Here is a 194,267-nt window from a genome sequence, read left to right on the forward strand (position 1 = left end):
ACAATTGCGACGGAGATTGTCTGACATTCTCAAAGACTTAACTCCAGAATTGATTGCTTCGCTTACAGGTTGGGAGTTTATTACTGATGCTGTATTAAGTTTATCTTCACATTAAATTGGTATAACTTTCGTGCCGTCAAATTTGGTGAAAATAAAGCCCGCAAACTTCTCACTAAAGGTTCTCTGTTCATTGCTAAGAATGCTAATCCCGCCCGCATTCTCTTTGATTGCCAGGTTAATATCTTATTTCCGCGACAGAATCACCAGGTTGTCAGCCTTGCTACCCCAGAAGCCGTGTTGCAATTCATTCTTTCACACCTATTTTCCAGAGTTAGGTCAACTGATGAACGCATCAGCAGCAGAGGCATTTTTGCAGCACCCGCTGTCAAGAGTGTTAACTATTCGCTGCAATCGCTACCATCATGGCGATCGCGTCCTCATCTTAGGCGATGCAGCCCACGCAGTATCTCCGTCTCTAGGTCAAGGTTGCAACGCTGCTTTAGAAGATGTCGCCATCTTTGACAAACTGTTGAATGAATATGACGATAATTGGGCAGAGGCGATCGCCAGCTTTACTACTCGCCGCAAAGTTGATGCTCACGCTCTACTAGAATTAAGCGATTATTCTTCTCCATCCTCTCCCCAACTAGCGATTGAATTTGTACTCAGAGAGCGACTTGCCAAAACACTGCATCAACTGTTTCCTACTTTCTTCGCTCCATCGTTAATAGATATGGTGTTTGAAAGTACAGTTCCCTATGCAGAGATTTTGCGATCTTACAAAGGATGGATTGCCAAGGTAAAATCGAACCAATATTCAATTGAATAATTATTAAACTTCTCGCCAGCCTGTTAATATCGCAGCGATCGCGCTAGTGCTAACATGACCAAAGCTGCTAGCAATGCCCCAACGACAATACTAAAAATTGCTAGATCGAAACTACCAGTCATCGCTACAATCGAACCTGGAATCAGCGAACCGCCGACACCACCAAACAAAATAGAAAGCCCGTTGTATAAACCAGTCCCAGCACCAACTCGGTGTGAAGGTAACAAGCATTGGACGATCGCATATTCTTGTGCGCCGTAGGCACTTTGAAAGAAAACAGCGATCGCAAAGCATAACACTACAAGTTCTAACCGATTGACACTTGAGGCAATGTAGACAAACACGCCTGCGATCGCAAATCCGATACTAGCAAGCAGAGCGCGGCGTTGGAACTTGTCGCCCAAATAAGCCATCAGCGCAATTCCCACAACCCCCGCAGTAAAAACGATCGCTAAAGGATAGCCTAAACGCTCGAAGTCGATGCTTTTGGCGCGGTTGAAGTAACTAGGCAACCAGTTAAGCATACCGAAGGCACAAAAGGCATTAAGCGCACCGCCAAGTGTAACTAACCAAAATCGCCAATCTTGCCTGTAGGCTGTCGGTGGCGTGTCTTCAACTAATTCGATTTCGTTGGTACTATGACTGTGGTGCGGCTCATCCTCGACAAAAAACCAAACTAAAGGCAGTGAAAGCAGCATTCCCGCTGTACCGAGGATGGCAAAGTTAGTTCGCCAGCCTACCGCGTGGATGAGGGGAATAATTAGTAACGGCGCGCAGGCAACAGCCAGAGTAATTCCTGCTCCCCAGATCGCATTTGCCCGCGATCGCTCGTGCTGAGAAAACCAACGGCTAGTAATTGCACTCAACATGGGGATATGTACCCCTTCCCCAAATCCTAACAACAGGCGTAAGACAATTAGTGCAGTCAAAGACTGCCCAAGCGGGGCGCAGAGTATGGTAAATAGAGAAAAGGCAGCGATTGTAGCCATTAGGCTCCGCTTTAGTCCAAATCGCTCGGCAAGCGGACTTAGCAGGATATTAGACAGTGCATAAGATAGAAAGAACGCCCCTAACAGCCATTCCCCATACGCTCCAATTTGGCGATCGCTCCAACCAAAATCGCGGGCAATACGAGGTAGTGATAGGGCTAGATTGTTGCGGTCTAAGTAGTTGAAGAATACTGTAACAGCAAGCACAATCGGAATGCGCCAACGGATTAGCTTGCTAGATTTAATAGTAGTAGCTGACATCCTTACCTACCCCAACTCTAAATGAAAAAGGACAATACAACATAATAGCGGTAGGAGTTGTTTGCTAGAACATTACTCTGCTTTTAGCCTAATAAAGTACAGATGGTAGATAACAGCCTTGAGGTTCTTGGTACTCGCCCATCGCCATTAATGTCGCTGGTTTGATGGCGCGCATTCCCTGAGCTAAACACCACCGAAATAAATCAGATTGACGTGTTGGCAGCAAAAACGAGATGGGGCGATCGCCACTCATATTTCCCACGCCAGCTAACAAAGCCTGCATATCTTTTTGCGACTCGGCTACAGCGTGATTCAACGCCCAAAAATGCGGCGCTGAAGTGTAAGCGCTAATGCGATCGTCGTTCACCGCTACAAAAGATGTCAGAAAAGGCGGCGTATTTTTCAACTCTCCAGTGCGCTCAATACCATATACTCTTCGGCACAATTCGGCGCACTGTGCAAAATCTTTGTTTTGGAGTGGACGAATCTCAATATTACTAGGAATATCACCTCTAACGTTGCCTTCGAGCATCACAAGTGGCTCTTTAACGTTGAAGCCAAGCGACGCATAAAGCGAAAGCGAAGCTAGATTGAAAGCGTTTTGAACTAAACGAATGCTTTTGCTGTGGATGGCGCGTTTAATAACTGCTTTCATTAATTCTCTACCCGCGCCCTCTGATTGAACATTTGGGTCGATAGCAAGCGGACCAACAGCCCGAACAATGTCATATTCCGACAGATAGTTAGAGCCAATAATTTTGCCGTCACTCTCGGCAACGATGCTGAATATTTGTGGATTAGCGAAGCAAGATTGCGCTAACTGAATACTAAACTCTAGAGACGGCTGATCTGGGCGAAAGTTATGACACTCAGCACTGTTTTTAAAAGCCTGGTAACATATTAGCCCACATATTTCAACATCTTCTTGCCGCATTGAACGAATATGGATGTCCATTGAACGCTCCTCAGACTAGAATGGTATCATCGAGTCGATTCGTTACGCTCTCATTAACGGTTGGGTATTGAAGTATGCCTCCCAAAATCATTATCTTTTCAGCAACGCCAATCTTATAACACTACCCATCTCCATTAATATTTGGGGCGAGGGCTGATGAGGTGGAAAATGATCGGCGGCTTTACTCCAAAGCCCCTTAGTTCTGTGAGAGTACCATTTTTCCCATCTAGTACGTAGTTCGACTCAAGACCCTCTATGATTCGACCATTGTTAAAGCACGTAAGTGATACCTTAGTCTTCAGAACTCCGTTCTCAACGACTCCTGTACCGTTGATGAGACCGCGATCGGTGCCATTGCACATCGTGTAATAGGTAGCATTCCCACTCACGCTGAACGTCCCATCTTCGTTACGCCTAATTGAACGCAAATGGCTCGCGCCATCATCAAAATCGATACCTTCCCATAGACCAACGACGGGAATTGTTTTCTCCTTATTTGCTAGGACGCTTTGACCATTAATTCCCATACTTATGAGCGTAGCCATTGCGATCGTTCTACAAAGTTTCATGTTTTTCTCCTTGGTACTTGTAGCATTTTAAATAAACTAATAACAAATTAAAATACTATTACAATAAATTGCAAATTACTTATTCAGTAATTTAAATAATAAATTCATAATATTTATCAATCAAATTATTGGCAAGGAAATATTTGAATTAATTTAAATATTTCCAACACTTTCACGGCACTGGACTGTAAAACGTGACAAGCTAGAATAGCACTGAATAGTAATGTCAACGTAACCTCAATATAGAATAATTGGGAGATAATGAGTCAAAGTTAAGTTAGTATCCACCTATACACTCCCAAACAATCAACAAATAAAAAAAGTGAAGCTGAATAGAAAATCATCAGCCGATCGCGCTCTACGATACTAGCTATAAGCATTTGACTTGAACTAGATGCCAAGAATAAAAACCCATAATCACTAATATTTATATTTGAGGCAAGTAAAGTACCACCTGCCAAAGCAAAAACACTGCTAGAACATTTGAGTAAACGAGAATGCTTTAAACAGTACCTTTTTAATAAGAATAATTTTTTCACAAAACCTCTCTCAGCTAATAAATACTCAACTCAGATAACCTTATGCACGGATATATTTCAGTTTTGTAGCGAGTATAAGTGATAGAGATATGCACCCGAAAACAGATAATTTAGACAAGCTAAATTAGAGAAAATAGCAGACTTCTTGCCAAAGGTTTTAACGAGATGACGAAACGCTTAAAAAAATGGTATTTGGTTTGAACGATTAAAGGCATCAAAGCCACACCATAACCAAGCAGCAAGTAAAACTGTCCACTGATAGCGACTGAGATGTAACATAATGACTGCTAAAGTCCTCAACTTGATTGCTACTTTACGACTTGAAATTCCCATCATTCCTAAGATCGATCCCAGAAAGCAGTAATGCACAAAAACCCTCTTAGCATCCCTTTGAATGCAATCGAGTTTCGACATTCGTTTCCGGTCAGCGGGTTATTTGTTAGTTTTTTAATCTCATGTGAAATACTTTGTCTAGATGTATGTTGCTCTTAGTTGTACAACGAAATTCATTAGCGAAAGTCGGAGTTTTTTCGGGCGAAGGTCGGAAGTTGTTGGGAAGAGATTGCTTTATTCCTTACTTATTCGTGAAAATCCTGCTTTAAATTAGCAACTTGCGTTGCTCGTTATATCGAAACGAATGGGTCAACTAGGAGAAATTGCTGCAACCGTTATCTTGGTCCCGATCCGCCACCTTTTCCACTCCTCAAACGGCTAAAGTTGAGCTAAGAGGCTGTCCAACCGCCATCTACCTCAATAATTTGCCCAGTTGCATAGCTGCAGATGGCAAAGGAAAACACAACTTCTGCCACCTCATCAGGTTGACCTGCGAGCTTTAGGGGAATTTTTGCTTTGCGGATTTCTGCTTGCCAAAATGACTTTTGCCTCAGCAGTTGCAAGACGTTTTGCAACTGCGTAACCAATTCCCGCAGAGCCGCCTGTGACAACAGCAATTTTTCCGGTCAGTATTCCTGCCATGTAGTTCTCTCTTGTGCGTCTACATGATAGTATCTCTCCAGCCAAGACAACAAATCTTGTTCGACAACAGTTAGCTCAGTATGCTTTCCTAAAGCTTTAAGAATGTTGTCTGCTGCTCGGTCGATTTGCTCTACCTGGCGTAGTCTTCTAATGCGCTGCAAAATCTGCGGTAAGTTTTGCTGCACATCCGACGAATCTATTTTGTTTAAATTATTTGGCTTTACAGTCAAAGTGGCATCGTGAACGTCAACAATTACTGTTGAGTTTGTTGGCTTGAGTGCGATCGCCCAACAGCCGTTATACTGACTATCTTTACCTTGAAGTCTTGTTAAAATAAATACATCACCTACTTGGCAGTAGTCTTGAGCTAGCACTAAAGGTTTTGCTTGTAGCTGTTCGACAACTGCGCGCACAATTTGACCAGAGGGGACTTTGCCATGAGCTTTTTCTACGGCTTTGTTCCATGCTAGCCGCCATTGGTCGGGTTCTAAACTGGTTAAAGGTTTAACTTGCTCCAATTTAGTAGGCAGAATTTGAGCAGGAATCGTTCTCAAATTTCCCTGAGCATAATTCGGTGGCGAAATCGTTCTGATAGAAAGCAAGTTTTCTACTACTTTAGCGCCATTAATTAAATAATCGCTATGACGGCGAGTAAATCCAAACCTGTCTTGGCAATAAGCCTCAAATGTCTTATGTGTAGTCCGATATAGCCGTCGCTCTCGCAACTGGGCAAGTGCCTTACCCGCCTGATAGAACGCTTGCTCTACGCCTAATTCTAGCCGCTGGCGATCGCGTTGTTCCTCTGGGGTTAGTTGTTCTAAAATATCTATTTGAGACGCTTCTACAGCTATTAATGCACTGGCTCCCAATAAGGAGGATTCAGTAACTACAAGGTTATCGATCATAATAAGCCTATTGGAGTTGGTTAGTTCAGATTGCTTGCCCAATTTCCTCCAAAACTATTTAGGCAAGATTTGCCCTAGTACAGGGGTAATGAGCGCCTGCCTTTTGCGCGTAATTTCCGATTTAGCCACTGTCTAAGAGTGCTGTTGCCATAAGTTTGCAGAAGATTGATGCAATTAGTTTTCAATCTATTAGCAACCACTAACTGCACGCATCGAATAAATGTCACTTCCAACCATTACATTTGTCACGAAGAAAATGCCTGAAGCGATCGCTTTAGCAGTTAATCGTCCGCAATCGGATTTGGCGCTAACAAATGACTAAAAGTATTAGCAACAATCGCCGCCTGAGTGCGATCGCGTAAATTCAACCGAGTCAGAATATGCGAAATATGATTTCTGATCGTCCCTTCAGAAAGAAAAAGCGCAGCCGCAATTTCTTTATTACTTGCACCATCTGCAATCAAAAGCAAAACTTCTCTTTCCCTAGCCGTGAGTTCCTTAAGTCCTGGTGGTGGCTGTGTTTCTGGCGGGGATGTCTGCAAAGCGATCGCCTTTTCTACAATTCCTGGTCCAAACTGAGTGTAGCCTTGATGAATTGAGCGAATTGCCTTTGCTAGTTCCTCAACAGGCGTATCTTTTAGCAGGTATCCTTTTGCCCCAAACCTTAGAGCTTCGGCAACGTAGTGAGAATCATCAAAAGTAGTCAAGACTAATATTTTCGGATTGGGAAACTGCTGGCAGATTATTTGAGTCGCTTGTACTCCGTCCATCACAGGCATCCGAATGTCCATAACAATTACATCTGGCGCAAGAGATTTGGCGTGTAAAGCGGATAACTGGGCGATCGCCTTTTGTCCGTTATCCGCTTCGCCGACTACCTTTAAATCGGGTTTTGTCTCCAACAATGTTTTCAATCCTCGCCGGACGATCTCTTGGTCTTCTACCAGCAACACTCGGATCATGATGATTTTAACTGTTGGAGTTTAAATTTTGTAGTTGAGGGAAAGCAGCGACAATTCGGCAACCAGCACCAGGTGCGCTGCTCATTTCCAGCTTACCTCCTAAAGCCGCAGTGCGCTCTTGCATTCCTTGCAATCCATAGCCAATTCTGCTTTCATCTACGCGAAAACCCTTGCCATTATCTTCAAGTACAAGTGATAGCTCAGATTGGGTCGACTGGATGGAAATTTTTACTGCTGTTGCTTCTGCATACTTGCAGATATTAGTTAGCCCTTCTTGGACAATTCGATACAATGCTGTATTCATTACATGACATAATGGCTGGTATAAATTAATACAAAGCTCTGGTAAAATTCCCGTAGTGTGGTGAAATTTTTGACTAAGAGAGGCGATCGCTTTTTCTAACGTTTGACCTTGCAGAGGGTCGAATCTCATTTGGGCGACAGACTGACGTACTGCTTGCAGGGCATTAGTTCCGAGTTGTTTTGCTTCTAGGAGAATTGTATAAGCTTGGCTTGGGTCTTGCTGCCATAAGGTAATGGCAGTTTCCATTTGAATATTCAGCGCTACCAGTGAATGCCCCAATGAGTCGTGAATATCGCGGGCAATACGATTGCGTTCTTCTATAGTCGCCATTTCCTCTATGCGCTGGTTGAGAATTTGCTCTTGGTTTAGTGCTTGGCGCAATTCTGCTTCTGCCTGTTGCAAACGGCTATTTTGCGCTTGCAGTTGCGCTTGCAACCTTGTAAGTTTGAGATGATTTTCAACTCTAACTAAAACTTCCTCGACTTGAAACGGCTTGGTAATATAGTCAACTCCTCCAACTGCGAAGGCTTTGACTTTATCGAATACCTCATTGAGGGCGCTGATAAAAATTACCGGAATCTCGCAGGTTTGAGGATTAGCTTTTAAGCGCTGGCAAACTTCATAGCCGTTCATAACTGGCATAGTGATATCTAGCAAAATTAGATCGGGGGGTTGCGCCTGCACGCCCATCAATGCCGTAGAACCATTTGGCACGCTTCTAACTTCATATCCGCGATCGCTCAACATTGCCGATAAAAGGCGTAGGTTGTCCAGTGTATCGTCAACGATCAGGATGTCTCCTTTGAGGGACTGATTGTTATTCATGCCGTAAGTAAGTAGGAAGTAACAGCAATTAGAATCTAAGTTAAATATTTTCTGGGTTGATTGCAACTTTGACCAATTTGTATATATTTATAAAAAATTCTGTTGATAGCGAACTGAAAAAATTTTCTATTTTAAAGTGATAGTGTTCAAACTTCGCTGCTTTCCACACTCCTTGATGGCGATCGCATGGATTTATTTTCTCCATCTTTGCACGTTAAACGTCGAATCTACCTGATTGTTTTAGTTGTTCTAGCTTGTTTGGTAGCGCTGGTTTGGCAGCAGTTCCAGACCTCCCAGCCGTTAACAAGACCAAAGGTAGAGCAAGTAGAGGTGAAATGGGCGAACGAACCAATTCAACCAATTCCCCTAACAATTGATTTGGATCGAGATCAGGTTGCTTTGGGCAAGCAACTATTTGAGGATGTTCGCCTTTCTAAAAATAATCAAATTTCCTGCCTTAGTTGCCACAGCTATAGCACAGGAGGTACAGATCGCGCCATGCATGAGACTGGGGGCGAAAAATTTGGCGCTATAAATACTCTCAGCGTATTTAATTCAAGCTTCAATTTCCGGTTGAATTGGAGCGGTAAGTTTGAGCAGTTAGCCCAGCAGATTGATAGCTTGTTACAAAACCCTAAAGTGATGGGAAGTAATTGGCAAGATATCATCGTCAAACTGCGCTCCTCTAGTCAGTACAGGCAGGCTTTTGCTCGGATTTACCCAGACGGTTTAACTCCCTTTAACGTCAAGGATGCGATCGCTACTTTTGAGCAATCCCTTTACACGCCCAACTCTCGGTTCGACCAATTTTTACGAGGTAATGCCCAAGCACTGACAGCAGCAGAAAAAGAGGGCTACCGAATTTTCAAAGACTACGGGTGTGTTAGTTGTCACCAGGGGATCAATGTAGGTGGCAATATGTTTCAACGCTTTGGCGTAATGGGAGACTATTTGGCGAATCGAGGTCATGTTACCAAAGCTGACTTAGGACGCTTCAACGTCACCCACAACCCAGCAGATCGCTACGTATTTAGAGTTCCCAGCTTACGCAATGTTGCTTTGACTCCGCCTTACTTCCATGATGGCTCTGCTCAAAATTTAGAGCAGGCGATCGCTGTCATGGCAAAATATCAGCTTGGTCGCCCCCTGTCAAAGCAGCAAACTGACTTAATTACTCAATTTTTAGGCACTCTGACGGGAGAATATCAAGGAAAACCACTATGAAATTCTCTAACCTTAGCAAGATTCTCTCTATTCGCCGACATCATGAGACGAAAACAGTTAACACCAACTTATCTCATCTACGCGGCTACTTGATTCTGCCAGGGTTAGTGCTGCTATTTGTCTTTCTGTGGCTCAAATCTCAAACAATCGACCTCAATCAACATAATTATTACATCATCAACCTCCGACAAACTCAAGAATTGGATGCTCGGATTAATCAAAATGTTTTGCAGGCAAGGTATGGTCTGCTGTCACACTACGATCCAATTGTCAATGACATAAAAAAATTAAAAAATATCCAAACGGAACTTCAGCAGGCTCCTAGCTTTATCGATCGCACGAGGCGCGAACAGTTAGATCGGTTGCTACAGGCAAATATCAAAGTCTGGCAAGAAAAAGAACAATACATTCAGAAATTTCAGTCAGAAAATGCTATTTTACGTAACTCCTTAAGCTATTTTCCGATCGCCATCAAAGAGCTAGTCGAACAAGATACAACTCCCCCAGCCTTAGCAAACCGCTTGAATACACTGCTGCGCGATCTGCTGCTATTTAACCTCTCAACAGACGAAGAGTTAGTTGTACAGATCGACCGTGAAATCGAGCAAATTTTGGCATCCAGCACGCTTGCCAACAACGCCAACTTAAAGTTAGCGATCGCCCATGCTCAAATCATCCTCAACAGGCGCTCTCAGGTAGATCGATTAATCCAAAGCGCGATCGCACTACCTACTAGCACAAGTGGAGAAAACCTGACTCAGACTTATGATGGTTTCTACCAGCAAGCGCTCGACTCTACCAGTACCTATCGACTCTGGCTGTATCTGCTGTCTTTTGTTTTGCTTGTTAGCGTTGCTACTTGGATAATTCTCCGGCTCAAGACTTATGCGATCGCCACAGAGCAAGCGGAGGAAAAATATCGAAGTATTTTTGAGAACTCTGTAGCGGGAATTTTCCAGACAACTCCTGATGGACGCTATCTCAGCGCCAATCCTAAACTAGCAGCCATGTATGGCTACGATTCTAGCGAACAGCTAATCCAAAATTTGACAGATATCAATCGTCAGCTATACGTTTTGCCAGAGCAAAGGCTAGATTTTATCCATCTGCTGATGGCAAATGGTTCGGTGGCGGATTTTGAGTTTGAGGTTTACCGCCGAGATGGCACAAAGATTTGGATTTCCCAGAATGCTCGGTTAGTGCGCGATCGCGATCGCAAGTTGCTTTATTACGAAGGTACTGCTACGGACATTACAGTTCGTAAACTTGCCGAGGCAGCTTTGCAACAAGCAATGGTAGCAGCAGAAGTTGCCAACCGCGCCAAAAGTCAGTTTCTCTCTAATATGAGTCATGAAGTACGTACTCCTCTCAATGTGATTTTGGGCTTTACTCAGTTAATGACTCTGGGCGGTTCGCTTACCACACAGCAGCAGGAATATTTAGATACGATTAGTCGCAGTGGCGAACATCTCCTAGCATTAATCAACGATGTGTTAGAAATGTCCAAGATTGAGGCGGGGAGAACGACGCTAAATGAAAATAGCTTCGATGTTTACAATCTGCTCGATTCTTTGCAGACAATGTTACAGCTTAAAGCTGAGAGTAAAGGATTAGAGTTAATTTTCGAGCGAGCAAGCGACGTGCCTCAATACATTCGCACTGATGAAAGCAAGCTGCGCCAAGTTTTAGTGAATCTGTTAGGTAATGCAATTAAGTTTACACAAGTTGGCAGCGTCACACTGCACGTAAAAGTAGAAAGTTCGATCTCACCTCCTCGCCTGCTGTTTGCAGTTAAAGACACAGGGCTGGGTATTGCTATTACAGAACTAAAAAGCCTATTCGATCCTTTTATCCAAACAGAGACAGGGCGCAACTCTCAAGAAGGGACGGGACTTGGTTTGCCTATTAGTCAGAAATTTGTTGACTTAATGGGCGGAGAGATTACTGTTGCAAGTCAACTTGGGTTGGGATCGGTGTTTGAGTTTGAGATTCAAACTAGCACAGTAGTTGCTGATGAAGTCCAAACTACCGTCGAACCATTACAGCAAGTAGTCGGTTTGGAGGCTGGACAACCTAATTACCGCATTCTCATCGTAGAAGACAAGTTGGAAAATCGGCGGTTGATGGTTGAGCTACTAAGACCAGTTGGTTTTGACGTGCGAGAGGCAGTAAATGGGCAAGAAGCGATCGCCCTGTGGCAAAGCTGGTCGCCTCAGCTAATTTGGATGGATATGCGGATGCCAGTTATGGACGGTTTTGAGGCAACCAAACGCATTAAATCTGCTGGCAAGATTGCTCCTGTGGTGATTGCTTTAACTGGAAGCGCCTTTGAAGAAGAGCGCACAGTTGTATTGTCCCAGGGGTGTGACGACTACGTACGCAAGCCATTTCGAGCTAATGTCATATTTGAGAAAATGGCGGAACATTTGGGAGTCCGCTACCTGTACGATGCAAAACAATTGTGTAGCGTAGATGAAGACTCGCTGCATCAGCCTACCCTCAGAGGGGAAGAAGTGAAACAGGCATTAGCCCAGATGCCTATCGATTGGCTAGAACACTTGCATCAAGCAGCAATAAAGGTAAATGCAAAGCAGGTGCATCACTGGCTCGAGCAAATGCCAATCGCCAACGCTCCTTTAGCTAATGCCTTAACCGAATTAGTTGGTAACTTTTGTTTTGAGGAGATTGTTACCCTCACTCAGGCAGCATCACGTCAGCATTCTAACTAACGAGCGATGTTTCTCGATGAGTTATACCAGAACTTAGCGATCGATCTGACGGATGGTAGAAATGCTTGCACATTCATCCTGTGCGCGGCAAGTCTCACCAAGATAGTCTTGAATCTTCGCAGCTATTATGCTTTCGCCAATAAATTAGCTTCAAGCAGCGTCAAGATGCTTGCCCTTCATTTGTTTCTCGCTCCTCCCCATATCTTCAAGAATGGGGAGGAGCAAATACAGTTAATAACAACTGCTATGGACTATTGGGAATCAGCCTGCCGCAAGGATAAGTAGCTGTTTGCTCGGAGGCATTTTCAGCTACCGCTGCAGGGATTTCTTCTACGGGGCGATTTTTGGCGGCGAGATAGTCTGCTTGCAATTTTGCTAGCATATCCTCCCGCTTGTCGTACAAACGCTTCAATGGGCGCGGCTGACATTGTTGCATGACATAAGCAGTTAGTAGCGGTAGGGCGATCGTGCTATCTGTATAACAAACAATTGTACTGGGCAACTCTTCGGGGTCGATTTTGCCCCAACTTACAGCCTCCGATGGCGTTGCGCCAGAAAGTCCGCCAGTATCGGGACGCGCATCGGTAAATTGAATAAAGTAGTCGTGTCCTCTTTCTTCTAACCCCAACACTTCGTGCAACTGGGGCTGAGTTTGCAAAAGGAAGTTTTTTGGACTACCGCCGCCGATAATTACCGCCGCACTTTTGCCTTCTATATCAGCTATACCAGAATTTCGGGCGCTATAGGCGATCGCTGCTGTTTCATTTACATCTATTGAAGGATCGATAATCAATTTCGATCCCTCCAATGCCAAAGCCGCAACGTTCATCCCAATCGAGCTATCCCCAGGCGATGAAGTATAAATTGGCACTCCACACTCATAAGCTGTAGCTAATAAACAAGAATGCTTGACTCCAATTTGCTTTTCTACTTCCCTAACATACTTACCTAGCAAATGGTGAAATTCTGCCGTACCCATCCGCTTTTGAAACGGTTCTGCTTGTAAAATCTTGCGGATAAAAGCATCAGTTTCTAGCAACACATCGTAGCCAAACATAATGTCATAGATGCGGATTGTCCCTTCTTGGCGCAACTTGACATCATCAACAAAAGGATGCCCAGAATAAAGTTCAAACCCCAATCCATAATGCAAATCGTGATAGAGATTTGCGCCCGTACTAATCGCCCAATCAATAAAACCATTGCGGATTAGCGGTGCAAGTACGGAAACGCCAAAGCCAGCAGGTGTCATTGCACCAGACAAGCTAACGCCGACAGTAACGCCTGCTTGTAGTACATCCTTACTTAACAACTGGCAGATTTCCCGCAGCCGCGCTGAATTATATGCCGTAAAATAATTATCAATCAAATCCACCACGCTAATTTGTGCCTGCATGGGCGTGGGAGAGATTTTGTTGCTAGGCAATTTTGACATTTTTATCCTTTAAATAGACACGCCATCTAATTTAGCCATTTTCAGCGCTTTGTTTCACGGCATCTAGGTAACAATTATAAGAATCTTGGCTAAAGCAAACTAAAATTACTTCGGCAATGCTGTCATCGCTAGCTAAAAAGCGCCGAACTTCACTAACGGCAATTTTGGCGGCTCTTTCTACCGGAAATCTATACACGCCCGTACTAATAGCCGGAAATGCGACTGCTTTTATCTCATACTCTTGAGCTATTTCCAAACTCCGGCGATAGCAACTAGCCAATAACTCATCTTCATTGTAGTTCCCACCTTGCCAAACAGGACCAACTGTATGAATGACCCATTTTGCAGGCAAGTTATAGCCTCTAGTAATCTTCGCATCGCCAGTATCGCAGCCATTTAGCTTGCGACATTCTGCTAGTAATTCTGGTCCCGCAGCGCGATGAATCGCCCCATCCACACCGCCACCACCAAGCAAAGATTCATTAGCAGCATTAACGATCGCATCTACTTCTAACTTAGTGATATCGCCTTGCATCACCCTTATCATAAATTAACTCTCCGTTTTCCCGATCTTGGTTCATCCTTAAGTAATGGTGGCAATTGTTTAAGATTGATGCAAACTAATTTAAATAACGAATCAGATTTGACAGCGGAACAATACCAGCGCAAGATGCAAAGGCGCAAGGAAGTTCAACAAGAGCGCGTTGCTAAAGCGTCACTGGAAAAAGGTTTAATTATCGTTAACACGGGTAACGGTAAAGGCAAAACTACAGCAGCATTGGGAATGGTGCTAAGATCCCTAGGTCATGGTTATAAAGTTGCGATCGTGCAATTTATTAAAGGCGCATGGGAACCTGCGGAAAAAGCTGTATTTAGTCTATGGCAAGACCAGCTAGTATTTTATGCAATGGGTGAAGGCTTTACTTGGGAAACTCAAGATCGAGAGCGAGATATCGAAAAAGCGCAAGCAGCTTGGCAAACTGCTTTGACATTTATTGCTAACCCAGACTATAAATTAGTGCTGTTAGATGAAGTAAATGTTGCCCTCAAGCTTGGTTATTTGCAAGTTAACGATATTTTAGCAGGACTAGAACAAAAGCCTGCTGATACTCATGTCATTCTTACAGGTAGAGGCGCTCCAGCAGAGCTAATTGAACAAGCAGATTTAGTTACAGAAATGACTTTAATTAAGCATCCTTTCCGCGAACAAGGTGTAAAAGCACAACCAGGAATTGAGTTTTAGAAATAGCGGGGTGCGTTGCCTTGCAACACACCCTACTATTGCTGGTAGTTACTTTTGCAGGCTGCCAAGATTTGTCTGTCGCTTGAAGTTACAGTATTTATCTGGTGGTAGTTTTGCAGCGCTACTGAGTAGGGAGTAGAAACTGTACTATCGATATCGTCTCCCATTGGGCTAGCGTTAATTGCTGCTACTTGGTGGTTATTGCTCACACCAGATGGATCGGGATATGCTTCTGTTTCTGGTCCCTCAGCTAGCAACAATGCTAACTCTCCGGCTGTAATTGTCCCGTTGAAACAATTAAATTCGGAATGAGGTAGATAAAATGCTCCAATTACCTTACCTCTATTGACTTCCAATACTATATACTCTTGACCTACTTGCTGCGGTTGCGGCGATTGACCATATAAGTAAATACCATCTTTATCTGGTAATTTGCCTTTAATTGCATTATCAGACTGTTTAACCATGCTTTGACCCCGAATAGCAACTTTAACTTGGTGCAGTTGTGGTAGCTCTTTTGTCAAAGCTGGCTTAGTAGCGCCCGTAAAAATACTGAGAACTACAAATAAGCTAGTTACTGAGGCTGTACTGAAATGATGCCGTCCTAAAAAAAACTTAATAATGTGGTCAAGCATCATATCTACCTCTAATAGTTGGCTTTAATTTAAAAATATTTTGTGTTTGTCATATTTAAAGCATACCCAACTTGCTATGCTTTCTTATTACTTCAAAAGTGAGACTTTTATTTCCGTAATAATTAGTAACTTTGACGAAGTAGTTGATTTTACTGAGATTAAGCCTTGCCAGAAATTAGCACCATACAAAAAAGCACCTCCTCCAGCGAGGAGATGCATTATTAAATACACAAAGTCTTTAATTAGTATTGTGTATTGTAAAGTTTGTGTAGACTCTGTTTACAAACTAGCTAGCAATATATTCCTGCACGTTCTCGCGGCGGCGGCGCAAGTGTGCTAAGGCTTGATGCTCTAGTTGGCGCACTCTTTCCCGACTGAGGTTGAGCCGTTCGCCAACTTTGGCTAAAGATAGTTCGTTTCCATCTTGCAAACCAAAGCGCAGACTAAGAACTTCTCGCTGCTGCGGTGTCAGTTCTGCTAACAGAGTATCGATATCTTGACGTAAGGATTCTTGCGTCATGTAATGATCTGGAGATGGTCCTTCGTCTTCTAGCAAGTCTTGCAACTCGGTATCTTGGTTGTCTCCAACGCGGATATCTAGCGACACTGGCTGACGAGAAAGATTCAAATACTCGCGGATTTGAGCAGGTTCAAGCTCAAGAGCTTCGGCAATTTCCCCAGCATTGGGCGATCGCCCCAAGGTTTGCGCTAGCTCGCGCTGCACTTTCTTGATCTTATTGAGCTTCTCGGTAATATGGATGGGAAGCCTAATCGTGCGAGCTTGTTGAGCGATCGCACGGGTAATTGCTTGGCGAATCCACCAGTAAGCATACGTCGAGAACTTATAACCGCGCATGGGGTCAAACTTCTCTACGCCGCGCTCTAATCCCATAGTTCCTTCTTGGATCAAATCCAAAAATTCCATGTTGCGCTTCTGATACTTTTTCGCGATCGCCACAACTAAGCGCAGGTTCGCTTCGATCATTTTCTGCTTGGCTCTTTGTCCGCGCCGAATTACATCTTCAACTTCGGCTTCGGGCAATTCTACTTTTGCCGCCCATTGACTAAGCGTAGGTTCGCTGCCTAATTTCTTGGCTAGAGCCTCTTTAGCTTCAATCAGCGACATCATGTGCTGCACCTGCTTACCGTAAACAATCTCTTGTTCGCGGGTTAATAGCGGTACTCTACCAATCTCCCGCAGATAGGTACGAACCATATCAGCCGTGAACTTGGTCGGGGGTGTTTCAGTTTTGGTGTTAACAGTGGGCATTGGTGCGTCGTCAACTCCGTAGACAATTGGATTGCTGAATGGCTAAAGCTGGACGGGAACAGCGTTACTTATTTATATCTGGACATTAGCTAAATATTGCTTGACTTACATCCTACAGAAGGTGTAGAGACGCTATTTCTATAAGGTAAGTTTCCCGTCGGCTATGAAAATTTGCATCTACTAAGGATTCATTTGTTTGTAACTCAAGAAGTGAGTTGGAATAACTTGAAGTCGATATGACTTTAGTATAATACAGATTGAGCTATGCGAACAAGTTTTTGCAAAAGTATTTTTTCTAGGGTAAAGGTAGCTAGATTGCCTTTAACTTGGCGAATAAGAGGCGATCGCGCTACTCTTTATATGATCGCTCGAAAGCCTGGTAAATAGGTACTAGAAAGCAGCCGGATAACCGAACTTTTGGCTGCTAGATATTACGAATAAGGTGCGTTGACTTGCAACGCACCCTACTAAAAGCCTAAATCGGCTTTAGCAAGTTCGGCGGCAGCGAACAGTTCTTCGTCTGGCTTTTCTTCCCAGGCGGTATCGCCAATTTCTGAGTAGAATTTTTCATCGTAAGGACGAGTTCTAACTACAACAGGCATAGGGACAGCATGACCTAGAATTAAAGCTTGTTGCTTAGAGTCGAGTTTTGCCAGTACCGATCGCAAAGCTTGTCCGCCAGATACGCCTGTAAAAATTGCCTCAATATCTTTCTCGTCGTTGAGTAAAGCTGTAATCCGCGTGCCGATTTGGGACATGACTTCGTTATCGATTCCCGATGGGCGCTGATCTACTACCAGCAACGTCACAAAGTATTTACGCATTTCGCGGGCAATGATGCCGAAAATAGTTTGCCTAACAGTAGCAGGATCGAGGAAACGGTGTGCCTCTTCAATCGTAATTACTAACGGGTGGGGGCGATCGCTAGTTTTTTTCGTTTGCAAAAACTGCTCTGCTTTATGAACGTAATGCTGGTGAATGCGGCGGGAAATCAAATTAGTTGCCAGCATATATGACAGCATATTTGACTGCGAACCAAATTCTATGACTACGTGCTTGCCAGCCGTTAACGACTCCAATATTTGATTGATGTAATTATGCGGACAAGCAGAGCGCATATACTTGAGATCGTCCAAACGGCTGAGTTTGCGCTGCAATGCCATAATTGAAGACTTATTTCCCCGCTTTTCATCGCAAAATACTTGAATATCCTCATTACTCATACCCAATAACTGAGTAATCCAGGTCTTGCCAAACTCATTGCGGAGAATTAGGGCATTTTCTAAGCTAGCGTCGGATAAATTCAACTCACTCTTGACCAGCATGATATCTTCGACTTCAATTTGGTCGTAACTGAGGTAAAGTTCTTGAGCATCGCGTACGCCTCTACGCCTAGTAGAAGCTGGATCTAGCGTGTAAACTTGCACCTTACCTGGAAATAGCTGGCGCAAGCCTTTGACGGTACTAAATTGCTTGCCTTCCGATACTGCTTCCCAACCGTACTCAGAATGCATATCAAAAATTAAGTTCACCGCCGCTTGCTTGCGAATAATCCCCGACAGCAGCAACCTAGTTAAAAATGATTTCCCAGTACCCGACTTACCAAACACGCCGTTGCTGCGCTCGACAAAGCGGTCTAAATCGATGCAAATAGGGACATCCATATCTAGCGGCTGACCGATCGCAAAATTGCGCCTTGTGGGGTCATCTTCCCAACCAAACACCGCCCGAAAGTCTCGTTCGCTAGCATCGTAAACTTGGCTAAAGTGGCTGGGGATAGTTTTTACTGGTAGCAGTTCCATATTGCTGCTACTTTGCGGCTGAAACGAAGCTAAACCTGTTGAACCATTTTGCTGAGATTTACCATTAGTTGCAAACAATGGTTCTTCAACTTCAGGTGTAAACATCAACATCGGCGTGAGGTTAACAGTTCCATAAGTACCGCTACCTGCTAAGACTTCGCGCATAAAGTCGTCATTAGGAGCAGGCGGATTTGCCACAATCCGAGGGCTAGAAGTTCCTAAAGTAACATCAGTAAGCATACAGAAGAAGCGCGATCGCACGCCTTCTACGACCAGAAATTTGCCCACCCGCATATCTTCCACCAATACATCGGGGTGCAAGCGTACTTCTAATCCCTGACTGAGAGATCCTTGTGTAACTGAACCTAAAGGCTGTCCCAAATTCATGTATTAACTGCATATGCGGGTTATTGGCTTATCTTATAGCCAATAGCTACTAACCGTCAGCCTTTTGGTAAAAATAGTGGGGTGCGTTGCCAGGCAACACACCCTACAATTGTCTCAATCAATACTAATCGCCGTTGGCGCTGAACCTGTTGTCGTCGAGGAACCTGGTGTTAGTTTGCGAAATTGGCTGTATAAGCGATCGCGCCAGGCAAAAAATGGCTGATATGCTAAGTTATCTGCTAATCCTGGTATCCCTTTGCCTCTGACGCTAGCTGGTAGATTTAGATAAGGTCCATCAGGGAATTTAATGAGCATCGATAGTCCTGCTACTGATAAATCTGCTAGGGTAATGCGATCGCCTACTAAGTAAGGACTATCGGCTAGTAATAGGCACAATGCTTCTAAATCTTGCTGCAAATCGTTTTCGGCTGATTTGACTACATCGGGACTGTAACCGACACCAAAGCCTAAAATCTTGAGTATATCGTTGGGAACGACTTCAAATATGCCTTTAATTAGATCGGGTGTTGTTGTGGGTAGTAATGCTTTGCGGAAATTTTGATCTTGACTTAACGCGCCAAACAAAGCTTTACGGCTTTTAATCCCGATTGACTCATCTGCCCATTCTTCTATTAATAGACACATTCCTCGTTGTTTGGGGTCGGTAGGAATTAATGGGCGATCGGGATACTGTCTATCTAAGTATTTAGCAATTTCGGTTGAATCTGCAACTATATTACTGCCATCTTTGATTACTGGTACTTTCCGCTGCCCTGTCATCCGAAACAAGTCTACTTGCCCAATTCCTGGCGTTACTTCTATTTTGCGGTAATCTAAGCCCTTATAATCTAGAATTAAACGGACTTTTTCCGAATACTGGGACAATTCAAACTGGTACAGTTCAATCATTTCTCTCTCCTCACTATCAAAAGTTGACCAATGTAAATTGCTGGTTTGCAAAAGCGTATTTTTATTTTTACTACATTTATAATTTATTAGTTTTTTTCTTTATTGTTTAATAACAAACACTCCCTCAGACATAGCTTGAGGGAGTGTGAATAACTATATAATTCATCAAACTTTTGCTTACGCAGTCCGACGTGTGAGCAAGCCCCAGATGAATAGAAGGACAATCGCGCCAAGCACTGCAAAAATAACGCTAGGTAATGTTAAAGCACCTACTGAAGCTGCTGCTGCACCGCCACTGTACGGGAATAGCAAACCTCCTAACCAACCACCAACTAATGCACCGAGAATACCTAAAATCATTGTTGCTAGAATGCCACCGCCTTGGTGTCCTGGATAGATAGCTTTAGCGATCGCTCCAGCAATTAAACCCAATACAACCCACGCTAATAAACCCCACATATTTTTTCTCCCTCTTTTTCGTTTTCGCTAATCTTATTTCGTTATGTATAAGCTATCACTTAGACTTGAGTATTTCCCTCTACCGCAAGTAATAACCTCAAGGCAGAGAAACTCCCTTAATATTTATTAGCTAACTTAGCGATTTATTTTGATAAAGATACTATTAAATATTTGGTTTTCAAAAATTATTGAACGAGCAATTAACTTTGCTTAACCTGAGATTATTTCTACTTCTAATGACGTATAAAAATCTAATTTTGGCGATCGCTCTGAGTATTTACCGTACAAATGCTTGTATTTGTGCTGACTGCAAGTAAGCTTGTAGCTAGTGCGAGTAGCGATCGCCAGAAAAACCCGCATAAGCGATCGCATCGCTGCTAAATATATCTATCTCTAGCTAGATGTTGGCGATCGTTTGTGAAAAATGTTTGTATATTTATCCGTAAATGTTGTAAAAATTAACAAGTCCTGGAAATAAGAGGAAAGCAACAGTGAGCGCAAAACAAAATCGCGATAATTTGCTCAAAAAGGCAGCTTGTATAATTGGCGTAGCTGGAGCCAGTATTATAATTGGTTTTCCCCTACAGGCACAGCAGTCAGGGGGCGGAGGAGCGCTAAATCCTAGTCCGAGTATTTTCAACGAACCTCCTTATAACCGCAGAGGCACAGGCGCTACAACGCCAACACCAGATACTACTAGCCCTTCAACAACGCCTCCAGCAACAACACCAGATACTACTAGCCCTTCAACAACGCCTCCAGCAACAACACCAGATACTACTACTCCTACTCCTGATGCTACTACGCCGCCTCCTGCTGGCGGTGCATCAAGTGGAAGTGGAACAGAAAACGTAGTAGCTTTAGCTGCTGCTAATGGTTCGTTTAAGACGCTAACAGCAGCCTTAAAAGCTGCTGACTTGACTACAACTTTAGAAGGAACAGGACCATTTACAGTTTTTGCACCTACAGATGCAGCTTTCGCGGCTTTACCTCAAGAAGCCTTGCAAGAACTGCTCAAGCCAGAAAATAAAGCTTTACTGGCTAAAATTTTGACTTATCACGTAGTTCCTGGCAATGTTGCATCTACCGATCTCAAGTCAGGAACAGTCAAAACAGTTGAAGGCGGTGCAATTAACGTTAAAGTCGATCCGGCTACTGGTGTAACGGTGAACGAAGCGAAAGTAGTTCAGCCTGATATCAAAGCTAGCAACGGCGTAATTCACGTAATCGACAAGGTGATCTTGCCACCAGACATTTAACAGTGACCAGTGACCAGTGACCAGTAACCAGTTATTACTTCACTCTTTGTTGGGTTTAAGTCCCCCACCAAACGCCTGGTCACTGATAACGGCTTTAAGTAAGGCTCATTCAAATTGAATTTTGAATGAGTTTTTTATTTACAGTTAGTTTGCCAATCTTGTTTGAGAATTGAGTAAATTTTCACATCGTAGAAACTGCCTTTGGCAAGGAGATCTTGGCGCAATATACCTTCAAATTGCATTCCTACTTTTTCCATTACTCTTGCTGAGGCTGTGTTAGCAATGACACATTTAGCTTCAATGCGATTGAGCTTCATCAGGCAAAAACCGAAGCCAAAAAGCAATCGTACAGCTTCAGGCATATATCCTTGACCCCAATATTTACTAGATAGCGCGTAGCCAATTTCTGCACGCCTAGCTGTAGCAATCCAATTTGTAAAGCCACAAGTACCGATAACTTTGTTGTCTGCTTTGCAAACAATTCCCCAGGCAGCTAATTGATGGTTGCGATATTGGGCGATGACTGATTCAATAAATTGTTTGCTCTGGTTAATTGATTGATGTGCTGACCATGTAGCATACTGAGAAACTTGAGGATCGGCAGCGTACTCAAAAATATCGACAGCATCATTTAAGTTAAGGCTGCGTAGTAAAAGACGTTGAGTTTCTAATACTGGTAAGTTATTCATCAAATATGTAATTTTGTTAGCCAATCTCTATATCAACTTTAAGATCGAATAACGCTATTGTTATGTTTGGGCTAAATTAGATGAAGCTAAGTCTGTGCGCGATCGCCAAAAATGAGGAAGCTACTCTACCCAAATGCCTCAGCAGCGTTCGAGGTGTAGTAGATGAAATAGTTTTGCTCGATACAGGTTCGAGCGATCGCACAATAGAAGTTGCTCAAAATTTTGGTGCAAGGGTATATACCTACCAGTGGTGCAATGATTTTTCAGCGGCGCGAAATGAAGCTTTAAAGTACGTGCAAGGCGATTGGGTTTTGGTATTAGACGCTGATGAGGTGCTAGTACCCGAAATTGTCCCTAGTCTCAAGCAAGCAATAAATAGCGATTTTTATTTGGTAATTAACTTACTACGCCTTGAAGTTGGCGCTGCACAATCTCCTTATTCTTTAGTTTCTCGGTTATTTCGCCGTCACCCTCATATATATTTTTCCCGTCCCTATCACGCGCTAATCGATGATAGTGTGGGACTAATTTTAGATCGAGAACCTTATTGGCAAATAGGTAACTTACCAGAAGTAGCGATTTTGCATGAAGGCTATCAAAAAAATGCGATCGCTTCCCAAAACAAGTTTGCCAAAGCCAGAAGCGCAATGGAAGGCTTTTTAGCGCATCATCCTGACGATCCTTATGTTTGCAGCAAGTTAGGCGCTTTATATGTAGAATCTGACTTAACTACACAAGGTATAGAGTTGTTAGAACGTGGACTTCGCTCTACATCAGTCAGCGCCGATATTTTGTACGAGTTGCACTATCACTTAGGTATTGCTTACAATCGCTTGCAACAAACGCAAAAAGCTATATTTCATTACCAAGCTGCGATCGATCTTGATGTCTATCCAATGCTCAAACTTGGTGCATACAATAATTTAGGTTCTTTAAAACGTGCAAGTGGAGACGTGATTGGCGCAAAAACCGATTATGAAATGGCTCTTGCTATCGATCCTAACTTTGCTATGGGTTATTTCAACTTAGGAATAACTTGGAAAGCTTTAGGCAAACTAAATGAAGCGATCGCAGCTTACAACAAAGCGATCGTTATTAATCCTGATTATGCAGAAGCTTATCAAAATTTGGGAGTAGTGTTGCTTAAAGGTGGATTGGTGACAGAGAGTTTAGCAGCGTTTAAACAAGCGATCGCACTGCACGCACAACACAATCCTATAGCAGCCCAGCAACTTCGCCAAGGACTGATAGACATGGGTTTTTCTGTATAGTTTGATTGCTCAAGCAACAATAGTTACCTTACCAGTATCTAGATCGTAACGACCGCCAACAATTTTTAGCTGGTTTTGCTCCAGCAATCGAGTTAGGGTTGGCGATGTTTTTAACAGTTCAACTTGATATTGAACGTTGGCGACAACTGCATTTTCAACTGCATCGCCAGATTTATCTTTGACTCTAGCAACAGCAGGCTGAATATCTGCAACAAAAGAGCCAATTTTGCCAGATAGTGATTTACCCGTTACTGCGGCTGTCACCGCGCCACATCTTTCATGACCTAGCACGACAATTAACTGCGAACCCAATATGTCTGTAGAGTATTCCAAACTACCCACAACTCGATCGCTAGCAACATTACCAGCAATTCGCACTACAAATAAATCTCCTAAACCTTGGTCAAAAATAATTTCTGCAGCGACACGCGAATCAGCGCAAGTAAGCAGCGACGCAAATGGGTATTGATTATTAGCAGTTTCTTCCAAGCGCAAGCGAGATTGATGGGGACTTTGGCGTTTTTGCTGCACGAACCGTTGATTTCCAGCTAATAGCCGCTCTAAAGCTGCGTCAGGACTAACAAATTGCATCTCTTGCGCCGCTACCTCAGACGACAGAAATAGACTGCTAGCGGTGGCGACAATACTGCATCCAGCTACTTTGACAAAAGTACGACGAGCGATCGCCCGATTAGTCCAACCCATTCGCTCTTTTACCATTAACAACAGGCGCAACACATATCTATATCAAGCCTGAGTAGTAATCATTGCACAATCTGGTATTTAGATGTTCATCCCCCTTGTAATGCGCGAATTAAAAATTACGAATTACGAATTACGAATTACGAATTATTAAAATTCCCCTCTTAAAGTAAGCTAGAAAAAGTATTATTTGATTAAATGTGGTTTTACGGTGCAAAATTCCTCTCCAGCCAACCTTACAATTGCTAAACTCCTAGAAGTTGATGCCGATCTAGCCGCACAAGAAGTTGAACTAAGCACTCAACTTCAATCGCTTCAAGAGAAACGTCACAGCCTCAAAACTGTGATTGCTATGTTTGCTCCTGGAGATACCGCTACTAAACCAGTTGAGCCAAAACAGCTAGAATCTTCTCCTGCACCAGTGGAATCACCACAGATTGAAGATAAGCCAGAAACAACTGTTGGAGAAACAGAATTAGACGAGCCAGCGATAAATACTACTAAGGCTCCAGCAACCCCTCAGAAACAGCAAAACAAGAATTCGTCTTCTGCTAGCAGCAAGCAAGCGAAGAAACCTACAGCCACCAAAAAGTCAAGTAAAGAGCCAGAAACTTGGCATTATTATCTGCAAGATGAGTTTAGCAATGCTACTTTAGCGCAAGCCGTATCTGAAGTTATGCAACAGCAAGAAGATCGGGTACTAGATATTGCCACAATTTTAAAAGCCATCTTTGTCGATGAAATTCCTAAAGCAGTACGCAGCACAGCACGAGAGCGTGTTTCTAACGTTCTCTCAGTTGGTGCTAAACAAGGAAAATGGTATCGAGGACAATTAGGTAAGTACAGTATGTCAAAAGCTGCACTTAAGAACACTTAACTCAGCGATCGCTCGTTGCCAATATGCGCTAATCGATTTCCTCAAAACTGCAACAAAATAAGTAGCTGAATAAATCTTATGCATTCGGCGGTACTTCCAGAGCGATCGCCCCTAATGCACCTTTACGAAAATCTGTCAACAACTGTCTTGCAGTACGTTCTACGTCTCCTTTATGGCGTTTTTCGGCTAAAGCGTGCAGGTAATCTTCGGCTGTCATAGTTACAGCATCGAGTTCGTAGCGAGTATATAGCGGGTTATGAGGCAAAAAATCTGCGGCAGTTTCGCCTAATTGTTGTAAGAGATTGATAAGGGCGATCGCAACTCTTTGATTATCATAAGCAGCATCGCCAATATCATCGCAAATAGCTAATTTAAACGCAGCCAGTTGATTATTTAACTTAATGGGAATAATCCCTGGAGCATCTAATAGTTCCAATTGCTCGGAAATTCTTACCCACCGCAACTGACGAGTTACACCAGCACGCGCCGCACTTTCTACTACGCGCCGATTTAACAAACGATTGATCAAAGCCGACTTGCCCACATTCGGAAACCCAATTACCACCGCCCGAACGGGACGAGGTAACATTCCACGACTAACACGCCGTTGATTGAGTTCTACACCAGTTTGCTGCGCTGCCTTGGCTACAGCAGCTACACCTTTACCTGCTTGAGCATTAGTAAAATAAGGCTGTTCCCCCTGCTGTCTAAACCATCTTTCCCAAGCTTGCTGTGCTTGTGGCAAGATAGCATCTACACGGTTTAGTACCAACACCCGCGCCTTATTACCCAACCATTCTTGGACTTGGGGATGATGAGTCGCCAGAGGAATGCGCGTGTCGCGTACCTCTAAAACTACATCCACAAGCTTTAGCTGCTCTTTAAGCGCCTTTTCTGCCTTAGCGATGTGACCTGGATACCACTGGATGGGGGGAGTTGTCATGAGGGAGGAAGGGGAGACTTTTACAGTGACCAGTGACCAGTAACCAGTGACCAGTTAAGAACCAGTAGCTAGTTACTGTTAATTGTTTGGAAGATTAACTATCTCATCATCATCCGTTATTGGTTATCAGCTACTTAGACTAGAGTATTTTTCTCTTTCTCTTTCACCTGGTCACTGATTTCTAGGGAACAATAAGGACTGGACAAGGGGAAAGGTTAATAACTCGGTTGGTAACGCTTTCTGATGCGCCTTCTTCGGTTAACCCTAAGCCTCGACAGCCCATGATAATTAAATTTGCACCTATTTCATCGGCTACATCGCAGATTGTAAAAGCAGGTTTGCCTTCTCTTTCGATTACTTCAGCTTGGATTCCTTGCTGATTAAATAAAGATTGGGCAGTTTGGAGTAACTTGGCAACGGCTTCTGGAGATGCCATTACCTCTGCACTTGGCGGTTCTTCAGTCGATGGCGATTCTAATACTGATAGCAGAATTAACCGACTGTTGTACTGGTTGACAACGTTGGCAACTACTTCAACCGCTTCTCTTGCTTCTCGGCTTTGGTCGATGGGAAACAAAATAGTCTTAAACATTAACAGACACCTACGATACCTAGCTCCGGTAGAATTGTGGACGGCGCTAAACAGTTGACAAAACTAAAAACGCAATCAGGAGGTTAACGCTGTGTCCAAAAAAACTTTAGCAAATTTATCATCATCAGACTTATCAGGCAAACGTGCCTTAGTACGAGTAGATTTTAATGTGCCTTTGGATGACCAAGGCAACATCACCGATGATACTCGGATTCGGTTTGCTTTACCTACTATTCAAGATTTAACCAAAAAAGGCGCTAAGGTAATTTTAGCTAGCCATTTTGGTCGTCCCAAGGGTGTAGATGATAAGTTGCGCCTTACTCCAGTTGCCAAGCGCTTATCGGAATTACTCGGTCAAGATGTAATTAAGTGCGATGACTGTATTGGCGATGAAGTCGCAGCCAAAGTATCAACCATGCAAAATGGTCAGGTACTTATGCTAGAAAATGTCCGCTTCCACCCAGAAGAGGAAAAAAATGACCCCGAATTTGCCAAACAGCTAGCTGCAAATGCCGATTTGTACGTTAATGACGCATTTGGTACAGCACACCGCGCTCATGCTTCCACTGAGGGCGTAACTCACTACCTCAGCCCTTCGGTTGCTGGCTACTTGATTGACAAAGAATTGCAATATTTGCAAAGTGCGATTGATAATCCTCAGCGTCCTTTAGCGGCAATTATTGGCGGCTCAAAGGTTTCTAGCAAAATTGGCGTAATTGAGACTCTGCTCGATAAATGTGACAAGCTGCTGCTAGGCGGTGGCATGATTTTCACGTTCTATAAAGCTCGTGGTATCAATGTCGGTAAGTCTTTGGTAGAAGAGGACAAGCTAGAATTGGCTAAGTCTTTGGAAGCCAAGGCAAAAGAGCGCGGCGTTGCCTTTTTGCTGCCTACTGATGTAGTTGTTGCTGATAAGTTTGCGGCTGATGCTAATGCTCAAACTGTAAGTATCGACAATATCCCCGATGATGGCATGGGTTTAGATATTGGTCCTGATTCTGTGAAAACTTTCCAAGACGCGCTAGCTGATTGCAAAAGCGTGATTTGGAACGGTCCTATGGGTGTATTTGAGTTTGATAAGTTCGCTAAAGGAACTGAAGCAATCGCTTACTCTCTAGCTGAATTAACCAAAAAGGATGCTACTACTATCATCGGCGGCGGTGACTCTGTTGCTGCTGTGGAAAAGGTCGGACTTGCTGACCAAATGAGCCATATTTCTACTGGCGGCGGCGCTAGCTTGGAATTGCTTGAAGGCAAGGAACTTCCTGGTATTGCTGCATTAGATGATGCATAAGCAAATTTAGTCTAGTTAAGCGGTTGCAGTTCTACTTGCGAACTGTAACCGCTTATTTTTGCCAATATACGCTCAAAGGTAGAAGGCTTGAGTAGCGATCGCCCCTTACGATGCTTGTCAGTCTTGAATTTAATGCCTGTGCTTTAGGTGCATATCTGCATTGATTTCACCCAAAAATAAGGAGTAAGTTTATATGCAGCCGATTTTTTCAATGTTAACCAATGCTTTTCGGCAAGTTTTAGTAATTTTGCTGATTGGCTTTATTAGTCTATCAAGTTTATTTGTTGTCAGCACTCAAGCTAGTTTCGCCGCAACTCCCAATCAGAAGCTAATCCAGCAGGAGAATTTAGATAAACAAAGTCAATCTGCAAGCGATCGCGAACAAGCTTATGAGGAGCAAATCAAGGCTGCTGAAGACCCAGATAAAGTTTTTAGCGAAAATTTGAAGGAATACAGAAAAGAAAATCCTGGTGAAAATGTCTTAGAAAAAGCTGCAGAAGGTGCAGAAAAAATAGTTGAGAAGGTTACTGGTAAATAGTAAATAATGTCTAATTCATAATTTAATTGCTAAAACTCCTGCTAATTAAATTATGAATTACGAATTACGAATTACGAATTATTTATGCTTCCCTTTGACTATTCTTTAGATTTTAAAAATATTGATTTTCGTACTTCTCCTGAGCTATATCGAGTCGGTAAAGGCGAACAAGGCGTACTTTTAGTAGAACCTTATAAATCAGAAATTCTCCCCTATTGGCGCTTTAAAAATCCAGAAATTGCTAAACAATCTAGCGAACAAATATATAAAATGTTCCTAGATTATCTCGATCGCGATGATTTTATTGGTGCAGATATGGCACGAAAGTTTCTGCAAATGGGTTATACGCGATCGCGCAGATATGCAAATCATAAAAGTGGCAATAAATTCAAGCAAAATCCCCAAAAGGAACCAACTAAAGAAGCTTTAATGGCAGCGAGACAAAATGTCTTACCCTATGAAGTAGATCCAATTAAAGCTGAATCTGCAGCAATTTTTAAAGCAAAATGGATAGAAGCAAAGACAAATAGTCAATATCTCCAACTACTAGCTAAACATAAACTAATGTACGAAAAAGAGTAGTTATAATAAAACTAAGGTTTTTGAAATAAATTTTGTGAGTTTAAATTGGAGATTGTTAGTTCATCCTAGTAGCGGGTTATTAGTTGTATTGCTATCGACGATTGTTGCAGTCTATGGCTGGCGTTACCGTAATGCTCGATTAGGGAAAAGCGGTAAAGATGTAATAGAAACTTTCAACATCCAAAAAGTTCACAAACGCTTAGGCATTACACTACTATCATTAACTGTAATCGTCTGGTTGGTAGAACTGGCGATTAACTTTAAAATGGTTAACAATGCTACTCATTCTCTCGGAGCGATCGCTTTAGTTGTATTATTAGCTACTAGCGCCACTATTATCCTAAAATTCCGTCGCCGCCGCTGGGCTAGTCCCGTTCACCTCACTTTGAACGGTATCATTCTTGTAATAATAACAGTACAGTTATTATCAGGAATAAAAATACTAAACTATCTATTCTAGATTGATGAGTAAATAGTCTTAATTTACCGTTCTGATTTAAGTGTTTATCTCAGGATAACATATCATTTTTCTACCTTAACAAAGATGTCAACGAATAAACCAATCTTGGGTAGTAAAAATGATTCTGATAAGAGCGATTAACTCAAGAATTTATATGTCATCAAATATAAATATATAGAAAAGATTGGCGTAACCGAAAAGTAGGATAAAGAGCTTAAAAAAAATACAAAATCGCGTGCGATCGCCCTCTAAACTAAGATATGCACCGAACAGTGGCTTTTTCTTTAATTTACGCAGCGAACGTATTTTGTATAAAAAATTGCTTATTGCTATAAAAAAACACTCTCAACCCTAAGTATTTGGCATAGATCGACAGTAAAGCGATCGCTAAGGAAAAGGAGATTTTTCACTACATTTGATATATACGAACTATCATATAAATAGATAATTTGTAAACACATCATGTTTATCCTAAAAATCTTATCTTAAAAAGCTCTGAAAGAGCGAGATATCCAGAAGCATGATTTGGATAGGAAAATAACTATCCTTAATTGCAAAGATTATACGTGGCACTTGACAGCGTCAGGGACACGTCGCGCATTACATACCCTCAAGCCAAACTTTTCTTACTTATTGTCGGCTCCGATAGGAGAACGCATAGGCATCGCATTTGAGAAAATAATCTTGAAGCTACATCAACATGACCTACTCTCAAGCCAATGTGACAACGCCTGACTTTCGAGTTTTATTTGAGTCAGCCCCAAACTTGTATATAGTCTTAACGCCCGACTTGACAATCGCAGCAGCTAGCGATGCCTACTTGCGGGCTACGCAGACAAAACGGGAGGAAATTATCGGGCGCTATGTCTTTGATGTTTTTCCAGACAATCCTGAAGAAATCAGTGCTACAGGGGTTTATAATTGGCGAAATTCGCTAGAACTCGTGTTAAAGCATCGGGTTGCGCATACTATGGCGGTGCAGAAGTACGACGTTCGTCGCCCAGAATCAGCAGGAGGCGGATTTGAAGAAAAGTATTGGAGTCCAATCAATTCACCAGTTTTTGGAGCAAATGGCGAGATTACCCATATCATCCATCGAACTGAGGACGTAACCGAGTTTGTCAAGCTTAAACAACAGGGAAATAAGCAGCTTGAAATAGAGCAAGAGCTACAAGAGACAATCAAGCAGATGGGAACTGAAATCTATTTGCGATCGCAAGAGTTGCAAAAAGTAAACAGACAGCTACGCTTGGCTAACGAGGCTTTAGCGGAATTAGACCGCGCCAAAACTGTATTCTTCAACAACATCAGTCACGAGTTTCGCACGCCCTTGTCGCTGATGCTCGGTCCCCTTGAAGATATTTTATCCAATTCAAGTTCGCTAAACGTTTCAGAACGCGGACAATTGGAGATGGTACACCGCAATAGCCTCCGCTTACTCAAACTGGTAAATACCTTGCTAGACTTTGCCCGCATTGAGGCAGGCAGAATGCAGGCTGTCTACAAACAGGTAGATTTAGCAAGTTTCACAGCAGAACTAGCAAGTGTATTTCGTTCGGCAATAGAAAGAGCAGGATTGAGTTTTCAAGTTGATTGCCCGCCACTTGACAAGCCAATTTTTATCGACAGCGAAATGTGGGAAAAAATTGTTTTGAACCTGCTGTCAAATGCCCTAAAATTTACTTTCACTGGAGAAATTGCTGTCAAATTGCAAGCAGTAGGCGATGGCGTTGAGCTAACGGTGCGCGATACTGGTACAGGTATTCCAGCCCCAGAGTTACCCCATATATTTGAACGCTTCCACCGCATCCAGGGGGCGCGATCGCGCACTCACGAAGGTTCGGGGATTGGTTTGGCGTTAGTACAAGAATTAGTCAAGTTACACGGCGGTACAGTGCGCGTGTCGAGCGTAGTAGGAGAAGGAACGACTTTCACTGTAGTAATTCCCACTGGATCTGCCCATTTGCGATCGCAACCTATGTTAGCACCTGATAACCTCCAACCACCTGTTACTAAGGCTGCCGATTATGTAGGGGAAGCATGGCGCTGGCAGCCAGCAAATGGTTGGGACAACGTTGTCGGCACAGAAGAAACTTACAAATACCATCTAGGCGTGCATTCCTCTAGCGCTCGCATTCTGCTAGTAGACGATAACGCAGATATGCGCGGTTATGTCAAGCGTTTACTTAGCCCTGCTTATGAAGTAGAGGCGGTAGCTGATGGAGAAGCAGCACTTATTGCCGTACGCGAACGGATGCCAGATTTGGTACTAACAGACGTGATGATGCCCAAGTTAAATGGGTTCGAGCTACTGCAAGCTTTACGTAACGATCCAGATACTAAAGAACTGCCAATTATTCTGCTATCTGCGCGTGCAGGAGAAGAATCCCGCATTGAAGGACTTGAAGCTGGAGCAGACGACTACTTAATTAAACCTTTTTCTGCGCGTGAATTGCTAGCTCGCGTCCGCGCCAATTTAGAGATGAGCCACGTGCGCCAAGAAGCATCAAAACGGATAGAAGTTGAGCGTGCCTTCTTGGCAGCAGTCTTGCAGCAGATGCCTGCGGCGGTAATGATTGCCGAAGCTCCTTCAGGGCGGCTGCTCCTCAGCAACGAGCAGGTAGAAAAGATTTTGCGCCATCCTGTTTTGTCAACTGCTAATTTTGAGGGATACGACCAGTACAAAGGTTTTTACCCAGATGGGCAACCTTACAAACTCAACGATTTGCCCTTGGTACGGGCGGCGATTAAAGGCGAGGTAGTTGTAGGTGAGGAGATTGAATATCAATGCGGTGATGGCGTTCGGCGCACTATGCACGCTAACGCCGCGCCAATTTGCGATCGCTCAGGAAAAATAATTGCTGGAGTGCTAACATTTGCAGATATTACAGAGCGCAAACAAGCCGAAAAAGCGCTCCAGCACCTTAATACCAACTTAGAAAACTTAGTAAGCGAGCGCACTGCTCAATTACAACAGGCTTTAGACTTTGAAGCAACGCTCAAACGCCTTGTCGATAAAGTCAAGGGTAGCCTTGACGAACATCAAATTATTCAAACTGCCGTACAAGAACTAGCCCTCGTACTTGACATCATCTGTTGCGATGCGGCGATGTACGACCTTGAGGCTAGAACTTCAACTATTTGCTATTCATACACAGTTTCTAGCAAAATTGACACGCCAACAACGCCCTCCTCTATAGGGTGCGTCGTGCAAATGGATGACTTGCCTGAGTTTTATCGCCAACTGTTGCAAGGTGAGTATTTTCAATATTGTCACCTAACTTGCGATCCAATCCGCAGCCAGATGGCAGTGCTATCTTGTCCGATTGTTGACGATCGCACAGTGCTAGGAGATTTATGGCTGTTCAATCGCAAAAACTATGCTTTTGACGAATTGGAAATTAGATTAGTGCAGCAAGTAGCCAATCAATGCGCGATCGCAATTCGCCAAGCTCGATTGTACGCTACTGCTACAGCCCAAGTTGAGGAACTAGAAAAACTCAATGCTCTTAAAGACGACTTTTTGAGTACCGTTTCTCACGAATTGCGGACTCCGATTACAAATATGAAAATGGCGATCCAAATGCTCAAAATGTCTCCTAATCCTGAAAAGCAATCGCGCTACTTAGAGATTTTGCAAGCAGAATGCGATCGTGAAAGCCAACTTATTAACGAACTACTAGATTTACAACGGCTAGAAGCTGGCTCTTATTCGCTCTTTCTTAACGACGCGATCGATCTAGAAAAAATGGTAGCCGAGCTAATTGAGCCGTTTCGCGTCCGCACTGGGGAACGCCAGCAAACTTTACAACTAAATCTTCCCCCCATGCCCCTAATAATTTCCGATCGCGCCAGCTTGGAGAGGATATTAGCAGAACTACTGAATAATGCCTGCAAATACACTCCACGAGGTGGGGAAATTGTCTTGAGCATTTGCTACCAAGCTAGCGAAGCCGCAACTTTATTTACGGTCAGTAATTCAGTAGAAATCCCTGAAAATCAGTTGGCACATATTTTCGATAAATTCTATCGCGTTCCCAACGCCGACCCCTGGAAACAAGGAGGTACTGGGTTAGGATTAGCCCTGATCCAAAAGCTAATTGAGCAACTACAAGGTACGATCGAAGTTGAAAACGCTCAAGGATGGACTACTTTTTCCGTCCTGCTACCCAACCAACTACCTAAATGCGATCGCCTGTAAAATCGCCTAAGCTTAGATTTTATTATCCCCAATATGTCCTTTTTGCGGTCTGCTCGGATTAACAAAAATGTCACTACCCGTAATGTAGGTAAAAACTACCAGTCATTATTTATCATGCTGGGCATAAGTTTAGCAATGTTTGGTGGGATTGGTAGCCGCCTTGCTTACCTGCAAATAATGGAAGGGACGCGCTATCGCCAGCAAGCGGAAAGCAACCGGATTCGGACTTTACCCAAACAACCAGAACGCGGTAACATCTTCGACCGTCACGGCAAAATCTTAGCTAGCAGCCGTCTATCTCATGCCGTGTACGTATGGCCAATGGCTCCCAAAAACGTAGAATGGACAGCGACAAGAAAACGCCTAGCTCAAATTCTGCATACACCCGAAGCAGAAATTCAAAAGCGTTTAGATAAAGCAGGTTACAACTCGCCTACATTAGTGAGAGTAGCGCGGGATCTCAATCAAGCCCAAATTACCGCCCTTGCAGAATATCACAACCAACTAAAAGACGTTGAAGTATATATTGAAGCTGTAAGAGAGTATCCCAATCGGCAAATAGCCGCCCACGTCCTCGGTTATACCGGAGAAATGAGCGACAAAGAATTAGCCAAAAAGCGCAAGCAAGGCTATCGTTTGGGCGATATAGTCGGACAAATGGGAGTAGAATCCGCCTTTGAGCAAAAGCTAAGAGGAGAATGGGGCGGTCAGCAAGTAGAAGTAGATGGCAAAGGGCGAATTATTCGCATAGTCGGACGAAAACAGGCAAAAACAGGGCAAGATGTCCATTTAACCTTAGACTTAAACGTACAAAAAGCAGCAGAAAAAGCATTAGGAAATCGTCAAGGAGCGATCGTTGCTTTAGATCCGCGTAACGGCGCAGTTCTAGCAATGGTTAGCCGCCCAGATTTCGACCCTAACATCTTTACCAAACGCATCACCTCCAGCCAGTGGAAAAGCTTGCAAAGCAAAGACCATCCTTTCGTCAACCGCGCCTTAAGGGGTTTTCCGCCAGCTAGTACGTACAAAATTATTACCACAACAGCAGGGATCGAATCAGGCAAATTTGCTCCCAATACCGTACTTTCCACCTACGCTTGCATGAATATTGGCGGTACTAGATTTTGTGATTGGAACCTAGCAGGATTTGGACCTTTAGGCTTTGCAGGGGCGCTAGCATGGAGTAGCGATACATTCTTTTATCAAATAGGCAGAGGTATAGGCGGATCGACATTAATTGACTGGACGCGCCGCTATGGTTTTGGCAAGAAAACAGGCATAGAACTAGCCTCAGAAGAAGCACGTGGCTTAGTTGCAGACGATAAATGGAAGCGGGAAAACCTAGATTTACCCTGGAGTGTAGGCGATACCGTGAATATGTCTATCGGGCAAGGATTTTTGCAAGTAACGCCCCTGCAAGTAGCAATGATGTTCGCCGTACCTGCCAATGGCGGCTATCTAATCCAGCCACACTTATTAAAAGATAATGAAGAAGCCAAATCCTGGCGCAAATCTTTAAATCTCAAGCCAGACACCGTACGCGTGTTGCGTCAAGGCTTGCGCCAAGTAGTAGATGGCGGTACAGGCAAAGCGTTAAACTCGCCTACAATTCCGCCAGCATCCGGTAAAAGTGGCACAGCAGAAGCATTTGGCAACAAATCGCATACATGGTTTGGCGGTTATGCACCCAGCAACAAGCCCGAAATTGTCGTTGTCGCCTTCGCCGAACATTCTGGTGGTGGCGGTGGAAAAATTTGTGCGCCAATGGTATTGCAAGTAATGGAAGCTTACTTTAAAAACAAGAAGTAGGAAATTTTCTCCCTCCTGCTTGTAGATGAGGGGACAAGGGGGACAAGGAAGAAAATAATTTAATTCTCCCCATCCCCCAATCTCGCCACCTAAGAGACTGTGGTAATATGGTAAATTGCTGCATTAATCAAAAACTAACTTTTTATGGCACTGACGCAACAGCGCAAACAGGAATTAATCGCTGACTATCAAGTTCACGAAACTGATACAGGCTCCTCTGAAGTTCAAATTGCTATGCTAACTGAGCGGATTAACCGCCTGAGCGAACACCTTAAAGCAAATCAACAAGACCATTCATCCCGACGTGGATTATTGAAAATCATTGGTCAACGCAAACAACTTCTTGCCTACGTGCAAAAGTCAAACAAGGAAAAATATCAAGCATTGATCGCTCGCTTGGGCATTCGCGGTTAAACAAGGAGTTGAACTAATGGCTGCCGAACCCCAGCGCAATCCTCTACCTTTTGAACCGAGTAAAAAGACAGCAAAAGCAGGGAAACCTGCGAATAAATCTGAAAAACCTGCTAGCAAGCCTGCAAAAACTGCTAGCAAACCAGAGAAAAAACAGCCTAGCGTTAGCAAACCACAATCAAAAGCCGCTGTAAGTAGCAAAAAGACTGAAAAAGCGCCACCATTTACCAAAGAAGAAATGGCAGTGCCAAAAGTAGTTAGCGATCGCATGGCGCGGCGGATGGCAGTATTTTGTGGCGTACCAACAGTTCTAGGTATGGCAACGCTAATTGCTGGCTATATCGTCCTAAGTCGTGGTTGGTTTCATCCTCCCCATGTAACTGTATTGCTAGTAAGTATGGGCTTTTTGGGTTTGAGCGTGTTAGGTCTTACTTATGGCATACTTTCTGCTTCTTGGGATGAGGAAGTAGCAGGCAGTAAACTCGGTTGGCAAGAATTTACTGTAAATTGGGGACGCATGATGTCAGCTTGGCGTTCGACTCGGCAAAAAAACGTTTAACTCGTGCTAGCAGCACCTACATAGCCCAAAGTTATAATTAATATATAATCAGGGCTAAAAAATCAAAAATATTCGCAAATTTCACTTGCATTCACTCCCCTGTTATTTAATAGGGGAGTGTTAGATTTTTATTTAGGCTCGGATATTTGTAGATATAGGAATCTAAAATGATTGTGGTCATGAAAAGCGGTTCGCCCGAAGCTGAGATTGCCCGCATCAGCGAAGAATTAAGCGATCGCGGTTTAACTCCAGAAAAAATTATTGGCAAGCATAAAGTAGTAATCGGCTTAGTCGGCGAAACTGCTAGCCTCGATCCTTTACAAATCCAAGAAACAAGTCCCTGGATCGAACAAGTTTTGCGTGTAGAACAACCTTTCAAACGAGCTAGTTTAGAATTTCGTCACGGACAAGCAAGCGATGTCGTAGTCGATACTCCCAGCGGCGCAGTACACTTTGGGCAAAACCATCCAGTTGTAGTTGTTGCTGGTCCTTGTTCCGTTGAAAATGAAACAATGATTGTCGAAACAGCACGGCGCGTCAAAGCCGCCGGAGCGCAATTTTTGCGTGGTGGCGCATACAAACCCCGTACATCTCCCTACGCTTTCCAAGGACACGGCGAGAGTGCTTTAGAATTGCTAGCTGCAGCGCGAACGGAGACAAGACTTGGCATTATTACCGAAGTTATGGATGCAGCAGAACTCGACAAAATCGCATCTGTAGCAGATGTAGTGCAAGTAGGCGCGAGAAATATGCAGAACTTCTCGCTGCTCAAAAAAGTCGGCGCACAGCCAAAACCCGTTTTACTCAAGCGAGGAATGTCTGCAACGATTGAAGAATGGCTAATGGCAGCAGAATACATTATGGCAGCAGGCAACCCAAATGTAATTCTTTGCGAAAGGGGAATACGCACGTTTGACCGCCAGTATGCCCGCAATACTCTAGACTTATCTGTAATCCCAGTTTTAAGATCGCTAACTCACTTACCGATTATGATTGACCCCAGTCACGGTACGGGAAAAGCGGAATATGTCCCCTCAATGGCACTAGCAGCGATCGCCGCAGGGACAGATTCGTTAATGATAGAGGTTCACCCCAACCCCGCTAAGGCTCTATCTGATGGTCCTCAATCGTTGACTCCAGACCGTTTTGACCATTTGATGTCGGAACTTGCTGTCATTGGCAAAGCTGTTAATCGTTGGCAGCAACCGAGCGTACTTGCTTATTAATTTAAGTTTAGGGGTGCAATAATTGCACCCTGCAAAGGCTAAATTATGTCTCAAGAATTTACTATCGGCGCACAAGTTAGAGTTGTCGCCCTTCCTCCTTATCTCAAAACTGCCGAACCAATGCCAATGCTTCGTCCTGCCGATATCATATCGCTAGGGGAAGAAGGCACGGTTAGCGATCGCCGTCCTGGTGGCTATTGGGCTGTACGCTTTACCAAAGGTACTTTTCTCATTGACAGTCAGTATCTAGAAGTAGCAGCTACGCCCAAACATACAGATTGATTGGTAAGCTTAAAATAAGTTTACAATTGGTTAATAAAATGCGATCGCGTCGTACTGCCCTTAGTCTCATCTTGGCTATTTGTCTAACATTCCTTAGCTGGTTGAACGTACCAGCAGCTAGCGCTATAGGCGGCAAATTGCCTCCTGTAGATCGCCCTGCCCCTGAATTTACCTTACCGACAAATACAGGCGACGGCAAAGTTTCCTTGTCTGATTATGCAGGCAAATGGGTAGTAGTATATTTTTACCCCAAAGACTTTACCGAAGGCTGCACAATCGAAGCGCGACGGTTTCAGCAAGATTTACCCAAATATATCGATAGAAACGCGCAAATTATTGGCATTAGCGCAGATTCAGTAGAATCTCATGCCGAGTTTTGCGACTCGGAAGGCTTAAAGTTTCCCTTACTAGCTGATACAACAGGCGAAGTTAGTAAAGCCTACGGTTCGTGGCTGGGTATTGCATCAGTGCGTCATAGTTTTATCATCGATCCTCAAGGCATCTTGCGCGAGACATTTGTAAAAGTAAATCCTATAGTTCATAGCATGGAAGTGTTAGCCAGGCTTGACCAAATAATTCGTAATTCGTAATTCGTAATTCGTAATTAATTTGGGTACACGTCCCCACCAAAAATCTTTAATGCAAGGTAGTCTTCAATTGGTAGCACGTTCTTCGCGTACTGACTAATTCGCGAATTGCCGCTTTGCGGCTTGACGAATTGCAGGCAGCTAATTCATAATTTCAGCATGAGTTGGGCGATCGCTACCATCGGTACTAGAGGCAAGTAATGAATTTAGAACCAGACGCAGAGCCAAATATCATTACTAGCGATCGCTCACCAGTGGAGTTGCTGCGAGATACAGAAGGCTTGCTACGGCGTAAAACTGTAGCCACATTAGTGCCAATATTGCCGCAAAATTTAGCTACTAACTTGCAGAAAACTTCCTTATTAGCTGAAAACTCGCTGCAACAGCTAGCAGAAATCGAGCTAGAACAAATTACAGATGACGACTTACAAGCCTCAAGAATTATTGCAGGTTTAACTTTTGTTGGCTTTGGAGCGCTAACACTAGCAATACTAACTTTGTATCTATATTCTTTGCATCCCGAACTAAGTACGATAGAGCAAGTAAGAAACTATTGGCATCAATATATTTGGTTAGTTAGCTTAGGCGTAGCTGGAATGTTTATGCTCGGTAGAGAGGCAATGCGCTAGAGATCGGGTTTGAAATAGTCCCACAAGCGATCGCCAGAATCAGCCCTGACTAAACACGTAATTATACTTGGCAAAGCCGTTAAAGTAGGATAAATCAAATAGCGCGGCTGCCATTGGGGATTAAACTTATCTTTGAATGAGTGCAGCCCTTCAAAGCTATAAAACTGGTTGAGGTGGGCGCTAAGGTAATGCAAAACTCTTTCTAGATGCGGCGATCCTTTGGTTTCTCCAACTCCAGATAAGGCTGATAAGCCTAAATTGAAACTGTCGTAGCCCAATTTTTGATATTGTTGCAGCATAGAAGCAAAGAGAAATTCCATCGTGCCATTTTCTACCTCCAGCCGTCGCCGCATCAAGTCTATAGTTACTTCTTTACCTTGATAAGCAGGAAATATATTAGCAAAAGCGCAAATATCCCCGTTGGAAGTATGTACCGCTACCACTTGAGAATTTCGCACGTAGTCATCAGTAAACCAACCTACAGAAAACCTTTTTTCTGCGCCATGCATCAACTGCAACCATTCATTGCTGACGACTTTAAGTTGTTCTAATATGCGATCGCTAATTGGTGGAGTGTAAAACGCAAACTCATGTCCGGTTTTAGTTAAACGATTGATCGCAGTTCTCAAATTTTGATTAGCTTTACCTTTGAGCGAAAACTTATGCAGATCGATAATTGCTTCTTCGCCGATTTGCAAGCTGCGAAAGCCTAAAGATTTGTATAAATCTATACTGTCAGGCGAAGTTTGATAGAAAGCAGGATACCAATCATTGCGAGCGCAAAAGTGTTGAAAACCAATAATAGCTTCGCGTCTATCTGCAATTGCACCAATAGGATCGCCTAAAGCGATCGCGCTGTGTCCTTTGGCTACGTAAGAAATTGTACTTGCACCAGAAGGACTAAAATAGTATGCTTTGTCATCAAGTAAAGCCAGCCTAGCTAAAAAAGACTGACCGTACTCTTGGGCGATCGCTTTTGCTCGTTTTCTGTCTACAGCATCAGAGCGATCGTGCAGTAAGACAGGTCGTAGCAACATGATTAAAGCATAACTAAGCGTAGCAAATCCGATGATATAAATTGAATTAGCAAAAAACTCGCCAAATTGCGTTTTTGGCTGTAACCCTGCATTATCCTCGGTAAAAAACATTGCCAAAGTTTGGCTAACTGCATTTTGAAGATCGAAGTTAACAGAATATTGGCGATCGAGGATATAAAAACCTGCTATGCCATAAGCTAATGTAAACAGCAAAGCACCAATTAATGCTTTAATTCCTTGAGTAATAGCAGGGCGATCGCTATTGGCTGTAAATACATTCCGCATCAACAATAATTGCACGATCAAAGCCCCAGCTAGCAAGCTTTCTTCATAATCTAAGCCTTTGACTAAATGGCTGATTATAGAAATAATTAGTAATCCCACAGTTAGCAACCAAGCAACCCGCTTGCGTCTGAGCAAATTAGCTGAGAGCATCAGCAGAATAAAGCCAGTAATGGCGGCAAACATACGTCCTGTGGCGCGAATTGGAAAAGTATAAAACCCATCTAGCCATTGAATCCGGTCATAATAGCTAAGAGACACAGCCGATAGGAGGTTGACTACTCCCATCAAAGCTGTCACTAGCGCTGCTATCCACAGCCAAATTCGAGTACGTCTTGCTAGCACTATTTTTCCTCCCTGGATGCAACTTCATGACTAGAATCTAATTTTTCTCATCCTTGCCTACATAATTCAACGACATCAGCAGTAAGCCTCGCTTATATTACCCACAACCAACTTGCTTTTCACAGCAAACTATTAGTTTCTAGCTGGATAATGAAGATAGTTGTTTGAATAGGTTATAGCTTACCGCCAACAGCTTTATGGATATTTTGATTGTCGAGGACGAACCGGAGATTGCCAAACTGATTCAACTATCGTTAGAAAAAGAAGGATTTTCTTGCCAGATTAGTCCTGATGGTTTGAATGCATTGCGGTTAGTTCAAGAGCAACAGCCAGATTTAATTATTCTAGACTTGATGCTCCCTGGGTTAGATGGACTAGAACTATGCGCCAGAATCAGGCAAAAGCCTGGGACAAAAGATCCTTATATATTGATGCTCACAGCTAAAGGTGAAGAAATCGATCGCGTAATTGGTTTGTCTACTGGCGCAGATGATTATTTAGTTAAACCTTTTAGTCCCAGAGAATTAGTTGCGAGAGTAAGAGCGCTACTAAGGCGGAGTTTGCGCCAAGGCGGACAGCATCAAACCTATCGCACCGAGCATTTTAGCGTTGATGTAGACGCGCACACTGCTAGCCGCCATCTAAATAGTAAAGATGCTGAAGAACTATTAGATTTGACAACATTAGAGTTTAACTTATTAACGATGTTTGTCAGCAATCCTGGCAGGGTATGGAACCGCAGCCAATTAATAGATAAACTTTGGGGTAGCGACTTTTTTGGCGATGAACGAGTAGTAGATACTCATGTGGCGCGGTTGCGGAAGAAAATTGAGCCAGATTCTAGCAATCCGACTTTTATTAAAACAGTAGTGGGTGTAGGTTATAAATTTGAAGACCGAGAAAGCTAATGACTAGATGGGGATTGCGATCGCGCTTATTTTTTTCTCACATTTTGGTAATGACTGTGGGGATAATTAGTTTGGTTGCGATCGGCAAAATTTCTTCGCCGCGCTTTTTCGTTCTGAAGCTAGAACAGTTAGAGGGTACGGGTTTTCGGTTGCGTTACGCTCGTCCGCAACTAATTGAAGGCTTTGAAAATGCTTGGTATCGCGGCACATTTTGGTCGGTAATTGCTAGTACCACAGCATCAGGAGCATTGAGTTATTGGCTATCGCGGCGTATCGTCCAAAGTTTGACGCAAATGGAACAAATGACTCAGCAGTTTGCATCAGGACAATTAGATCGGCGTTTACCTGCGAGCGATATTCCCGAACTCAATAGCCTCAGCGCTAGTTTTAACCGCATGGCAGATAGTTTAGAAGGAGTAGAACAAAGGCGTAGAGAACTAATTAGCGATCTTACACACGAACTAAGGACACCTTTAACCATTGTGCGGGGATATTTAGAAGAACTAGCCGAAGGAGGAATAGCACCTTCACCAGAAATATATCTGCAAATAGCAACTGAAACTAAGCGCTTAGAAAGGTTAGTTAACGATTTACAAGAACTATCTAAAGCTGAAGCAGGATACTTGGCAATTAACTTGCAACCTGTTAACTTACGTCCCTTATTAGAGTCATTAGTACAAAGATTTGCCGATCAATTGTTAGAAGAAGGACCAACTTTAAGTTTGCAATGTCCGCCGCAATTGCCGCTAGTATTAGCAGATATCGATCGCACAGAACAAGTATTAGTAAATTTGCTAGGTAATGCCCTACTTTATACACCTACAGGTGCGATCGCACTTTGCGCCTGGGTAGAGCCAGGTTCGCTGTGGTTAGCAGTTACAGATACAGGCATTGGGATTGCTCCAGAGCATTTACCGCATATATTCGAGCGCTTTTATCGAGCAGACAGGTCCAGGTCGCGTCATTCTGGAGGTACGGGGATAGGTTTAGCTATATCCCGCCGTCTAGTTGAACTGCAAGGCGGCGAGATTGCAGTTGAAAGCGAATTAGGTAAAGGCAGTACGTTTCGGTTCTTTTTGCCCTTGGTTTAATTGTAGTGCTGCATTATCGCTTAAGCAATTTCTTCCTAATCCACTAGAGAAACCGCGTCCCGATTCGCAATCGCGCTCGTTGTAAGCTAGTAAAAACCGCACCGAGTCAGGTCGCCATAAGCTAACTACCTGCATCACGTTAGCGTTTAAGACGATTCGCGTACTTCTTAGACTGCATGACGCGCCCCTTCTTTGTGAATCTCTTTAGGAAGTTGCACATTCTAACTAGAATCGTAACCAGGAGATACAACCCTAGATAAATCTTCTGCTGCGCCATACTTTTACCCCCAGATAAATCTTGCTATCCTAGTTTGCCCAAATTTAGCAACGACGCAAGCTGGCAAGATTAACGACAATTTCATCAACAGCTTGTCTTAAAACTGTCGTAGGTCGATCTGATTGATTGACAATAATACTAAAAACTAGAGGTTCGTAATTTGGCGCTTCTATATACCCTGACAACCCAATAGCACCACTTATCGTCCCTGTCTTAGCACTGACAATACCTTGAGCGGGCGTACCTTGCAAGCGATTTTTCAGCGTACCGCTAACGCCTGCTATTGGCAAGGAGGCGCGATAAATAGCCGCCTGGGGTGACTTTGCCATTGCATTGAGGGTTTGGGCGATCGCTTTTGGCGTTGCTAAATTATGCCGCGACAATCCCGAACCATCTGCTAATACATACCCAGTTGCATCTACTCCTAGTGTTGTCAAAGCTTGTTTGACTGCAATTATTCCTTTTTGCGAGTTACTATTAGAGGAATTTACCCTACTTCCTAACGCCCGTAACAACGCTTCTGCATACAAGTTGTTGCTATTTTGATTTGTCTCTATTAATAACTGCGATAAGGGCGACGAATTTATGGCTGCAAGTTCAGGTGCTTTAGCTAGTTGCTTTTGCACTTCAATAATATTTAGTCTTACCCTGTCGCTATTATCCGCAATCCCTGCAACCAATAGTACGCGGCGCAAATGCTGCACAAAATTTTCTGCTGGGTTGACTACAGCTAGCGCTACTGATTCAGGTGGAGAATCGGCGCTTAACTGTCCGCTTATCTGCAAAATACCGCTTAAATCTCTATTTACTACAACTTCTGCTGGTGATTTTGGCTTTGCTGTCACCGATTGATTATCAACTTGCCACATTCTTGCAGCAATTGGATCTTGCCAAACAAGGCGCAATGGTTGATTTACTTGTTGCGGTAATAGCTGTAACGTTACAGCATTTTGATTCAAAATTAAGCTGCCAATGGGTGCGCCATAATCTGCCTGAATATCTCCCCATTCCCAATCTGGGCTGATGATATCGTCAGCACGATCGCCTTCAACTCCTAAATATATTAATTGACGCACTCCGGTAAGCTTCAACTGCCTTGCTAATGCTGTAAGCTGCACATCTGTCAAACTTGGATCTCCCCTTCCCACAAGGCGCAGCAGCCCGTCATCTGTGCCATAAATGGAAGTGCGAAACCGAAAGTTTGCCCCTAACTTTTGTAAAGCCGCAGCAGTTGTTAGTAGTTTGAGGTTTGAAGCGGGAATAAAATATTTATCTGCATCGCGGCTATAGAGATTTTGAGCATTATTTAATTTTTGAACGACGATTCCCCAACGCGATCTGCTAAATTGGGGGCGATCGATAATCCTATCTATTGCCGTACCTAACTGCGCTGGGCAAACAGAATTAGGAGATTTTAACAGATCGGGTAGCGCAGACTGGGCGTAAATGCCCTGAATATTTCTTTTAGCTGCAACTGGTTGGCTAATGCTGAACTGGGCGTTGAGCAAAATTAGAACTAAACTTGTCTGTTTAGTCATGCCACTGGCGAACTTTACCGATTTACTTTTGAATAATTGCCACATCTGATTATTTTGCGATCGCGATGTTAGATTTTAGGCATTTTTCAGCCCCAAATTACCAAATCTAAGTAAACCTTTCCCCAGACAGAACCCCTGAAAATTTACCTTGGATATAATTTTTACAATGACTGCTTAAGTAATCCGGCTATTAGGCTCAGAAAAACCAGTCGCAGAGATTGTATCTACCATAAATTCAGTTAATATACAAACTATTTTTGGCATCTAACACTATGGCAGCCCAAGATCGAGGTTTAAATACTCCTCCTAGTCCCACTGTTATCCAGTATCCCAGCAATAAAGGTAATAAAACTTTGGCGGCGATCGCATTATTACTATCTAGTCTGGCTTTATTAGGTACGGGCTTAACATTATTTCAAGTCTCTCAACTGCGGCAAGAACTCAGCCAAGTAAGAGATAGCATCAATAGTTTATCTGCTGCTAATTCCAATGCCCAAACTCAAGCCCCGTTGACAGCACAAACCAATGATGGCACATCTGCGACTTACTCCGCAGTTCCTCTTAATACCGTTCCTCCAACAACTGTATCGCCTACAGCACCCAATCCTACTATTACACAAGCCCCTGTAAGTAATGCTGGCATCCAACCAGGGCAATTTGTTCAGCCTGCCTTTAAAACTAAAGGACAAGTAGAATTACTACAAGTAAATAGAGTTAAAAGTCAGCCTGATGTAGTAAACGTGCAAGTGCGCGTCCGCTTGCTAAGACCGCAAGAGGCAGTTGGCAGCGATGCTATGTATATAGGTGGGGCAACAGCCCGCAACCCCGAAACTAGCGAAACTTACCAGGCGGTTGATGATAAATCAACAGGTACAGTTTCTCTGTACTCAATGAAAATAGCGAACCAGTCTTCAGCCGACGCTTATGTATGGTTGCAAATTCCTAAAGAAGTTAGCAACGTAGATATCTACATTCCCAATACCCAAGCATTTCAAAACGTGCCAATTGCCAATTAAAATTTATGGCGCATCGCATCTCGTTGTAGTACACAAAAATTTGATAGTAGTTCTTATCTAACACTATGGCAGCCCAAGATCGAGGTTTAAATACTCCTCCCAGTCCTACTGTTGTCCAGTATGCCAATAATAGAGGCAACAAAGCTTTATCTGCGATCGCATTATTACTATCTAGTCTAGCTTTATTGGGTACGGGCTTAACATTATTTCAAGTTTCCCAATTGCGGCAAGAACTCAGCCAGATAAAAGATAGTATCAATACTTTGTCTGTTGCTAACTCCAATGCCCAAAATCAAGTACCGCTGAATGCACAAACCAACGATGGTACATCTGCAACCTACTCCGCAGTTCCCCCTAATACTGTCCCCCCAGTAAATTCTGTCCCACCAACAACAGTACCCAATACTACTACCACCCAAGCGCCTGCAACTAATGCAGCCATTCAACCTGGTCAATTTGTGCAACCTGTTTTTGGAACCAAAGGACGAATAGAATTACTCAGAGTTAATAGAGTTGAAGGGCAGCCTGATATAGTTAACGTCCAAATGCGTGTACGTGTACTTAGACCACAAGTGACAACTTACAGTGATTCTATTTATCTAGAGGGGACAACTGCCCGCAATCTCCAAACTACCGCAACTTACAAAGCCGTGTCTGGTGAATCAACGGGTTCTGTATCTTTGTTTTCAATGAAAACTCAAAATCAAACTTCAGCCGATGCTTATGTATGGCTACAGATTCCTAAAGAAGTCAGCAATGTAGATATATATATCCCCAACACCCAAGCATTTCAAAACGTACCAATTGCTAACTAGAAAATCGGCGGGATAAAATATTATCCCGCCGATCGCATAATTAAAATTACCCTTATCTACAGCTTAGTACCGCATTCAGGGCAGAAATTGTTACCAATATTTTTAGCCCCACAACTGCTGCAATAAACTGGTTCTACTTGTTGTGGTTGCGGGCGTTCCGGCAAACCAATCATCTGCGAATTGCTCTTGCCTGGCGCTACCATTGGATAGCAGTTTTCATCTCTGGTAACGTGCGCGTCTACTAACACTGGACCATTGTGTGCCAGCATTTGCGCGATCGCATTTGGCAATTCTTCGCGGCTATGAATCGTTATCCCCTTTATCCCATAAGCCTTTGCCAGCATCTCGAAGTCTGGCATTGCTGGCTGCATATTTGAGGACGAATAACGTTCGCCATAAAAAGCTTGCTGCCATTGCCGTACCATTCCCTGCCAACCATTGTTGACAACTACGATCTTGACATTTATACCATAGTGTGCTAACGTCCCCAATTCTTGCAAATTCATCTGGAAACTAGCATCGCCACTAATACAAATTACTTCTTCCTGCGGTAAGGCAACTTTAGCACCCATAGCAGCAGGCAAGCCATAACCCATAGTGCCTAATCCCGCGCTAGAAATCCAGCGACGCGGACCATTTTTCAAAAATTGTGCCGACCACATTTGATGCTGTCCAACATCAGTTGTATAGTAAGCATCCGGCGCTTGAGTAGCTAGTTCGACAATTACCTCTTGAGGCGACACACTATCAGCGTGGTGAGGTACATTCAACGGGTAATCTTGCCGCCAACTACTAATTTTATTTAACCATTCTTGAGTTTGGTTAGGTGCAGCACTGCCGCTTGCTTGACATAAAGCCAGCAATTCTATCAATACTAAGCGCACGTCACCGACAATCGGCACGTCGGGAACGCGGTTTTTACCTACTTCCGCCGGATCGATATCGATGTGAATTACCCTAGCGCGAGAAGCAAATTCATCTAACTTACCAGTAACGCGATCGTCAAATCTTGCACCTACACAAATTAGTAAATCGCACTCGCTCACTGAGAAATTAGCATAAGCTGTGCCATGCATTCCTAGCATTCCCAAGGCTAGAGGATGATTTTCATCAAAAGCACCCTTACCCATCAACGTCGTAGTAACGGGAATATTAAATAACTCAGCTAACTGTTGAATTTCTGCATGAGCATTAGCTGCGATCGCACCACCACCTACATACAGTAACGGACGGCGTGCTTTTTGAATCAACTGCAACGCTGCATTAATTTGCCGAGGATTGCCTTTAACTGTAGGACGATACCCTGGAAGCTTTACTTGTCCAGGTTCTACGCTTACGTAGTCGAACTCCTCTAAGCCTACATCTTTGGGAACATCAATTAATACTGGTCCTGGTCTACCCGTACTAGCGATATAAAATGCTTCGGCGACAATTCGCGCCATATCTCTAACATCGCGCACTACAAAAGAATGCTTGACGATGGGCAAGGTAATTCCATAAATATCAGTCTCTTGAAAAGCATCCGTACCGATCGCCGCGCGAGATACTTGCCCTGTGACAATTACCATCGGGATCGAGTCCATTTGCGCCGTAGCAATACCTGTAACTAGGTTAGTTGCTCCTGGTCCTGAAGTGGCAAAACACACGCCTACTTTACCTGTAGCCCGCGCGTAGCCATCAGCCGCATGAGCCGCACCTTGTTCGTGGCGAACCAAAATATGTTCGATACCGCCCGCAGCTTCAGCCTTATACAATTCGTCGTACAAAGGCAAAATTGCCCCACCAGGATAGCCAAAAATATGCTCAACGCCGTGACGTTTGAGACTGTCAATTAAGGCAAATCCCCCAGTAGCGCGTATAGGGCTAGATATAGCTGCTCTAGATACTTCTTGAACTTTTACGGAATTAATCTTAGCAATGGAGTCCCCGTCTGAGATATTTGGCGATCGCACTTGATAAACCTCACGCAACAGCTAATTTGATTGCAGTATTATTTGTAGCTAAAGATGCATTTTAATGTAAAACAATACTCTAATGTTGACATGAATTCTTATCTTTGACAGTAACAATCAGCAGCTATTGTCAAAGTTAGATTACATTGCGTAAAACTCGGCGGGTATTGTGCCAAGCCCAGACACCAACTAAGGTCACAAACACGCTCATACCCAGCAAAACTAGCTGTAAGCCTAAAGCCGCTGAACCGACCCAATTGCCAAGTGCATCTGTCAATGGTCCAGTAATTGCCAAAGGCAAGCTTAAAGCAATGTTAATCGCATTATTTTGAAATCCAAACACTTTGCCATGCATACTCGCGGGTGTTTGTTGTTGAATCACCGTTTGCATGGGTACGCCAATCAAGGCAGCGCCTAGACCTAAAAATACACTGATGCCTAAGCCTATAACCACACTATCGCTAAAGCTAAATACAGCTAAAGCAATAGCCATAGATAAAAAACCAATTAAAGGTAAAGGTTTGTGATGAAAGCGATCGCCCCAATGACCTAAGATTCCTGCACCCAATACCATGCCGATTCCAGCCGTTGCTAACAAAGCATACTTATTGGACTCTAAGCCAATCTTACTGCCTAATTCAACTGCGAGTACCGTCATCGCGGCAAATACAGAGTAAAGTGCAGTCAACTGGATCATCGCATTACTTACTAGGCGGTTTTGGCGCAAGTAAGCCAAACCCGCTTTAAAATCATGCCAAGGATGTACCTCAATCTGAGCATCTGTACTTCTAACTTCCTGCAAAGGCATCAAGTAAAATACAGCCGCAGCTAACAGATACAATCCACCTACTAATATTTCTTGCCCGCTTTCTCCCCAAGTTTCTGCTAAAGCTAATAACGGCTCTCCTACCGCAAAGCCGACAATTACAGCGCCCATCATCGTTGTTGTAAACAAGGCATTTGCTGACAGTAGAGATTCTTTTTTTACCACTAGGGGAATTGCTGCTTGTTCAGCCGGAGCGAAAAATTGCGTCATTACAGATTCGCAAAAAGCAATCAAAATTAGCACAATATATAGTTTGGGCAGCAATGGCAACGACAATATTAATAGTCCCCTACTCCAATTGCAAACCTCTAAAACCTGCTTTTTTTGGAAGCGATCTACAAAAATACCTGCCGCAGAGCCAAACAAAATTGCTGGTAGAGTGCAAGCAATTAGCAAAACAGAGCGTACAGAATTAGCTCCCCAATTGGAGGGCGATGGGTAGCTTTCTAGTAAAGGAATAGTCAGCAAGATAAAAAATATCTTATCTGCTACCTGCGATACTACTTGTCCGCTCCACAGCGCTAGAAAAGAGCGATTTTTCAGCAAGGCACGAAACCCGCTGTTGGGAGCGGAAGGTTCTTCAACAGGAAACATAATAATTTTTAAATAACTTCAGACTCGTCACTAATCTCCTCAATATATCGTTTCAACAGAATATATAAAAATTGGGCTGCACTTAAGTAACGCGATCGCGCTACTTCTGCTTGAGAACTGACTACCCACCCAGTAACATTAGCAGGCGATCGCCACAATTCTAAATGCTCTACTGGTGGATCGGCGTAGAAATCCTCCCGACGATGGAATAGTAGCGCCGTATCGTGCGTAAAGCGATCGTGACTGAGGCAATGGATCGGAAAATTGCCCGCTAGCGGCACTCCCCAGCTATCTACAGCAATTAACGCTCGAACGCGCCCGCCCATTATCTGCCATCCCCAAGCTGCGCCGATTGCTCCCACGTTACCCGCACTAAAACTAATCAATACTAAGGGTAAAGCGCTGCGAGGATTACCGTAGCATTCTTGCAAAAATCGGAGGATATGGAATGTAGATAAATTTTTATAGCCCTCAGCCGGAAAAATCCGTAAATTTCCTGAGATATCCCAGCTTGAATTGGCAGACAATAGAAGTTCAAACTCCCTTACAAAACTTCGTGTTAGTTCGGGTGCGTGAATGCCAGGACAAATAAAAACATTCATTACGAAAATAAAAAATAAAATGAATAATAGTAAGTAAGCAGTCAGCAAGTTTCTAATTAATAGGTTTTAGCTAAGTTTAAATAATTTTTATAAAAAGTAATATAGCAGAATGAAAAATATTCTTGGGCAATTGAACTCATTAAGTGCATCTCTATGGCTAAAAATAAAAATGCTCCAAAGTGCAACGCTGTTTAATTGCTTGATGTTCTATCTATAAAATCCACACGTTTGGTAAGGAAAGGAAAAACCCTAAGTGGGTAATTGGCAAATAATGGACACAAAAATCGCACCACCAATACCTACAAACGAGTCATCAAGGCTTGCAGCGCTTTGTCAGTACCAAATTCTCGATACCATTCCTGAAAAAGCTTATGACGATATTACTCTTTTAGCTGCCTCTATTTGCCGTACTCCTGTTGCTTTAATTAGCCTAATAGATGCCAACCGTCAGTGGTTTAAAGCCAAAATTGGCTTGGAAGCAGCGCAAACACCCCGCGAGATTGCTTTTTGCGCTTATACAATTTTGCAGCAAGACATATTTATTGTTCCTGATGCCCTCGAAGACGAACGTTTTGCCCGCAACCCATTAGTTACTTCCGACCCCAATATTAGATTTTATGCTGGCGTACCACTAATTACATCAGACGGTTACGCTTTGGGCAGTTTAGTCGTAATTGACTTTATAGCGCGAGAACTCGAACCTCAGCAAATTGAAGCGCTCAAGTCTTTAGGGCAGCAAGTTGTGAAGCTAATTGAGCTACGCCGGACTGTATTAAAATTAGAGAATATCGCCCAGAAACACAAAAAACTACATAAAAATCGCCAAAAATTCTTTCAAAGAATTGCTATAGCCCTGGGTTTGACATCGGTAATGGTTGCAGGTGCAGGATTTTATTCTTACCGCAGCTTGAGCAATATCGTGGCGGTTGGGGATTTGCCTGTAAGTAACTATAAAGTCATCCAAGAACTTGAAGACATACATTCATCTATTCAAAAAGTAGCGATCGCCAAACATCGCTATCTTAGAAGTTCTGAAGTACGTTATTTAGATCCGTACTATCAAGCTAGAGAAGAAATTCAGCAAAAACTCAACCAACTAAAAAAAGATGTCAAAAATGACCCAGTTAGACAAAGTCGCGTAGCAGCATTAGAAATATTAATCGCGCAGAAATTAATAGAGATAGAGCAAACGATTACTATCAGTCAATCTCAGGAGTTGGGTAACGCTTCAGTTCCTCAGCTAATGGAACAAAGCAAACAACTGTCAGATCGGGTTGAAACAACAATTCAATCTATGCAAGCAGCCGAAAATCAATCGTTGCAAAAGCGATCGCAATCTTTGCAAGCCAATACCCGCAATTCCAGCGTAATTTTTTTCGGTGGCATTTTGCTCAATTTTGCCGTACTGGCGATCGTTTACTACTTTATGCGTCGAGAAATTAGCGAACGCCAGCAAGTAGAAGTTGCCTTAGAACAAGAACGCGATTTTACTTTTGCCATTCTCGATACGATCGCTTCATTAGTAGTAGTATGCGACTTTCAAGGCAAAATAGTCCGCTTCAACCGCGCCTCGGAACAAGCAACAGGCTATTACAGCAATGAAGTCAAAGGCAGTTACTTATGGAGTTTATTTGTACCACCAGAACAAGTAAACATAGTAGAAAAAGCGATCGGAGACTTACTGACAGGAACACCTACCAATGAGTATGAAGCCTACTGGATTGCTCGTGATGGCAGTCGGCGCTTAATTGCCTGGTCAAACACTACCCTCCGCAACCCTGCAGGTGCAGTTGAGTACATTATTGCTAGTGGTATTGATATTACAGAGCGCTTTTTAGCCGCCCAAGAACTCAAAGAAAGCCAACAGCGTTACCAAGACTTATTTGAAAATGCTAGCGATTTAATTCAAAGTGTCGCTCTAGATGGTCGTTTCTTATACGTCAATCGAGCTTGGTTGGAGACATTAGGGTATAGCGAATCGGAAATTTTTGGGCTTTCCCTATTTGACATCATTCATCCCGACGACCACGCCCATTGTCAAGAGTTGTTTGGACACGTAATCGGTGGCGAGAGACTTAACAATATCCAAACTAGCTTTATGACCAAAACAGGTCATAAAATTCTAGTTGAAGGCAGTGCTAGCTGTAAATTTGTTGATGGCAAACCTATTGCTGCTCAAAGCATTTTCCGCGATATCACATTACGCAGACAGACAGAAGTAGAACTGCAAAAAGCTAACGAGCAACTATGCCTCTCAGTCAAACAACTAGAACAGCGCAATCACGAAATTACATTACTAAGCGAAATTAGCGACGTGCTACAAGCTTGCCGTACTACTGAAGAAGCTTACACAGCAATTTCTACTTTTCTCAAACTGATGTTCCCTGACTTGCCAGGCGGCATTTTCTTAACTAATGCCTCCAAAAATCTGGTCGAGGTAGTTGTTAGCTGGGGACCGCCACCTCTAACCAGTAACTCTATATTTTCACCTAGCGAGTGTTGGGCATTGCGGCGGGGTAGACCTCATTTTGCTGGCACACTGCATGGTAATTTGCAATGCCGACATTTAGATCGCCCCATTCCTGCCGCCTCTTTGTGCGTTCCCATGATCGCCCAAGGCGAAGCTTTAGGAATGCTCTATTTAAGCTCTCCTGAATCAGCAACTCCCATAGAAGCAAAACAACAGCTAGCAATTACCGTCGCCGAACACATTGCCTTAGCGCTAGCAAATATTAAACTGCGCCAAACATTAGAAAATCAAAGCATCCGCGATCCGCTTACAGGCTTATTCAATCGCCGCTACATGGAAGAATCTTTAGAGCGAGAAATTCAAAGATGCGATCGTAAGCAACAATCGTTAGGAGTTATTATGCTAGATGTCGACCACTTCAAGCGTTTTAACGATACCTTCGGTCACGAGGCGGGCGATAGTATCCTTAAAGAATTGGGACAGTTTTTGCAAAAATACGTTCGGGGTTCCGATATTGCTTGTCGTTATGGTGGCGAAGAATTTACTCTGATTTTGCCGGAAGTGTCTCTGGAAATTACCAACAGACGCGCCGAGCAAATTAGAGAAGGAATTAAGCACTTAAGCGTACAGTATCGCCACGAATCACTAGGACAAATTACGCTATCTTTGGGTGTGGCTAGTTTTCCAGAACATGGCGTAACAGGGCAAGTAGTAATTCGCCAAGCAGATGCCGCGTTATATCGTGCCAAGCAGGAAGGACGCGATGCTGTAAGAGTAGCTCTTTAATATAGTTGCGAGTTTTGAGTTAGAAGGTTGTTAAATAGTTTTAAGTCTCAATCTTTTCCTATCCCTGCAACAGTTTTAGTAGATACTCGCTGGCTCCAAACTACTTAGATTATTTCCCCACCCAGTTTTGATAAATACTGAAAATTAACTCAAAATTAAAAACTTAAAACTCAAAACTACTTAATGCGATCCCCCAGTAGGGGATGTTAACCTAAGAAAAGGACGCACCATAGCTCTGCAAGTTAGGTGTGTCTTTAAGTATTTAATAGATTGTCGAACACTTCAAAATTTATCCAGCCGAGGAACGCATAGTGGTTGCAACTCCTGAAAAATCTCACTCAACTGATACACTCAATGCAGCAACAGGTAAAGACCGAGTTGCCGTCTTATTAATGGGTTACGGTGAAGTCGAGAGCTACGAAGATTTCGCTAACTACAACGAACAAGCTTTAAATCTACTCACTGCTAAGTTTGCCCCTGTACCAACGTGGGTTTATCCGCCCCTGGCAAAGCTGCTAGCAATGTTCGATCGCCATGAATGGGATCACCAACACGATAAGTTTATCTCGCCTCACAATGCTATTTTTGAGGCGCAAAGGGCTGGTATTGAAAAGTGCTTGCAAGATAAATGGGGCGATCGCATTCAAGTTTTCAAAGCTTTTAACTTCTGCGCTCCTTTCTTACCCGACCAGGTATTGACAGAAATTAAAGCTCAGGGTTTTGATAAGTTATTAATCTACCCTCTATTAGTTGTAGATTCCATTTTTACTAGCGGGATAGCAGTAGAGCAAGTCAACCTAGCTTTAACCAAGCTTGCTGATGAAGGCGAACACTGGCTCAAAGGACAGCGCTATATTCCTTCTTTCTTCGACAAAACCGCCTACATCAAACTAATGGCGCAAATGGTAGAAGAAAAAATTGCCGCAGATTTAGCCAGCGCTTATCTACCTTCGCAAACTGGGATCGTGTTGATGAATCACGGTTGTCCCCACAAAGCTAAAGGTTTCACGTCTGGGATTGTCGAAAGCCAAACACTATACGATCGCGTCAGAGACGAACTGATCGAGCGCTATCCCTTAATTTCTGTAGGTTGGCTCAATCACGATACTCCCTTAATTGAGTGGACGCAGCCCAACACCTTTGTCGCAGCCAAAAACTTGATCGATCTAGGTGCAAAAGCGATCGTCTTTATGCCTATCGGTTTTGCTACAGAAAATCACGAAACTCTCTTAGACGTAGACCATATCATTCATGCATTGCAACGCAAGCACCCAGAAGTAAACTACGTCCAACTACCCTGCGTCAACGATCGCCCAGAGTTTCTCCAAATGGCTGCAGACTGGGCTAATCCCCTAATTGAAGAGTTGCTATCAGAACAAGCGATCGCAGTTAACCCACAATTAGCTGTACCTCATACCCACTATCACCATCACCACGACCATCACCATTAATTCGTAATTCGTAATTCGTAATTCGTAATTAAGAAAGGGACTACAGGGGGATCGTCGATGCACCCCTGTAGTCCTCCTTGTTTCAACTAAGCAAAGCAACTGATTAACTGGTCACTGGTCACTAAACTAATCAATTCCCCTTAACTTACGAGTATTGTCTACTAAACTTTGGGCAAATGCATCGAACCTTTGCGACAGCTTTTCGTCTACAATCTTGCCGTCTGGTGAAAATGCTTTCCAGGCTTGTCCGATCGCAATTTGTTCGGGAATTACCCAACCGTGTACCCAACGCATAATTACTCGCAGATCGTTGAGGGCGTTACTATTAGGTTGACCGCCCAACACGCTGATTAATCCTGTAACTTTATTGTCAAGCTGCTCAAAACTCATCAAATCGAGCGCATTTTTGAGTACGCCGCTCAAGCTGCCGTGATACTCTGGCGTAGATAGAATCAATCCATCGGCTGCTTTTACAGTATTTTGTAACTGCTCTACATCGGGGTAATCAAGATACTCATCTTCCCCACTGCAAAAGGGTAAGTTCATCTGCCGCAAGTCGAGAACTTCTACTTCTGCTCCTAATACCTCTACTCGCTTTGCAGCTAGCTCTAATGCTATCTGGCTATAAGAACCAGCCCGTAAACTGCCGCCAATTCCAACTATTTTGACCATATTATTCTCACGTAGGCTAATTATTTGCGAACAATGCGCTTATGTAATCTTCATCCTCAATTGTTGCAAGTCGTAGTCATTACGATTACACTTATTTTAGCTAGTTATTTTTAGTTTGGCAAATCGCTCTTTAGTCAGCGTAATTAAGCCAGAGTGACAGCGACGATGAGAAGAAAGTTAAAATAGATTTTGTGTAAAGCGTTCAAGCTTTGACTGATACAAAGTTTGAATTAGTAAATAACGATCGCCATCCCGCAGACAGAGGGCAGTTGAATATGATAGGTTCTCGCAAAAAAGCATTGAAAAGTCAGCAATCAGATAACAAGATAGCTGGAAATAAAGGTGTAGCAAAGCAAAACCTGCGCCGATTGGCAGCCGGATCGCTGTTAATATTGCAGTCAATGCTGATTGGTACTCCGGCGATCGCTCAAAAAGCAGAAAAAGATGCTCTAACCTATGGCGAACTATTACAAAAAATAGATGCAGGACAAGTTAGCAGAGTAGAACTAGATCCAGAACAACCTATAGCCAAGGTGCAACTAGCAGGACAAAGTGCTGATGCGCCTTTGCAGGAAGTAAGAATACTAGAGCGCGATCGAGAACTGATTGAGCGTTTGCGGAGTAAGAATGTAGAGATAGAAGTCAATTCTTCGGCTAATAGCAGAGCCGCTATGTGGTTTCTGCTCAACTTGTTATGGATTTTGCCTTTGGTCGCTTTAATGCTGTTGTTCCTGCGCCGTTCTGCTAATGCTGGTAGTCAAGCGATGAACTTTGGTAAATCAAAAGCCAGGTTCCAAATGGAAGCCAAAACAGGCATAACATTTAGCGATGTCGCGGGAATCGACGAAGCTAAAGAAGAATTGCAAGAAGTAGTAACTTTCTTGAAACAGCCAGAACGCTTTACCGCAGTAGGCGCAAAAATTCCTAAAGGAGTACTATTAGTTGGTTCGCCAGGAACGGGGAAAACATTACTCGCAAAAGCGATCGCTGGTGAAGCTGGAGTACCATTTTTTAGCATCTCTGGCTCGGAATTTGTCGAAATGTTTGTCGGTGTGGGTGCATCCCGCGTCCGCGATTTATTTAAGAAAGCCAAAGAAAATGCTCCTTGTTTGATCTTCATCGATGAAATTGATGCAGTAGGTAGACAAAGAGGCGCAGGAATTGGCGGTGGTAACGATGAAAGAGAACAAACCCTCAACCAGTTACTTACCGAAATGGACGGCTTTGAAGCAAATACAGGCATTATTATTATTGCTGCAACTAACCGTCCTGATGTGTTAGACGTAGCCTTGCTGCGTCCAGGACGCTTCGATAGACAAGTAATCGTCGATACGCCGGACTTGAAAGGACGATTGGAAATTCTTCAAGTCCACGCTAGGAACAAAAAAGTCGACCCCTCTGTATCCTTAGAAGCGATCGCGCGGCGCACTCCAGGCTTTTCGGGCGCAGATTTAGCCAATTTACTCAACGAAGCTGCAATTTTGACAGCTAGACGGCGCAAAGAAGCAATTACCATCCTCGAAGTTGACGATGCGGTAGATCGAGTAGTAGCAGGAATGGAAGGTACGCCGTTAGTTGATAGCAAGAGCAAGCGTTTGATTGCATATCATGAAATTGGACACGCTTTGATTGCAACTGTAATTAAAGAACACGACCCCGTACAGAAAGTTACGCTAATTCCACGCGGACAAGCACAAGGCTTAACTTGGTTTACACCTAATGAGGAACAAGGCTTGATTTCTAGGTCGCAGCTTCTTGCTAGAATTACTGCTACTTTAGGGGGTAGAGCCGCAGAAGAAGTTGTATTTGGTAGATCGGAAATTACTACAGGTGCAGGACAAGACCTGCAACAATTGACTAATTTAGCTAGGCAAATGGTAACTAGGTTTGGAATGACCGATCTAGGGTTAATATTGCTAGAAGACCAAAATAACGACGTATTTTTAGGTCGTGATTGGATGAAACGTTCCGAGTCTTCTGAGGAAATAGCTAGTAAAATCGACGCGCAAGTAAGAGAAATTATTGGCAAATGCTATCAAAAAGCATTAGAAATTTTGCAAGAGCAGCGATCGCTAATGGACTTCCTGGTAGAGCAATTGATCGAGCAAGAAACCATTGATGGCGATGCTTTTAGGCAAATTGTTGATGAATACACGCAGGTAGATAAGGAACAGTTAGCTGTTTCTCGCTAGGAATAAGCTTTAGCGAACTATAAGCCAGGAGAACTTAACAGCATCAGTTAAAAAGTTACCAGTTAACACAGTTAATACTAGCTAGTTTTATTTCTTAACTGGTCACTGGTTACTGATTGCATCTCCTGGCTTTTTGCTTAGAATTCGGAAACTTTACTATTGACTAGCTGTTGTTTGCTAATCGACGACTGTTGGATATTGGTTGGTTGTTGAGCGTACATAGCTCTAAGTACCAAGGCTGGATCTACATAATTGTTGCCATATTTTAGCCCCCAGTGTAGATGAGGTCCGGTGGTACGTCCTGTCATGCCTACTCTACCAATTCTTGTCCCAGCGCCGAGTTGCTGCCCTTCTCTAATTTGGATACCACCTTGACGATCTACCAAATAGCGATCGCCTCCCGCAGTTTCTACGTGTCCTTTCATGTGACAGTATTTGTGTTCCCACTGCCCAGATTGAATAATTATATGGGTTCCGCAAGCGCTTTTATCAGCAACTTTGACAACTGTGCCTCCCCACCAATTACGAATATAACTGCCTTGAGGAGCAGCTAAGTCTAAACCGCCATGAAATTCCCAGTTAGAACCTCCTGTCGCCGAACGACGATAGCCAAAAGGGGATGTATAGCCGCGAAAATTCTCAACGGGAAATGAAGCACCGCGCCAAGTGCTTCTACTACTTGCTATTTGTTCGCCTTCAGTTTCTAATGCTTTGACGCTCTGCGATTCGGAGAGGGAAGCTGGTATAGAAACGATCGCGATCGCAACTAATGACAGCATTGAAATGTAAGGCTTATTTAGCAAAGGTGAATGGGGTTTAGACTTGTGACTCATAATTCTGACACTCCTCAACAAAACACACGGACATTGATAACTGGCTAGTAATTTACTGTCATAGATTGCCATTGGATAATTTTGCCGCAGAATGGAAAATCTGCAAATGCGCTCTTAGCGATCGCGACTGTGTAACATATACTTCCCAAATGGCAGTTAAAAGTAACTTTAAATCAGGCAAGAGCGAATATTTTTGGTTAGTTTTTACTACGGCGTTAATAATTTTTATCCACCCTTATCGACTAAGGATGTCAACGAAAAATTTTACTTGATGATTGCTTAATGTCAAGGAGGATAAGAGGATTGAAGGCTGCTTATCATGTAGCTCAAAGCACAGTTTTTAGGAAAAGCAGCAAGACACAGCAATTTCAAAGGTTGAGATAGCAAAGGTTTTGTTAATTGAGGGCTTTATCGTTAAAATTCTTTAAGCGCCATCTGTTTCTCAAAAATTACCTAACTCATGTTGAGCGATATTTTTCCGTTTAGGTTTGATTTAAATGCTACGGCGATCGCAGGGGCTAGTTTGTGGTCTTTAGCTCTATATCTTGGCTTTTCGCCATTTAGCACCTGGATTATGCACCAACTACAGCGTTGGTTTAATTTTGCCGAGCGATCGCTTTACATCAGCGAGCAAGAATTTGAAAAGACGCGCCCAGCTAGAGAATCTCAAAATGCTTTCTACGCTTCAATTTTTAGCATTGTGCCATTTTTAGCTTTAGGCGCGTTATGTAACTACGGCGTAGAACTAAGTTTAGGCGCAAGTTGGGCAATTTCAATGGGCGTTATTGCTTGTATAGGTTGCGGTGTGTACGAATTAGGGCGTAGAGATGGAATGAAGGAATAGTTCTGAGTTTTGAGTTTTCAGTTAGAAGAAAAGAGTTTTGGGTGGGAATGTGTTTGGGTTTGTAGTTCTTCGCGGACTAGAGTAGCTAGTTTTTGGGCGGCTCCGGCTTCGCCGCGTATGCTTCGCAGGCGATCGCTAATTTGGGCGAGTTTTTCGGGATGTGCTAAAAAGTCCAGCACCATGTTAGCTATATCGCTAGCTTGAAGTTTGCCAACTAACTCTGGTACTACCTCAGATTTTGCCCAAATGTTGGGCCAAGCGTACAAGCGCCGAGGCAGATGTAAAATTGTCCAATTGATAGCTTTTGCCATAGTTGTACCGACTAGAGGTAAATTGGCAAGTATTCCTGGCAAACCATCCCAAGCACGCATCGCATCTAATTGTTGTGTAGGCAATAAGACAATCATTGGTACAGCCAAAGCACCTAATTCAGCCGTATTAGCGCCTACAGTAGTTAAACAAAGGCAACATTGAGATAATAAGTCATAAGCAGGCGATCGCGTCCACAACTGGACGCACAAGCCGCTATATGTTTTCAGTATTGGGGATGGATCGACAATAAGTTCGGCTGTGACTCCGCCGATTTGCTCGATTACTGGATTTTGTTGCAAATTAGCAAAACTAGCTAAGGTTTCCAAATCTAAGGTTGGCGCGACAGGAATTACAAATTGTGTTTGCGGACGTTCGGCTTTGACTATTTCAGCAACAGCTAATAATAGCGGTACTCCTTGGGCTAATTTTGCTGCTTTTGAACCTGGTAATAATCCAATTAATTCTGCGCTGGGTGGACGGTTGTGGGTGTCGTTTTCGGTTGGGAGACGTAGCACTGCTACGTCTCTACTATCGTTTGTTTGCGTTTGCCCTGCTTCTACCATTAAATCGCCTACTACTGCGAATTTATGGGCGAATTGGCGATTTTGGGGAATAATTTTTGCTTGCATGACTCCGAAACGATCGATCCAACGATGCCATCGGGTTTCCCATTCGGCATATACTACGGTGCGATAGTTTAGACGTTTGCCGATAATTACTGGGAAAATTTGATCGCCGCCTAAAAACACAACTACACCGCGATCGCGCCATTGCCAATTTTCGGCTGTTTTGCCTCGAAGTAAGAATTGCCAGAAATGTTCGGCTGCTTGTACTCTATCTACTTCTGGGTAACTGCTGGCGATCGCTGCTTCTTTGCCCGTACCGTTGGGACAAGGCGATAATACAACTGATATTCGTATCTTCGAGCGATCGTCGCCCAATTGTTGCCGCAGCGCTTCAACAACTGGACGCACCCAAGTTGTAATTTCTCCTGGACCGTTGGAAAGGATTACTATATCAAAGTTTTCCACGTCTAATAAAGTTTTTGCAACCAAAATTGAGTAACTACTATAGATTCTGTCAATAAACGCAAAGAATTATTGCGGAATTTTTATCAAATTGTGTCATATAAGCGCTCAAGTTCTCTTTTGGTAAGCGTTTTCTGATAAAAACACTAGATGAGTCATTAATCGATCTTACGGCAGAGTCAATTCTGCCCAAGGTCAAAGGAAACCAATTCCCTATTAACTGACTTATTAAACCACCAATTAATAACGCTTTTAGATCCAAGGTGCAAAACACGCAGCACAGGGGAGTTTTATTATATGTTCACTCACGTCAAGTCCACCATCAGACACATCGCACCAGACCACCTGCGGGGGCGATCGCTTATTAAGGTGGTCTATGTCGTGTTAGAGTCGCAGTATCAAAGCGCTCTATCGCAAGCGGTGCGGTCAATCAACGACAACCACCCAGCAGTTGCCATTGAAATTTCAGGTTACTTAATTGAGGAATTGCGATCGCCTGAAAACTACTCAGAATTCCAGCGAGACGTTGCTAATGCCAATATTTTTATTGGTTCTTTGATTTTCATTGAAGACTTAGCAGACAAAGTAGTAGCAGCAGTAGAACCGCATAGAGATAGATTGGATGCAGCGGTAATCTTCCCCTCGATGCCGCAAGTAATGCGCCTCAATAAAATGGGCAGCTTTTCGATGGCGCAGTTAGGGCAATCAAAAAGTGCGATCGCTCAATTTATGCGTAATCGCAAGGAAAAGTCTGGCGCTTCTTTCCAAGATGGGATGCTGAAGTTGCTACAGACTTTGCCTAAAGTGCTGAAATACTTGCCTATAGACAAAGCCCAAGATGCACGTAATTTCATGTTGAGCTTTCAGTATTGGCTAGGAGGTTCATCAGAGAACCTAGAGAACTTCTTGCTGATGCTAGCAGATAAATACATCTTCAAAGATGTTAAAGCCCAACTAGGAGCCGCGTTAAAGTACCAAGAACCTGTAACGTATCCTGACATGGGTATTTGGCATCCCCTATCTACGCGGATGTTTGAGGATGTCAAAGAGTACCTTAATTGGTATAACAGCCGCAAAGATATTTCTGCCGATCTCAAAGATCCGTTAGCGCCTTGTGTGGGCTTAGTTTTACAACGCACTCACCTAGTAACTGGCGATGATGCCCATTATGTAGCAATGGTGCAGGAATTTGAAGCAATGGGCGCAAGAGTAATTCCTGTATTTGCTGGTGGTTTAGACTTTTCTAAGCCAGTGGATGCATATTTTTGGGACAATGCATCTAGTGCGCCGCTAATAGATGTAGTAGTTTCTCTAACTGGCTTTGCTTTAGTCGGAGGTCCAGCAAGACAAGACCATCCTAAAGCAATTGAAGCATTAAAGAAACTAAATCGCCCTTATATGGTAGCTTTGCCTTTGGTATTTCAAACTACCCAAGAATGGCAAGACAGCGATTTAGGGTTGCATCCGATTCAAGTAGCATTGCAAATTGCTATTCCCGAATTAGATGGTGCAATTGAGCCGATAATTTTATCGGGAAGAGATGCAAATACAGGAAAAGCGATCGCACTACAAGATCGCATTGAAGCTGTAGCCGGACGCGCTTTAAAATGGGCTAACCTGCGCCGTCAGCCGAAATTGCAGAAAAAAGTTGCAATTACTGTATTTAGCTTCCCACCAGACAAAGGCAATGTGGGAACTGCAGCATACTTAGATGTATTTGGCTCGATTTACGAAGTTATGCAAGCGTTGAAAAACAACGGCTACGACTTGCCAGACTTGCCAGATTCAGCCGCAGCCTTGATGCAAGAAGTTATCCACGATGCCCAAGCACAATATAGCAGCCCAGAATTAAACGTTGCTTACAAAATGTCCGTACCAGAGTACGAACAACTTACACCATACTCGCAGCGTTTAGAGGAAAATTGGGGACCGCCGCCAGGACATCTCAACAGCGACGGACAAAATCTACTAATTTACGGCAAGCAATTCGGTAACGTATTTATTGGCGTACAGCCGACATTTGGCTACGAAGGCGACCCGATGCGGCTGTTATTTTCGCGTTCTGCAAGTCCTCATCATGGTTTTGCAGCTTATTACACGTATTTAGAGCAAATTTGGCAAGCTGACGCAGTATTGCACTTCGGTACGCATGGATCGTTAGAATTCATGCCTGGCAAGCAGATGGGAATGTCGAATGATTGTTACCCAGATAACTTAATTGGTTCAATTCCTAACCTGTATTACTACGCCGCCAATAATCCCAGCGAAGCAACGATCGCCAAACGTCGCAGTTATGCTGAAACAATCAGCTACCTCACGCCACCAGCAGAAAATGCAGGCTTGTATAAAGGGTTGAAGGAACTTAGCGAACTAATCGCTTCCTACCAAACCCTCAAAGACAGCGGTAGAGGCATTCCCATCGTCAATACGATTATGGATAAATGCCGCATCGTCAATCTAGATAAAGATATTGCTTTGCCAGAAACCGATGCTAGAGATATGACTGCCCAGGAGCGAGATAATATTGTGGGCATGGTGTATCGCAAGTTGATGGAGATTGAATCGCGGCTGTTACCATGCGGGCTGCACGTCATTGGTAAACCACCAAGTGCAGAAGAAGCGATCGCAACTTTAGTCAATATTGCCAGCCTAGATCGCTTGGAGCAAGAAGTCTTGAGCCTTCCCCGCATTATTGCTAACAGCATTGGGCGCAATATCGAGCAAGTTTACACCAATAGCGATAAAGGCATTTTAGAAGACGTAGAACTACTGCAACAAATTACTCTAGCAACTAGAACAGCAGTTGCAGCCTTGGTAAAAGCTCAAACTGACGCAGAAGGGCGAGTTTCCAAGGTCGCTAAACTCAACTTCTTCAACATGGGCAAAAAAGAGCCTTGGATTGAAGCACTGCATCAAGCAGGATATGCCAAAGTAGACACCCAAGAACTCAAGCCTTTATTTGAGTATCTAGAATTTTGTTTGCAACAAGTTTGTGCAGACAACGAACTAGGCGCATTACTCAAAGCCCTAGAAGGCGAATACGTCCTACCTGGACCTGGTGGCGACCCCATCCGCAACCCAGACGTGCTACCTACAGGCAAAAACATCCACGCCTTAGACCCTCAATCTATCCCCACAACGGCGGCGGTGCTTTCCGCCAAAATCGTTGTAGATCGGCTAATAGCAAGGCAAAAGGCAGAAAATGACGGTAACTACCCAGAAACGATCGCTTGCGTCCTCTGGGGAACCGACAATATCAAAACCTACGGCGAATCTCTCGCTCAAGTAATGTGGATGGTAGGCGTGCGCCCCGTACCAGATGCTTTAGGTAGAGTCAATAAGCTAGAACTAATTCCCCTAGCAGAATTAGGACGACCCCGCATTGATGTAGTCATCAACTGTTCTGGTGTATTCCGCGACTTGTTCATCAACCAAATGAACTTGTTAGACAAAGCCGTGAAAATGGCAGCAGAAGCCGACGAACCGCCGTCTATGAACTACGTCCGCAAACACGCCTTAGCGCAAGCCGAGGAAATGGGGATCAACTTGCGTCAAGCCGCAACCCGCGTATTTTCTAATGCTTCTGGTTCTTATTCATCAAATATCAACCTAGCTGTAGAAAATAGCACTTGGGATAGCGAAGCCGAGTTGCAAGATATGTATCTTAGCCGCAAATCCTATGCTTTTAGTGCTGACGATCCAGGGATGATGGATCAATCGCAACAGATTTTTGAAACAGCTTTAAAAACTGTTGATGTCACCTTCCAAAATCTTGATTCTTCAGAAATTAGTTTGACTGATGTTAGTCACTATTTCGACTCCGATCCAACTAAGCTGGTAGCAAGTCTGCGCCAAGACGGTAAAATGCCATCTTCATTTATTGCAGACACGACTACAGCCAACGCCCAAGTCCGCAGCCTATCAGAAACAGTACGTTTAGATGCCCGTACCAAGCTGTTAAACCCCAAATGGTACGAAGGAATGCTCAATCACGGCTACGAAGGCGTAAGGGAGCTTTCTAAGCGTTTAGTCAATACGATGGGCTGGAGTGCAACAGCGGGCGCTGTAGATAATTGGATTTACGAAGATACCAATTCAACGTTTATTCAAGATGAAGCAATGCGCCAGCGTTTGATGAACCTGAACCCCCATTCATTCCGCAAAGTTGTATCTACCTTGTTAGAAGTCAACGGACGCGGTTACTGGGAAACTAGCGAAAGCAATCTGCAAATGTTGCGCGAGTTGTACCAGGAAGTTGAAGACCGGATTGAAGGCATAGAATAGAACCTATTAATATAGGTTTTTATCGTAGAGACGTTCTATAGAACGTCTCTACTGCTTTTTATAGATGCGATCGCAGTCAATACGATTAACCTACTAAATATCTTGAGATAGAAGCAAACCGCAATAGAAGTAGCTATCGTTCTGTTAAGTTATACCCTGTGACTTATGAACTCAAGCAATAGCCTTCTCAATCGGCGTAGAGAACTTCTACGGGTTATCTTTTCTATTTGCCTCATCATCGTTGGTATTACTCATTTTATTAGACCAGAACAATACGCCCGTATCGTTCCACCAATATTTCCTGCCTTTACCTCTGTCTACGTTAGCGGCGTACTTGAGATTTTGGGCGGTATTGGCTTGATGATTCCAGCTGTAAGCGTATTATCAGCATGGCTCTTAATTGCGCTATTTATTGGCGTTTTCCCTGCCAATATATACATGACCCTACATAACATCAAGATTGAGGGCATTCCTCAAAATCAAATCCTTTACTGGGCAAGACTACCTTTACAAGCAGTATTGATTGCTTGGGCTTGGTGGTACACAAAATACCCAAAACAGCCTGAAGCTATGGCTATGAGGAAAACAGAATCTACTAGCAATAGTTAGCAAGCGATCGCCTTCCCATGTCCAAGCCACTATTAATTGTTTATGTACAGTCCGGTTTTATTAACTCCTTTACACACCACATTCCGCTACGAGCAGCCTGTTTGCTTGAAAGGAAAAGGTGAAATGAAAGATGACTTGCCCAACTTATGTTTACTGCTCATCTTCTTGTACTGTAAGTCCGGCAGCACGGATAAGACTGCGAAGCGTACCTCTGGCTACTTCACGATGGTCAGGAACAGAGAGCGTTACCTGTTCGCCTTCCTTGACCATAATGATATGACTTGCGCTTTGACGTACAACTTGCCAACCAAAATTTTCCAATGCTTGGACGATCTCACGTCCACTGAGAACAGGAAGAGACGAAGGCATGATTATGCCATTACCTCTACTTGGTAAGTTTCAATCGTAAGCGGTAGCCCACGTTCTGACCTAACTTGAATGCAAGCGGTAATAGCATCTCTAATATTTTCAAGAGCTTCTTCCCTAGTTTGACCTTGGCTGACACAACCAGGAATACTAGGGCATTCTACAACCCAAACCCCATCTTCATCACGGTCAAGTGTCACAGTCAACTTCATAAGTTTTCACCGTTAGCTTTCAATTTATAGTTTACCTTTTGCTTGCATATACCTATTCAATGATTGGCGATCGCCCTGTTCTCATGGCAATTACCATAGTATTTACTGGCTACTGGCTATAATGAGCGCACACTTTTCTGGATGGAGCTAGGTTACTCATGGCTAGCTTGTTGGTCAAATCCGAACAGATGCCATTGCAGATTAATCTTTCTGCGATCGCTACAATGTCGAAATTGAGCGATCGCTTTCCACTAATAACGATAAAGTTGAGCGGTCGTCCAAATCTTTGCTACTAACCATGAGTACATAACAATCCGCTCCAAGCGAATGGTTAGCCTGCGGAATCTACTCATCTATTTTCCTCTTGCTTTGTAACCGTTCAAACTCATGTGTCAGGAATGCAGTCAAGTTTTCGGCATCGGGTGTCGATGGAAATGTAGCCTCATCATTACTGTAAATCGGTGCTACATCTTGTTGATTATTGGAACCAACAGTCCAGTAAATGGCATCATATACATCTGTTATTAAAGGAAATGTCCTCATCCCTGTAAACACACCAGAATTTTCCCAATCTATTGAAAGCGAGATGGCTCGATCCAAATTTAGAAACATTTGCCTATCAAAATTACCGTCAGGCATGGTAAGGAAAAGTTCATGACCGCTATGCAGCCATTTATAAAGTTCAATAACTTCTTTTGGTAGCTTATATGGCAATATGGCTATTTTTTCCTCAATCTGCTTGGGTGTCAAAATTGGACGTGTCCCAAACTGCTCTAAGTCACTGGCTCTATTTTGCTGCAACCATAGCTCAATAGAATTTAGAATCTGGGTTGGTTGAGACATACATGGCATAAATCGCACTTACAAAGCTTGATTTTGATTAGCGTTGGCATTTGATACAAAATCTGCCTTCTCAACTAAAAGACTGAGCAGGCTAACTATTTACTATACGGAAATTTTCCGTATAATCCCCGTAAGGGATGAAAAGCCAAAATTTTCCATTTATTCACCTCATCCTGGCTCATCTCAAATCTAGGTCAATCAAATTAGTGTTGAATAGCAGAAGTTACGATCGCTCCCGCATCAAACTGGCGATCGCTTTCTACTAATAATTCCCGAACTGCAACTAAATCGTAAGGAAAAGGTCGTTGACGGGGAATATAATCGCGTGGATTAGCAGCACCATGACGCAGTACAGCATTAATTACTACACACGGTTCGGGGTCTAAGTTAATCGCCCCATGCAATACCCCTGGGGGAATTGTTACTACTACAGGTTGGCGATCGCTTAACACCATATACTCGTACTGACGATTAATCAATGTCACCAGCACAAATCGACCTTTAACTACTAATAACTGATCTGTCTGCGCTTTGTGGACAAACAAATCTTCAACTGTAATAGCTGGTATTTGTACCAGGATAGTTTCGTCGCTAGATTGGGGGGTGTAAAAGTTGGTCATTCCCCCCTTAGTTGCTGTGAGTTGACGAACCTCGATCCCCCTAGCTGAACTCATACCCGCCTCCTCTAGATTGAAGCTATATACTTCAAATCTAATGCGGTAAATTCTAAAAAGATGTTAATTGTGAACAAGAATTTACCAAAACGTGGTATAGAAACGGAAATATATCAAAGGGCAGAAATTTGTAAACTGTTTAGATCGCCTAAATTGCCTTGCAACTTTACACTGCGTCCGTTAGCGTAAAGATGGCGGACAATTTTATAAATTGCCTCAATGCGATCGCTTGCCCCAACTTTTTCGGCTAATTGCGTTAAAGATAGAGGCTTACTTTCATTAGCCAACACTTGGCATACCTGTCTTTGCAAATCCAAAATAACCGCTGCTGCTTTTTTCCCTGCTTCTACTCCTGGTTGATGGTAAGCATTGACATTGACTAAGAAACCATACAAACCTACAGCCCTTTCGTACAATGCAATCAAAGCGCCGACAGTACGTGGATTAACTTGCGGAATAGTTACCGTAATTGAATCGCGATGATTTTCATACAGTGCTAGCCTTGTACCTTGTAGCAAGCCAGATAAATAATCGCCGCAAGTAACACCTGGTTCTACTTCTGGGGATGCGCCTTGTCTATCTTCTAAAACCTCAATAAAGGTCATAAAAAAGTTAGCAACACCTTCGCGCAACTGCTGAACGTAGGCGTGTTGGTCAGTAGAACCTTTATTTCCATAGACAGCAATACCTTGATAGACAGTTTTGCCGTCTAAATCTTTTTCCTTACCCAACGACTCCATGACTAGCTGTTGCAAATAGCGACTAAATAGCAACAAACTATCTTTGTATGGCAGTACAACCATATCCTTTTCACCGCGTCCGTTGCCAGCAAAGTACCAAGATAAAGCTAGCATTGCCGCAGGATTATTTTTGACATCATGGACGCGCGTTAGGGTATCCATAACCTTTGCGCCTGCTAGCATTGCCCAAATATCAATGCCTTGCAAAGCTGCGGGTAATAGTCCTACAGCAGACAATTCCGAAGTTCGTCCGCCTACCCAGTCGTACATGGGGAAAGTAGCTAACCAGTTTTCCGATTTTGCCAAATTGTCTAGATTGCTACCTTCGCTGGTAATTGCGATCGCATACTTACTGAAATCCAAGTTATGCCCAGCGTAAGCCTTTTTGACTTCAATCATGCCGTTACGCGGTTCGGGCGTTCCTCCTGACTTGGAAATCACTATAACCAACGTGCTAGCTAACCGATTTCGCAGGCGCGTGAGAATGCGATCGATCCCCGCCGGATCTGTATTATCGATAAAATGAATTGCTAAAGGCGGGAAATCAGGCGATAAAGCTTCAGCGACAAATTGAGGACCGAGGGCAGAACCGCCAATCCCAATCGAAATGATATCAGTAAAACGAGAAGCTTGAGGCGGATGGATATTCCCTGATAAGACTTTTTTGGTAAAATCCTCAATCTTTTCTACAGTCTGGATAATATCTTGTTTGATTTCAGGAGTAGGCGCTAAATCTGGGTCGCGCAGCCAATAATGACCGACCATCCGGTTTTCGTCAGGATTGGCTATTGCTCCTTCCTCTAAAGCTGCCATATCCGCAAAGGCTCTGTCAAACTTCGGCTGCAAAGCCTCTACAAAGGCATCATCAAACCTCATCCGACTGACATCTAGGTAGAATCCTAGCCCCTCATCGTAATACAGCCAGTCTTGGTAGCGTTGCCAAAGTGCCGCAGCGTCCATAGGAATTCTCAATTTAAGTGCTTACATCACATTAACTATAAAGAGGGTAAAGGTTAATGGGTAAAGGGTAAAGCTAAAGAAAATTGCATATATCCCTGGCTAAAAGTTGCGATCGCCACAAACGTTTGCTTGCGCTAAGGTACAATGCATTTTATTTTGAAGCGCGATCGCTTTTATATAAACTGCAATGGTAGGATATTTAATTTTTCTGACGATATCTACAGGAATTTTTGCTTTATTTAGCTTGGGCTTAAATTTGCAGTGGGGTTTTACCGGACTAATTAATTTTGGTCATGTGGCGTTCATGACTGTAGGCGCTTACACCACTGTAGTATTGAGCTTATATGGAGTACCGCTAATTGTTGCGGCTTTAATTGGTGGTGCGTTGGCTGCACTTTTAGGGCTATTAATTGGGCTGTCTACGCTACGCTTGCGCGAAGATTATTTAGCAATTGTCACAATTGGCGTATCGGAATTAGTCCGCTTAATCGTTAACAATCAGCAGCTACCTACACCCAATGGCTTGATTGATGGAGTGCAAGGGTTGCAAAGCTATCCATTGCCCTTAACTAATATTGTCCCCAGTCCCCTATTTAAACTGGTAGCGATCGCTTTATTAACAGCAGTTGCAGGTTTATGTCTGTGGCGGTTGTGGAGTTGGGTAAGAAAAGGAGAAGGTAAAAGAAATACCCGCTTTTCCTTTGCCACGCGAGCGATTTTAGGGATTCTAGCAGTAGCATTCGTGCTGACAATTTACATTACCGGACTATCGGCTTTAAATGACTACAGTAGATATGAAAAATCTGGGTTAATGGTAGTGCTATTAGTAGTAGTAGCGCTAGTATTTTGGTTATTAGAAGCCTTAGTGAGATCGCCTTGGGGTCGAGTTCTCAAAGCCATCCGCGAAGACGAGCAAGTACCCAAAGCTTTAGGGAAGAATGTATTTTGGTATAAGTTGCAAGCTTTTATGCTCGGAGGTGCGATCGCTGGAATTGCAGGTGCTTTCTTTGCGTGGCAGTTAACGACAGTTTATCCGAGTAATTTTGAACCAATAAGTACGTTTTACGCTTGGATTATAGTAGTTGTGGGTGGAGCTAGTAATAATGTTGGCACATTACTAGGGGCGATCGTTTTCTTTACTTATGAGGAAGCAACGAGGAATTTTTTACCCCAAATTGTTCCCTTAGATGAAGCGCGTTTAGGTGCATTCCGCATCATGGTAATTGGGCTGCTATTAATGATAATTATGGTCTGGCGACCTCAAGGCATTTTAGGAAAAAAGGAGGAACTAACCCTTGGTAAATAACGATAACGCCTCCTACGAGGAGCTAGAAGGCTGTTTGCCGGACACGCTAACCCAACCACCTTTATCGCCGTTATTGACTGCTACAGGCATTGCTAAAAGCTTTGGCGGCATCAAGGCAGTAGATAATGCAGAGATAGAAGTGACCAAAGGTAGCATTACCGGATTAATTGGTCCCAATGGCGCAGGAAAAACGACACTATTTAACTTACTTTCTAACTTTATCCGTCCCGATCGCGGCACAGTAGTTTTTGACGGCGAACCAATCCAACACTTGCAACCCCATCAAATCGCCCAACAAGGGATGGTACGAACGTTTCAAGTTGCCCGTACTCTGTCGCGGTTGTCTGTAATGGAAAATATGCTCTTAGCCGCGCAAAAGCAGACAGGAGAAAACCTTTGGCAAGTTTGGTTGCAACGCAAGCAAGTGGCAGCCGAAGAAAAGCAATCGAGAGAGCGGGCAATAAAATTGTTAGAGTCAGTGGGACTTGCTCGCATGGCAAACGAATATGCTGGGGCGCTATCTGGGGGACAGCGCAAGCTTTTAGAAATGGCAAGAGCATTGATGACCAATCCTAAATTAATCTTACTAGACGAACCAGCAGCAGGCGTAAACCCGACGCTAATCAATCAAATATGCGATCGCATTGACACATGGAATTCAGAAGGCATGACTTTTTTGATTATCGAACACAACATGGATGTAATTATGTCCTTATGCGATCGCGTGTGGGTATTAGCCGAAGGCAAAAACCTAGCAGTAGGAACGCCAGCAGAAATTCAAAGCAATCCCCAAGTATTAGAAGCATATCTAGGGCAATAAAATCGTTTTTGTGTAGAGATGTTGCACTGCACAGAAGCAAATAGAATTCGCCTTTTTTGTTTTTGTTCTTAACTGTTCGACTGTAACGACAAATTGTAGTTACATTAAAATCGACATATCTATAGCTGAATATGGAGTTTGAATGGGATGAAGCAAAACGCCTTGCTAATATTGACAAACACGGGATAGATTTTATTGACGTTCCCCCTGTGTTTGATGGATATACAGTAACAATCGAGGACGATCGCTACAGCTATGGAGAACAGCGTTTTGTGACATTTGGCTTATTGCAAGGGCGACTTATTACCGTTGTTTATAGCGAACGTAACGATTGCATCCGAGTTATTTCTGCGAGAAAAGCAACCAAATATGAACAACGAACATACTTCCAGGCAATCTCAGACTGATTGGCAACGACTTGATGCCATGACTGACGAAGACATCGATTTGTCAGATTGTCCAGAAATTACACCAGAATTATTTGCTAAAGCCGTTGTGAGAAAAGGCTTACCTATTGCTAAAAACAAAGCTCAGGTTACGCTACGTATTGATGCTGACGTATTAGAGTGGTTTAAGTCTCAGGGGCGAGGCTATCAAACTCAAATTAATACCTTACTAAGAGCGTATATGGAGGCTCACAAATAATCGTTTCTTAATTCTTACGTAGTTGCTTTTGCCAATGTATAATTTAGCAATGTCCCTTTCGTCCCATATATTGAAATGGGTAGGAGGCAATGAATGATTGGCACTATTTCTTTAACCACGTTCCCCATAATCTAGCAGCTAGCACGTACTGCGTCTTCGAGCCACAATACAAAACCGAGATTTTCAACTGGTTTAGGCGAGAAGATGTAGCAAAAGAGCAAAAAGAAGACTTCATCCAGGCTTTAATAGATTTCTCAGACGATTGCGGCGACTTTTATTGTTACCGCGCTTACATACTAGCCGCAGAAGCACTTAACTACTATAAAGATTGTTCTCTAGGGGATGCGATCGCATCGCAAATCCTCAAATGGAGCTATGCTTTTTTCCGTCAAGATAAGCAAGATTGGCAAACATTTCCTGAACCATTAGTTACCGCCGCCAGAGTAGCATTAGAAAAAACAGATAGAAACAGAGTAGTTTCTGCATTTGTCCATCTAGTTCATACTACAGAAAGCAAAACAATTCTCCGCATAGCTGCCGAGAAACTGGGAAAACTCGATCCAGGCAATAAAAGTGCGATCGCAGCATTAGTTCTACTACTTGAAGCTACGCAAGATGATTCCGATCTTTGGCATATAACTCGTAGCTTGATGCAGATCGATCCAGACAATCCGGTAGTAATTTCTACATTAGCTAATTTAATTCAGGCTAATACTGATGGATGGGCTAATTCTGATTGTCGCTGGAGCATAATTAGATATGCTACTAAGGCAATAAGAGAAGTCTCTACAGGCAACCTAACAGCAATAAAATTTTTAGTTCAGCTAATACAGACAACAGCAGATAAATATATTTGTTGGGATGCTATTAAAAGTCTAGGAGAAATTGCTACAGGTAATCAAACCGCGATCGCTGCTCTCACTGAGTTTTTACAGATAAATCAAGGCGATTGCATTTGTTTTGATGCAGCTAAGGCTCTGTGGCAAATTGATGAAGGGAATGCAGATGCGATCGCTGCTTTCATCCACATGATTGCAACTAATACTGATGGATTTATCTTCAATCAGTCTGCTAGTTATTTAGTCCAAATCGCTCCGAAGAATGTAAAGGCAATCGCCGCTCTTACTGAGAGATTGGAAACAACTCAAGATGAGTATTTTCGTTGTCGATCTGCCGCTAGTTTATTACAATTCGAGCCTGATAATAAACTAGCGCTAGCAACCTTGATTGATTTTGTTAATTTTGTCAAAAACCTTCAAGTTGATTCTGCTAATAACAAGGTTGTTGGTAACTTAGAGCGATTGATAGCTGGAGATAGAGATGCAATCGCCGTTATAACTCAAAGGATTACTTCTGCACAGGATAGCTACTTTTTACGTGAAGCAATTTATATGTTAGAGGAAAGCGAAATAAGAAATAAGAATGGGTTTGAAACCCTCATCGATCTCATTCAAACTTTTGATGAATTAGCTCGTACCAGTGCTTTGGCAGAAACTTGGCAATCGCCTCGTTACTCCCAACTTTTAAAAGCAGCCAATGAATTACAGGAAATTTTGCTTAGAGAACAAATGTGGCAAGTAATTGTAGCCTTAAAAGACTACCTCAGCGCATCTAATCAGGATAGTTCTTACCGTTACGAGGCTTGCTATAAAATAATCTGGCATTGCGCCCAAAATATACCTTACCTAGATTTCTACAAAGCTTGGCATAGCTTACCGTAGTTTGAAAACCCGCAATTAAGCGGGTTTTGTCTGTGTAGATGTGAATGGAATTTGCCCTATTTATTCTTACTCTTGGCTGATGCGGCTGCGATCGCAAATCGTAGTTACATTAGAGCATAACAAGACCAAACTCCAAAATTTTGATGATTTTACACTGCATGGTAAATACTGCCTTTTCAATCCATCGAAACCAATTTCTAGCCACACTTGATGCAGAGCATACCTGTGACTAATCTAGTTTATGCGACTCTTAGTTTTAGAGATATGCCTTTAGCATCTATTTCTGTGCGTGAATATAGTCTACGAAGTAGAACTTTGGACTTAGCCAGAACTTCAGCCAAGCGTAAGCTCCTAAGCCCAGTATTGCTGTCACAATAAGCGGCAAGCCTAACTTAACTTTCCATGCATCAGGCAACAGCGCAACAGCGGAAACAGTAAGTGCAAAGTAGATTAAAAGTAATATTTGCAAGCGTTGCACGACTAAAAGCGTTCTAGAGCAACTACTACAATGACGAGTATGTTGGTTGTAGCGATCGAGGATTTGGGCGCGATCGTGATTATTCCAGGTTTGGGGAACATTGAGTCCAACTTTGCTCCAAGGTAACTGCCCGTGACTGTATTTATCAAACCACTTTCTAAATTCAATTACAAATCGGTCTGCACTCGTCGGTAACTTATAGGCAGTTTTCCAACTTTCAATTAGTTGTCTTTGTTGCAGAAAATGCTCTTGCTGCTGAAGAAGAACCATATCGCCATCAAGAACTTGATTGCGGATGTTGATATGCTCCCACCAACGCGGCGTGAGATGATGAAGTGTTTTAGCAAAGTTGCGGGGAAATTGAACTACAATCCTAGATTTACCAGGAGATACTGGCAGGCAGTAGGTAACAAGTCCAAATTGTTTGCTGCCATCGCCAAACTTAAGCGCATATTCCAAGCGACAAGGTGGTTCAAAAGTTATAGTGCTAGACAAGCGCCCAAGAACGTTGGCGACTATTAAGTTGGGTTGCGATCGCTCAATTTCCATCAGCATCGGTGTCGCCTTATTGCGATCGCCTTGTACGCCGTGATGAGCAAATGGAACGTGACTGGGATCGGCAACATTTTCTACCAAAGTCTGCCAGTCATATTCTAAATCCCGCACAAAAGAAGACCACACAAAGCCTTTGTCAGCATCAATTTGCGGTGACAGAGGTAAAGGCGTACTATCAGCTTGTGCGCTGGAATTAGCATCTAGCCAAACCCAAAGTAAATCTTGTTGCTGACGAACGGGTAGTGATACAGCACACAGATTGTCTTTCTGCTTGCTGACAATTTCTGGATCTTCTGCTTGGGGAATATGAGTGCAAATCCCTTGCTCGTCAAATTGCCAACCGTGATAACTACACATCAAATTTCCCGTGCGATCGTCAATACGTCCCTGACTTAGCGGCGCAAGGCGGTGAGGACAACTATCTAAAAACACGCGAAAATCAGATGCTTTGGGTTTCCAGATAACTAAACGCAGCCCTAAAAGTGTTGCTGTTGTTGGTTGCTTGGGGTCTAAATCTTCTATTGGTAAAAGAGGATACCAGTGTTGAAAAAAGTCAAATTCAGGTTCCATGTAATAAATAAAGATTAAATTAAAAAGTTAGTATACCTGCAACAATCCATAAATAGCTTCAGACTGGACAGAGCCAGAAAGAATCGGGTAGCAACACCCTAAGAGAAGTCTGATATCTTCACATCAGTAACTTAGACTGCATTACCCGATAACCAATTCAAAACTCGGTTCCTCAACTATGTGCTTTTGAATATATCAATCAAAACGGTTAGAGAAATTAGGAATTTCTTCGGGCGAAAGGTAGGACGTTGTGGGAAAAGTTTGCAGCAAACAAAAATATATTATCTGGTCGTAACAAAGTATAAATTTAACAACTGCTGCTTGTGCTATCGGCTACATTTAGGCTCTATCTTTGTCTACGCTGTGGCAATGCTTGCTATCGTTCACATGACTACTACTGAGGAGACAATAAAGATGAGTCATCGCAGTTGGCAAATAGCGCTAACTGGTACGATTGTCGTCAGTGGCATACTGCTAGGAAAGATAAATTGGGCAATAGCACAAAGCAAACCGATCGCCGATGACACGCTAGGCAACGAGCGTTCCACAGTCGTTCCCCTCAGTGGAGGTACGAGCGGCGATCGCATTGAAGGCGGAGCGCGACGCGGCGATAATCTTTTTCACAATTTTCAAGAGTTTGGTGTCGATGCTGGACGCGGCGTTTACTTTAGCGACCCAGGTGTAAATAATATTATTACTCGCGTTACTGGTGGCAATCAGTCACAAATTGATGGTACATTGGGCGTACTAGGAAAGGCAAACTTGTTTTTGATCGACCCAAGTGGGATTATTTTTGGTGCTAATGCCAGATTAGATATAGGTGGTTCCTTTACCGCAACTACAGCATCGGCGATCGCTTTCAACAGTCAAGGCGATTTCAGTGCTTATGCGATCGCGTGTGGGTATTAGCCGAAGGCAAAAACCTAGCCGTAGGAACGCCAGCAGAAATTCAAAGCAATCCCCAAGGATTAGAGCATATCTAGGGAGTAAAATCGTTTTTGTGTAGAGACGTTGCAGTGCAACGTCTCCAACCCCCTATGCGATCGTCCAATTCAGGGCAATGGAATTCGCGCAAGCACAGACTAAGAAAATTTAAACAATCGATTTAAGTATTTAAAGTTTTGCCAAGGTATAATTTAGCAATGTCCCTTTCGCCCCATAATTTGAAATGGGTAGGAGGCAATGAATGATTGGCACTATTTCTTTAACCACGTTCCCAACAATCTAGCAACCAGCACTTACCGCATCTTCGAGCGGCACTACAAAGCCGAGATTTTCAACTGTTTTAGGCGAGAAGATGTAGCAAAAGAGCAAAAAGAAGACTTTATCCAAGCTTTAATAGATTTTCCAGGCGATTGCGGCGATCTTTATCGCTACCGCGCTTACTTACTAGCCGCAGAAGCACTTAACTATTTTCCAGATTGTTCTCTAGGGGATGCGATCGCACTACAAATCCTCAATCGAGCCTAGCAAGCAACTAGCAACCGCAGCTTTAGTAAATCTGCTTAACACTGCTCAAAATGATTCTTATCTTTGGATAGCTGTGGGAGATTTAGGCAATTTTGGGTTGGCAAATCTAGATGCGATCGCAGCTTTAACTCGACTTATTGCCCTACAGAAAATAGTTATCTTCTGCTTCATGCAGCATATAGTTTAGGCAGAATCGATTCAGGTAATCACACAGCAATATCTACATTTGTCCATTTCATCCAAACTTTTACTGAAGTGGATACTACAGAAATTTACTATGCCGAGGATCGGCGATCGCGTCGTAACTCCCAGCTTTTGAATGCAGCTAACGAACTCAAAGAAATCTTGCTCGTAGACCAAATGCCGCAAGTAGTTGTAGCTTTAAAAGATTACATCAGCAAATCTAAGCGAGATAGTTTTTACCGCTACGAAGCTTGTTATAACACAATCTGGTATTGCGTTCAAAATATGCATTACCTAGATTTCTATAAAGCTTAGCATACATCTTAGAAGTTGTAACTCACGTAGGCGGGTTTTGTTTGTGTAGGTGCAAATTTTATTCGTACTCCTCTAAACCCGCTTACCTAATTCCTCAATACGCTCGCGCAATTGTCGTAACTGCTTTTTATTCAACTGCTTCTTATCTATCTTTCGCACTTCCTCATTCTTTGGTAATTTTTCCTGCGTCTCAACGCGCATCAGATACCACAAACCGTCTATTTGCTCGTACCAGCGATCGCTATCTAGATAAACTTTGGTAATCGGCTGAGATTTCGGTGTTTTTTGCCAGCGCGGCGCAGGTTTGAGAATGCCACTATCTGGACACACATACAAACCTCTGACTGGATAGCCGCCGTTATCTAAACAATAAGGTTTACCGTCAATATACTTAACGTGCTTTTCTACTTCCCTTTCTAAATGCTGGTAAACGTGGATATTAGTAGTAGAATTTGGCTTAACTGCTGCCCTAATCTCTGCATATAATTCATCCCAACTACGACCTACTTGTTTTTTGAGATAGCGACGTAGGGGAGCAAGATATTCATTAAAATACTTCGGCGGACTTTTATCTTGCCAATTAGGTAGATACCTCAATCCTTGGTACTCTGGATCGTCTTCTACTTTTTGCTTAATCCGGTTTTTTGGCGGGTAACTCCTAGTAGAACCTCGATCTACTAGAAGATGGTGCATATCTTGACGCATATACTACATAAATAATACAAGTAGTATAACTCGCTTGTATTAGGCATTGTCAAGGACAAGCGATCGCCCAATTTAAGAAACCTTCACCATGACAACTTCTTGAGAAGGACTTGTAGGCGCTACAGACGATTCAACGGTGACAAATAGCTGTGATATTTCAGCTTCTTCTTGATAAGCACCAGCCGGAATCGCAATTTTATCTAAACTCGCGCCACTAGAACTCACATTAAACTGTCCGCAACGGATTGTCTTACCCTCAACTACAGCCCAAAGCCAGTAAGCTTTACCTACAGGAGGCGGCGGCAAATCTTGCAGAGCAATCGCTGCTTTATTTGCCTCAAAATCCATAAACACGCTGCCTACTGCCATTGATTGCTCTTTACCCTTCAAAGCAAAAACATGGTTTTCCGCACCTTGCAATATAGCAACTACCTCTTTAGCCTGACTGTAGCTTTGCCGCAGATAGTAGTTATCCACACCCAAAGCCAACGCCAAAACTGCGGCAGTTCCCGCGATCGTCTTATTCCAAGGCAAAACTAACTGCTTTGGTGTGCGTGTAATCCCAATTGGTTTTTCTATTGCATTCAAAATAGCATCATGTACTCGCGCTGGCGGCGTTTGAGTATAACCGTAGGGTAAAAGTGCTAATACTTCCTGCCATCGCTCTACTTCACGATTTAACTGGGGGTTTTCTGCTAAAAGCTGAATAAATTCCTCAGCTTCGTGGGGACATAGATTGCCAAGAACATAGCCCACAGTTAAGTCTTCGATATTTTTAGGAGTTGAAGATTCATACATAGGGCAATTATTTAGTTAAAAAAGACAAAATATCTCTGAGTTTTTTTAAGGCTTGACGAGCCGAAGTTTTCACTGTACCAAGAGGTATATCTAATGTTTTAGCAATTTCTGACTGGCTGAGGTCTTGGAAATATGCCATCTCCAAGATTTGCCGCTGGCGTTCTGGAAGTTGTGCTAATGCTGCTCGAACGTGCTGGGAAGTGTCCCAGATATCAATTTGCTCGGAAGCTGACAGCGAAAATGGTTGTGTATTAGTAGTTTGTCGCCAACGTTCGAGAAACTTACGCCTTGATGTGCGCGATCGCAATTTGTCAATCGCCCGCGATCGCGTCACAACTACCAAATAATTACTCAAAGAGCCACGCGCCGGATTGTAAGTATTGTTATGCCACAGAGTAACAAATACTTCCTGAGTTAAATCTTCTGCTTCTTGAGCGTCTTTGAGGATTTTCAACGCCAAACCATAAACAACAGCGCCATAGCGATCGTAAAGCTTGCTAAGGGCTGATGTTTCACCTAATTTGAGTGCTTGGAGTAGCTCTAAGTCCTTCTGCTGCAATGAGTTATCAAATCTAAACTTAAGCGAGTCTGAGTCTATCATTCCTTCATGACAACAAGTTAGAGCAGATACTTTTCTTTGGATTAGCTGGAGCATACTGCCTATAAAGCAACAGCAATATTGAGGTCTATAACTTTTCTGTATGCCTTTATACTAACATCTGCCCAATGTAAATAAATATAAAGTAACTAAATCCAATCGAGGCTCGACTTGCGTACCACTATAAAACCTTTTTGAGTTAATGCAACTGGTATAAGCTAGGAACCAAAATTGAACCGTATGACTAATAGATACAGACTCAAGACTAGCAAGCAGTTTTACAAACAACTGTTAACATCAGACGTAGCAATAGTTAGACCAGACCATGATGATGTAGATAGCATTTTAGTCATGCACCCAGCGTTACTGTATCGGCATTATGTCATCAAGAACATTGACGCTATTGGCTACGTTGCTTATCAGGGATGGCAAAACGAGGGACGCGGTTTTGTCGCCCTCACGCCTTTATGGGAAAAGGAAGAGCCAGAATTTGCCGTAATGTATGTCAGCGAAGCCAATATTTTAAAACTACCATTACTAGAACCATTAATAGCGAATAGAAATAGATTTCCCCATTGGTATATAAAGTTAGCTGAACTTGTGCGATCGCAAATATATCGGCGATTGAATAATTACAACCCAGAAGCAGAATCAATAATTCTCGGTCAAGTCGAAGATACATCGCAAATATTTCCAGACGACCAGCTATATCAGCAAATAGATCGAGTGGAAATATTTAACTTCTGCGACTTTGAAACTTCGCTGCAAACTTGTTACGAACGATTTAAAAATAGAGCTTGCGAATTTATTCTATGAAACACTTTTGGTTTTAAGTCGTAAATATTACGCTCTAATATCTCTCATCAGATAGAAGTATTTTTGCAGAAGCGATCGCAAAATCAAATACCAGCGATCGCTTTTAAAATAGTAATGACAGATTTACCGAGCAACTTAGCAAATATTTTTAGGGAAGATAAAGAACCAAGCGTTATATTTGCAGAATTATTACCAGTATTAGGGGAAGAATTGAAATGCGATCGCATTTTCCTATACGCACGCAACCCCCAAACTAAAGTAGGTATAGTAGTTAGCTGTTGGCGACGCACCCCCGAAATACCTGATGTAGACGACTACGAATGGAAGCAAGAACCAGAATCATTAGCAAAAGAAGATCCCTTATTTGCTGCTGCACTAAACACAAAACCATCTATCTTTATAGAAGATGTGGAAACAGCAAATTCAGAAATAGTTAACAAAGAATTCGAGCAAAAAACCTTCGGACACAAAGCATTAATACACGCTCACTTATGCCAAGAAGGATTATTGTGGGGAATATTACAACCCTGTATATTCGATAAACCTAGAACTTGGCAAGAAAGCGATCGCTACATCATCGCTCAAATAGAAACAAAAATTACCCCCTTAATTATCAAATACATAAAACAAACCCAACAGTAGCTTAAACATTCATTAAAAAATCTCCTAAAAATCAAACTTAATAACTTTTCATCCTCTCTTCTTTGGCGCACTTGGCGACTATACGCACTATTGGCGGTTCATCGATATTTAGTATTATTAAACACAAAATACCCGCGATAAAAAGCAGTATATTCTAGCACTAGCTTTAGCTAAAAGGTGTGAGAGTAGACTGTGACCAAAGCATTAACAAACCTAGCAATAGGAATAGCAATTTCAGCGAGCATTTTCCTAGCAGACAGTAAAATAGCAAAAAGTAGCGAACTAGAAGCGCTAGCACAAGTAACATCAGTCTCCCAACTATCAGACGTACAACCTACAGACTGGGCATTTCAGGCACTACAATCATTGGTAGAACGCTACGGATGCATAGCAGGGTATCCAGACAGCACATATAGAGGCGAACGCGCCTTAACTAGATACGAATTTGCAGCAGGATTAAATGCGTGTCTAGACAGAGTAAACGAACTGGTCGCCACATCGACAGCAAACCTAGTCAGCAAAGAAGACTTATCTACCCTGCAAAGACTCCAAGCAGAATTTGCTACCGAACTAACTGCATTGCGAGGAAGAGTAGATGCATTAGAAGTACAAGCAGCAGAACTAGAAGCCAACCAATTTTCTACCACAACCAAGCTAGTAGGCGAACTAATAACTTATACTGGCGATGCATTTGGCGAAAACGCAGATGCAGCAAATAACGCTACTATTGGTTATCGCGCTCGCTTAGACTTTAACACCAGTTTTACAGGTCAAGATCGCTTGCGAGCGCGTCTGCAAATGACTAACCTCAGATTATTCGATACAGGTGCAACATTTGGTGGAAGTCCTAACGTAGCACTTGGCGGAGTCTCCAACGAAACGCGCTTTACACCTAGTAGCGTGACGCAAAACGGCGAAGTAAGACTTAGCCAACTAGAATATCGTTTTCCCATTGGCGACAGGCTGAGAATTTACCTAGAAGCCAATACCATCGATGCTTCTTATGTAACAGATACAATTATTCCCTTTATCGATACAGCTACAGGCGCGCTTTCCAATTTCAGTCAAGTAAACCCTATCTACTTTCCCTTGGGTAATCAAGCAGGTATAGCAGCAAGTTATAACTTTACCCCAGCAATTAGCTTTGATTTTGGCTATTTTGGTGAAGACTCATCTACAGGTGCGCCAAATAATCCTGGCGAAGATTCTGGCTTATTTAACGGCGGTTATAGCGCTTTTGGTCAATTGGTATATGCAGGCGATCGCGCTAAACTTGGCTTACTTTACATCAACTCATATTCGCCGCGCAATGGCGTTGATACTTTAGCTGGAAGCAATGCAGCAAAAGTAATTGGTGCAGGTCCCGTTGTTGGTAATGGCTACGGCGCACAAGCTAATTACCGCATTACAGACGGCTTTGAACTAGGTGGTTGGGTTGGTTATACAGCCGCGCGATCGCTTGGCGTTAGAGGAGATGCCAGTATATTTAATTATGCCGTCACCTTATCTTTTCCTGACTTGGGTAGAGAAGGCAATTTAGGCGGGATTGTCGTGGGAATGCAACCAAGATTGACAGAAACCAGCAGCGATGCTTTAGCTAGTGCAATTGGTTTACCGCTAGAAAATGGCGTGCAAAGTAGAAGCGATCGCAATAGTGGTATGCATATTGAAGCATTTTACAGATATCAGGTAAATGACAATATTTCCATTACTCCTGGTTTTTTCTGGCTAACAGCACCAAACCACGATTCGCGCAATCCTGATGTAGTTATTGGTGTAATTAGAACTTCATTTATTTTCTAATTTTTTTATGTTCATAGTTAAAATAAATACTTCTTAAGATAGTAGATATTAGTTGTAAATTTCCCTTTTTATTAATTTACGCCACTGACTGGTAAAGTCTGTCACAATGAAAAGAAATAAATTAGTATTTTTCATTACACTTTTTGTTGTAGTTGCTTTCAGCATTATTAGCGGAAATAAAGTTATAGCTCAATCAGCAGCAAACCAAAAATTAGTTATGGTAACGTCTGCTGACTATCCACCTTATGAGTTTCGCCAAACTGCTACAGGCGATGAGATTATTGGTTTTGATGTCGATATTGCCAAGTATATTACCAAAGAACTTGGCAAACAATTAGAAATTAGAGATACAGACTTTAATGGCATCATTCCCGCGCTACAATCGCGCCGCGCTGACTTTGCAATGGCGGGAATGACACCAACAGCAGAACGTAAGAAAAATGTTGATTTTTCCGATATTTACTACGAAGCCAAAAATACAATTGTTGCGCCCAAAGGTAGCAATTTAAAATCACCTGAAGCTTTAGCAGGAAAAACTGTTGGCGTACAACTAGGTTCAACTCAAGAAAAAGCGGCGCAAGAATTTAAAAACGTTAAACTTAGATCCTTAAATAGAACTGCTGAAATTATTCAAGAAGTTAAATCCAAACGAATTAATGCAGCAATTATTGAAGATACAATTGCTAGAGGATTTATTAATAATAATCCAGATTTAGAGTTTAACACAGTGCCAAATGTTGGAGAAGCAGGCAGCGCGATCGCATTTCCCAAAGGTTCGGATTTAGTCGATGATTTTAACGGCGTTTTGGCGCAAATGCAACAAAATGGCGAAATAGAAAGGCTAGTAAAAAAGTGGTTTGAAAATAACGGAAAAGAAACTGCTGCAACTCAAACTATCAGCGATTCAGGCTTCGGTTTTGGTAAAATAGCCCCTAGCATTCCCTATATTATTGATGGTATTCGCGTCACCTTACTATTTACTGCATTATCGGCGTTTTTAGGCTTTATTTGGGGCGTGATATTGTCTTTGTTCAAAATTTCCACTATCAAGCCTTTGCAGTGGTTTGGAACAGCCTATACATCTGTATTTAGAGGCACACCATTACTGTTGCAAATAGCGTTAGTATATTACGCAACGCCGCAAATAACTGGATACAATATTCCAGCATTACTAGCAGGTGTAATTACATTTACCCTCAATTCAGGAGCTTATATTTCTGAGACAATTAGAGCGGGAATTTTGGCAGTTGATAAAGGACAAAGGGAAGCTGCTTTATCTTTGGGTATTCCTTATAAGCCAATGATGCAAGATATTATATTGCCGCAAGGATTAAAAAATATTTTGCCTGCATTAGTAAACGAAAGTATTGCTTTGCTCAAAGATTCAGCTTTGGTTTCAACTATTGGTGTCGCCGATTTATTACGCCGCGCTCAAATTGTTGGTGCAGAAAAATACATTTATTTTGAACCGCTATTATTTGCAGGCGTTGTCTATTATTTATTAGTTATGAGCTTAACTTGGGGGGGATATGCACTCGAACGAAGACTTCAACGGAGTAGTTAACCGCCATTTTGATAGCAAATCTCAAGTAGCTGTCAATGTAGAAAATCTACATAAAGCATTTGGCAATCTTAAAGTATTGCAAGGAATTACTACAGACATCCATCAAGGGGAAGTTGTCGCCATCATTGGTCCTTCAGGATCGGGGAAATCAACTTTTTTGCGTTGCATGAATCTACTAGAAATACCAACTTCAGGCAAGATTTATATCAATAATATCGATATAACTAACCGTAAAACCGACATTATGAAAATACGCCAAAATGTCGGCATGGTATTTCAACATTTTCACTTATTTCCGCACATGACGGTGTTAAAAAATGTCATGTATGCGCCTGTAAATGTCAAGCATCTTCCTCACGAACAAGCTAAAAACGAAGGAATGGAATTGTTAGCAAAAGTTGGATTAGCAGAAAAAGCAGATGTATATCCATCTAAGCTATCAGGAGGGCAAAAACAGCGAGTTGCGATCGCGCGGGCTTTGGCAATGAAACCAGAAATTATGCTATTTGACGAACCAACATCAGCCCTCGATCCGGAAATGGTAAAAGAAGTGCTAGAAGTAATGAAAGACTTAACAAAAACTGGAATTACAATGGCGATTGTTACCCACGAAATGGGCTTTGCTAGAGAAGTAAGCGATCGCATTTTATTTCTAGATAAAGGGCAATTAGCTGAAGATGCAACGCCCAAACAGTTTTTTAGCAATCCGCAATGCGATCGGGCAAAACAGTTTCTCGAAAAAATGCTGTAATTGTTAAGGTTGCTCGTAAGTTGTACCGTCAGGCATAGTAGCACCTTGCAATTCTGCGCCTGACATTGTAGCGCTACTAAGTTCTGCTCTAAATAAGTTAGCATTACTCAAGTTAGCATTGGTAAAATTTGTCCGCGCAATAAAAGCATCGATTAAGCAAGCCTCGCTTAAATTGGCTTCACATAAATCGGCACGACTTAGATCGCTCCTATTCATTCTCACTTTACTTAGATTTGCCTCGGTAAAATTAGCTCTACATAGCTTGGCATCAGGCATTACCGCACCTGAAAAATTAGTATTAGTTAAATCAGCATCAATCGCTGACATTCTTTCGCATTTCGTATTACTGAGATTTGCCCCTCCAAGTATTGCCCCGTCTAAGTTGGCATCGTTAAGAGAGGCAAAACTTAAATCTGCTTCGCTAAGATCGGCATTACATAAATTTGCCCCGCGTAAATTCACATCTACAAGATTGGCACAGCGTAAGTTTACTCTAGATAAATCCGCGCCAGCTAAGTTTGCACCCCGCAAGTCTGCTTTATATAGTTTGGCACTGCGAAGGTTAGCAGTATATTCATTTCTTTCCTGACGTAAATTTGCCCCTCGTAAGGTTGCGCCCGTTAAGTTTGCACCGCTTAAATTGACGTTACGCAAATCAGCATCTATCAGGTTGGCATCTAGCAAGTTAGCTAAAGTCATATCAGCGCTACGCAAGTCAGCACTTTGTAAAATTGCCCCATGTAAGTCAGCATTGTGCAGTATAGCGCCGTGTAAGTCTGCTTGAGTTAGGTTAGCACCGCTTAACTTAGCGCAAGTTAAGTTTGCTTTGTATAGTTGCGCTCGGTTGAGGTAAGCAAAGATTAAGTTTGTGCCATGTAAGTCTGCTTGCACTAGGATGATGCTAATTAAATCGGCAGCAAATAAGTCTACGCCTCTTAAATTAGCTCTACTAAAATCCGTTTCTCCGGCAGCATAGCGCCCAAGAAATTCATTCACATCCATAGCTTTAGCAACTCACGACTTGCTTAGTATGCCCACTTGTGAGGTGTAATGAATAAACCTCTTGCATAAGTCGATAATTCAATAGACAAGGAAGAAAAAGATAGGATTGCCAATTTACAGAGCGTTGCCTACTTTTGCAAGAAGTTTGATAAATTTATGGACTTTTTTGAGGTTATTATGATTTTTATCGAACCGCGTCAGCGCAGCGAAGCCGTAGGCGAAGGGCGCGAAGTAAGAATGAGTTGGGAGTAGTGAAGGAATGCTAGGTTAGATTTTATGTGTAATATGGTCTGAATGCTTGGCTGATAGTTTGGGCTATTTGTACGTTTCCGCCTAAGTCTTCCATAATATTAGCTGTGTCTTCTAACTTCTTTTTAAGTTCAGAAAAGGTAGGGTAGAGATCGAATAAGTTTTGGAGTAAGTCGTCAAGTTGTTGCGCTCTAAGATTTATCCAATCTCGTTCGCTAAAATCAAATTGCTCGTACAAGGTGTGAAAGATAAAAATTTTCGCTTTTAAGGGATTGAGTGCTGCTGTAATAACTAGCTTTAATTGCCAAGGATCGTATGCTTTAATTAGGTTGCATGAGTTAGATGAGCCAGCTTGAGAATTAATAATATTGGCTTGGGTTACTTCGTCGATAGAATATAATTTTTCAATGTAACTAATTAGGGTATCGGCTATTAATATATATTGTTTTGGCTTATTAGTAGTTTTAGCCATGCCATATACGTTTCTTTTTAGTCTTTCTACTGTGGGATTTTTATTAATTAATTCTTGAATATAGTCTTGCCAACTTGCTTGCTCTATCACAGTCAGATCGTTTTGCCAAACGCGCTTGCAGACGTAAAATAATAGCTTTTTTATCCGCACTGAATTTTCGTGTTGGTCTAAATCTTGAATAATTTGAGCTAATAAAGATGAATCCATAACCTAAGCCGATCGCTTACGGCTAAATTGTATTGGCGATCGCTTGATAATTTGTGTAGGAATTATAAAGTTTGGGGCGACAAATGCGATCGCCAGATGAAAAAATAGCTGTGCTGCTATTAGCAGCACAGCCAAACATGAAATTAGCTTACTAAACCTGGTAACTGGTAACTGGTAACTGGTAACTGTTAAATGGCTTCTCTAGTATCCAAGTTAAACAGCATTTGCAGCGATTGCATACAACGCCGTCTAGCTTCAATATCTTGCTCTGCGCGTAGTTGTACCATCGGATCGTGGAGAATTTTATTAACAATTCCCCGCGCCAAAGCTTCTACAACTTCTTGATGCTTCTCGGCAAACTCGGAACCTAAACGAGACAAGGCTTTTTCTAACTCTTGCTCGCGGATTGCTTCAGCTTTATCCCACAAGCATCTAATTGTGGAAACAGTTTCTAAACTGCGCCACCAGCTATCAAAGGCTGCAACTTCTTCCTCTAAAAGCTTCTCAGCTTCCATTGCTACCTTGCGCCGACTAGCGTGGTTTTGGGCAACTACAGCCTTCAAATCGTCGACGTTGAATGCTTGGACGTTTTCCAAGCCGTTCACGTCTGCATGGACGTTACGCGGTACGGAAATGTCAAATACCATCAGCGAACGATTTGGCTCTAAAGCTGCCTCTAATTTTGCCCGATCTAAGAGCGGATCGGTTGCAGCAGTGCTAGTAAATACTAAGTCAGACATAGCTACAGTTGCCATCATTTCCGCGATCGGTTGAATTTGCAGCGTAACTTGACTAAACTGACTTACTAACTCTTCTGCCCTTTGGCGCGATCGATTCAAAATTGTAATTTCAACTGCACCTTTGGACAACAAATGCTGTACCAAAAGGCGAGACATTTTCCCCGCACCGATAATTGTCACCCGACAAGCAGCCAAATTTTGCACTTTCATTTGTGCTAGTTCTACCGCCGCCGAACTGATCGACACCGCGCCCGTACCGATGCTTGTTTCGCTGCGAACGCGCTTGCCTGCTGTAATTGCTTGTTTAAATAGCTTATTAAGAATAGATTTGATGCCGTTGTATTGTTGCCCTAACTTGTGGGTTTGTTTGATTTGAGAAAGAATTTGCCCTTCTCCTAATACCAAACTATCCAACCCCGCAGCTACCCGCATGACGTGCATAACCGCATCTTGGTGGAGTAGCACAAATAAGTGCTGCCGCAACGCTGGTATGGGTAACTTACTATGTTCGGCAAGAAACTGATTGACTTCCCTAATTCCTTGCTCCGTCTCGCGAGTAACAATATATATCTCCAGACGATTGCAAGTGCTAAGGATGGCGACTTCTTCAATATGCGGATAACTACAGAGGTGAGCGATCGCGCTTTCCATCTGCGGTTCTGGAATACTTAACTTTTCTCGAACTTCGACTGGGGCAGTCTTGTGACTTAGCCCCACCACAGCAATGTTCATGTGTCCTCCAATAATAGAAGGCGAGGGAGTAAGCAGGTATCTTGCCTCTCGCCTCTTACCTCCTGTAGCCTCTTAGCGTAGTTGCAGCGCCCTTACATCGTCGAACATATGGATGGTATCGACGAAACGGGCTGTTTGGGATTGATTGGAAATAACTAAGCTTTGAGTTCTAGCACCGCCTTTGAAGAAGCGGACACCTTCCATCAAAGTTCCAGGAGTAATACCGCAAGCTGCGAACAGTACAGTATTGCCTGAAGCTAGTTCTTCGGCGTTATAAACCTTATCTGGGTCATTGATACCCATTTCCCTGAGTCTAGCAAGATTGCCTTCCTTACTTTCACCAATCAAACCTGTTTGTACTACTTCTGGATCGTAGATCAATTGACCCTGGAAATGCCCGCCTAAACAGCGTAAAGCAGCAGCGGAAATTACTCCTTCTGGTGCTGCACCGATACCCATGAGGGCGTGAATGTTAGTACCAGCAAAGGCGCAGCAAATAGCTGCAGAAACGTCGCCGTCGCTAATTAGTCTGACTCTAGCTCCAGCTTGGCGGATTTCTTGAATCAAATCTTTGTGACGAGGGCGATCCATTACCACTACTACTAATTCCTCAGTAGCACGTCCCAAGCACTCAGAAAGAATTTTCAGGTTTTGAGTTGCAGATTTATTAATGTCTACATGACCTCTAGCTGCTGCTGGCGCGGCAAGTTTTCGCATATAGAAATCTGGCGCTGCAAATAAACCGCCTTTTTCGGAAATAGCCAAAACTGCCATTGAACCATTTTGACCGTAAGCAACTAGGTTTGTACCTTCGCAGGGGTCAACAGCAATATCGATTTCAATTAATTCATCTGGGTTGCAGTATGCTTTTGCATCTTCGCGGGTACAGATACCAACTTCCTCGCCGATGTAAAGCATAGGCGCATCGTCGCGTTCGCCTTCACCGATTACGATCCGACCGCGCATATAGATTTTGTTCATCCGTTCGCGCATGGCTTCTACAGCCACTTGATCGGCGGTGTTTTTCTCCCCTTTACCCATCCACCGAGCGCTAGCGATCGCCGCTTGCTCTACTACCTCTATAATCTCTAAACCTAGTGTATTTTCCACGAAGTCTGTCCTCTCAACTGCTGATGATGAATGGCAATTCCAGTTCTCAAGTCTACCAAAGGGCGGATACCTTAAATGATGAAGTTTTGCTGCTGATGATGTGGGGGACAAGGGGACAAGGAAGACAAGGAGGACAAGAGGAATGTAGAGACGTAGCATTGCTACGTCTGGGATGAGCAGAGAATGGCGAAATATAGCAGTAATAGGGAGGCAGGAAATGCGAACGTATAGCACTGCTACGTCTGTAATAGTAGGGGGTGGTATTGATGGGTTGTTCGATCTAGGCTATAGGTAGATACATTCAACAGAGGATAGATATTATGTTGGATTTTCTTAATCCTGTCCTTGGTCGCCACCCCGAACGAGTTAAAGCTAATGTAGAGATTTATACTTGGCAAACTTGCCCTTTCTGTATTCGCGCCAAAATGCTGCTGTGGTGGAAGGGTGTAAATTATACCGAGTACAAAATTGATGGCGATGAAGCAGCTAGAAATCAAATGGCGCAGCGTGCTAATGGGCGACGCAGCGTTCCGCAGATTTTTATCAACGATCGCCATACAGGCGGCTGCGACGACCTCTATAGGCTAGATAAACAAGGTCAGTTAGATTCTTTACTTGCTAGTGGATAAGTCTGCTATTGCTGCACCCTACGCGCAGCACAAACAATGGATGCAACGCGCGATCGCACTTGCCCAAGATGCAGGAAATGCAGGTGAGATTCCTGTAGGTGCTGTAATTATCGATGGCAATGGGAACTTAATCGCCCAAGCTCAAAATCGCCGCGAACGCGATCGCGATCCTACTGCTCACGCGGAAATTCTGGCGCTGCGGTTAGCTGGTAAAGCTTTGCAGAACTGGCATCTCAATGGTTGTACTTTGTACGTTACCTTAGAGCCTTGTCCGATGTGTGCTGGGGCGATCGCGCAAGCAAGGATAGAATTGTTAGTATATGGCGCAGACGATCCTAAAACGGGCGCTATTCGCACTGTTGCTAATATCCCTGATAGTGCTTGTTCGTACCATCGTCTTGCTGTTGTAGGTGGTATTTTAGAATCTGACTGTCGCCAACAACTACAAACTTGGTTTGCCCAAAAAAGGCAAATAAATAAAACATAACGCTTTTATCTTCCAGATTGCATAAGAACCGTTCTTATTTAGCAATAATATTGCTATTATTAACAGTCATTATTTAAGTATAAAATCCAACAAATTAGAATAAAAATTTGGCATTATTACTTAACTAAAAACATAAAAATTGTTGCAAATAGTCAATACTTTAAAGAGCGCGATAGTCTATGTTCTCAAGTATTAATAATTACAGCAAAATCTGTTGAAACTTACGTGAATTACAACAATTTATATACAAATTTATGGCATATAAATATTTCACTACTGTGCTATAAGTAAATAGCTTTAGGTGCTATTGAACTATTGTGCTTTAAATAATGTCTCAATATTAGCAATTACATTGTTCGCATCTAAGACTAGCTAAAAATTATACATTATCTTTGAAAAAATTATTGTTCTTAGCTATTCTTGAGTCAAGATACTTGCAGCTATCTATTTCTATTTTTTGAGTTTGATACAGATAAATTATCAACTTGGTACAGCAATGTTTTTTAAAAAAAGTATTTCTATTACCTCGCCCGCTTCTTTAATAAGTATTTCATCACTACTTATATCTAATTCTTCGGCTTTTTTCTTTGGATACCAAGCATTAGCTCAGACACAGGCTGGTAGTCAAATCAAAGTAAACCAATTATCTGCTCAAAACCCTCAGCAGTTGTCCCAAAATACTAGAGATGGAACTGCACTAACTCCTTCTTGGCGATCGGGAACCATAACTTTATACACTATTGGCAGTGTCGAAGGTGGGCATTCACTTCCAGTTCGTTCCGTTGCTTTCAGTTCCGACGGTAACTTCCTTGCCAGTGGCAGTGCGGACAAAACAATTAAGATTTGGAATTTAAAAGCTGAAACTCTAGAACGAACTCTTCCTACCAACTCGGATCAAGTTAATTCCATTGCCTTCAGCCCAGATGGTAGATTTCTTGCTAGTGGTAGTCTAGATGCAACCGTTAATCTGTGGGATTGGAAGCGGGGAAAACTGCTTGCAAACTTAAACCCAAGGAAACCAATTCGTAAAGTATCAGACCGCGCTGTTACATTTGTAATGTTTAGCCCTGACAGCCAGACTCTCGCCAGTAGCAGCGGAGACAATACCATTATTAAGTTATGGAACGTAAGCACTGGAAAGTTGCGCCGCGAAATAGTAGAGAATCAATCAGTTACTTCAATAGCGTTCAGTCCTGACGGTCAGATGCTTGCTAGTGGTGGTTTAGGTAGAACTGTCAAATTATGGAATCCGCAAACTGGTGAATGGCTCCGCACACTTGGAAAGCATACAAATCCAGTTTACTCAGTTGCTTTCAGCCCAGATGGCAAAACTCTTGCAAGTGGTAGTGGTGACGATACGATTAAACTGTGGTCTTTGGGAAGGCAGGATACATCCCGCACGCTGGAAGGACATTCAGATGATGTTACCTCTATTGCCTTTAGCCCTAGCGGTCAAACTCTCATTAGCGGTAGTTGGGACAAAACTGTCAAGTTGTGGAATTTGCAAACTGGACAAAAAATTCGTGACTTTTCGGAAAATTCGCAACGGATTTTATCTGTTGCTTTTAGCCCAGATGGTAAAACTTTTGCCAGTGTTAGTGGCGACAAAACAATCAAAATTTGGCGATCGCGAGAATAAGCCCCTTAGTTGAACTAGGACAGCCAGTAGCTTCATCGGTTTTCTTGACGAAAGCCCCCAGGGCGAGCGTTGTTCCTGGGTCGAACAGGTCTAGCCCTGGCAATCTTGGGAGTGATATTCCTGGGTCGAACAGGTCTAGCCTTGACAATTCTGGGGGCGATATTCCTAGGTCGAACAGGTCTAGTTCTGACAATTTTGCGAGTGACATTCCTAGATCGAATAGATTTAGCCCCGACAATCTTGGGACCAACGAGCTTCGAGCCGATACGTGAAGATGTCTGATTACCTGCTAGACGCTGCTCTGCTTCTTCAATAATTGGCTTGAGATTATTTTGCCAGTACAGATTATCTCGCTTTACCTCTTGTCCGAGGATTCTAACTTGATTAGCTCGGTCTATTGCCTGCCGCAACTTCCCTTCTAACAATGCGTTCTGAGCTTCTTCTAAATAAGTTTCATTTTTGCGCCACTCAGTATTCCATTTCTGTCTCATTTCCTCAGCATTTTTAGCTACAGGGCTAGTTTTAGGAATAGCTGTAGTTAGGTCGAGTGCATTTTTAAACTCTTGAAAGTCATGAGCTTGTTTATATCGCTCCTGAGCTTGCTTGAGCAGGTTCTCAGACCACCGATCGCTAAGATGAGCCGCCGAGGTGCGAAGATTTGAACCTGCCTGGATTTTGTTGACTGTAGCGATCGCAGCTTGGAAGTTGTTCTTTTTTGCCAAATCTTGGGCTTGGGTTAGCAGTTTCTCCTCTTGGGCAAGGCTCTGACACTGATTTAGTATCGAGCGAGCATTACCATAGGAAAGTGCTATCTGCGGCACTGCTTTTGCTTGAGCTACACACTCTGCGTATTTTTTACTTGCTATTAAAGTTTTAGCCTGCGATAAATTTGCCTTTGCAGATTGCTCAATGTAAGCATAATAAGCGATCGCACCTATACCGAGAAAAGCTGCCAAAACTATGGGTTTAAGTTGCACTCGCCCTGGGTTTTGCTTATGCTCTCTTTTCGGCTTAGTAGGTAAAGGCGGGCAAATGCTTTTACCAGAAAGACTTGGCTGTTCGCTGCTTGGAGCGACAAATTGCTTGAGTTCTGGCAATGTCTGCCGATCGTTTTCAGTAATTTCCGCCTCTATTGGGTTAGCAATGTTATTCCTAGGGTCATTTTCAGTAATTTTCGTCTCTATCGTGCTAGCAATGTTATTCCTAGGGTAATTTTCCGTAATTTTCGCCTCTATCGTGCTAGCAATGCTACTCCTAAGATTGAGTTGTTGCCGACGATATTCTAGAAATTCGCGATCTTCGTCACTAAATGGATACTGCCGTTTGCTAGCCCAGGTAAGTGCCTTTTCGTAATCCTGTAACTTTTGCTCGTAGGCAGAAGTAACCTTTGTCGCAATGGATTCGGTAACTTCGTTGCTAAGTTCTAAGTTTTGCTGCAAAAGCTGCAAAGGTTGGCACTCTTCTTCACCAAGGGGATACTGCTGATGAATTGCTTTAGTGAATGCCTCCTCATATTGCTGCAATTTTTGCTCGTATGCTTGAGCAACCTTCTCTTCAATCGATTGAGTAATTTCCTGGCTGAGATTGAGAACTTGCTGATAATGTGCTAAAACTTGGCGATCGTCATCACTTAGCGGCTCTAAAACTTGGCGATCGTTATCAATAAGTAATTGCCGTTGAATGGCTCTAGCAAAAGCCTTTTCATACTGCTGCGCTTTTCTTTGGTATTCCGCCTGTATTGGCGCAGAACTGCACGTCTCGATCGCGGTGACGATTCGATCGCTCAACCCAAGTTTTTGCTGCAATAATTGCAGTTGCTTGCAACTATCTTGACTTAGGGGGTACTGCTGATAAATTGCTTTTGTAAATTCTTCCTCATATTGTCTTAGTTTCTGCCCATATGCTTGAGCAACTCTCGCTACAATTTTTTTTATAACTTCTTCTTTAAGTTCTAGGCTTTCCTGCAGTATTTGCAACTGCTGGCGATCGCGATCGCTCAGTGGATACTGCTGATAAATTGCTTTTGTAAATTCTTCCTCATATTGCTGTAATTTTTGCTCGTAGGCGGAAGTGATTTGCGCCTCTATTGTGTTGATAACTGTCTCTCTAAGTCCTAAGCTTTGTTGCAACAGTTGTAATTGTTGGCGGTCTTCATTGCTAACGGAAATATTGCTGATGAATTGCTCTTGTAAAGGCTTCTTCATATTGCTGTAATTTTTGCTTGTAGGCGGAAGTGACTTGCACTGAAATTAATTTAGTTATTTCATTTTTAAGTTCTAAGCTTTCCTGCAACAGTTGCAACTGTTGGCGATCTTCATCACCTAGTGGATATTGCTGATGAATTGCTCTTGTCAAGGCTGCTTCATATTGCTGTAATTTTTGCTCGTAGGCGGAAGTGACTTGTGCTGTAATTACTTTGACAATTTCCTTTTTAAGTTTTAAGCTTTGCTGCAATTGTTGCAATTGTTTATAAGCATCATCGTTAAGCGGGTACTGTTGATAGATGGATACAGTAAGTGCTCGCTCGTATTGCTTTAATTTGCCTTCATATCCTTGAGTTACTTGGCTCGTAATTATGTCGATTATTTCTTGTCTAATTCCTAACTTTTGCTGTAGTTGTAGCTGTTGGTAAGAGCGATCGCCTAAAGGATAGTGCTGATGAATAGCTACAGTTAATACTTGTTCGCATTGCTGCAATTTTTGCTCGTACGCTCGAACAGAGCAACTTTCACTAAGATTGAGAACTCGCCACAAATTTTCTATAAATTCGCGCTTGTCATCACTAAGCGGATACTTATGTTGAATAGCTCTAACAAGTGCTTCTTCATATTGATGAAATTTCTGCTCGTACGCTTGAGTAACCTGTTTACTAATAGATTTTGTTATTTCATTTTTAAGTTCTAAACTTTCCTGCAATCTATGTAACTGTTTATAAGCATTCTCACTGAGGGGATATTGCTGATGAATGGCTACAATTAATGCTTGCTCGTATTGCTTTAATTTTTGCTCGTACGCTTCAATAATTTGGGCTTTAATTGCTTTAGTAAGTTCTGCTCTAATTTCTAAACTTTCCTGCAATTTGTGTAACTGTTTATCATCATCCTCGCTCAGGGGATAACGCTGATGAATAGCTACAGTTGATGCTTGTTCGTACTGCTTTAGTTTTTGCTCGTACGCTTCAATAGTTTGGGCTTCAATTGCCTTAGCTATTTCGTTTTTTAGTCCTATATTTTCCTGTAGCTGTTGCAGTCGTTGGCGAGTATCATGGCTGAACGGATACTGTTGATAAACGACCTGATTAACTTCCTGCTTGTACTGTTGCAATTTTAATTCGTAAACTGCAACAATACGTGCTTCATTTGAAACGATATCTTCTTCCCTAAGTCCCAACTGTTGCTGCAATTGTTGCAACAGTTGGCGAGTATTTTGGCTAAGTGGATATTCTTTTTGAATCGCCTTGTTGAACTTGCCCCTGTATTCCAATAAGCTTTCTTCATAGTCGTCAATTAAATCGACTGCTTCTGGATTCAAGCCTAAAACTAGATCCCCAGTCATTGACATAATTACTCTAGGAGTTTGCTTATAATTGTGCGGATCGGGTAGACATAGTTTCCTCATTCTTGAATCAACATACTGCTGAGTCTGGCTATAAACATATTTATAAAGACTATTAGCTTCGATTATTCCTTTTGCATCGGTTGCTTTACCTTGCAATCCTTGCATTAAGTAATAGGTAAACACTCCATGCTTTAAGTCGGGAAATTCCCACGCTCGTTGTCCTTCATCACAAGACAATAAAGCGCAAAAACTTCTACTTTGAGCGGCACATCGCTGTAAAACTTCTGCTAACTCATGAGTAGGATCTAGTTGAGTTTGCAGCGCTTCTCCCCTTGCTCCACCCCATAGGTGCGCTACGCTACCGCTATGACAAGCATCTAACAACACTAACTGCTTATCACCACAAAGCTGCAATTGCTGTAGCAATTCCTGCAATCCTAAACCTGTGTCCTGCAAGTTGTTTGTCTGAGTTGGAGCGAGACACAAAAACGGCTGCTTAGTTGTAGGTTCTACTATTCCATGTCCTGAAAAATAGAACAAGACAGTATCTTGCGAATTAGCTTCATCAATAATCCGTTGAAGACTGGTACGAATGGCTGCAAGTGCTGATGTTTCTGTAACAGGAGGACAATGAATTATTACCTCTTGGTTAGGAAAGCTCTGTGTCGCTTCTTTCAATGCTTCTGCCAACCCTTCACAATCTGAAACCGCGAAGTTTAAAGGAGCTAGTTGTGGGTCTTGATATTGATTTACTCCTACTAGCAGCATCCAAAGCTTGGCTCTACCGCTTTTTAAAATACTAAGAGGATCGTCGATAAACCTCATGATTTTACACCTGTTTAGACTAACTATCTTAAGCTTTAAATAGTTGGCTGCTGAAGGTATTTGTAATGTTTTTTAATATATAAAGCTAGTCATCCCAGCTAGATGCAAAGCATAAAAGTTGGGTTATTTGACATTACTATGTTGCGATAGACACAGAGTAAAATAATAATAATTCCTCGGTGCAAATCGGTATTTATCTATGTTTTATAAATCGCTTGTTATTATTTTAGAATAAGCTTATGTTTCTAATTTTTCAAGTGAATTGTATATTTTTATACTAGGCTATAACTAACGTAGCAAGGGTCTATAAGCATTACTCCTTTAATATCTTATAACTAAGTATTGTATCTAATATAAGTTAAAGTTCTAGTACGCGGAGCGCACGTGTAATTAAGCTACATGAGATAAGGCGATCGCTCTGCACCCTCGCCTAAATGCAGTGTCCCCGATCGATCTTGGCTACAAAATTGCTAACTTTATTATGCTTAAAACACTTGCTGGTAGTAACTTGTCTAAATTACAAAATCTTCTGTGATACTAAAGTCTCCAACAGATAGTTTGACACTAAATTGTTCTCCAGGGATGCCAACTAAACGCGGCAATTCAATAAAAGGAGTAGCATTTTTTGCTCGAACTTCTCGATGAACAGTTCCAGATTCATCAAATGCACTTAATTGCAGATTTTCAGGTAGGGTAATGCGATCGCTTGTTGGTTCTACCTGCAGGAGAATACTAACTTCAGGCTCATCTTCTGGGATACGGGTAACAATTAAAGCAACGGAGTGTTCGCCCAAGTTGATTTGCTTTGCTCGCTCGATGGGATTAGCACTTCTAGCAACTGGAACTAAAACTGTAGGACTAACTAATTCCTCAACAACCTGCCATCCGGCGGTAAAAATACCCTGAACCCATTGGCTCAGATTTACAGGAGTTTTGGCGGAAATTAGATATTGCGATCGCCGTTGATAAAGATGCTGTCTCCAAGTAGGATGAGCTATCAGTGCCGCCCACTGCTCAAATGGAACATCTAGTCGTGGAGAATAGCAAGGTGGCTGGCTAAGTCGATCTAGCAATGCCTCTGCTGCTTGGTTAGATAAACTCGGTAGAGGTTTGACTGCTGGACTGCCACTGGTAGATAATTCCCGCGTTATCCACATCACGTTGAGGTCTTCAATTAAGCTTGCTCGATCTAAACAGACAGTGCGATCCATTGGATCGTACTTCCCCTCGTTTTTAAGCTGTTCGTGAGTAGCGTATCCTAACACCTTAAGCCAACGTTCTGCCAAGTTTAACTCGATAGCTAGATAGTAATCAGCAGCCCAGGTAGGAATATCAACCCATTCTTGCTGTACGCGCAACTCTTCAAGATTCATCGTTTCGCTAGGAACAAGTGCCAATCGTGTCTTACCCAAAGTAATGACTGTACCATTAACCACTTCCCAGAAACTAGGTAACTCACTTGGCTGAGTCCATACCTTTGGTTTGTCTTGTAAATCGGTTTCTGCTGCCAACCATATTTGAAAAGCATTGAGACAAAGATAATTTTGATAGGCATTCCAACGAGCAGCATCGTGAGAATAAATTTGCTTATTTACCTGTTGCCATGCTGATATTTGGTCTTCTTGCGAGAATTCTAGCCAAGTACAGTCAGAATCGATAGCTATTAAATCATCAAAGCTTAACATCATCTCCATCTCCTTCACACCTCTAAAGTGGCACAATCTTGTAACCATGTTTTGACAAAGCTAGCTAGCTTTTGTTCTGCCGAATTGCATAGATCGAGAGCAATGTCTAAAGTAGTTTCTACCCATTGCTTAAAAATTGCTTGCAGCGAGTAGTTAATTTCATTCAACCTCGCATTCACTTCAATTACAGAAATTCGTAACTGTTCGGCTATATTTTGTTCGTGTAATTGCTGACGATAATGTAGATGCAGTAATAATTTATCTTTTTGCTCGAATAGTTGTAAGTGACTGTCTAAAGGTGGGTAAAAAAAACTTTTACAATAATTTTTTAGGCACTCATCTACAGGCTCTTGGAGCCGCTCGATAACTCGATCTAGCCTATTGGGCTGAAAAACTTCTGCATATTTCTCACTCAATTCCTGAACCAAGGCTTTTAACAACACTTTTTTATATTGTTTGATTTTGCGCGAAACTTCATACTGTTTTTGCAAACCAAGTAGTTGTCCAAGTAACAGCAAAATATCATTTTGAGTTAGTTCTAGACCAAACCAAAGTTTTAGAGTCTTTTGAGCAATATCAGGTAAACTTATAAAATTATCAATAATAATGAGTTTGATTTGCTTTACTTCTTCATTTTGGTTTGATACTTCTTCCGCTTCTATGAGTTTATTTAATGGATCGCCCGTTAAAATATTTGAATATTCCTGAATTCGTCCTATAACAGAATCGGAGCTTCGGTAAGTTCGGATAATTTGAACGCAGGTTTTTAATATAAATGTAATATCATTTAAATCGATAGAGTTTAAAATATTGAATTCCTGGTAGCGCTGGTTGTAGCGATCGGCAATTTGTTGTAATTGCTCTTTAGTAGGTGCAGCTAGTCTGTCGCGCTCGATTTGTTTTGGCTGATGTATTTCTTTGTAGCACTGTAAAGCTAGGCAGTAAGAATTAATTTCTAGCTGATAGTTTGTAACCTTAAGGGCTTCTATCAATTCTGTTTTTGCTAGCGTTCTCAATATACCGTCATCTGATAAACTTTTTGTTTTTGCCTCTATATTCTGCGCTCTAATTTTGTCAGAAATTGTACCCCAAAGGCGTTTCTCTGCATAGCTTTTGATAGTAATTCGCCTATACTTCAAATCAAAATTTTTTAGTAGTTTGGTTGGTTCGCTAGCCCTTAAACTAGCAATTTGCAAACATTCTTCTAAAGGATATTGGTAGCGAAGATTAGAAAATTGTATCCGCTTTTCATAAAAATCCTTGGCAGCATACCAGCAGACTTTTTGGACATGAGCCGATAAGAGTTTTTTAGAGGCTGGAACAGAGTTTTGGAGATAATTAGCAACTACGCGATCGCTCGTTCGGGCAATAATATCTATATATACAACCCGAACATCTTGATTTGGTTCTGGTGCTAACTCAATCAGACGCTCGATTGTGTGTTGCAATTCGTAGTCAGATGAAGCTGAAATATTTAGAGAAGCTGTAAATTGAGGGTCAGTTTGCCTAGCAACTATGAGAAAGTATCTCGCCCAAGCATCTTTATTTACTCTTGAGGCAGTACCATTAACTAGATTGCCGATTGTCCGCTCTAATTCGCGATCGGATTTCAAAACGGGAATTTTGTAGCTGTTGCGGTCTTCCAGAATACAAAATGTAGAAAATTCTCTAATAATATCTCTAGGCTCATTCATGTCCCTTCTCCCTGTAATGCCTGCCTAGCAGCCAGTGAATCTATTCTAATTGTTAAGAACCGATGCAGCCTACTTAAGGATTGTTCGTGAATTAGTGTTTTAAGCATTACGTCTAACTCTTCGAGCGCCAAGTAGGTCGTTATGCATATTAGAGAAAATTTTTTTCGGCAGTACGGAACTATCTAGAATCAACGCATTTGCATAACATTGTATGTTAGCTAAGTTGGCTATTGGTCTGATTTTGCTCAAATGCTTACTTGCAAACTGCATAAGTGACTAAAAGTATCCCGACAAGACTAACGTACAACAGCAATACCAGTTAGCTTTCGCGGTGGTAATAAGCCTGTACTTTCTCTCAATGGTTTATATAGCAACTATGGCAGAAGATATTAACGAGCTAATCGAGCAATGCGAGCAGCGAACGCAGGTACTTTCTCAAGAAAGCGATCGCGCTGTTAATGCAGTTAATCAAATTGTGCAGTTTGTAACAACACTAACCACAAATCTTAGTAACACCAGCAATGAAGCTCAAGCTAGCTTTGAAGCACTCAGTAGCAAACTAGAAGCAGCCGAGCAAAATTTGGAGAGCGAAATAGCAAATGCTAAGGAAAGTTTAAGCGTTCTTCAAGAGAAGTCCAGCCAGTTGCACAGCCAAACCCAGGAAAAGGTTGGTTCGATTGAGAGCCAATTAGCCGAAGTCAAGAGTCGCAAGCAAGAAATATCTTCAGAAGTTAATGAAGATGCTGAGACTGCAAAAGCGAGTTTTGAGAAATTATCCCAGCAAGCTCAGGAGCTTGAGTCTGAGACGGGGAATAATTTAGAGACTTCCCAGAACAATCTAGAGGAATTTCAAGCAGCTATGGATGGAGCGACAAATAGCTTCAACGAGCGCCAAACATCTCTAACGGAAAACTTTAATGCCTTTGAGGAAGATTTCAAGCAGAGGATGGAATCTTTAACTAACGATTTTTCTAGGGTAGAGGAAGAGGGAAACAATAAACTAGCAACTGTGCAAAGTAGCTTGGACACGAGTTCGAGCGATATCCTGACAGCACTTAGCCAAAAGTTTATCGAAGAAGCTGTAAATGAGCTTTCCGATTCAGCCGACCAATTGACTACAGCTACATCCACTTTGCGCGACGCGGGGGAAGGATCGAGTGAAATGTTGGATGAGAAACTTTTGGGCATTGTAGACCAGGTAGACGAAGTTGTTGCCATTATCGATGACATTAAACCAGTTCTGGATATGGTTCAAGATGTTTTGGGATAAAAGCAGCGATCGCACAATTATTACATCACTTCTAAATAACAACTATGGCAGAAGATATCAACGTTCTCCTCGAACAATGCGAGCAGCGAGCGCAGGTACTTTCCCAAGAGAGCGATCGCGCCTCAGATGAAGTTAGTCAGATTATGCAGTTTGCCACAACTCTAGCTGAAACCTTGAATGCTGCAAGTGAGGAGGCTTTAGGCAGTTTTGAAGCGCTCAACAGCGAACTACAAGCAGCCGAGCAAAACCTAGAGAGCGAACTAGCAACTGCTAGGGAAGGTTTGAGCAATCTTCAGGAAAAGGCGGGGCAACTCCAAAGTCAGACTGAAGACGAGCTAGAGCAGATTAAGAGCCAATTAGCTGAATTGGAGAGTCGCAAGGAAGAAATACTTTCTGAGGTTGAGCAAGATTCCGAAACTACGCAGGCAAGTTTTGACAAATTGACTCAGCAGGCTCAAGAATTTGAGTCTGAGGTTGATACTTGGGAGGATAGCGCTAACAGTGACATTGAAGTGCTGCGTGAATCGGTTGATACAGCTAAAAACAGCTTTAATCAACATCAAACCGATCTACTTGGAAGTTTTGACACCCTTGGGCAGGATATAGGTCAAAGGCTAGAAACTTTGATGGCTGACTTTGGCAAGCTGATGGAGGAAAGTAGCACCCAGTTAGTTGCCCTAGATGATGCTTTAAACACAGCCCCTCAAGAGGCAATTACAGCAATAAATCAAAACTTCACTGAGGCTTTGGGCGAGATAGCTACCGAGACAGGACAGTTGGCTGAAGCTTTATCAGCTTTAGGTGAGTCGGGGATAAACAATGGCGAACAGATGAATCAGAGGTTTGCAGAGGTGATAGACCAAATTGCTGAAGCAGTTGGGCATATAGAGAAGATATTGCCGATTCTCGAAGACGTGGAGCAAACGCTCAACTAAGTTTTTTAGTCCCAATTTCTGAAATCGCTATCAGTAGAGCGAAATAAACTGACTATCTTACCATTGCAACATTCGTTACTTTAAGGAGATTTGAATCATGGGTCTGATGGCTCAAGTCGATAGAGCTAGAAGCACTCTCCAGTCAGCCAATGAGCAATTGTCAGAAGCTAGAGAACTTTTAGGCAAGCCTAAGCAAGAGGCTCCCAAGGAACCTGAAGAAAAAGGGTTCTTTGGCAAACTAAAAGATAATTTGAGCGATATTGGTCACACCGTTTTGGATGTGGCAGGTCTTGTCCCAGTTATAGGCGCTCCTGCTGATGCGCTTAATGGCGTTTGGTACGCAGCAGAAGGCGACTGGGTAAATGCTGGTCTCTCAGCAGCCGGTATTATTCCCTTTGTTGGTGAGGCTGCAGTTGCTGGTAAGCTTGGAGCTAAAGGAGTAGATGCCCTTAGAGGTGCAGACGAAGTTGCAGATGCCGCCAGGGAGGCGGGCGAGGCTACTGCTAGGGAGGCAGGTCAGGCTGCTAAGGTTCCCGGATTCTCCGACATAGAGAACGCTGTCATCACTGAAGCGCGGTCAATGCTGCAGGCTGAAGAGATGACGCAACTTCGTGCAGCATACGCTGCTGGAGAGAGTGTTGAAGTTCGCATTGGGGGACGCATGATACAGTATGAACCAAATCTTCCAAGTTCTGGAATGACTGCGTTTGGTGAAAATGGATTTTTCCTTGGACCCGAAGCATTCAAATCGGAGGCAGAGCTTGTGCAGACGCTTCTGCACGAAACTCACCGGCTTTCGACAAGCGACATTGGCAGAGGGGCGGGAGTAAGCGGAGCGGTCGCAACCTCTGAAACTAATGCAGCATTCGAGTTCGCAGAGCGAGCATATAGGGCGGCTTTTGAGAACTGATCCGTAGACATGATGAATTTAGTTCAGAGTTGAGCTTCTGGTGATGTTTTAGATTCGCAGACTGAATTAACGAGAATCGAAGGAGAAAGCAATGTCTGATTTGCAAGCCGCTGCGACAGAAACGACAGCTAAATTGACAGCACTGCTTGGGGAAGCTGAACAAGCTCAGACGAGCTTGCAAGAATCGCAAGCACAGGTATCGAGAGTTCGAGAACAAGTTGAGGCGGCTTGGACGCAATTGAGCGATCGCGCTCAGTCTCTACTCGACAAAACTGTAAATGCAAAAAGCGAACTATCTACAGATACCGAGTCAGTCAGTCAGATACTCGCGCAACTTAAAAGTAGGGTCGAAGCTTTAGGAGATGAGTTTACACAAGATGTAGAGGAAACTAAAACTGCGATCGCGGCTTTAGATGACGGTATTGAAGCAGTAACACCAGAACTCGAAGCAAGTTTGCAAGCGACTGAAGATGCCCTAAATACTCTGCAAGACAAAGAAATCGGCTCGGAAACAGAACAATCAGTTTCTCAAACAGAAGACTATTTACAAGGAGTAGATAGCGAACTAGAAAGCGATCGAACAACTATAGAAGAGCGATCGCAAGCCCTACAAACATATATTTTCGAGCAATGCCTGCCAGAAATTACGACAAGAGTAACTGATTTTGCCGAGCAGCTTGAGGAAGTAGTCGCAAAACTTACAGAGAAGTTGCAAGTAGTAGAAGATGTCGCAGAGCAATCGGCGCAAGACACAATAGACCAAGTCAGCGAAGCTCAAAATAACATTCTTGAGCAGCTTGAAACTACAAGTCAAAAAGTAGAGGAAGTAATGGGCATAGTAAGCAGTGCAGTTGAGACAGCTACTTCCAGTGTAATTGATGCTAGTGCTGCCCTAATAGATGGTTCTAATCAGACAAAGATTGAGGCTGAGACAGCTACAGATTTATTGGCAAAAGCCAAAGAATCTCTAGACAAAGTTTAGAGGTTTTGTTGCCAAAAATTTTTGATGCAAACAGGTGAGGAAACCTATTACTTACTCGTATTGCTGTTAGTTGATAAACCGACTACCCTGCCATTGCTAAATTCCCTACGTTAAAGAGGTCTAAATTGTGAGTCTAATTGCTCGTGTCGATCGAGCCAGAAACCGTCTCCAGGAAGCCAATGAGCGTTTATCAGAAGCGAGAGGATTCCGAGACAACCTTTCCCACAAAGTTCTTCAAAATCCTCTCGCTAGACACCAGCGTTTTGACAGAACCATTTCGTATATGCATATGGAGATGGTTACTAATATCAACGAAGTAGGTAACATACGACTGCTCAACAGATTGGGTCGTTTTTCACAAGGATCAAAAGCAGCGGCATTAGCTGCATGGGCTTTGAAAGTTAGATCCGGTGGAGACTGGGATCATAAACCTAAACTTTCAACAATGCTGGAATTTGACGGCAATGAGCCGCCTACCTTCCCTATTCCGGGTGATGATGAACACGAATATAATTACGATATCTGGTCTAATATCCACTATGGATACGTGGGTATGGCAGCGGGTTTCAATTCATTAGAACTACGGGCTGGAGCTATAGCAGCAGACCGTCAATATGTCCCAGCCGATGATTTGAGCGTACGAATAGGCATAGAACTCTGGGAGGAATATGGTCCTAACCTAACTTCTGAGCAGTTACACCAAGCAATACTCGATCGCAAGGAAGAGTATCTAAGAATCCAAGATGAAACAAACATAGTTGTTAGACCGATTGATAATGGGTACTAAGTTTGACTTGAGTAAAGAGTTGCTGAAAATATCTACCAGTTTAGGTTGCTTAACGGACAGCGGCATCAAAATTTCAACCTTTAACGCGTTCCGGCTGACCTAGAAGACTTGCTCTGAGCCTCCTAGTCAGCCTTAAACCTCATCCAATCATAAATCTTTCTAACAACTTTCTTACTTCTTCAATCAAACCTAGCGCCGTTTCTAGTCCTACATTTGTTGTCTTGGTTCCATCTACTAAGGTATCTTTCGCACTCACAACGGTTGTTCCTCCTCGGTCAACTAGATCGCTTAACTGTGCCATCATTTGCTCTAGCTCGTTAGCCGTATTCATCAAGTCGCCAAATACTGTTTCTTGGTTCTGCTGATATTGGCTGATTGAATCTTGGGCTGATGTTTCCGTTGACTCCTCTAATTCTTGCTTCTTCTGGCTTAGTTGTTCTACTTTATCCTCAAGCTGAGTCGCTAAATCTGCTACCATGTCCGCGATCGCCCCAATAGATTCATCCCCAATGTAAGCTTGCAACTCTGAACTGCGCTGCTCGATATCTGTTTGATGGGTTTGCACTTGACTAGAGATATCATTTTGCAAATAACTTTCTTTCTGAGCAATTTCCTCTTCGAGTTGTCCCTCTACTTCCTCAACTTTTTCTTTAAGAGCGCTGAGGGAACTTTCGACTTCCTGCAAAGTTCCTTCAAGTTCTGATTGATGTGTTTCTAACTCGTCGCCCAAACCTGTAATCTCTGAAGTTGTTGCCTCTTGTCCTTGACTTGTCTCATCTTGCCAAGCTTCCACATCGCTCTTGAGTTGAACTAGCCCTTCACTGACCGAATCCGCTTCTGCGCTCAACTCTTCTCTAGCAGTAGTAACCCGCTCTAACAGCGATTGAGCGCGATCGCTTAAACTAGACCAATCAGCCTCGATTTGTTCGGAAATTTGTGCCAATTGTTCTCGCACCTCTGTCAAACCTGATTGTGCCTCGTCAGCTTCATCTAATAATGCTGTTAGCTTTGCAGCCGTTTCCCTTGCTGTAGTTTCAAGCGTAGCCATTGCTTACCTCTATCTGAATAAATTTGCTTAAAATCAACCGAAACCAACCCCAACTGAATCAGCAGCCACCTTCACGCCCTCAATGCCATCTTCGAGCGGACTGATAAAATCAGCTAGTTCATCAAATAAAGGTTCTAGCGGCTCGCGAGCATTGGATGCCTCAGACTCAGAATCGGCAATTTTGTCGCTCATTTCGGCGATCGTATCTGTCACTTGCTTGACAGACGCTTCAATTAGTTCTTTAAGTTCGTTCTCTATTTGTTGTTCGGCTTGCTCCTGCAATTCATCTGTCCCCGCCTTAACGATATTTGTACTTACATCGGTTAAATTTGTGCCAAACTCCTCATGCAAGCGGGTAAACTCATCTGCCATGTCTTGAATCTTGGTGGCAACCTCTTCTTGAGCATTGTCCATTTCATCAGTCAACTGATTCATTTGCTCTGTCATCGCATTTTTGACTGACTCCAACTTCTCTCGCAAAGCTTCTACTTCTTGACTGGTTGTATCTAGTACCGAGCCTAATTGCTCTTGACTTGACTTAATTTTTTCTTGGGCTTCTGTTAGTGCTGTTTCAGTTTCTTGACCTGCGGTTTCGGTAGATGAACTACTTTCACTTAATTGCTCTTTGAGGTCTGACATCTTTCCTTGAGCCATTTCTAACTCGTTACCTATTTGCTCCTGTGCTTCTGCAATAAATCCAGACAAGGACTCGATACTGCTTTCTACTTCGGTAACTTCTCCTTCTAGTTGAGTTTGTTGCTCGGAAACTTCTGTTCGCAATTCACTTAGAGCATTTTGAATTTGTTCGAGGATTTGTGTAACCTGATTTTGTTTGTCTTCAATATTAGTTACTAATGCATCAGCTTCCGCTTGAACTTCCCCTGACAACTCAACTAAGGTGTTCAGTCTTTGGGGAAATTGGGTAGCCATTTGGGATAAAGATGATAGCGCTTGACTCAGTTCTGCATCCATTTTTAAAACATCCTCATGTTATTGTTTTCTTCAGACTTATGTCGACAATCTCTAGCTGGCAAAATTTGTTTACTCCCAACTAAAACCAGTACCAAAACTACAAGCTGGAGTTGCCAAGGTGCTAAAACTAAACTCAAAATTAGGTTAAAAACTATAGCCAAAATTAGGAGTTCCGCCATATCAGCAACACAATTTTTAAATACATAGCCAGTTACTAAACCAATCGTTAGTGGAATTAGAAAAACCAAGCACATATTTGTTACCTTTTTAAAATATGTCGATCGCATCAAGCACGCTATTGATAGCTTCAACTGCTATTTGGGCAGCAACTAGCTGTGGTAATACTGGACTTAGTGAAGTAGTTACCCCTGAACCCATACTCATCAGCGCAATATTCTCACCAACTTCTGAAATTAGTGCTTCTACAGAATTGTCAATTGCATTGCTATAAGCATCCTGCAATTCGCCTGTAAGAGTTTCTCCCGCGTATTCGCCAGTTGTTTGCAGAATTTCGGTAACTCGTGCTTTCAAATCATCTCCGTGTCCTTCAACTTCACTACCGAAGCTAGTAAATGAGTCGCTAAAATTAACTTCAAAATCGTCAAAGCTAGAGGTAATTTGTTCTGTATGTTCTCCAGTTAGACGATCGCTAAAGTTGCCAAAATGAGTTTCAATATCTGCAGCGTGGGTTTCGCTAATATCGTTATCTAGCTCCTCAAAGCTTGTCTCGGTTTGAGATTGAAATTCTTCAACTTGGCTTTGCAGTTGGGCGATCGCTTCTATCAATTCATCAAAGGTGCTTTGGGTTGTCTCCTTACCTTGTGCTAAAGTTTCTTCTACATTGGCGATCGCTTCTGTCAACTCACTAAAAGATTCTTTTAACTCAGTAAAGCTTCCTTCTAGTTCTGTTTGGCTATTATTAACCTCTGACTCAAAATTACTCTGCGCTGCTTCTACAGCCTGGGAAGCTTCATCTAATTTTGCTTGCAGGTCGTTTATAGCTTGTTGCAGAGTATCAATTTCTGTTGTTGTCTCTTCTTCAACACTATTGAATTCATCTAGGGATGTTTGTAAAGCCTCGGTCAAAGTTTCTAAACTATTACTTAAGCTTTCAGCAGACCCATCTAAAGTTTCAGTTTCAGATTCAAGGTCTGAACACGCTTCTTCCATTTGGTCGCAGGCTTGGTCGAGTATCCCTATAAGCTCGTTTAATTTATCAGCAGCTTCGTCAATATTTTGACCAAACTCCAGAACTTGTGCCATAACTATCAACTGAACTCTTACATTAAATTTATCGGGCTAGTTTTATTGGTTTATGCACTTTACAAGTGCCTAATTATAAAAAAATCAGACGAGCGATCGCCTGAATAATATCTTCCGCAAAAAATACTTAATATATAGAGCAAACTTTAGATCCTCTTGAGTTTTTGCAGGTCGGCTCTTGCTTTATCCAAACCTTTTTGTTGAACGAGCAAGTTTTCTAGATCGCTCTTTATAAAAACCCGATCGGTTTTGAGTTCGCTAAGATGAGCTATGAGATGTTCTCGAAAGCTATCAATAATTCTTCGCAAGCGTTCTTCTTCTGCTTCTAATGCACTAATTAAGTCTTGAGACAACTTTTCTACGCTGATTTTTGCAAAAGACTGGTAGTAATTTTGTAATTCCTTTTTTAGTTTTCTTGCTTCGTCTTCTAACTTTTGCTGGCTATCTTGAGAGTAGTTATAAAATAGTAAAAGAAATAAAAAGCAAAGAGGAATAGCTAATCCAAGAGTTAGTAAAATAGGTTGGTTTTTAAATCCATATAAAGGTTTAAAAATATCTTTCATAAAATCTCTCCTGTTAGAGGAAGACAATCCAGTCATAGTTATAAAAGTCAGTAAGAACATTACTCCCATCCATTGGTTTCTAACCTGCCTAATCAAGTAACTTCCTACAGAAACTTTTTTGTAGTAGCTTTCACAACGAACACCTGCGACTAAATCTTTAAGGCTTTTTTGAAAACAAGTGCGATCGCAATTAGTTTGAAATAGTGAAGCTCTAAATTTAAAGGATGGAATTAAATTTAGTGTGGTGTAAGTTTTCTGAAAAAAATAACTTAATCCTCCCTCTCCATAGGATGTATAAATTTGTTCCCACTGGGCGATCGTCCAAAAACTTAGATTAGAGTAACAAAGATGCATCATATCAATGTTAATATCAGCAGAGTTCTGGGCATTATCTGCCTGAAGTTGAACGTACTTAGCACTTCCTCTTCTAACTACAGACGGTTGGAGATTATCAGTAAAAGATTGAATTTTATATAAAATACTTTTTCTATTAAATCCATCTAGTAACTCCGCTTTTGACTGATTAAATTCCAGCTTAACCTGCCTAAAAAACTTTTCTTTATCTTCATTTACTTGTTTAAGTGCTTGTTCAGCTTGCTCTTTTAAACCCTCTGTAGAATCGCTCTGTCTCAAACTAGATAGTTTTTCTTCTGCTTGTCGGATCTGTTGCTTTAGCAACTCTGCATCCATATCAAAAATACGCTCAATTTGTCCTATCTGAAATAGTGTTTGTGTAGTAATTCTCTTGATAAGAATATCTTCGGGTCTGCGTTTAACTAAGGTTTCTAAAGTTTTACCTAATTTATCGAGGCTGTCCTCTAAATTAGGCTCAATTGTTAGTAACTGAGCATTTGGATAAAAGGGAGACAAAAACACAGGAAATATTTCAATAGACGGCTCAAAATTATAACTTTGCATCCAAGCTTCAACTTCAGATATATTAGCTTGAGTCATCCGATCTAAGTAACTATTATTCGGTACTTCTACCACTACAATCTTTTTAACAGCATAAGTATTACTAGCTTGTTTAATGACCCATTGCTCGTTTTCGGACATCTGCTTCAAATCAACAACTATGCACAAAACATCACAATTTGCCAATTGCTGAAGCTCATTTGACATTGGGGTATTTTGCTCAGGCTGGTTAGGCAGAGTATCAATACAAAATTGGTAAAAATCTTGTAGTGTTTTATAATTGCCCAAGAAGTTATGAAGGGCTTGAGCAGCAACAGAATTGTTACTAAGTATTTGAACTACGAGTTTTCCTTTGCTAAGGGTATTAGATATTTTTTTTAATTCTTGACTAATTGCCGCAAACGTTGCATCTTGGCTAGTTTTGTCACTAATAAACTCCTGAGTTTCTTGAATGCGTTGAGCTAGTTTCTCAGATTTAGTTAGCATGGTTTTGGCGAATAAAGTTTATAAGTTTATGAAGCTCGATTAGCTTTGAAAATGACAAGCTATTCAAGACTATTTGTAGAAGTATTTAACAGTTCTCCGGTATGCAAATTCCAGTTTTTGATTGTATTGGCTGCGACACTAACAAGAGTTTGACCATCAGAACTAATAGCAAGAGACTGAATTTTAGTAGAGTGTCCCTTGAGGGTATTTAATACTTCTCCGGTATGCATATTCCAAATTTTGATTGTGTTATTCGTGCTGATGCCAACAAGCAACTGACCATCAGGACTAATGACCGAGGAATTATTGTTCTTGGCATCGCTAGGAAGTTGAGAATTCTGCGCTGATTGAGAATTTAGAGGTACTTCTAAATCTTGAGCAGCCACATCTACAAAATCTGGCGCTGGTGCTTCTTGCTGGGTAGATTGCTCCTCTTGCTTCTGAGTAAAAGGACGGGTACGGGTTGCCATTGCCTTTGACTCCCACTCAGTTGTGCCATCATCAGGCGTTGCTGTTATCTCCTCTTGCTGCTGCGTAGCAGGAAGTGCTGCTACTTCTACCTCTTGGGCGGGTACATCGGTAGAATCTGATGTTGCTAATTCTTGTGTAGGTAGCTCGACAGGCGTTGTCATTGGCTCCTCTTGCTTCTGAGTAAAAGGACGGGTACGGGTTGCCATTGCCTTTGCCTGCCACTCAGTTGCGGCATCATCAGGCGTTGCTGTTAGTTCCTCTTGCTGCTGCGTAGCAGGAATTGTCACTGTTTCTACCTCTTGTGCAGGTACATCAGCAGAATCGGGTGATGTTGCTAATTCTTGTACAGGTGGAGGAGCAGAAAGTTCTACTTGTTCTTGCTGCTGGGCAAACAAAGCTTCTGTATCTGGTAATAATGGCTCTTTTTGAGTAGACAACTTGGCAGGAGTTGTTATTGGTTCCTCTTGCTTCTGAGTAAAAGGACGGGTACGGGTTGCCACTACCCTTGCCTGCCACTCACTTGCAGGCTCGTCAGACGTTGTTATTGACTCCTCTTGGTTTTCCTCAGAAAGATTAGTAGCAGTTGCAATTACCCTCTCTGGTTGTTCGGTAGATACATGATTAGAAATCTTGTGTTCGTGCTTCTTTGCAGAAGACTTGATGGTAGTGGCGATCGCTTTTAGCACCTTAACTTCAGCAAGCAAAGCTTCAGAAGCCTGATTCAGCCTACGATTCTCCGCAGACAATTTAGCAATAGCGGCTATTTCCTCTAGTTTTTTATCAGAAATCTCTTTAATGCTAGTTAGCTGAGGCTGCTCAACAGGAGTAGCGGCAATGACTTGTCTTTTTCTTGGAAGACTAGAGGGTTGTTCTCTGATTAACTTAATCTGGGGCTGCTCGACAGGAGAATTAGCAGTAGCAGCAACAACTTGTCTATTCCTCGAAAGACTAGAAGGCTGTTCTCTAGCTGACTGCACTCTATTTAAATTGGTGAGTCTACTAGCTGCAACTAATTCATTCATAGCTTGAGTGAGCTTTTCTATTTGAGAGCCACTTAAATTGGAATTATTTGCTGTTGCGCCTCCCTGGTTACGAGCATCTTTTGAGGTGTTATCTGATTTAGAAACACTTGCTGACGCAGGGCTATTTGGTTTAGAAGCATCTCCCATAGGCTTATCTGATAATGTAGAAATTCCAGTAGAGAGAGCTACAGCAGAGGCTAAACCTGTGCTAATTCCCGCCCAAATCCAATTTCTATTTTTGGACTCTATTGCTTGTTCTGATGAATTGATAGTGAAAACTGATTTATGGCTTGGCTCAGAGGTAGGAAGCTGAGACAGCAGGATGGAGGAAGTTGATAATTGTTGAGCAGGAACTTCTATTTGCCTTGGCTCAGAAGCAGGAAGTTGAGATAACAGGATGGAGGGCGTTGATAATTGTTGAGCAGGAGCTTCTACCTGACTAGGTGAATAACTAGAAGAGATTGAAGACTGAAGGCTAGTCAACGGTTGGAGGGCTTCTAGTGCTTCATTAGCTGACTGGTAGCGGTCTTTGAAGTGGTAGGATACCAGTCTGCCGATAAATGAGGCTAGCTCGACACTGACTTTAGCCTCTTGCTGCCAGCAAATCTCATCTGTATCAGGATCTCGCTGAAATTCTGTAGGAATTAATCCCGTTAAGGCTTGAATGCTAATAATGCCGAGTGAGTAAAGGTCGCTGTTGGGACGAGGATTACCCTGTCCTTGCTCGGCTGCTATGTAACCGTGAGTACCGATGGGAATAGTAGCACTCCAATGACCTTGAGGAGTTACAGTTTGAGTTCTAATTTGCTTCACGCTACCAAAGTCAATTAAAACTAATTTGCGATCGCGCTTTCGTTGGATTATATTGTCAGGTTTAAGATCGCGATGGATGACTCCATGAGTATGAATAAATACCAAAAGAGCCAAAACTTCTTGCAGCAGTTGAATGACTTGACTTTCCGACCAACGGCAACCAGGTTGGATGTTAGCGCTAAGTGGTTGACCTTCGATATACTCCTGGAGTAGGTAAAAATTTTGCTCCTCTTCAAAGTAAGCCAATAGCTGCGGAATTTGGTTATGTTGACCGAGCTTCTCCAGAATTTCTGCTTCTGTTTGAAATAAACATTGAGCAGTTCGGATAAAGCTAGGATCGCTACTAGCAGGTTTGAAATGTTTGACAACACAAGTAGGTTTACTTGGTTTATGGATGTCTTGAGCGAGGTAGGTTTGACTGAATCCCCCAGCACCTAAAACTTGCACAACTTGGTAACGCCCGTCTAGCAGCTTACCTAGTAGATTTGTACTTTGTCCTATAGACACTAACTTTGACGGCTGACTACTTTGCTGGCGGCAAAAAGCTTTGAAGTCAGGAAATATTTGCATCTGTCTTGAAGCTTTTGTAGTGCGTGCGTTCATGATAGTAATTTGCTATAGCAAAATGGTACTTTCGAGTGCTTTTACATATCTCATCGGTCTAGCTTCACCTAGTTATGCAGATTTGCGACAATTTATTTCAGCAATGCTAACTGCTCATATTCAAACAACTCAAGCTTGTTAACAGCATGACGCTACTAAAAGTGTCCTTGGTAAGAAGACAGCAATACCTAAAAAAACTTACTTTGGTACTAATCTAGTTATTTCCACGAGCCAGCCGTCATCATGGTGATGCAAATCGACAACGTTTCAGCCCCATCCCTAACTATCCCAAGTGTGAGTCAAGAAGATGCTGTGCCGCCACCTCCTACTGGTGATGTAACTTCAAAAGTTTCGCCTTGGTTGGCTCCTATGGCGTATTTTTTAGGTCTGCGGGTTGTTTTGCCGCTTTACTTTGGCAAAATTACTGCGAGCGGGCAAGAAAATTTACCTACTACGGGACCTGTAATTCTTGCTCCTACTCATCGCTCGCGCTGGGATGCGATCGTTATTCCTGCCGTTACAGGGCGCGGGGTAACAGGACGCGATTTGAGGTTTATGGTGTCGGAAAATGAAGCTTCAGGGCTTCAGGGCTGGTTTGTGCGCCGCTTGGGGGGTTTTCCTGTAAATACCGATCGCCCGTCGATTAGCACGCTTAGGCATGGTGTTGATGTATTACTCCAAAGGGAAATGCTAGTTATTTTTCCTGAAGGCAATATTTTCCGCGATGGTTCCTTGCACCCCCTCAAACCAGGATTAGCTCGTTTGGCTTTGAGCGCAGAATCTACTCATCCAGGCTTAAATGTCAAAATTGTTCCGATTGGGCTGAGTTACAGTCAAAGCTTTCCCCAACAAGGTTGCGATGTATGCATTCAAATTGGCGCTCCTATAAATGCTATTGACTACAATCAAGGTTCTATCAAACAAAACGCCAAACAACTGACAAATGATTTGGCAACTGTGCTAGAAAGTCTCAGCACAAATTGCGTTAATCGCTCCCAAAAAGCAGAAAATTAAGAGACTTTCTTACAAGTGCTGGAACTAATTACAGCTAGTTTAAGTCTACGTCCCATGAACTTTGGCAAGTTAAACGATTTGGTAAAAAGACCAATCAAAGGTAAGATACCCGAAGTTTCAATTGGTTCGATGTTGCCCAAGTACCTAGTCACGCCATGATATCTGCTGGAAATATTCGCACTTTCTCTCACCCTGTCTATTTTGCTTTGCTATCGGCAGCATTAGTTTTGACGACGCTATTACCAGCTAATGCTCAGACTCCACAGCAACCGGAATCTAGTCAAGCACAACCTTTAGATTCTACAAATCCTAATGTCGCTAGTCCAGAAGCACAAAATAATAGCTTATTAAGCGTGCAAGGAGGGCAACGGTTAATGAGCGAGGCTAGTAGTGCTATTTCTGCCCAAAATTACACTCTAGCTGCCAAGAAACTCCAAGATGCTCGTCAGGTATTTAATCAAGTATCCAATTTCTATCAAGAACTAGGCACTAGCTTTTCAGGAATTGACAATCGCCTCGCCGATACTCAACGCAAAAAGGCGCTAGAAACAGCCCAGTTGCGCGACGATGCTACATATCAACTAGCTTTGGTCCATAGAGCGCAAAACAAACCAGAATTGGCTGTGCCTTTGCTCGTGCAAGTTATCCGCAGTCAAAACCCTACGCGCGAATTAGGCAAAAAAGCTTACCAACAATTATTGGAATTGGGCTTTGTCGATGCGCCTCTGCCTAGATCCGGTGGCGCTAGTAGTTCGGGTAGCAACCGCCCTTCAACTTCTCAGCAGAAGTAGTTAAAGTAGAAAAGAGTTGAAACAAAGTGCGATTGTTAGGAGTTGGCATGATTAGTCCCCAGCAGGTTGAGGAAATGATTAAGGTACAAATGCCCGACGCTCAAGTTCAAGTTCTGGACTTGACTGGCGGCGGCGATCACTATCAAGTGACAGTTGTATCGTCTCAATTTGAAGGAAAGGGACTGGTACAGCAACATCAGCTGATTTATGGTGCGTTGCGCCAAGCAATGTCTTCAGAAGCCATTCATGCTTTGGCGCTAAAAACTTATACTCCCCAAGCTTGGCAGTTAGTAACTCAATAAGCGCGATCGCTCTTTAAAATAATTATTGCTCTTAAGAAAAACCCAAACCTATGACTCCAGAATTACAAGCAAGAATTGACGATCTAGTTCAGCAAAACAAGATTATGGTCTTCATGAAGGGCAGTAAACTCATGCCTCAGTGCGGGTTCTCCAACAATGTAGTCCAAATATTGAATACTCTAGGAGTACCGTTCGAGACAGTTGATATTCTCGCCGATCCTGAACTGCGTCAAGGAATCAAAGAATACTCCAATTGGCCCACAATTCCCCAAGTTTACCTTAACGGCGAATTTCTTGGTGGCTCGGACATTTTGATTGAAATGTACCAAAAAGGCGAACTGCAGCAAATGGTAGAAGTCGCTTTAGCATCTTAAGGCTTTTATTGACCAGTTAACAAATTTGTTTTGGTAGAAGCCCCTTAATTTACTAATGGTTAAGAACCAAATATTTTCGCGATCGAATCCCCTTTCTTTCATTGATGGGTATTAACTGGTCACTGGTCACTGGTCACTGGTCACTGTTAATCCAAAGCCCCCGCTCTCAAATAATTGAGATTGAGGGGATTTTTTATGCAAAAATAAGCTGTTAGTAATAATCTGCTTCTGCTTGTGGCTGCGGCGTTTCAAAATTAAAAGGATCGTAAAGGAAACGAATTGCCTCTTCTTCTAAGCGATGAATTAAGTATGGTTCCATTGCTTGACTGTGTCGTAAACCAGCTAAGTATCCATCTAAGAAAAGACGTAAATCATCTGAGCGATGACCTCTTTGCCACATTTCAACTAAGGCATCGGTTAATCTCTGGTAGTAGCGGATGGTTTGAGTATCTTGCAGCATAATCAAAATTGAAAATAAATAATAATTTGTATTGCATGGTTACAAGGAGCAATTTATTTGACATTTATGCCGTTTTTTGCTTTGATTTTGTAACTAAGAACAAAATTTGGAAAGCTACACTGACTCCTACTCAATAACTACTGATAATGTGTCTGCTAGTTCGATAATTAAAGTGTAAACTATCCTAAACGAATTTCCTAAACTTAGGCAAGTTGAAAAAATTAGGCGATCGCACTTCAACATAAGACAATTGTACTCAATCAAATTGCTCAAAAGAATGTATCTATTGGGCTAGTGTTTCGCTCTACAAAGGATTTCACTATTATTCGTAAGTAAGATTTTCACTTAATTGCCAATTTATTTAGTAATTTTTGCCTGATTTGCATAGATATCGGCAGCAAGTAGCTATAGTTACAAAACCCAAACGCAGGCTTTGATAACTTGACAAGTGACGCATAAGGATAATTGAGTACAGTGGGTTTGGTGGCAATCGAAATCGTTGAAGGTAATCCTCATCTTAGGTCGCTCTTAAGTTGGCATTTGCAACAAGTGGGCTATCGGATGTATCAAGCAGCCAGTTTGACCCAAGCTAGAGATGTATTTTTGAGCCAGCAGCCAACGCTAGTAATTCTCGATTCTGAATTGCCTGATGGTAATGGCATTGAGTTTTGTCGCTGGTTGCAGTTGCAGCAGCAACCGCTAGTATTGATGCTATCTGCACGCAATACCGAAGCTGATGTAGTTGCAGGCTTACAAGCAGGCGCGGACGATTATTTAACTAAGCCGTTCGGGATGCAAGAATTTATGGCAAGAGTCGAGGCTTTACTGCGCCGCAAACGTACTCCTGTAGCGCCAGCTTACCTAGACTATGGCTTATTACAAATTGACTTAGTACAGCGCCGCGTCCGTTTTCAAGGAGAATTTATCGATTTAACGCCACAAGAATTTAGTTTACTGTATGTTTTAGCCCAAGCTGGCGGTGAAGCTTTGAGTCGCTCCGAATTACTCCGTCGCGCGTGGCCCGATGCTATCGACAATCCCCGCACAATTGACACTCACGTATTATCGTTACGCAAAAAAGTTGAAAATGATGCCAGACAGCCTAGTTTAATCCAAACTGTCCGCAATGTCGGTTATCGCTTCAATATGGAAATAATCGATAATGCGCCCGTAAACTACGAAAATCGGCAGCAGATGCAAGCTGTAGAGTACAAAACCCTTCAGCCTGCAGCAGTAAGAAATCAAATTTAGGCTAGTTGCATTTTTGGCAACTTAGCGGTTCAAAATATAGATTGCACTCGCATTCTAGTCAATCTATGGTATCTTTTTTGGAACCAGCAACCCAGGCAAAAATTAATGTAGCAGTAGTAGGTACGGGATTTGGGCAAAAAGTTCACATTCCTGGCTTACAAGCAAACCCTCGCACTGAAGTAGTTGCAGTTTATCACCGCGATTTAGATAAAGCTAAAGAAATCGCCCAATCTCACCATATTCCCCAAGCTTGCACTTCAATAGAAGAAATTGTTGCCTTACCTCAAGTGCAAGCAGTCAGCATCTCTACGCCGCCATTTTTACACTACGAGATGGCAAAAATAGCCTTGCAAGCAGGGAAAAATATATTACTAGAAAAGCCTACAGCCCTATCAGCATCAGAAGCATTAGATTTGTACCAGCTTGCCTTAGCTAACAACGTTGTTGCTACAGTAGACTTTGAATTTCGCTTTGTACCAGCATGGCAGCATTTAGCAGAACTATTAGCCCAAAATTATATAGGGCAAATCCGCTTAATCAAGATAGATTGGTTGGTTTCTAGTCGCGCTGATGCAACAAAACCCTGGAACTGGTATGCGCGAAAAGATAGAGGTGGCGGTGCTTTGGGGGCGTTGGGTTCCCATACTTTTGATTACATCCATTGGTTGTTTGGTGCTGTTAGGCGATTGTCAGCGCAGTTGAGTACAGCCGTTGCTGTACGCCCCGATGCGATTAGCGGCGAGATGAAGAGCGTAGATGCTGACGATAGCTGTATGCTGATGCTAGAACTAGCTAATGGCACACCTTGCAATGTATGTATCAGCGCTTGTACTTATCAAGGGCGCGGGCATTGGATAGAAATATATGGCGATCGCGGTACGTTAGTATTGGGTAGCAACAATCAAAAAGATTACGTTCACGGTTTTCATCTTTGGGCAAGTCTTGACGGACAACCTCTAACTGAAATTGAAATTCCCAAAAGGCTTGCTTTTGAGCAAACTTATACAGATGGCAGAATTGCCCCATTTATTAGGGTAGTAGATAATTGGGTTGCAGGCATTGAACGCGGTACAGCAATAACTCCAGCCCTAAAAGAAGGCGTTTATTCTCAGCTATTAATGGATTTATCTCATCAATCCCACGCAAGACGTTGTTGGGTAGATGTGCCAGAATTAGAGAACTTTCTGCTTGGTAGTTAGGAGCATTTAGACAATCCTTTTGGATATTATATAAATTACATCTATCTGCAAGAACTCCCAAATAAGTCCAATTAGGAGCAAGTCATTGTGTTGCAGGTTGCAGTCTTTGTATGCGTTGGCTGGGTTTTATCAGTTTGCCTGCATGAGTTTGGTCATGCCATAGTTGCCTATTGGGGTGGCGATACTTCTGTCAAAGATAAAGGCTATCTGACACTTAACCCGCTTAAATATACAGATATTAACCTGAGTTTGATTTTACCCCTATTTTTTCTGCTGATTGGTGGTATTCCCTTGCCAGGAGCAGCAGTATATATCAATCATCACCGTCTTCGCAATCGCTGGTGGCAAAGTGCCGTTTCTGCGGCAGGACCAATTTCTAGCGCAATTGTAACAGTATTCTTGGCAATTATCTTTAGATTGCTGTCATTATCTGCAAATAGCGAAACTAATTGGCTTTTACCTGCTTTAGCTTTATTAATTTTTTTAGAAATATACGTAATTATTATCAATTCCCTGCCAATTCCTTCCTTAGATGGTTATGGCGCGATCGCACCTTGGTTGCCGGACGAATTGCAAGTAAAGTTAAATAAAATTAGCGGTCCGGCACTAATTGTTCTATTTATGGTGCTATGGTACGTACAGCCTTTAAATAGGTTTTTATCCTCCTTAGCTTTTGCGATCGCTCAAAGTTTAGGTGTTTCCGATTTACTAATCGCCCAGGGTTTTAGTTTATTTAATAGCTTTTCAGGAATTTTGCTTTTGGTAGGCGTTGGGCTGGCTTTACTATTACGCAGGCTAATGCGTAAACCCTACGAGCGCTGGTATGAAAATGGCAATGCTTTAGCTAAAGCGAAAAAATATGAAAAAGCGATCGCCGCTTACGACCAAGCAATTAAACTTAAATCTGACTACTACGAAGCCTGGAAAAGCCGTTCTGATGCATTAAATCGCTTACAACGCTACGAAGAAGCACTTGCTAGCTACGAACGAGCAATTGAGATTTCTGCTGATGCTTTTGAAGCTTGGTACAGTAAAGGCTGGACATTAATTGAGTTAGACAGATATGCGGATGCTTATGCTAGTTACGAAAAAGCAGCGCAAATTAGACCAGACGATTATACAGTGTGGTATAGCCAAGGAATTGCTTTAGAAGAACTGCAAAGATACGAAGAAGCAATAGATGCATACGATCGAGCTTTAAAAATTCAACCCGCCTTCGATCTTGCCTGGTATGCTTGGTACGGGAGAAGCTTTGCTCTACATAATTTGTATCGCTATGAAAAAGCGGCAATTTCTTACGAAAAAGTAACTAAGTTAAAACCAGATTATTACTTAGCTTGGTTGAATAGAGGCATTGTATTAGACAATTTAGAACGATATGAAGAAGCATTAAATTGCTACGATAAAGCGATCAAAATTGAAGCAAATAACTACTCTAACTGGTTTTATAAAGGCTACACTTTATGCAAAATCCAAGAGTATGAAAAAGCGATCGCCTGCTTCGATCGAGCGCTTGAAATTTACCCCGAACACGCTGTTGCTTGGTACAATAAGGCTTGTTGTTATGCCGAACAAAATAATGCCGAGCTAGCAATTGAGAATTTAAAGCAAGTGTTAGTTTTTGATACAGGCGATCTTATGCATGATGCAAAAGTTGATTCCAGTTTTGATTTAATCCGTAAAGATCCTCGATTTCAAGAAATAGTAAATACCGATATAGATAGCATTTAAGCTTTTTGATAGCGCATTCCTGGTAATTGCATCACTAAGCCTGTAAGTTCTAACTGCAATAAAGCACTAGAAACCGCACCCGCAGACATATTAGTTTGTTGAACGATCGCATCAAAGGGCATGGATTCTAAAGCGATCGCATTCCATACTTGTTGAAGTTCTGGCGCTAAATCTGGGCTAGGTAATAACTCCAATTGCTGGGATGATGGAGTAGCATCAAGTTGAGGCATAGCACCAAGCATCTCTAACAAATGCTCTACTCCTAAAATTACCCCTGCACCATTGTTAATTAAAGCCAAACAACCCTGCGATCGCTCGTTATCTAACGATCCAGGTAAAACGTACACATCCCGACAAAAATCATTAGCAAACCTAGCAGTAATTAAAGCACCAGATTTCACAGGCGCTTCCATAACTATTACCGCTCGACTCATTCCTGCAATAATTCGGTTACGTTGAGGAAAATGCGGACGATCTGGCGGTGTTTTGGCTGGATACTCGCTTATTACTAAACCTTGCTGCAAAATTTGCTGGTACAGTTCTCTGTTGCGTGGCGGATAGACAACATCTACACCTGTTCCCAAAACTGCGATCGTTCTTCCTCCTGCTTCTAAGCAAGCGTGATGTGCTTCAGTATCAATACCCTCAGCCATTCCCGAAACAACTGTAAAGCCATTTTTAGCCAAAGCTGTACTAATTTTGCGCGTCCATCGTTTGCCGTATTCTGAAGGGTGGCGAGTACCGACAATGCCAATTGAGGGAGTAAAGCCTAGATTTTCTTGGATGTCTACTTTGCCCCGATAATACAACACTGGGGGAGGACTAGCCGTTTCTAACAGCAAGCGGGGATAAATATCGGTTTGGTTGGGAGTCCAAAAACTAGGATTTTGCTGTTGGTGTTGTTGCAGAAAAGTTTCTGGATGAATGCGCGATCGCTCTTTTACTACTTTATCGACTACTTGCAGCCCCATACCTTCTACTGCTAATAACGACGTGCGATCGGCACTCCAAGCAGCAGCTAGCGTGCCAAATTGCTGTTGCAAGCGCCGCAGCAAAATTGGTCCAATACCGTTAATTTGCGACCATGCTAACCAAAAAGCTCTCTCTTCTGCCAATTTACCCTCGAAATATGCGATCGCAGTTAGGAAAACGCCCAGTCTAGCACTGTTATTCTTAATTTCTGAGAATTTATTGATTACTTAGCAATTTTTTGTTCTACTTGTTGCAATCTACTAGCTATATCGGCAATTTCTGCTTTAAGTTGATTCATTTTTCTATTGACGCGATCGCTTCTATCAGGGGTGGGATTACCAAAGCACTGTCTTAGCAGCAAGTTTATCGCCATAGAATCGCTGCGGATATTTTCTTTTTCCTTAAACTCTACTAATTGCTGGTAAAGGTCTAAAGGCATATAAACGCTAACTGCTTTTTGCTCGTCAGATTTAGGCATTAGTACAGTATATTATTAGGTAAGTACATTATAAAGCACATTACGATGAATAACGACGACGAAGATTATGAGACTCGTCTTGCTCGTATAGAGCTTTTGGTAGAGTCAAACGCAAAAGCTATTGCAGCTAACAGTGCTGGAATTGCAGAAAATCGTCAATCAATTGCAGCAACTAATCAGTCAATCAACGATCTAGCAGAAGCAGCAGGCAGAACACTAGCTGGAATAGAACGTTTACGCGATATAGTAGATGATAATCGGGCTGATTATGAAGATTATAAAATTCGTAACGATGCCACCATTGCTAGTATAAATGCGGCAGTAGAGCGGTTAGACGCAATCTTGAACCAGTTACTTAGAAACAGGGGAGATAATAGCTAATAAGTGCGATCGCCCATGAATTACGTAAGGCTTAAAACAACGGAGAGGAGAGGATTTGAACCTCCGGTCGCCTTGCAGCGACTTCCGATTTCAAGTCGGACGCGATAGACCACTCTGCCACCTCTCCAAGCAATCCGCCAGTGGGTCATCAACTGACAGATAACTATTGTATCTCAATTTAGGCAGGCTGCACTACTTGATTGGCGCTTTGATAGATAATTTCTTCAGATACAACTGCAAAATCTTGTCCTACCCAAACCAAAGAAACTTGGGAAACTAAACCAGCTTGCAAAGATACTATAGAAAAGTTGCGCCAGCGCTCTTGGTTATTTTGAATAATTCTCGGCACGCGAGCCGCATTTAAATACACCGTACCATCAGAGGCAAAAATTGCTTTTCTTAAATACTGTTTGGTATGTCGCAAGCTGTGGTGCATATGCCCAAAGGTAACTAAGGGAATTGTTTTACCAAACGATCGCGCAGATGCGATCGCCTCAGCCAAATCTGGATCGCCATAATCCCCGCCAATCGGCTGCCAATCTTTACCGCAAGGATCTTCAGGGCGATCGCCTAAACCTACTGGTCCATTATGCCCTAAGAAAATTACTGTTTCACAAGCTGCGCTTTTGGTTGCTGCAATCATCTTTGCTGCACTTTCCGCAAAACTTGTCACGCCAAATCGCTCTTTGTAAAATTCGGCATTTTTCCAAACATTTCCACCCCAGCTAAATGGACGACTGCCAATTACAGTTAAATCTAAGGCGGGAAAATCGAGCTTGCCATAACCGACATGAGTTTCTGCTAATAAATCGATTTGATCTTGTACCCAATCTTCTTTCGTGCGATCGTAAGGGCATTTTTGCTTACCCCAGTCAGACGCGCTATACCAGGCATCGTGATTGCCAAATACACAAGCTTTGGGCAAATCCACCGCTGCGATCGCTCTAACTACATTTACCGACTCATTGCCAAAATCGCCGACAAATAAGACTAAATCAATTCCTAGTTGCTGCAAGGCGATCGCGTCGTCAGCTTCCCATTGATCGTGAATATCTCCTACGACAGCGATTTTGATTATTTGTTCGTTTTTTCTCTGACTGGTCATCCCGTATTCCTTACCTGTCTTTCTTTAGGATAGGAAACCCCAAGCTATTTTGACCAGAAACAGTTAACTAATTTGGCTATCTACTCGCCAAAACCAAATTAGGTAATTACCACCCTCTTAATTTTAGTGAAAAATACTATAATTCAAAATGTAACCTGTTTCCATCTCAAGCAAATAAAAATTTGTGTTTACAACTGCACTTACCAAACGCCATCTCACGCCGCCAAATGAATTACCGCTAAATCTATTTGAGGCGATCGCCTTCCTTAAACAAGAATTAAATGCTGTAATCTTGGCTCATTACTACCAAGAACCAGATATTCAAGATGTAGCCGATTATATTGGCGACTCATTAGGGCTTTCTAGGCAAGCTGCTAGCACCAATGCGGATGTTATCGTGTTTGCTGGGGTGCATTTTATGGCAGAAACGGCAAAAATCCTTAACCCCGAAAAATTGGTACTTCTACCCGATTTGGCAGCAGGTTGTTCTTTGGCTGATAGTTGTCCGCCACAAGAATTTGCAGCTTTTAAAGCCGCGCATCCAGAGCATTTAGTCATTTCCTACATCAACTGCACTGCTGAAATTAAGGCGATGAGCGATATTATTTGCACAAGCTCCAACGCAGTGCAGATTGTCAAGCAGATTCCCGCAGAGCAACCGATTATTTTTGCTCCCGATCGCAATTTAGGGCGCTACGTGATGGAACAAACAGGGCGCGATTTATTATTGTGGCAAGGTAGTTGTATCGTTCACGAAACCTTTAGCGAAAAGAAGATCGTGCAGCTAAAAATGGCGCATCCAAAAGCAGAAGCGATCGCTCATCCTGAATGCGAAACCAGCGTACTACGCCACGCCGACTATATTGGTTCGACGACTGCGTTGCTCAACCACTGCAAAAAATCCTCTGCTAGCACATTTATAGTAGCCACAGAGCCAGGTATTATCCACCAAATGCAAAAAGACGCTCCACATAAGCAATTTATCCCTGCGCCGCCCACAGCTAACTGTGCTTGCAACGAGTGTCCCTATATGCGGTTGAATACTTTAGAGAAACTTTACTGGGCGATGAAAAATCGTACTCCAGAAATAACTATGTCTGAAGAAATTCGACTAGCAGCGCTGCGTCCGATGCAAAGAATGCTAGAAATGAGTGCGTAGGCAAAAGAGCGATCGCACTGCTGGAAATTATTTAGTGTATGGCTTGTAGTTGCTTTGTGCAGGAGAATTTTGCTCCAAGTTATCGAATTTAATATTTCTATTAATTAAGGCTGGTAGGTTCGTTTGCCAGCTTTTTTACTAGCACAAGTTTTAATTACTGGAGAAAATCTACTTTTAGGCAGGAAAGTAGCTTGTCCGTTTTACTCTAAGCCAAAATTGTAGGTAATATCAAGTCCTGGTAGGTTGCAATCTTCAGCTACCGCTTACTCACAAGGACAACCGTATTGATGCAGTTAAGTAAATGGACTTGAAGTAAAGACAAATGCAAAAATTAGATGCCACTGAGACTCTAGAACCTACGACAAGTCAACCAATAATTGAATTAAGAGGCGTTAGTAAGAAATTTGGCAACAATGTAGTTTTAGATAATGTAGATTTGAAAATTCACCAAGGAGAGGCATTAGCAATTATTGGTCCTTCGGGAACGGGAAAATCTACAATCTTGCGGATTATTGCTGGATTATTAGCGGCTGATGCTGGCGAAATCTACGTTCAAGGTCAGCGCAGACAAGGTTTAATCGAGGATGCTAGCGATCCAATTGGGATTGGCATGGTATTTCAGCAAGCAGCTTTGTTTGACTCGCTGACAGTCGAGGAAAACGTGGGATTTTCGTTGTTCCAACATTCTAGATTGAAGCGATCGCAAATCCGTAAGATCGTACATCAAAATCTAGAGATGGTAGGCTTGGGTAGAGTTGGCGATCGCTACCCTGCCGAACTTTCGGGTGGAATGCGCAAACGAGTTAGCTTTGCTCGCGCCATTACCGCACACCCCCACAAGCCCAAAGAGGCAGCAGAAGTATTACTATACGATGAACCAACCGCAGGGTTAGACCCAATTGCTTCTACAGTCATAGAAGACTTAATTCGTCAGTTGCAATGTATGCAAGGAGTGTGCAGTACGTATATAATCGTGACTCACCAAGATAGCACTATCCGTCGCACCGCAGACCGGATTATATTTCTATATCAAGGTAAAGTGCAGTGGGAGGGAACAGTCAGCGAAACTCAAACTACAGACCACCCATTAATTAGACAATTTTTCAGTGGCAGTATAGAAGGACCAATTCAAGTAATTGGTTGAATTAGAGGTAGGAGGAGTAAAAATGCGATCGCGTACTGTTCGAGAAGGCTCTGTAGGATTATTAATACTGCTAGGCTTAGGACTATTTGTCGGCGGTATTTTGTGGTTGCGGGGCGTACAATTAGGCAGACGCAGCTATACAGCCATTGTTTCTTTTGCTGATGTGGGCGGTATGCAAGAGGGCGCAATAGTCCGCTACCGGGGAGTAAATGTTGGCAATATTGTTGCTATTCGACCAGGCGCAAATGGTGTTGAAGTCGAAATTGAAATTAGTCCAGCGGATATAATAATTCCTCGTAACGTCTTAGTTGAGGCAAATCAATCTGGGCTAATTAGTGAAGTAAGCGTTGATATTACACCGCAAAAACAGTTACCAACTGGGTTAGTTGTCGCCAAACCTTTAGATGAAGATTGCGACCCCGATTTAATTGTTTGCAATGGTTCTCGGCTGCAAGGGCAAGTTGGTGTTAGTATTGACGCGCTGATCCGTTCTTCAACAAGGTTTGCTGCTGTTTACAGCAATCCAGAACTATATGCAAATGTAGATTCAGCAGTTAAAAACGCAGCAGATGCAGCAGCAGGAGTCGCTCAACTTTCTCGCGAACTTTCAGTTTTATCTAGGTCTACTAGGCAGCAATTAGGAACCTTTTCAGCAGCAGCAACATCGGTACAGCAAGCAGCCAATCAAGTCAGTAATTCTGCTACCAAAACAGTAGATAGATTTGGCACAACAGCCGATCAACTCAGCCTCACAGCTACTCAAGTCAATCGTTTGGTTACTAATATTGACGAATTAGTGACAACGAATCGGTCTTCTTTAGTTACCGCCCTCAACAACATCAACCGCGCCAGCGAACAACTAGAAGTTACAGTTGGCGGACTTTCACCCACAATCAACCGCGTCACTCAAGGCGAACTACTGCAAAACTTAGAAACATTATCAGCAAACGCCGCTCAAGCATCAGCAAACTTGCGCGATGCTTCTAACGCTCTCAATAATCCCAGCAATATATTAGTCTTACAACAAACTTTAGATTCAGCACGAGCTACATTTGAGAACGCCCAAAAAATCACAGCCGATTTAGACGAACTAACGGGCGATCCTCGATTCCGACAAAATATCCGCGAAATAGTAGATGGTTTGAGTGGTTTAGTATCTTCTACCGAGCAATTAGACCAACAAATGCAACTAGCGCAAACTCTAAGAGCAATCAGAGACGAACAAAAACAACCCGAAGTTGCTAGCGATACAGATACCCCTACTGTACCAACCTTAAATATCGCCGAATTTTCTACCTCTAGTTTAGATAGCGCCGAGTTTTCCTTAGCAGGTAAAACAATAAAAGCGATCGCACCTGCTGTAACTGGCGAACAGAAAAGGCAAGAGGACAAGAAAGAAATGGAATAATATTCGCCCTCGCCCTCTATGAGAACAAATTTAGACCAGTAACCAAGTTTTTCATCAAGATTCAACCATAGGTGCGAGACTTACAACGAGCAAGATGCAAATTAACTGGTCACTGGTCACTGGTCACTGTTAAACAATCCCCCACCCAGGAGGCGGTAGAGGTATTTGCTCGTCCATTTTCGATTGCGATACTCTCTGCATACTTGCCGAAAGCCAGATAAACATCTCTTGGAAGTTTAGTCCGACTAATTTCAAAGGGCTGCGAACGACAATTTGCGATAGACGTTCCATATTTGCGCCTTCTACGCCCACAGCAAAGAAGGCGACGCGCTTATTTGCTTCATCATCTCTAATTCGTTGCATTGCTTGTTCTACAACGCTTTCTGGCTCCCCCTGCGGCTCTCCATCAGTAATTAAAAACACCCAAGGGCGATAGTAAGCTACTCCACTTGCGCTGTATTGCGCTTTGCGGCTAGAAACCATATCTAGCCCGCGATGAATTGCCGTACCCATGACAGTCAAACCTTGAGCCGATAGAGTTGGTGGCTCAAATTGGTCTGCAGTAACAAAGTCTTGAACTATATCAACGTTACTATTGAATGTAACAATAGCAACTTCTACGCGTTTTTTAGCTAGGTTATCTCTGTTTAGCTCCTCTTTAAATACTTTTAACCCTTCATTTAGGGCATTGATGGCTTCACCTTGCATCGAACCAGAAATATCTAGGAGCAACACGCAGGGACAACGAGGTTCTGGATTTTCAGCAAATTCGACAGCATCTTCTAGTCTTAAAAATTCAGGCATAGCAAAAACATAGTACGAGATTTTTTAGTTTAGCTAGGTTGCTTGAGCCTAGCACCATTTAGCTTATAGAAACATTAGACCGATCTATTTGCTTCTAAACTCATGGCAAAAAGTGCAGCCTTTTGGCTAACTTGTGTAAGAGCGTTATCCAAATACTTTATCACTGCCTCCGATACAGTGGAATTGAAGTTAGAGTTTTCAGTACCATCAATCGAGAGTGGAATTGGTCCTAAAATATCTAAAATTGATTCGCCTCCAGGTGATGGCGCAATTACAACTAAGCTGGGATCTAGAGGACGTTCGTACTGCCAAAATTGTTCGATGTTTGTCTTATCGGCAGTAACAAATGTATCCTCAGTATTGTCTGTGTTGGCTGCATCGGTTGTAATATTAGCACTACGTAGCTGACGCAAAGCGGCAATAATTTGCTCTTTAGAGCTACCGCGTAGTTGGAATAAAACGAAAGGATCTTCGCTAAAGCGATCGCCCAATTGATAATATACAGCGCCAACGTGCTTGCAAGGATTGGCTTTGTCAGGACAAGAGCATTTGCTGCGAATATCAGCTAGGGTAAATGGAAACAACGACAAACCATTAGCTGTAAATACTTCTTCAATATTTTGGGGCATTTCTCCCGCCAGCAGTTTAGCGGCGAAAACCGCCCGTTGTGCCATAGTTTCTATGACATAACCCCACTGTTCGTCAGTAAATGGTTCTAAAGACAAGGTGACTTTATAAGGTTCTATTTCTGTCCCTTGTACCGCTGCTAGAACCTTAGCGCCCTCAAATTTGATGCTTAGGACGTTTCCCTGCCTTGAGTAGTTTCTTGCCCGTTCTAGGCGTTTTTTGAAGCGATAAGAGTCTAATAAATCTAGCCAGCGTTGCGCCCACCATTCACGGCTTGCTTGAGCGTTATAGTTAGTCATAAAAAGTTAAAAATCAAAAATAAAGATAACTTCTTTGCAGTGAGTTTTGAATTAATCAATAGATTTTAAGCGGGCGATCGGACTCGAACCGACGACGTTCACCTTGGGAAGGTGACATTCTACCACTGAATTACGCCCGCAGGGTATTGCTATTATACGCTAATTTTTGGTGAAGACACGCAGGATGTGTAGAGACGTAGTAGTGCTACGTCTCTACCGGGTGCTACGTCTGTACAAGGTGCGGGGATATAATTTATTCTGCAAGTTGCTTCTGTTTTGGCTTTCCTTTCCACCCGCGCTTAAGTAGCCCAACAAGCCATTTTTGCAGATTGTCTATATAAGTGAATAATACTGGAACTACTACTAGCGTCAGCAGCGTTGAAGTTGTGAAGCCTCCCATAATTGCAATTCCCATCGGGCTGCGAACTTCAGCCCCCGCACCTAACCCCAAGGCTAAGGGAATAGTTCCCGCTACTGTAGCTAGGGAAGTCATTAAAATTGGGCGCAAGCGCGATATCCCAGCTTCTAACAATGCCTGTCTTTGCGTTTTGCCTTCTTCTAAATTGAGCAGCGTATAATCTACTAACAAAATTGAGTTTTTAGTGACAATTCCCATCAACAGCACAATGCCAATTAGTGCGTACAAACCCAATGCTTTTTGAGCAACCATTAAGCCTAATAGCGCCCCACCCAATGACAAGGGTAAGGCAACCATAATTGTGACTGGATGCAGGAAACTGTTGTATAGCAATACCAAAATTGCATAAATACACATTACTGCTAGCGCTAGAGCGATGCCAAAACGTCCGAAGATTTCTTGCATAATTTCTGCATCTCCGGCGCTTTGTCTAACTACTCCTGGCGGTAATGGATTTAAAGCAGGTAACTTGTCTACAGCCTCTACTGCATCCCCTAGGGCAATACCTTGTAAATTTGCTTCTACAGATACTTGCCTAGAACGGTCGTAACGATTAATCTCCGCAGGACCGCTACCATAACGAATATCGGCAACTGCTACTAGCGGTACTAAAGTATTATTTGCCCCTGGTACGCGCAGATTTCTCAAAGTATTAATATCTTCCCGCGCTTGTTCGGCGATTTGGACTCGAATCGGAATTTGGCGATCGCTTAAATTAAATTTAGCTAAATTAGCTTCATTATCGCCAATTGTAGCTAGCGATGCAGTTCGAGCAATTGATTGAACTGTTACGCCTAAATCGGCTGCTCTAGCGGGATTGGGTACGATCAGTATCTCTGGTTTAACTAGGCTAGCTGTAGATGCTACTTCTACCAAATTTGGCAGGGTTCGCATTTGCTTTTCTAAATTATCAGCCGCTTGATTTAAAGCTTGGGGATCTTCACTTTTGAGCAGAACTGTTAAATCTTTGCTACTTCCTGCTGCTCCTTGGCTTTGAAAACTAATTCTCGCGCCAGGAATTTTTTGCAACCTCGGACGCATAGTTTGTTCGTACTCTGCTTGAGATATTTCCCGTTCTTCTTTAGGCTTGAGGTTGACGTTGAGCGTTGCTGTATCTACTTCTTGCGTTGCTAATACATTCTGCACTGCTGGACTTTGCCGCAGAATATTAGTTGCTTGTTTGGCTACATTGCTAGTGTCTGCTAAAGTCGAGCCTGGGGGTAGTTCTATGGCAACTGTAGAAATTCCCAAATCGCCGTTGTCGATAAAACCTTTGGGAATTAAAGGTATTAGCGCTAAACTACCGATAAAAAATGCGATCGCAATGCTAATTGTCGTCAAGCGATGCCGCAATGCCCAGCTTAGTAATTGCCGATAAGGTTGAAAGCGTTGGCGAGAACGAGGTGTATTTTGGCGCTTTACTTCCTTTTGTTTGAGCAAATTAGCTCCCAACATCGGGGTAATCGTCCGCGCTACTAAGGTAGAAAATATAGTGGAAACAGCAACCGTTACGCCAAAAGGTTGAAAAAATTGCCCAGGAATGCCGCCCATAAAAGCAACAGGCAAAAATACAGCAATAATTGTCGCCGCACTAGCAAGTACCGCTAAACCAACTTCTGCAGATGAATCAAAGGCAGCTTGACGGGGAGTTTTGCCCATCGCCATGTGCCTTTCCATGTTTTCAACTTCTACTACCGTGTCGTCTACTAAGTTACCTACTGCTAGCGCTAAAGCTAGCAAAGTCATGTTGTTGAGCGTATAGCCTAAAGCGTATTGAACGGCGAAAGTAGGTAATATCGATAGAGGTAGAGCGATCGCTGTAATTAATGTCGCCCGCCAGTCGCGCAAAAATACCAAAATTGTAATTACAGCCAGCGCCGAGGCTTGGACTAAGTCATCTACAGTATTTTCATAAGATTGGCGGATAAAGTCGCCGCGAGTAAAAATTAATTCCAACTTCACATCGCCTGGCAAAGTTTTTCGCAGTTGCTCTACAGCTTTGGTTACTCCTTCTTCTACTGTTACTAATGTCGTACCAGTGCTACGCAGTACCGAAAAAGCGACTACAGGTTGATTGTTAAGATAAGCTGCTGTTCTCGGTTCGGCAGAACTATCTTCTACAGTTCCCAAACTAGACAAAGGCACAAAACTACCATTGGGTAAAACAATTTGATAATTTTGTAAATCTTTTACAGTTGCCGCACTACCCAAAGTCCGAATACTTTGTTCGCTCCCGCCTACTTCTGTTCTCCCACCAGGTAAGTTGACGTTAAAAGTACGGATTTGCTCGTTAACTTGAGTTGCGGTAATTCCCAGTGCTTGCAATCGCGAAGGCTCTATATCTACCCTGATTTCGCGGTCAACGCCACCATCGCGGCGAATTTCAGCAACTCCTCGCACTGACAACAAAGCGCGGCTAATATTTTCGTCTACTAAATTGCTTAATTCTTCTACAGAACGCTGCTCGGAGACGACGGCATAAGTCATAATCGACCCGCCCGCAAATTCTAAGCGTTGGACGATTGGTTCGTTGATATCTTGCGGTAAATTTTGCCGAATTTGGGAAATAGCGTTGCGGACATCATTGGTAGCGCGATCGCTATCTACCCCCAAGTCGAAGTTAATAACTGTTGTTGATACGCCGTCATTAACAGTAGATACTATATTATCGATGTTGCCTAAGCCTGCTACAGCATCTTCTACAGGCTTAGTCACCTGAAACTCTAATTCTGTAGGTCCTGCCCCTGGTTGAGTAACAGTAACCGTGACTGCTGGTATATCGATATTAGGGTTAATATCAATTCCTAGCTGGGTAAAAGAAAACCACCCCACTACTGTCAAAAATAGAAACAGAACTATTGTCGGTACGGGGCGGCGGATCGACCAAGCAGACAGGTTAAACGACATATTTAGCTATTTTTCTACTACTTGTACTTTGTCGCCATCTTTGAGATAGCCAGCACCAGCAACTACAACGCGATCGCCTGCTTTTAAGCCGTTTTGAATCTCTACGTTGCCATTACTAACAACTTCGCCTACTTCTACTTTCCGAGCTTGGACTGTATTATCAGCCCCTAAAACAAAAACGGTAGCACTACCATCTGTTTGCGGCAACACAGCTTTGGCAGGTACGGTAATGCCTGGTACAGTCGCAGTAGTAATTGCGGCACGAGCAAACATTCCCGATCGCAGCAATGATGTAGATGGTAAGCTAATTCTGACTGTGGCTTCGCGGCTTTGCGGATCTACCAAAGGCGCTATTTCTCTAACTGTGCCTTGGAGACGTACGCGGGGATCTGGGTCGTAAGTAACTACCGCAGGCGCATTGACTTGTACTTGAGGTAATTGTGTTGCAGGTACTTGGGCTTGCAGTTCTAAAGCGCCATTTTGAATGATTGAGAAGATTTTCTGCGTACCATTGGCTACATCGCCAACTTGCGCGCTTTGTTCGGCAATAGTCCCGCTTGCAGGAGCGCGGACTAAAGTTTGTGATAGTTGAGTTTGCAACTGTTGGACGCTAGCAATACTACTTTGCACGTCAGCTTCAGCGCTGCTAATATTTGCTAGAGCAACGCTGACAGCTTCGCTTGCTGTTGTTGCTGTAGTAGCACGAGTTTCAAATTCCTGGCGGCTAACTGCTCCTTGGTCTGCTAATTGCCTGTAACGCTCTAGATTACTTCTTGCCTCTGCCAAAGTGGCACGAGATTGAGCTAATGCAGCTTGCCTTTGCCTGACTACGGCTCGTTTTGACTCTACCTCGGCTTTAGCTTGGTCGATTTGAGTTCTCAATACTGAGTTATCCAAAACAGCTAATGTCTGTCCTTGCTTAACAGTATCGCCCTCATCTACTAATACTTGCTGAATTTGCAATCCTGTAGCTTGTGGTAATACTGGTATAAGGTCGCGAGCGCTGACTGTGCCTGTAGTATTGAGCGTGCGGGCAACGCGAGTAATTGTTGCTGGTGCAATAGTAACGCTGAGGCTGGGCGCAGTTGATTGTTGCGGTTGAGTGACAGCAGGCGGGGTTGCTTGCGGACGACGAGGCAACACAAAAAAGCCTAACCCTGCTAAACCTAGCCCTAGTCCCGTACCAAGCAATAAAGGAGCTAACCATCCGCGTTGGCGATCGCCAAACGGTGGTTTTGCTGGTGTCTCTGCCTCTTGTTCTTCAAACTGATATCCCTGGGGGATAGAATTGAGCATACTAGCAAGCAGATCGCCAGTTGTAACACTCCCTAGTTCTTCCTCAGCATGATAACCATTGCCCTTTTCTCTTCTTGTCGTGAAACTCTTTGAATCTTCCTCAGATTGATATTCTTGAGGCAAAGAATTCAACATTGCAGCAAATAGGTCGCCAGTTGTAACAACTTCTAGATCTTTACCGTTGAGTCCATGACTTTGAGGCTCCTCCGTTTCGGGATTAACTTTGTGATTCTCATCGACATCTCTAGTTTTACCCACGATCGCCCGTCCGTTTATTTACTAAAAAATTTAGCGTACTAATTAATATATCTCAATATAATGACTTATGTCTAAGGTGCTTGCCTAGTAACTAAAGTAGGAGTTTGAATGGTGTACTAGATGACAGTTTTATCAAAGCGGGTTCAGGGTGAAAGCAACACTCTATCACCTCTACATTCTGTGGCGTATTCGTGGGTGCATCGTGCCTTAATCGGGAGCGAATAATGTTGATTTTAACGAACGACACGACCGCGATCGCTCCCTAACTTTTAGCTATAGGAAATCTTCATGCCATTGATATTTAGAGAGCGGCAGAGAAAGATTTAGCAAACGTTTCCAACTCAATTGCATCGTGGCTGCAAAACATTCGCACCTCAGAATTGCGATCGCGCGATAATGCCCGCAATCTCTGTTGATTATACAAACGCGCCTCCCTATTTACCTCCATCATCCACTGGTAAGCGCGTAAACCTGGAGTACAGCGGTATTGAGCAGCCATTTCGTGGCGATAGAAATAAGCATCCCCTGCATTCAGCAGCCAGCCCTCCGGCGTATTGATAGCAACGCCAGCATGACCGTGCGTGTGACCAGCGAGGGGAATGAGTAAAATTTCTGGTGGTAAGCCCTCAAGGTCGCGTACTGCTTCAAAGCCAAACCAAGGTTCGCCGCCACTAGAATAATATTTCCAGCGTTCGACTTCATCCCACTGACTAGGGCGATAGCGCTGACTAGCAATAAAGCCTTGCCGATCTTTTACTGTTTCAGCTTCAGACTGCATAACGTGAACGGTTGCTGCGGGAAAGTCTTCTAGACCGCCTGCATGGTCGAAATCGAGGTGAGTAAGTACGATATGCCGCACGTCGCGCGGACTAAAGCCTAATTGCTCGATTTGACCTGTTGCCGTATATTTGCGCTCGAACTGGATGTTATTGAGATAGATAAAGAAAGGACTAAGCCGCGAGTACGGCGCTTGAACGTCTTGTTGACCAAAGCCAGTATCTACTAAAACTAGCCCTCGATTAGTTTCAATAAGCAAGCAATGACAGACAAGCCTAGCAGTCAAACCGCGACTAAAGCCATCGAACAGCGACCCACCAAGTGGACACATACAACCGCAATTAAGGTGATGAACGCGCATAAAAATTCTCTAGTTGCATCACTGGAATTTTTACTCATGCAAATCGATAACTTCCTCTACTTTTCGGTCAAGATCGATCCCCCTGTATTCCCCCTTATCTCCCCTGCTCCCCCAACCAATGGACGGGCAACAAACTGACACATAACACCGCCCATAAAGGCAACAGCAAACATAACACTATAGGCAGTATTATTCAGTGCCGAAAATATTACATACTACAAGGAACTTAAGCTAATTTTGAGATTCTTTATAAATATAAGCACTATGTTACTATCTGGATGACCTACGGCGCTCTAGAGTTAGCAACTGAATATACACGCCAGTTTTTGGCGTTTCTATCTTTTGGTGGTTGAGGAGAAGACAAGGAGTGGAAAATAGCATATCTATGCCACAGAAAAACGTTCACGTGCAGCGCAATCAGCCTCAACCGATCCGCATTGGTGCGATCGGGGTGGGCAATATGGGACAGCATCATACTCGCGTACTCAGTTTGCTCAAAGATGTCGAACTTGTAGGCGTGTCTGATATCAATGTAGAAAGAGGACTCGATATTGCTAGCAAGTACCGAGTCCGTTTTTTTGAAGATTACCGCGACTTGCTGCCCCATGTAGATGCAGTATGCATTGCTGTTCCCACTTACTTGCATCATTCTGTAGGAATGGATTGCTTGCAAGCAGGTGTTCATGTCTTAATTGAAAAGCCGATCGCAGCTAGTATTGCGGAAGCAGAATCATTAGTAAATGCGGCGGCTCAATCTCAAAGCATTCTTCAAGTAGGTCATATCGAGCGCTTTAACCCAGCTTTCCAAGAACTAAGCAAAGTGCTGAAAACTGAGCAGTTGCTAGCGATAGAAGCTCACCGGATGAGTCCTTACTCCGATCGCGCTAATGATGTATCGGTAGTTTTGGATTTGATGATCCACGATATCGATTTGCTTTTGGAACTAGCTGCTGCACCTGTAGTTAAGCTAACTGCTAGTGGTAGTCGCGCGTGTACGAATGAATCTTTAAATATATCCATAGCTAACAAGCCACGTCCTTATTTAGATTACGTTACGGCAACGATTGGTTTTGCCAATGGGATTGTTGCTACTCTTACTGCTAGCAAAGTCACGCACCGTAAAATTCGCCGCATTGCTGCTCATTGTAAAAATTCGATGACAGAAGCAGATTTTCTCAACAATGAAATTTTGATTCACCGTCAGACAACTGCTAACTACATGACAGACTACGGTCAGGTGCTTTATCGTCAAGATGGTTTGATTGAAAAAGTATATACCAGTAATATTGAGCCTCTCCATGCAGAATTAGAGCATTTTGTCAACTGTGTTAGAGGCGGCAATCAGCCTTCTGTAGGTGGAGAGCAAGCTTTAAAAGCTTTGCGGATCGCAAGTTTAATCGAGCAAATGGCTTTGGATGGTCGTGCTTGGAAGCAATCAGAATTAGAAAATAATTTTCTGACTTGCGACATCGTTACTGTTTAGAGAGACTAAAATAAAGTCGGACAGATTAGAAATCTAGCGATAGAGGAGTTAATCGCCTTATGTCAGACTTGAATCGGGGAATTATGAAGTTCAAGGGCGCAGATACGCCCAAAGCAGTGGCGATCTCAACTACTCTGCTTTTGGGTGCGATCGCAGCTCTCATTGTCTGGGCGCTGCAATCTGCCTACGTAGTAAATTAAGTAGTAGGGTGCGTCGATTTGCAACGCACCCTACTTTCAACAGCCAAAGCAGTAGATTGTTTGAGTTTGTAAGCGATCGCAAATAGCTGACGGGAGGCTGTTTGAATCTAGAATTTGCCGATCTACATTTACTTGTAGGCTGGTTAATGGATCGCTACCTGGGGAGATGAGAAATTCTAAGCGTTGCAACGAATCCCAGTTTGCTAAATCGTCTAGGATTTGAGATATCGCACTCAAGTATGGATGGTTTTTGTGTTTGTACCAGTCCGCAGATGCAATATTTGCTTGATCGAAGCCTAAATGCACTGTTAATGATGGTTCGCTAAATAAAGCGATCGCTACAGGTCTTGCTTCTTCCTGCAATAATAAATGACGATCTCTAGCTAGATGCCGCAATTTTTCTAGGCGATCGTAGCGCTCGGTAACGGATAAAGGTTCGTCTTTCCAGTGAATTGCGACAGTTACTAGATATGTCTGCAATAGCATATGACCTAGCTTTTCGGCTTTGGTTGCTAGGTATATAGAGTTGTAGTCAGTTGCTTCTATCAATAACGGTAAGCGATCGACTACTTCTAAGCCGTAGCCTTTTAAGCCAGCTATTTTACGCGGGTTATTGGTAATCAGGCGAATTTTCTCTATGCCTAAGTCGTTTAAAATTTGCGCTCCTACACCATAATTACGTAAATCGGCAGGAAATCCCAAGCGCTCGTTTGCTTCTACCGTATCTAGTCCCATATCTTGCAACGAGTAGGCTTTTAGCTTGTTAATTAAGCCAATTCCTCGCCCTTCTTGGCGCAAATACACTACTACCCCAGAGCCAGCATTTTCAATCATTTTCAAGGCTGCTTGCAACTGCATTCTGCAATCGCAGCGCAACGAACCTAAAGCATCTCCTGTCAAGCATTCTGAGTGCATCCGTACCATGACAGTGCGATCGGCAAAATCAGCAGGTTCGCCTTTAACGATCGCTACGTGTTCGGAATCATCTAGCGTATTGCGGTATGCGTAAATCTGGAACTGTCCAAATTGAGTTGGTAGTTTAGTAACTGTCTCGCGGCGCACAAAGCGCTCGTATTTAAGACGGTAACTAATTAAGTCAGCGATGCTGATAATTTTTAATTTATGAGTTTTGGCATACTCAATTAATTGTGGCAGACGCGCCATCGAACCATCGGGGTTTTGAATTTCGCAAATTACTCCTGCTGGATATAAACCCGCTAATTGTGGTAAGTCTACACCTGCTTCCGTATGTCCTGCCCGTTTTAACACTCCCCCTTCTCTAGCACGCAAGGGAAATATGTGTCCAGGGCGGCGTAAATCTGTAGATTTTGTTGCTGAATTAATCGCAACTTGGATAGTACGGGCGCGATCTTCGGCGGAAATACCCGTAGTTACCCCCAAAGCTGGAGAAGCGTCAATACTAACTGTAAAAGCTGTTTGGTTGCTATCTGTAGTGTTGCTAACCATTAAAGGCAGATCGAGTTCGTCTAATCTCTCGCCTGTCATTGCTAAACAAATTAATCCCCGCGCTTCTACTGCCATAAAATTGATCGTGTCTGGCGTAGCAAACTGCGCGGCACATATTAAGTCACCCTCATTCTCTCGGCTCTCATCATCGACTACTACTAGGCTACGTCCGGCTTTGAGGTCTACTAATGCGTCTTCGATAGAATCAAACTGGAATGGTTGTTTTGTGGCGGTCTTAGGCTGTTGCACAGAGTCTTTCAAGTATAGGAAGCCGTAAAGTTTTTTTAAGCTTGGATTAATTTGATTGTAGCTTGTTTCTCACAGATACAGAGATAACCTTGACTTTTGCAATCTATTATTTTGGTGAGACAAGGAGACAAGGGGACAAGGGAGAAAGAAATAGAATCAGCAATTTTGGGTTTGATTGCTAATTTTCAGAGAATTATAATGTAAAAGATTGTAGTAATAACTAATACAATTTTACTTCAAGCTATTGTCAGTTTTTGACAAAAACTTTCGCCCATAAAAACGCAACCTGATATAGAATTCAGCAAAAGTTGAATTTTTTAGTTAAATCTCTTAAAGGTTAATAATTATGGGTGATATGAGGCGCGTATCGGTTGGGATTGTTGGCGCGTCGGGGTATGGTGGAGTGCAGCTAATCCGGCTGTTAATGGATCATCCAGGTGTAGAGCTTGCTTATTTAGGTGGTGAAAGCAGTGCTGGCAAGCCTTTTGCCGATCTCTACCCTCATTTAGGTCATATTGTCCGTCAGCAGATAGAAGCAGTAGACCCAGAAGTAATAGCTAGCCGTTGTGAGGTAGTTTTTCTGTCTTTGCCAAATGGGTTAGCTTGTCAAATCGCACCAGTTTTAATCGAAAAAGGCTGCAAGGTGTTGGATCTTTCTGCCGATTACCGCTTTACTAATTTAGAAACTTATACAACTTGGTATGGTAAAGAACGCAACGATCGCACTATTGCTAGCAAAGCGGTGTATGGTTTACCCGAACTGTATCGCGATCGCATTGCTGATAGTCAACTAATCGGCTGTCCTGGGTGCTATCCTACTGCTAGCTTACTAGCACTGTCACCGCTCCTCAAGCAAGGCTTAATCGTGCCAGAAACAGCAATTATTGATGCTAAATCTGGGACTTCTGGAGGCGGCAGGCAAGCAAAAGTTAATATGTTGCTAGCAGAGGCAGATAATTCTTTGGGAGCTTACGGTGTTGCTCGCCACCGCCATACGCCAGAAATTGAGCAAATTTGTAGCGATTTGGCTGGACATGAAGTTACAGTCCAATTTACACCGCATCTAATTCCGATGGTAAGGGGAATTTTGGCTACAGTTTATGCTACTTTGCGCGATCCTGGCTTGGTAGGAGAAGATTTGACGACAATATATAGCGCCTTTTACCGTAATTCTCCTTGGGTGACGATTTGCGATCGCGGCGTATATCCGCAAACTAAATGGGCGTGCGGCAGCAATCTTTGCTATATCGGCATTGAAGTCGATCCGCGTACTGGTCGTGCGATCGTCATGTCTGCAATTGATAACTTAATTAAAGGACAAGCAGGACAAGCTTTGCAGTGTTTAAATATCATGATGGGTTGGGATGAAACTCTAGGACTACCTAAGTTGGGTTTTTATCCTTAAGCAATTAGCAGGTGCGATCGCACCTGCTACCCAACAACTGCTCTAGCGGTCACTACTGCGTCTATCCTAATTACGAATTACGAATTACTTAGTTGCTCTTAATTACGAATTACGAGGTCGTACTGGTTAAGCAAATATACTTGACGCAGCAAAAAATATAGTGATATTTAATACTTTAGTTAGTTTGTTTTTGAATGCAAGTAGGCGTAGAAAACAAATTGGGTAGGTTTTCGCCACGCTTAACTACTGGTATTTATTCCTCATCAATCTTCCAGCGGACAGATTCTATTTTTAAGTTCTAGCATCAAAATAGACACAGTTATAAAGCTTAACAAAATCTAATGTGCTGTACCTGGCGGATGTCTGCGGTAGGACAAAAGAGGTGCTATGGGAGATGAGCGCCTCGATCTATTTCCTGACTCACCACAATCCATCTCTAGTCAACCATGTAGCGAATATTTAGTTAAAACACCGCCTTTACCCGAATGCGAAGTCTGCGTTATTGTTCCAGTACGCAATGAAGCTGAAACTTTGACAGCAACGCTTACAGCTTTAGCTCATCAAATCGATCTAGCAGGAAAACCTTTTGCAGCCACGCGCTATGAAGTTATTTTGCTAGCAAATAACTGTAATGATGATTCTGCGGCGATCGCGCGTCACTTTGCCCAGCAAAACAAGCTAGTATTGCACGTAGTTGAAAAAACTCTGCCGCCATCCCAAGCTTATATTGGCAGAGTGCGACAGATATTAATGGATGAAGCTTATCGCCGCTTAGAGTCGTTAGGACGCAAAACAGGGATTATTGCCTCTACTGATGGCGATTCTGAAGTTACACCTACCTGGATTGCAGCAAATCTCCATGAAATAGCTATGGGCGCGGATGCAGTTGGAGGTAGGATTATTACCGATCGCTACAGTCGCGCTAATTTAGCTCCTTACGCCAAAGCTTGTCACCTGCGCGAGGTAGGATACCGCTATCTAATTGCTGAATTAGAAACTTATCTCGATCCCAACCCTGCAGATCCTTTTCCCCGCCACTATCAACACTATGGAGCGAGCCTAGCAGTCACGGCTCAGATGTACAAGCAAGCTGGAGGTTTACCACCTGTACGCACGCCTGAAGATGCAGCGTTTTACCAGGCTCTATTACGGGTAAATGCCCGTTTTCGTCACAGTCCTCTGGTGCGGGTAATGACTTCAGCAAGACAGCATGGACGCGCCGATCTGGGGTTGTCGAATCAATTAAGCCAATGGACGGCGATGGGAGAACAACAGCAAGCTTTTTTAGTTGAACCTGCCCAAGCAATTGTTACTCGTTTGCGATCGCGCTATCAATTGCGATCGCTGTGGTCGAGTATGCTTAACGGTTATAGATGCGATCGCCAGGAAATTGAAGTTTTAGCTCAAACATTAGGAATACAAGCCGACTGGCTGGCGCAAGAATTAAGGCAATCGCAGACATTTAATGTATTATTTGAGCGCATTGAACATCAACAAGCAGGTATTTGGGCGCAGCGCTGGGGGTTGGTAGATATTAAACAAGCTATTTGGGATCTGCGCCTGTATCTTGATAGCTGGCGAAGAGGGCAAAGATACGATCGCTTGTATGGTTATGAGTGCGAACGCAGATGTACAAGGCAGTACGCCCAAAGCGGCTTTGCCGACTTGTAGCACCTGCCGCGCAGATGTAGGCGTAAGCCTTGCCGTAGGCTACGCAGATAGAAACTGCATTAGGGTGAGGCAAGCACTTGTATATTTAGGCAATGCGATCGCATTCTAGAATACGACAAATCAAACTCGCTCAAATAAATCGAGCCGATACTGTTCCTCGCGTTTACCTTGCAAATGCCGCAGTTGGGTAGGAGTTAATTCTAAAAACGAGTCGTGGACTTCATCGCCAGAGAGTGGATAATCTTTGGCGTATAGCGTCCAGTGGACTAAGAGCAAATGTCCCCCTAGTTCTAAGTGTTGTAGTATCAACTGTTGGGCTTTTTTTAAGTCTTCCCAACATAAGTAATAACCAACTTCTGAGACTAAAGTGAGATCGAATATCTCATCTGGGTATTGCTCTGGTACAGACATAATCTCAAAGCGTACTTGCGGTAAATTCTCGCAGCGCTTAATTGCTTTATCTTGCGCTAGTTTGGAGACATCAACAGACAGCAAAGAGTCGCACCGATGGGCTAACTTTTCGGTTAACACGCCAATAGAGCCGCCAATTTCAAAGGCAGAACAATAGCGTTGTTTGGGCAAAGCAGCTATTGTTGCAGCATACTTATTTGCCTCGTATTCGCTAGTTTCAAACTTCCAAGGATCGGGATCTTCGCTGTAGAGTTTGTCGAAGTAATCAGGTGGTAAGGTATTGGGTTGGTTTTCATTCATATCGTTGCGTCCATATAAACTTCCCAAGGACGAGTGAAATTTGCCAGCATTTCTGCTGTCAGACGAAAGCCTTCTGGATCGTCGTCAATTAAATTAGTAGTTTGGGAACGGTAAAGTGCGATCGCTTGTTGTTTTAACTGCACTACTGAACTAATATCTAGTCGCCAGCTTGGCAGATTTGGCAAGCTTCCGCGTTGTGTTTCATCCCAATCCCAAATTGGGTACTCAATTAGGCGCGATGATAAATTTAAGTTGGTTAAGGCGGTATAAATTATCTTCCAACTAGCGCGGTGATCTGGATGCGGATCGTAGCGCAAAGGTAAAAAAATAAGTTGCGGTGGAAACTGGGTTAAATAGTTACGACAACTAGCAACTGCTTGACTAAATTCAGGTTCGTAAGTAGGAACGCCGCCATCTGGTAAACGTAGAAAGGTAACTGCTGTTGCTTCTACTCCTAATACTGCCAAAGCTGAGATTGTTTCGCTTTCGCGCAAGGCTCGTAATTTGGGAGCGGGATATTTGCAAGAACCAGGATGAGATAATGTACCGTCACTAATTACTAATACTTGTATGTTGCAACCGCGATCGCGTAATAGAGCGATCGCACCTCCACAACCTAATGTCTCATCATCAGGATGCGGTGCAACTACCAGCGCCGAAGTGCAAGCGATCGCATCTACCAAATGTAATGGTAATGCTTCGGGGTTAGTTAATGCATTTATTGCTACCATAAGTCATTAACTAAGGTATTTTCAGTTAAAGCGTATTGTCCAACACTGCCTAAAGCTAGATCGAAGACAGGTTGACGCAGATATAAAGTCAAATCGCGAATAATTCTTTCTATCGGATGCGGTGGAAGCAAACCGCGAGTACCTACCGTACGTTCGCATAGTTGGATTACATCCATGCAGATTTGCTCGATTGCGGTGCGTACCATATTCGCGTAAGCAACTAATTGTTTTGCTTGGGGATGCGCCTGGTTTGGGTAGCCACCAAATATCGGCGAGTAAGCAGCTACTAAGTCTGCTGCACCTTTAAGCCACAAATTACCGCTTTCAATTGCGATCGCCATCTTACCAATTCGCGCTTGTTGGTGGGGATCGTCTATGCGATTGAGTTCTCTTAGATATTGCCTTGTAGCATCAAATATTGCTTCTGCTCCGCCTAATTGTACTGCGGCAAAACGCATCACCCCAGCACTTAACCAAGGTTGTTGAAAGTAGTCTCCTGGTTTGCCAATTAGCCATTTTGAACTTAATTCCACGCCAGTAAAGTCTACTTTATAACTAGCAGTAGCTCGCATTCCCATTGGTTGCCACCAAGCAGGATCGCTGACTGTAGCGACTTCATCCATCGGTACAATACACATCTGCCAACTGCCATCGCTCAAAGCTCCATTGACAAAAGGACGCTCGACGTACCCCGACCCAGAAGCAAAGGTTTTAGAGCCTTCTAGGCGGTACTGTCCATCTGCTAGAGGGATAATTTTTACTCCGTCTTCTGCTTCAGCGTTCCAAACACCAAAGATTTTTTGGCGATCGCGTGCATCGCTAGCTAATTGCTCGATTTGTTCTTTAGTGCCAAATGTCTGAATTAGTTGCAGCGCGTTAACGTGTCCTTCATATATACGTCCAACAGCTAAATTACCCCGCCCGATGTGCTTTAAGATCGTCAAAGTTTGGTAGGTAATGCTAGCATCAAACCCTAAACCCAAACCACCCAAATCTCTTTGTAAGGGTGCAGCTAGCAAGCCAGCTTCAGCAATTAGCTCAAATTCTTGTTGGGGAAAAGCGCCGCTAATATCTATATTTGGGGCATTGTCGGCGCTGTAGGTAGCAATGTCAGCCGCGCTTTTTAGAGCTTGAGTTAGCGTAAGATTTTGACTTGGAGGCGCGATCGCGTCCGATATAACTTGGGTATTAATAGCTACCTGCCTTGTATATACTTTTACGAATACTAATGGCAATAATGCAACAAAGCTGGTAGCAAATACTTCTATCTTCGGCACGATCTCAGCGAATAAGTTTATAAATACTCCTAAACAAAGCACTACACTAACAATTGCTTTTGTCTCAAGTTATTTTCTGTATTGCCAGTAGTCTGCAACTCTTTGTTGCCACTGCTGCCAATAAAACTCAATTGTTGCTTTCTCTAACCAGTATATTTCGGCTGTTGTCTCTGGAATTGCGATCGCCAGCAAAACGCTATATACCTGTATGCCGTACTCTTGATAAGAATGATTTACTGCGCCTAAGTAAGCTGCTAGTTGCAAAGGATAATCGTACAATCGCTCTATAGAACCTTTGGGTTTGTCTGCTGTTTTCCACTCGCAGACGCAGGGAATACCCTGATAGCTAGCAACGCAATCTACTACCCCAGCATAGTTTAATTTGTGGTGACAGACAGGGCTTTCTACCAGCCTAACTGTATCAATATTTTGTAACACTGGTTGAATGCTATCCCAGTAAGGACGACTAGCATCAGGACAACTAATGTCTTCGCCTAATAAGTAGCGTTTAATATATTTGTGGGTTTGCGTTCCTCGGCGGCTAGCAGTAGTAGAAATGCGGTTGGCTTCTTCTGTACCAAGACGCGATCGCCAATTCATTAACCTTTCTCTTGCTTCTTGCGGTTTGGTTGCATTGAGAATTGTTGTCACGCTGGGTAATGAGCGTTGGCTTTTATCCACATAGTATTGTTTGCCGTTTTGCCGTACTGATTTAAGTTGCAGGCGGGGTAGCAGATCGATAGCAGATGGCATTAGGTAAGGTTTTTCTTTGCAAGACATAATACTTTTGTATCGCACTTATCTAGAGATGATGTTGGAGAGAGATTTTAATCTGTATCTCAATTACGAAACACAGTTAAAATGTATAAATAATTACGCCAAATTTATGCACCACACAAAAAGCAAAGCGGATATTGCTGCAACTAAAGCGATCGCCGACTTAACAGCTAAAGCTTACTCAATTTTTACTGCTGTAGTATGCGAACACTTACCTTTTGACTTTATCGCTTACAGAGATGGCAAATGCTGCCGAATGCAAGCGAAGTACGCAAGTAAGAACTTAGTAAACAACATTAGTTATTGGACAGACTCTAAAGGCAATCATCAAAAAAAGTATAAAGCTGACGACTTTGAATTTTATGCAGTGTACTTATCGGATATAGACTGAGTAGTTTATCCATCTGTTAAATTTGGAGGTTGCCATATAGCGACTAAAATACCAAACTCACCTACACTCTTCTACTGGTGGGAAGACTTTCTAGATTTAACTGAAAATGCTTCTAAGCGTAATTATAAAGAATTTGGAGTCGATCTCAAAACCCGAAAAGTTAACCCAGATGCAAAAGTGCATACTAGGAAAGTAGAACGACCTTTTAAAGAAGAACTAGAAAAATTAGTATGGGAGAAACCAACAACGCAAATCGCTAAAGATTTTGGCGTATCGGGTAAAGCGATCGAGAAGTGGTGTAAAGGCTATGAGATTGATAAGCCACTAAGAGGCTATTGGATGAAAAAAGATCGCCCAGCACCCGCTAATAATTCCTAAAAGCCCGTGACGAGGATCGAACTCGTGACCTCATTCTTACCAAGAATGTGCTCTACCACTGAGCCACACGGGCGGTGAATATCTTTGAGTTTTAAACCAATAACTCAAAACTCATAAAGTAATCGTGAGGTGGGCCGAGCTGGATTTGAACCAGCGTAGGCGCAAGCCAACGGATTTACAGTCCGTCTCCATTAACCACTCGGACATCGACCCATGAGATCCACGATTTATAATATTAACACAGAGTTTTGGCAAAATGCAAGATATTTGGCAAAGCTGCGGCAACTAAGATGTTACTGCAGATAAAGGGTTTAACTTAGAAGTTCTCCAGTTTCTTGCAAAGAGTGCAGGCGACGGTAGATACCTGGATGGCGCAATAACTCTGCATGACTGCCTACTTCCACAATTTTGCCGCGATCTAACACGACAATTTTATCTGCTTCGCGTACTGTACTAAGACGGTGGGCGATGATGATTGTAGTCCGAGTACCCAAAATCGATCGCATAGCAAGCTGGATCGATCGCTCAGACTCATAATCTAAGCTAGATGTCGCCTCATCAAATATCAAAACATCGGGGTTAACTAAAAGACTGCGAGCAATTCCCAATCTTTGTCTTTGTCCTCCCGATAGCCTCACACCGCGTTCGCCGACTACAGTGTAATACCCATCGCTTAACTGTCCAATTACTTCATCAACTCTAGCGATTCTACAAGCCTCCTGCACCTGTGCAAACGTAGCTTGACGATTACCGTAGGTAAGGTTATCCAGCAAAGTACCGTTAAAAACATCTACTTCCTGATGCACGATCGCCAGTCTTCGTCTATAGTTAGCAACATCTAAGCTGCGGATATCTTGACCGTCAATCAGTATTTGACCGCTACTCGGTTCAAAATAGCGAAATAGCAGCTTAACTAAAGTAGATTTACCCGAACCCGAACGCCCAACCAAGGCTACAGTTTGATTTGGTTCGATAAGTAGATTGATGTCTTGCAAAACAGGTAGTTCTGGTTCGTAAGCAAAACTAACATTAACTAATTCCAACTTGCCAGTAAAACTGTAAGTATCAGCAGAGGAAGATACAGCCAGACTTGCAGCATCGCTACCTGTTGGTTCCTGCATCAATTCGTGAAAGCGTAACATTGAAGCATAACGACGAGCAAAAATTTCGGCAAGGTTGTTAATTGGCTCCATCTCTGCATAAGCCATGTTAGAGATAGTTAAAGTAGTAACAAAGTGTCCCAGCGAAATTTCACCGCTTAAAGTAGCCGTCAAAGTTAAGCCTAAAACTACAAAAACGCAGAACTGAACAATAGTTTTTTGCCAAGTAGCTAGCTTGATGTATCCCAAGTGAATACGGTACTCAACAACCTTAAATTCACGGTTTAACCGCTGGCGTTGGCGCTTTAGTTCTTGCGCTTCTGTGGCAAAAGCTTTTACTGTTTTGATGTTAGTGACAAGTTCTGAAGTTCGGCTTTGAGTATTCTCCATGTACTTATCTAGCTTGCGTTCTTGTTCCGTCAACTGCTTCAAGTCTTTAAGACTGATGCCGAGGATAACAACAAAAGAAACTAGAAAAAGTAGAGCAATCCGCCACTCGATTAGCAGGATAATGACAAAAATACCTAAGACTCGAATCAGCTTGGGTATCAATTGTCCAGCAATTTCTGGGTACGTCCAAGTATGGTTTTCTAAACCTCTTGCAACCCTGCCTGCAATTCGTCCAGGGTTATTTTCATCGTAAAATTCTAATGGTAGAGTCAGGATCTTTTCAATAGTTGTACGCGCCCGATCGCGCCGCGAACGCAAAGCAATATCCCAATGAAACCACCAAGTAGTCCAAAGTTGAATTGGCGCTCTAACTACAGTAGCGACAAAGATTAACCCTAATAATACGCCAACTGAAAATAACTGATTTTGCGGCAACCCAGAAACTTGAGCAAACAGCGCGATCGCACTTTCAACAGGCTTATCTACTGGTTGACGCGACAAGACATTCAAAATCTGCCCGATCGCGTAAGGAACCACTAGCTCGACAATTTCAAAGATACTAGCAGCAGCAATACTAAAAATTGCGATCGTATGATACGGTCGATAGTAATTAACAATATCTTTAAACGTCGCCATGATTTATCCTTGCCGAGACATTCAACGCGGCTTGCCTGTAATATGCATACTACAGTTGTAACACAAAACAACGGCAAGGGGAAAACTTTATTCTTCCTTATGAGAGATTACAGTCAACTAATACGAGCAGACATCAGTTATGGGAAAGAATAGTGGTTGAAAGCAGAACGCCAGTATTGGGAGGAACGACCGAGAGTTCGTACAGATTCCTCATGACAAATTTATGCAACAACTGCCTTACAAAGCAGAGTTAGTTGGAATTAAAGCGATCGTTACTGAAAAATCACATACAAGTAAAGCTATTTTCCTGTATATGGATGTAATTCCTAATTCCAATGAAAAAGCTACCCAAAAATACACCTTTATTGGTGAATGAATAATTCGTTGATTGTATAAATCAGGAAATAGTACGTTAATTAATCCTGATTTGAGCGGGAGCTATAACACATCCTGAGAAACGCAGTTTCTAATGCTTTTGCTGAGGGTATAGAGGGCTTAGGAGTAATCTCATTTAGATTTACCCCTGGAAAAGTGACTCTATAGATTTGGCTATAATTTTACAAACTCTAGCTACTTTAGCAAAGTTAAATACATCTATTGCAAATAATTAAGCTGGGAGGCTATTTAAGCGCTAGCACTCCCAACAACATTTATATTTTAGGTTCTTCGCCTTCTACATACATTGGCGGCTCAACTGCAAAGTTATCAAGCCTACCAGACTCATCAATTACATAACCGTCAGTAGTAGTAAAGCCTTCGCCTTCAACTTCTTCTTGCTCTTCAAAAGCTTCTAATTGCTTTACATCTAACTCAGTATCAGTATTAGATGGGATAATAGCATCTGGAGCATTAACGTCTGTTGCTTGTGCTGTTTGCACGCCGTAGTGATTGTCACCTGGCGCACCTCTACCAGGTTCCGCTTCGCTTGGCTCTTCGGGAAGAACTTGATTTTGCTCGTCACTCATAATATAAAACCTCACTTTGGCTGTTCGACAGTTAAATACTGTTTGTGGATAAACTAATCTTGAATCTAGGATTAAGGTTCAACAATCTGTGTTTCTATGAAAATATCTTAGTTAGTAGCAAGCTTGTCTCCTTCGTGGGGATTAAATTAGCTAACTGCTAAGGAAGATATATTTGCACCAATTATCAACCAGCAACCAAAACAATCCGTAATTACGAATTACGAATTACGAATTATTCTAAGCATCTTTACCTGGAAATAACCCGCCGATAACTGCTGCAACTCCCAAGGCTGCTGCTGCTACAGCACCCCATTTGAGCGGAGGATTCATATCTAACCAGTCAGTGAAGGTGGGTATGGCTAAATTACCAAAGTCACCTTCTACTCTGTCGTAGCCTTCAATCGGTTCAAAGACATTATCTGGCGCATCTTCTGACTTCGGTTCGTCAGTACGTTGTCCGGCAAAGCCAATTAATAATAATAAATTATCTACTAGCGATGGCGACACGCGCTGCATCACGTCCAATACTTTACCTACATCACCCACGATAAAGTCGCGCGTCGGGTGTTCGGCTACGTACAAAATTGCGTCAGCAACAATACTAGGTTGGTAGTATGGCGGTACTCCTGTCGGCTTGACACCTAACTTGGTACGCACTTTGTTGTAGTAGGGTGTATTAATTACTGATGGCATGACGTTGGTAACGCTAATTTGCCATCCTTCATGTTGAAGCTCTACGCGCAATGCTTCTAAAAAACCTTCTACTCCATGCTTAGAAGCTGAATAAGGGCTTTGCAAGGGAATCGAACGTCTAGCTTCTACTGAAGATATATGAATTAACGCCCCGCGCCCTTCTTTTTTGAGGTGGGGCAGCGCTGCCATTGCGCCGTATGCTTGCCCGTTGAGGTTAACGTCAATTACTCTTTTAAATTCTTCTGGCGTAATTTGGTCAAATGGAGCAAGAACTCCTGTAGCTGCGGCGTGTACCCAAGTATCAAGTCTACCGTAGGTTTCTACTGCTTTGTCGGCGATCGCTTTTACTTGCTCGAATTCGCTCACATCGGCAAGTACGTACACTGCATCGCCGCCTGCTTGCTTAATTTCCTCTACCAAAGATACTAGCCCTGACTGACTCCTAGCAGCGACGACTACTTTTGCACCTTTTTTGGCAAATCTCAAAGCTGTCTCTCTACCAATGCCGCTAGATGCTCCAACAATTGCGACTACTTGTTGACTTATAGGTTTTAGTTGCATTAATGCCTCTAATAGTTATTTGTACTTAGTTTGTATTGGTTTAACTATGAACTTTTATTAACTAGATAAATCAGTTTTCAAACAATTTACATCAGTCGTAGGGTTGACAGAGTGCAAATAATTTGTTCAAGGGTCGAATTATAAGTAATTCTGGCTATTGTGGCGGGATATTAATATTTCTCAGAATTAAATTTAGCTAGCACTCCGCAAATGTCAATAAATGTAAGCAGGAGTAACTAGGATTAAAGAGATAGAGAGAGGATGTTATAAGTCTTACCGATAAGAAGCGAAAAAATTGATGTTTGACTTTGCCAATCTAGCCGAGTTGTCGCGTACCCATTGCGTTAGTCTTTGTGCTTTTTTAGTACCAGCTAACTTAGTTGCTACTACGTTGACAATGGTGCTTGCAGCGATGCAACGCCCCAAGCTACAACTATTGCCGTCGGCTGGGATGGCGAGTATTTTTGCTTTAGTGATGTTGTGGCACGTTTATACTTGGTTTGCAATCGGCGTAGTTATGGTTCCTACTTACGTGTTGCTGTGGCTTTCTAGCACTTGCTTGCTTGCTAATATAGGTGCGATCGCTTATTGCTATAAGTTGCCAACTCTAAAGCTCAAACTGCAAACATATCTTTTAAACTCATTTAGTTATATTAATTGACTCTGTGATTATCTATACAAGCATCTAGCTGAACTAGATTGTCTAAAATATTTACAGAATCAACTATTTTAGGAGAAAAATAGCCTAGCTTAAGCACAACTACTTAGTAACCATTGGGTATAAGACTAACGGTAGATGGCAGTAGAAACGCTAGAACAGTACGTTTGTTTTAGTAGTTTTATCAGTATGTCAATGCTTACATCACCCCAGGCGTTAAAAGATATTTTCTTTTGCCCAGAAGAGTCAAGTTTCTATTCTTATTGCTTGCAGAGTTTAATATTGAACAACTGCGTAGGTACGGAAACTATTATTGAGTTTGGAGCGGGTGATGGTAGTCCAGTTATAAACTCATTACTGAAGACAAATTTTGCTGGTGTAGTACACGGATTTGAAATTAACAAACTGTCTTGCGAAGTTGCTAGAGAAAAAATAGAAACTTACAATCTAAGTAATAAATATAAAATCCACAATCGTTCCTTGTTTGACATTGCTAAACCTCAAGGAACTTATCTAATCTCAAATCCACCTTATCTACCCGCGCTAGACAATAAATTATATCAGCCATTTTTGCATGGTGGTATAGACGGAATTACTGTTACTAAACAACTGCTATCTTTAGGCTATGAAAATGTCCTAGCAATGATTTCTAGCTATTCTAATCCTGTAGGTGCAATTGATTATGCATTAACAAAAGGGTATAGTATAGCTAATTTTATCATTTCACCGCTCAAGTTTGGCTATTATAGTTCAGAGCCAAAAGTAATGAATAGAATTAAAGAATTACAAAAAGAACAAATGGCTTTTTATTCTCCAAATATCTATTTATTAGCAGGTGTATTATTTACAAAGCAAACTGCTTGCCAGCAAAATTTATCTACAGAATTAGTTCAGATAATGACTAGCCTGTAATTGCGATTAGATTTCCTCTTGCTCGTTAAACCCCCCAGGAAATGGGGGGTTTTCATGTGCGATAGAGAATTGTTACTCAGCAGCTTTAGCCGATCGCACGATCGCATCGCCTGCGCGATCGCCCATCAATTTCTCTTGATCGTAGCCAAGTACGAGTTCCCAGGCTCTATCTGGGTAGCGATCGGCTAAGGGAATAGATACATCAGTCAGCATCCATTGTCCGTGACGTTCGTCTTCTCTGATGTGCAGTTCCCAATACCCCATCGCCTCTTTAGACAATTCTAAGCGCTGTGCGGCGGCGAGATAGTTTCTATAAGCAGCCGGACCTGCTACCTCAAAGTATGTTAAACCACCGTTATAGCGGAGGAAATATATTTTGCGCTCAGTCATCAAAAAGTTGTGGTTGGCGCAAGCTAAGACTTCCCAAGGAACTAGATCGAAATAAGCTTCTGGCTCGGTATTCATGCCAAACTCTTCTAGCATTTGCGCGAAGTAAGTAGAATGCTTGCGCGATAAGCGACCGTTGCCATATTCTTCAATCAGTACCCGCATCAAAGTGGCATGGACTTCATTTGCAGCACCGCCTAAGATGCGAGAAAGGCGACTACCTTCAACCAAACCGTCAAAAGAGCCGATCGCTAGTACGCGACGGTAGCCAGCTTCAGTCATTTGTTCGCGCAAGTAGATGCTGTCAGCAGATAGCGGCGGATCGAGATCGCGATCGCTTCTCTCGGTTAACGCTTGCTTGACATCTTCTTGTTTGATTGCTTCGACATCTAGCTGGGAAAGCTCCCACTGTTGCCAAGGTGTTTCAATGCGATCGCGCACTTTATGCAGATAAAGCGATCGCTCGTTGGTATAGTGGCGCAAATCGTCATACCAAAATAGTTGCAGGCGATTGATTCGATACAGTATCCGTTGCAAAAATAGGCGCGCCGCGTCGTCGCTAGAATTTGTGTTGTAAGCGCGATCGATGGCTATTGCAAGTGCTTTTTCAAACTCGTCAGCCAGCGCTGGTTGCTTTTCTAGTTGGCTGTCTAAATCTTCTAAATCGAGCAGATGAATAAATTGCTGCTCGGCTTCATCGTAGTTGATGGCTTTGTCAGTAATGGAAGTAACGATGTTGCTCTGCATTGAGTGTGTGTAGCTCTTAGATTACTAACTACGATTTTGAGCCATGCCGAAGGTGATATACATTCTACTGGGGAGGTAGATCGAAACTTACACAATCTACGTGCTTATGGGTATTTCGTTATGATAAATCAATTCGTAAAAGCCGCTAAGATTTGAGGAATGAATTGCTGGCGCGTTGCTTGTTCGTTTTTGCCTAGATGGACGATAACGAGTTGATGTGAAGGGATAATGGCAATGTATTGATCTTGAAATCCTTGAGCAGTGAGAATCTGGTTTTGCTCAGAGGATGCAGCCACATTCATCAACCAGAAATGAGCGCCATAATTTTTCTGAGGTGCAAGCTCAGCGAGCGTGCGACTGTACTTTACCCAACCTTCCGGTAAAATGCGTTGTCCTTCCCACACACCATCTTGCAAATAAAGTAGACCAAATCTCGCCCAGTCTCTTGCTGTAGCGTACATGAAAGACGAACCGACAAAGGTTCCCGATGCATCTGGTTCGATAACAGCACTCTGCATCTCCAGGCGATTGAACAAGGCGCGACGGGGGAAAGTTAGATAATCGGCATCGCTGGCGATCGCGTTGCGGATAACACGGGAGATAATGTTAGTTGTGCCACTGGAGTATTGCCACTTAGTATTTGGAGTAGCTGCTAAGGGTTGATTTGCAGCATATCCAGCCGTATTGGCTCGACCAAATAGCATTTGAATCAAATCTCCTAGAGGGCTTCCTTCATCTTCGTTAAACGTCAGTCCGCTACTCATGTGCAGCATTGAATCTAGAGTAATTTGGCTGCGGCGATCGCTCCACTCTGGCATCAGGTTTTTATCCTTGAGCGATAGTTTATCCTCCTTGACAAGAATACCTACAAGTGCGTTAGTTACGCTTTTGGTCATCGACCATCCAGGTAAAGGCATTTGAGCGGAAAAGCCTGGTGCGTAACGTTCGGCAACAATCTGACCTTGATAGACAATAACTACAGCCCTAGTATGCTGTTGGGGACGAAAAACCGAGTCCAGAGCTAGTTTAAGTTGTCTTTGGTTAATTTCCGGTGGTACTGAGTCCACTTGTCTTAGCGATCGCCTTTCGTTTAGTTTTTGGGGAACTAGGGGCAGTGACTTCACTTGCGATCGCAAGCGAGCTTCAGTAGTATCGATAACTAGAGTACAACCAAGCCCAGGACGAAAGATGGCTTGATGTTTTGCCCAGCCGAAAATATTAGCTGTTGCAGATTGTTGCGATCGATTGATTTTAACTTGAATTGACTTGACAATGGACTTCTCCAGTGCCGATAAGCCTTCAATCTCAGCTAAAACGTCTCGATCGAAAACAGATTCTTTTGAGCGCCCAGAGACAAACACGCCCGAACAAAATTGTTTTGCTTGGTAAGCTGTGCCAATATTTAAAATCCGCCATAAGGTATAGCCAAAATAGCTGACAAAACCTAAGCTAATTACACCCAAACTCAACAATAAATACTTGAGGCTTTGTTTCATCTAGTAACTACCAATTTCTTACAGAATGAATAAGAACAATTAACTAAGAATTTTATGCTCGTCGTCCACCATTTAAACAACTCTCGTTCTCAGCGCATCCTTTGGCTGTTGGAAGAACTCGGACTCGAATACGAAATTAAGCGTTACGAGCGCGATGTGGAAACCATGCTAGCACCAGCATCATTACGCGCAGTACATCCTCTCGGCAAGTCTCCAGTTATTACCGATGACTCGCTGACTTTGGCAGAGTCGGGAGCAATTATCGAGTACCTAGTCGAGCGCTATGGCAATGGAAAACTAGCTCCTGCGCCTAGTACAGACCAGTGGTGGCAATACAAATATTGGCTGCACTATGCCGAAGGTTCGGCAATGCCATTGTTGGTAATGAAGTTGATCTTCAACCATTTTGATTTAGGAGATTGTAGCGCGTCTACCCAACTGATTGCACCTCAGATTAAGCTGCACGTTGACTATATAGAAGGCGAATTAAGTAAAAGTACGTGGTTTGTCGGCGAGGAATTTACCGCAGCCGATATTGCGATGAGCTTTCCACTAGAGGCAGCAGAGGCGCAGCTAGGCTTAGATGCAAGTTATCGACAGCTTAAGAGTTTTCTCGATCGCATTCATGCTCGTCCAGCCTACCAAAAAGCGCTGGAACACGGCGGTAAGTACGAGATTTTGAAATAATTGGGTAGTTTTGAGGAAATAACAACAATGGTGCAAAAACGCCTAATTATTGAGATGGGCATGGGTATAGATCAACACGGGCAAGAGCCAACCGTAGCCGCTGCTAGGGCGGTACGTAATGCGATCGCTCATAATGCTTTACCTGGTGTCTGGGAGGTAGCAGGATTGAGCGATCCTGACAAGATGATCGTTGAAGTCAAAGTAGGCGTACCATATCCCGAACAAGTACGGGAAGCAGAAGTGCTGGCAGTGTTGCCTTTTGGGCGCAAGTCTTTAACTGTAGAGACTGGCGGGATGGTAGTTCAAGGTCGGGCGATCGCTTCTTTGCACGATAAAAACGATGAAATGCTAATTGCTGTTGCTGCTGTTACGGTTTGGGTAGATACTGACTGAAAAAGACAGTTTTGGAGCGATTTCGGGCGATCGCGCCCGTTTTTGACTTGCACTTTTCTCTGAGGCGAGGAGCGCACTTTTCCGTAGAAATAGCCACGTCAACTGGATCTTCATATATAGTTCAGTGAATTTTCGCTTGTTTGCCGAGGAGTAACAACGTTAGATTGCTTTCTAAATTCTGTTACTCCTACCAAGTTGAAAAAATATCGCTAACTGTAATTCAAGGAGCCTGCATTTTGCTATGAGCGATCGCCCAATTATTGTTAATCAATTAAGTTTTAAAAGAAAGTTTGTAGCTGCCTTGATTGATGGAGTTATTTTAAATACTGGTTTAGGAGTTATTCTGGCGGTTGTTTCCAACATTGCTAGCGATATTGCCTTGCTCAATGCCAATGTTGGTAACTTTGACTTAGTATTCAGTTTGGTTTACTTCGCTACTTTAGACAGTATTCCTAAACAATTAAGACTCGGTAGAAGATTGGTGGAAAGTACATTTACAAAGTAGTAATGTTGTTTTTATTTATAACCAAAACTGGCGATCGCCCATAAGCATACTACGAGGGTAAATCCCCTTCAACCGTAACTCAGCTATACGATCTGAGCCAAACAATGGCATTGGTAGCCGAGGTTCTCTTAAGGCTCCGTGATGTAGTAGTGTAAGCTTCAACGTAGTTTCTAAAACACTTTCGATAGACACTTGATGTCCTCTTGGATGCACAATCAAACGTAAGGGGCGAGCCAAGCCAACACTATCGTTAACCTTAGTCGTTACTAAAATTGCTTCTTGTGGCGATAATTTTAAGGCTAATCCTTGTGTTGGTGCAGTGATATTTTTGCCATTCAAGTTATACAGTCGCGGACTTCCAGATTTTTTGCACTCTACTAAAATAAACTTTGCTTCAATTGCCTTAGCCCACTCCAATAAATGATCTACTTCTTTGCCACAAAAAGGACCATCACGATAAATCAAAACAGTTTTATTTCTTAATTCAGTTTCAGGTAGCAATGTTTCCAAAAGACGTTGAGGAACTTCTTCCCCTTCAATTAGCGAGTCTTCTAACTGATAGCGGATGAACTCCCCTTGGCTACCATAGAGACGAATGCTGGCACAAGCATTTAAAGTTCCTGGTAGATGTTTTTTAGCAACTCTTGAAATATCTAAGCCAATAAAATAGTCGGCAATTTTTAAAGGTTCAGCAAGCACAAAAGGTAAGTTACCTAATTTTGCTAATATTCCTGGAATTACTTGATTAAGAATTTGTTTATGATTGACATTATTAAGTGTGTCATCATAAATAACTTGACTTGCAATTCCACGCCGGAGTAATTGAGAATAAATGCGCTGGTAGAGGCTGCCACCTTCGTCATCATCAGCATTGCGATCGCTTTGGGGCAGAAACACTAAAACAATATCAGTTGGTATAATAACTAATTCATTGACCGCTTTTTCTACCTCTGCTCTAAGAACAGCACCGTTTAAATCTTTAACTGATAGATGTTTTTTATTTACAACATCGCTACTAAATTTATACTTTTTTAGCCTTTGCTTGATACTATCTCCATTAGTACCTTCCAAAAAAGCACCTACACTCGAATCACAAAGTTTTAAGGCAGAAATTCTGATGCTTCTTGATAAATCGCGATAATCCTCATGTCGGCGGTAAACACCTCCTTGAGATAAACCAACAAGGACTTGACCTCTAATCCCTTTAAAATTTCCACCGAAGAGGAGCGGAGTTTGGTCAAGGGGAGTTGATGGCTGCCAGAATAAACCTGGATACTCACGACTATTAATACTGCGCTCTAGTTTAAAACCATAACTAGCTAAAGCAGCTTGAGCTAATTTTTTATTAGACTCTATCAGAGTTTGTCGTTCTCGGTCGCGAATTTTTGCTACTTTAAGTAAATTTCCATATTTAACTTGAAATCGCTCGGAGGTTTCTGCTGTAACGCATGGGCGTAGTGCTGCTAGAGGATAACGAAACTGCTTTTTATTCTTCCCAAACTGTACGCTCACTACAGGTTGCTCTGCTGGCGCTTCTATCAGCTTTGCTTTACTAACTGAGCCTTGCGCTAACTCGATCAACTCTTCCCTCTGTTCTCCAAGCGTGCCAACAATTTCAGTAATAGTACAGTTGCCACCGCGTTCTATTTCTTGAACTTTAAAACCTACTAAAAGCTGCTCTGGATTTTGCCGATAAGGATGCTGCTCAAAAAAATCTGCCAAATTGACTATAGAAACAATCTTGCTACGAATGGTTAGCGTTAAACATGGTTTTAGTCCGTCTAATAATTCAATTGTTTCTGCCCATATATCTGCTTTGCGTACAACTTCTACTCCGTTTTTAGAAAAAATAGGAGTAACTGGTAGGGAACGATTGACTTTTAATATTTGCCCTGCAAGTTCAGCCGAAACTTTTGGCGTTACTGATGGTTGACGTACCCACTGGATTGAGTAGGAGCGATTGCCAATGTCTGCTTTTAAATCTTCTTGAATTTCTGCTATCGCATCTCGCCATTCGCTTGGACTTGGCATTTGTTGACCGAGTGTTCCTAAAACCCAAAAATATCCTTCGTGCCATGACACAACAACTCCAGGAAATTTCCGGCTAAAACGAAAACCCAAACGATTTGCTAATTCTTTATCAATTTCTGGCGTTACTCGGAAACACATTAAGTTAAGTGGCGATAAAATACTTAGGGGCATAATTTCGCTCAAATGTACCGATTCTTGAGCCACAGAAACTATAGCAGTCATATAGAAACCTCTATAACAGAATAGTTGCAGATTGAATTAAATGAGCAGGAGCGGCAAGCACTCCCAGGATTTGCTGGAAAAATTTGGTCAAATAAATCTGGATTTTTGCGATAGCTTGCTAAATTTTTTTGATGTTTTTGAGCTATTTTTGAAAACTCAATTTGAATTGCTTTTAGTTGGATAGGTGTAGCAGCAATTTCTGCTGACCGTTTTCCATTTTCTAGATTGTAAAATGAAGCAATAGCAGGTTGATTGGGATATAAATAGCTGGCTGCTAGTAAGTAGACATAACCTTGTCTTAGATCGAATTCACTTTTACCAGTTTTAAAATCTAGAATATGTAGCGTTCCATCTGGCTCTCTAAAAATACAGTCTGTTGCTGCATATAAATTAAACTGATATTTACTGTATTCAATCAAGATCGGTTTGGGAATTCCCTCGTCTCCTCTACTTAAACGAATAATTTCTTTACCAAGTAATATGGGATCTTCTTGATATCTCTTTAAAACACTGATTATTCTTTGCCGAACTTCCTCTGGTTCTTGATTTAAAGATAAAGCTTCTGTTACTTGCTGCAAGCTATTTGCTCGATCCAGTATCAAGTTATTTTGATGGAATTCGTACACTCCTTTTTGTGCTAAATGTCCAATTTGCTGCTGTTTAGTATTTGTCTCGTTCAAAGCCTTAATAGCTGGCTCTTGGGAACGTGCTTTACTAAAGCCTCGTTTCATATCGCAATGCAAGCTTTCTTGCCCTATCGCTGGCTCAAATAATGACCAAAGGTGAAAACTTGCAGAAGGTCGCCACGCCATAAATCTTGTATTTGTAGTTGGCTTTTTAATCAACAACAATAGTACCCTCATATTGATTTTTTCGTCAAGTTTTAATATGATATAGAGTCAAGTAGGTTAAAAACGTGGGTCAAACTTTTGGTCAACTTATCCGTCAAGCACGTAAAGATAAGGGATACAGTCAACGAGAACTAGCCAAGCTGGTAGAGCTAGATTTTACATACTTGTCTAAATTGGAAAACGATCGCGCAGATTATCCGCCCAAAGAGTATGTAATACAACAACTAGCACACTATCTAGATTTAAATAAAGAAGAATTAATTTTTTTAGCTGGTCGTATTCCTCAGCGTGATGAGGACTTTATCAAGCAAAATTATAAAACAATGCCCGCTCTATTCCGGCGAATGCAGGAAAATCCTGAGTTTGCCCAAAGGATATTTCGGGAAGCTACACAAATAGAAACTGAGGAGACACAAAGTTGAGCTTGTTCAAGCCGTATCGTTTCATTCAAGATACAGAGATTGAAGCTAAGGCAAATAACCTGCTTAAAAGAATGAAGGAGACTCCTAAATATGCTCCAAAATGGCCCTTTGATGCGACTCGTGTTGCAGATTTTTTAGATATAGGGGTTTGTTGGGAAAGCATCCCTGCTGACAAACAAGGGCAAATAGCAGCACTAATTTTTCCTGTAGAGCGCCAAATTGTTTTAAATGAAGATATTCCTCAACTAAAGGGAGGATTTGGTGAATCTACGTTAGCGCATGAAATTGGACATTGGGAACTTCATATCGATCGAAACGTAGCTGGTATATTTGAAGAAAGAATCAAGCAGGGTTTAGAAGTCAATATGCAACCCTTTTTGTGTCGTAGTGTTAGCGGACAACTGCAAAAAATTGAATGGCAAGCTCAAAGATTTGCAAGCTACTTACTGATGCCCCAGTACATTTTGGAGCAAATGCAAGTCGGACGGGATTTAACTAACTGGAAGCACCTTTATGCAATAGCTGATGAGCTAGGTGTAACAATATCTAATCTAAAAAATCATTTACAACAGCTAGGATGGATTATTATTCCTGGCAAGTCTCGCCAAATATATTTAGGTAATGCTGCACCTGGAAAAAGAATAACCCGTTTAAATGATAAATTTAGAACTTAAAATTGAAAATTACTAAAATAATTTCTTAATTAAGTATTTGGTCAATCTATTTTAAGATTGCCAATAAAAAGTGAAGTTTTTGAAAAATGGGCACTCTCCTTTTATTAAACTCTGTTGAGATTTGTGCCAAAACTTATTTAAACTTGCTTGCCTTAGACTGGATTTAATTATTTCTACCTAGTTAAGTTTGCTTATGTAAAGAGACTTTGCATAAGCCTTAGCGCCGTTTTAATTCTTCAGCATTTATATTGTGTTTGTTAAGTTGCGATCGCTCTCAACTACAATACTGTAATTATTATTCTAAGCTTGAGTCAGTGCTTTTTATTATTAGTGTGGAAACCGTTAAAAATAGTTAGATTAGAAAGTATGCCTTTACCTAGATTAAGCTATGGATGCAGTAACAGTTAGTTTACCGCCAACATTGCAATTAACTATCGATCTAACAGACGAGCAGTTTTTTCAGCTATGTCAGAATAATGGCGACTTGAAGTTTGAGCGCACAGCATCGGGAGAAGTGTTAATTATGCCACCAACAGGGGGAGAAACTAGCAACAATAACTTTGAGCTTTCGGTGCAGCTAGGAATTTGGAACAAACAGCATAATTTAGGCAAAGGTTTTGACTCTAATGGTGGCTTTACGTTACCTAGTGGTGCAGTCCGCGCCCCTGATGCGGCGTGGGTGAAGTTAGAACGCTGGCAAGCCCTTACTCCTGAGCAAAGGCGCAAATTTCTGCCCTTATGCCCTGATTTTGTCGTGGAGTTGCTTTCTCCTACCGATTCGCTCAAACAAACTCAGCTAAAAATGCAAGAGTATATAGACAATGGTGCGCTTTTGGGTTGGTTGATTGATGTAGAAGCCCGACGAGTAGAAATATATCGCCCCAATCGTGATGTGGAAATACTAGAAAACCCAGTAACTTTGTCAGGTGAAGACGTATTACCAGGCTTTGTATTGGATCTTAGTTCGCTTTTGACACCACCTTAAGCTAAAAATCTGACGAAACACCAACTCGAAAAGTTAAACCAGGGTGATAGATGCGGTTAGATTTTTCGTAACGCACATCTGCCAAGTTCTCTAGATAAAGATTTAAACCCAAATTTCGCCACAAAGGTACTCGCGCTGCTAAATCTAAGTTTAAAAACGAAGGCGAATAATCAGTATTACTATCGCCAGGATTGAGAAAGAAGGCTCTACGCGCCCCGCCGAAATAACTTGCATACAAATTCACTTGCCAGCCGTTAGAGTTGTAGCCTACACCAAATTGAGCTACTGAAAAAGGTATTAAACCTAATTGCAACCCTGCTTCTGCACCCGATTTGATTTTGGCATCTGTATAAGTGTAGTTGAGGAAAGTTGACCACTGGGGGCTAATTTGCCACCTTAGCGCTGCTTCTAAACCGTTGGTATTGACACGCCCGATATTTGCCCAACGCCCGTTTTGGATGCCCAAGCGATCGCTTAAACTGCTACCAAAGTAGGTAAATTGTCCAGTCAAGCTAGGAGATAATTTAACATCTACTCCTGCTGTCCAAGAGGATCCTTTTTCTGGTTCTAAATCTGGGTTAGGCAACCAGTTATGTACTGTATCGAAAATATATAGCTGATCTAAGCCTGGATTGCGCTGTACTCCCGCCCAACTACCGCGTAAGGCAACATTACCGCTAGCTGCCCACCTCAAGCCCACGCTGGGGTTTAAATAGCTGCCAAATTCGCTATTAAAGTTTTGGCGCAAACCTAAATCGGCTTGCAATGCATTATTAATTTTCCACGTATTTAAAGCAAATAGGGCGGTGCTAAACCTATCTCTACTTTCTGATTCATTTAGGCGGCTGAGATTAGGCGCTGTACTCAAAACATCGCCATTCAAGTCCTGATTTTGTAAATCTACTCCCCAACGCAGATTGTTACTAGAGTTTAGTTGCCAATCGTGTTCTACTCTAGCTGCAAGTCCGCGCGAATTGAGCGTACCTGTGCGGTAAAAAACGTTTTGCGTCGGTCCGTAGGTATTAAAGTAGTCTTGGTTGTAGGAAAGTGTTGTTTTTAAAACTGAATCTTCCCCATTACCCAGCAAAGAGCGCCAAGATAAACCAACATTAAGTACATCGTGGTCTAATCTATCTCTTTGCAAAGGGAAACCAAAATAAAGTAACCCTCTACGGCTGCTAATTTTATATGCATCCAAACTTAGGGTGTTTCTAGAATCTAAATCTAGCCCTAAACTACCAAAATAGTTGCTAGTAGAAGTATCGCCGTTAAATAAATATCCTTCCGCGTCGCGGTTTGCTGCGCCTTCAGGTACGCGGTAGCGGTTTTCTGCTTCGTACTCTTCATAGCCTAAGTTGAACCTCAAAGAGCCAAAAGTACCGCCGTAACTAGCGCGATATTGAGACTGTTTGAAAGAACCAAATTCAGCTACACCGTTAAAAGTCGGAATTTCTGGTCCTTGTTTGGTAATAATGTTGACAACGCCGCCAAAGGCTTCCGAACCGTATAACGTCGAACTTGTGCCGCTTGATAGTTCTACTTTTTCAATTGCACCTACTGGAATACTATTTAAGTCGGTAGTGCCATGATAGGTATTGATATTATTATTAATTGGTCTGCCGTTAAGCAAATATACTGTTTGATTAATAGAGTTACCGCGAAAGTATGTACCTGTGTGGATGTCTGCGCCAAAACCAACGTCGTTGATTGCAAATCCAGGTAATCCTCTTAAAACTTCTGCTAAACTGTTGGGGTTTTGCAGTTCAATTTCTTCTGTAGTAATTTCGTAAACTGGGGAGGATGTTGGCGAAAAAGTTTCTCTTTTTCCCTCTACTTCTAACTCAAATTCTAGTGTATTTTTAGGACTAGAATCGCTTTCGTCGCTAGCATCAATTTCTATTTCTTCTTCTGTTTGACTTTCTTCTAGATCGTCAGGTTGCTGTGCTAATAACTTTGCTTCAGTAGCAGGCTTGATATTAGATTGACTAATTTTTGCTGCGTTCAATTTTTGAATTAGTCGTTCGTAGTTAGGGCTATTATTTGCTTTTTTTAAGTCTGCTAACGTAATTTGTTTAGCTGTAGCAGCGGATATAAACACATAGTTAAATAAAACAATGCTTGGCAGAAGGAAATATAATTTCATGCTTATGAATTGAACAATATTGTCATAGTAAAACCAGGAAATTCATCTACTTATTGGCACAACAGCCTAAAAGTAAGAAATTCCCAAGTTTTGAGTTAATTTAATTTGAGCTTATATTAAAGTAAATAAAGTAACCGTCGGTGTCAAAAGACAAGCTGTCAAACTTAAGGTTGGGCAATTTGCGATCGCAAGTAAATAGAAAAAAGGTTTAATGTAAGTGGCTCCTTTACCTAATTACCGTCCTAAACAACTATCTCTAGGTCCGCTGGAGTCAGAAATTTTAAATATCATCTGGAAGCTCGGTTGCGTAAGTGTGAAAGATGTGCATGAAAGCATTTTGGCTGACCCAGATCGAGAATTAGCTTATGCTTCTGTAACTACTGTGTTGCACCGCTTGACAAAAAAAGGCTGGCTAGAGTGCCATAAACAAGGTCGTGCTTTTTATTGGCGACCAACTGTGACCAAGCAGCAAGCACAAGCAATTGAAGCTCACGAGCAATTACATAAGTTTTTGGCTGTGGGCAACCTGGAAATTGTCGCCGCGTTCGCAGATAACCTAGATGCTGCTAGTGTAGAACAATTAAGAGCGATCGCCCAAAAAATTGATGCTGTACGTCAAGCAAGGGAGAAAAAGTAATGCATCTAATGATGATTCTGGCTGCTTTGGGTTTGACTGGGTGGTTAAGAACTCGTAGTTCTTCTGCTTCTCAATGTAGTTGGGATCGACGGTGGCAACAGGCGATGTCGTTATTCGTATTGCCGCCACTGCTACTAACTATGACGGCTATTTCTATAGTCTATATGGGAGCGGAAGAAGTACCCCTGCTGTGGGAGTGGCAAGGACGATTTAGTTACCTGCTAGCTACAGGTTTTCTGGGACTAGCGGGCATTTTGTTACTCAAGCAAGCTAGCCAAAGTTGGCTGTTGCAAAGACGAATTCGCAATTGTCCTCAACATAAGTTACTAGGTGTAAGTAGCCGCGTTCTCGATAATCCTGTTCCCTATAGTGCTTTAGTGGGCTTGTGGCAACCGGAATTGATTGTCACTCAAGGCTTGTTACGCACCTTAGACAACGAGCATTTAGAATCGGTGTTTAAACACGAACAAGGACATTGCTATTACGCAGATCCTTTCTGGTTTTTTTGGCTTGGTTGGGTGCGCTCTTATACTGCTTGGCTGCCCCAAACAGAAGCATTATGGCAAGAATTATTACTACTACGGGAAATGCGTGCCGACTATTGGGCAGCGCAACAAGTAGACCCGCTGATTTTGGCGGAATCTTTGTTGCAAGTAGCTAGCAATTGCTCTATGTTTGCCGATAGTTGCTGTACTGCTTTTAGTTGCAGCGCTACGCGCGATCGCTTGCAAGAACGCATAGATGCGCTGCTATCATCAGATGTAGACGTTCTCAACTCTAGTTTGTGGTCTTGGAATTGGTTGTTACCAATTTTGCCTTTATTAGTTGTTCCCTTTCATACTTGCACGCATTTATCTACTCATTAGCTGAACTGGCTGGAGGTTGCGATCGCAATTGACGTAAAGATTGCCGCAGTTTTGTTTGACTTTGGGGTGTAGCTCGATTTGCAGCGGGGCGCTGACGGCGCAAAGATTGACGCAATCTACTTTGACCATTAGCTTGCGATGTTGCTGCTCTTTGACGTTGGCGTTGTGGTACGTCTCCCGCTCTACGTGGTGCTAGGGTTTCTACACGCCTCCGTGACGTAGTTATGGGAGTGCGACGCGGTGCTGTGGCGTTTTGAGTAGATGTTCTATTTCTGATGCGACGAGTTAGAGGCTGTGAAGATGCAGTTTCGCTGGGTGTCATATTTCTAATGCGACGCGACGATCTCGGTGCATTTGCTGTTTCTGTAGTTGGTGTAGTGCGTCTTTGCTCGGTTTGTTGACGTTTTTTGCGCCGTTCTCGACGTTGGCGCGATCGCTCCGATCCCTCTATGGCAAAGTCTATGGGGACAACACCCCGCGTTCCACCGTTTGTAGGCTTCAATTTCCACCGTTTTGCTTCGGCTAAAGCTGCTTTATCTAGCTCTGAGTGTCCGCTAGAACGCGCTAACCTCACTTTAGTGACATTACCTTTACTGTCTGTATCAAAGCTAATTTCTACTTTGCCTTCCAAGCCCCGTCGCCGCGCTTTTTCTGGGTATTTTGGTTTGCTACAACGAACGCAACCTATACCGTCTGATGCTCTTGAGTTTGGATTACTATCTGGTTGAGAATTTGTCGCTCTAGAATTTTGCGTTGCTGTAGGTACGGTTGAGCCACTTCTTCGACTTGTAGTGACTCTAGAACCTTGGCTTGCACTACCTGTGGGAATTCGACTGCTATTAGCACTACTACTTGAGCCACTACCTCTAGCAATTCGACTGCTATTAGCACTACTACTCGAACCGCTACCTGGAGTAGTTTGACTGGTAGTATTACTTGTGCCTCTAGTTGTGCTAGCTACAGGATTACTTCCTGCTTGATTTCTCAATTTATTAGCAATATTGCTTTGGCGATCGCTTATTTCACCAGGGTTACTTACTGGAACGCTATTGCTGGGCTTTGGCTGTGCGTTTCTGGTGCTTGCGAGTATATTTCTTAATTGGCGATCGCTTGGCTGTTGTGCTGGAGATGTGGGGCGATTAGCTGATTGGATTGGTGGCGCTGGTTTTGGACTTGCAGATATAAGGGGTGGAGAACTAACAGTAGGTTTTGGTTTAGTAACAATTTCTGTAGGTGCAGTTACTTTAGCAACTGGTTGTGGCTGGGGGTTTATAGTTGCTTTGGGCTTTTGTTGGGGAATTGGTTGAGTTTTCAACGGTTCAACTTTAATAGGTGCAACTGCTATAGGTGGCTTTTCAGCCTTAATTGAAGGTTGAGATGGAGCGATTTTTGCAGCTTTTGGCGATCGCGCTGGCTGTGTAAATGCTCTTGTAGTTGTAATCTCATTGCTGCTTAAAGCGATCGCGTCACTATTATTATTGCTAGTCGAGCTTATTTTTGTTGGTGGCGTTTGTTTTTCTTCCTTGGGCGGATCTGGTAGTTCGACGATCTCTATTTCTAGTGGCTCGTCTTTAATTTCCGTTACTTTTTTGGTTAAATTGCCAATATTTAGACTTAGCACCCCTATGTGCAGAGCTAGGGAGCCAATTAAACCGAGCGTTAGAAAAGAATTGAGTTTTTTTGCTTCTTTTTCTCGCTGCTCTCTAGCAATGCTTGATAAGCTCATAGTTTATTGAGTGCTATTGTCATTAATTTACTTGTGTTAATTATAGATGTCTAGAGCGTCAATACATATATTTACTCCTAAAAATCATCAATATTTTTAGATTTGATTTTTAGATGCAAGTTTTAAATCTTTAGCCTAGTGTCGATTGCAGTTGCAATATTTAAGACTCTAATCTCTAGTCGAAGTTTGACAGCTTGTCTTTTGACACAGGAATTTACTCGTTTTATAATCGGAAAACTATTATGTTTGCTTCTAAAGCCTGCGATCGCCAAGCAAGAGTTAGTTGCGACTATTCTCAATACATCAGATACTCCCGATCCAGCTTGTAGGGTAGCGCTAAAAACCAAGTTATATGGAATTTAAAAATTTATTCGCAGCAGGCGGGATAGTGATGTATCCACTGCTGGGACTTTCGATAATCGCGATCGCATTAGTTATCGAGCGTCTGGCTTTTTGGGTGCGTCTGAACAAACGTCAAAACAGAGTTGTCAAAAGCGTATTGCAGCTATACCGCCAGGGAAACATGGGCGGAGCATTAGATAAGCTCAAGCAAAACGGCGACTTACCTATGACGCGGATCTTCATCGCGGCGCTGATACTAGAACAACCAACACCAGATGAATTTCGCCTCGCTTTAGAAAGCGAAGCTCAAGCAGAAATACCGTTACTCAAAAGATTTAACACTTTATTTGACACAGTTATTAGCATTTCACCTTTGCTAGGGTTACTCGGTACAATTTTAGGTTTAATTGCTTCCTTTGCTTCTCTAAATATTGGTGAGGTAGGCGGTAGTCAATCAGCACAAGTTACTTCAGGAATTAGCGAGGCGCTGGTTTCTACAGCATCGGGGCTAATTGTGGCTATTTTTACCTTGTTGTTTGCTAATGCATTTCGGGGCTTGTATTTACGGCAAATAGCACTAATTCAAGAATATGGCGGTCAGTTAGAATTACTCTACCGTCGCCTATACTATATAGATGCGGAAACGAGCGAAGCTGAAAAAGCAAAGATGTAGAGTTTTAGGCAGCATTTTAATTGCTATTTAGATGTAATTGAGTAAGGCGCTCGCTAACTCTTTATAAAGGAATTTGCGGATTTTTTACCGTTTGTCGTGAAGTAAGGATATAGTCGCTTAGTTATCGCTATTTATCCCACGACTTTAGACATCTACGGTTAATATAATGCCAGCAAAAAAATCTAATCTTTTATTTCCCGTCCTTGCTACTGGTGTAGTCGTGGCAAGCGGTGTAACTGCTTATGTTTATTTTCGAGGCGGGTTTGGAGATGGTTCTAGTCCTTTAGCTAGTGCCAAAATTGTCCCTGATGAAGCATTAATGGCAAGCTTCATTTCTACTGATGCTCAAACTTGGTCAAAGTTGCAGAAGTTTGGCACAAAAGAAGCGCAAGACTTGGTGATGAAAAGCTTGCAAGATCTTAATAAACAAGCTTTAACGGAGTCTAATATCGACTACGAAAAAGACATCAAGCCCTGGATTGGTGGGGTAATGGTTGCAGTTTTGCCAGCTAATGCAGTTAAATCTACGCAAGCAACGCCAGCATCTTCAGAACCCTTTGACGTGCTAGCGGTAGTCAAAATTAGAGACAAGATTAGTGCTTTGAACTTTGCCAATAAGCTCAAAGCCCTCAAAGATGTCAAAACTCAAGAAACTGATTACAAAGGGCTAAAAATTACCCAGAGTAGCCAAGGTACAAGCCAGCCTACATATAGCACAATTATCAATAACGACTATGTAGCGATCGCACCTACCAAGCAAGCGATCGAAAAAGCAATTGATACCTTCAAAGGCGAACCTTCTTTTGCTAGCAAACAAGGTGCAAGTAGCTTGCTTGCTAAAGGTACTGACTTAAAAAATCCCCTCGCTCAAGTATATCTACCTGACTACGGTAGTGTAGTAGAGCAATTAATCAAAAGTAGCCCCAATTCAGCGCAAATTCCCCCAGAAGCCTTAGCGCAGTTGAAACAAGTTAAAGCGCTAGCTGCAGGTATTGGGGTAGATGATGCAGGCTTGAGAATGAAAGCTGTTGCAGATGTCGATCCGCAATTGCTCAAAAATCAGTACCAAACTTCGTCAGGTAAATTACTAGAAGTATTTCCCGCCGAGACAATCGCTGTAGTCTCTGGCGCAGGTATTAGTAAGAGTTGGAATGCATTTAGCCAACAAGCGAAAAATATTCCCCAGTTGAATTTAGGGTTAGATTTAGCGAGAGTGCAACTGCAAAACTACAACCTCGACTTAGATAAAGATATTTTCGGCTGGATGGATGGGGAATTTGCCTTTGGTGCTATTTCTTCACAACAAGGGTTATTAGCACCTGTAGGCTTTGGGGGAGCATTAATTATTGATACCACCAATCGCCCCCAAGCAGAAGCTACCTTGAGTAAGCTTGATAATCTTGCTAAAACTGGTTTAGTTAGCGTAGCACCGAGAGATATTGGCGGTAAAAGCGTTACTGAGTGGCAAGTTCCCGCCCAAGGCGCTTTGTTAGGACATGGCTGGTTGGATAATGATACAGTGTTTGTGGCTTTTGGCGGACCGATTTCTGATGCGATCGCAAATAAACCCAGCCAACTCCTAAATAATAGCGATACCTTTAAATCTGTTACAGGTTCATTCCCCAAGCCGAATGGTGGTTACTTCTACCTAGATGTAGAAAAAGCCTTTGCTGTAGCTGCTACCAAAGGTCAAGTAGGTTCTATTCCGCCTGAGAGTAAAGCAATTATAGACTCAGTTCGCGGTATTGGCATGAGTGCGAGCAGTCCTAACGATTCTACTAGCCAGGTGGAGATGTTATTGGCACTTAAGCCTAGCGCTAAGTAAACACTCTCTGGCAATTTATAACTTAAAGCAGGTAGCAGTTCACCCTAAGCACAGGTTAACTGCTACCTTCTGCATCTGTCTAAAGTTTAATTTATTATGCAGACTATAAAAACTTTCTATAGATTTGGGCGATCGCAATTGAGCTAAAACAGCAATAGCCTGTATAATCCACCTATTTAAAGTCAACTTGTGGATTTACAGGATAAAAACCTATGGTACGCGCTAATAACAGCTTTTGGGCGGATTTTCGCAAGTTTATCATGCAAGGCAATGTCATCGATTTGGCAGTTGCGGTAGTTATCGGCGGCGCATTTGGCAAAATTATCACTTCCTTGGTGGAAGACATTATTACTCCAGCAATTCTTACACCTGCTTTGCAAGCAGCTAAAGTCAACGATTTGCAGAATTTGTCAATCAACGGCATCAAATACGGCGTATTCTTGGCAGCAATCCTTAACTTTTTGGTAATTGCTTTTTGTATTTTTCTCCTAATTCGTGCTTTTGAGAAAGCCAAAAGAAGATTTGTTCGCAGTGGTGAAGCTGCTGAAGCAGCACAAGCTGCGCCCGATCCAGCAGCGATCGCTCAAGAAAAGCTGACAGGCGCATTAGATAGATTGACTAATACTATTGAGTCTCGGCAAATGTAGTGTTAGCGACCTAAAATATTCATATCCCCGATCGCATACTTACATCGGGGATTTTTGCTGTTATGCCTTTAACTTGCGCTGTCCGCGCTTGATATACGTGCCAAAAGCACTAAACCCAAACATTGCTAAAGCAACTACTGATGAAGGTACGGGAACGGGTTTGTTTTGCGATGAGGTGAGTTTAATGTTGTCAACCAATAAGCTAGAAGCGAAACTTTCATCGCCAACATCAACAACTCCAAAGCCGATTGTGTAGTTTCCGGAAGCCGCTAATGATAGCGATTTGTTCTGAAAACCTGTCTCGTAAATAAATGGTGTTGTGTATGAATTAGTGAAATCTGAGTAGGTATCGGCTAGCGCAAAGACATACGCTGGCGCATCTTCAAACTGCAACGTCAAGAAGGAAAAATCGTTGTAATTGGGGTTGGGCTTGTTGTGGTCTTGTTGCGACCATGTATCCTCGTCTGTGAGAAAGCTAAAATCAAACGATATAGTATCTTTAGCATTGCCAAAGAAGGTTTGTTTGATTGCCGATCCTTCAACTGCGCTATTAGTTGCGATCGCATTTAAACTACCTGCATTTAACCCTAAAAACTGTTCGAGTGCAGAGGCAGACACGGATGGTTTACCAGAAAATGTAAAGTCAACTTCTGCGCCTGGAGTGTTGGAAATTACTGCTTGAGACTTGCCGTTACCGTATTTGCTCTTAAATGAGCCTGTATGCACGATCGTATCTCCTATGGTTGTATAGCCGCTAAATCCACTTTCAAAACCACCGTTAAGCACAGCAGCGCGAGCGGAGTTAGCATTGCATAAACCTAGTAAACTTACAATACCTGCGGCTATAGTTGAATGTTTGACAAATCTAGAGGTACGCATAGAAAATTTTCTCCTAAATTTTGAGCTTGCAGTGGAGATGTGTCGCAACAATTTTTTGTATATTTAATTACTGCAAATATGTGGGAAATACTTAAGTAATTTCTACAGAAGGGTAGATGACTTCTACCAGTAGCAAGCTTGTCACAAAAATTTAGGTGTGGCTAGTAAATTTACTGAGGTTTGCGGAAAAAACATAATTGTGCCTGAGTTTGCAACAACCCAAGTATAGTTTCAGTAAGCTTTACAAGCATAAATTACAGCAAAGACTAAATAGTTATACTTAAAGTTCGGTTAAAGAAAAGTAATAAATATTACTTAAATTGACACTAAAGCGATCGCATTCTACTAACTAGCGAATAGCTATAATCTGCAACAGTTAGTGTTTAAGACTATAAACTCTTATAGAGCCAAGCATCTTTATCAAAATCATACAGTGTGCTTATTTTTACTAAAGTTTGGTAAAAGTTTTCCTGACTGAAAAACTAGCGTGTTATATTTCCTCATAGATAAGTAGTGATTCTACTTAGGCGCAAACGCTGTAGTTAGCTAATTTATACAAATGTAATTTAGATACTCAGCTAAGGCAGATAGTTGTCTGCAGTCTAAAAATGTTCAAGCGTTTTTCTACTAACAGACGCATATAGTTACGCAGATTAGTAACAGAGAATTTTGCGTATTTCTAAGTCTTACCAGTTATTAAAGCTAGGTGTATTTCAAGCTAACAGCAAATAGCAATCGACAAAACAATTACTGAAGAAATTACAGGTAAAAAACGATACATGACTAAACATCAAAAGAGTCGAAGACCTCATAGAGGTGCTGCGGTTTTCGACTGGTTAAAATTTAAGGTATCAAAATTACTCAAAAAACGGCTAGGCATAGTTATGCTCTTGACGATCGCGGCGATCGTAGGACAAAGTATGTCTGCAACGCTATGGGCGCAAGAAGTTCCTGATGCTGCACCTTCCTATCAGCTAGCCTCGCTCAAAACCGTACCGATTCCCAAACCTAGTAATCTGGCAGAATTTGTCAGCAACGAATCAGCCGCGATCGTTCTTGGCAAAGCATTGTTTTGGGATATGCAAACAGGTAGCGACAACACCCAATCATGTGCTAGCTGTCACTTCCATGCTGGAGCCGATAGCCGTTCTAAACATCAACTCAGCCCAGGATTATTGCGGGTAAATGCAGATGGTAGCCCAGATCCCGATACAGCATTCGAGCTAGGCGGACTCAACTACCAACTCAAACCCAGCGACTATCCATTCCACAAACTTGCAGACATCAACAATCGCAAATCAACAGTAATATCCGATCGCAACGATGTTACTGGTTCGCAAGGATTATTTGGCTTTTTATTTTCCAATATATTCCTACGCAGAGCGCAAGAAGTAGGTGTACCGGACCTAGATCCAGTATTTAAGGTTAATAACACTAACTTATTGCGCGTAACCGGACGCAATAGCCCCAGCGCTATTAATGCTGTCTTCAACTTCCGCAACTTCTGGGATGGTAGAGCGCAAAATGATTTTAATGGTGTTAACCCCTTTGGGAAAAGGGATGTCAATGCCAAAGTTGTCAAAGCAGATGGTTCTGGAGAATTGCAAGAGGTGCAGATTAGTTTAGATAACGCTAGCCTAGCTTCTCAAGCAGTAGGACCGCCGTTAAGTGAAGTGGAAATGTCTTACAAAGGCAAACCATTTAGCTTGTTAGGTAAAAAAATGCTGCCTTTAGTTCCTTTGAATAGGCAAAAAGTCCATCCTGACGACAGCGTATTAGGTTCTTATAGTAAGTCTCCCATGCCAGGGATGAGAGCAAAATACAACGCCTTAGTACAAGCTGCCTTTCAACCTCAGTGGTGGAAAAGCGATCGCTTAATTACCATCGATTCTAGCGGCAAACCAACATTTACAGGTCAAGTAGGAACTGCCGATCCTAGCTCGATAACTCAGTTTTCCCAAATGGAGTACAACTTCCCACTATTTTTTGGGCTAGCAGTGCAGATGTACGAATCAACTTTAGTTTCTGACGATGCACCAATAGACAGGTACTTGGAAGGCAATACAAATGCTTTGAGCGCTCAACAAAAGCTAGGTAAAGAGTTATTTGAAGGCAAAGCTAAATGTATCAACTGTCATGGTGGTCCAGAATTTACCAATGCTTCAGTCCAAAATGTCAAAAATGAAAGACTAGAGCGGATGGTGATGGGTGATGGTGAAGTTGCTGTTTATGACAACGGCTTCTATGATATTGGTGTGCGACCGACTAGAGAAGATTTAGGACTAGGCGGCTTAGATCCTTTTGGCAATCCTTTGTCAGAATCGCGGTTAGCCCAACAAGGCAAGTTTAACGATCCTAATCTCGACCCGCCTATTAGCCCCAACGAGCGCGTTGCTGTAGATGGCGCATTTAAAACTCCAGGACTTAGAAATGTGGAACTAACAGCCCCATACTTCCATAACGGCGGACAATTGACGCTGCGCCAAGTAGTTGATTTTTACAATCGTGGCGGTGATTTCCACGAGCAAAATATCGCTAACCTCGATCCAGATATTGAGAACTTGGGCTTAAATAACGCCGAAAAAGACGCGCTAGTTGCGTTTATGAGAGCGCTAACAGACGATCGCGTTCGCTATCAAAAAGCCCCCTTCGATCATCCCCAATTGTTCGTCACGAACGGACATCAAGGCACTGGTACAGCTATTACTGATGATGGTACAGGTAAAGCGACAGTGCAAATGCGCGAAATTCCTGCGGTTGGTCGCAAAGGTGGTACGCCATTAACTAACTTCTTGGCGAGTGCTTCTTAGCATTCTTCCTAAAGGTAGAGAAGCGATCGCAGTTTTCCTTGTTATGTTGTGTGTGGTTTAAAAACTATTCCCCGATTTCGCACCAGGAATCGGGGTTTTTACTTTTGTAGCAAGGTTTAAGTCCCCACGCCCAGCCCAACAATTAAAATAACTGGTCAAGCCGCAAAGCGGCAATTCGTAATTCGTAATTAACACCTCATGATTGAAGTCAGGGACCCCGTACCCAAATGAATTAATGATTAATTGCATTCGCGCATTCGTAATGCGCGAATTATTTTGGTCACTGCTTTAATAAGCGCCTTTTCTTGTCAACAGAACTTGAATAGTGCGCCAAATAATTTGCAGATCCAAAAATAAAGACCAACGGTCTATATAGCGCAAATCCAGGCGTAACATATCCTCAAAAGCAACTTCGCTCCGCCCGCTGACTTGCCACAAACCAGTCATTCCAGGCATTGAGGTGAGACGTTTGATAAAATCATCTCGATTAGATTCAATTGCTAAATTGCAATCGCGCAGTTGCAGAGGGCGCGGACCAACTAAACTCATGTGACCTTGCAAGACATTAAATAGTTGCGGCAACTCATCTAAACTTGTTCGACGCAAAAATTTGCCAATTCGGGTAACGCGGGGATCTGCTTTGATTTTAAATAACACTCCCCCTTGCGACTCGTTAAGTTGTTCCAAATCTTTCAGCCGTTGTTCGGCATTTACCTCCATAGTACGGAATTTCCAAACTAAAAAAGGCTTCCCGCTGCGCCCTAGTCGTTGTTGGCGGAAAAATACCCCACCTTGTGAATCGAAGCGAATTGCTAACGCAATTATTAGCAAAAAGGGACTGAGAACCAGCAATCCTACACCAGCACCCACAAAGTCAACAATGCGTTTGCCGATAAATTGCAGTGTATAGTTCCACGATTGGCGCACCTCTAAAATCGGTGTATTGCCTACCCGATGGCTGAAAACGCCTAAACTCTTGCGTGTAGATAAAGGTGGATGCAGGACTAATAGTTGGATATCTGCATAATCGCAATATTGCATGACAGTTTGATATAGCCCAGAAGTCAGCGCAGAAGCGGCTAAGATTAAGCAGCGGACTTGATAGCGATCGAATAATACTGGCAAATCGTCGATTTCCCCAATTGCACTTGGATCGCGTCTTTTGGCTGTCGGCGAAATGCGCCCGATAACTCGCAAATTTGGCAATATTTTCGGGAATGTGCTTTCTAAATCGGCTGCTGCGGCTGTATCGCCTACAAATATAGTGGCTGCGCCTGCGGTTCTATATATATGCCAGTTGTGGGTGAATGTATCGTAGAGTCTGCGCCCAGTTACGCCTAAAAATAAGCTAATTAACCAGCCTAGCAATAATATTCGATCTACGTCTTTTAATATGTGGTAGTGGTTGCCGATCAAAAAGGCTCCCAGCCAGGGAATGCTAAATCCTAATGCTGCCAAAATGTAAGCTTGTCTGTAAGGCAAGCGATCGTATAAATGCAGTCCGCTCATTACTAAGATAGAAAAGATGATTTCTACTGGTAATAGCGATAATAATTCGTTCCATCTAGGCAAATCGTTAAGCAATACAACAGCTAAAAAGGCTGCTCCAGCTATTGCCATACTGTCAAGTAATAGCAAACATATAATAGAGCCTACACGGCGCAGAAATTCTGTTATATGCTTGCGTTTGAAGCTAGAGGCGCTGACTTCAAATAGTGAGTTGGGGAGGAGCATAGTTACAGTGACCAGTGACCAGTGACCAGTGACCAGTTAATAGTTTTGGAGATGGTAAATAAGAACAAACGAACGCAGATAAACGCAGATGAACGCGGATGAAAGTGGATGTTTATTTATGTAAGCGATCGCTCTTCAGCTTTGGATAAAACTTTGCTGAGGATGTCTTGATATTGACTAACACTAAAGGTATTCAAGGTTTTTTGTTGGGTTTTTCCCCAGTCTATGTAATTAGCTTTATTTTGAGCAATTTTGGTGATTGATTCGGCGATCGTTTCTGGTGAATTTTGGCAAACCCAAAAGTCTACACCTGGATTAAAAAATTCTTGCAATGCGGGTGCATCCATTGTCAAAGTAGGTATTTTCATAGATAATGCTTCAATTAATTTGTTCGGTACGGCATTGCGGGCTTTATCCGTATCGCCAAATATTCCCAATGCTAAGTCGCATTTTTCTACTAAGTATTTTGGCAAGGAATCATCGGCGAAACTTAAATCTTTTCTTAAGAAAACATGATGTTCTATTTGGGCTAATTTAATTTTGTTTTCGTACTCGGTATAAAATTTGTTATTGATGCCAAATAAAACGCAGGTAAATTTTAAATTTTGTTGTTGTAATATCTTCATTGCTTGGAGGATTTTATCTAAGCCATGCAACGGGATAAATGTCCCCCACCAACAAATTCTTAATACTCCATCTTGCTGAAATTCTCTTTGATGAATTAAGGTAGAAACATTGCATACGGGAGATATAAATACTTTCTCTCGATTAATACTAATATTTAGTAGTTTTTCCCAGTAATCAATTTCCGAGTTAGAGGTATGGATAATATAATCTGCTTTTGTAAGAGCTAATATATCTTTTTGCTTGACTGCTTCAGCTTGTCTGCTACCTTCTTTCATTGTTTCTCTATCTCTAACTAATGTGTCGTAGAGAGAGAAATACATTTCTACTATGAGTTTTTTGTTAAATATTTTTGCTGCCCAAGTAGCACTTTTGATAAATCTAGCGTTCATGGGTGGCAAGTAAATTACATCTGTAAAAGCAGCTTTAATAAAAAGCTCCAGCCAACAGAATACAATCATTAATTTTTCAACTGATAAAGCTTGTTTGATTTCTCTGGATCTGTAAAAATCAGGAGATACCAATGAAACGCAATACTTTAGATTTTCTAGAATCTCGATTAGGGTTTTAGCGCGATAATCTTTGGTGTTAATGTTGCCGTAAAGTAAAACTCTGCTTTTTCTGGTATTTTGCATAGAAAATTTTACCTCAATTAATACATGAGATTGGGTGCAAACATATAGGGCGAACAAAATTCACCCTATACTTTTGCTAATAGTTGAATTGAATGCGTTTTAGCTTGCTTGACTTACTTCATGCTGCATTTGATGATAGTTCCACAGCTTACCGCGCCTTGCTAATAATTCTTGGTAGCCACCTTGTTCGACAATGCGCCCTTGTTCTAGCACTACTACTTTATCGGCGCGAACAATTGTGGATAAACGGTGAGCGATCGCAATTACTGTTCTACCTACTGATAACTGTTCTAATGCTGATTGAATTAACCTTTCGGTGACAGAATCGAGCGCACTTGTAGCTTCATCTAAGATTAAGATATCAGGGTCGCGTAGCAAAGCACGAGCGATCGCTAATCTCTGTCTTTGTCCTCCTGATAACCTTACTCCCCTTTCTCCTAGCTGAGTGTCAAAGCCATCAGGCAATTCTTGAATAAATTCTAGTGCATTCGCTAATCTTGCTACTTCCCAAATTGCCTCTTCGTCAGCATCTTCTACCGCATAAGCAATATTGTTGCGTACAGAAGTATTGAAGATAAATGTATCTTGGCTAACTACAGCTAGTCTGCGCCGCAGTGTATTAATTTCATAGTCGCGCAAATCTACGCCATCGATGAGAATTTGTCCTTGAGTTGGTTCGTAGAATCTGGGAATTAAGTCAGCCAAGGTGGATTTACCAGCACCAGAAGATCCCACCAACGCTGTCATTTGTCCGCGCGGAATGGATAATGTGATGTCTTGCAATACTGAATAATCGGCATCGTAGCCAAAATCTACAGATACAAACTCAATTGCTCTTTGCAATTGGGCAAACTGCACTTTACCATCTTGGATATAAGTCTTGTTATCAGTGCGTAGCATCTCCTTGACGTTGTTCAAAGGACCTTGAAATGTACTCAACTTGACTCTAGCGCCATCAAGTTGGCGGCGAACAGGCATTAGCCGCAACAAAACAAATAGAAATGTCAGCAAAGCAGCAGTTTGCATATGCCCGCCAGGAATCAAAATTGTAAAAGCAACAATGAGTATTCCAACTAGCATCGCCGTCGCCATGCCTTCCGAAAGCGGTTCTACCAATGCTTGAGCGGCTCTAGATTTTAGAAAAGCTTGATAAAGTTGGGTATTAGCATCGTAAAACCTTTTGCGTTCAAAGTCTTGGGCTGCAAACGCCTGTACTGTCCGAATCCCGCTGATATATTCTAGCGCTACAGAAACATACCAACCCGAAGCTTTGGATGTGACAAAACTTGCTTCTCGCACGCGCCGAATTAGCGTTGTGATCCCGATAGATAGCAAGCCAAATAGCAGCATGGAAATAACTGTTAGTTGCCAAGATAGCAAAAACATCGATACCAAATAAGCAAGCAGCGTCGAACCCTTAATCAGGAACAGCGAAACAACATCGCAAGCTTGAACAATTTGGTTAATTTCTTGGGTAAGACTGTTGACTAATTCTCCCGAACGAGTTTTGGCAAAGTAGCTCAAAGTTAGTCTTTGCAACTGTTCAAACAACTGCAATCGCAGCCGATAAGCCATTGTAAACTGGGCAACTTGGCTGTAAAGCTTGCCCAAGTAAGTACAGCCTAAACGGATGAGAGTAGTGAGCAAAATTAGCCCAGAGATGCGATATATTCTGATATTGGGGGGATCGTTTGCGCCCAAAACTGCGTTATCAAACCATCCCACCCCCGTTTGAATCGGTGCAGCGTCGGGGCTAGTGATACTTTGGATGAAAGTTAAGATAAACCCAACCCCGAAGCCTTCAAAAACTGCTGCTAAGATTGTGAACACCAATGCTAGAATTGCAACTCGACGAAAGTATTTGCACTCTCGCAAAATCCAATAATTATCTTGCCAAAAGTTCGTCGCTTTTAACAGGTTTTGCACAATTGGGGGAAGTTTGAAGCGCATGGGATTTATATATAGTTGTGGACTTAGCTAATTGCTACGCATAGAAAGCGTGCGGGCTGGTACTCCGGCGGCGATCGCATTATCAGGAATATCTCGCGTGACTACAGCCCCCGCACCTATTACCGCACCTTTGCCTATACGTACTCCATCTAAAACGATCGCTCCGCAGCCGATCCAAGCATCGTCAGCAATATAAATGCCGCCTTTGGTTTGCAATGGTTGTTTTTGAATTAGTTCGCCTAATGCCACACTGTGAGCGTAGGAATAAAAGGCACAATTAGGAGCAATTTGTACGTTAGCACCAATTTCAATTACTGCTTTGTATGCCGAAAACTGACATCGCGGTTGAATGTGGGTATCAGCGCCAATTTTCAGGCTACCGCCAACGCCAGTTTCAATGCAGGTATCGTTGTGTAAGTGGACGCGATCGCCTAATTTTACCGTACCACCATCATTAGCTTGATAAATCGTTGCGCGATCGCCAATAAATACATGAGCGCCCCGCAGTAATTGGGGATGATAAATATTTGCACTCGGCGCGACGTAACCTTGAGCGTTGTATCGCGCTAAGTGACGGCGAGCTTTGTAAGGAGGTGCAAACCAAGTAGCAACCCAAGTAGCAAAACGCCCAGGATAACTCAAGCTGGCAAATCGCATCCAAAACATTGCCCAAGTATTTGCGGCAAGAGTTTTTAAGCCTCCTGAAGTCCAAGTTTTTTCCCACCGAGTTCGTAGCTGTTGAGGTGAAGTAGAAATCATAGTTAGTTTTGCAGTAGACGCGAATATAGTTCGGCGTGTTGTTGCACGCACAATTCTAAGGAATACTCTCGAACGGCGACTTCTCGACACTGCTGGCTTAAAGATGTGCGGAAGTTGTCATCTTCTAGTAGTTGCACGATGCCATAACTAAAGTCTTGGTAATCTTCTGGCGTAGCTAAATAGCCCGTAATATCGTGTCTGACGTGATCGCCTACGCCGCCAACTTTGAACGAAACTACTGGCGTACCGCAGGCGATGCTTTCTAAAGCAACGTTGCCAAAAGTTTCCGCTCGCGTGGGGAATAAAAATAAATCCGCAGCACAATAGGCGATCGCTTTTTGTTGTTCGTCGCTAATGTAACCGAGGTCATAAGTTTGCATCTCAACATCTTTAGCGATCTCTTCACCAGCTTTACCAAATGTCAAAAGTACAGTTTCAGCTTTGAGAGATACAGGTAAGTTTTGCAGGGCTTTAAGCAGCAAATCGGCACCTTTACGAAAATCATTTAGCTCCACTGCGGAGAACATGAGAACTTTTTTATCTAGCGGAATTTCTAGTTCTAAACGACATTGCTCTCGATCTAATGGTTGATAGATTGTTGTGTCTATACCGTTAGCAATTTGATAAATGGGAAAACGATTGAGCAGGCTTTGTTTCGCTAACGCCGTTAGCCAACTACTTTTGCTAATAATACTTAAGTTGGAGTGGTTATAAATCCAATCTTTGAGCCGCCATTCTAGGTGGGTAGCATCGCGTTTAATTGCCGGACGGGTATTGGGGTACGGACACTTGCCGCAACCTGTTTTCCAGCGATCGCAGTCGAAGCTAAAGCCACAATGTCCGGTCATTGCCCACATATCGCACAGGCTAAATACAGCAGGTTTATTAGCAGTTAAGCTAGGCAACGCTAGATAATTGATAAATCCGCCGTGAATGCCGTGAAAGTGCAAGATATCGGCATCTATGTAAGCTTGATGTTGGTTAATTTTGAAGGAACTTAGCCGATGAACATCATTTAACCCCAATCTAGATGTAACTTGTTTGAGTAGTTTATCTAGTAGCGTTAAACCAGGAGTAGATGCAATGGTATGGACGTAAGGAGAATCAGTTGTTTTGCGTTCGCACAATATGTTTGAATCTATGCCAGATGTTCTAAGTCCAGAGTGCAGGCGATACATCGATACCGCTCCGCCGCCACCATATTGAGCAGAATCACTTTTCCATAGGTGTAGAACTTTCATAATTCGTAATTCGTAATTAAAGAGATCGAACATGGATACTGATACGACAAGTAGTTCTATTGTTCGCTTGGCGAAGGTAGCGATCGCAAATTATATTGCCTGGCGTTAAGATGCTTTTGGCAACGGTTGTGTATCGCTCTGGGCAAAATTAGCCAGCAGTAGGGTGCGTTGCAAGTCAACGCACCCCGTACCAATTACGGAATAGTTACAAAGCTGCTAGCTGCGCCAACAGCGCCGCCTAGATGCGTTTTTAAGCGATCGCCAAGTCGGATGCTTAGAGCAATAATAGTCAAGGTAGGATTGGATAAACCGCTAGTAGGAAACACTGAGCTACCAGCTATATATAAGTTGTCAATGCCGTGAACTTGACAGTGTTCGTTGACAACACCAAGTCTGGGGTTTGTACTCATACGGGTTGTTCCTATATGATGATAGGAACCTCTCAGAGAATGCCAATCGATGTTGTTGTCAGTTAGTTCATTTTCGGCAAATCGATCTAGTTCTGCGGCGATAATTTGCTGCGACTTTTTCATTGTGTAGCGATCGATCTCGCTCAAGCGCCAGTCTAATTTCACCTGATTTAAGCCTAACTTATCGCGATCGCTGCTAAGTGTAATTCGACTATCTCTATTAGGTGCTTGCTCGGCAATTAGGCGAGTAGAGCATACATTAGCTACTTTTTTAGCGCTGGATTTGTTGCTAAAAAACTTGGTGTAAGCTTTATCAACAACGCGATCTAGATTGACAACTACTTTGCCTACATCCTCAATTACGCTCGTTTGCGGGATCTTACGATGGTCTTTTAAGATCGTTTGCAAAGCATCAGGGTTTTTGCTCTGTTGCAGTCTAAAACTGAGACGTTTGAGTGCTTCTAGTCCTTCATGCAAGAACGGGTTAAACCTAATTGTAAAATTAAGCAGTTGTTCGCGCTCTTGGACTTGGCTAGATAAGCCTAAGCCTGTTGATAGCAGCGTTCCATCTACGGGAACATCTTTGCGCGAGTACAAATTAGTATGGTGAGGAAATTGGACTTTGCCAGAGTTTAAAATTGGGTGTTCCATAAAGAACCTGCCCACCAAATCGTGTTGATTGCCCAATCCCGTGTTTTGCACTTGACGAGAGTTTAATAGCAAGCGTGGGTTCTCAATCCCACCGCTAGCAAGCACAAATACTTTGGCTGCAACCCAAAACTCTTTGCCTGCACTGCTAGCAACGCGCAATTTAGTTACAGATTGAGCGGTATCGTTTGTAGCTATTTCTAAGACGTTTGCCTGAAGATAGGTATTAATATTGCTTGCTTGTTCAATTTGGGTGCGATAAGCTGCGCCAAAACGCAAGTGTGAAGGCGGGATAGTTTGCCAAACTTGAGTAACTAACGAGTCTCCTGATGTGGGAATGGGGAGAAGTTGACGCTGTTTTAGAGCCTCTTCCCAATCGGCAAAATCGTACTGATAAGGTCCAAGTCCGCAGGCTTTTTGGGCGCGCTCGTAGTATGGATCTAACTCAGCTTTAGTAAAAGCCCAACCACTGTAAGGCATCCAAGGGCGATCTTGAAAATCAATCTCATCGAGCGGACGACTCCATCCACCCCAAAAGTTGGTAGAACCGCCTAAATAACGCGCTCGTGCCTCTGCTAAAGAGTAGTAGGGTTCTCCTACATTCTCCCCTGCATAAAGAGATTGAGTAACTTCATCGAAGTCTAAGCCGCCACTTTCTAGCATACAGACTTGTAATGGCTGGTCGATCAACTCCCGCGCCAGTGTAATTCCTGCTGCTCCTGCGCCAATAATGCAGATGTCGCACTCGATAATGGTATCTTCCGGCAATGTCCGCGCGTCAATAAACATAATTTTGTGAGGAGAATGAATGTGCGATCGGCTTTTTGCAAAAGTGTGGGACGAATGGAATTCGCTCCTACACAAACGAAGTCCGCGATTAGGCAGACGAGAAGAGATAACATAGCAGTAGGGTGCGTTTTCAAAACGCACCCTACGAATTAACCTACGCTTACAGGAACCTTTGCCGCCTTGAAGTAGGCATTTTGTTCGCTACGCAACTTGTCGCAAAGTCTACCTGGGGGTAATTCCACATCGTCGTAGGTGAGAACGCGATCGCGCGGAATGTCTCGTTTGAGGCGACAACCTTCTGCTAATCCCATTGGCAAGAGATTCTGCGCTTGGGCAATGTCGGCGTTTTCACATTGTCCGTAGGTCATGTAGTAACCGATGCCGTCAAGAGTTTCTCCAGCTTGGAGGTCGATTTTTGCTGTTGTGACTACATCAACTTGAGGTCCAGATAAAGGTGCTAATACCGTATCTTGGAATAACACAACTCTAGCTACTGATAGCGGTACTTCAAAGTGACAGAGGTGATAAGGGGTGTAGAAGCTGTAGAGCGGTCCTTTGCCTAGTTTGTATAAATTGAGGTAGTGTTGTTGTTTGGGGTCGTCGTGAGTGCCATATACAAAGACTCCTGGACCTGGTGCGGAACCGACGACGTAATCGACGATACCGCCTAATTCCTTTAATTGGTCTACATCGTACATATTGGTCATCTCATCGATATGCCCTTTGTACGTGTAGCCGAACATTCCCCGCTTGGCTACTTTCATGCCTGTGGCGTTGGCGACGATCGCTTGCTCGAAGGATATTTTGCTGCCATCGGCAAAACTCGTTACCATGTGGGCTTTTTGTCCCCACTGTTTGGCGAAGGCTTCTTGGGTTGTAGGGTTGCGATATGGGTCTTGCAAGCCTTTGATGTTGCCGCACAATAAAGGAGTAAGTCCAATGCTCTTGACGAAGCGGTAGAGGTTCATCTGTACCCCTGGCTGATCGCCGTCACAGGCACTTAAGATTACTCCAGCGCGATCGGCGTGGACTTTGAGGATAGGTCCGATTGTCCCATCAAGTTCGGCATTCATCATGATGACGTGTTTGCGATGGGCGATCGCTTCTAGTACCACTTGAGCGCCAAATTCAATTGTTCCGGTGACTTCAATTAGAGCATCGATGCCGTCTGCTTGACATAGCAGCATGGCATCATCGGTGACTGCATACTTGCCTTGAGAAGTCGCATCTTCTAAATCGCTTACTGTATTAACAGTTTGAAATGTTTCAATTCCGGCTTCTGTATAAGCTCGTTTTGCGCCGTCTATATTGCGATTGAAGATGGCAACCAGTTCCATTCCTGGTACGGAGTTGACGATCTGATTGGCAATGCCTCTGCCCATGAAACCAGCGCCAATCATGCCAACTTTGACGGGGTTGCCTGCTTCTGCTCTTGCTGCAAGTGCGCGATCGATAATAATCATGAATTAAGCTCCAATTGTTTTTAAGTGATAAAAATCTGACTGCTACTAAGTGATGGTGTGCCTGTTATTTTGGCAATATCTAGGGCAGAATGCGACCCCGTTCCATCTACATCAAAGCTGAGGATGCCTGTATTAGCGGAGTACAAGAAATTAGCATTAGTGCCGAGGGGAGTTGGATTTTCACCGCTAACGAACACACCTGTTGCCGATGCTTGGGTACTCAGTTCGGTTCCGACAACTAAGCCACCCCCAAAGCCTCTAGCAGAAAACTTGAAGCGATCGTTACCACCAAAATCTGTGATTCGATCTGCACCCTCGTTTGCTGTTTTGTAGACAAAAGTATCGCTACCACCCCCGCCTGTAAGGATATCTTTACCACCGCCACCCCTGAGAACGTTAGCACCAGTATCGCCGATTAAAGTATCTCTGTAGGCTGTACCAGTTACGTTCTCGATACCTGTAAGAGTATCGCGATCTACTAAGGCTTTGTACCAAGCATCTCCCATTTGCTTGTAACCGTCAGCAGTGGGGTGAATGCCATCGCTGACTAAATCGTTAACACTCAGGCTACCTCCCACATCGACAAAATCTACTTTTTTACCTTGTTTTTGGGCATCGCCAACTATGTTGGGGAGCAGATTGTTGAAGTTATCAGCATTATTCGATCTGGTATTTCCATTTATAGATGCATCTATTGGCGGGATCGAGCTAACTAATAGTTGCGTATTAGGATAATGCTCGGTAATAGTATCGATTAAGTTGCCTAAATCTTCAGACATTCGATCTAATGATTTCGTCCGCGTATCATTAGTACCGATTCCTAACAACACAACATCTGGCTGGTAGCTGTCTAACGAGCCAGTTACGAATAAATCGTTGATCCGAAAGATGCGCCAACCAGGATGTCCTTCGTGGTCGCGATCGCCTAAACTATTAGGTCCATTTGACTGGGAGCCAACAAAATTTAAGCTTAAATTGTCAGCCGAAAAGTCAGCCCACAACTGGTTGCGATAAGCGCCTGGTATGGGGTTGACCCTGTTTCTGCCTGCGGTAATCGAGTCGCCTAGGGGCATGACTTTTAGGTGGGATGCTTTGCCGTATATAGGTGAAACGACAACACCCCGAACTAAATTCGCAACAATTCCGTTATTTGCCTGAGCATAATCGACAGTATCATTGCCACTATTACCATTGAGGCGATCGTTCCCGCTTTTGCCTTTAAGGGTGTCATTACCTCCTAAACCATTGATGGTATCGTTTTTGTCATCTCCTTCTAAAATGTCAGCAGCGTTAGTGCCGTTGGTTGCCATTGGTGTACCAGGAATAAAATTGATTTAATCACAGCAGGCAGTTTCTCGGTTGTCTTTAGCTTAAAGTTAAATTATTTGTCCTCGATCGCTTGAGTTTTCTAGCAAAAAGAATTCCAAACCCTGCAGCTATCCCTAAACCCAAGGAAGTATCAGGTTCAGGTACGGGTCTTCCTTGTACGCTGAGGCTGTACTTGGCAGAGTAATCAGTCCAAATGCCATCGCCGTTTGGATTTTGCCCAGGACTATCAGGTGCAAAACTATCGATGGTGATGGTTAAGCTGTCGATAATCGCTCCTTGAAAGTCGGTTGCATTATTGAATGTGAATGCCGATTCACCTACTCCTGTAGCTACCCCTGTACCTGAAGGAAATCCAGTTACTCCAAAAAATATGGTATCGCTAACTCCATCGGTTAATAAAGCGGTAATTTCGCTGAAGTTGGGATTAGTAGCTGTAGTAACTGTATAGGAAATACCCACATCTGCGGCAGATATTGTTTTGGCAAATATCGGGATACCTGGTAGCGTGTCAAAACCTGATGGATCTAGTTGGGCAATTTCTACTACAAAATCTGGTTCTGTTAATATGCCGTAAACTCCAGTGTTGGTTTCGACTGTACCGCGTCCGATAATGGCTGCTTGTACGTCTTGGGCTGCTAAAGTTGTGAATGTGGCGATCGCTGCTACTATTTTTGCTCCTTTATACTTTGGCATACACGGGTTCTAATAAGGACCAATTGGCATCTTTTTCAGAGATTTCGGTTACGGGTAAGGGCCATTTAATATCTAGTGCAGGATCGTTGTAGCGCAAGCCGCGTTCGTATCCTGGGGTATAAAATTCGTTGACTTGATATACTACTTCTGCTCCGTCTGTGAGGGTCTGGTAGCCGTGTGCGAACATTTCAGGTACGTATAAGGCTACATGATTGGCTGCTGATAGTTCTACGCCGATTGATTGTAAGTAAGTGGGTGAATCAGGGCGCATATCAACGATCGCGTCGTAGATTGCTCCTTGGGTGCAGCGGATTAGTTTGCTTTCTGTGGCTGGGGCTATTTGATAATGCATTCCTCTGAGGGTTCCTTTGATGTGGTTGTAGGAGAGGTTGCATTGTCTGACGTTGATGTTGAGGTTGTGTTGGGCAAATTCGTTCTGGCAGTATGTGCGGGCGAAGAAGCCTCGGCTGTCTGCTTTTTGCTCTAGTTCGATTATGTATGCGCCTTGGAGTTTTGTTTCTGTGAATTTCATGGTTTTTGCTATGTTTGATTTGGGCTTAAACGAACCGCGTTCATGATAGTGTAGCGCAGAGTTTAGACGCGATCGCGAAGCGTTTAAAACGCGCAGGGAGGAGATAAGTAGAGGATTAGTTGATATTGGCTTGGTTGAGGAGGTTTGCTAGTTTTTCTAGGTTGAGGGTGATGTTGTCTGTTTTTGGTCTTGTTTGGGGTGTGAGGGGCTGATTGTCTCCTTGCAAGCAGTGGTATTCTAAGCCCGTTTGATTGCTTAGTCTCCAGTAACCAGGATGTAGGTAGTTGGGGGAGAAAAATTCTACTATCTTGGTTTGGGGGTTGCAAAATACTAAGTTGGTTAGTCCTGCTCCGTGTGGGGATACTATGACTTTTGCTTGCGAAAATAATTGCGCTTGTTCGACTACTGATATGGCGTTTAATGTGACGCTTTTGAAGCCTAGTTTGTTGAGATAATTTATGATGTTGGCTTCGTCTTTTACTTGCCGATGTTGGGCATCTCCTCGGCTGATGTAAATGCGTTCTTGTCCGGTGTATTTGTTGAGGTTAGTATCGGTTAAAAAGGCGTTTCTGAGGAATTCGCACGCCCATTTGGGCATACTTCCACCGCGTTGTCTGGGTAAGGAGGGAACTATTAATTTGTCGGCTTTGATGTGAAATGGTGAGCCACTTTGGCTGACGATGATTTTTGTTTCTGGGATACCTAGATGTGCTAATGTTTCTTTTTGAAATTTGGCTGTTGTGGCGTTGACTACGAAATTGTCGATTCGCTCTAGATCGATGTTGTTGCGCCTTAATAGCTCGATGCGCGGTAGTAAGTCTAGCATCCAATGGTAGTAAACATCGCCGTAGCTTACAGATAGTGCTGCTACTATTCCCTCAATCTCAGAAATTGGTGGTAGTTTGAATTGACGGAAGATCGAATGCTTTTGGCGATCGGGAATAAATTTGCTATGTTCGGTAGTAAATTCTGTAGATACGTCGCTAATTAGTCCGTCGTCTGGGCTAATTATACTGCCGTTGTTTCCCCACATTCTTCCTTGTGGTATTTCTGCTACAAATGCTGTAGGTAGGTAATGTTCTAAACCAGCAAAATGTTCGCTAATATTTTTGTCAGGTGTTATGGGTGCTGTGGGCTGAAAGTGATGGGCTGGATATATTTCTTTGTAACTGCCTAATTGTGTTTTTTTGTGCCAATCATTACTTGATTCATACAATTTTTTGGGCGGTCCAATTGTTTTTGAAGTTATTGGCAATAAGCGCAATGGTTGTGCTAAAGAATAAATTGCTAAATGCCAATAAGGTCTGAAGCTAACTTTTAATTTTTTGACTTTTCGCCACTGCTCTTTAATGGTACTTGAATTAGCGGGCGGTGCTAAGTTAGAGGTGTTTTTCAGTAACATTATTTGCTCCAAAAGAATTCGCTGTCAATTTGCTGGGTGCGGATTAGGTATTCTAATTGCTTTAAGCGGGTGAATCCTCTCGATAAAAAGATGTCTTCGGTGAGATCGATTTGCGAGAATAAGTTAAACAGTTGCTCTGCTCCTCTTTGCGCGTTCCACTCACATTTGAAACCTGGCAAGAGTTTGTTGATTTTCTCGAAGGACACTCGATAGCTGCGGTTGTCTGCACCATTTTCACCGAAGCTGAGTTGACAGCCTGTAAATTTGTCTGCAACTATTTCAGCAATCTCTTTGACTTGATAGTTTTGCGCTGTGTCGCCGACATTAAAAATTTGGTTGTGAATGATGTCTCGTGGTGCTTCTAATGTACAGACAATTGCTTGGCAAATATCTAATAGGTGAACTAAGGGTCGCCAAGGTGTCCCATCGCTGGTCATTTTGATTTCTTTGATTGTCCATGCAAGTCCTGCAAGGTTGTTCAGTACAATGTCAAACCGCATCCGAGGAGAAGCACCAAAGGCGGTAGCGTTACGCATGAAGGTCGGCGAGAAACTATCATCAGCCATCGGCTGCACGTCTTGCTCTACCATTGTCTTGCACTTGGCGTATGCTGTTTGCGGATTGACGGGCGATTTTTCGGTAATATCTTCGTTGGTAGCAACGCCGTACACGCTGCAAGAAGACATATAGACAAACCGACGTACCCCCGCTGCTTTAGCTAAAGCAGCTAGGCGTACAGAGCCTTTATGGTTGATGTCGTAGGTGATATGCGGTGCTAATTGTCCGGCTGGATCGTTTGATAGTTCAGCCATGTGTACTACTGCATCGATACCTTGCAAATCATCTGCTGTAATGTGGCGGATATCTTTGTTTAGGGTTTTGGCTGTATATTCAGTCCCGTTGTATAGCCAACCGACTTTGTAAAACCCAGTATCTACGCCAATAACTTCGTGTCCGCGTTCGATTAACATGGGCGCTAGCATTGAGCCAATGTAGCCTTCGGTTCCGGTGACAAGTGTTTTCATAAGTCCTATATGTTGATTGCAACTGGTGTATGTTGTGGTGCGGGAATTTGCTTGACAATGGCTTTGCCAATTTCGAGGGAGGAGGTAGCTGCTGGAGATGGTGCGTTGCAGATATGTACTGAGTTTTCACCAGGAATAATTAAGAAATCGTCTACTAGCTTGCCGTCATCCATTAGTGCTTGGGCGCGTACTCCTGCATGGGTGGGGATGAGGTCATCGGCTTGTACTTCAGGAATTAATCTTTGTAAGCTACGCACGAAGGCAGCTTTACTAAAGGAGCGAATTATTTCTTGTATGCCTGCATCTGCGTGTTTGGCTGCTAGTTTCCAAAAGCCGCGATAAGTCATAACTTCGATAAAGTCTTGCCAGTCAAAGTCTGTCTTTTTGTAGCCTTCGCGTTTGAGACTGAGAACTGCGTTAGGTCCCGCGTGGACGTTACCATCGATCATTTTGGTAAAGTGTACGCCCAAGAAGGGAAAATCTGGGTTGGGGACTGGGTAAATTAAAGTTTTGACTAGGTAGCGCTTTTCAGGGACGAGTTCGTAATATTCGCCGCGAAATGGCACGATCTTGGCTTGCGGCTCTACTTGTGCTAATCTGGCAAGGCGATCGCTATGCAATCCAGCGCAATTAATCAAATAGCGGGCTTCAAATGTGCCGTTGTTTGTAGCAATTACATGAGTGTTGCTAGTAATGGTGGCTATTTTTTCCACTTTGGTGTTAAGTCGTATGTCTCCGCCTTGACTTGCAATTATTTCGGCATATTTTTGACAAACTTGTTTGTAGTCTACAATCCCTGTTGTTGGTACTCTAATCCCTGCCAAGCATTGTACGTGCGGTTCAATTTCCTTGACTTGTTCGGCACTAATTTTAGTTACGCCCAAACCATTTTCACAGCCACGCTGATACAGTTTTTCTAGCTGCGTTAGTTCTTTTTCCTCGGTAGCAACGATGACTTTGCCGCATATTTCATAGTCAATGTCGTGTTTTTGGCAAAATTCTACTATTGAGCGACTGCCATCACGACAAAACTGAGCTTTAAAACTTCCTGGCTTGTAGTAAATGCCAGAGTGAATTACACCGCTATTGTTACCCGTTTGGTGAAATGCTAAACGCGATTCTTTTTCCAAGACTACAATCCGCGCGTCTGGATACTGTTGTCCTAAAGCCATAGCAGTAGAAAGACCAACAATACCACCACCTGCGATCGCAAAATCATACATGAGTATTTTTGCCTCCACTGCTGATGCTGGATTTATTTAATGAACTCTTTGTTTTTAGGGACAAGGGGGACAAGGGGGACAAGGGGGACAAGGAAGAATAGGTAAGCACATTAAATCTGCTCCCTCCTGAGACAAGAGTGTTTTCCTATTTCTCTTTTATCTGGTCACTGGTCACTGGTTACTGGTCACTGTTAAACTCACCACACCTTCCAGGGAGCTTTACCACTCTTCCACAGGTCTTCTAGGTTGTTTTTGTCGCGTAGGGTGTCCATTGGCTGCCAAAAACCGCTATGTTTATACGCTGCTAGCTGATGCATATCAGCTAACTTTTCTAATGGTTCTTGTTCCCAAACTGTAGAGTCGTTAGCTATAAAATCAATTACTTCGGGTTCTAAGACAAAATAACCGCCGTTAATCCATGCGCCATCGCCTGTGGGCTTTTCTTGGAAACTGGTGATTTTGGTTTGGTCTTGTTCTAAACAAATTGCCCCAAAACGTCCTGGTGGTTGTGTTGCAGTTAGTGTTGCTAGGGTTTTTTGCTCCTTGTGGAAGTTAATTAACTCGGTGATATTGACATCGCTAACGCCGTCTCCATACGTAAAGCAGAAGGTTTCTGTGCCAAGGTGTTCGCGCACGCGCTTGAGTCTTCCGCCTGTCATGGTTGTATCGCCTGTGTCTACTAAGGTAATCCGCCAAGGTTCGGCATATCCGCAGTGGATGTTCATTTGATTGAATCGCATATCAAAGGTGACATCGGACATATGCAAGAAGTAGTTGGCAAAGTATTCTTTGATTACATAGCCTTTGTAGCCGCAGCAAATCACGAAATCATTGATGCCGTGTGCAGCGTAGGTTTTCATGATGTGCCACAAAATCGGTCTGCCACCAACTTCTACCATTGGTTTCGGTTTAATTGTTGTTTCCTCACTCAAACGAGTGCCAAGTCCACCAGCAAGTAATACAGCTTTCATTGGTTTACCTCATTTTTCAAAAACGGAAAAGTTTAAAACAGGAATTGTGCCTGGAGTGTTGGGATAAAGCTTGAAGGGCAAGTATATTGTTTGTAGAAAAAATATTACTCGTACTGAAGTTGTTTCAGTAAAAGTACGTAATTTTGATGGGGATTCTTATTTTGCTGCGATCGCATTTATTCTGTCTCTAGATTTATTTAAATGACCCAAGTTTTTACTGTCAGTATTTTTACTGTTATCTGAAAGAAGCTGGACAAATCTATTAATAGACTTGCAAAAATAACATCCATCTATAGAATTAATACTTTCTAGATTCAAAGCATTTTTGCAACCTCAAACTCTAGCTTTTGGCAGATTAATTTTTATTTGAATGACAGAAAATACTATATTTGCCTAAGTTTTCAAACGGCGATATTGCAGACGCAGACTGGTTTTTAGATATTGTTTAACTTACAACAAGGCTGCAAATACTAGATTCGGTAGATTTACTCGTGCGAAAGGATGTTACTAATAGCTGGCAAAAATTTTATCAGTGAAAACATTGAAAACAACAAATCAGTAGAATCGCTGTTGGAGTATTAAGAAAATATGAAATAACCTTAATTTGTAGACGAGATTGTGAAGCCAAGTTAAAGATTCAACTTATTGCTAATACATTCTCTCAATGAAACAGCGCTTTTTGGCGCTTATTTTATGCTGCAAAAATATATTAAATAAGGAATTAAACATGATTGCTAATTACAAAAAACCACAAAAATATCTAAATAAGTTATCGCTGCCAGTAGCTTTAGGAGCAGTATTATTAAGCACAACTTTTTCTCTGGCTCTAGGTGTGAATAAGTCGGAAGCAAAGATAATAGAGTCAGTTAGCGAAAGCATTAGTGAAGCTAGTGGGATAGAAGCCTCTGGCGCGAAAGGTGGAGCTAGCTGTAATAAATTAGAAAATATTTCTACTTTTATCAACAATACCGCTCATCCAGTTAGAGCCGGAAAACAGGCTTTTAGACATTGGGTAAATCGTTGTGGCGAACGTTCTGAACTCAGAATGAAGAAGACTCAAATTGGTCAAACTTATTGGTACGGCTGGTCAATGTATCTTCCTTCAGACTGGCAAGATACTAATGAAGGTATGGATATTTTTTCACAATGGGCAACTTATCCTACACCTCGTAACGGTAACTTTACCTGTGGCGCGAACGGCTCGTATATTGTCAGAAATGGTAGCAACGTTGTCTTCAAATTTCAGCATAAAGGAGATAGTACAGATATTCAATGCGATCGCTACACTTTGGCAAAAATCTCTGATATTCGCGGCAAATGGGTTGATTTTGTCATGCAGGTAAAATGGACTGGTGACAAAGATGGATTTATGAAGTTGTGGATGAAAACAGGCGATAGCTCATACGTTCAGAAAGTAGACTACAAAGGGCGCACTTACTGGAACGATGAAGGTGAAGGACCTTACTTCAAAACAGGCTTGTATAAAGGCGATCCAAATTTCAAAGGTCCCGCTCCTCGTTATCTATATACTGATGAATATCGCTTAGGTGACAGTAGTTCTAGTTTTGCTGAAGTTTCCCTTGGTTCTCCAGCACCAGAAGTTAAGCCAGCACCAACACCAGCGCCAACACCAGCACCAACTCCTACAACAACAATCATCTCTGAAGACTTTTCTGCATCTGCAAGCAACTTTACAGTCGCATCAGGTGGAAGCTGGAGTGTAGGTAGCGGTAAATATATGCTAACTAATACAGCCAAAGACGTTACTGCTCCCAATGGCAATATATCCGTTCATAAAACATCGCTAGCAGGGGACTTCACTTTGACAGCAGATGCAAGTGCGACAGCAAGTTCGAGCAGTTGGGACGATTTTTCAATTATCTATAACTACCAAGACTTAGAAAACTACTACTTTGCTAGCTTCAACGAGAAAGACGATGACAATACTAATGGAGTTTTTAAAGTAGAAGATGGCGTTGTTACTCAAATTGCTAACTTTAGCTCCACAATTACCGCTGGAACTACCTACAACATCAAAATCGAGAAAGTAGGCGACACAGCAAAGGTGTATCGTAACGGTAGCTTGCTCTCTACAGTTAAAGACTCAACATTTATGGGTGGCAAAGTTGGCGTTGGTAGTCGCAACAATCCAGCTACATTTGATAACCTCAAAGCGCAGTAAAAATACACTCACGATTGCAGGGGAAAGGTTCATCTATTAACCTTTCCCCTGTTTATGGTGCAACATCCTTGTAGCTGGCGCGATCGCTTCCTACTCGTACGTTGTCATAATAAACAACTCGTTGAGTAATCTTAGACTTGTGCGGTCGATACTTCCAGTCTGGCTTATAGATACCGATCTTTTGAAAAGGTCCTATGTTGTCATTGTAGGTATTAGGTCCAGTTTTTCTTAGTACAAGTTTGCCATTTTTCCACACCTCAACTAAACCGTCAGCTTGATGCGACCATTTGACGTGAAATACCCAGTTAGTCCAAACGCCTGTCTGGTATGCTCCTAAATCTATTGTTTCTTTACCTTCAGGCGTGTTTTTTGTAGTTACTCTTTTAGAGTCCCAGCGCCTCGCTATTTGCCAATGACCGTTAAAACTTTTGAGATATAGTGGAGGCGATCGCCAATTTTCGCCTAAGTTTTTATCGGGTTTACTGTGCCACTGGCTGATAATTTCCATCGAGCGATCTTTGCTAAAATCTGCTGGGAGGTAAGTGCTAAAACCGTACCAATACTCAGAATTACGAGCAACAGCATTTAACCTTAGTTCCGATCGCCTGCTACCGGAAACGTCAGGATCGTTTCTGTATAGAGTAAACTTAGCAACGCGATCGCTTGGGTTGGTAGGAGATGTAGCTATTTGCACTGAATACTGACAGCAATCTTCTTTTCCTGGTGGCGTAAACTTTTTATTTTTAAATTGAGTGTCAACTGTTTTTCCCCATTTGCTTAAGTCTCCATTTTCAAAGTCTTCCGCAAAAATCAACTTATTTTGGCTGTTATTCTGGGAATATGCCCAAACCGATGTCGCAAGTACGAACGGTAGTGTTATTAATAGAGCCAATGAGAGGTGTTGTTTTTGCATCACGATTAAATTTCTGAACTTTAGACTAATAGAGAAGGAAAGGGGAGCCAGTGCGTAGCACGGAGTCCCCAGAGCGCGGAAGATGAAAGAAGTTCTACCAACTTTCATACCGCTATGGATGTTTTCGCGCAATTGAAGGG

Annotated in this window: 175 protein-coding genes, 4 tRNA genes and 1 pseudogene; 87 read left to right on the forward strand and 93 right to left on the reverse strand. The window is 42.7% G+C overall.

Annotation, left to right across the window (positions count from 1 at the left end):
- The first annotated feature begins 343 nt into the window (after positions 1-343).
- Positions 344-829, forward strand: coding sequence for an FAD-dependent oxidoreductase (locus tag UH38_RS09135; protein WP_052672313.1), 486 nt, complete (start codon positions 344-346; stop codon positions 827-829).
- A 23-nt stretch (positions 830-852) separates the two neighbouring features.
- On the opposite strand, the gene UH38_RS09140 is transcribed toward UH38_RS09135, so the two are convergent.
- The 6 genes from UH38_RS09140 to UH38_RS09170 form a co-directional block, all read right to left on the reverse strand.
- The gene (locus UH38_RS09140) at positions 853-2,079 is read right to left on the reverse strand and encodes an MFS transporter (protein WP_045054355.1); all 1,227 of its coding nucleotides are present in this window, start codon (positions 2,077-2,079) and stop codon (positions 853-855) included.
- An 88-nt stretch (positions 2,080-2,167) separates the two neighbouring features.
- A complete protein-coding gene (locus UH38_RS09145) occupies positions 2,168-3,034 on the reverse strand; it encodes a GNAT family N-acetyltransferase (protein ID WP_045054356.1) in 867 nt (288 codons plus the stop codon).
- Positions 3,035-4,955: 1,921 nt separating this feature from the next.
- On the reverse strand, positions 4,956-5,117 hold the full coding sequence (locus UH38_RS28130) for an SDR family NAD(P)-dependent oxidoreductase (RefSeq protein WP_082065351.1): 162 nt from the start codon (positions 5,115-5,117) through the stop codon (positions 4,956-4,958).
- Positions 5,102-6,022: a hypothetical protein gene (locus UH38_RS09160; protein ID WP_052672315.1), complete on the reverse strand. Its 921-nt coding sequence runs from the start codon at positions 6,020-6,022 to the stop codon at positions 5,102-5,104. The genes UH38_RS28130 and UH38_RS09160 overlap by 16 nt, the downstream gene beginning before the upstream one ends.
- Before the next feature lie 281 nt (positions 6,023-6,303).
- On the reverse strand, positions 6,304-6,984 hold the full coding sequence (locus tag UH38_RS09165) for a response regulator transcription factor (protein WP_045054359.1): 681 nt from the start codon (positions 6,982-6,984) through the stop codon (positions 6,304-6,306).
- A 7-nt stretch (positions 6,985-6,991) separates the two neighbouring features.
- Positions 6,992-8,113 carry an ATP-binding response regulator gene (locus tag UH38_RS09170; RefSeq protein ID WP_045054360.1) on the reverse strand — a complete coding sequence of 374 codons (1,122 nt, stop codon included), beginning with the start codon at positions 8,111-8,113 and terminating at the stop codon, positions 6,992-6,994.
- 186 nt (positions 8,114-8,299) lie between these two features.
- On the opposite strand from UH38_RS09170, the gene UH38_RS09175 reads away from it, so the two are divergent.
- Together UH38_RS09175 and UH38_RS24740 are read left to right on the forward strand one after the other, a co-directional pair.
- Positions 8,300-9,337, forward strand: a complete 1,038-nt coding sequence (locus UH38_RS09175) for a cytochrome-c peroxidase (RefSeq protein WP_045054361.1) — start codon at positions 8,300-8,302, stop codon at positions 9,335-9,337.
- The gene (locus UH38_RS24740; RefSeq protein ID WP_052672316.1) at positions 9,334-12,066 is read left to right on the forward strand and encodes a DAHL domain-containing protein; all 2,733 of its coding nucleotides are present in this window, start codon (positions 9,334-9,336) and stop codon (positions 12,064-12,066) included. Before UH38_RS09175 ends, UH38_RS24740 begins: the two co-directional genes overlap by 4 nt.
- Before the next feature lie 244 nt (positions 12,067-12,310).
- On the opposite strand, the gene UH38_RS09190 is transcribed toward UH38_RS24740, so the two are convergent.
- Both UH38_RS09190 and UH38_RS09195 read right to left on the reverse strand, forming a co-directional pair.
- Positions 12,311-13,501, reverse strand: a complete 1,191-nt coding sequence (locus UH38_RS09190) for a homospermidine biosynthesis protein (RefSeq protein WP_045054363.1) — start codon at positions 13,499-13,501, stop codon at positions 12,311-12,313.
- 31 nt (positions 13,502-13,532) lie between these two features.
- Positions 13,533-14,048 carry an O-acetyl-ADP-ribose deacetylase gene (locus UH38_RS09195; protein ID WP_045054364.1) on the reverse strand — a complete coding sequence of 172 codons (516 nt, stop codon included), beginning with the start codon at positions 14,046-14,048 and terminating at the stop codon, positions 13,533-13,535.
- A 66-nt stretch (positions 14,049-14,114) separates the two neighbouring features.
- On the opposite strand from UH38_RS09195, the gene cobO reads away from it, so the two are divergent.
- Complete coding sequence (gene cobO, locus UH38_RS09200; RefSeq protein ID WP_045054365.1) at positions 14,115-14,744, forward strand: cob(I)yrinic acid a,c-diamide adenosyltransferase; 630 nt, start codon at positions 14,115-14,117, stop codon at positions 14,742-14,744.
- A 35-nt stretch (positions 14,745-14,779) separates the two neighbouring features.
- On the opposite strand, the gene UH38_RS09205 is transcribed toward cobO, so the two are convergent.
- The 6 genes from UH38_RS09205 to UH38_RS26710 all read right to left on the reverse strand — a co-directional run bounded on the left by UH38_RS09205 (position 14,780) and on the right by UH38_RS26710 (position 20,566).
- Positions 14,780-15,382 (reverse strand): hypothetical protein, encoded by a 603-nt coding sequence (locus UH38_RS09205; RefSeq protein WP_052672317.1) that lies wholly within the window; start codon positions 15,380-15,382, stop codon positions 14,780-14,782.
- Between the two features lie 283 nt (positions 15,383-15,665).
- The gene (locus UH38_RS09210; protein WP_045054366.1) at positions 15,666-16,649 is read right to left on the reverse strand and encodes an RNA polymerase sigma factor, RpoD/SigA family; all 984 of its coding nucleotides are present in this window, start codon (positions 16,647-16,649) and stop codon (positions 15,666-15,668) included.
- Positions 16,650-17,116: 467 nt separating this feature from the next.
- Positions 17,117-18,838 carry a helicase HerA domain-containing protein gene (locus UH38_RS09215; RefSeq protein WP_045054367.1) on the reverse strand — a complete coding sequence of 574 codons (1,722 nt, stop codon included), beginning with the start codon at positions 18,836-18,838 and terminating at the stop codon, positions 17,117-17,119.
- 114 nt (positions 18,839-18,952) lie between these two features.
- Positions 18,953-19,747, reverse strand: coding sequence for a glutathione S-transferase (locus UH38_RS09220; protein WP_045054368.1), 795 nt, complete (start codon positions 19,745-19,747; stop codon positions 18,953-18,955).
- Positions 19,748-19,924: 177 nt separating this feature from the next.
- Positions 19,925-20,206: a GlsB/YeaQ/YmgE family stress response membrane protein gene (locus UH38_RS09225; RefSeq protein ID WP_045054369.1), complete on the reverse strand. Its 282-nt coding sequence runs from the start codon at positions 20,204-20,206 to the stop codon at positions 19,925-19,927.
- Positions 20,207-20,416: 210 nt separating this feature from the next.
- Positions 20,417-20,566 carry a hypothetical protein gene (locus tag UH38_RS26710; RefSeq protein WP_235355143.1) on the reverse strand — a complete coding sequence of 50 codons (150 nt, stop codon included), beginning with the start codon at positions 20,564-20,566 and terminating at the stop codon, positions 20,417-20,419.
- Between the two features lie 131 nt (positions 20,567-20,697).
- On the opposite strand from UH38_RS26710, the gene UH38_RS09230 reads away from it, so the two are divergent.
- Positions 20,698-21,465, forward strand: a complete 768-nt coding sequence (locus tag UH38_RS09230) for a fasciclin domain-containing protein (RefSeq protein ID WP_045054370.1) — start codon at positions 20,698-20,700, stop codon at positions 21,463-21,465.
- Between the two features lie 134 nt (positions 21,466-21,599).
- Here the strand turns inward: UH38_RS09230 and UH38_RS09235 are convergent, their stop codons facing one another.
- Entirely contained in the window at positions 21,600-22,178 is a 579-nt protein-coding gene (locus tag UH38_RS09235; RefSeq protein ID WP_235355145.1) for a GNAT family N-acetyltransferase, read from the reverse strand.
- 56 nt (positions 22,179-22,234) lie between these two features.
- On the opposite strand from UH38_RS09235, the gene UH38_RS09240 reads away from it, so the two are divergent.
- Positions 22,235-23,425 (forward strand): glycosyltransferase, encoded by a 1,191-nt coding sequence (locus UH38_RS09240; RefSeq protein ID WP_045054372.1) that lies wholly within the window; start codon positions 22,235-22,237, stop codon positions 23,423-23,425.
- 9 nt (positions 23,426-23,434) lie between these two features.
- Here the strand turns inward: UH38_RS09240 and UH38_RS09245 are convergent, their stop codons facing one another.
- Positions 23,435-24,130: a carbonic anhydrase gene (locus UH38_RS09245; protein ID WP_045054373.1), complete on the reverse strand. Its 696-nt coding sequence runs from the start codon at positions 24,128-24,130 to the stop codon at positions 23,435-23,437.
- A gap of 208 nt (positions 24,131-24,338) precedes the next feature.
- Between UH38_RS09245 and UH38_RS09250 the strand changes: the two genes are divergently transcribed.
- Positions 24,339-25,004, forward strand: coding sequence for a hypothetical protein (locus UH38_RS09250; RefSeq protein WP_045054374.1), 666 nt, complete (start codon positions 24,339-24,341; stop codon positions 25,002-25,004).
- A gap of 76 nt (positions 25,005-25,080) precedes the next feature.
- Here UH38_RS09250 and ylqF read toward each other — a convergent pair whose 3' ends face one another.
- Positions 25,081-25,947, reverse strand: coding sequence for a ribosome biogenesis GTPase YlqF (gene ylqF, locus UH38_RS09255; RefSeq protein WP_045054375.1), 867 nt, complete (start codon positions 25,945-25,947; stop codon positions 25,081-25,083).
- A gap of 181 nt (positions 25,948-26,128) precedes the next feature.
- The gene (locus UH38_RS09260) at positions 26,129-26,539 is read right to left on the reverse strand and encodes a universal stress protein (RefSeq protein WP_045054376.1); all 411 of its coding nucleotides are present in this window, start codon (positions 26,537-26,539) and stop codon (positions 26,129-26,131) included.
- Positions 26,540-26,630: 91 nt separating this feature from the next.
- Here UH38_RS09260 and UH38_RS09265 point away from each other — a divergent pair, with 91 nt between their 5' ends.
- The 12 genes from UH38_RS09265 to UH38_RS09320 all read left to right on the forward strand — a co-directional run bounded on the left by UH38_RS09265 (position 26,631) and on the right by UH38_RS09320 (position 39,117).
- Positions 26,631-27,833, forward strand: a complete 1,203-nt coding sequence (locus UH38_RS09265; RefSeq protein ID WP_045054377.1) for a phosphoglycerate kinase — start codon at positions 26,631-26,633, stop codon at positions 27,831-27,833.
- 193 nt (positions 27,834-28,026) lie between these two features.
- On the forward strand, positions 28,027-28,371 hold the full coding sequence (locus tag UH38_RS09270) for a hypothetical protein (protein ID WP_045054378.1): 345 nt from the start codon (positions 28,027-28,029) through the stop codon (positions 28,369-28,371).
- 84 nt (positions 28,372-28,455) lie between these two features.
- On the forward strand, positions 28,456-28,953 hold the full coding sequence (locus tag UH38_RS09275) for a DUF4385 domain-containing protein (protein ID WP_045054379.1): 498 nt from the start codon (positions 28,456-28,458) through the stop codon (positions 28,951-28,953).
- A gap of 34 nt (positions 28,954-28,987) precedes the next feature.
- Positions 28,988-29,413: a DUF4079 family protein gene (locus UH38_RS09280; RefSeq protein ID WP_045054380.1), complete on the forward strand. Its 426-nt coding sequence runs from the start codon at positions 28,988-28,990 to the stop codon at positions 29,411-29,413.
- 700 nt (positions 29,414-30,113) lie between these two features.
- Positions 30,114-33,614, forward strand: a complete 3,501-nt coding sequence (locus UH38_RS28440; RefSeq protein WP_052672318.1) for an ATP-binding protein — start codon at positions 30,114-30,116, stop codon at positions 33,612-33,614.
- 33 nt (positions 33,615-33,647) lie between these two features.
- A complete protein-coding gene (gene mrdA / locus UH38_RS09290) occupies positions 33,648-35,423 on the forward strand; it encodes a penicillin-binding protein 2 (protein WP_045054381.1) in 1,776 nt (591 codons plus the stop codon).
- 144 nt (positions 35,424-35,567) lie between these two features.
- Positions 35,568-35,837, forward strand: a complete 270-nt coding sequence (gene rpsO / locus UH38_RS09295; RefSeq protein ID WP_045054382.1) for a 30S ribosomal protein S15 — start codon at positions 35,568-35,570, stop codon at positions 35,835-35,837.
- A 16-nt stretch (positions 35,838-35,853) separates the two neighbouring features.
- On the forward strand, positions 35,854-36,393 hold the full coding sequence (locus UH38_RS09300) for a PAM68 family protein (protein ID WP_045054383.1): 540 nt from the start codon (positions 35,854-35,856) through the stop codon (positions 36,391-36,393).
- A 167-nt stretch (positions 36,394-36,560) separates the two neighbouring features.
- Positions 36,561-37,619, forward strand: coding sequence for a 3-deoxy-7-phosphoheptulonate synthase (aroF, locus tag UH38_RS09305; protein ID WP_045054384.1), 1,059 nt, complete (start codon positions 36,561-36,563; stop codon positions 37,617-37,619).
- A 45-nt stretch (positions 37,620-37,664) separates the two neighbouring features.
- Positions 37,665-37,901: a regulatory protein SipA gene (gene sipA, locus UH38_RS09310; RefSeq protein WP_045054385.1), complete on the forward strand. Its 237-nt coding sequence runs from the start codon at positions 37,665-37,667 to the stop codon at positions 37,899-37,901.
- 38 nt (positions 37,902-37,939) lie between these two features.
- The gene (locus UH38_RS09315) at positions 37,940-38,491 is read left to right on the forward strand and encodes a peroxiredoxin (RefSeq protein WP_045054490.1); all 552 of its coding nucleotides are present in this window, start codon (positions 37,940-37,942) and stop codon (positions 38,489-38,491) included.
- A gap of 197 nt (positions 38,492-38,688) precedes the next feature.
- Positions 38,689-39,117: a hypothetical protein gene (locus UH38_RS09320; protein WP_045054386.1), complete on the forward strand. Its 429-nt coding sequence runs from the start codon at positions 38,689-38,691 to the stop codon at positions 39,115-39,117.
- On the opposite strand, the gene UH38_RS09325 is transcribed toward UH38_RS09320, so the two are convergent.
- Positions 39,114-40,724 carry a bifunctional lysylphosphatidylglycerol flippase/synthetase MprF gene (locus UH38_RS09325; protein WP_407640445.1) on the reverse strand — a complete coding sequence of 537 codons (1,611 nt, stop codon included), beginning with the start codon at positions 40,722-40,724 and terminating at the stop codon, positions 39,114-39,116. The two genes, UH38_RS09320 and UH38_RS09325, sit on opposite strands and share 4 nt — an antisense overlap.
- Positions 40,725-40,978: 254 nt before the next feature.
- Here UH38_RS09325 and UH38_RS09330 point away from each other — a divergent pair, with 254 nt between their 5' ends.
- Positions 40,979-41,689, forward strand: coding sequence for a response regulator transcription factor (locus UH38_RS09330; RefSeq protein WP_045054388.1), 711 nt, complete (start codon positions 40,979-40,981; stop codon positions 41,687-41,689).
- Positions 41,689-42,780, forward strand: a complete 1,092-nt coding sequence (locus UH38_RS09335) for a sensor histidine kinase (protein WP_045054389.1) — start codon at positions 41,689-41,691, stop codon at positions 42,778-42,780. The genes UH38_RS09330 and UH38_RS09335 overlap by 1 nt, the downstream gene beginning before the upstream one ends.
- 321 nt (positions 42,781-43,101) lie before the next feature.
- On the opposite strand, the gene dacB is transcribed toward UH38_RS09335, so the two are convergent.
- Positions 43,102-44,595 (reverse strand): D-alanyl-D-alanine carboxypeptidase/D-alanyl-D-alanine endopeptidase, encoded by a 1,494-nt coding sequence (dacB, locus tag UH38_RS09340; protein WP_045054491.1) that lies wholly within the window; start codon positions 44,593-44,595, stop codon positions 43,102-43,104.
- 257 nt (positions 44,596-44,852) lie between these two features.
- Here dacB and UH38_RS09345 point away from each other — a divergent pair, with 257 nt between their 5' ends.
- A complete protein-coding gene (locus UH38_RS09345) occupies positions 44,853-45,611 on the forward strand; it encodes a hypothetical protein (RefSeq protein ID WP_235355149.1) in 759 nt (252 codons plus the stop codon).
- Between the two features lie 65 nt (positions 45,612-45,676).
- Positions 45,677-46,426, forward strand: coding sequence for a hypothetical protein (locus UH38_RS09350; protein ID WP_052672320.1), 750 nt, complete (start codon positions 45,677-45,679; stop codon positions 46,424-46,426).
- 56 nt (positions 46,427-46,482) lie between these two features.
- On the opposite strand, the gene ilvB is transcribed toward UH38_RS09350, so the two are convergent.
- The 3 genes from ilvB to UH38_RS09365 all read right to left on the reverse strand — a co-directional run bounded on the left by ilvB (position 46,483) and on the right by UH38_RS09365 (position 50,400).
- The gene (ilvB, locus tag UH38_RS09355) at positions 46,483-48,336 is read right to left on the reverse strand and encodes a biosynthetic-type acetolactate synthase large subunit (protein ID WP_200892375.1); all 1,854 of its coding nucleotides are present in this window, start codon (positions 48,334-48,336) and stop codon (positions 46,483-46,485) included.
- 178 nt (positions 48,337-48,514) lie between these two features.
- Positions 48,515-49,798, reverse strand: coding sequence for an MFS transporter (locus UH38_RS09360; protein ID WP_045054390.1), 1,284 nt, complete (start codon positions 49,796-49,798; stop codon positions 48,515-48,517).
- An 8-nt stretch (positions 49,799-49,806) separates the two neighbouring features.
- Entirely contained in the window at positions 49,807-50,400 is a 594-nt protein-coding gene (locus UH38_RS09365) for a hypothetical protein (protein WP_045054495.1), read from the reverse strand.
- Between the two features lie 271 nt (positions 50,401-50,671).
- On the opposite strand from UH38_RS09365, the gene UH38_RS09370 reads away from it, so the two are divergent.
- Positions 50,672-53,656: a diguanylate cyclase gene (locus UH38_RS09370; RefSeq protein ID WP_045054391.1), complete on the forward strand. Its 2,985-nt coding sequence runs from the start codon at positions 50,672-50,674 to the stop codon at positions 53,654-53,656.
- Positions 53,657-53,967: 311 nt separating this feature from the next.
- Complete coding sequence (locus tag UH38_RS09375) at positions 53,968-55,107, forward strand: ferrochelatase (RefSeq protein ID WP_045054392.1); 1,140 nt, start codon at positions 53,968-53,970, stop codon at positions 55,105-55,107.
- Between the two features lie 126 nt (positions 55,108-55,233).
- On the opposite strand, the gene UH38_RS09380 is transcribed toward UH38_RS09375, so the two are convergent.
- The gene (locus tag UH38_RS09380) at positions 55,234-55,779 is read right to left on the reverse strand and encodes an NADPH-dependent FMN reductase (RefSeq protein ID WP_045054393.1); all 546 of its coding nucleotides are present in this window, start codon (positions 55,777-55,779) and stop codon (positions 55,234-55,236) included.
- 275 nt (positions 55,780-56,054) lie between these two features.
- Here UH38_RS09380 and ftsH point away from each other — a divergent pair, with 275 nt between their 5' ends.
- A complete protein-coding gene (ftsH, locus tag UH38_RS09385; RefSeq protein ID WP_045054496.1) occupies positions 56,055-57,971 on the forward strand; it encodes an ATP-dependent zinc metalloprotease FtsH in 1,917 nt (638 codons plus the stop codon).
- 137 nt (positions 57,972-58,108) lie between these two features.
- On the opposite strand, the gene UH38_RS09390 is transcribed toward ftsH, so the two are convergent.
- Entirely contained in the window at positions 58,109-58,804 is a 696-nt protein-coding gene (locus tag UH38_RS09390) for a M23 family metallopeptidase (protein ID WP_045054394.1), read from the reverse strand.
- 460 nt (positions 58,805-59,264) lie between these two features.
- Here UH38_RS09390 and UH38_RS09395 point away from each other — a divergent pair, with 460 nt between their 5' ends.
- Positions 59,265-59,648, forward strand: a complete 384-nt coding sequence (locus UH38_RS09395) for a hypothetical protein (protein WP_045054395.1) — start codon at positions 59,265-59,267, stop codon at positions 59,646-59,648.
- Between the two features lie 17 nt (positions 59,649-59,665).
- Here the strand turns inward: UH38_RS09395 and UH38_RS09400 are convergent, their stop codons facing one another.
- A complete protein-coding gene (locus tag UH38_RS09400) occupies positions 59,666-61,015 on the reverse strand; it encodes a glycosyltransferase family protein (protein ID WP_235355151.1) in 1,350 nt (449 codons plus the stop codon).
- A 270-nt stretch (positions 61,016-61,285) separates the two neighbouring features.
- On the opposite strand from UH38_RS09400, the gene UH38_RS09405 reads away from it, so the two are divergent.
- Together UH38_RS09405 and UH38_RS09410 are read left to right on the forward strand one after the other, a co-directional pair.
- Positions 61,286-65,272: a magnesium chelatase subunit H gene (locus UH38_RS09405; protein WP_045054397.1), complete on the forward strand. Its 3,987-nt coding sequence runs from the start codon at positions 61,286-61,288 to the stop codon at positions 65,270-65,272.
- A gap of 165 nt (positions 65,273-65,437) precedes the next feature.
- Positions 65,438-65,881, forward strand: a complete 444-nt coding sequence (locus tag UH38_RS09410; RefSeq protein WP_045054398.1) for a DoxX family protein — start codon at positions 65,438-65,440, stop codon at positions 65,879-65,881.
- Between the two features lie 150 nt (positions 65,882-66,031).
- On the opposite strand, the gene UH38_RS09415 is transcribed toward UH38_RS09410, so the two are convergent.
- Positions 66,032-66,250: a type II toxin-antitoxin system HicA family toxin gene (locus UH38_RS09415; RefSeq protein ID WP_045054399.1), complete on the reverse strand. Its 219-nt coding sequence runs from the start codon at positions 66,248-66,250 to the stop codon at positions 66,032-66,034.
- A gap of 2 nt (positions 66,251-66,252) precedes the next feature.
- The gene (locus UH38_RS09420; RefSeq protein WP_045054400.1) at positions 66,253-66,459 is read right to left on the reverse strand and encodes a type II toxin-antitoxin system HicB family antitoxin; all 207 of its coding nucleotides are present in this window, start codon (positions 66,457-66,459) and stop codon (positions 66,253-66,255) included.
- Between the two features lie 158 nt (positions 66,460-66,617).
- On the opposite strand from UH38_RS09420, the gene UH38_RS26715 reads away from it, so the two are divergent.
- The gene (locus UH38_RS26715) at positions 66,618-66,755 is read left to right on the forward strand and encodes a hypothetical protein (RefSeq protein ID WP_160295944.1); all 138 of its coding nucleotides are present in this window, start codon (positions 66,618-66,620) and stop codon (positions 66,753-66,755) included.
- Between the two features lie 49 nt (positions 66,756-66,804).
- On the opposite strand, the gene UH38_RS09425 is transcribed toward UH38_RS26715, so the two are convergent.
- The 3 genes from UH38_RS09425 to UH38_RS09435 form a co-directional block, all read right to left on the reverse strand.
- Positions 66,805-67,302: an SMI1/KNR4 family protein gene (locus UH38_RS09425; RefSeq protein WP_045054401.1), complete on the reverse strand. Its 498-nt coding sequence runs from the start codon at positions 67,300-67,302 to the stop codon at positions 66,805-66,807.
- A gap of 203 nt (positions 67,303-67,505) precedes the next feature.
- Positions 67,506-67,976 carry a cupin domain-containing protein gene (locus UH38_RS09430; protein ID WP_045054402.1) on the reverse strand — a complete coding sequence of 157 codons (471 nt, stop codon included), beginning with the start codon at positions 67,974-67,976 and terminating at the stop codon, positions 67,506-67,508.
- A 113-nt stretch (positions 67,977-68,089) separates the two neighbouring features.
- Positions 68,090-69,676 (reverse strand): glucose-6-phosphate isomerase, encoded by a 1,587-nt coding sequence (locus tag UH38_RS09435; protein ID WP_045054403.1) that lies wholly within the window; start codon positions 69,674-69,676, stop codon positions 68,090-68,092.
- A 187-nt stretch (positions 69,677-69,863) separates the two neighbouring features.
- Between UH38_RS09435 and UH38_RS09440 the strand changes: the two genes are divergently transcribed.
- From UH38_RS09440 to UH38_RS09460, 5 genes are all read left to right on the forward strand, one after another.
- Positions 69,864-70,982: a branched-chain amino acid ABC transporter permease gene (locus tag UH38_RS09440; RefSeq protein ID WP_045054404.1), complete on the forward strand. Its 1,119-nt coding sequence runs from the start codon at positions 69,864-69,866 to the stop codon at positions 70,980-70,982.
- A 34-nt stretch (positions 70,983-71,016) separates the two neighbouring features.
- Complete coding sequence (locus UH38_RS09445) at positions 71,017-71,802, forward strand: ABC transporter ATP-binding protein (protein ID WP_045054497.1); 786 nt, start codon at positions 71,017-71,019, stop codon at positions 71,800-71,802.
- Positions 71,803-71,933: 131 nt separating this feature from the next.
- Positions 71,934-72,209, forward strand: a complete 276-nt coding sequence (locus tag UH38_RS09450) for a BrnT family toxin (RefSeq protein WP_045054405.1) — start codon at positions 71,934-71,936, stop codon at positions 72,207-72,209.
- Positions 72,172-72,447 (forward strand): BrnA antitoxin family protein, encoded by a 276-nt coding sequence (locus UH38_RS09455; RefSeq protein ID WP_045054406.1) that lies wholly within the window; start codon positions 72,172-72,174, stop codon positions 72,445-72,447. Before UH38_RS09450 ends, UH38_RS09455 begins: the two co-directional genes overlap by 38 nt.
- A gap of 89 nt (positions 72,448-72,536) precedes the next feature.
- On the forward strand, positions 72,537-74,168 hold the full coding sequence (locus UH38_RS09460) for a hypothetical protein (protein WP_045054407.1): 1,632 nt from the start codon (positions 72,537-72,539) through the stop codon (positions 74,166-74,168).
- 277 nt (positions 74,169-74,445) lie between these two features.
- Here the strand turns inward: UH38_RS09460 and UH38_RS09465 are convergent, their stop codons facing one another.
- The gene (locus UH38_RS09465; RefSeq protein WP_045054408.1) at positions 74,446-75,771 is read right to left on the reverse strand and encodes an aromatic ring-hydroxylating dioxygenase subunit alpha; all 1,326 of its coding nucleotides are present in this window, start codon (positions 75,769-75,771) and stop codon (positions 74,446-74,448) included.
- A 414-nt stretch (positions 75,772-76,185) separates the two neighbouring features.
- Here UH38_RS09465 and UH38_RS09470 point away from each other — a divergent pair, with 414 nt between their 5' ends.
- The 5 genes and pseudogenes from UH38_RS09470 (at position 76,186) to UH38_RS26260 (ending at position 77,739) form a co-directional block, all read left to right on the forward strand.
- Positions 76,186-76,680, forward strand: coding sequence for a filamentous hemagglutinin N-terminal domain-containing protein (locus UH38_RS09470; RefSeq protein ID WP_052672321.1), 495 nt, complete (start codon positions 76,186-76,188; stop codon positions 76,678-76,680).
- Positions 76,656-76,754, forward strand: a pseudogene (locus UH38_RS28150) (ABC transporter ATP-binding protein); the annotation flags it as partial. The gene UH38_RS09470 and the pseudogene UH38_RS28150, both read left to right, overlap by 25 nt.
- 199 nt (positions 76,755-76,953) lie before the next feature.
- Positions 76,954-77,241, forward strand: coding sequence for a hypothetical protein (locus tag UH38_RS09475; protein ID WP_045054409.1), 288 nt, complete (start codon positions 76,954-76,956; stop codon positions 77,239-77,241).
- Positions 77,207-77,428 (forward strand): hypothetical protein, encoded by a 222-nt coding sequence (locus UH38_RS26255; protein ID WP_144405659.1) that lies wholly within the window; start codon positions 77,207-77,209, stop codon positions 77,426-77,428. The genes UH38_RS09475 and UH38_RS26255 overlap by 35 nt, the downstream gene beginning before the upstream one ends.
- Before the next feature lie 68 nt (positions 77,429-77,496).
- Entirely contained in the window at positions 77,497-77,739 is a 243-nt protein-coding gene (locus UH38_RS26260; RefSeq protein ID WP_144405660.1) for a hypothetical protein, read from the forward strand.
- Between the two features lie 72 nt (positions 77,740-77,811).
- Here UH38_RS26260 and UH38_RS09485 read toward each other — a convergent pair whose 3' ends face one another.
- The 3 genes from UH38_RS09485 to UH38_RS09495 all read right to left on the reverse strand — a co-directional run bounded on the left by UH38_RS09485 (position 77,812) and on the right by UH38_RS09495 (position 79,843).
- Positions 77,812-78,444, reverse strand: a complete 633-nt coding sequence (locus tag UH38_RS09485; protein ID WP_045054411.1) for a hypothetical protein — start codon at positions 78,442-78,444, stop codon at positions 77,812-77,814.
- Between the two features lie 72 nt (positions 78,445-78,516).
- Positions 78,517-79,242, reverse strand: a complete 726-nt coding sequence (locus tag UH38_RS09490) for an anti-sigma factor (protein WP_045054412.1) — start codon at positions 79,240-79,242, stop codon at positions 78,517-78,519.
- Between the two features lie 7 nt (positions 79,243-79,249).
- Complete coding sequence (locus UH38_RS09495; RefSeq protein WP_082065358.1) at positions 79,250-79,843, reverse strand: sigma-70 family RNA polymerase sigma factor; 594 nt, start codon at positions 79,841-79,843, stop codon at positions 79,250-79,252.
- Positions 79,844-80,080: 237 nt separating this feature from the next.
- On the opposite strand from UH38_RS09495, the gene UH38_RS09500 reads away from it, so the two are divergent.
- From UH38_RS09500 to UH38_RS09520, 5 genes are all read left to right on the forward strand, one after another.
- Positions 80,081-80,656, forward strand: a complete 576-nt coding sequence (locus UH38_RS09500) for a hypothetical protein (protein WP_045054413.1) — start codon at positions 80,081-80,083, stop codon at positions 80,654-80,656.
- A gap of 114 nt (positions 80,657-80,770) precedes the next feature.
- Positions 80,771-81,298: a GAF domain-containing protein gene (locus tag UH38_RS09505; protein ID WP_045054414.1), complete on the forward strand. Its 528-nt coding sequence runs from the start codon at positions 80,771-80,773 to the stop codon at positions 81,296-81,298.
- Positions 81,299-81,490: 192 nt separating this feature from the next.
- Positions 81,491-83,101: an iron uptake porin gene (locus UH38_RS09510; protein ID WP_045054415.1), complete on the forward strand. Its 1,611-nt coding sequence runs from the start codon at positions 81,491-81,493 to the stop codon at positions 83,099-83,101.
- Between the two features lie 106 nt (positions 83,102-83,207).
- Positions 83,208-84,665: an ABC transporter substrate-binding protein/permease gene (locus UH38_RS09515; protein WP_045054416.1), complete on the forward strand. Its 1,458-nt coding sequence runs from the start codon at positions 83,208-83,210 to the stop codon at positions 84,663-84,665.
- Entirely contained in the window at positions 84,631-85,416 is a 786-nt protein-coding gene (locus UH38_RS09520; protein ID WP_045054417.1) for an amino acid ABC transporter ATP-binding protein, read from the forward strand. Before UH38_RS09515 ends, UH38_RS09520 begins: the two co-directional genes overlap by 35 nt.
- 3 nt (positions 85,417-85,419) lie before the next feature.
- Here UH38_RS09520 and UH38_RS09525 read toward each other — a convergent pair whose 3' ends face one another.
- From UH38_RS09525 to glpX, 5 genes are all read right to left on the reverse strand, one after another.
- Positions 85,420-86,418: a pentapeptide repeat-containing protein gene (locus tag UH38_RS09525; RefSeq protein WP_045054418.1), complete on the reverse strand. Its 999-nt coding sequence runs from the start codon at positions 86,416-86,418 to the stop codon at positions 85,420-85,422.
- Positions 86,419-86,692: 274 nt separating this feature from the next.
- A complete protein-coding gene (locus UH38_RS09530; protein WP_045054419.1) occupies positions 86,693-87,346 on the reverse strand; it encodes a hypothetical protein in 654 nt (217 codons plus the stop codon).
- 3 nt (positions 87,347-87,349) lie between these two features.
- Positions 87,350-87,481 (reverse strand): hypothetical protein, encoded by a 132-nt coding sequence (locus UH38_RS27865; protein WP_268748873.1) that lies wholly within the window; start codon positions 87,479-87,481, stop codon positions 87,350-87,352.
- A 53-nt stretch (positions 87,482-87,534) separates the two neighbouring features.
- Positions 87,535-88,818, reverse strand: a complete 1,284-nt coding sequence (locus tag UH38_RS09535) for a glutamyl-tRNA reductase (RefSeq protein ID WP_045054420.1) — start codon at positions 88,816-88,818, stop codon at positions 87,535-87,537.
- Positions 88,819-88,890: 72 nt separating this feature from the next.
- Positions 88,891-89,928 carry a class II fructose-bisphosphatase gene (gene glpX, locus UH38_RS09540; protein ID WP_045054421.1) on the reverse strand — a complete coding sequence of 346 codons (1,038 nt, stop codon included), beginning with the start codon at positions 89,926-89,928 and terminating at the stop codon, positions 88,891-88,893.
- Between the two features lie 26 nt (positions 89,929-89,954).
- Between glpX and UH38_RS26720 the strand changes: the two genes are divergently transcribed.
- The 4 genes from UH38_RS26720 to UH38_RS09555 all read left to right on the forward strand — a co-directional run bounded on the left by UH38_RS26720 (position 89,955) and on the right by UH38_RS09555 (position 92,683).
- Positions 89,955-90,104: a hypothetical protein gene (locus tag UH38_RS26720; RefSeq protein WP_235355157.1), complete on the forward strand. Its 150-nt coding sequence runs from the start codon at positions 89,955-89,957 to the stop codon at positions 90,102-90,104.
- A 144-nt stretch (positions 90,105-90,248) separates the two neighbouring features.
- Positions 90,249-90,557, forward strand: a complete 309-nt coding sequence (gene grxC / locus UH38_RS09545) for a glutaredoxin 3 (protein ID WP_045054422.1) — start codon at positions 90,249-90,251, stop codon at positions 90,555-90,557.
- Positions 90,550-91,044 carry a tRNA adenosine(34) deaminase TadA gene (gene tadA, locus UH38_RS09550; RefSeq protein WP_235355158.1) on the forward strand — a complete coding sequence of 165 codons (495 nt, stop codon included), beginning with the start codon at positions 90,550-90,552 and terminating at the stop codon, positions 91,042-91,044. Before grxC ends, tadA begins: the two co-directional genes overlap by 8 nt.
- A 496-nt stretch (positions 91,045-91,540) precedes the next feature.
- The gene (locus UH38_RS09555; protein WP_052672322.1) at positions 91,541-92,683 is read left to right on the forward strand and encodes a WD40 repeat domain-containing protein; all 1,143 of its coding nucleotides are present in this window, start codon (positions 91,541-91,543) and stop codon (positions 92,681-92,683) included.
- Between the two features lie 32 nt (positions 92,684-92,715).
- On the opposite strand, the gene UH38_RS09560 is transcribed toward UH38_RS09555, so the two are convergent.
- From UH38_RS09560 to UH38_RS09575, 4 genes are all read right to left on the reverse strand, one after another.
- Positions 92,716-94,887: a hypothetical protein gene (locus UH38_RS09560; RefSeq protein ID WP_045054423.1), complete on the reverse strand. Its 2,172-nt coding sequence runs from the start codon at positions 94,885-94,887 to the stop codon at positions 92,716-92,718.
- Positions 94,841-97,066: a caspase family protein gene (locus UH38_RS24750; RefSeq protein WP_052672323.1), complete on the reverse strand. Its 2,226-nt coding sequence runs from the start codon at positions 97,064-97,066 to the stop codon at positions 94,841-94,843. Before UH38_RS24750 ends, UH38_RS09560 begins: the two co-directional genes overlap by 47 nt.
- Positions 97,067-97,578: 512 nt before the next feature.
- The gene (locus UH38_RS09570) at positions 97,579-98,754 is read right to left on the reverse strand and encodes a DUF1822 family protein (RefSeq protein WP_045054424.1); all 1,176 of its coding nucleotides are present in this window, start codon (positions 98,752-98,754) and stop codon (positions 97,579-97,581) included.
- A gap of 11 nt (positions 98,755-98,765) precedes the next feature.
- Positions 98,766-100,445: a hypothetical protein gene (locus UH38_RS09575; protein WP_045054425.1), complete on the reverse strand. Its 1,680-nt coding sequence runs from the start codon at positions 100,443-100,445 to the stop codon at positions 98,766-98,768.
- 376 nt (positions 100,446-100,821) lie between these two features.
- Here UH38_RS09575 and UH38_RS09580 point away from each other — a divergent pair, with 376 nt between their 5' ends.
- The 5 genes from UH38_RS09580 (at position 100,822) to UH38_RS26725 (ending at position 105,329) form a co-directional block, all read left to right on the forward strand.
- Positions 100,822-101,715 carry a hypothetical protein gene (locus tag UH38_RS09580; protein ID WP_045054426.1) on the forward strand — a complete coding sequence of 298 codons (894 nt, stop codon included), beginning with the start codon at positions 100,822-100,824 and terminating at the stop codon, positions 101,713-101,715.
- A 44-nt stretch (positions 101,716-101,759) separates the two neighbouring features.
- On the forward strand, positions 101,760-102,650 hold the full coding sequence (locus tag UH38_RS09585) for a coiled-coil domain-containing protein (RefSeq protein ID WP_045054427.1): 891 nt from the start codon (positions 101,760-101,762) through the stop codon (positions 102,648-102,650).
- A 97-nt stretch (positions 102,651-102,747) separates the two neighbouring features.
- The gene (locus UH38_RS09590; protein WP_045054428.1) at positions 102,748-103,560 is read left to right on the forward strand and encodes a hypothetical protein; all 813 of its coding nucleotides are present in this window, start codon (positions 102,748-102,750) and stop codon (positions 103,558-103,560) included.
- Positions 103,561-103,651: 91 nt separating this feature from the next.
- Positions 103,652-104,542 (forward strand): coiled-coil domain-containing protein, encoded by an 891-nt coding sequence (locus UH38_RS09595; RefSeq protein WP_045054429.1) that lies wholly within the window; start codon positions 103,652-103,654, stop codon positions 104,540-104,542.
- A gap of 394 nt (positions 104,543-104,936) precedes the next feature.
- Complete coding sequence (locus tag UH38_RS26725; protein ID WP_160295946.1) at positions 104,937-105,329, forward strand: polymorphic toxin type 44 domain-containing protein; 393 nt, start codon at positions 104,937-104,939, stop codon at positions 105,327-105,329.
- Between the two features lie 139 nt (positions 105,330-105,468).
- Here UH38_RS26725 and UH38_RS09605 read toward each other — a convergent pair whose 3' ends face one another.
- From UH38_RS09605 to UH38_RS24755, 6 genes are all read right to left on the reverse strand, one after another.
- Positions 105,469-106,377 (reverse strand): coiled-coil domain-containing protein, encoded by a 909-nt coding sequence (locus tag UH38_RS09605; protein ID WP_045054431.1) that lies wholly within the window; start codon positions 106,375-106,377, stop codon positions 105,469-105,471.
- Between the two features lie 33 nt (positions 106,378-106,410).
- Entirely contained in the window at positions 106,411-107,349 is a 939-nt protein-coding gene (locus UH38_RS09610; RefSeq protein ID WP_045054432.1) for a coiled-coil domain-containing protein, read from the reverse strand.
- Between the two features lie 2 nt (positions 107,350-107,351).
- Positions 107,352-107,603 carry a hypothetical protein gene (locus UH38_RS09615; RefSeq protein ID WP_045054433.1) on the reverse strand — a complete coding sequence of 84 codons (252 nt, stop codon included), beginning with the start codon at positions 107,601-107,603 and terminating at the stop codon, positions 107,352-107,354.
- Positions 107,604-107,616: 13 nt separating this feature from the next.
- Complete coding sequence (locus UH38_RS09620; RefSeq protein WP_045054434.1) at positions 107,617-108,612, reverse strand: hypothetical protein; 996 nt, start codon at positions 108,610-108,612, stop codon at positions 107,617-107,619.
- A 146-nt stretch (positions 108,613-108,758) separates the two neighbouring features.
- Positions 108,759-110,378, reverse strand: coding sequence for a hypothetical protein (locus tag UH38_RS09625; protein ID WP_144405661.1), 1,620 nt, complete (start codon positions 110,376-110,378; stop codon positions 108,759-108,761).
- 257 nt (positions 110,379-110,635) lie between these two features.
- Complete coding sequence (locus UH38_RS24755) at positions 110,636-113,485, reverse strand: protein kinase domain-containing protein (protein ID WP_052672325.1); 2,850 nt, start codon at positions 113,483-113,485, stop codon at positions 110,636-110,638.
- A 243-nt stretch (positions 113,486-113,728) separates the two neighbouring features.
- On the opposite strand from UH38_RS24755, the gene UH38_RS09635 reads away from it, so the two are divergent.
- From UH38_RS09635 to grxD, 4 genes are all read left to right on the forward strand, one after another.
- On the forward strand, positions 113,729-114,499 hold the full coding sequence (locus UH38_RS09635; RefSeq protein ID WP_235355159.1) for a lysophospholipid acyltransferase family protein: 771 nt from the start codon (positions 113,729-113,731) through the stop codon (positions 114,497-114,499).
- A gap of 155 nt (positions 114,500-114,654) precedes the next feature.
- Positions 114,655-115,290, forward strand: coding sequence for a hypothetical protein (locus tag UH38_RS09640; protein ID WP_144405662.1), 636 nt, complete (start codon positions 114,655-114,657; stop codon positions 115,288-115,290).
- 47 nt (positions 115,291-115,337) lie between these two features.
- The gene (locus tag UH38_RS09645) at positions 115,338-115,592 is read left to right on the forward strand and encodes a BolA family protein (protein ID WP_045054506.1); all 255 of its coding nucleotides are present in this window, start codon (positions 115,338-115,340) and stop codon (positions 115,590-115,592) included.
- A gap of 50 nt (positions 115,593-115,642) precedes the next feature.
- Positions 115,643-115,966 carry a Grx4 family monothiol glutaredoxin gene (grxD, locus tag UH38_RS09650; protein WP_045054436.1) on the forward strand — a complete coding sequence of 108 codons (324 nt, stop codon included), beginning with the start codon at positions 115,643-115,645 and terminating at the stop codon, positions 115,964-115,966.
- 211 nt (positions 115,967-116,177) lie between these two features.
- On the opposite strand, the gene UH38_RS09655 is transcribed toward grxD, so the two are convergent.
- Positions 116,178-116,426, reverse strand: a complete 249-nt coding sequence (locus UH38_RS09655) for a DUF6761 family protein (RefSeq protein WP_045054437.1) — start codon at positions 116,424-116,426, stop codon at positions 116,178-116,180.
- A 474-nt stretch (positions 116,427-116,900) separates the two neighbouring features.
- Between UH38_RS09655 and UH38_RS09660 the strand changes: the two genes are divergently transcribed.
- The 3 genes from UH38_RS09660 to UH38_RS24760 all read left to right on the forward strand — a co-directional run bounded on the left by UH38_RS09660 (position 116,901) and on the right by UH38_RS24760 (position 120,607).
- Positions 116,901-117,677 (forward strand): response regulator transcription factor, encoded by a 777-nt coding sequence (locus UH38_RS09660; protein ID WP_045054438.1) that lies wholly within the window; start codon positions 116,901-116,903, stop codon positions 117,675-117,677.
- A gap of 65 nt (positions 117,678-117,742) precedes the next feature.
- Positions 117,743-118,876, forward strand: coding sequence for a Gfo/Idh/MocA family protein (locus UH38_RS09665; RefSeq protein WP_045054507.1), 1,134 nt, complete (start codon positions 117,743-117,745; stop codon positions 118,874-118,876).
- 87 nt (positions 118,877-118,963) lie between these two features.
- Complete coding sequence (locus UH38_RS24760) at positions 118,964-120,607, forward strand: tetratricopeptide repeat protein (RefSeq protein ID WP_052672326.1); 1,644 nt, start codon at positions 118,964-118,966, stop codon at positions 120,605-120,607.
- On the opposite strand, the gene dprA is transcribed toward UH38_RS24760, so the two are convergent.
- Both dprA and UH38_RS09680 read right to left on the reverse strand, forming a co-directional pair.
- Entirely contained in the window at positions 120,604-121,722 is a 1,119-nt protein-coding gene (gene dprA / locus UH38_RS09675) for a DNA-processing protein DprA (protein WP_045054439.1), read from the reverse strand. The genes UH38_RS24760 and dprA overlap by 4 nt on opposite strands.
- Positions 121,723-121,802: 80 nt before the next feature.
- Entirely contained in the window at positions 121,803-122,057 is a 255-nt protein-coding gene (locus UH38_RS09680) for a hypothetical protein (RefSeq protein WP_045054440.1), read from the reverse strand.
- A gap of 45 nt (positions 122,058-122,102) precedes the next feature.
- On the opposite strand from UH38_RS09680, the gene UH38_RS09685 reads away from it, so the two are divergent.
- Complete coding sequence (locus tag UH38_RS09685; RefSeq protein WP_045054441.1) at positions 122,103-122,438, forward strand: hypothetical protein; 336 nt, start codon at positions 122,103-122,105, stop codon at positions 122,436-122,438.
- Positions 122,439-122,478: 40 nt separating this feature from the next.
- Here the strand turns inward: UH38_RS09685 and UH38_RS09690 are convergent.
- Positions 122,479-122,565: transfer RNA gene (locus UH38_RS09690), tRNA-Ser, on the reverse strand.
- Positions 122,566-122,616: 51 nt separating this feature from the next.
- Positions 122,617-123,543 carry a TIGR04168 family protein gene (locus UH38_RS09695; RefSeq protein ID WP_045054442.1) on the reverse strand — a complete coding sequence of 309 codons (927 nt, stop codon included), beginning with the start codon at positions 123,541-123,543 and terminating at the stop codon, positions 122,617-122,619.
- A gap of 184 nt (positions 123,544-123,727) precedes the next feature.
- On the opposite strand from UH38_RS09695, the gene nadA reads away from it, so the two are divergent.
- The 3 genes from nadA to UH38_RS09710 all read left to right on the forward strand — a co-directional run bounded on the left by nadA (position 123,728) and on the right by UH38_RS09710 (position 127,254).
- Entirely contained in the window at positions 123,728-124,702 is a 975-nt protein-coding gene (gene nadA, locus UH38_RS09700) for a quinolinate synthase NadA (protein WP_045054443.1), read from the forward strand.
- Between the two features lie 322 nt (positions 124,703-125,024).
- Positions 125,025-125,846, forward strand: coding sequence for an ABC transporter ATP-binding protein (locus UH38_RS09705; protein ID WP_045054444.1), 822 nt, complete (start codon positions 125,025-125,027; stop codon positions 125,844-125,846).
- 22 nt (positions 125,847-125,868) lie between these two features.
- Positions 125,869-127,254 (forward strand): MlaD family protein, encoded by a 1,386-nt coding sequence (locus UH38_RS09710; protein ID WP_045054445.1) that lies wholly within the window; start codon positions 125,869-125,871, stop codon positions 127,252-127,254.
- 129 nt (positions 127,255-127,383) lie between these two features.
- Here the strand turns inward: UH38_RS09710 and UH38_RS09715 are convergent, their stop codons facing one another.
- From UH38_RS09715 to UH38_RS09740, 6 genes are all read right to left on the reverse strand, one after another.
- Entirely contained in the window at positions 127,384-128,058 is a 675-nt protein-coding gene (locus UH38_RS09715) for a vWA domain-containing protein (protein ID WP_045054446.1), read from the reverse strand.
- Positions 128,059-128,132: 74 nt separating this feature from the next.
- Complete coding sequence (locus UH38_RS09720) at positions 128,133-128,984, reverse strand: SWIM zinc finger family protein (RefSeq protein ID WP_045054447.1); 852 nt, start codon at positions 128,982-128,984, stop codon at positions 128,133-128,135.
- Positions 128,985-129,052: 68 nt separating this feature from the next.
- Positions 129,053-129,124 (reverse strand) — tRNA-Gly (locus UH38_RS09725).
- A gap of 113 nt (positions 129,125-129,237) precedes the next feature.
- On the reverse strand, positions 129,238-132,309 hold the full coding sequence (locus tag UH38_RS09730; RefSeq protein ID WP_045054448.1) for an efflux RND transporter permease subunit: 3,072 nt from the start codon (positions 132,307-132,309) through the stop codon (positions 129,238-129,240).
- A gap of 6 nt (positions 132,310-132,315) precedes the next feature.
- Entirely contained in the window at positions 132,316-133,863 is a 1,548-nt protein-coding gene (locus UH38_RS09735; RefSeq protein WP_063124292.1) for an efflux RND transporter periplasmic adaptor subunit, read from the reverse strand.
- 301 nt (positions 133,864-134,164) lie between these two features.
- Entirely contained in the window at positions 134,165-135,001 is an 837-nt protein-coding gene (locus UH38_RS09740; protein WP_045054449.1) for an MBL fold metallo-hydrolase, read from the reverse strand.
- Positions 135,002-135,386: 385 nt separating this feature from the next.
- On the opposite strand from UH38_RS09740, the gene UH38_RS09745 reads away from it, so the two are divergent.
- The gene (locus tag UH38_RS09745; protein ID WP_200892377.1) at positions 135,387-136,484 is read left to right on the forward strand and encodes a Gfo/Idh/MocA family oxidoreductase; all 1,098 of its coding nucleotides are present in this window, start codon (positions 135,387-135,389) and stop codon (positions 136,482-136,484) included.
- A gap of 59 nt (positions 136,485-136,543) precedes the next feature.
- The gene (locus UH38_RS27180; protein ID WP_045054450.1) at positions 136,544-136,684 is read left to right on the forward strand and encodes a hypothetical protein; all 141 of its coding nucleotides are present in this window, start codon (positions 136,544-136,546) and stop codon (positions 136,682-136,684) included.
- Between the two features lie 36 nt (positions 136,685-136,720).
- Here UH38_RS27180 and ribBA read toward each other — a convergent pair whose 3' ends face one another.
- Positions 136,721-138,400 carry a bifunctional 3,4-dihydroxy-2-butanone-4-phosphate synthase/GTP cyclohydrolase II gene (gene ribBA, locus UH38_RS09755; protein ID WP_045054511.1) on the reverse strand — a complete coding sequence of 560 codons (1,680 nt, stop codon included), beginning with the start codon at positions 138,398-138,400 and terminating at the stop codon, positions 136,721-136,723.
- Between the two features lie 346 nt (positions 138,401-138,746).
- Here ribBA and argC point away from each other — a divergent pair, with 346 nt between their 5' ends.
- A complete protein-coding gene (argC, locus tag UH38_RS09760; protein WP_045054451.1) occupies positions 138,747-139,805 on the forward strand; it encodes an N-acetyl-gamma-glutamyl-phosphate reductase in 1,059 nt (352 codons plus the stop codon).
- Between the two features lie 387 nt (positions 139,806-140,192).
- Positions 140,193-141,476, forward strand: coding sequence for a glycosyltransferase (locus UH38_RS09765; protein WP_072044905.1), 1,284 nt, complete (start codon positions 140,193-140,195; stop codon positions 141,474-141,476).
- A 120-nt stretch (positions 141,477-141,596) separates the two neighbouring features.
- Here UH38_RS09765 and UH38_RS09770 read toward each other — a convergent pair whose 3' ends face one another.
- From UH38_RS09770 to UH38_RS09785, 4 genes are all read right to left on the reverse strand, one after another.
- Positions 141,597-142,187 carry an SAM-dependent methyltransferase gene (locus tag UH38_RS09770; protein ID WP_045054452.1) on the reverse strand — a complete coding sequence of 197 codons (591 nt, stop codon included), beginning with the start codon at positions 142,185-142,187 and terminating at the stop codon, positions 141,597-141,599.
- Positions 142,184-142,918 carry a PIG-L deacetylase family protein gene (locus UH38_RS09775; RefSeq protein ID WP_045054453.1) on the reverse strand — a complete coding sequence of 245 codons (735 nt, stop codon included), beginning with the start codon at positions 142,916-142,918 and terminating at the stop codon, positions 142,184-142,186. Before UH38_RS09775 ends, UH38_RS09770 begins: the two co-directional genes overlap by 4 nt.
- Positions 142,912-144,096, reverse strand: a complete 1,185-nt coding sequence (locus UH38_RS09780) for an acyl-CoA dehydrogenase family protein (RefSeq protein WP_407640446.1) — start codon at positions 144,094-144,096, stop codon at positions 142,912-142,914. The genes UH38_RS09775 and UH38_RS09780 overlap by 7 nt, the downstream gene beginning before the upstream one ends.
- Positions 144,097-144,264: 168 nt before the next feature.
- On the reverse strand, positions 144,265-144,948 hold the full coding sequence (locus tag UH38_RS09785; RefSeq protein WP_045054514.1) for a PD-(D/E)XK nuclease family protein: 684 nt from the start codon (positions 144,946-144,948) through the stop codon (positions 144,265-144,267).
- A gap of 133 nt (positions 144,949-145,081) precedes the next feature.
- Between UH38_RS09785 and UH38_RS27185 the strand changes: the two genes are divergently transcribed.
- On the forward strand, positions 145,082-145,363 hold the full coding sequence (locus UH38_RS27185; RefSeq protein WP_200892371.1) for a group I intron-associated PD-(D/E)XK endonuclease: 282 nt from the start codon (positions 145,082-145,084) through the stop codon (positions 145,361-145,363).
- 177 nt (positions 145,364-145,540) lie between these two features.
- Complete coding sequence (locus UH38_RS27190; protein ID WP_200892372.1) at positions 145,541-145,741, forward strand: hypothetical protein; 201 nt, start codon at positions 145,541-145,543, stop codon at positions 145,739-145,741.
- Between the two features lies 1 nt (position 145,742).
- Here the strand turns inward: UH38_RS27190 and UH38_RS09795 are convergent.
- The 3 genes from UH38_RS09795 to UH38_RS09805 form a co-directional block, all read right to left on the reverse strand.
- Positions 145,743-145,814, reverse strand: a tRNA-Thr gene (locus UH38_RS09795).
- Positions 145,815-145,871: 57 nt separating this feature from the next.
- Positions 145,872-145,954: transfer RNA gene (locus tag UH38_RS09800), tRNA-Tyr, on the reverse strand.
- A 98-nt stretch (positions 145,955-146,052) separates the two neighbouring features.
- Positions 146,053-147,867, reverse strand: coding sequence for an ABC transporter ATP-binding protein (locus UH38_RS09805; RefSeq protein ID WP_045054454.1), 1,815 nt, complete (start codon positions 147,865-147,867; stop codon positions 146,053-146,055).
- A gap of 223 nt (positions 147,868-148,090) precedes the next feature.
- On the opposite strand from UH38_RS09805, the gene UH38_RS26730 reads away from it, so the two are divergent.
- Entirely contained in the window at positions 148,091-148,243 is a 153-nt protein-coding gene (locus UH38_RS26730; protein WP_160295947.1) for a hypothetical protein, read from the forward strand.
- Between the two features lie 274 nt (positions 148,244-148,517).
- Here UH38_RS26730 and UH38_RS09810 read toward each other — a convergent pair whose 3' ends face one another.
- Positions 148,518-148,832, reverse strand: a complete 315-nt coding sequence (locus UH38_RS09810) for a hypothetical protein (RefSeq protein WP_045054455.1) — start codon at positions 148,830-148,832, stop codon at positions 148,518-148,520.
- A 237-nt stretch (positions 148,833-149,069) separates the two neighbouring features.
- On the reverse strand, positions 149,070-150,086 hold the full coding sequence (locus UH38_RS09815; RefSeq protein WP_045054456.1) for an SDR family oxidoreductase: 1,017 nt from the start codon (positions 150,084-150,086) through the stop codon (positions 149,070-149,072).
- Between the two features lie 298 nt (positions 150,087-150,384).
- Here UH38_RS09815 and UH38_RS09820 point away from each other — a divergent pair, with 298 nt between their 5' ends.
- Together UH38_RS09820 and UH38_RS09825 are read left to right on the forward strand one after the other, a co-directional pair.
- On the forward strand, positions 150,385-150,747 hold the full coding sequence (locus tag UH38_RS09820; protein ID WP_045054457.1) for a hypothetical protein: 363 nt from the start codon (positions 150,385-150,387) through the stop codon (positions 150,745-150,747).
- Between the two features lie 192 nt (positions 150,748-150,939).
- A complete protein-coding gene (locus UH38_RS09825; protein WP_045054515.1) occupies positions 150,940-151,656 on the forward strand; it encodes a class I SAM-dependent methyltransferase in 717 nt (238 codons plus the stop codon).
- A gap of 72 nt (positions 151,657-151,728) precedes the next feature.
- Here the strand turns inward: UH38_RS09825 and UH38_RS09830 are convergent, their stop codons facing one another.
- Both UH38_RS09830 and UH38_RS09835 read right to left on the reverse strand, forming a co-directional pair.
- Positions 151,729-152,790, reverse strand: coding sequence for an iron-containing redox enzyme family protein (locus tag UH38_RS09830; RefSeq protein ID WP_045054458.1), 1,062 nt, complete (start codon positions 152,788-152,790; stop codon positions 151,729-151,731).
- A 128-nt stretch (positions 152,791-152,918) separates the two neighbouring features.
- On the reverse strand, positions 152,919-154,286 hold the full coding sequence (locus tag UH38_RS09835) for a serine hydrolase domain-containing protein (RefSeq protein ID WP_045054459.1): 1,368 nt from the start codon (positions 154,284-154,286) through the stop codon (positions 152,919-152,921).
- Between the two features lie 54 nt (positions 154,287-154,340).
- Between UH38_RS09835 and UH38_RS09840 the strand changes: the two genes are divergently transcribed.
- The 3 genes from UH38_RS09840 (at position 154,341) to UH38_RS09850 (ending at position 155,871) form a co-directional block, all read left to right on the forward strand.
- Positions 154,341-154,973, forward strand: coding sequence for a glutathione S-transferase (locus tag UH38_RS09840; protein ID WP_045054460.1), 633 nt, complete (start codon positions 154,341-154,343; stop codon positions 154,971-154,973).
- Between the two features lie 27 nt (positions 154,974-155,000).
- The gene (locus UH38_RS09845) at positions 155,001-155,366 is read left to right on the forward strand and encodes a Lin0512 family protein (RefSeq protein WP_045054461.1); all 366 of its coding nucleotides are present in this window, start codon (positions 155,001-155,003) and stop codon (positions 155,364-155,366) included.
- A gap of 241 nt (positions 155,367-155,607) precedes the next feature.
- A complete protein-coding gene (locus UH38_RS09850; RefSeq protein WP_045054462.1) occupies positions 155,608-155,871 on the forward strand; it encodes a hypothetical protein in 264 nt (87 codons plus the stop codon).
- A 15-nt stretch (positions 155,872-155,886) separates the two neighbouring features.
- Here the strand turns inward: UH38_RS09850 and UH38_RS09855 are convergent, their stop codons facing one another.
- Positions 155,887-158,124: a Piwi domain-containing protein gene (locus UH38_RS09855; protein WP_045054463.1), complete on the reverse strand. Its 2,238-nt coding sequence runs from the start codon at positions 158,122-158,124 to the stop codon at positions 155,887-155,889.
- Positions 158,121-158,987: a PD-(D/E)XK nuclease family protein gene (locus UH38_RS09860; protein WP_235355169.1), complete on the reverse strand. Its 867-nt coding sequence runs from the start codon at positions 158,985-158,987 to the stop codon at positions 158,121-158,123. Before UH38_RS09860 ends, UH38_RS09855 begins: the two co-directional genes overlap by 4 nt.
- A 53-nt stretch (positions 158,988-159,040) precedes the next feature.
- Between UH38_RS09860 and UH38_RS09865 the strand changes: the two genes are divergently transcribed.
- The 3 genes from UH38_RS09865 to UH38_RS09875 all read left to right on the forward strand — a co-directional run bounded on the left by UH38_RS09865 (position 159,041) and on the right by UH38_RS09875 (position 161,056).
- The gene (locus UH38_RS09865; protein WP_045054465.1) at positions 159,041-159,397 is read left to right on the forward strand and encodes a helix-turn-helix domain-containing protein; all 357 of its coding nucleotides are present in this window, start codon (positions 159,041-159,043) and stop codon (positions 159,395-159,397) included.
- Positions 159,394-160,071 carry an ImmA/IrrE family metallo-endopeptidase gene (locus UH38_RS09870; protein WP_045054466.1) on the forward strand — a complete coding sequence of 226 codons (678 nt, stop codon included), beginning with the start codon at positions 159,394-159,396 and terminating at the stop codon, positions 160,069-160,071. Before UH38_RS09865 ends, UH38_RS09870 begins: the two co-directional genes overlap by 4 nt.
- Positions 160,072-160,459: 388 nt before the next feature.
- Complete coding sequence (locus UH38_RS09875) at positions 160,460-161,056, forward strand: Uma2 family endonuclease (RefSeq protein ID WP_045054467.1); 597 nt, start codon at positions 160,460-160,462, stop codon at positions 161,054-161,056.
- Between the two features lies 1 nt (position 161,057).
- Here UH38_RS09875 and UH38_RS09880 read toward each other — a convergent pair whose 3' ends face one another.
- Positions 161,058-163,199: a TonB-dependent receptor plug domain-containing protein gene (locus UH38_RS09880; protein WP_052672327.1), complete on the reverse strand. Its 2,142-nt coding sequence runs from the start codon at positions 163,197-163,199 to the stop codon at positions 161,058-161,060.
- Positions 163,200-163,416: 217 nt separating this feature from the next.
- Between UH38_RS09880 and UH38_RS09885 the strand changes: the two genes are divergently transcribed.
- Entirely contained in the window at positions 163,417-163,836 is a 420-nt protein-coding gene (locus tag UH38_RS09885) for a BlaI/MecI/CopY family transcriptional regulator (RefSeq protein ID WP_045054469.1), read from the forward strand.
- Positions 163,837-163,844: 8 nt separating this feature from the next.
- Positions 163,845-164,702: a M56 family metallopeptidase gene (locus UH38_RS09890; RefSeq protein WP_235355170.1), complete on the forward strand. Its 858-nt coding sequence runs from the start codon at positions 163,845-163,847 to the stop codon at positions 164,700-164,702.
- Here the strand turns inward: UH38_RS09890 and UH38_RS09895 are convergent.
- The gene (locus tag UH38_RS09895) at positions 164,692-166,428 is read right to left on the reverse strand and encodes an energy transducer TonB (protein WP_045054471.1); all 1,737 of its coding nucleotides are present in this window, start codon (positions 166,426-166,428) and stop codon (positions 164,692-164,694) included. The genes UH38_RS09890 and UH38_RS09895 overlap by 11 nt on opposite strands.
- A 352-nt stretch (positions 166,429-166,780) precedes the next feature.
- Here UH38_RS09895 and UH38_RS09905 point away from each other — a divergent pair, with 352 nt between their 5' ends.
- From UH38_RS09905 to mscL, 3 genes are all read left to right on the forward strand, one after another.
- Positions 166,781-167,443: a MotA/TolQ/ExbB proton channel family protein gene (locus tag UH38_RS09905; protein ID WP_045054473.1), complete on the forward strand. Its 663-nt coding sequence runs from the start codon at positions 166,781-166,783 to the stop codon at positions 167,441-167,443.
- 166 nt (positions 167,444-167,609) lie between these two features.
- The gene (locus tag UH38_RS09910) at positions 167,610-169,268 is read left to right on the forward strand and encodes a DUF3352 domain-containing protein (protein ID WP_045054474.1); all 1,659 of its coding nucleotides are present in this window, start codon (positions 167,610-167,612) and stop codon (positions 169,266-169,268) included.
- Between the two features lie 212 nt (positions 169,269-169,480).
- Entirely contained in the window at positions 169,481-169,915 is a 435-nt protein-coding gene (gene mscL, locus UH38_RS09915) for a large conductance mechanosensitive channel protein MscL (protein ID WP_045054475.1), read from the forward strand.
- Between the two features lie 60 nt (positions 169,916-169,975).
- On the opposite strand, the gene UH38_RS09920 is transcribed toward mscL, so the two are convergent.
- Positions 169,976-170,794: a hypothetical protein gene (locus tag UH38_RS09920; RefSeq protein WP_052672328.1), complete on the reverse strand. Its 819-nt coding sequence runs from the start codon at positions 170,792-170,794 to the stop codon at positions 169,976-169,978.
- A gap of 779 nt (positions 170,795-171,573) precedes the next feature.
- On the opposite strand from UH38_RS09920, the gene UH38_RS09925 reads away from it, so the two are divergent.
- On the forward strand, positions 171,574-173,604 hold the full coding sequence (locus tag UH38_RS09925; RefSeq protein WP_052672329.1) for a cytochrome-c peroxidase: 2,031 nt from the start codon (positions 171,574-171,576) through the stop codon (positions 173,602-173,604).
- 288 nt (positions 173,605-173,892) lie between these two features.
- On the opposite strand, the gene UH38_RS25335 is transcribed toward UH38_RS09925, so the two are convergent.
- From UH38_RS25335 to rfbF, 14 genes are all read right to left on the reverse strand, one after another.
- Entirely contained in the window at positions 173,893-175,338 is a 1,446-nt protein-coding gene (locus UH38_RS25335; RefSeq protein WP_144405663.1) for a sugar transferase, read from the reverse strand.
- A 116-nt stretch (positions 175,339-175,454) separates the two neighbouring features.
- Positions 175,455-176,597 (reverse strand): glycosyltransferase, encoded by a 1,143-nt coding sequence (locus UH38_RS09935; protein ID WP_045054476.1) that lies wholly within the window; start codon positions 176,595-176,597, stop codon positions 175,455-175,457.
- 99 nt (positions 176,598-176,696) lie between these two features.
- On the reverse strand, positions 176,697-178,547 hold the full coding sequence (gene hepA / locus UH38_RS09940) for a heterocyst formation ABC transporter subunit HepA (RefSeq protein ID WP_045054477.1): 1,851 nt from the start codon (positions 178,545-178,547) through the stop codon (positions 176,697-176,699).
- 27 nt (positions 178,548-178,574) lie between these two features.
- A complete protein-coding gene (locus tag UH38_RS09945) occupies positions 178,575-179,306 on the reverse strand; it encodes an acyltransferase (protein WP_082065355.1) in 732 nt (243 codons plus the stop codon).
- Positions 179,307-179,308: 2 nt separating this feature from the next.
- Positions 179,309-180,547, reverse strand: a complete 1,239-nt coding sequence (locus UH38_RS09950) for a glycosyltransferase (RefSeq protein ID WP_045054520.1) — start codon at positions 180,545-180,547, stop codon at positions 179,309-179,311.
- 194 nt (positions 180,548-180,741) lie between these two features.
- The gene (locus UH38_RS09955; RefSeq protein ID WP_045054478.1) at positions 180,742-182,394 is read right to left on the reverse strand and encodes an FAD-dependent oxidoreductase; all 1,653 of its coding nucleotides are present in this window, start codon (positions 182,392-182,394) and stop codon (positions 180,742-180,744) included.
- Positions 182,395-182,543: 149 nt separating this feature from the next.
- The gene (locus tag UH38_RS09960) at positions 182,544-183,857 is read right to left on the reverse strand and encodes an NAD(P)H-dependent oxidoreductase (RefSeq protein WP_045054479.1); all 1,314 of its coding nucleotides are present in this window, start codon (positions 183,855-183,857) and stop codon (positions 182,544-182,546) included.
- A 20-nt stretch (positions 183,858-183,877) separates the two neighbouring features.
- Entirely contained in the window at positions 183,878-185,167 is a 1,290-nt protein-coding gene (locus tag UH38_RS24765) for an SGNH/GDSL hydrolase family protein (RefSeq protein ID WP_052672330.1), read from the reverse strand.
- A 55-nt stretch (positions 185,168-185,222) separates the two neighbouring features.
- A complete protein-coding gene (locus UH38_RS24770) occupies positions 185,223-185,879 on the reverse strand; it encodes a PEP-CTERM sorting domain-containing protein (protein ID WP_052672331.1) in 657 nt (218 codons plus the stop codon).
- On the reverse strand, positions 185,866-186,411 hold the full coding sequence (rfbC, locus tag UH38_RS09975) for a dTDP-4-dehydrorhamnose 3,5-epimerase (protein ID WP_045054480.1): 546 nt from the start codon (positions 186,409-186,411) through the stop codon (positions 185,866-185,868). The genes UH38_RS24770 and rfbC overlap by 14 nt, the downstream gene beginning before the upstream one ends.
- Before the next feature lie 115 nt (positions 186,412-186,526).
- Positions 186,527-187,813 (reverse strand): glycosyltransferase family 61 protein, encoded by a 1,287-nt coding sequence (locus UH38_RS09980; RefSeq protein WP_052672332.1) that lies wholly within the window; start codon positions 187,811-187,813, stop codon positions 186,527-186,529.
- Positions 187,813-188,838: an NAD-dependent epimerase/dehydratase family protein gene (locus tag UH38_RS09985; protein WP_045054481.1), complete on the reverse strand. Its 1,026-nt coding sequence runs from the start codon at positions 188,836-188,838 to the stop codon at positions 187,813-187,815. The genes UH38_RS09980 and UH38_RS09985 overlap by 1 nt, the downstream gene beginning before the upstream one ends.
- Positions 188,839-188,843: 5 nt before the next feature.
- Positions 188,844-190,061, reverse strand: coding sequence for an L-2-hydroxyglutarate oxidase (lhgO, locus tag UH38_RS09990; RefSeq protein WP_045054482.1), 1,218 nt, complete (start codon positions 190,059-190,061; stop codon positions 188,844-188,846).
- A 197-nt stretch (positions 190,062-190,258) separates the two neighbouring features.
- Complete coding sequence (gene rfbF, locus UH38_RS09995) at positions 190,259-191,032, reverse strand: glucose-1-phosphate cytidylyltransferase (protein ID WP_045054483.1); 774 nt, start codon at positions 191,030-191,032, stop codon at positions 190,259-190,261.
- A 727-nt stretch (positions 191,033-191,759) separates the two neighbouring features.
- Between rfbF and UH38_RS26265 the strand changes: the two genes are divergently transcribed.
- The gene (locus UH38_RS26265; RefSeq protein WP_144405664.1) at positions 191,760-193,214 is read left to right on the forward strand and encodes a polysaccharide lyase; all 1,455 of its coding nucleotides are present in this window, start codon (positions 191,760-191,762) and stop codon (positions 193,212-193,214) included.
- A 52-nt stretch (positions 193,215-193,266) separates the two neighbouring features.
- On the opposite strand, the gene UH38_RS10005 is transcribed toward UH38_RS26265, so the two are convergent.
- Positions 193,267-194,267: polysaccharide lyase (locus UH38_RS10005; protein ID WP_235355171.1), on the reverse strand; the 1,001-nt coding region annotated here is incomplete at its 5' end.

It is taken from the genome of Aliterella atlantica CENA595, from assembly GCF_000952155.1.
GTDB lineage: Bacteria > Cyanobacteriota > Cyanobacteriia > Cyanobacteriales > Chroococcidiopsidaceae > Aliterella > Aliterella atlantica.

Coding starts and splice junctions, on each gene's coding strand:
- UH38_RS09135 (WP_052672313.1), top strand. CDS start 344: ATGAACGCATCAGCAGCAGAGGCATTTTTGCAGCACCCGCTGTCAAGA.
- UH38_RS09140 (WP_045054355.1), bottom strand. CDS start 2,079: ATGTCAGCTACTACTATTAAATCTAGCAAGCTAATCCGTTGGCGCATT.
- UH38_RS09145 (WP_045054356.1), bottom strand. CDS start 3,034: ATGGACATCCATATTCGTTCAATGCGGCAAGAAGATGTTGAAATATGT.
- UH38_RS28130 (WP_082065351.1), bottom strand. CDS start 5,117: ATGGCAGGAATACTGACCGGAAAAATTGCTGTTGTCACAGGCGGCTCT.
- UH38_RS09160 (WP_052672315.1), bottom strand. CDS start 6,022: ATGATCGATAACCTTGTAGTTACTGAATCCTCCTTATTGGGAGCCAGT.
- UH38_RS09165 (WP_045054359.1), bottom strand. CDS start 6,984: ATGATCCGAGTGTTGCTGGTAGAAGACCAAGAGATCGTCCGGCGAGGA.
- UH38_RS09170 (WP_045054360.1), bottom strand. CDS start 8,113: ATGAATAACAATCAGTCCCTCAAAGGAGACATCCTGATCGTTGACGAT.
- UH38_RS09175 (WP_045054361.1), top strand. CDS start 8,300: ATGGATTTATTTTCTCCATCTTTGCACGTTAAACGTCGAATCTACCTG.
- UH38_RS24740 (WP_052672316.1), top strand. CDS start 9,334: ATGAAATTCTCTAACCTTAGCAAGATTCTCTCTATTCGCCGACATCAT.
- UH38_RS09190 (WP_045054363.1), bottom strand. CDS start 13,501: ATGTCAAAATTGCCTAGCAACAAAATCTCTCCCACGCCCATGCAGGCA.
- UH38_RS09195 (WP_045054364.1), bottom strand. CDS start 14,048: ATGATAAGGGTGATGCAAGGCGATATCACTAAGTTAGAAGTAGATGCG.
- cobO (WP_045054365.1), top strand. CDS start 14,115: ATGCAAACTAATTTAAATAACGAATCAGATTTGACAGCGGAACAATAC.
- UH38_RS09205 (WP_052672317.1), bottom strand. CDS start 15,382: ATGATGCTTGACCACATTATTAAGTTTTTTTTAGGACGGCATCATTTC.
- UH38_RS09210 (WP_045054366.1), bottom strand. CDS start 16,649: ATGCCCACTGTTAACACCAAAACTGAAACACCCCCGACCAAGTTCACG.
- UH38_RS09215 (WP_045054367.1), bottom strand. CDS start 18,838: ATGAATTTGGGACAGCCTTTAGGTTCAGTTACACAAGGATCTCTCAGT.
- UH38_RS09220 (WP_045054368.1), bottom strand. CDS start 19,747: ATGATTGAACTGTACCAGTTTGAATTGTCCCAGTATTCGGAAAAAGTC.
- UH38_RS09225 (WP_045054369.1), bottom strand. CDS start 20,206: ATGTGGGGTTTATTAGCGTGGGTTGTATTGGGTTTAATTGCTGGAGCG.
- UH38_RS26710 (WP_235355143.1), bottom strand. CDS start 20,566: ATGCGGGTTTTTCTGGCGATCGCTACTCGCACTAGCTACAAGCTTACT.
- UH38_RS09240 (WP_045054372.1), top strand. CDS start 22,235: ATGAAGCTAAGTCTGTGCGCGATCGCCAAAAATGAGGAAGCTACTCTA.
- UH38_RS09245 (WP_045054373.1), bottom strand. CDS start 24,130: ATGGGTTGGACTAATCGGGCGATCGCTCGTCGTACTTTTGTCAAAGTA.
- ylqF (WP_045054375.1), bottom strand. CDS start 25,947: ATGACAACTCCCCCCATCCAGTGGTATCCAGGTCACATCGCTAAGGCA.
- UH38_RS09260 (WP_045054376.1), bottom strand. CDS start 26,539: ATGTTTAAGACTATTTTGTTTCCCATCGACCAAAGCCGAGAAGCAAGA.
- UH38_RS09270 (WP_045054378.1), top strand. CDS start 28,027: ATGCAGCCGATTTTTTCAATGTTAACCAATGCTTTTCGGCAAGTTTTA.
- UH38_RS09275 (WP_045054379.1), top strand. CDS start 28,456: ATGCTTCCCTTTGACTATTCTTTAGATTTTAAAAATATTGATTTTCGT.
- UH38_RS28440 (WP_052672318.1), top strand. CDS start 30,114: ATGACCTACTCTCAAGCCAATGTGACAACGCCTGACTTTCGAGTTTTA.
- mrdA (WP_045054381.1), top strand. CDS start 33,648: ATGTCCTTTTTGCGGTCTGCTCGGATTAACAAAAATGTCACTACCCGT.
- rpsO (WP_045054382.1), top strand. CDS start 35,568: ATGGCACTGACGCAACAGCGCAAACAGGAATTAATCGCTGACTATCAA.
- UH38_RS09300 (WP_045054383.1), top strand. CDS start 35,854: ATGGCTGCCGAACCCCAGCGCAATCCTCTACCTTTTGAACCGAGTAAA.
- aroF (WP_045054384.1), top strand. CDS start 36,561: ATGATTGTGGTCATGAAAAGCGGTTCGCCCGAAGCTGAGATTGCCCGC.
- sipA (WP_045054385.1), top strand. CDS start 37,665: ATGTCTCAAGAATTTACTATCGGCGCACAAGTTAGAGTTGTCGCCCTT.
- UH38_RS09315 (WP_045054490.1), top strand. CDS start 37,940: ATGCGATCGCGTCGTACTGCCCTTAGTCTCATCTTGGCTATTTGTCTA.
- UH38_RS09320 (WP_045054386.1), top strand. CDS start 38,689: ATGAATTTAGAACCAGACGCAGAGCCAAATATCATTACTAGCGATCGC.
- UH38_RS09325 (WP_407640445.1), bottom strand. CDS start 40,724: ATGGGAGTAGTCAACCTCCTATCGGCTGTGTCTCTTAGCTATTATGAC.
- UH38_RS09330 (WP_045054388.1), top strand. CDS start 40,979: ATGGATATTTTGATTGTCGAGGACGAACCGGAGATTGCCAAACTGATT.
- UH38_RS09335 (WP_045054389.1), top strand. CDS start 41,689: ATGACTAGATGGGGATTGCGATCGCGCTTATTTTTTTCTCACATTTTG.
- dacB (WP_045054491.1), bottom strand. CDS start 44,595: ATGACTAAACAGACAAGTTTAGTTCTAATTTTGCTCAACGCCCAGTTC.
- UH38_RS09350 (WP_052672320.1), top strand. CDS start 45,677: ATGGCAGCCCAAGATCGAGGTTTAAATACTCCTCCCAGTCCTACTGTT.
- UH38_RS09360 (WP_045054390.1), bottom strand. CDS start 49,798: ATGTTTCCTGTTGAAGAACCTTCCGCTCCCAACAGCGGGTTTCGTGCC.
- UH38_RS09365 (WP_045054495.1), bottom strand. CDS start 50,400: ATGAATGTTTTTATTTGTCCTGGCATTCACGCACCCGAACTAACACGA.
- UH38_RS09370 (WP_045054391.1), top strand. CDS start 50,672: ATGGACACAAAAATCGCACCACCAATACCTACAAACGAGTCATCAAGG.
- UH38_RS09380 (WP_045054393.1), bottom strand. CDS start 55,779: ATGGTCAAAATAGTTGGAATTGGCGGCAGTTTACGGGCTGGTTCTTAT.
- ftsH (WP_045054496.1), top strand. CDS start 56,055: ATGATAGGTTCTCGCAAAAAAGCATTGAAAAGTCAGCAATCAGATAAC.
- UH38_RS09390 (WP_045054394.1), bottom strand. CDS start 58,804: ATGAGTCACAAGTCTAAACCCCATTCACCTTTGCTAAATAAGCCTTAC.
- UH38_RS09395 (WP_045054395.1), top strand. CDS start 59,265: ATGTTGAGCGATATTTTTCCGTTTAGGTTTGATTTAAATGCTACGGCG.
- UH38_RS09405 (WP_045054397.1), top strand. CDS start 61,286: ATGTTCACTCACGTCAAGTCCACCATCAGACACATCGCACCAGACCAC.
- UH38_RS09410 (WP_045054398.1), top strand. CDS start 65,438: ATGAACTCAAGCAATAGCCTTCTCAATCGGCGTAGAGAACTTCTACGG.
- UH38_RS09415 (WP_045054399.1), bottom strand. CDS start 66,250: ATGCCTTCGTCTCTTCCTGTTCTCAGTGGACGTGAGATCGTCCAAGCA.
- UH38_RS09420 (WP_045054400.1), bottom strand. CDS start 66,459: ATGAAGTTGACTGTGACACTTGACCGTGATGAAGATGGGGTTTGGGTT.
- UH38_RS26715 (WP_160295944.1), top strand. CDS start 66,618: ATGGCTAGCTTGTTGGTCAAATCCGAACAGATGCCATTGCAGATTAAT.
- UH38_RS09425 (WP_045054401.1), bottom strand. CDS start 67,302: ATGTCTCAACCAACCCAGATTCTAAATTCTATTGAGCTATGGTTGCAG.
- UH38_RS09430 (WP_045054402.1), bottom strand. CDS start 67,976: ATGAGTTCAGCTAGGGGGATCGAGGTTCGTCAACTCACAGCAACTAAG.
- UH38_RS09435 (WP_045054403.1), bottom strand. CDS start 69,676: ATGGACGCTGCGGCACTTTGGCAACGCTACCAAGACTGGCTGTATTAC.
- UH38_RS09440 (WP_045054404.1), top strand. CDS start 69,864: ATGGTAGGATATTTAATTTTTCTGACGATATCTACAGGAATTTTTGCT.
- UH38_RS09450 (WP_045054405.1), top strand. CDS start 71,934: ATGGAGTTTGAATGGGATGAAGCAAAACGCCTTGCTAATATTGACAAA.
- UH38_RS09455 (WP_045054406.1), top strand. CDS start 72,172: ATGAACAACGAACATACTTCCAGGCAATCTCAGACTGATTGGCAACGA.
- UH38_RS09460 (WP_045054407.1), top strand. CDS start 72,537: ATGAATGATTGGCACTATTTCTTTAACCACGTTCCCCATAATCTAGCA.
- UH38_RS09465 (WP_045054408.1), bottom strand. CDS start 75,771: ATGGAACCTGAATTTGACTTTTTTCAACACTGGTATCCTCTTTTACCA.
- UH38_RS09470 (WP_052672321.1), top strand. CDS start 76,186: ATGAGTCATCGCAGTTGGCAAATAGCGCTAACTGGTACGATTGTCGTC.
- UH38_RS09475 (WP_045054409.1), top strand. CDS start 76,954: ATGAATGATTGGCACTATTTCTTTAACCACGTTCCCAACAATCTAGCA.
- UH38_RS26255 (WP_144405659.1), top strand. CDS start 77,207: ATGCGATCGCACTACAAATCCTCAATCGAGCCTAGCAAGCAACTAGCA.
- UH38_RS09485 (WP_045054411.1), bottom strand. CDS start 78,444: ATGCGTCAAGATATGCACCATCTTCTAGTAGATCGAGGTTCTACTAGG.
- UH38_RS09490 (WP_045054412.1), bottom strand. CDS start 79,242: ATGTATGAATCTTCAACTCCTAAAAATATCGAAGACTTAACTGTGGGC.
- UH38_RS09495 (WP_082065358.1), bottom strand. CDS start 79,843: ATGATAGACTCAGACTCGCTTAAGTTTAGATTTGATAACTCATTGCAG.
- UH38_RS09500 (WP_045054413.1), top strand. CDS start 80,081: ATGACTAATAGATACAGACTCAAGACTAGCAAGCAGTTTTACAAACAA.
- UH38_RS09505 (WP_045054414.1), top strand. CDS start 80,771: ATGACAGATTTACCGAGCAACTTAGCAAATATTTTTAGGGAAGATAAA.
- UH38_RS09515 (WP_045054416.1), top strand. CDS start 83,208: ATGAAAAGAAATAAATTAGTATTTTTCATTACACTTTTTGTTGTAGTT.
- UH38_RS09520 (WP_045054417.1), top strand. CDS start 84,631: ATGCACTCGAACGAAGACTTCAACGGAGTAGTTAACCGCCATTTTGAT.
- UH38_RS09525 (WP_045054418.1), bottom strand. CDS start 86,418: ATGGATGTGAATGAATTTCTTGGGCGCTATGCTGCCGGAGAAACGGAT.
- UH38_RS09530 (WP_045054419.1), bottom strand. CDS start 87,346: ATGGATTCATCTTTATTAGCTCAAATTATTCAAGATTTAGACCAACAC.
- UH38_RS09535 (WP_045054420.1), bottom strand. CDS start 88,818: ATGAACATTGCTGTGGTGGGGCTAAGTCACAAGACTGCCCCAGTCGAA.
- UH38_RS26720 (WP_235355157.1), top strand. CDS start 89,955: ATGAATGGCAATTCCAGTTCTCAAGTCTACCAAAGGGCGGATACCTTA.
- grxC (WP_045054422.1), top strand. CDS start 90,249: ATGTTGGATTTTCTTAATCCTGTCCTTGGTCGCCACCCCGAACGAGTT.
- UH38_RS09555 (WP_052672322.1), top strand. CDS start 91,541: ATGTTTTTTAAAAAAAGTATTTCTATTACCTCGCCCGCTTCTTTAATA.
- UH38_RS09560 (WP_045054423.1), bottom strand. CDS start 94,887: ATGAAGAAGCCTTTACAAGAGCAATTCATCAGCAATATTTCCGTTAGC.
- UH38_RS24750 (WP_052672323.1), bottom strand. CDS start 97,066: ATGAGGTTTATCGACGATCCTCTTAGTATTTTAAAAAGCGGTAGAGCC.
- UH38_RS09570 (WP_045054424.1), bottom strand. CDS start 98,754: ATGATGTTAAGCTTTGATGATTTAATAGCTATCGATTCTGACTGTACT.
- UH38_RS09575 (WP_045054425.1), bottom strand. CDS start 100,445: ATGAATGAGCCTAGAGATATTATTAGAGAATTTTCTACATTTTGTATT.
- UH38_RS09580 (WP_045054426.1), top strand. CDS start 100,822: ATGGCAGAAGATATTAACGAGCTAATCGAGCAATGCGAGCAGCGAACG.
- UH38_RS09585 (WP_045054427.1), top strand. CDS start 101,760: ATGGCAGAAGATATCAACGTTCTCCTCGAACAATGCGAGCAGCGAGCG.
- UH38_RS09590 (WP_045054428.1), top strand. CDS start 102,748: ATGGGTCTGATGGCTCAAGTCGATAGAGCTAGAAGCACTCTCCAGTCA.
- UH38_RS09595 (WP_045054429.1), top strand. CDS start 103,652: ATGTCTGATTTGCAAGCCGCTGCGACAGAAACGACAGCTAAATTGACA.
- UH38_RS09605 (WP_045054431.1), bottom strand. CDS start 106,377: ATGGCTACGCTTGAAACTACAGCAAGGGAAACGGCTGCAAAGCTAACA.
- UH38_RS09610 (WP_045054432.1), bottom strand. CDS start 107,349: ATGGATGCAGAACTGAGTCAAGCGCTATCATCTTTATCCCAAATGGCT.
- UH38_RS09615 (WP_045054433.1), bottom strand. CDS start 107,603: ATGTGCTTGGTTTTTCTAATTCCACTAACGATTGGTTTAGTAACTGGC.
- UH38_RS09620 (WP_045054434.1), bottom strand. CDS start 108,612: ATGGCACAAGTTCTGGAGTTTGGTCAAAATATTGACGAAGCTGCTGAT.
- UH38_RS24755 (WP_052672325.1), bottom strand. CDS start 113,485: ATGAACGCACGCACTACAAAAGCTTCAAGACAGATGCAAATATTTCCT.
- UH38_RS09635 (WP_235355159.1), top strand. CDS start 113,729: ATGGTGATGCAAATCGACAACGTTTCAGCCCCATCCCTAACTATCCCA.
- UH38_RS09640 (WP_144405662.1), top strand. CDS start 114,655: ATGATATCTGCTGGAAATATTCGCACTTTCTCTCACCCTGTCTATTTT.
- UH38_RS09645 (WP_045054506.1), top strand. CDS start 115,338: ATGATTAGTCCCCAGCAGGTTGAGGAAATGATTAAGGTACAAATGCCC.
- grxD (WP_045054436.1), top strand. CDS start 115,643: ATGACTCCAGAATTACAAGCAAGAATTGACGATCTAGTTCAGCAAAAC.
- UH38_RS09655 (WP_045054437.1), bottom strand. CDS start 116,426: ATGCTGCAAGATACTCAAACCATCCGCTACTACCAGAGATTAACCGAT.
- UH38_RS09665 (WP_045054507.1), top strand. CDS start 117,743: ATGGTATCTTTTTTGGAACCAGCAACCCAGGCAAAAATTAATGTAGCA.
- UH38_RS09680 (WP_045054440.1), bottom strand. CDS start 122,057: ATGCCTAAATCTGACGAGCAAAAAGCAGTTAGCGTTTATATGCCTTTA.
- UH38_RS09685 (WP_045054441.1), top strand. CDS start 122,103: ATGAATAACGACGACGAAGATTATGAGACTCGTCTTGCTCGTATAGAG.
- UH38_RS09695 (WP_045054442.1), bottom strand. CDS start 123,543: ATGACCAGTCAGAGAAAAAACGAACAAATAATCAAAATCGCTGTCGTA.
- UH38_RS09705 (WP_045054444.1), top strand. CDS start 125,025: ATGCAAAAATTAGATGCCACTGAGACTCTAGAACCTACGACAAGTCAA.
- UH38_RS09710 (WP_045054445.1), top strand. CDS start 125,869: ATGCGATCGCGTACTGTTCGAGAAGGCTCTGTAGGATTATTAATACTG.
- UH38_RS09715 (WP_045054446.1), bottom strand. CDS start 128,058: ATGCCTGAATTTTTAAGACTAGAAGATGCTGTCGAATTTGCTGAAAAT.
- UH38_RS09720 (WP_045054447.1), bottom strand. CDS start 128,984: ATGACTAACTATAACGCTCAAGCAAGCCGTGAATGGTGGGCGCAACGC.
- UH38_RS09730 (WP_045054448.1), bottom strand. CDS start 132,309: ATGTCGTTTAACCTGTCTGCTTGGTCGATCCGCCGCCCCGTACCGACA.
- UH38_RS09740 (WP_045054449.1), bottom strand. CDS start 135,001: ATGCGCGTTCATCACCTTAATTGCGGTTGTATGTGTCCACTTGGTGGG.
- UH38_RS09745 (WP_200892377.1), top strand. CDS start 135,387: ATGCCACAGAAAAACGTTCACGTGCAGCGCAATCAGCCTCAACCGATC.
- UH38_RS27180 (WP_045054450.1), top strand. CDS start 136,544: ATGTCAGACTTGAATCGGGGAATTATGAAGTTCAAGGGCGCAGATACG.
- argC (WP_045054451.1), top strand. CDS start 138,747: ATGGGTGATATGAGGCGCGTATCGGTTGGGATTGTTGGCGCGTCGGGG.
- UH38_RS09765 (WP_072044905.1), top strand. CDS start 140,193: ATGGGAGATGAGCGCCTCGATCTATTTCCTGACTCACCACAATCCATC.
- UH38_RS09770 (WP_045054452.1), bottom strand. CDS start 142,187: ATGAATGAAAACCAACCCAATACCTTACCACCTGATTACTTCGACAAA.
- UH38_RS09775 (WP_045054453.1), bottom strand. CDS start 142,918: ATGGTAGCAATAAATGCATTAACTAACCCCGAAGCATTACCATTACAT.
- UH38_RS09785 (WP_045054514.1), bottom strand. CDS start 144,948: ATGCCATCTGCTATCGATCTGCTACCCCGCCTGCAACTTAAATCAGTA.
- UH38_RS27185 (WP_200892371.1), top strand. CDS start 145,082: ATGCACCACACAAAAAGCAAAGCGGATATTGCTGCAACTAAAGCGATC.
- UH38_RS09805 (WP_045054454.1), bottom strand. CDS start 147,867: ATGGCGACGTTTAAAGATATTGTTAATTACTATCGACCGTATCATACG.
- UH38_RS26730 (WP_160295947.1), top strand. CDS start 148,091: ATGCAACAACTGCCTTACAAAGCAGAGTTAGTTGGAATTAAAGCGATC.
- UH38_RS09810 (WP_045054455.1), bottom strand. CDS start 148,832: ATGAGTGACGAGCAAAATCAAGTTCTTCCCGAAGAGCCAAGCGAAGCG.
- UH38_RS09815 (WP_045054456.1), bottom strand. CDS start 150,086: ATGCAACTAAAACCTATAAGTCAACAAGTAGTCGCAATTGTTGGAGCA.
- UH38_RS09820 (WP_045054457.1), top strand. CDS start 150,385: ATGTTTGACTTTGCCAATCTAGCCGAGTTGTCGCGTACCCATTGCGTT.
- UH38_RS09825 (WP_045054515.1), top strand. CDS start 150,940: ATGCTTACATCACCCCAGGCGTTAAAAGATATTTTCTTTTGCCCAGAA.
- UH38_RS09830 (WP_045054458.1), bottom strand. CDS start 152,790: ATGCAGAGCAACATCGTTACTTCCATTACTGACAAAGCCATCAACTAC.
- UH38_RS09835 (WP_045054459.1), bottom strand. CDS start 154,286: ATGAAACAAAGCCTCAAGTATTTATTGTTGAGTTTGGGTGTAATTAGC.
- UH38_RS09840 (WP_045054460.1), top strand. CDS start 154,341: ATGCTCGTCGTCCACCATTTAAACAACTCTCGTTCTCAGCGCATCCTT.
- UH38_RS09845 (WP_045054461.1), top strand. CDS start 155,001: ATGGTGCAAAAACGCCTAATTATTGAGATGGGCATGGGTATAGATCAA.
- UH38_RS09850 (WP_045054462.1), top strand. CDS start 155,608: ATGAGCGATCGCCCAATTATTGTTAATCAATTAAGTTTTAAAAGAAAG.
- UH38_RS09855 (WP_045054463.1), bottom strand. CDS start 158,124: ATGACTGCTATAGTTTCTGTGGCTCAAGAATCGGTACATTTGAGCGAA.
- UH38_RS09860 (WP_235355169.1), bottom strand. CDS start 158,987: ATGAGGGTACTATTGTTGTTGATTAAAAAGCCAACTACAAATACAAGA.
- UH38_RS09875 (WP_045054467.1), top strand. CDS start 160,460: ATGGATGCAGTAACAGTTAGTTTACCGCCAACATTGCAATTAACTATC.
- UH38_RS09880 (WP_052672327.1), bottom strand. CDS start 163,199: ATGAAATTATATTTCCTTCTGCCAAGCATTGTTTTATTTAACTATGTG.
- UH38_RS09890 (WP_235355170.1), top strand. CDS start 163,845: ATGATGATTCTGGCTGCTTTGGGTTTGACTGGGTGGTTAAGAACTCGT.
- UH38_RS09895 (WP_045054471.1), bottom strand. CDS start 166,428: ATGAGCTTATCAAGCATTGCTAGAGAGCAGCGAGAAAAAGAAGCAAAA.
- UH38_RS09905 (WP_045054473.1), top strand. CDS start 166,781: ATGGAATTTAAAAATTTATTCGCAGCAGGCGGGATAGTGATGTATCCA.
- UH38_RS09910 (WP_045054474.1), top strand. CDS start 167,610: ATGCCAGCAAAAAAATCTAATCTTTTATTTCCCGTCCTTGCTACTGGT.
- mscL (WP_045054475.1), top strand. CDS start 169,481: ATGGTACGCGCTAATAACAGCTTTTGGGCGGATTTTCGCAAGTTTATC.
- UH38_RS09920 (WP_052672328.1), bottom strand. CDS start 170,794: ATGCGTACCTCTAGATTTGTCAAACATTCAACTATAGCCGCAGGTATT.
- UH38_RS09925 (WP_052672329.1), top strand. CDS start 171,574: ATGACTAAACATCAAAAGAGTCGAAGACCTCATAGAGGTGCTGCGGTT.
- UH38_RS25335 (WP_144405663.1), bottom strand. CDS start 175,338: ATGCTCCTCCCCAACTCACTATTTGAAGTCAGCGCCTCTAGCTTCAAA.
- UH38_RS09935 (WP_045054476.1), bottom strand. CDS start 176,597: ATGCAAAATACCAGAAAAAGCAGAGTTTTACTTTACGGCAACATTAAC.
- hepA (WP_045054477.1), bottom strand. CDS start 178,547: ATGCGCTTCAAACTTCCCCCAATTGTGCAAAACCTGTTAAAAGCGACG.
- UH38_RS09945 (WP_082065355.1), bottom strand. CDS start 179,306: ATGATTTCTACTTCACCTCAACAGCTACGAACTCGGTGGGAAAAAACT.
- UH38_RS09950 (WP_045054520.1), bottom strand. CDS start 180,547: ATGAAAGTTCTACACCTATGGAAAAGTGATTCTGCTCAATATGGTGGC.
- UH38_RS09955 (WP_045054478.1), bottom strand. CDS start 182,394: ATGTTTATTGACGCGCGGACATTGCCGGAAGATACCATTATCGAGTGC.
- UH38_RS09960 (WP_045054479.1), bottom strand. CDS start 183,857: ATGATTATTATCGATCGCGCACTTGCAGCAAGAGCAGAAGCAGGCAAC.
- UH38_RS24765 (WP_052672330.1), bottom strand. CDS start 185,167: ATGGCAACCAACGGCACTAACGCTGCTGACATTTTAGAAGGAGATGAC.
- UH38_RS24770 (WP_052672331.1), bottom strand. CDS start 185,879: ATGCCAAAGTATAAAGGAGCAAAAATAGTAGCAGCGATCGCCACATTC.
- rfbC (WP_045054480.1), bottom strand. CDS start 186,411: ATGAAATTCACAGAAACAAAACTCCAAGGCGCATACATAATCGAACTA.
- UH38_RS09980 (WP_052672332.1), bottom strand. CDS start 187,813: ATGTTACTGAAAAACACCTCTAACTTAGCACCGCCCGCTAATTCAAGT.
- UH38_RS09985 (WP_045054481.1), bottom strand. CDS start 188,838: ATGAAAACACTTGTCACCGGAACCGAAGGCTACATTGGCTCAATGCTA.
- lhgO (WP_045054482.1), bottom strand. CDS start 190,061: ATGTATGATTTTGCGATCGCAGGTGGTGGTATTGTTGGTCTTTCTACT.
- rfbF (WP_045054483.1), bottom strand. CDS start 191,032: ATGAAAGCTGTATTACTTGCTGGTGGACTTGGCACTCGTTTGAGTGAG.
- UH38_RS26265 (WP_144405664.1), top strand. CDS start 191,760: ATGATTGCTAATTACAAAAAACCACAAAAATATCTAAATAAGTTATCG.